Here is a 220,655-nt window from a genome sequence, read left to right on the forward strand (position 1 = left end):
TATTGGGGGATCTGCTCCTGTAGATACCCAATCACCTTCATCCCCTACTAATCTAGCAACGGCTAATGTTGCACAAACCACTTTGATATTAACATGGAATGCCGCTACAGATAATGTTGGTGTTACGGGTTATGAAGTGTTTAGAAATAATCAAAGTCAAGGTACAGTATCCACTACTTCTTTCAATGATTCTGGATTAACGGCAGGAACTACATATACTTACTTTGTAAGAGCATTGGATGCGGCTGGTAATTCTACAAATAGTAGTGCTATAAATGTCACTACAGATAGTGATACTACAAATCCAGATCCTACATTACCTACCGGTTATTGTAATGCTGGTAACCAAGGAGGGAATAATATTGCCGAAGTTATTTTTGGTGATATTAATAATACCAGTGGTAATAGTGCTTATTCTGATTTTACATCGCAGAGCACCAATGTTACCAAAGGACAAACACTTTCTTTAACCGTAAATCCTAATCCAGCATTAAGTAATTGGAGCTCTAATGTAGTTGGAGCATGGATTGACTGGAACAGAGACGGTGATTTTGAAGATGCAGGAGAAGAAGTGTTGATGAAGTCTCCAGGTTCGGGAGGAGAAACTGCTAACGTTACTGTACCAAATGATGCTCAAAGTGGGGCAACAAAGTTAAGAGTACGTTATAAATGGTTTAGTAACCCTGATCCTTGTGGCACCTCATCTAATAATGGTAATGAAGTAGAAGATTATACAGTTGTTATAGGAGGTTCGACTCCTGTAGATACTCAGGCACCTACATCTCCTACTAATGTAGTGGCATCTAATGTTGCACAAACCACTTTGATATTAACATGGAATGCCGCTACAGATAATGTTGGTGTTACGGGTTATGAAGTGTTTAGAAATAATCAAAGTCAAGGTACAGTATCCACTACTTCTTTCAATGATTCTGGATTAACGGCAGGAACTACATATACTTACTTTGTAAGAGCATTGGATGCAGCAAGTAATTTTGCAAATAGTGGCTCTATAAATGTTACTACACAGCAAACTACTCCTACTGTGAATGGAGGTACTGTAGTGACAAACGATAATCAGATACAAGTTACTACGATAACCGGTGATGGTATTGCAGATGTTATTAGTTTTACCAATGCAAATTCTTCAGGAACAAATTATTCGTACTTAATTACTGATGCTAATGATAATGTATTAGTAGTTGAAACAGCTTCGCATGACTTCGAAGGAGCTACTGTAGGTATCTGTAAAGTATATGGTATTGCTTATGAAGGGACTTTAAATGCAGTTGGTAAAGCAATCACAGATAGTAGTTTGGCTTCAGGTAATTTTGATGTATCTAGCAATTCGATTACCGTAGATAGAATATCTCCAACAAATCCAAGTCCTACGTATTGTAGTGCTACTGGTAATGCAGGTCCAGAAGGAATAACCAATGTTACGTTTGCAGGAATTAATAATTCATCTGTTAGAAATGCAAGTGGATATGATGACTTTACTTCTATATCAGGAAATGTAAACGCAGGAAGCAGTTATAACCTAAGAGTAGATATCGCAGGGTATAATGGTGGAGCAGATGATGAAATCTATGCGTTCTTCGATTGGAATAGCGATGGAGACTTTGCAGATGCAGATGAGAGTCTTGAGCTAACCAAAACAGGTAATCTTGTAGGAGAAATTTCAGTTACTATACCACAAACGGCAGTAGCAGGAGATATTAGAATGCGATTGTTAGTGTCATACTATCCGTTGGAAAAGAATCCATGTGATACCGGTACTAATGATGTTCGCTATGGAGAGTATGAGGATTATACTCTTAATATTACGGCAGCTAAGTCATTATCGCTAAGAACGTCTTTCTTTAAAATAGTTAATATTCCAGTTAAAAGCGGGGATGATTTAAGAGTGAAATTTGATAGTACAGTAAGTGGATCTGCTAAATTAGAATTGTATAGTAGTAATGGTACAAAAGTATTGGATCGTGCAATTCAAAATATAGGAGAAAATACTATTTCTATAGATGTAAGTGCTTTGTCTAATGGATTGTATTTCGCTAAAATTCAAAATCAAAATCAACAAGAAACGAAAAGAGTTATGATCGGAAGGTAGTTAAATAGTTTATAGTAATTAAACACGATACTTATCGGTATAGTAAAAATCGGGGACTTTTTTGTCCCCGATTTGTTTTTGTAAGGGTTTTTTTAGAGTGTATATAGTTTAAGATTGAATCCATAAAATGTCGTTTTTTGACGTTGATTGATATTGTTGTAAGATAAGATGTTTAGTGTGATGAAATGTATTGGCATAGTCGTTTTCTTAGATTTTAAGGAGGTGTAATGGATTTTTCGTACTCAAATGTGAAAATATTGACGTGTGCCCGATGTTCTTTGTGTTTTGTCTGTTTTGTATTAATGTTTTTCCGTAAATAAGTAGTGCTGTCGGTATCTAAAAAACCTACATAAAAATAAGAATTTACTTACGATTGGTTTCTTTAGTATTATGTTCGGGTAATTTAATGCTATCTGTAAAATATAGGTAATTGTAAATTTGCCCTTTATTTAACACAAACTTTACGTTTTTATGAAAATTTACTACAACTTATTACTAATTATGTTGCTGTTTTCTATGGCATCAATCACCGCACAGGAACAATCATGTCCTTTTGATCAAAGGATGAGTAAATATCTGGAAAACCATCCAGAAGAGGTTATACGTCAACAGGCTTTTGAGAAAAAAATTAGAGAAGAAATAGCATTAAGAGGAAGAACCTTTAGTAGAAATGCTAAAGCCGGTCCATATATCATTCCGGTAGTGTTCCATATTTATGATGCAAATTATTCTGACAACCCAAGAACAGGTGAATCAAGAACTATTACCGATGAAAGAGTGAAACAATCGTTAGCTAATATTAATGCCGATTTTAAGGGGTTTAATGATGCAGTAGATAACTCTTTTAGTACCATAGAAGGGGGAATGAATATTGAATTTAGGTTGGCTCAGATTGATCCAAATGGTAATACTACAACAGGAATCATTTATCACGAAAGAAAAGAAGGGTTTGGTCTTCAAACTAATGATGAAGAAATAGCAAAATATGCATGGGATAACTATAAGTATTTTAATGTGCATATTCAGGAAGTGGTTAATTCTGGTAGTGATACTGACTCTGGTATTGCTTGGTTCCCTCTTAAAAGTATGTCTGATGCAGGTACGGCAAGGGTAGTATATAATGGTAAGTATTTGATTTATGAACCACCAGCATCATCTTTAACACATGAATTTGGACACTTCCTTAACCTACATCATACCTTTAACGCTGGTTGTGTATCTGGAGATGATAAAGGTGATGGGGTAGCTGATACACCTCCTTGTACATCAGGGCAAGCCACAGGAGCTGGAAATACATGTAATACGGGAGTAACCAATTGTTTTGGTCAATTGATCAATTATCAGAACCATATGGATTATAACCCTTGTGAGTCTATGTTTACCAAAGGACAGGTAGCAAGAATGGAAGCTAGTTTACAACATGAAGCACGTATTACTTTATGGCAAGATAGTAACCTTATAGCTACCGGGACACAACAAGCAGACTTGGGCCCAAGGGTAATATTTACTTTCCAAAGAAGTGATGATACCGCAGTGGATCAGGCCTTGGCTTTTATAGAAGGTTTTGACAATAATAACGGAAGCATCCTTAATAAGAAAAGATTAAAAGCAGTTAGCGGAGCTAAATTTGCTGTAACAGGGCAGATGCAAGAGGGAGTTCACTTTACTGCAACAGGAGTACCTAGCGGTTTGACTCCTAGAATTACAGTAGAAGATAATGAAAATGCATATATCACTTTTACTGGTAATGCAACCAATCATAGTGAGGCAGATTCTAAAGAGATTAGTATTACATTATTAAATCCTGCAATTGTAGGAGGTGTTGGTTCATTATTCTCTCAAACCGGAAAATATAACGTTAACTTTATTGATCCTTATACACCTTACTATGAAATGTATTCTCCTGCCATTACAGCAGGACGTTCGACACATGATTATGTAAGTGCGATTGGTTCAGAGTTTAATTCTTTGGTTATTGGAGGACAGTTTAGAACAAGAGTACGTAACTATAATGGTAATACCATTGGATTGGATAATAATTCAATGGACTTTGAATTATTATGTAATCCAGGTACAATTAATGTAAAAAGCTTAACAGAAGGTACAGTAATTAGTGCTACCACTTCTGGAGAATGGATAGGTAAGCAAGTAGCACATTTGTCACCACCAGTAGTAACAGGACCTAATTATACTGCATGGAATGGCCGAACTGGGTATGCAGCAATTAGAATACCTACAATTACAGGAGGTCATGTATATGGTTGGTTACGAATAAGAGTATCTTCTAATGGAGAATATGCAGAACTAACCACTTTTGGTTTAAATCCAGATCCAGGAAAATCGATACAAGCAAAAGTAGCAGTACCAAACTTAGTGTACTCTAGTGATCGTTTCCTTGAATCAGAAAAGAATGATGGTACCATTGGTAACGAAATTACTGTTGATGTAAAAGATGCTAATTTATCAGTATCTGGTAATTTGGTTGTTGGTACTCACTATACGGTAACCAATGTGCCAGATGGATTAAATTTTAAAGCTACCGTGACCAATTCTAGACAAATCAAGTTGTCTATGACGGGTATAGCAAAAAATAGCAATTGGGCACAATTTCCAAATGGCTATGTAAAGAATATTAGAGTAAAATTTAAGGATGAAATTTTCGCCAATGGTGCGGGATCTCAGGTAGAGTTCAAAGAATTTCCTTTAAATGTAGAATATATAGGAGGTGCTTTTTCTCAAGAAGTAAGCCCTGTTAATAGATATAATACAGGTTCAACTCCGACCAATGGAGGTTGGGTAGTAGTAATGCCAGCTAGTTATAGTTTATCTAATATAAACCAGGGATATATGTTCCAGGATTATAATGCAGAGATCAATGATTTTCCTGGAGATAAATTAATCTCTTTTGGTAGAGATGTTGTCGCCAATGCTAATTATGAAGTGACACCATTGAGTGCAGGAACAGTAATTGGACCTAATAGCACATGGCAATCGGCAAGAGAGTTTAATGAAGAAAGAGGGCAACATATGATTCATTCTAAAACATTTACAACCTGGAGTGGAAGAACTGCATATGTTGGAATAAGAATGCAACGATCAGGTAAAATGCATTATGGATGGTTTAGGCTTAGAGTGGGTACCGGAGGAAGAACCTGTGAGATTTTAGAATATGGTATTCAAGGTATTCCTAACGCTAGTATAAAAGCCGGATCTATAGACTCTGACGATGTACAAACCTATTGTACTGCCAAAGGAACTCATGGTACCGAAGGTATTACTAAAGTAGAGTTTGCTGGAATCGATAACTCATCTTCTAGAGATGAGACTGGATATACAGATTATACAGGGCATACAGCTTTTGTAGCTCAAGGAAAAAGTTACCCGTTAAAGGTCAATGTAGTTGGATGGAATGGTGGTTCTGCTGCCAAAATTCATGCATGGTTCGATTGGAATAACGACTATGATTTTTCAGATCAGAATGAGGCAGTAGTAGTAACTAAAACTTCTAATGGAGTAGGTGAAATAACTGTGAATGTTCCATCGAATGCCAAATTAGGAGTAACCAGAATGCGATTAAGAGTAGATGATAATAACAGTAACTTACCTTGTGGAACTGCTAATACACGAGGAGAAGTAGAAGATTATCAAGTGAAAATAGGAATCTCTAATGCCTCTTGTAATGACGGAGAGCAAAATGGAGATGAAACCGATATAGATTGTGGAGGAACATCTTGTGAAATATGCCCAACTTGTGACGATGGAATTAAAAACGGAAATGAAGATAAAATAGACTGTGGTGGGGCATGTGCACCTTGCCAGGTATTTACCGAAATTTGCGCTGCTCAAACAGATGATACCAACAATACATTAAATATTACGAATGTAAGTTTCGGAAGTATAAATAATACATCTACAACTCACAATCCATATAATGACTTTACAGCACAAAGTACCAACTTGCAAAAAGGACAATCTACGACATTAACGATAACACTTAATGCACAATGGGATCCTAATCATGTAATGGCTTGGATAGACTGGTATAACGATAAAGACTTTTTAAATCCAGAAGATGTGATACTAAAAAAATCCGGTGCAGTAGCATATACGGCAACGGTAACACCTCCAGCTGATGCAGTGGTGAATACAAACCTAAGACTACGTGTTCGTTCAGGTTATACTTTTGCTCCAGACCCTTGTGGTACTAATAACGGGATTGGTGAAGTAGAGGATTATACCGTAACTGTTGGTGGAACTGCTCCTGTGGATACACAAGCACCAAGCGCACCAACCAATTTAGTAGCTTCTAATGTAGCTCAAACGACCTTAAGTTTAAGTTGGACAGCTTCAACAGACAATGTAGGAGTTACAGGATATGATGTGTATATAGGATCTACACGATTAACCACAGTTACTGGTACAACTTATAATGCAACGGGTTTGACAGCAGGTACAGCGTACAGTTTCTCTGTAAAGGCTACAGATGCGGTAGGTAATGAATCAACTAATACTTCCTTAGATGTAACAACTGCTAACGCATCAGATACAGAAGTACCAAGTGCACCAAGTAATTTGGAAGCTACTAATATAGCCGAAACAACACTAAGTTTAAATTGGTTGGTATCTATAGATAATATTGGTGTTGTAGGATATGATGTATATCAAGGAACTACCCGATTAACGACTGTAACAGGTACTTCTTATAATGTAACAGGTTTAACAGCCGGTACTGCATATACTTTCTCTGTAAAAGCTAAGGACGCTGCAGGTAATGAGTCAGCATCTAGTAATACTGTAAATGTAACTACTGCAGGTGGTATAACACCTATCTATTGTGATATGAAAGGTAATAACAATGCAGATGATTATATTACAAATGTCAACTTTGCAGGGATCAATAACACTACAACTAAAGCGACAGATGGATATCAGGATAATACCTCAGGTACTACAGCTAGTGTTTCAAGAGGAGCTTCTCATAACTTAAAAGTTACGTTTACCGGATGGCAGGGAGGAGCCAATAATGAAGTTTATGCTTGGATTGACTGGAATATCGATGGAGACTTTACCGATGCAGGTGAGAAGTTTGAGATAACTACAAAAACTACCGATGCGATTCGTGAATTATCGATTGCAGTACCAAGTACAGCAACAGAAGGAACGACCAGAATGCGTATTGTATTAGGTTATAATGCTGCCGACGGTAATAGTCCATGTGTTAATATAGCCTATGGAGAAGTAGAAGATTACAATATCGTCGTGGGTGATGGAGATATTTCTGATACACAGGCGCCAAGTGCACCTACTAGTTTGACTGCATCTAGTGTAACACAAACGACTTTACATTTGAGGTGGATAGCATCTACTGATAATATTGGTGTTGTAGGATACGACATATATCAAGGAGCAACCAGATTAGCTACTGTAACGGGTACAACCTATGATGTATCTGGACTAACAGCTAGTACAGCGTATGCTTTCTCGGTAAAAGCCAAGGATGCAGCAGGAAATGAATCAACTTTTAGTAATACAGTAAATGTAACAACACAGCAAGCTTCTGATACACAAGCACCAAGTGCACCAACTAATTTAACAGCATCAAGTGTAGAGCCAACTACCTTAATCCTTAATTGGAACGCATCTACAGATAATGTAGGAGTAACAGGATATGATGTATACCAAGGAACGACTCATTTAACTACGGTTACTGGTACTTCTTATAATGTAACGGGATTAACGGCGAATACGACATATGCCTTTTCTGTAATAGCTAAAGATGCCTTAGGAAATGAGTCAGTGTCCAGTAACACAGTAAATGTAACAACAACTAGTACTACAATACCTGCACCTACATATTGTTCTGCAGATGGTAATGCTGGACCAGAAGGAATAACTAATGTTACTTTTGCAGGGATTAATAATTCTTCTGTTAGAAATGCCAGTGGGTATGATGACTTTACATCGATATCTGCTACAGTAAATGCAGGAACTAGTCATAATCTTAGAGTTGATATCATTGGTTATCAAGGAGGAGCAAGCGATGAGGTTTATGCTTTCTTCGATTGGAATAGAGATGGAGACTTTGCAGATGCAGATGAGAGTCTTGAACTTGCCAAAACAAGTAATTTGGTAGGAGAGGTTTCTGTTACGGTACCACAAAATGCGACGGCAGGGGACATTAGAATGCGACTGTTAGTTTCATATTATCCTCTGGAAAAGAACCCATGTGATACAGGTACTAATGATGTGCGTTATGGAGAGTATGAAGATTATACTATTAATATAACAGCTGCAAAGTCATTGTCTGTAGAAACATCTTTCTTTACAATTGTTAGAAACCCAGTTGTTAATGATGTGATTGTGAAATGGAGCAGCGAGGTGAGTGGATCTGCAATAGTACAGCTATATAACAGTAGCGGTACAAGAGTATTAGATCGTACAATACAGAATATAGGAGAAGGAACTACCACTAATCTAGATGTAAGTTCTTTAGCTAATGGATTGTATTTGCTTAATATTAATAATAATGGCAGAACTGGTATAGCAAGAGTTATAGTAAGAAGGTAATATAATTACACTCCATATAGGAGATATCATCAAATTGTTTAGTAAAATCGGGAGCTATAATAGCTCCCGATTTGTTTATAGAAGTGTTCTGATAGCATCTCGCATCCTTTTAGATATATAAAGGGCCCTGAAAAAGTTTTTCAAGGCTCTTTATTATTATCTGAAAAAAGTTTAATTCTTTATGAATATCAGTAATTACTACTCATTATATAAAAAGCTTTATTTTATCTAAAAACGACGCTATGAATATTTTCATTTTTACCGCTCATTTTGATAGAGAAGAAGCTTGTCGTTTTCATTTTAAAGAAGAAAGAGATAAGATTGGAGTGAAATGTCAACGCTGTGGTCATAATGAGCATTATTGGATAAAAGCTGTTTGGAGTTATGAATGTAAATCTTGCCGAGGTCGTACTTCTTTACGAAGGGGTACTAGTATGCAAAATTCTAATCTGTCTTTTATGATATGGTATAAGACGATGTTTTTGATGACTACTACTAAAAAAGGATTTTCTTCAAAAGAAATCCAGAAGCAGCTTGGTCTAAAAAGATATGAGCCAGTTTGGGCTATGGTTCACAAACTCCGTAAAGCGATGAGCAACAGGGATGCTCGCTATACATTAGGAGTTATGATAGAAATGGATGAAGGTTATTTTACGGTTGAATCTTCTGAAATAGAGCAACAAAAAGGTAGAAGAGTTCGTGGTGCATTAAGAAAACAAAATGTAATGATTATGGCAGAATCAATTCCTTTGGAAGATCCCAAAACTGGTAAAAAAGATCGCCAATATCTTTGTTTTAAAGCTAAAGTACTTACAGATCATAAGGCTGAAGGTGTAAATGATACTCTCAAAGAATCCTTATAATGAACAAAGTATTGTTTTTACTGATAAAAGCACCTCATATGTTGATATTGCAGATTTGGTAGAGCTCCATATTAGTGAAAAATCAGATAACGATACTACTAAAGAGACTTTGAAATGGGTACATATAACTATAAGTAATGCCAAACGAAATTTATTAGGAAACTATCACAAAATAAAAGGGGAATACCTACAGCTTTACCTAAACGAATTTGTTTATAAACTTAATAGAAAGATATTTTGAAGAAAAACTATTCGATAAGCTGGTAATATCAGGAATTACTGGATTATGAGCGAAAACGGATATTCACTAATCAATAAAACAAAATTTACAGATCAAAACTTTTCTTGGCACATCAAAAAATGCCATGAAGTCTCAAATCTATGTAGCCCTGATAAATTACTTGTTGCTACAACTCATTGTGCGGATTATAGCTAAGAAAAAACATGCTTTTTCTAATTTCGTGGAAAAAATAAGGAATTGCTTATGTTTTTATCTCGGCCTAGACTATGTGTGCAATCAAATCGATACAAAGGTTAAAAAAGCAAAGCCTCCAAATCAACAAAAAATGAAGTTCAAAGATGACTTATTTTCATCACAAATATAGAATAACAACATATGTAAAAGGGGAAATAAAGGTTTATTCACTATTTTAAAAAACTTTCGGATGCTTGTGAAGAAATATGTAAAAAAACACTAGCAACAGTGAGAATATTTATGCGACTTTGTGCTTTTAAAAGAAAAGTAATTTTTACTACTGTTAAAATATTCTGATAAGGAACGTTTTTTTAACATAATCACTTTCTATGAGGCTACTTTTTTTAAATAACCCCTGAACTTATCAACCGAAAACGTTGTAGTTTTTGATAGAATTAGGTTATTACTCTCAATAACGATAGATTTGGCTTCGATGACAAAAAACATTAAAAATATTGCTGTATTAACTTCGGGAGGAGATGCTCCTGGTATGAATGCTGCTATACGTGCTGTAGTAAGAGCGTGTAGCTATTATGAGGTACAATGTTATGGCGTTTTTAAAGGGTATGATGGTCTTATCAATAATGATATTGAAGAATTAAATGCACGTTCTGTGCGAAATATTATTAATAAAGGAGGGACCTTTCTTAAATCTGCCCGTTCGCAAGAATTTAGAACTGTTGAAGGAAGAGAGAAGGCTCATAAAAATCTGGTGGATAATGCTATTGATGCCCTTATTGTAATAGGAGGAGATGGAAGCTTTACGGGTGCATTAAAGTTGTCTGAAGAATTTCAATTTCCGGTAGTAGGTATTCCTGCTACTATAGATAATGATATTAATGGTACTGATTATACAATAGGTTATGATACTGCTTTAAATACTGTAGTAGAGGCTATTGATAAAATAAGAGATACTGCAAGTTCTCATAATCGATTGTTCTTAATAGAAGTTATGGGGCGTGATGCGGGGGATATTGCACTTAATGCAGGGATAGGAGCAGGAGCAGAAGAAATTCTTATTCCTGAAGAGAATATGGGTGTAGAACGGCTTTTAGAATCTCTTAAAAAGAGTAAAAAAACAGGAAAGACTTCAAGTATTATTGTAGTTGCCGAAGGAGATAAATCGGGTAAAAATATATTCGAATTGGGTGAATATGTTGAAGAAAACTTGGATGATTACGAAGTAAGAGTTTCTGTGTTAGGGCATATACAACGAGGTGGCCCACCTAGCTGTTCAGACCGAGTATTAGCGAGTAAACTGGGAGTAGGAGCAGTAGAAGTATTGCTAGATGGAAAACAAGGAGTTATGGTAGGTATTGCACATAAAGAAGTAACCATAGTCCCTCTTATTGATGCATTAGAAAAGAGAGTGCAAAAACATGATAATTTAATAAAAGTAGCCGATATCACATCGGTATAGCTTTCACAATATAACCACATCAGAATTATTATTAACACAACTAAAAATTTAAATAATGGGTACGTTGAAAATTGGAATTAACGGTTTTGGAAGAATAGGTAGAATAGCCTTTAGGGTTGCCGCAAAACAAGATAATTTAGAAATTGTTGCAATCAATGATCTGTTGCCGGTAGAACATTTGGCATATTTGTTAGAGTATGACTCTGTACACGGCAGATATGATGGAACCGTTGAGGTAAAGAATGGAAGCCTTGTGGTAGATGGAAAAGAAATTCGAGTAACCGCCGAACGAAATCCTGAAAACCTTAAATGGGATGCTGCACAAGTAGCTATTGTTCTAGAATGTACAGGAATTTTTACAACGCTTGAAACTGCTAATGCACACCTAAAAGCAGGAGCAAAGAAGGTTGTTATCTCGGCTCCTTCTAAAGATGCACCAATGTTTGTAATGGGAGTAAATCATCAAGAGGTGAAAGCTTCTGATACCATTGTCTCTAATGCTTCTTGTACAACAAATTGTTTGGCACCATTGGCCAAGGTTATTAATGACAATTTTGGTATCGAAGAAGGCTTGATGACAACTGTACACTCATCTACTGCTACGCAATCAACAGTAGATGCTCCTTCAAAGAAAAATTATAGATTAGGTAGAAGTGCTATTAACAATATTATTCCTTCTACAACCGGTGCTGCGGTTGCGGTTACCAAGGTAATACCTGCATTAAAAGGAAAGTTAACCGGTATGGCATTTAGAGTTCCTACTGTAGATGTTTCTGTGGTAGATTTGACGGTTAGAACAAAAAAATCTGTATCATATGAGGAGCTTAAAGCCGTTATGAAAAAAGCTTCAGAAACCGAATTAGAAGGAATTCTTGGATATACAGAAGAGCCTGTAGTTTCGCAAGACTTTGTAGGAGAGTCAAAAACTTCTGTATTTGATGCTTCTGCAGGGATAGCTCTTAATGATAATTTCTTTAAACTTGTAGCATGGTATGATAACGAATATGGGTATTCTACAAAACTAATAGAACTATCAGCATACGTTGGAAATTTATAGGCACGAACTTAAAATTCTAAGAAAGAGTACCTAAGAATTATAAAAACTTGCTTTTACGAATATCAAATTAACATTAAATGATTTTACTAGCAGACGGTGGTTCAACCAAATGTGATTGGATTCTTCTTGATGATATGGGAGAGATTGTTTTTAAAACCCGAACAAAAGGTTTAAACCCTGCGGTTTTTGAAAAGACTCTATTAGAGAAGAGGCTGAGAGAAAATGAAGAACTCTTTTTACATAAAGATCAGATAGAAACCATTCATTTTTATGGAGCAGGGTGTGGTACTCAAAAACCCACTGCGATGCTAAAAAAGGTTTTTGAAGATTTTTTTGGAAATGCTTCTGTGGTTGAAGTCAAAGAAGACATTATTGCAGCGGTTTATGCAGCTACCACAGAACCAGGCGTGGTTTGTATTTTGGGAACTGGATCTAACAGCTGCTATTATGATGGTAAAGAAATACATATGTCTGTTGATTCTTTAGGATATGTTTTGATGGATGAAGCAAGTGGAAATTACTTTGGTAAGAAGTTAATTTGTGACTATTATTATAAAAGAATGCCGCAAGAGATAGCAACAGAATTTGAACAAGATTTTGACCTGTCTTCTGACGCAATTAAAGAAAATCTTTATAAAAAAGATAATCCAAATACGTATTTGGCATCATTTGCTGAATTTATTTTTACACGTGAGCGAAATACGTATTTTGATAAAATACTTTCGCAGGGTATTCAAGAGTTTGTAGAAACAAGAGTATTGTGCTTCCCAGAATCTCAAGGGGTACCTATTCACTTTATTGGCTCTATTGCTCATTTTAGTGAAGATATTATAAAAGGAGTGTTACTACCCAATAACCTTACTTTGGGTAATATTGTAAGAAGACCTATAGATGGTATTATAGAATACTATCGTGACCGATTGGTAAAAAAAAAGTAGTGATATAATATCTGTTTAAGATATTGCTTGTTTAACCAAATCCAATGCTTTATCAGAATAAGAAAGTTGCAACGCAGCCTGATGACCCTTTTCAGACATTTTGCGCCATGTTTTTTGTAGAATATCAATTACTTTTTTATCGGTATGTTTTGCCAAGAAACTTTCGTAATAATACTTAAGAAAGACCAGGCAAATAACATCTTCTAAAGTTTGTGTTTCTTCGTCTTTCTTTAATTTTTTCTTTTGAATCAAAAAACGTACCCGCATAATGGTTTCTTCAGAATACCCAACAGTTTTAAGAATTTCTGATACTTTATCTGCATGAAAAGTCTTCAGTTCTTCACGCCATTTTAAATACCCAACACGATCCATTGGGTAGCTATCACGAGGTATTTGCCATCTACATATATGTTGCGCTCTTGCTGCAATTTTTAAAGCTTCAGAAGCATCAGGCTCAAAAAGGTCAAGGGTTTCGGTCATTCGCTGCCCATAGAGAAATTCTTTTGGAACAAGAACCTTATTAATTTCTTCTTTATTAGGGTCTTCAGAATTGGCTTGATCAATACGAATATAAGAATCTATGAGTTTATCTGGCATAAATGATGATTTTGATAAAAATACAAAGTTACTATTAATTGTTAATACTTCTGTGAAAAAGTATTTGGAAGGGCGTACTATTTACATACTCCTAAGTCTTATTTTTATCACATATTTCGAACTTGATTTGAATCCTTTTGAGTTCGTGAGAAATTAACTTTCTATGACAGAATATGTACTTTTAACTGATGATCAAAGTTATTTTGTAGAATACCTTATTGGCGAGTTGGTATTGTCAAATAGTATTAGTGAAGCGATGAAGTTTAATGACGAGGAAATAGCACTAAGGTTTAAGCAAATGTTGCATAATTCTTGTAAGTTGATCACCAGTGTTAATACGTATATTGGTTAGATGAAAAGTACATACTACCTATCCTTTAATAAGCCTGAAAATATAATCTAATTCTGGGTCTGTACCGTTAATTAAATCTTCTGTAGTAAGCAATATATGTTTGTCTGGTGGCACTCCACTTCCTTTTGCAATAGTAGTATCTTTAATATAATGGTTGATTTTTTCTAGATACATTATTAAACCAATTTTCGTATTTGGAAGCTCGTAGTATACAGGAAACTCTCCTGTAGAGAAATAATAACCCCCTCCAGTTTCTTCTCCAACTAATGTGGCGGTGGTATCATTTTTTACATTGAGAGCAAAAGTAGATGCTGCAGAAAAAGTAGTACCACTTATTAATACATAGATGTTTCCTTTAAATCTATGTTTATCAGGAACCATAATTGTTTCCATATCATCAAAAGTAATTTTCCAACCATCATAAATAGGGTGGTAGTTAAATTTATCTTTTAAAAATTGTTTTTCATTATAAAAAGTTCTTACGAGATGTTTTTTTTCAGGAATATTAATGGTGGCTACATATTCACTTATTCTTTGCTTAAAAATATTAGTAGCAATAAAAGAATACAACTGAATAGCATTGGCCCTAAAACCATTGTTGTTACGTCTAATATCAATGACTAAGTGTCGTACCTTTTTTTTCTTAATTTCTTTAAAAATTCTGGTTAGATTTGATTTAAAGACTCGGGTATCACCATTGAATGAATTTACTACTAAAACAGCAGTATTTAGTTCTTTTTTATAATAAACAAACGGGCTGTTACCAGAAATAAAAGAACTATAATAACTAAAGCCATTTTGTTGATCATGAAAATTAGCGAAATAAGAATTTCGATTTGTATTTCTTCTAGTTGCTTTTACAAAAGATTCTGCGGGAATTACCTTTGTAGTGTCTATTCCATCAGGCGTTGTATATTGAATTATAAATTTTTTATGGATTCCAAATTCATAAGCAAAGTAGAGCCCAAATTTTAGTTCAATTTCTCTATACTTTCGAGAGGTGTTATTTCCATAAGTTGAAACATATTTTTTTAACTTTTCTAAGACGGTAGAAATTTTTCTGTCATTTATTAAGTTAATCCTGGAACCGATGGGGATATCAAAATCATCTGTATCAGTATATAATTGGCGATTAATTATTTTTGTAATTAACGGGAAATAATATTGATCGGTCCCTATCGTATTAGGAAAGAGAACCTGAAGATTTCCGTCTTTGATCTTACTTGATATAGTAAGTATTTTTTTATATAAATCTATGTCAGAACTTGCGAATGCTAAAGACTCTTTTGTGCTTTCAAACATATAATCCAAAGAATCCTGATCGATGTAATCATGCAATGCAGGGTGACCTTTTTTTAGAATTTTTTCAAAAACATTAAAATCTTCTCTTAGTGAGATAGAGTCAATAAGTTTTTGCGCAAAAAGTACTTCTGTAATGATACAAAAAATTATAACAAGACATATTCTATTCATTTATGATACCAAAAGTGTTGTATTGTATAATAGACTCCTTTTGATGGATGCTATTACAATTGTTTTTATTTCCCCGCGTAAAAGTAATAAAATTGAATTGCAATTGATAAATGTGTACATGGTAATACCTATTTATTAGATACATCTTTGTTTTACATGATAATTAGTTTATTTTTTGTAGTTGTTTTTGAATTTTTTTAATTGCAGATTCAATAGGTTTTTCGGGTTCGATTACATTGTATTCTCCCCAAAATATAGGATCAGAAAACCCTGCAGCTGCATCGCTAATCACAATAGATGATTTTAATCTATCTCTTAGCTTTAGTGTTTCATTATTAATATTCTTTTTCCAGTTGGTAATCGCCATTTCGGCATTTAATTTATAGGTAGAATTAAATAGTTTTCTCTTCCATTTTATTTTTACATTAAGATCAATTCTTCCATAGCTATAATACCATTTTCCTCCTTTTTGCTTATAGTCAATGTTATATGAAGCTAGCGTAAGATGTACCTTGGCACCCAGCGGTTTTTTTCTTACCAGCATTCTACTTACTTCATCTTTATCTTCAACATTTAGACTATATTTGGCCTTGGTCATGGCTAATGTTTCTGCATCTATATAGAGTTTACCAAAATATAATGGTTCTTTAATGGTTGGTCGTTGCTTAAAATTAACAACATAAATACGCCTATCATTTATTTGAGTGGATTTATCATAACTAAACTCATATACTTCTGTCATATTATTGGTAAAAAGAATTTCTGGATTCTTCATTACATCAAGATACAATGTGCTGGTAGGGCCTCCCTGTAATTTTAAAGTTACCGTGTCTAGTTTTTTATAATTAGCGCTTTTACGAGCTTTAAATAGTTTAATGAGATCAGTTTTAGGAGATCCATATGGATTTTTATAGAGATCTACTACTGCTTCAGAAAGAGAGACGTATGCTCTTCGTCTTTTGATAGTTTCTCTATAAAAAGCAGTCATTATAGTATTGTGATCAAGATAATTACTACCTTTTCTCTTTAAAACCTCACGTATAAGAGTTTCTGGGTCTGCAAGGCTTATTTTAATTTCAGAAAGCTCCACAATAGATGGAGTGAGCTTTATTTGAATAGTTTTTCCATTAAATTCTGTTAATGGTATTATCCTATCCTGGTATCCTAAATATGAAACTAAAATACTAGGATTTTCTAGGGTATTTGATACTTTCAAAAGAAACTCTCCTTCATCATTGGTTACGGTAGAAATATTGGTGCCTATGACAGAAATAGATGCAGAGGTTAGCGTAGACCTGGTTTGACTATCGAGTACATATGCTTTATATTCTGTATAATCATTATTGGTGTCTTGAAAATAGGAATATACTTGCGTGGTTCCTGAAAAATAAATGATCAATAGGCTTAAAAGTAGATAAAACCTATGTGATTTATCTAATAAAATTATATTCTTATTCATAGCTAGGATATTTAGTTGTATTTATCTAATTGCGATACTAACTTGAATCAGCAAGAACATAGACAAATAATTGCTAATGAATTACTTACTATATTTCATCATAGACTTTTATGAGTTTAATTCTTGAAATGATAAATTAACAAAATATACTTGCTCATAAGTTGTAAAAAATATAGTTTATTACAAGTGTAATATAGCTTTTATGATTTAGATAAAAGTATAATACAAGATAAGAAATTTAATAAAAAACCTAATTTATAATACGTTAAAACATGATTTTAGGTTAAAAAATTAATACTCTTGAACACTTTCTTCAAACCATTTTTTTAGTTTAATATTCATAATTTCTGTTGTAAATGGTTTCGTAATGTAATCATCCATTCCTTTGGCAGTATAAAGTTCTGCATCCCCAGGAAGTGCATTAGAGGTAAGTGCTATAATTGGAGGTACTTTTTTATATTTTTGACGAATCAGATTACAGGTCTGTAGCCCATTTAATTCTGGAAGGTTAATATCCATTAAGATTAGATCAAAGGTGTTTTCTTCGAAAATATTTATTGCCTGTAGGCCATCTTTAGCTATTTCTACTGTGCAACCGAGGTATTTAAGAATCTGTTTGGATACAAGTATGCTTATTTCAGAATCTTCTACCAAAAGAACGTTTAGTTTGTACTTTTGTGTTTCAGACAGTTGAAATAACTCTTCTTTTTCTGAAGGAGTATGGGGGCTTTCCTTTGCCATAAAAGTAAACCAGAAATTACTTCCTTTTTCCAACTCGCTTTCGACCCCTATGGTACCCTGCATTAAGCTAACAAGTTTTTTACATATCGTAAGTCCTAAACCACTGCCTTTACTATTAAAAGAAGCAGCGTCATGAAATTGACTGAAGCGAGAGAATAATGTTTCCTGATCTTTTTTGCTGATTCCTATACCGGTGTCTTTGACTTCAATTTTAAGTAGTAAATCTTTTTCAACCTTAGACTGTAAAGAGCAATATACATGAATATCTCCTTCAAAAGAAAACTTTATAGCATTACCAATCAGGTTAGAGATAATTTGAGTTAATCTGTGCTCATCCACCACTATTGTTTCTGGTAATTTTGGATCATAATTATAAACCAAATTCAGGTTTTTTGCTTTGGCAGAAGCAGAAAACAAACTTATATTTTGACGTATTAGATTTTTAATATTACTATGGGTAGGAGATAAGGTAAATTTGCCTGCTTCAATTTTTGAAAGATCTAATATTTGATTTAAAATGTCAAGAAGGTTAAGTGAAGATTGATGAATGGTGTTTACATATTCTTTTTGTAAACTATTTAATTTTGTGTTTTTAGAAAGTAAATCAATCATTCCTATGACTCCTACCATTGGAGTTCTAATTTCATGGCTCATATTCGCCAAAAAATCTTCTTTAAATTTTGACCCTTTTATAATTTCTTTATTTTTTTCCTTTAATTCATCTAGATGCCTACCTGCTAATGATGCAAAAAAACCTAAAAACAAAGGTGCTGTATCAATGATATAGTGGATAGGATATTTTTTTTGAATTGCTATAATAGCTTCCAAAGAAAAATCCATCTCATGTTTCGTAAGATCAATAATTGTTGCCAAAATAGGAAACATAAACCCAAATGCTATTCCATAGATCGTATATGTAAACATCTCAGATTTAAACCATAATATTCTCGCCATAATATAAAATTGGTTTAATTTTTACTTCAATATTGATTGATGTTTTTTATTGTTTAATGGGGGGCTTTGTTTACTAAATTTGTGATTAATGGTAAGTAGTAACTTTACTTTTTTACAAGTATGTTACGTGCTTTTTTAGTGGTAATAAGAGTATAGATTATTAAATATAAGAGTTTTTACTAAAAATTCATATGTTATTTTAATAAAATAAATGGAAAAGATATGTAAACCAATAAAAAAATCCGTGGCTCCAATAACCACGGATTTTAAACCTTACTTTTAATGAATATATATTATTGCTTAAAAATTATCTTGGTAAGTTTATATCCTTCAACTTTGATCATATATGTTTTAGGATCAACATAATCATGAAGATAATCATCAACTTCTCCTTTATCTAATAACCTTCCAGACATATTATATAAGCTATAGGTAAGTCCTCTAGGTACTTCTCTGATATGCTTAAAAACTTTCTGATCTTTAGTTTGCTGACAAGTATCGTCTGCCAAAAATCTATTTATAAACGTAATTCTTCCTTGTTCTTCACCTTCTAAAGTAACTGTTGCACTATCATCAATATCTATGATTCCATTACCTGTTAAGTCTCCTAAGATAATTAAACATGCATTTCTTACTTCTATACGAGCTCCATTTTCAAGGTGTAAGCTCTCAGTTATAAAAATAACACCTTCTTCTGTATTTTCATCTAATCCGTCAACAATGGTGTTTTCTGTTACTGACATTAATTTATAAGAAATGTCAATTTTGGTACTTGCGAATGTAACGCTACTTAAAAGCATTACCGATATGAGTAAAAATGTTTTCATAAAGTCTGGTTTTGAGGTTAAACTTCTGTAAGTAAAAACTTACTTATCTTTGTATTTCATCGTTGTAAAACACGAATTCGACGACAATATACAATATTTTATGCTAAAAACGTAACTTTTTTGTGTTAATCATCGATAAAATACTACTGTTTAACTATATCAATTACGTAAAAGCCCCTAAATACAAGGGGTTTAATGAATAATTTTTTTTTAGTTTTTTTTGGTTTTTTGTAAGCGATTGATTTTTAGTGCTTAAAAAAAGATGAATAATTTAAAGAGAAGTCTTTTTTTTATTCGTTAGTTTTATAGCAAAGTTTAAACTTAAATCAACAGTAATAATGATAAAGCCATTGTTGTTCTTTCAACAATTTAGTATTTGGTTAAAAGTATTTTTAGCAGAGGTATCTAATAATCTTATTGGTCTATTCTTTATTTTGGCTTTGTATGTAACTTTATGGTATTTTCCTCAAACGACCGATTTGTTATTGATCCTTAACCAGGCAGATGCTTTTTTGTTTGTGGTTCCTTTGTATTTCTTTCTTTTTATTCTTTCGGCTTTTTTGATCTGGAATGCTCTAAAGTATTTTTATTATTATAATTATAAAGATATAAAGATATATCGATTTACAATCTAATTGGTTTTATACCTAATCAACATTATTATAAATATCAAGATAGAGATATTTTAAAACAGGAGTTTTTATCTTTCTATATGCATGTTGCAAACAAAGATAGTTCGATTACCAGTCAAAATATTCCTCCGTTATTATTAATCAATACAACACATACGCAAACTGTTGGATATAAAGTTATAAGCCCTGTAACGTATACTCACCTAAGACCTCTTACAGGAATTAACGATTTTATAAATGATTTACAAATTAGTCATCCCGATAAGTCTATAGGGTTATTAACAGCAATGAGAATAAATGCAGCTTTTCCTTTTATAACCCCTGTAGGAGAGGTTAGAAAAGTAACTAAATCTGGTAAGTCATATGCAGATCAATATACAGATGCTGGGTATTATGATAATATAGGAGGAGGAGTTTCTAAGGGTGTCGAAGAAGTTTTTAGAAAAGTACTGTAGGATTCTTTTCCACAGTTATCAACCAAGATAAGTATAAAGTATTTGATTACCTCTAATAGCGAAGAACGTAAAATAAAACATACAGAAACACAATACGAAGTTCCTCTCACTACCTTACAAAATGTGAGATACGGTCATACCAAAGAACGAGTAAGGAAATTAGCAAATAGTTATATCGTTAAACTGAAACCCACAGCCATACCACTTACTATAAAAAAAACAAACTTGGATGAAGAACAGATACTAATGATCAAACCTGTATTACCTTTGGGAAGATACCTTTCTACTGTTGCTATAAAATCTATGGAGGCTAGATTAGATGAGGTAAAACCCGTATTAGATTCTATTTTATATAAATATTGAGACAGTTGTCATTTTTTTTTGTATTTTTGTCAAAAAGTATATGGAAATGAGTGCAGTATCACCGTTAAGTTTTGACAGTTTTGAGAACAAGGGATTATTACGATATCTAAATATCGATATTCCGTTACATAATATGTATGATTTTATCGAATTATCCAGAAATGGAATTGATAAAAAAGCATTATTACATCTTGCCAAGTTTATTAGTTTTGATATTAAAGAACTGGCCGAGATACTTCATATGTCAGAACGCACCATTCAACGTTATGATTTAAATAAAAAATTAAGTACAGAAGCTAGTGCCAGAGTATTGCAATTGGTTAAGCTTTATGCAAAAGGAGAAAATATTTTTGGAGATTTGGATCGATTTAAAAACTGGATGGACCATCCTAATGTTGCTTTAGCAATGAAAAAGCCAAAAGATCTTTTAGATACGACTTTTGGTTTTCAGTTACTTAATGAAGAGTTGGTTCGTATAGAACATGGTATTTTTGTATAATGCTTGTATATAGGATAGCAAAGCAAAAATATAGTAAAGATCTTACAGGGATTGGTGCGAAAACAGTAGGAGGAAGGTGGAACCCTAAGGGGGTTGCTATGTTGTATACCAGTACCACAGCTTCTCTTTCGGCACTCGAAGTATTAGCACATTTACCAGCAGCATACCTGCCAGACGATATGGTAATTGTAACCATATCAATACCCGATGAATTGATTACAACAGTAAATGTAAAAAAACTTCCCGATAACTGGAATGAAATACCAGCGCCTTTAGAAGCACAAAATTTCACAATGGATTGGATTGCCAAAGAAAAATTTTTAGGTCTTAGAATACCTAGTATTATCATACCTTTTGAAGAAAATCTTTTGATCAACCCTAATCACCCAAAATTTAATGAGGTAAAAATTATTAAGATAGCACCTTTTCATTTTGACCCTAGGTTATTAAAATAAACTAATCTCGAATACTGATTTTTAATCCAAAATTTGATTTTTGGATTAAAGTATAGTTGTTTTTTTACTTTAATGTTGATGTTAGGCCTAGGAGAGAGAACTTTGGAAAAGGAGTTAGCACAAATAGAGCATAAATATGAGCTTTGTAGCTCAAAATATCAAAAAAGATACATTCAATAAGAAATATTTATAAATATGGTATTGGTCATTGGTAAAATCTTATTTTTTCGTTAAAAATATACCTGGAAATCCGGTTCACTCTACATTTTATATAAATTACAATACTGATAAGTACACTATTTTATCTTAGAAGTATACGATATCAACTAATAACTAATCTTAATTTTAATAGTAGAATGGATACAAAAATGAAGCTCATATGTTTATCACTATTCATTATAGCCTTTGTAAGTTGTAAAAACGAAACAAAAAAAGAAGCCAGTGAAAACATTGCCAACGTAGAGAAAATTCCGGGAATAGTTCTTGAAAATATGGACACCACTGTTAATCCCAAAGAAGACTTTTATAATTATGTGAATGGTAATTGGATGAAAACTACAGAGATCCCCGAGGATAGAACGCGGTGGGGTGGTTTTGGGGTACTGAGAAAAAAAACAGATGATGATGTACTCAAAATCTTAGAAGAAGCAAAATCTAGTGGTAAATATACTCCAGAAACGGATCAGTTTAAAGCATTGGTTGTTTTCGAATCTATTATGGATACAGTTGCACGTGATAAAGCGGGAATTAACCCTTTAAAACCTGTGTTAGAAAAAATTGAAGGTATAAAGAGTATCAAAGATATTCAATCGGTATTAGCTACAGAAATAGCTGCTTCTTCACCATTTTTTGGATTTACTTCTTTTCCTGATCTTAATAATAGTACTATAAATGCTCCTTATGTAACTACCGGAGGCTTAGGGCTACCAGAAAGAGACTATTATTTGGACCAGGATGAAAAATCGAAAGAAATAAGAGGGCAATATATAGATCATATCGCACGTATGCTTCAGTTTATAGGAGATACAGAAAAAGAAGCTCGCAAAGCAGCAGAAACTATCTTAGCAATAGAAACCAAATTAGCTACTCCCAGACTGGATAAAGTAGAAAGTCGTGATGCTCGTAACTTTAATAATCCAAGAAGTGTGGAACAACTTTCAGAAATGACCTCTTCTGTAGATTGGGAGAAATTAATGAAAGATTTGGGGGTAGAAAAGAGACTAGATACGGTTATGGTTTTACAACCAAAGTATATGAGAGTATTGCAAGATGTTTTAGCAACCACAGATATAGAAGATCTAAAAACGGTAATTAGATGGTCTACATTAAATAATGTTACAGGATCATTATCTACAGAAATAGAGAAAGCAAATTGGGACTTTTATCAAAAAACACTAAACGGAGCTAAAAAACAAAGACCTCTGAAAGAAAGAGCGTTAAGTAGAGTTAATAATTCGATAGGAGAAGCAATTGGACAGTTGTATGTAGATGCAAAATTTCCTCCTGAAGCCAAAGCCAAAGCAGAGAAAATGATTGCAAATGTAATTAAAGCCTATCAAAAAAGAATAGAAACGCTGGATTGGATGAGTGATAGTACAAAAATTAAGGCGATAGAAAAGTTAGATAAATTTACAGTAAAGATAGGATACCCTAATAAGTGGGAAGATTATTCTGATTTAAATATAAAAGAAGGAAATTCTAATTTCGAAAATACAATGGCTGTCTCAGAGTGGTCATTCAAAAAATCAATTGAAGAAATAGGAGCGCCTGTTGATAAAACAGAATGGGGAATGTCTCCCCAAACAGTAAATGCATATTTTAATCCATTATTTAATGAAATTGTATTTCCTGCGGCTATTTTGCAACCTCCATTTTATAACTATACTGCAGATGAAGCTGTTAATTATGGAGGCATTGGAGCTGTTATCGGGCATGAAATATCTCACGCATTTGATGACTCTGGTGCTCGTTTTGATGCAGATGGAAATTTGTCAAATTGGTGGACAGATGAGGATCTAAAAAAGTTTACCGAAAGAGGAAATTCACTTGCAGAGCAGTATAGTGCAATAGAGGTACTGGATAGTATTTTTATTAATGGTAAGTTTACGTTAGGTGAAAACATAGGAGATTTAGGAGGGGTACTAGGAGCTTATGATGGGCTACAAATGCATTTTGCCGAGAATGGAAGGCCAGAGGATATTGATGGATTTACTGCAGAACAACGTTTCTTCATGTCCTGGGCAACAGTATGGAGAACAAAAATTAGAGAAGACGCATTAAGAACCCAAATTAAGACTGACCCTCATTCCCCAGGGACCACACGTGCTATTCAACCATTGTTAAATGTTCAGGCATTTTATGATGCTTTTGATATTAAAGAAGGAGATAGTATGTATCTAGCACCAGAAAAAAGAGTACATATATGGTAATTTGAAAACAAATTGTCGCATTATTAAAAAATCTGCTTAACAAGCAGATTTTTTTTTGACCTTTTTTTTCTGTAGTTTCAGTAGTCTAGGCTTTTTTCTAGATACGATAGGAGTAATAAAGTTTAATTTTGCTGCTTTTATTTTGTAAAGCATTAAAAACACTTTAATGTAGGGTTAGGGAATATTTATCAAAGATAATTTACAAAATAGAAAAAATAATTTGTGGAATTACGGGAGATAAAAATAGCGTTTAAATAATTGAAATTGAGTTATTTCATTCTTTTAATAATGATCTTGGGAAAGATTAAAAGAATGCGATATAATCATGGTTGTGATGATAGTAACTAAATGATTAATGCATTCGTTTTTCTGTTTTTGGTAAGGTGAAATGTCACTCGAAAGAGAAGTGAGCAACCAATATGAAAAAAAAATTAAAAGCTATGGTAACATTTTACTTTGTCGAGACACATATATTAAACTTTTAAATCGGTTAGCTTATGAATAAAATTACTTATAAACTTTTAATATTCTGTTTCTTCTTTGGTTCTTTGTTTAGGGTTTGTGCTCAGACGATATGGGAACAAAAGACAGAGAATTTGTCGTATAAACAGAAAGTAGATACTCAAGAATATTCGATTTTTGATTTGAACAATAAAAATTTTCAGCATTTGTTAAATCAAAGTAGCGGCAGTTTTGATTTTAAATCAAAGAACATCATAATTAATTTTCCTGGTGATAAAGGAAACCTTATTGCTTATAAGGTACATGAAACAGATGTGATGCATCGGGATTTGGCAAAAAAATACCCCAGTATAAAAACTTATGTGGGTAGGAGCATTACTGATCCAAATAAAACAATACAATTTACGTATTGTCCTATAGTAGGATTAAGAGGAAGTATAACAACTGCTGGTAAACAAACGATGCTTATAAAACCGGTAAATAAGAATTCACATCTTTTTTATAGATCGAATAAGCAAAGTAGAAGGTTTGACTTTGATTGTCAAACAACAGATAATCTTACTGCTAAGTTGAGTGATTTACAATCTATAAATAGTAGAAATGCTAATGATGGTAAACTAAGAAGGTACCGTTTAGCACTATCAACAAGTGGTGATTATTCGCAGTACTTTCTGGATGGTACAGAGGTAAACGATTCGCAAAGAAAAACAAAAATAATGGCTGCAGCTGTTGCTACAATTGTAAGAGTTAATGCAATATTTGAAAGAGATTTTGGTGTGACCATGCAAATTATTCCTGAGAATGACTCGTTATTATTTTTAGATCCTTTGTCAGACCCATATAGTACAGGGATAAATTTAAATACTGAGCTTCAAAATACCTTGGATACCAAAAGTTTTGATGAGGGCTGGGGGTATGATGTTGGGCACTTATTTCATGTTGAAGATGCTGTTTATGGAAATGCAGGTTGTATTGCATGTGTTTGTACAGATGGTTCTAAAGGCAAAGGGTATACGGTGCATAGAGCACCTGATTCTGATCATTTTAATTTGATTGTTGCACATGAATTTGGACATCAATTTGGGGGATATCATGTACAGAGTAGTAGTAATTGCCGTAGTGGTTTTAATAGTGAAGTAGAACCCGGAAGTGGGAGTTCTATAATGGGATATGCAGGAATTTGCTCTCCAAACGTACAAAATACTCCCGATGATTATTTTAATTATGTAGATATTAGAGACGTTGCTATTTGGACCATTAATAATAGTGCTTGTGCAGAGGTTATAGATACAGGAAATATAGCTCCTGTGGCCAATGCAGGCCCCGATTTTATAATACCCAGATCGACACCATTTGTACTTCAAGGCGATGCAAATGATATTGATGGAGATACTAGTTTAACGTATTGCTGGGAACAAAATAATCCTGAAAATCCATTTTCTTCAAACTATCCCCAATCAAATTGGACCAATGGACCACTTTTTAGATCTAGATTACCTTCAAGCTCAACCAAAAGGTATATGCCCCAATTGGCAGATGTCTTAGCAGGAGACCTCACTCCAACCTGGGAGGTACTGCCCTCGGTTGCAAGAAATATGAAGTTTGAGTTTACGGTTAGAGATAACGAGCCGGGGGGCGGACAGACAAATACTGATGGTATGTCAGTAACTGTTGATGACACATCAGGGCCTTTTAGAGTTACGTCGCAAAGTATTTCAGAAACAATAGACGTTGGCAAGCAAATAACAGTAGAATGGGATGTGGCAAATACAGATCAAAATCCTATTAATGCTGATAAAGTATCTATTTTATTATCTGTTGATGGTGGATATACATACCCATATACTTTACAGGATAATATTGATAATGATGGAACAGAAACATTTGTCTTGCAAGGAGTAGAAAGTACCGAGCACGCTAGGATTATGGTAAAAGCTGTAAATAATATATTCTTTGCTGTAAATAGTACAAATTTTCAGATACAGGTTTCAGAATTTTCTATTGCACCAGTAACGAGTACAGAATTGCTTTGTTTTAATGAAGAGCTTTCATACGAGTTGACCTATAAAACGTACCTAGATTTTGATCAGGAAGTTACTTTCTCTGTAGAAAACCTTCCTCTGGGATTAGGGATAGATTTTACACCTTCTTCAATCTCAGGTTCTCAATTAGTAGAAACCCCTGTAGGTATAACTCTTTCTGGTGTTCAGAACCTAGATGTAGGAGAATATACCTTTTTCATTATTGGTCGTTCTGTTTCAGGAATAGAAAAAAAGACGCAACTTAAGTTCTACATTTTTGATGATACAATATCCGCGTCCAACTTGGTGTCACCATTTGATGATGAATCAGGAATATTCCTTAATCATATGTTCATCTGGTCAGAAAATGAGAATGCTACTACTTTTGATATTCAAATTGCTACTGATATTAATTTTACTAATATTATAGATTCAAAATCGGTTTTCGAAAATGAGTATATATCAGATGTATTAGAGTATAATACGCAGTATTTTTGGAGGGTTAAAAGTGATAATCCATGTAAAACCACAGATTTTTCTGCAATAAATACTTTTACCACATTATGCCCTAGTCCTGTTGAATTAGAATATACAGAGATTGGTCCATCATATATAGGTTTACAATGGGAAAAAGGAACAGCCTCTCAATGGGAGATAGAATATGGTATTTCTGGATTCTCTATAGGAACGGGAACACTGATAAATGTAAATGAAAATTATCATGATATTAATGGATTAACTTCTTTAGAAAATTATGATTTTTATGTTAGAGCTGTATGTTCAGGAGATAAAAAAAGTGCTTATGTGGGACCATTATCAATTACCACTACAGAAGATTTTTGTACTTCAGGATATTTTTATGATTCAGGAGGACCAGATGGTGATTATGAAATTAACGAAACTTCTACATCTGTGGTAAGTCCCGCAGTTTCTGGAGAAAGAGTTAGAGTAACCTTTGAATCTTTTGATTTAGAGTATGGGTTTGATTACTTAAGAGTATATGATGGACCAGATAATAGTTATCCACGTCTTTTTAATGGTTCTGGGTATACTGGTAACTCATTACCAGGTACTTTTATTTCTTCTCATACTTCTGGGAGTCTTACTTTCGAATTGTTTTCTGATGTGATTATATCTGCCTCTGGATGGAAAGCACAAGTTGTTTGCGAACCACAACCATCATGTTTTTCGGTTTCTGAAAATAATAAAAATGAATATATAAAAAACGGAAGCTTTGAGTGTGGCAGACTGGGAGATTGGATATCTTCTGAAATCAAAGAATCTGATGAGTGTCATAAAGGCTTTACTGTTTTAAACTATTTACAACGGTTATGTGCAAATGTGCCAGATATACTACCAACAAAAGGGGATTTTGCAGCGTATACTAGTTTTTCGGGAAGTCAAAATGAAGAATATGTGTTAGAGCAAACAATTGCATTACCTAAAGAAGAACTATTGATGACCTCTGCCACTATATCTTTTGATTTACTAGTGGAGTATAATTATACTGATGTAAATCTATCTGAGGCTCATACATTTACAACTGGCTTATATACAGAATCTAATGAGCTGATAACAATGGTAGATCAGCAATCGTTTGGAATAGCCCCAAAAGAAGGTGGTATTAACGTTGAAATAACGAGGCAGATTCTGGAAAATTTGAAAGGGTATGAAGGCCAAAATATAATCGTAAGATTTATCGCAAACTTTAAAAGTAATGCCTATACAGTGACCAAAGCATTGGTTGATAATGTTTCACTTATTATAGAAACTACAAGTACACCAGTTGTAGAGGAGCCTGATCAGGAATCAGCAGAAGGAGGAAATGAAGAAAAACCAAGTGATGAAGTGCTGATTGCTCCAAACCCCAGTAAGAATGGTAATTTTGCTTTAAACTATCAAGGAAATAATAAGGTAGAAGAAGTTTTTATTTTTGATTTTTCAGGAAAGTTAATTTATAAAGAAACAATCCATCAATTTGATAAAGAAAAACAAATACGAGCTGCCAATATAGAGGCGGGATCTTATCTGGTAAAAATAGTATTAAACCACAAGGTAGAAGTTAGAACATTGGTGGTCAAATAATTCATATCGTATTGATCATACCAGATTCTATAATGAAAATTATTCGAAGTAAAAGAGAATTAAAACCCTGTTTTGTTTAAAAACAGGGTTTTAATTCTCTTTTACTTCATTCATCAAAAGAAAAGCTTTGTTTACATATTCTTTTTCCAGAAAAAGAGTGAAATAGTTCGAAGTAGAGATTACTTCAAATACAGGAATCCCTTCATAAGCCAATAATTTGAAGATATAAAAATATAGACCCACAGATTTCGAATTATCTTCTGGTAAGGCTATCGAAATAGAAGATAAATTGTCTGTTACAGAAATACAGGTCTCATTTTCAAAATGTTTTTCTACAGTTGTTTTTAATGAAGAGGTTACCAATATATTACTTTCTTGAAAATTACTTGAATAGGTAAAATAGGCTTTTGATTCATTTTTTACGATATCCAAAAGATTACGTTGGCTTGTTAGTATACTATTGGAGTTAAGAAAGGTATATTCTGTTATTCCAGATCTAACCACAATATCTCCCAGACTTCTTAGGTTATCAATATGTTTGATGCGCCTGGGGTGATATCTTCTTAGCGCCATTACAATCGACCCAGGTTTTACGGGTTTTTTCATTGTTTTTTCTACCTTAGGTTGAAGATCAACGGCTAATGAACTAAAATTTATAATGTCGCGAGATAGCGCATCTTCTAGAAATGGTTGATGACGTAGTATATTATGAACACAGTCCGTAATAGTTTTCATTGTTATATATTTAACATTCTGTGCAAATCTATACTTTTTCTTTTAAAATATTTATTATCCGACTAATAATAACTACTTATGCACTGTAAATAGAAACCATAAACATAGAGATTGATGAAAATTTTAAAGTTTGGAGGAACATCGGTAGGATCTGTTAAAAATCTTAATATCATAAAAGATATTTTGATTTCTGATAAAGAGGATAAGATCGTTGTGTGTTCTGCAATGTCTGGGGTAACAAATCAGTTAGTTCAGTTGGTAGATAGTATTAGATTTAATGATTCTGAAGCTATTACCCGAAATTTACATCAATTAGAGAAAAAACATTGTGATGTAATAGACGAATTGATAGAGAGTCAGGATGTTAAAAATAAACTGAAGGATGGAGTTTCTTCGATTATTACAGAAATGTTTGAGGTTTCTAGTCAGCAATACTCAGAGGTGGTTAATGCAAAAATTGTTACGTTTGGAGAAACGTTATTAACGTATATATTCTCTAATTACCTTGCTACTGTAAACGTATCGAATGTGTTATTAGATGCAAAAGAGTTTATGCATGTAGATTCTGTAGAAAATCCTAACATTAATAAAGTAAGTCAGCGACTTAGTAATATAATAAGTGCTGGTCCTCAATCTTCTGTTTATATTACACAAGGATTTGTTTGCAGAGATGAACTAGGTCAGATAAGTACTTTAAAAAGAGGGGGTAGTGATTATACAGCCACAATTATAGGCGCTGCACTAGATGCATCAGAAGTACAAATTTGGACCGATATTGATGGACTACATAATAACGATCCAAGATATGTAGATAACACGCATCCAATTGCACATCTTACCTATAATGAAGCAGCAGAGTTAGCATATTTTGGAGCCAAAATATTACATCCGCAAACAGTATCACCAATTATAGGAAAAGACATTCCGGTATTATTAAAAAATACGTTTGATCCAGAAGCACCAGGAACTGTAATTTCTGATAGGACACATAAAGAAGGTTTAAAAGCAATTTCTGCAAAAGATGGAATTACTGCGATCAAGATAAAGTCTAATCGTATGTTAATGGCACATGGATATTTAAGAAGAATTTTTGAAGTTTTTGATACGTATCAAACCTCGATCGATATGATTACAACATCAGAAATTGCTATTTCATTAACAATTGATGATACCAGTAATCTAGATAAGATCGTTAAAGAGATAGAAACCTATGCAGAAATAACCATAGAAGAAAACCACAGTATTATTTGTATTGTAGGAGAATCTGTGATAAACGACAAGAATTCATATAAACTTTTTGAAATATTAAATCATATACCTGTACGTATGGTTTCTTATGGAGGAAGTAATAATAATATATCTATTTTGGTTGATACCAATGATAAAATAGAAACATTAAAGTTTTTAAACGAAAAACTTTTTCAAAACAAAACAGAAGCTGTAGTATAATTTTTTTGTTATGTAACTTTTTTAAAAGTGAGTAGGGCGTATTTTTCTTCATGCTATGAGGCTTCTACAGTACTATACGCTCTACTTTTTTAGCCACACTCTTAATTTTTTGATTAAGAGTGTGGCTAGTTATAATTTTAATCTAGATAAATAATAGTACCCTACAAATTTTTAGTTTCATTATTTGACACTCGTTTCATGTATGTTTGTTTTTTGCAAATAGATAGACATGTTAATAAAAGTTTTTGGAAGTGCAGTATTTGGGGTAGAAGCCACTACTATTACTGTAGAAGTAAATATTGATAAAGGGATTGGTTATCACTTGGTAGGTTTGCCCGACAGTGCGATAAAAGAAAGTAGTTTTAGAATAGCTGCTGCTTTGCAAAATAATGGATTTACATTACCGGGAAAGAAAATTACCATTAATATGGCTCCTGCCGATTTACGCAAAGAGGGATCTGCATATGATCTCACACTGGCACTAGGTATTTTGGTGGCTAGTGGCCAAATTAAAGCAGAAGATATTGCAGATTATCTTATCATGGGAGAATTATCGCTAGACGGTAGTTTACAACCTATAAAAGGAGCATTACCCATCGCAATTAAAGCCAGAGAAGAAGGGTTTAAAGGTTTTATATTACCTAAGCAAAATGCAAAAGAAGCTGCTATTGTAGATAACCTAGAAGTTTATGGTATTGATAATATCAAAGAAATTATTGACTTTTTCGAAGGAAAGAAAAGTTTAGATCCTACGGTAGTAGATACTCGAGATGAGTTCTTTGCTGCATTAGAAAGTCCAGAATTTGATTTTGCAGATGTAAAAGGGCAGGAAAGTATAAAACGTTGTATGGAGATAGCAGCTGCCGGAGGACACAATATTATATTGGTAGGCCCGCCGGGTAGTGGTAAAACAATGCTAAGTAAAAGATTGCCTAGTATATTACCGCCCATGTCATTACAAGAAGCATTAGAAACTACAAAAATTCATAGTGTGGTGGGACGAATAAAAGAAAATGTAGGATTAATGGCGCAGCGTCCCTTTAGAAGCCCACACCACACTATTTCCAATGTCGCATTAGTAGGTGGAGGAAGTTATCCCCAGCCTGGAGAAATATCACTGTCGCACAATGGTGTATTATTCCTCGATGAATTACCAGAGTTTAAACGAGAAGTGCTAGAAGTGATGCGACAACCACTAGAAGATAGAGAAGTGACCATATCGAGAGCAAAATTTACCGTAACCTATCCTTCTAGTTTTATGTTGGTTGCTAGTATGAACCCAAGCCCAGGAGGGTATTTTAATGATCCCAATGCTCCTGTAACTTCTTCGCCGGCAGAGATGCAACGATATCTTTCAAAAATCTCAGGTCCCTTGTTAGATCGTATAGATATTCATATCGAAGTTACTCCTGTACCTTTTGATAAATTAAGTGAAGAGCGTAGAGGTGAATCTAGCGTAGAAATAAGAAAACGAGTAATAGCAGCAAGAGATATTCAAACAGATAGATATACCGATCTAAAGAGTATTCATTATAATGCACAAATGGGAGTCAAACAAATACGAACATATTGTAAACTTGATAAAGCTTCAAAAGATTTGCTAAAGACAGCAATGGAACAATTAAATCTCTCTGCCAGAGCTTATGATCGTATTTTAAAAGTATCAAGAACAATTGCAGATTTAGAAGGATCAACATCTATAGCAGGAGATCATATTTCAGAAGCAATACAATACCGTAGTTTGGATAGAGAGGGTTGGTTAGGATAATTTTATGGTATAGCTTTTATTACAACAATTTTTTTATACAGAATCTACTTCCTTTTTAATAGATATGTTATTCCATATTGCTATTAACACTTATTCTTATTGGACTTTTAGTTGATTTCTCTATACCTTTAAAATTAACTTTACTAGAATCTTAAAAGGTATATTTTACACTACTTTAAAAACTAGGAAGGTTTTATAGCATATATAAGGCTTAACCATTTTTCCACTGAAAAGACTGCATTATGTTGCTAAAAAAATAGGGTTTTTTTAAAAGAGATTCCATATTTGTAAGACACGGAAACCAACAATGTGATAAATTTAGTCAAAAATGTAAGCATGAAAACGGGTTGGTGATTATAGTAATGATAAGATACAGAGATGAATAACATGAATTGGGTGTAAATATTTAGTTTTAAAAAGCCATTAAATTGAGTGATTTTTCATAGTGATCTCTCGACTACGCTCGAGATGACATAGAGAAAAATTATATCGATCTTTCGATAAACTCAAGATGACTAGGTTTTTGCTTGAAAATTTACATCAAATAGGTTGTCATGGTTTAGTAACCGTATATGGGTTACTACCTTAGTTTCTGAAAAAAATAAGAATGCAGGAATCAACGCAAACATTACAAATTTTATTCAATCACTTAAAAGAAGTGATGAAATGGCGGGATGAAAACCCCGATACCGATTTGAGTGAAGGACCAAGGTATGATCCGGCCATTTTACAAAACACATCAATAGGGAAGTACATTAAAATAAGTAAATCAAATTATAGCCACGAAGAGATATTGGTTCTGTTACTGGCATTAAGCCCCTACTTATATGCGCATCTTATTAGAGAAGTAACCATAGAAAGTGGTAGTGCTACCTTTTATCTGTATGCAGAAATACGACCCGATGGTAAGAATGCAGACCCTACAGGAGAAACGGCACAGTTTTTAATCTTTGGTAACAATGTAGAAAAACGCGTTACCTTTTTTAATCTTTTTGACGATAATCAATTGGTTAAAACAAGTGGGTTGTATTTAGCTGGTGCACCTTCGGGAGAGCCAAAAATGAGAGGGCGATTGCAGATTTATGAAGATGAATTATTTGGGATGTTGTATGGCAAACCTTTTATTCCAAGATTTAGTGAAGAGTTCCCGGCACAGCAAATTTCAACTTCACTGGCATGGGAAGATTTGATCTTACCTCAGGAAACCCTTGATGATATAAAAGGCATACGTATATGGTTAGATCATAAAGATACGTTGCTGAATGATCTGCAGATGAAGCATAAGCTAAAACCGGGATTTAGAACGTTATTCTATGGTCCACCAGGTACAGGAAAAACACTGGCTGCCAGTCTTTTGGGAAATCAAACGAATAGAACTGTTTTCAAGGTAGATTTATCATTGTTGGTTTCTAAATATATCGGAGAAACCGAAAAGCACCTGGCGAACCTGTTTGATAAAGCCGAAAATAAAGATTGGATCTTGTTTTTTGATGAGGCCGATGCCATTTTCGGAAAACGTACCAATGTAAAGGATTCGCATGATAAGTATGCCAATCAGGAAGTATCTTTTTTGTTACAAAAAATAGAATCTTTTCCTGGGATGGTGATCTTGGCATCTAATTATAAAGACAATATCGACGATGCATTTATGCGACGTTTTCAGTCAGTTATCAAATTTGATTTCCCAAAACCTAAAGAACGCTATCAGATGTGGGTAAAAAATCTTCCTGCACAGTTAACGATAAAAGAAGATATCAACCTAAGAGACATTGCAGGAAAATATATCCTAAATGGCTCGAATATTATGAATGTGATCCAGGATGTAAGCTTAAAAGCCCTGGATAACGGTGATAGGATGATCTCGCATCAAATGATGTTAGATAGCATCAAAAAAGAATACCATAAAGAGGACAGAGTTTTTTAAAAATGTGAATTTCATTTTTAGTACACTGTAGATAATAGGAGATGTAAGTAACATATAATAAAGTAGTATGACGGAACAAAAGCCACCCAAAGTAAAAGCTAAAGTGCCCAAACCAGTACCGCGCAAAAAGCCTGCGGTACCACTACAAAAACCACAACCGGTATCGGTAAAAGAGAGTGGTTCCAATGCTCCGGTATCATTAGTGGCACCCGTTTCTGCTACTACAGTGGCTCCTATTGCTAAACAAAGTACCGTAGCCGCCTTAGCAAAAGATCCTTTTGTTCCTGCAAAAGATGTGCTGGATGCACAGTTTCCAACACCTGCAAAAAATCAATTTAACCTGGGCGATTATCCTCAATTTGCTAATGCAGGCGCAGCAAAAGAAGAAATTATAACTACTCCTAAGAGCTCATCAGAAGATCCTAATTTTATAGCTATGGTAGGAGCTGTTAAAGCTACTGCCAAAAGGCAACGTAAGCACGAACCTGCAACAACAGCATCAGTCAATGCGCAGAAAGCTGCTCCTTCACCCTCTAATGAGCGTATGAGTACTGCACAGGCCAATCAGGTGGCGGTGATGGAAGAACAAGAAGCAGGAACTTTTAGTGCGGCAGATTTCAAAAAACAATTACAGAGCCGTATCGATGCGATGACGCTGCCCAAAAACGAAGAAGAGGCAGATAACTTTAAAGAAAATAATAATATAGATGCGGTGCAGTCTGCTGCTATGGGCGATGTAAGCACAGCACAAGACAATGCTTCTGGGGCGATCGCAGGAGCTACCAATGCAGCACCTAACCAGGCCGTCGTACCGGTAAGAACAGTGGCTGCAATGCCTACGCCTATGAACGGTAAAAAACCGGCTACCATACCTACCGCTCAGGCAATGCCCCCCAAACGTTCGACAGTAGCGGTAGAACAGCCGATACAAGAGCAAACAGCTACGTTAGATACCCAGATGGAACAACATGGTATCACCGATGCTACCCTGGCCAATTCTAATGAAGCCACTTTTAAAACAGCTCTGGAAGAGAAAAACGCGGCAAAAACACAAAGTACTGCAGCTACTACACAATTTAGAACTACAGAAACGCAGCAGTTAACCAATGCACAGCAACAAAGCCAGCAACAAGCAAATGCCGCTACTAATGGTATGCATGCCAGCCGAGTGGCTGGGCTGGATAAAGTTAGTGGTAACCAACAACAAACAGCTACCAAAGATACCGCGGCTCGTAAAGCTGTAGCCGATAAAGTACAAAGCCTGTATGAGGGTACAAAGACCAAGGTAACTACTATTTTAGATGCCTTAGACAAATCGGTAGCTGCCAAATTTGTAAGTGGGTCTAAAGCTGCGCAAAAAGCATTCGAAAGCCATATCGAAACAGAAATGGCAACCTATAAGAAAAATCGTTATGGAGATTCCTGGTTTGACCTGCGACAATTACGAAGAGTAAAAGATGCGGTGGTAGGATTACCGGATGAAGTAAACAAATTCTTTGAAAGCGGCCGAAAACTGTATATCTCGACCATGGATGGATACCTTACAGCCATTGCTAATTTGGTAGCCAAAGAATTAAACAAAGCCAAGCAAACCATCAAAGATGGTAAAAAAGAAGTACAGGACTATGTAAGTGGTTTGTCTCCTAATCTGCAAAAGATCGGGCAACAGGCAGCTAGCGATATACAGTCAAAATTCGATAGCCTCGAGCAGGATGTAGATAACAAAAAAGAAATGCTAATCGATACTCTGGCACAACAATATGCCGATAATCTGGCTAGTATCGATACGCAAATAGAAGAATTAAAAGCTGCCAATAGTGGTCTGGTAGGTAAAGCCCTAAGTGCACTGCAGGGAGTATTTGATATCATTATCAAAGTAAAAAATATCCTAACCAATCTATTGGCTAGTGTAGTGGCTGCCGTAGGTGCTATTATCACCGATCCTATAGGGTTCTTAAAGAACCTGATGACTGGGGTAGGCCAGGGAGTGAAAAACTTTGCTACCAATATTGCTACCCATTTACAAAGCGGATTAATAGGATGGTTAACCGGTACTTTGGGGTCTGTGAGTATACAAATCCCAGAAAATGTATTTTCACTTAAAGGTATTTTCTCGTTAACCACACAAATACTTGGTTTTACCTGGGATAATATACGTAGCGTAGGGGCCAAGGTAATTGGTGAGCCCATTGTAAAAGCCCTAGAAACTGGCTTTACCATGGTCAAGATCCTACGAGATGAAGGAATTGCCGGGCTGTGGGAACATCTTAAAGAACAATTCCAGGATCTAAAAGAAACGGTGATTGGTGCCATCAAAGAAATGATCATGAGCCAGGTGGTACAGGCGGGGATCAAATGGATCTTAGGGTTGTTATCACCAGTTGGGGCTTTTGTAAAAGCAGTGATGGCTATAGTAGATGTGGTAAAATTCTTTATAGAACGCGCCTCACAGATTGCAGAATTGGTGATTGCCTTTACAGAATCGATTGCTGCTATTGCCGCAGGTAAAGTAGGAGCCGTGGCCAAGAGTATAGAAAATGCATTGGGCAAAGCAGTACCGGTAGTGATTGGTTTATTGGCCTCTGTACTGGGGATTGGTGGGCTGGCCAACAAAGTATTGGGACTGGTACGTAAAGTACGAAAACGTGTACAAAAAGCATTAACCAAACTATGGCTCAAAATCAAAAAGGCCGGTAAAAAGATATGGCGTAAACTTGGATTTGGGAAGAAGAAAAAGAAGGAGAAGAAAGATGAAGATCTTACTAGAGGAGATACAGAAGTAGGTGAAGTTGTAAAATTTAAAGAAGGAGGAGAAAATCATCGCCTTTGGTTTGATACCTCAGGTAAAGGAGTAAAACTAATGGTGGCTTCTGTACAAATGCCAGTGAAAGAAAAATTAGCAAATTGGGAGTCGCGCCTTGGTGATCTGGATGATGAGAATAAAACAAAAGCAACAGGTTTAATTGCTAAGGTAAGAAGCGAAGAGCAACAATTAGATCAGGAGGGAGAAACTGTAGAGACGCTATTTAAGAAAGCGCAAAAAACAAATGCAAAAAATGATGATACAGCTGCAGAGAAAAAGGATGAAGCTTTAGAGAAACGACAAGAGGCACTCGCTAAAGATTTGGTAGCTCTGTTTAGTATTTTTGGTGATGAGACAGAAGATGTAGCAGGTTGGTTATTAACAGCAGGGCATGTAAAAGAGTATAAAAAACCTAGCTTAGGAATTACAGAAAAACGAGTAGGAAAACAGATTAAGGGGTACAAAGCAGCATCTACCTCTGAGCAGGGAATTATTGTAGGACAATCAGAAAATAAGTTTATTAAACAACGTAATGAAAAGAATGATCATGAGATTGTGTTTAATAAATTAATAGCGATATCTGATGTGCAACAACGAAGAAAAAGAATTGGAAGTATTACTCCTCATAGTAGTTTTTATCCTATCCTTTTAGAAGAAAAGTTGTTACCAAATAACGGAGGAAAACAGATAAAGTATAAATATAATGATGAAGTAGGAAATCAGGTTTTTACAGTTGATATTAATCCAGCTGGATATCCTGTCAAAATTGTTGGAGATAAATTAACATTACATGATTTAGGAAGAGGTGTTACCCAAGATAGTGAGGGTAAATTGATAAATGCAGGAATGGATTCTGCACACCTTATTGCAAATATGTTTGGTGGATCTGGATATATAAAGGCTCAGAATATAGTTGCTACAAGTGCAGTGTATAATCAAATCGTAATGCGTAATGAAGAAGATAAGATATATAAGTACATCGATTCTTTTGTAGGTGTTGATCATTTTACCTTAGAGGTTCATTTGGAATTTGCAGAGGATAGTACTAAGTTTGAGATAGCAGAGGTACGTAAAGCATTAGCCAAGCATGTAAAAGACCCGTTAGATGAACGTCACTTAATGTCTGACGCAGAATTAACCGCACAGATTAAAGAAAGGTTAGAGCAAACAAATCAGGAAAGAGTTAGAAAAGTTTTGTATTTAGTAAAATTGAATGATTCTAATGGTAAACGATTGGATAAAAATACTTTTGGAATAAAAGAGTCAGATTTGTTATTTGGAACTGAATAAAAAAAGAAAATGGATAAAATAAAAGAATTTATTAAAGATTATATCAATATAGAAAATACTGGTTTGATAGCTAAATGGGATGTAACTAAGACTGATGAAGAAGTTGATGTTTTAGCTAATAAGCTTTCTGTTTTTTTGCATTCATATTTATCGGAAACTACCATTGCGAGAACGGGTTTGGAGTTTGATTTAGATGATGAAGAGGATGTAGAGTTTACAAAAATTAAAATGAGCAAGTTTGTTCCCAGAACTTTATTTCAAATCAAGCATTATAAGAATTTTGAATTGGGATATAATTTATCACAGGTAGTAACAGGAAAAGACTTATATGCTTGTTATGTGAGTTATCCGTCAGAGGGAGGTCGAGACCTTTATTTTTCAAGTATATTTTATGTAAGTGATACGGAGGAAGGAAGGAAAATTATATATGAAAAAAGTTTTGATTCAAAAAAAGGAGAATGGTATCATCCACATGAAGGAGAAGGATTGCAGGTATTGGATTCGGGAGATTTAATTGCGGTAGAAAAATATCATGCACCAGAAGAAGAAACCAGTCTTGCAGATTATAATAAAGAATAAAGCATTTCTATATTTTTAAAGAAAGCGAAGGAATAATCATTGTTTTATGATTGTTACTATAATTCTTAATGGCTGTCATTTTTAATAGTGTTGGTAAAGGATAGTGGTGATTTAAGTGCTGATGTATTTCCCAGAAATAAAATAAAAATTGAATAATAAAAACATAACAACATGCCAGTACAAACCATAGAAGAGTTAAAAGAAAAATGGGTAAATGGGTATAAACCAGACCAAAGTGATTTTGCAGATTTATTCGATACCATCGGCAATGGTAGCGGTAGCGGTGCAGAAGCCTTGTTACTAGGACAAAAAAAAGAAACCTTAAGTACTATAATAGACCTTAGCCAAATTAAATTTGATGGGACAGAAAATAACCATTTAGAGCTTATCCCTGCAAAAGCCAATCAGGTTATTTTGATACATGCCTATTATGTAGCATATGATATTACTAAGGCAGCAGCGATAGAAGGATTTGCACAAATGACTTTTGAACACGAGGGAGGTAGTGTAAGCCCTCTTGCCACAATTCCTGTAATACAAAAAGGTAAAAGCCTCTTGTTTTCTTCATCACAGAGTGTACAAAGTAATCTTTTTACGAACCTACAAGATACTCCAATAGGTAAAGCTTTTATCCTAAAAGGCTTCGATGGTTTTAAAATTAGTGGCATGGCAGGAAAACTGTTGATAAAAGCAGATTATACCTATATAGACTTTCCGTATGCAGCGACACCTTTGACAAGTAAACAACAACGATAATGTGTACAGTAATTATTATTACTATTTGTATTTATAGTTATATGTTATCGACACCTTCTTGAATTATATTTAAATTTTGTTTCAATAGTTTTTTTCGGCCTATCGAAAGTTTATCGTAAAATTTGAAGTGAAAATCCCGTAGAATTTCAGACTGTTTGAGCGAAGCGAGTTTCTGAAATTCAGGGATTGAACAAAAAATTTAGATAAAGTTTCGTAAGCCTAGACTTTTTTGTTTCTTTTTTTGGCGATGAAAAAAAGAAAGGGAGTAAATTATATCTTAAGTTTACTGGCCTCTGTATTGGGGATTGGTGGGCTGGCCAACAAAGTATTGGGGCTGGTGCGTAAAGTACGAAAACGCGTGCAAAAAGCACTGACCAAATTATGGCTCAAAATCAAAAAGGCCGGTAAAAAGATATGGCGTAAACTTGGATTTGGGAAGAAGAAGGAGAAAGAAGGTTCTGCAACAAAAACAAAAGAGGAAGAAGTAATTGATATTGACGAAAAAACACCATTTGTTGTGGCTAATGAAGATCATGACTTATGGATAGATGATGACAATTTAGATAACCCAATTTTGATGATGGCTAGTACTCCTGAACCTATGGAGAAGAAACTAAAAACATGGGAAAATGATGTGAAAGATAAAAGCAAAGGAGCTAAGCGTACGGTTGGAGCAGCTATTAAAAGAATAAGAGCAAATGACAAAAGAATTGATAAACAAGTAAAACGATTAGATAAAGCAAAGAAAAAGAGTCCAATCAAAACAAAAATTACAGATCTTAAAAATGATGTTATAAAAGATGTTAATAAGATTTTAAGTGTATTAGATAAAAAGGGAATGGGAGTTGTTCCCGTTGTTGGAGTATATCCTCAAAAACCTGAAATAAAAGCATATAATAAAAAAATGAATGAAGAATTTGGAATGGAAAGTGCTTTTGCAGAATCACACCATGTTCCAGAAAATGCGTTGATGGAAAATATTAAGGGTTTTTATAATCAGATATCAAACACGTTGGGTACAAATTCTAGTTTTTCAGATTTAAAAGAGGAAGTTGATACGAGGCATAATATGATTGTAGATACATATAAAAGTGGTAATAATTTACCTGCTATTGTACTAAATGTTTTAACACATAGATTAGCAAAAAGTGCTGTGCATAGTAGTGTAAACGGAGCCGCTGTTGTTTCACAATTAAAGAGTGATCTTGAAAAAGAAGATAATCAACCAGATGAATCAAATCCACAAATAGTACTACGAACAAAAAGTGGTACTCTTATTGCAAAAGCGCAAACCAAGCATTGGCAAAACTTTATACAAGAGTTTTATAAGTTAGAAAAACTTAAAGAAAAACAAAACGGCGAAGCAACTGGAGTGTATTCAGATTATATTCAATCAAAAAAAGAAGAAGATAGTTTTATTATCAACATTACAGCGGATACCGATAGTGCAAATGCTGAAATTGCAGCAGAAACGAAGAAAGAAATAGAAGATAAAATGAAGGAATTTGAGGACCGCGGAAGAGAAGCTAATGTAGATAAAGTTGAGTTTGTGTCAAATACTAAAAAACGTATCGAAAATACTACAGAAAATGCTTTTGAAAGTTCGTTAAATGCTAATTTGGCATCTGTAACGGTAGCATTAAGTGATAGTAAATTAGATGGAGATTCTGCAGAGCATTCCGGTATTTTGACAAAAATGAAAAAAGAATCTAAAAAGTTATGGAGTAAAAATGCTAAAAGAATTGTTGGAAAGTTTTAGAACGTGTTTTTGATATTGTAAAAAAAATTAATGATGAATTATTTAGAGAAAATAGATCAATTACTTGCATTTACAAAAGATAGAAAATATCGAGCAGATTTTTTTGACTCTAATGTTACCCAAGAACAAGTAGAGCAATTCTATAAAATGGGTTATTGGGATCATATTTTGTTGGGGTATAACAAAAATTTAGGAGTATTCATTGCTATCCGTATTGTAGCTCATTTACCTTCAGATTCTTGGCCAATTGTTTATATAGAAAGGCGTATTAATTCTGTATTAATGTGTTCAAGTTTAGGAGCATTGCCTATGCTTAAAATAATCAAATTAGTTGGGTCAAGAGAATTATTTGAATCATTTCATAAAGAAGTTAAAGAGATAAAAGAAATTATTAAACCAGTATATGATGCATTAAATATTTCAGAATCTTATACTAGTTATATTGATTATTTAGGAAATATCGATAATACTCCTAAAGAACGAAAAGAATATGATTTACTAGATGAAAAGAAAAAAGCTGTAGAAAAAGAATACATTCGATTGTATAAAAAGTTTGATCATTCTGAAGCATTTGATTTGTTTATAGATTTGGTTGATAAAATGCGCAGTGATGAACATTTTGTTCCAGAGATTCCAACTAGGGATTATGGAACCTGGACTACCCGTATTTATAAAATGATAGGCATGAGAGCTTATTTTGATAGTTCTGTGACAGATATAAAAAATAGGACATTGTGTTTGTGGAGGTCCTTTATAGAGCCACATGCTTATGATCCTCAAACGCCTATTCCAGGTTATTATCCAGAGAACAGTACAGATACTCATAATTTTTATAATAGTATTCTAGATGAAATAAATTATCATAAAGAAGAATTTGCTGATGAAATAAAAAAACATCCTTTATTTGCTGTGGCGTTAGGGATGAAAGATGGTAGTGTTAATGCAGGTATGGGATTCGCAAATGCAGCTGCTGTTATAGATGAGCAGTATGATGACCCAGTTTTAGTATGGAAAACTTTGATTAATACATCGTATTATACTTCGTCTGTAGAACAGCATGTTTTAGTAGCAAACCAAGCAAAAGCATTATGCGAACGTAATGGTTGGCAAGATACCACAAAAGCGGTGGAAAGAAATATTAAAATTTACGAAGATATGAAGTAAGATAATATTAAACTTTTTAATAAAAAGCCCTAATAGTTTATTATAAATAATAAAAACATAACAACATGCCAGTACAAACCATAGAAGAACTAAAAGAAAAATGGGTAAATGGGTATAAACCCGATCAAAGTGATTTTGCAGATTTATTCGATACCATCGGCAATGGTAGCCGTGGCGGTGCAGAAGCCTTGTTATTAGGACAAAAAAAAGAAACCTTAAGTACCACTATAGACCTTAGTCAAATTAAATTTGATGGGGTAGAGAATAACCATTTGGTTCTTATCCCTGCAAAAGCGAATCAGGTTATTTTGATACATGCCTATTATGTAGCATATGATATTACTAAGGCAGCAGCGATAGAAGGATTTGCACAAATGACTTTTGAGCACGAGGGAGGTAGTGTAAGCCCTCTTGCCACAATTCCTGTAATACAAAAAGGTAAAAGCCTCTTGTTTTCTTCATCACAGAGTGTACAAAGTAATCTTTTTACGAATCTGCAAGATACTCCAATTGGTAAAGCTTTTATCTTAAAAGGTTTCGATGGTTTTAAAATTAGTGGTATGGCAGGAAAGCTTTTGATAAAAGCAGATTATACCTATATGGACTTTCCGTATGTAGCGACACCTTTGACAAGTAAAGCGCAGCAGCGATAGCTTGTAAGATAGATATTGTTGCGTGTAATTAATGCAGAAATATTGCACTGAACTTATTGAAGTAATGTCTAAGTAGATCCTTGATTGCAACAATTTTTATAGACTTTCTTTTTAAACCGCTCCCCTTGCAGGGGGAGCTGTCCGAAGGACTGAGGAGGTGTTTTGTTTTTGTAGATTCAAAAGTAAATTGACTTTAAACCCAATGCACATAGATAAACCCTTTTTTCCAGGGTAAGCGCACCATGCTAATTCCCCAGGATATTTTGTTGAGTAGGATATCTTGTGTTTTTCGTTCTACGGTAAGAATCGCATCATTTTTCCGAAACTCCAGTTTCCCCGGGCGTTGTAAAAATTCATTTTGTAACAACCCAAAAGAAGATTTGTGCATGTCTTTCCAATTCTGTCGGGTGGCATCTAATACCTTTTCGGTATGTTCTTTATGTAAGTCGGTAAGGATAATATGTCGGTCGATACTTTGCTGAAACGGGATGTTACATAAAAACTTTTCAAACAATAAATCACTCTCTGCTTGTTGAGTTTTTCCTGTTGCTAGATAATGTAGTATATGAGCCGCTAATTCGGGCTGGCTAATGTTTTTATCCTGATCTAATACATCACAATGTTTAAATAAATGAGGTAAAAAAGGATGAGCCAGAATAAGTCCTGCATTGGCGACATGTATTCCTTTTTCCAAAAGTTTTGCGTCGTCTTTTGTGGTTGATTGATCCACATCGTTAGTTATGGAGAAAATGTCCTTTTTTTCATTTCCATTACCATCAAGTTTATTTTTTACTGTGGAAAGGTTCTTTTTATCCTCTGTAAGCTCTTTTGAGACTGTAGTTTCTGGTATGTTTATAGCTGTTGTTTCTTGTGTTTTGGTCACCTCACCAGCTAATTTTTCTAATACTATTTTTAGGGTAGTATTATCTATGGGAAATGAAATATCATTGTTTTTGTAGTGTTTGATAATTTCTTTTTGAATCGATATTTCAGAAATTTCCTTTTGTATGGCAATTGTTTTTAATAACTCTAGCCATAATCGTTTTTGTATGGTAGTAGGTAAGGGGGCTATGCTCTCAAATGTTTCTTTTAAAGTGGTGATACTATTCTCTAATTGGGGAACATAAAGCGTTACAATTTTTTTAAGAGCAGAAACAGATAATTGATGAATTAACCGTTTCTGCACTTGGGTTTGGGGCAAAATGCGTAAAAGACGTGATTTAAAATAAGGTTGTTCTATGAGTGGTATGAGTTGTGAATCCTCTAATAAAGAGGTGATCGAGGTTTCTACAAACCACCAAGGTGCCATACCGTGTTCTATAAAATATAACAAGGTTTCTAATTGATGTTTTTCTTTGTCCAAGAACTTGGGGGAGTTTTTTTTCTCTGTAGTATTCCTCGTTGCAGTTAGTGACTTTTCTATTTGTTTTTGTACTTCTTCAACCAGCTGTTGTTTTAACGTTAAGTTTAGTTCTGGCTTTTGAGTGGTAATGTCTAATTCTAATTGATCAATTTGTATTGCAAACTCGGGTAATTGTTGCTCTAGTTGTTCAAAATAGCGTTCTATTTCAGGAAAAACTTCCAAATTTAGAAAACTACTAATATCGTCTTTTAAAGCAAATGCTTTTTCTTTACTATGGGTATTAACCTCTAGATAAACTTTATGAATGATATGTTTTTGAGAATCCTTCACCTAGTATGAATAATTAAAACTCATTTCCCCAAAAACTGGCTGGGCAAATACTTCCTTTAGATTTTTGTTTAGCGCTTAACCGGCATCCGCAACCTCTTACAAACCCCTCTTTTGCAGTATCCGATACCTCTAGCGTAGTACTATTGATCCATTTTCTTGGATTGCATGTATTTCCTTTTTTCAAAGCGCAAGAGTGGCATATTTTTTCACGAAGCGCAAAAATCGCCATCTCATTTTTGGTGGCCAATCCGGCAACAGTACGCAACTCATTAATGTGTCCGCCAAGAATTGCACTTCGGTTATCATATATGTCTTTTAAACCCATGTTGATCGCATAATTACGAATTAAGTCATACAAAATAGGAGGGATTATGTGAAAAAATAAATATCCGCATTACTAATTTCTGTCTTTGCAGTAAAATGTTAAGAAATACATTAAGCGTTTCTAAACAAAACCATATTGGATTTTTAGAATAGATCAAAAAACACATCAGAAGGTTATATGTGTAAAGGTTTGATTTATAGTAAATGACAATCTATAAAGATAATCATCCTTTTTGTAGATAAGGTGAAATGAAAGTTAAAAAAATAATAAAAAAGAAGGGGATTTAGAGCCTTCAGTTTTTTTGAATTAGGAAGTAAATAAATATAGCTTTCTTGAGGGAATTTGTATCCTTTTGAAAATAAGGGGCTAAGGGTTTTTGAAACAACAATCTACTGCAAAGACAGAAATACAAGGCTCAAAAAATTGATTTTGATAGGCTATCTCAATTAGATTTGTTAGGAGCAGGATATACTTAACTGTATGATTATTTAGAAATCAGAAAATATATACTATAGATTTTATGATATACGATGTATTAAACATACTTAAAAAAGAGGCTTCCGATTATTTGGATAGTATAGAGAGTGAAGGCGAAGTGGTGCTGGATAATGTTGCCAAAGCAGATGATCCTGGCGCTGGTTTATCAGATAAAGTTGTTTTAACCTTATTAAGCATGGAAGAAGAAGCAACTTTAAAAAATAAACCTAATCATAAGGTCGTGAATGGTACAACCATTCATAAAAGTGCACCTGCCTATGTAAACCTTTATGTCATGTTTGCTGCTAATAGAAATAATTATGATAAATCACTTCAGGATATTTCATCTATAGTAGAGTTTTTTCAGGACAAAACTTTTTTTACACAATCCAATACCCCAAACCACGGTACAGAGCTTATAGAATTTAAGTTTATGATCGATTTAAGCAGCCTTCGTTTTGAACAGCTTAGTTATGTGTGGGGTGTTTTGGGAGGTAAGGTAATGCCTTCTGCCTTTTATAAAGTGAGTGTTATAAAAGTAGAAAGAGAAAAAGTTAAACAGAAAGGTCCAGCAATTACAACTATAGAAGAAACTTTAAATCATATCAAATCATGAGTTTTTCGATCATATATAAACCACTGTTTGAGCTTCATATTTTTCATAACTACTTTTTAGGTTTAGGAGAAGAAGAGTATGACCATACACAAAAACCAGATGTATTTGATACGTATAACGCACAAGACTTTGTAGTCATTGTACCCAAAGCACAGACACAAAAGATACTAAGAAATCATAAGATTTCTATAAAACCTACATCTACTGGATTGATGGGGTTTATATCGGTAGATGAAAACGCAGAACCTGTTATTAATAGTGAAGGGTTAAATTTAGAATTCCTGATATACATTAAGGATTCGTTGTTTGAAAAATATACAAAGCTTAATACAAACAATACACAGATTTTTTACTTTAAGTCAGATAAAAATGCGGGTAAATATAGGTTGGACAAGCTTAATGCAAAAAATGCATCACCCATTAATGATTTTTCGGTGCCTTATGATAGTGATGAAAATTCTGAATATCAACAACTTTTAAAAGATATAGCGATAAAAGATAGAATGTCTCTTTTTGGTATTGTTTCCTTGGATATTGAGGACCTTTTAAGTGGTCAAAAGGTTCCGAATGCAACTAAGGAATTCAAGATTGTTTTTAAAAGTAAAAAAGCATTTTGGGTGTATTTGGATGAAGAGGATCAGGAAGTGTATCGTACATCAGAGAAACTCCCTCTAATTAAAAAAGGCACAATCGAAGTAATAGATGATGATTCTGTGATTTACAGAATGGCGACTCCCAGAGATATGGATTTAGCTGGTGAAGCCAGAATATATGTTTAATTATTGATAAAATTAAAAAAAATGTCAACACAATTGAAAACACCGGGGGTTTATATAGAAGAAGTCTCCAAGTTACCTCCTTCGGTAGCGCAAGTAGAAACAGCTATTCCGGCATTTATTGGATATACTGCAAAAGCCACCAGAAAAAAGGAGAATGATCTAAATCTTACTCCTACACGTGTCACATCACTATTAGAGTATGAGCAGTTTTTTGGAGGCGCAAATGCGTTACAATTGGTGTTACAAGAAGATATAACCAATGGATCGATTGTACAACAACCCACCGAGAAGTTTTTGATGTATTATGCATTGCAAATGTATTTTGCCAATGGAGGAGGGCCATGTTATATTGTATCGGTAAATACATTTATCGATGAAAATGATGATGTTAATACAGTGATTGATAATGAGTTGATAGGTGGCTTGAATACATTAGAACGTGAAGATGAGCCTACGCTATTAGTATTTCCAGATGCCATTTCTATTAGTGAAGAAGTAAAATTCTATGAAGTGTATAAACAAGCATTGTTACAGGCAAATACCCTGAAGGATCGTTTTGTTATTATGGATACCTATACAGGAGATCCATCTACCATTGCAAAATTTAGAGCAGGAGTTGCAGGAGATAGGTATGGAGCTGCGTATTATCCACATCTTAATACTGTTTTAAGCTATAATTATGGAGAAGATGTAATGATTAAACATATAGGTACATTAGGACATGATTTTTCTGATGAGATAGATGAGTTAACTGAATTGTCAAAGGAAGATAACGACATTTCTAATGCCACTGATGCGCAAGGAAAAGAAGCAGATGTTCAGGCTATTATAGACTCTATTAATGCCACATTAAATCTGGATACCCCAGTCCCCAGTGATTTGGATGTAAGCAGCGCTTCTCAATTTAAGAAGTCTATTAAGGATTTTTTAAAAGCACTAGGGGCACAAAAAGAAGCGGTTGGAGCATATTATGGAATCACTTTTGGGGTACTAAAATTAAATCATCCAACGGCCTATGCCTCTATCCAAAGACAAATACAAGCTATGTCTGTGGTGTTACCACCATCAGCTGCTATTGCAGGGGTATATGCCAGAATAGATAGTACTCGTGGGGTATGGAAAGCTCCTGCCAATACAGGACTATCGTATGTATCTTCTTTAACAGAAAAAGTAACCCATAACGATCAGCATGATCTTAATGTAGATACCAAAGCGGGTAAATCAATCAATGTTATACGCAATTTTACGGGTAAAGGGATACTTGTATGGGGAGCCAGAACATTAGATGGTAATAGTAATGAATGGCGCTATGTTTCTGTAAGACGATTTTTTAACATGGTAGAGGAATCTGTGAAGAAAGCCGTAGATCAGTTTGTTTTTGAAGCAAATGATGCTAAAACCTGGATAAAGGTAAAAACCATGATCGAAAATTTCTTAAACCAACAATGGCGAGCCGGTGCATTGGCAGGAGCAACACCAAAAGAAGCCTATTACGTAAGTGTTGGGTTAAACGAAACCATGTCTGCACAAGATATTTTAGAAGGGAGAATGAATGTAGAAATAGGAATGGCGGCAGTACGCCCGGCAGAGTTTATTATACTACAATTCTCGCATAAATTACAAGAATCATAAACAATTAAATTATGAACGAATACCCGTTAACAAAGTTTTACTTCCAGGTGGATTGGGGAGGTACTCAGATAGGATTTCATGAAGTATCTGGTTTAGATATCGAAGTAGAAACCATAGAATATAGACAAGGATCCAGCCCAGAGTTTAGTAAGATAAAGATGCCTGGTATGAAGAAGTATAGCAATATCACTTTGAAACGAGGATCTTTTAAAGGCGATAATGAATATTTTGAATGGTTACAAACCATACAACTTAATACAGTAGAGAGAAGAACAATTACCATTTCGCTATTGGATGAAGAAGGACAACCTACTATTGTTTGGAAAGTAAACAACGCTTTTCCTATCAAAGTAATGTCCACCGACCTAAAAGCAGAAGGAAATGAGGTCGCTATAGAATCTATAGAAATAGCGCACGAAGGCTTGACTATAGAGAATAATTAAAATATCGAATACAAATAAATTTTAAACTTATGAATTATAAAACACCTGGTGCTTATATAGAGGAAATTTCAAAGTTTCCTCCTTCTGTAGCGCAAGTAGAAACAGCTATTCCTGCTTTCATAGGATATACAGCAATAGCTACCGAAACAGAACCTGTTAGAATCACTTCTTTGTTAGAGTATGAAACCATTTTTGGAGGAGCAAATCCAGAAACGGGTATTTCTGCAACCATTACCGAAGGAAAAGTAGAGATTACACATACCAGTGTAAGTCCTAATATTATGTATTATACCTTACAGATGTATTTTGCAAATGGAGGAGGACCTTGCTATATAGTTTCTGCAGGAGATTATTCTAATACTCCAAGCGATGGTGATTTAACAACAGCAATGGCAAAATTGGAGAAAGAAGATGAACCTACCTTATTGGTGATTCCGGAAGCATCGGGGTTAGCAGCTGATAAAGCTTATCTTAAAGTATATTCTGATGCATTAACTCAAGCAGAAAGATTACAAGATCGTTTTGTAATTATCGATACCAGTAGTGCTTCAGATTTAAGAGATAATCTTCCATTGTCTTCTAACCTAAAATATGGAGCAGCTTATTATCCTAACTTAAATACGGTGTTGAGTTATGCCTATGATGAAACTACCATCGATGTAGTAATTGATAGCGATCCAGCTGTAAAACTAGATACATTAAAAACTACCAACTCTACAGATTACAATGCTGTAAAAGCTGAAATTTCTTCAATACCAGTAGTATTACCTCCATCAGGTGCCATTGCAGGAGTGTATGCAAAAGTAGACAGCACTAGTGGTGTATGGAAAGCTCCGGCAAACTTAGGGTTAAGTTATGTAATTGGTCCAACGGTAAAGATCACCAAAGTAGAACAAGATGGATTAAATGTAGATGAAGATGCAGGAAAGTCTATCAATGCAATTAGAAGTTTTACAGGTAAAGGAACCTTAGTTTGGGGAGCAAGAACACTTGATGGTAACAGTAATGAGTGGCGATATGTACCTGTAAGACGATTCTTTAATATGGTAGAAGAATCTGTGAAAAAAGCGTCAGAACGATTTGTGTTCGAATCGAATGATGCCAATACATGGATTCGCGTACGAGCTATGATCGAAAACTTCTTAAATCAGCAATGGAAAGCAGGTGCCTTGGCAGGTGCTAAAGCAGAAGATGCTTACTATGTTCGTGTGGGGTTAAACGAAACTATGACCGCAGTAGATGTACTAAATGGTAGAATGATCGTAGAAATCGGTATGGCGGCAGTGAGACCTGCAGAATTTATTGTATTGCGATTTTCTCACAAATTACAAGAATCATAAACGTTAAAAAAACAAAATTATGCAAGAATATCCATTATCTAAATTTTATTTCCAGGTAGATTGGGGTGGAACTCAAATAGGTTTTCACGAAGTAAGTGGTCTCGATGTAGAAGTAGAAGTTATAGAGCACCGTATAAGTAACAGTCCAGAGTTTAGTAAAATCAAAATGCCTGGGATGAAGAAATTTAGCAATATCACGCTAAAAAGAGGATCCTTTAAAGGTGATAACGAATACTTTCAATGGTTACAAACCATCCAGCTTAATAACGTAGAGCGCAGAACGATTACCATTTCATTATTGGATGAAGAAGGAAACCCGGCAATTACCTGGAAAGTGAATAAAGCATTTCCTATGAAGCTACAATCTACAGATCTAAAAGCAGAAGGAAATGAGGTGGCTATAGAATCATTAGAAATAGCTCACGAAGGACTAATCATAGAAAACAGTTAATACATGGCTATTATATATCCTCCTACCAGTTTCTCCTTTATTGTTAATGGTGTTTCTACGCTAGAGGGGATAGACTCCCAGTTTCAATCCGTGTCGGGACTCTCGACCGAGATTGAAACTGAAGAGTATGCCGAAGGTGGAGAAAACAGGTTTAAACATCAGCTACCAACCAGAGCAAAGTACCCCAACCTAATATTAAAACGAGGAATGATACAAAGCTCAGGATTGATATCATGGTGTAGAGAAGCCATGGAGAATTTTAATTTCGAAACGAGGGATTTGATCATCACTCTTAACGGGGGTGTAGGGTCTAGTGCTCCATTCATGGTGTGGAATGTAGTAGGTGCTTACCCGGTAAAATGGGAAATATCAGAGTTTCATGCAGAAGAAAACAAACTGGCTATAGAAACGGTAGAGTTAAAATACCAGTATTTTACGATACCAACAATACCAAAGATATAGGTATAGCGATAAATTATAAAAGCTTATCTCGATACCATAACAAAATAGAAAAATATGCCCATAGAAATAAAAGAGCTACATATTAAAATCAATGTAGATGAAAAGGAATCTACTACTAATCAAGACGCTTCATTAGATAAAAAGCAAGCCAATACATTAGTAAGAAATCAGGTAGAACAAATTATGCATATAGAATCTCGTAAAAAAGAAAGATAATGGGTTTATTTAAGAATTTGGGTAAGGTAGAAAAAATGAAAATTATTCCTTACGAAGATGAAACTTTTGACGAAGGAAAAAAAGTGTCTGACCCAAAGGAGTTTTCGGTTTTAGCCAATCCAGAAAAGTATAGTGTAAAGTATTCTGTAGAACATAATACCGATCAGGCAGAGGGTGAAAGTCATGGTAACCCTAGGTACAGAGTGTCTAGATCACCCGATTTGAAACTAGATTTTATTTTTGATGGTACAGGTATTTTAGAAGGCCATGACAAAGGGTTAAAAATAGTGGATACCATAACGAAGAAATCTACCTCAAATACAAGTGTAGTTGATCAAATAGAACATTTTAAACATGTAATTTTTAATTATGAAGGTGATATACATAAACCTTATCATTTAAAAATTTTATGGGGTTCCTTAATTTTTCAAGGTGTATTGTCTGAGATGACCATCGATTTTAACCTTTTTAAACCTAGCGGAGAACCATTGAGAGCTATTGCTAAAGCAACGTTTAAAGGTGCCATCGATGATAACCTTAAAAAAGGGTTAACTAAAATAAGTTCTCCTGATCTTACACATGTTAGAATTGTTAAAGATGGTGATACATTGCCACTAATGGCAGAGCGTATTTATGGAGATCCAAAGTATTATTTGGAGGTAGCGAAAGCCAATAATCTGATCAATTTTAGGAGACTAAAACCAGGGCAAAAATTAATTTTTCCACCCATAGAAAAAGTATCCTAAGTATGAATAATAGTGGACAAATACAAACGGGTAGAGGAACAGGATTAGTAACGTTTAAAGTTATCATTGATGGATCAGAATTACCAGGTAAGTATGGTGTTAAAAATATCGTAGTCGAAAAAGAAATTAATCGAATTCCTTATGCACAAATCATTCTTGTAGACGGTGATGTAGCTAAACAAGATTTTGAACTCAGTAATGAAGATTTACTAATTCCTGGGAAACAAATTGAAGTTACTTCTGGGTATTATTCTGATGAAGAAACCATTTTTAAAGGAGTTATTATCAAGCATAGTATTAAAATACGTAATAATCGATCTTATCTTACTGTAGAATGTAGAGATGAGGTTGTAAAAATGTCTTTAGGACGAAAAAGCGCATTTTTTTATGAAAGTAGCGATAGTGATGTGATCGATACTTTATTATCGAATAATGGTTTTTCGGGTACAGTAGAAACTACCAATACAGTACATAAAGAATTAGTACAATACAGAGCTTCTGATTGGGATTTTATGCTAACAAGAGCACAGGCAAATGGCAAGTTGTGTTTTGTAGACGATGGAGAGATCAAAATAGAGAAACCCGATGTAAGCAGTGCAGCCGTAGAAACGATAACTTTTGGATCTTCTATTCATGAATTTGATGGAGAGATAGATGCAAGAGATCAGTTTTCTACAATTATTTCTTCATCATGGAATCCGACAGATCAGGAATTAATCGAAGCAGAAGCACAAGACCCCGGAGTTTCTCTTAATGGAGATTTATCTTCTAACGACTTATCAGAGGTTTTTAATATCGAAAACTTGGAGCAAAAGCATGGAGGAAACTTGACTCAGGATGAGTTACAGGATTGGAGCGATGCCAAAGCTTTGTACCAACAGTTAGCCAAGACCAGAGGACGTGTAAAATTTCAAGGAATTGCTGGGGTAAAACCTGGTACATGCCTTACGTTAGAAGGTGTAGGTAATCGATTTAATGGTAAGGTTTATGTGAGCGGTGTTCGTCATGAGTTAGCCGATGGAAATTGGCTAGTAGACGCACAATTTGGATTGTCGCCAAAATGGTTCTCAGAGACCTATGATGTAAACGAAATGCCAGGTTCAGGAATTATACCGGCAATTAATGGATTGCATATAGGAATAGTAACACAGTTAGAATCTGATCCAGATGGTGAAGATCGAATTCTGGTACAAATTCCTATTGTAAATAATGAGGAAGAGGGGATTTGGGCACGCGTAGCAACATTAGATGCAGGAGAAAATAGAGGTTCTTTTTTTAGACCAGAAATTGAAGATGAAGTTATTATAGGGTTTATTAATGATGATCCTAATGATGCCGTAGTTTTAGGAATGTTGCACAGTAGTGCAAAACCAGCTCCTATTACCGCAGCAGATGATAATCACGAAAAAGGATTTGTGACACGCAGTGAGATGAAAATGTTGTTTAACGATGATAAAATCTCATATGTTTTGGAAACACCTGCAGGAAAAAAGGTAACGCTAGATGAAGATGCCGGAATTCTACAATTAGAAGATGAGCATTCGAACATAATGACATTCAATGACTCAGGAATTACCATAGAAAGTGCGGGAGACATCACGATCAAAGCATCAGGTGATTTAAATATGGAAGGAACCAATGTAAATATCAAGGCCAATGCACAATTAAAAGCAGAAGGTGGTTCGGGATCAGAAGTCTCTTCGGGTGCAATTACGGTGATAAAAGGATCACAGGTACAAATAAATTAAAACCATACGAAATGAAACCGGCAGCAAGAATAACAGATATGCATACCTGTCCAATGGTAACAGGAACTGTTCCTCATGTAGGAGGGCCAATACTTCCAGCAGGAGAACCTACCGTTTTAATAGGAGGGTTACCGGCAGCAAGAATGGGAGATATGGCCGTTTGTACGGGACCACCAGATACCATAGTCGGTGGTTCAGGAACCGTATTGATAGGAGGTAAACCAGCGGCAAGAATGGGAGATAGTACAGTGCATGGAGGAATGATCACCGCAGGAGAACCTACTGTTTTGATAGGTGGGTAGAAAACCAAAAGAAATTGGTTAAAAAGTAAGATTAAGTATAGACGTACCATCTGATTTTTTGAAAGATGTCGTCGATTAACTAATAAAAAATTAACGTGTGAAAATAGATAAGGACTTTTTGGGTAGAGGATGGAGTTTCCCTCCCGAGTTTAATATAGCGCAAAAAGAAGTGGTAATGACCACGGGTAATGATGACATCAAAAATAGTCTAATCATTCTACTATCTACAAGACTGCGTGAACGGGTAATGATCCCTAAATATGGATGTAATCTAGAAGAATTACTTTTTAAACCTTTGGATTTGACTTTAGAAACAGAGATTAAAGATATCATCACCAAAGCGATCTTATATCACGAACCAAGGATCGATATTTTAGAAATAAATCTGGATAACACAGATGAATTAGAAGGAGAGGTTTTGATTCAAATCGACTATCAAATAAGGAATACCAATACAAGAAGTAACCTTGTTTACCCTTTTTACAAGGGAGAAGCAACAGAAATCTAAAAAAATATGACAAAGCATACAGATACGTTTTTACACTTTAGAGAAGGAAAAACACAGTCGCAGCGTTTTTTAGAAGAGTTGAATCCTGAAAATTTACAACTCAATGATCTCGATGTTGCAGATTGGCTACTTTTTGCGTTTAATTTTGCTCAACACCTTAACTATTTTGATAAAGAAAACCCAGAAATAGTAACCGCCAACTGGCAGGATTTTTTTGATCATTTTGGTATAAAAGAAACGATCAAACAGGAGCGATTAGATTTAGTAAAAGGCGATGTAATAGAAATTCCGAGAAGAGAAGAAATTACATATAAAAAGATACATAAAAATATACATGCTAAATTAGCCCAATTCGAAAAAGAAGGAACGTTAACGCCTCATTTGGTACTGTTTATTTCCTTTCTAAAAATTCTAGAGTATTCTAAAGGGCGCTTCAATAACTTAACCAAAAGACATCTTGATTTTTATTACAAAGATATTTTACAAATTGAGAAAAAAGAAGCGGTGGCTGATCGAGCCTATGTAATTTTCGAATTAGCAAAAAAAGCAGTTGAAGAAAAAATTCCTGAAGGAACTTTATTAGATGCAAAAAAAGATGCTAATGGTAAAAAGCGGGTATATAAAGTAACAGAAGATATTATTGCCAATCAGGCCCAGGTGATGGCAATTAAAAGTTTTCTTAAAGACGATGATGCGGAAGAATTAAAAATAGCACCTGTTGTCAATTCATTAGATGGAGTAGGCGAAGAGTTAAATGAAAATACCCAATATTGGTGGCCATTTGGATATAACTCTCAAGAAAGTAATTTACCAAATAGTCCTTATAAAGAACTACCAGATGCAGTGCTAGGATTTGCAGTTGCTTCTCCATTGTTAAACTTACAACAAGGTACTCGAACTGTTACTGTAATTATAAAATATAAAAGTAGGAATTCGAATCAGAAAATTATAGAGAGTTTTTCTGCAAATGAAATAAAACAAAATATAGAGGTAGTATGTAGCGGAGAAAAGGAGTGGTTGCAGGATGTTAATAGTATACAATCCGTTAAGAACGAAAAAAATGGATTAACATTTACATTGGTTTTTCCCGCCGATTTTTCTGCAATAATGCCATATACTGATAAACTTTCAGGAGGGTTTACTACAAAAGATCCGATGTTACGATTTTTGATTAAAGGAGATCGTAATTATGAACTATATGAAAAGTTAGCAGAAAAAGAAATAGAGAGTGTTGGTATTAACGTAAGTGTAACAGGACTTACCGATTTGATGTTAGAAAATGATAATGGAACCATCAATGCTAAAAAACCATTTTATCCATTTACCGCACAACCTATTGTAGGATCAAATTTCATTATTAAAAGTGAAGAAGTATTTACCAAAAACTGGGATACTATAAATGTTAAAATAAAATGGAAAAATACACCAGAAGTTTCTTTTAATAAACATTATGATGCCTATATCGCTAAAACGTTAGAAGCTATTCCCAGAGCATATTATAACGGCACTGGAGGCAAACGTAATTCTGTGGTTACTGGGGATAATTATTTTACGTCAAAAGTGTTTTTAAGAGATCGGGAAGTATGGAATTTAAAAAATAACAAAGTAAGACTTTTTACCAGGCAAAATGATAATACTTATGAGACATCATTTTCTGTTACAGGAAATTATAATGTAGGTAGTGCCGATGCCATTCGATTATCATTAAATCAATCGTTTTTACAAGAAATTTATCCAATACTTTATACACTTACAATTACAGGAAGTAATACAAACCCGCCAATACCTACTCAAGCTTATGTGCCATTAATAGAAACTATAGAAATAGGGTATACAGCATCCGAAGTAAGAAATAATACTACACAAAACGAACGTTTAAGTTTGTTTTTAGAAGATGCTTTTGGGTTTTATGAAGAGAAAAATAAACTATCAAGTATAGTTCCTGTTCACAACAATTCAGGAGAACTGTATATTGGTATTAATGCACTACCAGGACAGCAGGTTTCATTGCTGGTTCAAAATGTAGAAGGAAGCGAAAATCCTGAGAGAGCAACGTTTACAGAAACTGACGGTGTACAATGGCATATATTGTCTGGTAACCGCTGGAAAGATTTATCTGATGATATCATCACCAATGAAACAGAAAACTTTTTGCAATCAGGAATCATTCGATTTGGAATTCCCAGAAATATAGATACTAATAATACAAGACTAACAGAGGGATTGGTATGGTTAAAAGCATCCATGAATAAAGCGTATGATGCAGTATGTAAAACAAAAGGCATCTATACACAAGCGGTAGTTGCTCATTTTGAAAATCAGGAAAATGAATTATCACATTTAGAAGATGGCTTACCTGCAAATACTATAGAGAAACTACAAACACGAATACCCAAAGTAAAGAAGGTACAGCAACCCTATAATACTATTAATGGTATTTCTGAAGAATCAGACTTAGAATATTACAGGCGTATTAGCGAGCGATTACGACATAAAAATAGAGCCATTACACAATGGGACTATGAGCAGTTAATTCTACAAAACTTTCCAGAGATTTTTAAAGTAAAATGTTTAAACCATACCTCAGAAACCTCTTTTATGGCCCCTGGTTACGTAACAGTAATTGTTGTACCAGGAACCAATAATAAAAACATCTTTGATATTTATCAACCTCGTGTAAGTCAAAATACTCTAAGAAAAGTATCCAGCTTTATAAATGACTTAAACACAATGCAGGTAGAAGCAATAGTGATGAGTCCAGAGTATCAGGAAATTGAAGTAGATATTTCTGTTAAGTTTTATAAAGAATTTGATGACCATTTTTATAGCAAACAACTGGATGAAGATATTAAAAGGTTTATCTCTCCATGGGCTTTTAAATCGTCAGAAGAAATAAGTTTTGATGTAGCGATGAATCGATATCAGATGATTAATTATTTAGAACAATTAGAATATGTGGATTATATAGAAAGTTTAAAAATTTTCAAAATAGTTTATAAGGATATCCCGGAAACTTCTATAGTTGAAAAGAATAAGGAAAGGAATGAGCAGAAACAAGCACTTATCCAGGCAGATCCAAAATCAATTTTGGTTTCAGCAAAAAAACATCAAATATTCATAGCAACAAAAGTATGTCCTGATATAAACTCAGGAAAAATAAATACAGGAATAAGCAAAATAGATGTAAATGGCAGATAATAAACATATTAGTATTCCTAAAAAAGTAGAGACGAAAGACGATTTGGATTTTGATTTTCTAAGACGTGAGGGTGTAAAACATATAGAACAATTAGGAAGCAAACTTTGGACCGATTATAATTCTCATGACCCAGGTATTACAACACTAGAAGTGCTGAGCTACGCTATTACAGATTTGGGCATGAGAATGAATTTGGATATGCAGGATATTTTGACATCAGAGGATAAAAAAACTGCACATGAGCAATTCATAAAAGCTATAAATATATTGCCTTCTGCTCCTTTAACACATTTGGATTATAGAAAACTATTTATTGATATAGGAGAGAGCATCAATCTTAATAGACCGATAAAAAATTGTTGGCTGGTTCCTTATACAGAAATAATTTATACCGATTGTCGTACAGGAGATCTTGCTTTTGACAGAATAAAATTGGGCGCTAAAACATCTAGTTTTAATGTAAAAGGTTTATATAAATTATTGGTAGATACCGATGAAAAATTAGATACATGCGATCTAGCCAATATCCAATCAGAAATATTAAGGCGTTATCATGACAATAGAAATCTATGTGAAGATCTTGTTACGATAGAAGAGGTTGGTAATCAAGACGTAGCAGTTTGTGCACGTATAGAAGTAGAACGTAATGTAGATGAAGAATATATACACGCTCAAGTATTGCATACAATTGAACAATATTTTGCTCCAGAAGTTCACTTTTATTCATTAGAACAATTATTGGATAAGGGATACACCACAGATCAAATTTTTGAAGGCCCCTTATTAGATTGTGGTTTTATTGATACAGAAGAGCTTAGAAATAGCCAACTTAAAACAGAAATACGTTTATCTGATATCGTTCGTGAAATTATGCAAATTGATGGGGTAAAGCAGATTAAAGAAATTTCTATGAATAGATGTGGTGACACATCTTCTGAAGCAGACCCATGGGTATTATGTTTAGATCCAGGAAAAAAACCAGTTTTGTGTGATTCACATGCTTTTAGCTATAGTAAAGGTACATTGCCACTTAATATTAACCAAACTAAGGTAGAAAAATATCTTCAGGAAATAAAAGAAGAAGAGGCATTAGAAAGAGAGAATATAAAATCAAATATGGAGCTAACGTTTCCAGAAGGTAGTTATTATCAAATTGATAAATATGAAACTATTCTTAATGAGTTTCCTGATACTTATGGAGTAGGTAGCTTTGGTATTGTTTCAAAAGCAACTCCAGAAAGAGAAGCCTTGGCAAAACAATTGAAAAGTTATCTGCTGTTTTTTGATAAAATCCTAGCCAGTTATTTTAAACATTTAGGAAAAGTTAAGGAAGTACTAAGCGTAAACGGTAGCTTACAACAAACCTATTTTACGCAAGCTTTAAAAGATGTTAGTGGGTTAAATGAATTGCTAGGTGGAAAGTATATAAATAATGATGATGTGTTATCAAAATTGTTATTTGAAGATATTGATAATAACATTCAGAGAAGAAATCAGGTTTTGGACCACCTTATTGGTCGGTTTGCAGAACGATTCGGCGAGTATACGTTTATCATGAAAGAACTATATGGCAACTCTGTAGATGAGATCGTATTGCGAAGCAAAGAATCCTTCTTGAAAGATTATACAGAGATCAGTAGATCCAGAGGATTAGGATATACGTATTGGGAAACTCCTAAAGAACGGCTTTGGGATACCGATAATGTTTCTGGTGTACAAAAGAGAATTGCTCGACTATTGGGGATTAAGGATTATACAAGAAGAAATATATCTAATTCTCCTGTAAAAATTAATGTAATCGATAATAATGATGATGAGAGATATACATGGAAAATTATAGATGATAACGGTAGAGAATGGTTGTATTCAAATATCGAATATCAAATAGAATTTGTGGCATTTACAACTATGCAAACAGCAGTTTTTAATACGATACAAATTGATTCAGAAGATGTAGAAAATATTTTTGAAAAGCCAATTTCAGATGGGCAATTTATGGGCAATATTAGACTGTCTAAAGTTAGTGCAGAAGAATATAATTTTATAATTGTAAATAACCTTGATGATCAAAAAGAGATTGCTTTCAATAAACCTGCTTTTAAAACCCAGGAAGCCTTAAAGAATGCCATATTAGAATTGCTATATTATCTAAAGCATGATTTTACTGAAGAAGGAATTTTCTTGGTAGAGAATTTATTATTGAAGCCTACTGTCAAAATTCAAAACAAATCATTGGGTATAGGATGTATGCAAATAGGTAATACATTTTTGGTAGCCGATAATGATATTCAAACTAGTGAATTAGATTCGAATACATTTATTACCGGTTGCGAAGATGGTTGTGATGAAGATGCTTACGATCCATATTCATATAGAGTGAGTATTGTTTTACCAGGATATAGTTATCGTTTTTCTGATCCGGATTTTAGGAAATATGCGGAAGAAGTGATTCGACAGGAATTACCAGCCCACGTATTAGCTAAAATCTGCTGGGTAGGAGATAGAGGAAGTGATACTGCAACCGCAAAGAGCAATCTCGAAAATTTTGAAGAGAGGTATAAAGCATTTCTCGAATATAAATCTACGGGAACTTCTAAAGACCCCAATTTAGATGATATTAAGGAATTAATCACAAGCATGGACCAATTGTATAATATTTATCCACCAGGTAGACTATTGGATTGTAGTCAAGAGGATAGTGACGATTTAGATGGTAAAATAATCTTAGGGCAGTCGAATATTTAAAAAAATCAATATGAACAACAAATTAGCAACGATAACAACACAATATAGAAAGTTTAACGATAACCAAGCGTTAACAGCCGATCAGTTGAACGAATTTATTGATTTTTTTGAAGATCAAGATCGTTTGTCAAGAACCAGACTAAGTGGAGTAGGATTGGCTTGTGGGTTCAAAACAACTGTTAGAAGAGAAGGAGGTGAACAAGGAAAAAATCAAACAGGGATTGTAACTATAACACAAGGGGTAGGAGTTACTACAGATGGAGATATTTTGACTTTACGTGATAGAACCATTGGAAAAAGTAATGAATTAGGAGAGCAAGAAGTAAATATACACATATCTGATAAGGAGTATACACACTATCGCATTTATACAGATCAACAACAATACCCTCATTTCGATCCAAATATACTTTTATGGGAAATTCGCAATGTTAACGAGATAAATGAAGAAGAAAAAGGTGATTTTAAAGAGATTAAAGCAGCAAGCTTAAGGGATAAAATCGCATTATTGTATCTAGAGGATTATGAAAATGAAGAAAAACCATGTGTAGGCATAGATTGTGATAATCAAGGAGAAGAACAGGTAGCAAACCTTAGAGTATTACTTACTGATGTAAGAGGAGCGGGTTATATCGCAGAAGTGGCGGGAGATAGTATTTATAATGCTCAGGAAAGCTATGAAGCGTTGTATGTTCGATTACCAGAGATAGAAGTTGCCAGAGTAATTCTGTCTCCAGAGATAGATAATCCAGAAGAACTTAAAACAAAATTTGAGCAAGCTATAGCAATTACAGATTTAAATGGATTAATTACAGGAATAAGAGATATTATTTCAGTTTTTGGGTTGTCATCTAATTTAAGTACTATATTTCCAAGTAGACTAAATACGCTTGTTCGAGGCTCTCTACCTCTTAACGATTTTCAATATAGGTATGATTTACTAAAGGATTTGGTAAATACCTATAATGAAGTAAAAAGTTTAGTTCTACATCTCAAATTTCAATGCAATCCAAGCATACAATCTTTTGCCAAGCATATCATGTTAGGTCCTGTAGAAGATCCATTGCGTATAGAGGATGACGTTATTTATAGGCATGATTTTTATAAGTCACCAATTTTAGCCGATGGAGGAGAGAACTATAAGAAGTTGCTCTTTCTTATGGAGAGATTTGAAGAAAAGGTGAATTTTAGTTTCACAAAAGGGCTTAGTAGACAAATAAAAGTGACACCTTCTCAAAATAGTGTATTGTTGGGTAATAGAGCAATTCCGTTTTATTATGACGTACATCGTAATTTTGCAAAAAAATGGAATTTTGAAAAGACAAGTACGGGTAAAGAGTTATATAACTTAAGCCATGACAAAACGTATTTATCAAGTGATGTGTTTGTCCAGAAGCCATTACATTTTTGTTTAGAAAATTTTGATTTCTTTAGAATTGAAGGACATCTGGGACAAGATTATGAGTTGGTATATCAAGAAATAGACCGTATTAAAACCCAATATGGACTTCCGTTTAGAGTGGTTGCCATTGGTTTAAATGAAGAAAGTAGAGACGGTACCCCATCCGTGGCACTACCCGTAAGCGAATTAAGAAATCGACTGGCGATTATTTCTAAAGAGTTAGCTAGTGATAGTCGAAGTGATGTAGAAGCAGCATTTACCAATATTTCTATTCTAGATAAACAATTACAATTGCTAACTTTAAAAGAAGAGGTAAGAAGAGGACAACCAGGAATAGGACAACCAGGAATAGGACAACCAGGAATAGGACAACCAGGAATAGGACAACCAGGAATAGGACAACCAGGGCAGCCGGAACAACCCGTGAGAGGTATACCAGTCCGTGAAGAAGATGTACAAGCAATTCCGGTTCCCGTAAGAGAAGGTACAGAAGGAGCACCTGTACCTATATCTGTAGTAGGAGTAGAAGGCAATCAGGTACCAATTACTAGAGTACCTGCGCCTATACAAGAAGAGGAAGAAGAAATCGAAACAGAATTGCTTAGCAAGTTTATGGAACGACACGCTGGTCTGGAGCATAAGGCGGGTGTTGAGCCGGGAGGAACATTTGTATTAGTCTATTATGTGTCTACAAGAGGTACATCTTTGGTCGTAGCAGATTTTACATTACCATATATATGTTGTACCAAAAAAGATCCTGTATTATTGAGTATACCGGCGGATAAAATTTGTGCATACGAAGAGCCAATTCCGTTAGCAATTATTCCACTAGATGGAGAAATTAAGGCCTATGTAGGTACAGTAGCATTGAATGCAATTATTAAGAACGGGGACCAAAATTTATTCGACCCAGGTCGTGTACCTGCTACATATTATGGACAACCAATAACCTTCAAAATAAACGAAGAAAGTGTTGAGTCAGAAATTATGGTATACCCTGCTCCAAATGTAACGGTTGAAGCAGGAGAAATAATTTATGATGATAATAATAACAATGCTACAGTTACTTTTAATGTATCATCGACAACAAATCCATCGTTAAGTAATTTATCTTTTGAATGGGATTTTAGAGACGGAAACCAAAGTACAGCGTCTCCTGTTAATGGAATTGTTCAACATACTTATGCACTTATTCCGGGAGAAGAAGGTACTTTTAAACCAGAAGTTAGAATTACGAACACTAGGGCAGGAGAAAATAGCTGTATGACGGTTATTGATTTAGAAGTTTCTTTGAAATTGGTCATTAATAAAGATACTAAAATTAGAATTTATTTCGATAACTCTGGCTCTATGCTAGATACCATTCAACCGTTAATAATAATGAGAGATAATTTATTAAAGGATAAATTATTACCATTATATGGAGGAGATTTAGCACTTTATAACGAGAATGTAGAGGTTATCATTGTGGGAAGTGATACAAGAGGAGGTGTGCAACCAGCTAATACAACTTATACTGAAAGAACATTTGCAATGTTAAACCTATTAGAACAAACACCTCCAGAAGGAAATGTAATAGCCTTAGTGTTTCAGGATGAAGCAAATTCTGGAATTGATCCTACAAAGGGGTATCATACAGGCAATTCTATTACACCTAGAAGAATTCAATTTGAAGATGATATTACTAATTTTAGGAGAAGGTTAGTAGATGAAGATTATTTTGGAACCTCAAATCCTAATTATTATAGAGGTGTTGTTTTTCAAGTTAATGGTACAAATATGCAATCAGGTGAAGCTAAGATGTTCCAAGATTTAGTGAAAGCAGTAGAATCAGGAAATCATTCTAGTTATCCTTCAGGTTATAATTTAAAAGATAGAAGAGAAATTAGTTTTGTCTATGGTATTGAAGATGGAGAGACAGCAGAGTATTACCTTGGGAAAATAGTAGAGGCATTAATTGATCTGGGATATGATCAATTGAGATAATGTAGGGTAAGTAGAATATAAAACGGCTGTCATTACATTGGACAGCCGTGTCAAGTATCTGATAGATAAAAAACACAGGACAATGAGTACGGAATTAGAAAAAATCACCACCCAATATAGAAAATTTGAACAAGGACAGTATGTAGAACATACACAGTTTAATGAATTTCTGGATTCTTTCGAAGATCAGGATAGGTTATCCAGAGTGTTATTAAGCGGAGTAGGAGTTACCTGTGGTTTAGAACCTACAGTGATAAGAAATAGACGAACAAACCAGGCAATTGCTGTTGAATTATCTCAAGGTTCGGGAGTTACTACCGACGGGGATTTATTGACTTTAATAAAACCGCAAAAAGACCAAAAGATAATAGAAGTAATTAAGGAAACTTACCAATATTATCAAGATTATGACAATCATAAGGTTCGCTATGCTCCATTTCATAAAGATGATGGATCGCAAATAGAATTGACAGAATTATTAACGACTCCATCAAAAACAAAAATAGCCAAAAATGGAGCTATAGTAGATGAATCAAGTATAATAGAAAATAAGTATCTGATCTTATATTTAGAAAGTTATGAAAAAGATGCACGCCCTTGTAAAGGTGTAGATTGTGATAATCACGGAATCGAAAAAGTAACTAATCTTCGGGTGTTAGTGACCAACCAAGATGGGATTGATCATATTGTAGCTTCTGATACTATTTATTTAGAAAAAGACCCACGTCATTTATATGCTAGGCTCACAGAAATAGCTTTAAAAAGACCTGTAATAAGTAAGTATACCGATAATATTGGAATCATTCGAAAATTGTATTTGGCAATTTTTAGAGATCAGAGTATTCAACAACAAATCACAAACAATTTTAAACACATTACTGATTTTTTTAAAAAAGAAAATGCATTAGATGATACTTCAATATTAAACGTAACAGAAGCTTTTTTAAAAGCTAGTGAACCTTACGGATTTCAATATTGCTACACTTTTATCAAGGATCTTATCGATACTTATAATGAGATAAAAGCACTGATTCCTAAACTAACCACAGTTTGTTTCCCCAACTTTAATGCTTTCCCAAAACATATAATGCTGGGTAATCTGGATCAAGATAACAAACTGAATTATAGACATAGTTTTTACCACTCTCCTATAGAAGATGAACAGCATATTCTAGATCAAATAGAATTATTGATCAATAGGTTTAATGACCAAATACGCCGTTTTTCTAATTTTGACTCAGAAGAAGTAATTATTAAAATTACACCTTCGGATATAAGAACTAGATTAAGTGATAAGGCAATTCCATTTTATTATAAAGCAAATAGAGAATTACGATCTTATTGGGATTTTGATAAAACTAAAAATAGAATACCACAAAATAATCTGAGTTACTTTGAGAATTCGGGTTTAGTTACTGTTGGAAATCATGTTCAAAAACCATTAACCTATAATCAAGATCATACTTCGTTTTATCGTATAGAAGGACATCAGGGAAAATCATATACCGAAGCGTTGCAAGTAATTAATGATTTGAAATTTGATAATCAACTAGCTTTTGATGTGATGGTCGTTTCTTTGGCAGAACTCGATAAAAATGAAGATCAGTCAAAAGCATACTATCAGGATTACATAGAAAGACACTCTGGATTAGAGCATAAATCAGGAGTTTATGTCGGCGGGACATTTATCATGATCTATGAATCTGAGCAAAATCCTATGGTAATGGCAGATTTCACATTACCTTATTTATGCTGTAATAAGAGAATTGATATAGGCTTAGTATTACCAGTAACAGAAATATGCCAAGATGGAGAACCTTTCGAAATGACTATAGAACCGTTTAACGGAAAGGTAAAAGCGTTCGTGGGTGAGGTAGAAATTAATGCTATAGAATTAAGAGGGAATCAAAGTTATTTTAATCCATCTCTTGTACCTGATATTTATCTAGATGATATAATCACTTTTACTGTAAATGAAGAAGCTGTAGAAAATGAAATTATAGTTCGAAGTTTACCAGAAACAAATATTACAACTACGATTACGTATCCCGATGAAGTTGGTACAACAGTGACCGTAACCTATCATGGGCTAGACACTGCAAACGAATATGAGTTTGATTTTTATGGAAACGGAAAATGGGAGAAGATTATTCCAGATCGAAATGGTAATTATACCAAACGATATCTGTTTAAATTAGGTAGCGAACGGCAAATTAATGCTAAAGCATTAGTTATAAACAAGGAAACCGGTTGTAGCGCATATCAAACCATACCGATAAGTTTGTTGCCAGATATAGAAATTATTTCTGTCACCTATACCAACGGTGATTGTTGTAACGGTTTAGAGATTTCTAGCGTAAATTATGGAGAAAGACCAGAATGTTGTATCCCAAGAGATAGCCAAGGGCAGACATGTTCAATTCCATTTACCATAGTTGCAAATGAGCGATATACGCAAGCCAGAGGACGATATAAATTGAGTACATCTTCCACTTGGAAAGAGTTTACCATTGATGTAAATAATATGAGAACACCAGAGGTTGCTATTGCGGGAGTATATGATCTACAGGTTAGGATTATGGATATATATAACGAGTGGACCGATTGGTATTCATTCCCTCGTTTTACGATTGATGAATGTCCTAATGAAGCTCCGGTTGCAAGAATTTCTAGAGTTCATTGGTCTGGGGGCTCAGATTCGGGTTCGATACCTCCAGAAGGAAGTATTGATGTTCTTGTAGAAGCAAGCAATTCGATAGATACCGATGGTACAATTACCGCATATCAATGGGAAACACGTTTCGGAAATGAATCATGGCAATCTCATAGTAATACTAGAGAAATACTTAGAGTTACTTTAAGAAGAATCGGGACACATTACTTTAGAGTACGTGTTCAAGATAATGATGGGGCATGGAGTGCATGGACAGCAGCAGCTCAGTTTGTACTAAGTTTGTCAAACCAAGCACCAACAGCAAGAATAAGTTTTAAACCGCCAGAAAGAACATCTGCTATAATCACCCCTGAAGGAGGACAGTTTATAGGAGCTACCGCAGAAGGGTCAACCGATCCAGATGGTACTATTGCGTTATATCAGTGGGAAACTTGCTATGAAGAAGAAGTTTGGAAACCTTATAGTGAAACGACCAAAGATATTTCTGTTCGTGTGACAAGGGCTGGTCGACATTATTTAAGGGTTCGTGTTCAGGATAATACTGGGGTATGGAGTGCTTGGACCGAAGGGATCCAATTTGATATGATAGCGGCCTTTAGTATTAGTCCAAATCGAATAGAATTTAGCGATATTGATAGGACGCCTAGAGAAGTAACTATAAACTCAAGCGTTCCATGGCAAATAGCTCAATTTGATAGTAGTTTTTTAACAATTAATCCATTAAGAGGAACAGGTACTGCAAAAATTAATATTTCTATTATTAAAAATATAGGAGAAGATAGAAATGGAGGAATTAATGTTATTAACGACAATCAAGAATCGATAACAATTAGATGGTTTCAATATGGACCTGATATTGGTATTGGAACTGGAGGTGGCGGCTGCTTTGATCTGGAGTCTAATATCTTAATGGCAAGTGGTAGATCCAAAAAACTTAGAAATATTTTGGTAGGTGATGAGTTAACCGTTTATAGTTTTAATCCGCAATTACCTTTAGGAAATAAGGAGCTTATGCTTTTGGATGATTTGATGGAAAATGCTGTAAAAGGAACAAGTAAAGTAGTCGATTTTGCAACGAAAACAGTAGATGAATATCGTGAGATCACATTGGTAAATGGAGAGGTGTTAACCATTACACCAAGTCATCCTGTTTTAGCTAGTAGAAATAGAGAAGAAGTAGCATGGCTGTTACCAGATGACTTGAGGGCAGGAGCTTTTTTAATAGATAAAAATGGAAGATTGGTAGAAATTGAATCCAAAAGAACTATAAAAGAATCCTTAGAAGTTGGGTTACTTCAATTAGAGTCAGGAGATAATTATTTTGTACAAGGTTGTATGGTGCATAACCCAACAATTATTAGAGCAGTCGCCAGAGCAGGAGAGAGAGGAGCAATTGGGATTGACAGTAGAGATGACGTTGTGAAATGATTGCTCTAAAGGCATTGAAAGAAGTTCCTTTAGTCGTTTTCATTATTCCTGCAATGAACTAATTGGAATATCAAAACACCATTAATAATTCCAACACTTGTTTGTAAGTAAACTTTATAGGTATAGTGTTTAGGTTGATTAAAAGATTGTAAAGCTATGGCAGACATATCGGTAGTAAAAAAAATTAATATAGATGAAAATGACTATCCTTTATCTTTTTTAGGAAAAATTAAGGATAGGATATATTTTACAAGAAACCTTAAAGTAAACGAACCAGTAATTATTATAACAGATATTGATTTAAATGTTATTTCTGTTTTTAAATATACATATGTAAGAGATAGTACTACAACAATTACCCTTACAAATATAATAGATACAGATGAGAACGAATTTCTTGTAAAGGGAGTTTCTTATTCTGGTCCTGATCAAAGAGAAAAACATACACTTCTTTTTAAAATAAATGATCAAGAAAATATTTTATGGAGTAAGACTTATAAAAATCAAACAACAGGTTCTGGTTATACATGCTTAAAGAAAACAGGAAGAGGTAACTATGTATTTCAAGAACAAGAATTGGTCGTTGTAGTTGATGAGAACGGAAATACTCTAAAAAGTAGGACCATGTCATTTTCAGGGAGGCTATCGGTACATAATGACCTTATTGTAGTTGTAGCTCCACTAAATCGTGCTACATCAAACAATGGAATATTATCAATAGCAATATTAGATGAACATTTAGAATCTATAGAAAGATATGATTATTTAAGTGATACAGCATTACCTTTAAATGAAATAAGACCCATTTCTATTGATACAGCTCAAAGAAATGACAAATTAATTGTGCTTTTGAAGTATAAGTTATCCCTAATTACTTTTCACTATTTTTTGTTGGAATTTCCTGTTAACTCTTCACAACCAATACGATTATCTGTTAAAAAATTTGAAAGCATTAATGGTTTTTATGAGTTAAACGCTGATCATGTTGATGATGGAATTTATTGGAATACAAGAGTTCAGCAAGAAAACCTTAATATCCATAAATTTGATAGTAGTTTTAACCACCTATGGGGTAAAAGCTCACAAAATGTAAAAGCTCATATCGGGGCACTAAGAAATAATTCTATTATAGAAGATAACGGTAATACGTTTTTTATGGCGGATATTACTTCAGACACAGGAGTAACAAAAAATGCAATTGTAAAAACAAAGCAAATATTTCAAAGTGAATGTATCTCTACAGAAAATAAGAACAGTTTAGTATCGGTCGATGTTGTTTTAAATCGACAAGTATCTTTAACCAACTTCTTCTTAGAGTCTGTTATAATACCTGATGTAGATGTTATGCTTCAAAGTAGTATTAGTAATTTTAAAAATGTACAGATATGTCCTGTATCAAATTTTGATAGTACTAAAAGTATTATTTCTGCAAATCCAAAAAATGTAATAGCAAACGGAACTTCAAAATCAATAGTTACCGTTCAATTAAAAGATGACCAAGGAATAAATTTATCGACGGGAGGAGAGAGAGTTATAATTTTAACATCGATAGGTGCTATTACTAGTACTGTAGATAATAATGATGGAACCTATACAGCAGAGCTAACATCCAACAGAGCAGGTTCTGCAAAACTTACCTTTACGGTAAATGGGGCTACTAATCCTCAATTTACAATGGTTAGTTTTTATAATGCTCTAGGTTGTAGTGTAGATTTTACCATTCAGGTTAACCAAGCTGTCATAGCAGCAGAAGGAAGATATAAACCGCAAAGAGATTCATCTGTTTCTTGGGTGGTTTTTGACATCAATGATATAGCTGCTGCTAGCACTCCGGTATTAAATGCGCCGGGATATTATAATTTAGAAGTAAGAGTACAAGGAGCAAACCAGACATGGACAGAGTGGTTCGTTTGTGATCCGTTTGTTATTGGTTGTGATAACAAAATAAACCCCGGAATTGATTTAGAAATAGGTGTAGGAGGTTGTTTTACTGAGATAGCTAGATGGCAAACGGTTTATATAGTTCCCCTGCAGAGTAATACTTTTCAAATAGATAATGGGCAGATCTTTTATAGTGACAATAATTTGACTATTCTCTATAATGGAGGAGATCGAGATTTTCGCCTTAGAGAAGGTAATAGAATCTCTCCATATAGTTTTAAAATAAATACAAAAGGAGTTGTATATGATAAACAGTTTTGCGCTACTTAAAACTGGGAAAGTAACTTTAATCAAATGTGTTCTTTGTAAAAAGAACAATAATGTAAAAATATGATATGGCAGAAACAGATTACTTTATATCAACATGGCAAACCACTACTGCTAACGAGTCTATTACGATACCTACAGGGTCGAGTGACTATAATTTTAATATTGATTGGGGAGACGGTTTCAATGAGACAATAAGTAATTTTTTTGTAAGACATATCTATGTTAATCCTGGTATCTATACCATAAAAATAAGTGGAACTTTCCCTAGAATATATTTTAACCGAAGAGGAGATAAGGATAAAATACTAAGCGTCGAACAATGGGGAAGTATAAAGTGGGAATCAATGGAATCTGCTTTTCATGGTTGTACAAAGTTAAAATTGAATGCGTTAGATTCCCCAGATCTTTCATTGGTAAGAAGTATGAAAAGAATGTTTGCAGAGACTAGGTTTAGTGCCGATATCAATAACTGGGATGTAGTAAATGTTACAGATATGTCAAATATGTTCGAGTCTTCTTTATTTCATGGAGATATTAATGGATGGAATGTTAGTAATGTTACCGATATGTCCTATATGTTTCAATATGCTTCCTCATTTAATAGAGATTTAAATAGTTGGAATGTTAGTAATGTTACTGATATGTCTTATATGTTTAGTAATGCTACATTGTTCAATGGAAATATTAGAGATTGGATTCCGCTTAAGGTTACGAATATGCAGGCAATGTTTAGGAATACAGGATCATTTAATGTAGATATAGGCAATTGGAAAGTAGATAACGCAATTAATATGTCTGAAATGTTTAGAAATGCTTCAGAATTTAATGTTAATCTTAATAATTGGGTAGTTACTGCAGTTGTCGATATGTCTAGAATGTTTAGAGACGCTAAAAAATTTAATGGAGATGTTAGTAACTGGGATGTAAGCGGAGTGGAAAAAATGCATGGAATGTTTGAAAATACAAATGTGTTTAATTCAGATATTAGTGGCTGGGATGTAAAGAATGTTACCAATATGAATGGTATGTTTTCTCGAGCAATAGCATTTAATAGAAATTTAAATGGATGGAATGTTGCTAAAGTTACGGGTATGTACCAATTGTTTAGTAATACCATTGCATTTAATGGTGAAATTGATCGTTGGAACGTAAGTAATGTGACTAACATGGGGAGAATATTTGCAGGAACAAAGCTGTCTCAGGAAAATTATGATAAACTATTGACAAGTTGGAGTAAATTAACATTAAAAGAAAATGTACCATTCGATGCTGGTGATAGTACTTTTTGTAAAGCAGCAGAAGGTAGAACTAAACTAATTAATCAGTTTAATTGGAAAATTAGCGATAAGGGGCAATCTTGTACAGGTTTGATCGATATACATCACTCGATTATCACAGTGATTCCAAAAAATGTAAATATAAATAAAGGGAATTCAACCAGAATTGTAGTTCAGGCAATCGGTAAAGATGGAGAAAAGTTGACGTTTGGCGGAGAATCTGTTAGAATAGGTGCTTCATTAGGATCGGTACGAGAAACTATAGATCATAAAAACGGGACATATACTACGATTTTGACATCTCAGCAATTAGGAATATCTACTGTTTCATTGTATCAAGGAGAAATAGAAAGCCAACAAAAAGCATTGGTTAGTTTTTACGAGCAATTAAGTTGTAAAGTAAATTTTAAAATAGAGGCAAACCAAACCATTACTGAAGCAAAAGGTAGATATAGAAAAAAGAATATTCGAATAGGACCAGCACCATTTCGTCCAGTAGGGGTCATATCTGAAGAAAGTGCTTCTAGACAAGCGCTTATTTCAGGGGAAGTGTCAGGTGAAATACCAATACGGATAGAAGAGTCAGCAGAACAGTGGAATGAATTTATAATAGATATAATCAATCCATCTACCCCAGTCATTAAGGAAAAAGGCTTCTATGATTTAGAAATAATGGTAAAAGGTGCTAACGGTAAATGGACAGATTGGTATTCTATTATTCCATTTAGGATTAAACTATGTGATGAACTAAGTAGTATTCCAATACAGATTATTAATGGTGGCTGTTTTTCCTCTCCTGGTTTTAATGATTTAGTTTATATAAGTATTACTAACTATAATGGTCAAATAGAGAACGGTTTAATCTTGTATAATGACGTTGATCTAACTTCTCCATATAATGGTAATGATGCTGTATTTACTTTAGGAGGCTTTTCTGGAGGAGAAGGAGAAGGAAGCTTTAGGAATTTTGTAAATTATGAATTTAAAGTAAGTACCGAAGGAGTTGTATATGATAAACAATTTTGCGCGTCATAAATTTCGAATAAAGTAAATTTTAATTTGTAAATTATTGATTTATAGGTATGTTTTGAAATATTATTTCAAAACATACTAATTACATGCTTTTTTTCAAATCTTCTGAATATATTTGTGAGGTAATCAAATATAAGGAGCTACTTTAGTAGTTATTTATTTTTAATACGCTTTGTTATATGTCTTTTAGGCTTTTGATAGTGCAAAAGTCGATTATTTCATATTTCTGCATAGAAACTACATGGGATTGTAGTAGGCGGAGCCATGTCAAAAAATAATTAATCAATATTTTTTCTTTTTACCAGAATTATCCATTAGCATTTTGCGTCCAGTTACAAAAAGTTATAAGACAATGCTTTGTGTGTTTTTGATAAATACACATTTGTTACTACCATATCAGTTTTTGAATATTTCTAGACCCTAATGATTTTTTATAGTAGGGTATTAATGTATAGCTAATTCTTCAATGTGCTATATGCTCTGTGCAGTATGCTCTGTGCAGTATGTAAAAGACATATTTCATTTATAATTATTCACATCAATCAAAATTATAATATGAATACATCTCTTAAAACCGGGTGGTACGTTTTATACGTAAGGTCCCATCATGAAAAAAAAGTAGAAACATTATTAAGCGAAAACGGACTAGAATCTTTTGTCCCTTTGGTAAAAACAATACGAGAATGGAGTGATCGAAAAAAAGTAATCATGAAACCACTCTTTCCTTCTTATGTTTTTGCTAAAATTCAATCAAGATCAGATTTTCATAAAGCAATGGATATAAATGGATCATGTTCCTATATTCGTTTCGGAAAAGAATATGCTATTGTTTCTGATGAGGAAATCAAAAGAATTAAATTCCTAGTAAACACAGAGGATGTATCTGATATAGAAAGCAATTCAGAAATTGTAAAAGAGGGAGAGGTTAAAACAATTCGAAAAGGAGTTCTGGCTGGCTTAGAATGTGAGATCGTTAAGGTTAATAATAAAGATAAAATATTGGTGCGTATTAATTCGATACGACAGAACATTCTGGCTACGCTTCCAGAGTACTATTTTTCAGAATTTCCACTGGCGATATAATTATACAGTGATGAACTTATCAATACAGAACTAGTTTAAACTTTTTTGATTCATGCGAAAAATGATGATTTTTTGGTCAATTGAAATATTTTTCACACTTCATAACAGCGCTACGAAGTAAGAAAAAGATGAAAGTTAAGTGAAAAAGAGCATTTTTATAGCGAATTGAAAAAAGTTTAAACCAGTTCACAATCTAAAAACACATTTATCAATGAAAACTACATATAAACCACAGCTTTTTCTGCTACATTTTGCAGGGGGTAACCGGTATTCTTTTGACTTTCTTAAAAGTTATATAGGTAGTGAATACGAATTTCATCCTATAGAGCTTCCCGGAAGAGGAAAAAGGTTTGGAGAAGAATTACTGAAAACCAAAGATTTGGTAATACAGGACTATGTAAACCAGATAAAAAATAAAAGAAACCGACAACCCTATGTTGTTTATGGGCATAGCATGGGGGCTACACTAGGACTTAGTGTTGTAAAACACTTAGAGGATGTTTCTGATGCTCCGTTACAATTAATCGTATCAGGTAATCCAGGGCCTGGTGCAGATGGACTATCAGGAGAAAACGGAAAAAAGCAGCGACATCTTATGAATGATGAAGAGTTAAAAGAAGAGCTAAGAATGTTAGGAGGGGTTCCCGAAGAAGTGTTGCAAAATAAGGATTTATATGAGTTTTTTAGCCCTATAATGCGTGCAGATTTCGAAGTTTTGGAGAAAGATCATTTTTCTGAAGAAGGTATGGTCATAAATACATCAATTCACGCTATAATGGGAACCAAAGAAGAAAGGAATTCTAAAATAGAGAATTGGAAAAATTTTACTTCTTCTGACTTTTCTTATAAATTAATAGAAGGAGGACATTTTTTTATTCAGGATCATCCCAAAGAAATGGCAACTACAATAAAAAATTTCTATAAAAAAGAAATTATATTATAAAAGATAGATACCAATTCAATCTTTCCACACCCTCAAAAAATGTTTTTTGAGGTTTTTTTTTGTGTGTAAATCAAACTATCTTACCTTATTATCTTAGAGTTTTTAGAACATCCATCCTTTTTCTTTGCATCATTTCGCTTGTCGCTTTTGCACAATTGTCTTCAAATGAAGGGGAACAAGTTTCCTTTTGAATACATCACAACGTTAGTTGTAGGTGAGATTAAGCGACGACTAGAGGGATGTAAATTGTATTTCTTTTAAAATGTATGGAATTAAATTCTATGGATTAAAGATGATAAAGTAGGATTAATGCTAAGTTAAATATAGCTAAATCAGTATATAATGTCATGCCAAATCTAGTTTGGGATCTCATCGCTCTAGGCTGTACGGCTGTTAACTGGGATGCTTAATCAAGTTCAGATGACAAATAATATAGATTTAACTATAATAACGCGAATTCGGATAACTACTAAATGATAAAAAGCCGTCGAATTGAGACAGCCGATAAAAATTTTATCCAGTGTTTATACTGACGTTCCAAAGCAGGGCTTTGAAAATCTTTTTTCACCAGTATAAGATTTGTTTTGCGTTAAAAAATCTTGAAGCCTTGGAAAGATTTTAGTAAAACAAATCTGGTTTTCTGTGAAACAGAAAAATACCTTGAAAAAAGTGCCTTTTCTTTTGGTTCGTTTTCTTTGGGCGAGCAAAGAAAATGAACAGAAGGTTAAATCAAAGAAAGTTAGTCGAAACTTACAAACACATAAAACTATGAAAAACAAAACATTATAAAATACGTCAATGGTAGTGATTTTTCAAAGTAAAATGAAGAAAAATTGTATCGAGAATAGCTTTTTTAGTGTCGGAATACTAGTTAGCCTGAATTTATCGAAGGGTCAACACAAAACTTTTAAGTTAATAGCAGAAAAAAGAGTGACAATTTGGGTTGGTAGTGACAATTTATAAACTATTTTTCCTTCTTATTAACAATCAGTTAGATATCCTTCAATAAAACAATATTTTAGAGAAACATTTTTTGTCTATTGCTTGTGTTACCATCTTTCTTAAGTAACCAGGTGTTAGAAAAACTCTAAATAGAATTTTATGCATCGAACCGTATTTTTATTGATAAGTATATGCTTTTGTAATTGTAATAATCATACTCCAAATAATCCAAAAGCGACAGAATCAACTTCTTCAATAGCAAAACCTAAGGAAACGATTCAAGAACCACTATATCTTACAGAAGAGAGTGCAAACAAGTTGTTAGAATTACCATTAGCATGTTTGCAAACAGAGTATCCAAACAAATTAGGACAAACCTTAGGAGAAAAAGAAGATATAGGAGAACCAAGTGTATTACACCCGACATTTTATGGTTGTTTTGATTGGCATTCATCGGTACATGGTCATTGGTCTGCAGTAAAGCTTTTAAAAATGTTTCCTAACCTGAAGGAAAAGGAAAAAACAAGAAGTATACTCTCGCAAAATATTACAAAAGAAAAGATAGCCATAGAAGTACAATACTTTAAAGGAAAACATAATAAGTCTTATGAAAGGACCTATGGTTGGGCGTGGTTGTTAAAACTTGCCGAAGAGTTACATACTTGGGATGATCCAATGGCAAAAGAACTAGAAAGTAACCTACAGCCTCTTACGGATTTGATTGTTCAAAAATACATCGATTTTTTACCAAAACTTAAATACCCCATTAGAGTCGGAGAGCATACAAATACTGCTTTTGGGCTTTCTTTTGCCTGGGATTATGCAAAAACGATGAATCATCAGGAATTAAGAGAAATGATAGAAACGCGAGCTGTGGCATTTTATAATAAAGATCGTGGTTGCCCTATCGATTGGGAACCCAGTGGTTATGACTTTTTATCTCCTTGTTTCGAAGAAATTGATATTATGAGAAGAGTTTTAAATAAAACTCAATTTACACAATGGGTTTCTGAGTTTATGCCATCTCTTACCGCTTCTGATTTTGCAATAGAAGTAGGAGAAGTATCTGATAGGAAAGATGGTAAGTTAGTGCATTTAGATGGACTTAATTTTAGCCGTGGATGGGTGTTGTATGGTCTGGCCAATCAATATGAAGAATACCAACACTTATTTTTTGTAGCCAATAAGCATGTGACATACTCTTTACCAAATTTGGTAGGGGATAGCTATGAAGGAGGACATTGGCTAGGATCCTTTGCAATTTATGCACTTACTACAAATACAAAATAAATGAAAAAGCTTTTTTCAATAGGGCCTGGTACCTGGGTTACAGCAGCTTTTATAGGCCCTGGTACAGTAACAGTATGTACATTAGCAGGAGTAAAATTTGGTTATACCTTATTATGGGCTCTGATAATATCTGTTGTTGCTTGTGTGATACTTCAGGAAATGGCAGCCAGATTAGGAGTAGTTACCCAAAAAGGATTGAGTGAAGTATTAACTTCTCAATTCGAAAATAAGGCAATAAAAAATGTACTTATTGTACTGATTTTATCGGCTATTGCTATAGGAAATGCGGCTTATGAAGCGGGAAATATTAGTGGCGGAGTGCTTGGAGTAAATACGTTGTTAGAAGCTGTTACAGAGAATAAGCATATTTCCAAAAGCTATATTAGTATATTAATAGGAGGGATTGCTTTTATAATGCTTTATAGTGGCAACTATAAGCTTATAGAACGCAGTTTAATAGGATTAGTGTTACTAATGAGTTTAGCGTTTATTACAACGGCTATAGTTACAAAACCTAATATATGGGAGTTAGGTAAAGGGGTTGTTCCGGACTTTTCTACAAACAAACTACTTACCATTGTTGGCTTAATAGGCACTACCGTAGTTCCTTACAACCTGTTTCTTCATGCATCTATAGTAAGAGAAAAATGGAAATCAACAACAGATTTACCAACCGCAAGAAAAGATACAGTAGTAGCAATAGTGCTGGGAGGGATAGTGTCTATTGCAATTATGATAGCAGGAGCAGCTATGCAACAAACAGAGGTACATAGTGCAGCAGATTTAGCAAAAGGTTTAGAACCTGTTTTTGGTTCGATTGCAAAATATGTATTGTCAATAGGGTTGTTTGCCGCAGGAATTACCTCTGCAATTACTGCGCCCTTGGCAGCTGCGTATGTTGTAAAAGGATGTCTGGGATGGAAAGGAAATCTAAAAAGTAAAAAGTTTAAAGCGGTATGGATGATCATCCTTTTACTAGGAGTTGTGTTCTCTTCTTTAGGGATAAAATCAATAGAAATTATACGATTTGCACAGATAGCCAATGGACTTCTTTTACCTGTGGTTGCCACCTTTCTTTTATGGGTGATGAATCAATCAAAAATACTAGGTCAATATACCAATTCAAGACAGCAAAACTTGTTAGGTATTCTTGTGTTATTGGTAGTTTGTTTTTTAGGACTTAGAAGTGTTTGGAATGTAATCATAAATTTGTAAGTAATATTTGTAAATATTGTAAGAATTGGAAAAAATAATACTAAACTCAGATGTTGGAGAAGGAGCAGGTTTTGATGCAGAGATTATGCCGCATATTGCTTGGGCAAATATTGCTTGTGGTGGTCATACGGGTAGTCGTCAAACTGTTCAGAAAACAATACGATTGGCTATGAAGTATGGGGTAAAGATAGGTGCACATCCATCGTATCCCGATCCAGAAAATTTTGGAAGAGTTAGTATGAAGTTGTCGACTCAGGATTTGATATCATCTCTTACAGAACAGATAGGATTGGTAAAGATATGTGCAGAAAAAGAAGGAGGAAGTTTGCATCATATCAAACCACATGGAGCACTTTATAACGATGCTATACAAAATGAAGAAATTGCATGGGTTATTTTAGAGTCAATAAATAATGTCGATAAAAGTTTAAAAATAATAACACTTAATAATTCAAAAATAGCGTATCTTTCTGGCGAAGATTTTGAGGTGAAATCAGAAGCTTTTGCAGATCGTAATTATAATGATGATGGGACGCTGGTGTCTCGAAAAAAAGACAATGCAATTCTAATGGATCCAGAAAAAGTTTTTGAGCATGTTTTTAAAATGATTTCTGAAAAAAAAATATGGTCTGTAAATAGAGTAGAAGTCCCTGTTTTTTTTGATACGATTTGTGTACATGGCGATCATCCAAATTGCGTTCGAATTTTAAGATATCTGAAAGAGAAATTTTTGGAGTTGAGTGGGGGAACAAAATAAGAATATGAAGATCGAATTACAGTATAAAAGATATTCAGAAAAGTCAATTTTGATAGAATGGCCTCCGAAAATTGATGAAAATTCGCTTCGAAAGATACTTCTTGTTAAAAAATCAGTAGAAAAGTTTTATGGTAAATTAATTGTTGAAGTAGTGTTTACATATAACTCGTTATTAATTTATTATGCATCAACTATAGAGGATTTCTATAGTGAGGTTTTGAGCTTAAAATCACTTTGTAACGCGAAGTTTGGTGGTGTGCTGGTCAAAAATAAGTTGTGGAAAATCCCGGTTTGTTATGCTTCTTCTCTTGCGATGGATTTAGATGTTTTTACGAAGGATAAAAACTTGTCTATTGACGAGGTAATTGCATTGCATACTTCTTCTGTTTATACGGTCTATTTTATGGGGTTTTTACCTGGTTTTTTGTATTTGGGTGGTTTGCATAAAAAATTGTTTTGTGATCGAAAAATTACACCATCTCCAAAAATTGAAAAAGGAGCCGTAGCAATTGGTGGAAATCAAACAGGGATTTATCCTGTAGAAAGTCCCGGTGGATGGCATGTGATTGGTAGATGTCCAGTGGATTTTTTTGACCCAAATAAGGAGGATTGTTGTTTTGTTAGTCCTGGTGATAGAATTCAATTTGTGTCGATATCAGAAAAAAAATATAACGATATAAGTTCATTGTTTTTTCATGGTTTGTATACACCAGAATTTGTTTTTGAATGATGGGAAAGATGAAATTAGTAGAGACCGGTTTTTTAACTTCTGTTCAGGATAAAGGACGTTATGGGTATGCAAAATATGGGGTGCCTAAAAGTGGAGCTATGGATCAAAGGTCATTTCAATTAGCAAACTTACTGTTAGGTAATGATGAAAATGATGCATGTTTAGAGTGGACTTTTAGAGGGCCGACTTTACAGTTTGATACGGAAACAGTGGTAGTGTTAACAGGTGCCGAAGTAGATGCTTTTTTAAATGGTGTTGTTGTAAAAATGTTTACTCCTTTATTGCTTACTAAAGATGATGTTTTGGAAATAAAATCATGTAAGAAAAATGTATATGGATATGTAGGAATTAAAAGCGGATTTTTGACAAAAGTAATCATGAATAGTAGATCTTTTTTTAAACCAATAACGGGTAGTAGTTCGTTGCAGGTTGGAGATGAAATTGAATATAAAAAAGGTGTTAATTTCAAGTCGAAATATGCTTCCATTTCGATGGCTTTAGATAAGAAAAGTATAGTTGAGTTGGATGTGTACAAAGGAGTAGAATTTGACCAATTATCAAAAGAAAATCAATTAAATATTTTTAGCTCAAGTTTTACGATTTCTAATAGAATGAACAGGATGGCAATTCAGTTAGAGGAGAAAGTTTTTAATGATGCTTCTTCGATATTAAGTGCTCCGGTTTTACCAGGAACGGTCCAGTTAACACCGGCAGGTGATTTGATTGTGTTAATGAGAGATTGTCAAACGACAGGAGGGTATCCTAGGGTTTTGCAATTAGCAGAATCTGCTATCAATAAAATTGCTCAAATTAGAAGAGGGGGTAAATGTGGGTTTAGATTGATTGAATGGTAGTGTTTTGATTAATGTATACTGGGTGTAGCTTTATATGATTGCAAAAGCCTTCAAATTGAGGTGTTTTTTAATAGGTTTTGTCTAGTGTTTCAACTGATATTTGTTTTATTTATGACCTCTACTTCCTCCTTTGAAGGAGGATCGAGGAGGATGTTTTTAAAGAAACACCCATCCCTTTTCCAGCGCACCATCTCACCTGTCGCTTTCGCGCCATTGTCCTCAAGGGAAGGGGTTATAGGGCTTAAAACACGACTATTTACAAAACACGCCGATTCGAGACATCCGATAAAATTTTATCCAGTGGTTGTATTGACGTTCCAAAGCTGGGCTTTGAAATCTTTTTTCACCAGTATAAGATTTATTTTGCGTTAAAAAATCTTGAAACCTTGGAAAGATTTTAGCAAAAGAAATCTGGTTTTCAGTGTAACTGAAAAATACCTTACGACATAGCGATAGCTGTGGGCGAGGTGATGCAGAGGAGCGCCTTTTCTTTTGGTTTCCAACGCGCCAGCTGGCGCACTCTTTACAGAGCAGCCTTTGGGTGGGCAAAGAAAACGAACAGAAAGCTAAATCAAAGGAAGTTAGATGAAATTTAATTACATGTAAGTTTTTGGAAAACAAAATGTTGTAAAATACATTAATGGTAGTGATTTTTCGTAGTAAAACGTAGAAAAATTGCATTTCGATAAACTCAGCAGAGCTATCGAGAATAGCTTTTTAGTACCGAAATGCTAATACCTGTCAAATAGAGATATTCAATAAATTTTCTAGCTCCCTTCCTTTGAAGACGCCATAGTACACTATGGGGGAGCCGATGCGTGTATGGATGGATGTTTTGTGTATGTGGTTCTGGTATAGTATCGCTAAAAACCCACTCTTCTTGTGTGAGAGGGTTGGGTGAGGGTTTTATGGGATAAATAGTTGTTTTAGTATAGGGGGGATTTTATTAAATGATTATCCGTTTTGTGTAATAATGTTATTTTCAATGTCATTCCGAATTTATTTCGGAATCTTATTACATTCATAAGTACTAACTTATAATAAGAACCTGAAACAAGGTTGACAATAATGAGTTTATTATTAATTCCGGACATTCATTTTTATTATTAAAAGTACATTAGAATGTGACTTTTTACGATCTTTATCGAGAACTGTATTTCACAATCAAAATGATTTGTATAAAACCCCACTACAACATTCAATCTATTTTTCTATTCGTTATTTTTTTATGGTTTAGTCTTACAGGACTGGCATCTACACAGGATACCGTTGTAGCATCTCAGAATTTTAAAAAAAGAGAATTACTGCTTAAAAGGTATAAGCCTGATAGTGCTGTGGTGTATTTTAAAAAATCACTTGTGGGTTTTGAAGCAATCGATCATCAAAAACGTATGGCTGATTGTTATGATAAGTTGGCAAAGGCGTATAAAGATGATTTTGATCAGGCGCTGATGTATGCACAAAAAGGGTTAGAGGTTCGGTTATGTGTATTTGGGGATCATACAGCACCTGTAGCAACCTCGTATATGAGCATAGGAGGTGTACTTAAACAAAATGATCAATTTAAAAAAGCAATGGAAAATTACCAAAAGGCATTAACTATTCGAAAAGCTATTTTTGGTAAAAATGATCATAGGACAGCTGATTCGTATCATGAAATTGGGGTTTTGCATCATGTATTGGCACAATATGAGGAGGCTTTGTTTTTCATAAAAAAAGGCTTATCGGTTCGAAAGGCTGTATTTGGAGGGAAGCATGAAAAAGTGGCAGATAGTTACTATGCGTTAGGAAAGTATTTTTATGATTTAAGTGATGATGAAAATGCGTTGTTGTTTTTTAAAAAATCATTAGAAATAAGAACTCTTGTCTTTGGGGGTAGAAGTTCTAAAGCTGCTTTTTGCTATCGTTATTTAGGAATGATATCTAATCGCTCTGATAAACATGAAGAGGCTTTAAGTTTTGTTGAAAAGGCTATGTTAATTTTTAAATCACTGTTTGGGGAAGATCATCCAAATGTAGCTTGGTGTTATAGCAGTTTGATGTATGTGTATCGTTATTATGGTAATGGTAAATTAGCATTAGAGAATTCTTTTAAGGCTCAGGAAATCTTGAATAAGAAATTTGATAAAAAACATTCTAAAATTGCTTTCTTGTATTTTGATTTTTCTAAATCCTATTTTAAGCTTGGAAAGTATGATTTGTCACTAAAATATAAAAAAAAATGTATAAAATTATTTAAAGATATATTTCCGAGAGGTCATAAAATATTGGGGTATAGTTATAATGATATGGGGGCTATTTATTATTATGATGGTGAATACGATTTATCATTGCAATATTTTAAAAAAGCAGTTGATATATATTTATTGTTTTTTGAAGAAGGGCATAATGAAGTAAGTCGCACCTATAATAACATAGCAAATGTGTATAGGGTGAAAAAAGAATATGATGTAGCATTGATGTATTATCAAAAAGCATTAGCGTTAAGGATAAAGAATTTGGGAGAGGGACATTCTGATACTTCCTTTTCGTATTATGATATTGGGGAGTATTATATGGCTTTACTAGAATATAATATAGCTTTGGTGTATTATCAAAAAGCGTTGCAAATACAAGAGCGATTGTATGGGGAAACGAGTTATTATATTTGTGACACCTATAATGCGATCGCTAAAGTGTTTGTAGAGCAAAAACAATATCATAAAGCACTAAAAAGCTTACAGAGAAGTTTAAGGGTTCGGTTAAAAACAAATGGGGCGCATCATCCCAGAACAGTAAAATCATATAATCAGTTGGCAGATGTGTGTTTGCAAATGCGACACTATGATAGGGCGGTAGAGTATTATGAAAAAGCCATTGTAGCTAATAATGGTTTAGATAAAAAAGGAGATTTTGATTTTAACCAATTTTTAGATAAGCATGTGTTATTGGCTACGTTGTATGGAAAGGCTAAGGTGTTGCAAGAACGATATACAGAAAAAGAAAATGTTTTAGTAGATAATCTGGTCGAGAGGGAAAAAATATATCAAACAGCAGATGATTTGATTGGTTTTGTTCGAGAAAAACGTCATGCTTACAAAGATAAACTGGCTTTTGCAGAGCAGGTTAAGAAGATATATACAGGAGCAATAGAGGTGCAAATGCAATTGTATACGATAAGTGAAAATCAACAATATTTGGAAAAAGCATTTTATTACAGTGAAAAAAGTAGGGCAAGTACTTTAAAAGAGCTGATAACAGAGTCAAATGCGAAAGAGTTTGTAGGATTGCCATCTCGTATAGTAGCTATAGAACAGGATTTAAAATCCAAACATGCAGAATATATTTCCAGAATTATGGCAGAAAGTGCCGAGAAAAATTCAGATAGTATTAAAATTGCTGGCTATGAAAGTGAGTTGTTTGAAATTAACAGAAGGGAAGATTCGTTGGTGCAAGTTATAGAAAAAGAATATCCTAAATATCACCAACTAAAATATCAAAATAACATTGTTTCTGTGCAAGAGATTCAAAATAGGTTGGATGAAAACACAACGATACTAGAATTTTTTGTAGCAGATACTTCTGCTGTTTTTGTGTTTATGATTTCTAAGGATCAGTTAAAAATCGAGAAAATAAATACAAAGGGACTTACCGTTCAGTTAGAAAAATTTAAAAAAGCAATTGTAGATAAAAATACTTCCTTGTTTAAAGAGTTGTCGCATAGTTTATATCAAACGTTGCTAAAACCTGTAGAAAATAATATAGCAGGAGATAGGTTGATTATGGTTCCCGACGATATGCTCTGGGGGCTTAATTTTGAGTTGTTGTGTGTTCAGAAAGATGTTTCTAATAATCCTATGGATTTTTCGTATTTGCTTAAAGAATATGAAATTTCATATGCCAACTCTATAAATGTGTTGTACGCTGTTTCTCAAAACAAACACTTAGCAGATAAACAAGAAGAGTGTTTGGCTTTTTCTTTTTCTGATGATGAAAAGTTGTTCGATACCAAAGCAATATCGTTGGCAACGCTTAGAGCGGCAAAAGAAGATTTACCAGGAACGCGCAAAGAAATTAGAGAGATATCAAATATCATAGACGGGCAATATTATTTTGGAGCACAAGCTATAGAGGCTAATTTCAAGAAAAATGCAGAGCAATATAATATTCTTCATCTTGCTTTGCATGGAGAAATAGATAACGAACGCCCCGAAAACTCAAAGCTGTTGTTTACAAAAACCAAGGATACCGTAGAAGATAACTATTTATATAGTCATGAGTTGTTTGCTATGAATATCCCTGCTGAACTTACTGTATTAAGTGCTTGTAATACGGGTGCTGGTAAGATAGCAAAAGGCGAGGGGGTGATGAGTCTGGGTAATGCGTTTCAGTATGCAGGAACCAAGAGTTTATTGTTAAGTCGTTGGGAAATTTCAGACCGCACAACACCTGTGCTCATGAAATATTTTTATACCAATCTAAAAACGGGCATGAATAAGTCTCGAGCATTGCAACAAGCAAAGCTACAATATCTTAACACTGCAGATATCAACCGATTGGATCCTTTTTATTGGGGAGGGTTTTATCTGATTAGGGATGTGGCACCAATTCCGTTCCAAAGCAATACATTATGGTATTGGGTGTTGATATTTGGCTTGATAGTGCTACTTGGGGTTTTCTTGTATTACCGGACTAAAAGAAAGAAGGGTGTTTCTCCCCTGTAAAAAAAGGGGAAAAACACCCTTGTTAAATTTTTGATAATCAGTGAGTTTTTCTTTACATGCTTGTGTTGGTAAGGGGTGTCTTTATTTTCTTCTTTTTGTAAAATAAGTATAAAGGGTGTGTGTATTTGTGTAAAAGCCTGTATTTTCAATATATTAGCGGTGCTAACGTATAAAAACCGAAAATCATGGGAAAAGATTTACAAAAAAAGAAAGATAAAAAGAAGGATAAAAAAATAAAAAAGAAAAGAAAACCAGAAAAGTGTATTAGTATAGAAGAAGCCAGGGAATTACATGATAATTGGTGTGAACATAGAGGAAAACATTTAAAAGCGTGTTTGGGGCATGACGATGCCAAAGATTTTTGGTGGAGTGTAGAGGAGTTGCAAGAATATTTAAAATATGTAAAAAGAGAATCCAAAAAACAAGGAATTCTAAACCCTGGGATACGGGTGTATTTAGGAGCATATCCAAAGAGTAAATGCAATGATGATAGAGGATATTCTACGATCTTCTTTAAGCCTACTGGGGCTCCTGTAGGAAGTCTAGGAAAAGGAGGGGGTGCACCCGGCCAACCAGATAATGATGGGATATCTGCTTATAATAGAGGTTCGAGTGGTGCGGGTAGTGGTAGTGGTAGTGGAGGAGAAGGTGCACCTGGTCATTCTTGATAAATGGAAGAAGTATCTTTAGCTAGTTTTCTTCCCTTAGAAATTTGCGCTGCAATTCTTGGAGCAGTTTATTTTTATAAAAATAAACTGCAAGATGTTTCTGTGAAATATCTTGTTGTTTTATTATGGTTAACGGTGTTTTTTGAGATTTTGGCTTTGTATCCTTTTTTTATAAATACTTTTGAGCAGTTGTGTTTTTTGGAAGGAACAATATTTGGATATAATACTTGGGTTTTTAATATTTTAATTATTATAAGTTATAGTTTGTATATTACATATTTTAGATTTAATTTAAGTAATCAGTTTTTGAAAAAAATCTTGATGATTTTGGTTGTTTTCTTTATGATTTCTACAATTTTAAATCTCATAGTTTCTGGTGTTTTTTTTAATGAACTGTCTACATTGACTGATGTATTAGGGTCGTTAATATTATTATTGAGTGTGTTGTTTTATTTTTTTGAAGTGTTGCAAAGTGATAAGGTGTTGATTTTTTACAAATTACTCCCGTTTTATGTGTCTATTGGTGCTTTGGTTTTTCATTTAGTAATAACACCTATTGATATTTATTTTGAATATACTAAGCACCCAAATAGTAATTTCTTTAAAATTAGAGAGTATGTGTTAAGTTCTGCCAATATTTTTATGTATACTTGCTATTCGATTGGTTTTATAGTATGCTTGCGAAAGAACAAATCTTATTAATTATTTATTTTATCGTTATTATTCTCTTTTTTATAATATTCGGTATAGTATTTTTTGTGGCGTTTCAGCGTAGAAAAAACAAACTCTTGCTGGATAAACTTAAAGCAGAGCAGCGTTATGAAGATGAGATTTTTAAATCCAAAATAGAGATACAGGAGCAAACTCTTAAAAATGTAAGTTGGGAGTTGCATGATAATATTGGGCAATTACTATCTACCGCAGTCATGCAAATCAATATTATGGGGACGTCGTTAGGGGATAAAGCATCAGATTCATTACAGGATGTACGAGGACTGGTGGGTGATAGTCTACAAGAAATCAGAAATCTTTCTAAAACCTTAAATCATGAGGTGATCCAGAATATCGGTCTGCAAGAATCGATTAAAGTAGAGCTAAAACGTTTCGAAAAACTTAATTTTTTAACTCCTTCACTTACTGTACAAGGAGATGAAGTGTTTATTGATCCCAAAGACGAGATTATCCTATATCGTATCATTCAGGAGTTTTTCTCAAATACCATCAAACATGCAGAAGCGTCTAAGCTAGATGTAATGCTAAACTATAGCTCTAATACACTAGATATTGTTTTAGAAGATGATGGAGTAGGGTATGATATGAAATCGGTACAGGCAAATTCTGGTCTTATCAATATGCAAAGCAGGGCCTCGTTGGTCAATGCAACCTTAGATTGTGTGTCTTCACTTGGTAAAGGGGTAAAACTTACCTTGTCATATCCTTTGTAGGGATAACTTAATATGAGTTCATGATTTGATTTCATACATTTGTGAAATTAAATAAAAGCGCAGAAAGCATAGGTGTGATATTATATAAGTCCAAGTTTGATAAATATTAAGTATGTTTTAAAAAGCGTCGGTTCGAGACGGCCAATAAAAATTTTATCAAGTGAATAAACTGACGTTGCAAAGCAGAGCTTTGAGCATCTTTTTTCACCAGTATAAGATTTGTTTTGCGTTAAAAAATCTTGAAGCCTTGGAAAGATTTTAGCAAAATGAATCTGGTTTTCAATAAAATTGAAAAATACCTTGAAAAAAGCGCCTTTTCTTTTGGTTCGTTTTCTTTGGGCGAGCAAAGAAAATGAACAGAAAGCTAAATCAAAGGAAGTTAGTTGAAATTTAGTAATATATAAACCTTTGAAAAACAAAGTATTATAAATACACATCAATAGTAGTGATTTTTCGTAATAAAATGAAGAAAAATTGTATCGAGAATAGCTTTTTGGTGTCTAAATTGTAATCACCTTGAGCTTGTCAAAGTTTATGCTGAGCTTGTCGAAGTATGTTATTGTAAAAACAAAACTGTTGATTTCTGTAAATGTGCTGGTAAGGCACATTAATAAAATAGTATTAAATAAAAGAACCCCATGAAAAAAAAGACCATAGTGATTGTAGATGATCACTTGTTGTTTGGTCAATCGTTAGAAGTGTTGATCTCAAAATTTGAAGGATATGAGGTATTGGCAATCTTAAATAACGGCAAAGAACTCACACAATATTATCTGCACAAAAGAAAAATACCAGATTTGGTATTGTTAGACGTTAAAATGCCTGTGATGGATGGAGTACAAACCATGCAATGGCTTAAAGAAAACAAACCCAATCAAAAAGTATTGGCATTAACGATGGAGGATGATGAAAATACCATCATAAAAATGTTGAGAGGAGGAGCAAAAGGATACTTGCTCAAAGATGTAAACCCAGAGAGTTTTGAGTTTGCAATGAAAATGGTAATCGAGCAAGGGTATTATTGGAATGGGAAAATGGAAAGCGCCATGCGAAATTCTGATGAGTTTGACGCCGCAAAAAGTAAAGAAAAGGGGCTTACAGAAAAAGAACGGATTTTTATGAAACACGCCTGTTCAGAGCTTACTTATAAGGATATTGCTGGTCAGATGAATTTGAGTCCTAAGACAATAGAGAATTATCGCGAGTCGGTGTTTAGGAAATTTGAAGTAAAAACACGGGTGGGGCTGGTGATTTATTGTATAAAAAATAGTTTATTCGAAATTTAATGTTTGTAATAGAATATTTTTTTTATATTTGATCCCGTAAAATGAATAATAGAAACATACATACAGGAGTAGTCATTATCGAAGTCGTTATTTCGTCTTGATAAGGGGCTATATGTATATCATAATATTTAATAATCCCTTTACTATGTAGAGGGATTATTTTTTAGGTAAAAATGAAGCTATAATTAAGAAAAATAATAAAATTTAATACATAGTTATTGTAAATATTTGACGTGTAAGTTGTTGTTTTTCAGTGTTTAATAGTGTTGTTGAGGGTATTGGATGTTGTAAGGGTATTAAATAATGTTTATAGGTTTAGTTGCAACGAAATAATTTTATGTTGTGGTTTGTTTAATCTAATGCATATATCACAAAAAAATAGTTAAAATTTTAGATAATCCGTAATACTGGTATTCAAAAAATGAGCATCAATAAATATAGTAAACAAGTTACACAAGACGATACGCAACCAGCAGCGCAAGCGATGCTACATGCGATTGGTTTAACAGATGAAGACTTTAATAAACCATTAGTCGGGATCGCTAGTACAGGTTATGAAGGAAACCCATGTAATATGCACCTTAATGACTTGGCGAAATTGGTTAAAAAAGGAACCTTAGAAGAAGATGTCGTGGGACTTATTTTTAATACAATAGGTGTTAGTGATGGTATTTCTATGGGTACACCCGGAATGCGTTTTTCATTACCTTCTAGAGATGTAATAGCAGATTCTATGGAAACTGTAGTGCAGGCGATGTCTTATGACGGGATGGTGACTGTAGTGGGATGTGATAAAAATATGCCTGGAGCCCTAATGGCAATGCTTAGACTTAATCGTCCGGCTGTATTGGTTTATGGCGGTACGATTGCTTCTGGACATCATGCAGGAAAAAAGTTGGATGTAGTGTCTGCTTTCGAAGCATGGGGAGAAAAAGTAGCAGGTACCATTACCGAGAAAGAATATAAGAGTGTTATCGAGAAAGCATGCCCGGGAGCAGGAGCATGTGGAGGGATGTATACAGCAAATACAATGGCATCAGCAATCGAGGCCTTAGGAATGTCATTACCATATAACTCTTCGAATCCGGCAAAAAGTAAAGATAAAGAAGAAGAAAGTATCGCCGCAGGTCGTGCTATGCGAGTACTTTTAGAAAAAGATATTAAGCCTAAAGATATTGTTACCAAAAAATCATTAGAAAATGCAATTCGTTTGGTAACTATTTTAGGAGGGTCTACCAATGCGGTGCTACATTTCTTAGCTATTGCAAGGGCTGCAGATGTAGAGTTTACATTGGCAGATTTTCAAAGAATAAGTGATGAAACTCCGTTCCTAGCAGATTTAAAACCAAGTGGAAAGTATTTAATGGAAGATGTGCACGATGTAGGAGGGATACCGGCAGTGCTAAAATATCTTTTAAAGAAAGGTTTATTACATGGTGATTGTTTAACCGTTACCGGAAAAACATTAGCAGAGAATCTATTAGAAGTACCAGATCTTAAAGAAGGTCAGGATGTAATTAAGCCATTAGAGAGTCCTATTAAACAAACCGGTCACCTAAGAATTATGTTTGGTAATTTGGCAGAAGATGGTTGTGTTGCAAAAATAACCGGAAAAGAAGGGTTGCGTTTTCAAGGAAAAGCAAAAGTCTTTGAAGGGGAGTATGATGCTAATGACGGTATAAGAGATGGTAAAGTAGAAAAAGGTGATGTGGTAGTGATTCGTTACGAAGGACCTAAAGGAGGACCTGGTATGCCAGAAATGCTAAAACCAACTGCAGCTATTATGGGGGCAGGGTTAGGAAAAGATGTAGCATTAATCACAGATGGACGATTCTCTGGAGGAACACACGGTTTTGTAGTTGGACATATTACTCCAGAAGCACAAGAAGGAGGAGTAATAGCATTGGTAAAAGATGGTGATCAGATAACCATCGATGCTGAAACCAATTCTATACTTGTAGATATAGATAGTGAAGAAATAGAAAGAAGAAGAAGTGAATGGAAAGCTCCTGCATTAAAATTTGACAAAGGAGTATTGTATAAGTATGCAAATACGGTATCATCTGCATCTCAAGGATGCGTTACCGATGAGTTCTAAACTTCCAATTTGTATACGAAAAAGCTGTTTTATAAAAATCTAAAAATAGAGTTACCAAAATAATATCCATATCAAATAGTTGATTTGATCTTGATATAAATATGTCCAGATTAGGCAGAAACCAAATCTGGACACACAAAGAAAATGTGTATGGAAACACAAGTGCAAACCAAAAAAAAAGAAACTAAAATGTCAACACAACGTATGACAGGTGCAGAGGCAGTAATTAGAAGTCTATTAGCAGAAGGAGTAGATTTGATTTATGGATACCCAGGAGGAGCCATAATGCCGGTCTATGATGAGTTATATAAATTTCAGGATCAATTACATCATGTATTAACCAGACATGAACAAGGTGCAACGCATGCAGCACAAGGGTATGCAAGAACAAGTGGTAAGGTGGGGGTCGCTATTGCGACTTCGGGGCCTGGAGCCACAAACTTTGTGACGGGAATTGCTGATGCACAAATTGATTCGACACCTATGGTCTGTATTACAGGACAGGTAGGTTCACACTTGTTAGGATCTGATGCTTTTCAGGAAACCGATATTATTGGGATTTCTACTCCGATTACCAAATGGAATCACCAGGTAACCAAAGCAGAAGATATACCGGCGGTATTGGCCAAAGCATTTTATATTGCTCGTTCTGGTAGACCAGGTCCTGTTTTGATCGATATTACCAAAGACGCTCAGTTTGGAGAACTAGATTTTAACTATAAAAAGTGTAATGGGGTACGAAGCTATAAAGCAGTGCCCGAAACAGACCCAGAAAGCCTTAAAGAAGCTGCAAAGTTGATTAATGAAGCTAAAAAACCGATGATCGTTTTTGGTCAGGGAATTATTTTAGGAAAGGCAGAAGAAGAGTTAAAAAACCTAATAGAAAAATCAGGAATCCCTACAACATGGACAATTCTTGGTCTTTCTGCATTACCAACGTCTCACCCACTTAATATGGGAATGGTTGGAATGCATGGTAATTATGGACCAAATGTTTTAACCAACGAATGTGATCTTTTGATTGCAATAGGAATGCGTTTTGATGATCGGGTAACGGGTAATTTAGAAACTTATGCAAAACAAGCAAAAGTGATTCATTTTGAAATTGACCCGGCAGAAGTAGATAAAAATGTAAAGGCAGATGTTGCTGTTATGGGAGATGTAAAGCAAACATTGGCACAAATACTTCCTTTGGTAGAAACTGCTACTTATGATTCATGGATTCAGCAATTTAAAGATTGTGATGCGATAGAATATGAAAAGGTTATAAAAGATGAATTGTATCCCTCTAAAGAAGGTCTTTCTATGGGAGAGGTCATGAGAGGAATAAATGAAGAAACTAATGGTGATGCGGTAATTGTATCAGATGTAGGGCAACACCAAATGATGGCTTGTCGATATGCAGAGTTTACAACCACAAAAAGTAATATTACCTCGGGAGGATTAGGAACGATGGGGTTTGCATTACCAGCTGCTATAGGAGCAAAAATGGGAGCTCCAGATAGAGAAGTAGTAGCTATTATTGGTGATGGAGGATACCAAATGACTATTCAGGAATTAGGGACCATTTTTCAGACTAAAGCAGCCGTAAAAATAGTGGTTTTAAACAATGAGTTTTTAGGAATGGTAAGACAATGGCAGCAATTATTCTTTGATAAAAGATATGCGTCTACAGAAATGACCAATCCTGATTTTATAACTATTGCCAAAGGATATCATATTCCGGCAAATAGAGTTACAAAAAGAGAAGAGTTAGAGGGAGCAATAAAAGAAATGATAACTTGTGACGGCCCTTATTTCTTAGAAGTATGTGTTGAAAAAGAAAATAATGTTTTCCCGATGATCCCTACAGGAGCATCAGTTTCAGATATAAGATTAAGTTAATTATGGAAAAAGAAAATTATACGATATCGGTATACACCGAAAATAATATAGGATTGCTAAATAGAATTTCGGCAATATTTCTAAGACGTCATATTAATCTGGATAGTTTTACTGCATCAGTTTCTGAAATTAAAGACGTGTACCGTTTTACTATTGTGGTAAATATTACAGAAGTACAGGTAAAAAAGATAATAGGCCAAATAGAAAAACAGATAGAAGTTATCAGAGCTTTTTATCATAAAGATGATGAAACAATATATCAGGAAACAGCATTGTTTAAGGTAGCATCCAACCTGTTATTTGAAAACAGACAAATTCAGAATGTAATTAAAGAAAGCAATGCAAATATTGTTACAGTTACACCAGAGTTTTTTGTTTTAGAAAAAACTGGTAGACGTAATGAAGTAGAAGCTTTGTATGATAGCTTAGAACCTTATGGTTTGATGCAGTTTGTACGCTCTGGAAGAATTGCTGTTACCAAAGAAAAAATGAATATTTCAAAAGTATTAGAGAATTTCTCTGAAGAAGCTGTTGGATAACAATATTAAACCTCTTTTTATATGAACTGGTTTAAACTTTTTTGATTCATGCGAAAAATGATGGTTTTTTGGTCAATTAAAATATTTTTTGCGCTTCATAGTAGAGCTACGAAGTAAGAAAAAGATGAAAATTGGGCGAAAAAGGGCATTTTTATAGCGAATTGAAAAAAGTTTAAATTAGTTCTGTACCTATAATCAAGAGTTTAATTACCTTTGTAGCCTTTTAGGACACAACTAGAAATAAATTAAAAATAAACTAAACCTGATTTCCGAAAAAACGGAAAAATAACAAATTTAAGAAGGAAATGGCAAATTATTTTAATACGCTATCATTAAGAGATCAATTAACACAATTAGGAAAGTGTAGATTCATGGAAGCATCTGAATTTTCGGATGGAGTAGATGCGTTAAAAGGAAAAAAAATAACCATTGTAGGATGTGGAGCCCAAGGTCTTAACCAAGGGTTAAACATGAGAGATTCTGGTTTAGACATCTCTTACGCCTTGAGAGAAGCAGCGGTAAAAGAAAAAAGACAATCGTTTGTGAATGCAAGCGAAAATGGTTTTACTGTAGGGACATACGACGAGTTAATTCCTAATGCAGACTTGGTAATTAACCTTACACCAGATAAGCAACATACACAAGTTGTTAAAACGGTAATGCCATTGATGAAAGAAGGCGCGACTTTATCGTATTCTCATGGTTTCAATATTGTTGAAGAAGGAATGGAGATTCGTAAAGACCTTACGGTAATTATGGTGGCTCCAAAATGTCCAGGATCAGAAGTACGTGAAGAGTATAAAAGAGGTTTTGGTGTACCCACACTAATAGCTGTGCACCCAGAGAACGATCCAAAAGGACATGGCTTGTCACAAGCAAAAGCTTATGCAGCTGGTACAGGAGGTCATAGAGCGGGAGTTTTAGAATCTTCTTTTGTTGCAGAAGTAAAGTCAGATCTTATGGGAGAACAAACGATTCTTTGTGGTCTGTTACAAACAGGATCGATCCTTTGTTTTGATAAAATGATCGAAAAAGGAATTGATGCTGGATATGCTTCAAAACTGATTCAGTATGGTTGGGAAACTATTACAGAAGGAATGAAGTATGGTGGAATAACTAATATGATGGATAGACTTTCGAATGTATCTAAAGTTAAAGCTTTTGAATTATCAGAAGAATTAAAAGATATTATGCGTCCATTGTTCCAAAAGCATATGGATGATATTATGACAGGTCATTTTTCTAAAACGATGATGGAAGACTGGGCTAATGATGATAAAAACTTGCTTTCTTGGAGAGCAGCTACCGGTGAAACGGCATTCGAAAAAACACCAGCTGGTGATGTTGAGATCTCTGAGCAAGAGTTTTACGATAATGGAGTATTAATGGTAGCAATGGTTAGAGCAGGTGTAGAATTGGCATTCGAAGCAATGACAGAATCTGGTATTATTGCAGAATCTGCATACTACGAGTCTTTACACGAGACACCACTTATTGCAAATACAATCGCACGTAAAAAATTATTCGAAATGAACAGAGTAATTTCTGATACTGCAGAATATGGTTGTTATTTATTTGACCATGCATGTAAACCATTATTAACTGACTTCATGAAAAACATAGATACCGATGTAATTGGTAAAGCTTATGATCAGATTGCAGCTAATAATCGTGTTGATAATGCTAAGTTAATTGAGGTTAACGCAGCACTTAGAAATCATCCTATAGAAGCTGTAGGTGCTAGATTAAGAGCGTCTATGACAGCTATGAAACCTATAGTATAACTAATAAAGTTTAATTACCCGGATATGTTAAATTAGTATCCGGGTAATTAAATAATACCCACCTACCAAAAATACATCCCATATTTTAATAATAGAATCCTGTTATTCTGGTTTTATAAGCACAATTGTAACTATAGTTACTTATAGATAAAACCAAGAATGTAATCTTCTAGTGCACATAATCTGGATTCACAATAAAAGGCATACAATATATGAGTGCTGCAACCAACAAATATTTTCCTGAGTTAGAAGATATTCAAAAAGCAGTTTCCACGATCAAGGATGTGGCAATGGTTACACCCTTAACAAACAGTATTCGGTATTCTCAAAGATATACAGCAAATGTTTTGCTTAAGCGAGAAGACTTACAACGAGTGCGTTCGTATAAAATCAGGGGAGCTTTTAATAAAATTAGTTCATTATCTCCAGAACAATTAAAAAATGGAGTGGTATGTGCAAGTGCAGGTAATCATGCACAGGGGGTCGCGTTTTCATGCAACCATTTGGGTATAGAAGGAACTATATTTATGCCTTCTGTAACACCAAAGCAGAAAATTGCCCAGACTCAAATGTTTGGTGGTAAGTATGTAAATATTATTCTTGAGGGTGATACTTTTGATGATGCCTCTAGAGCAGCAATGCAGGTATGTAAAGAAGAAAAAAAGACATTTGTACATCCATTTGATGATCCTAAGATTATTGAGGGGCAAGGAACAATCGGACTTGAGATATTTAAACAGGTAGATGTGCCGATTGATTATATTTTTGTTCCAGTAGGAGGAGGAGGACTCGCTTCGGGGGTGTGTGCTGCTATAAAAGCATTATCTCCTAAGACAAAGATCATTGGGGTGGAGCCCGAAGGAGCTCCAACGATGTATACTTCTATAAAGAATAATAAAAACACAGAGATTTTAGACATCGATAAGTTTATTGATGGTGCAGCAGTACAAAAAGTGGGAACGCTTAATTTTGATATTTGTAATACATATTTGGATGATATGATTACTGTACCAGAAGGATTGGTTTGTCAAACCATTTTAGAATTGTATAATAGAGATGCAATCGTAGTAGAACCTGCTGGAGCGCTTACTTTAGCCGCGTTAGAATATTATAAAGATGAAATAAAAGATAAAAATGTAGTATGCCTTATAAGTGGAAGTAATAATGATATCACTAGAACAGCCGAGATAAAGGAAAGGGCATTGTTATATGCAGGATTAAAACATTATTTTATCATTCGTTTTCCGCAAAGAGCGGGAGCATTAAAACAGTTTGTGGGTGAAGTTTTGGGTCCTAACGATGATATTACACACTTCGAATATTCTAAAAAATCTAGTCGAGAAAATGCACCTGCTGTAGTAGGGATTGAATTGAAAGATAAGGGCGATCTTACTCCCTTAATAGAACGGATGAAACAACTTAATTTTTTTGGTGATTATCTAAATGATAAACCAGATCTTTTTCAGTTTTTAGTTTAAAATAAACAGAAAATTAACAAGTTATGAACATAATATCGGCAAAAACAGTCTTTTTGTCGATATTTTTTGTTTACAATATTTGTTTTTATTGATTTGATTTACAGTGGTTTATATATTTTTTTATGATTTTATAAACAAAATATTTGTTAATTGTTGTTTTTTATCGATATATTCGCTCCGTTAAACGATAAAACTGAATTAATTATGAAAAAACTATTATTATTTGCAGCGGTCGCTTTATTAGGAATAACTGCTACAAACGCGCAAGTTAAACTTGGTGTAGGTTTTGGTTATGCTTTACCTTCTGGAGATATAGCAGATTTTACAGACGGAGGGCTTGCCGCACACTTAGAATTAGGTTACGGTGTTACCGAAGATATTGATGTTTCCATAATGTATCAGGGAGAATTTTTAGCAGGAGGAGATGTAGACGTGAATGGAACAACAGCATCAGTAGGGGCAGTAGCTATAGGAAGTTACATGTTAAATGGTCGTTACTACTTTACAAAAGAAGGTTTTAGACCTTATGGTAGTTTAGGATTAGGTCTAGCTAGTATTGGATCTATAGAATTTGAGAATGTTAGTTCTAATGTTGATACAAGTACCTCTAACTTTGCATTTCGTCCTGCTTTAGGTTTTAAATATGGTGTTCTTAATATGAATGTAGCCTATTTAAGTGCTGGTAAAGTTGGTGAAGGTGAAGGAGAAACTTCTGTAAGTGATATTACGATTAACCTAGGTCTTTTATTTACCTTTGGGGGTAACTAAACGCATCTTAAAATTAGATAATATAATAAAAAGACGACCTTTTGGTCGTCTTTTTTGTTTTGATATAAATAACCCATCAGAAATTATCTTACGAAAGAATTATTTCTAAACTATAATTATTAACCGACCCTAGGGGCGTTATATTGGTTACAAAGTTTACTTTTTAGTGTTAGATATGGATGATAGAAAAAAAATACTTAATATTGTACTTTATAGATAACAAAAGGGGCAATCAGCCGACGATTTAGAGTTATTATCATGAATACCAAGGATACCATTTTTAGAAAAGCTCACATACAACCTCTGATTGTACGTAAGAATATTATTTTCTATGTACCCGGTTTCTTCTTTCCCTCTGGGGTCTAGTCTTCCTTTGAAATGGGTGCGCCCCGTTTCTTTTCCATTTTATTAAAACCAAGTTATTACAAATAAAATTGTAGTGTAAAACTAGAAGTTGTTTATCTGTATGTACAACTCTTTGTTTTATCTAATACCTTATAAAAAATAGTGTTGTCTACAACGCTAACAAAACATATACTATAAAACACATAAAGATGAATAAAATAATAATAATAGGTGGGGGTAACCTCGGCAAATCAATAATATCTGGATTAGCAAATAGTGATTTGTTTATGGCTAAGTCTATTACAGTAGTTGATAAATCGGTTACAAATCTAAAAGAAGTCGAAGAACAATATGGTGTATCAACATTTCAGGATATTGACAGTGCGATAAAAGAAGATGTGCAATGGATAATTCTTTGTGTTCAACCAAGACAATTGGATAATGTTTTAAAAGAAATTAAACCGTTAATTCATAAAGATCAAATCTTAATATCTACAGTTACTGGTGTGTCAATTTCAGAAATAAATGAGATTGTTCCTGATAATAAAGTAGTTAGAGTAATGCCAAATACAGGAGCATCTAAAAAGTTATCGATGACTTGTATTACGGCTAACAAAGAAGTAAATAAAGAAGCTCTTGTGGTACAAAAAATGTTTAATACCATTGGAGAAACATTGGTTATAGAAGAACGTCTAATGCAAGCAGCAACGGTGTTAGGAGCAAGTGGAATTGCATTTTTCTTAAGATTTTTAAGAGCAATGATACAAGGAGGAATTCAAATGGGATTTCATCCACATGAAGCACAAATCATTGCAGTTCAAACAGCAATAGGTGCCGCTACATTAGTATCAGAAAATGGTACACATCCAGAAAAAGAGATCGATAAAGTAACCACTCCGCAAGGATGTACTATAGAAGGATTAAATGAGATGGAGCATCAGGGGCTAAGTTCTTCTGTAATTAAAGGGGTAATGGCTTCTTATGAAAAAATTAATACTATAAAGTAAGGATTAAAATTTTAAAAAGGAAATTAAGTTCTCTACTTTATCATATTGTTTTTAAACTGTGAATAAGTATTTTTTAATCTAAAAATTATAACCTGAACAAAATAGGTAATAGATAATATTTATAGATGTATAACATATTTTATAGTATAGATAGCCTTGTTATCCCAAAAGAATTGAATATATTAGCAGTACACGTAAGAAAGGGAATCTTTGTGTTAATAACTGTAATTTTAAGCTAATACATTTCAATAGATAATAGGAAATAATTTAGAACAGATTCTTAAGTAAGAAATACTAGTAATAGTATTACATTATATTTATAGCGATATAGTTAACTCATAGAAACCAATTTAGATAAGTGTAAATAACTATGGTATCTCAGTATGCTTATGGTTTGTAGTTAGTATGACACCAAGTTATTATAATTTTCTAAAACGATATATAAAAGAAGCCTTAGCATGTTAAATTGAGTGTAAGTTGAGTTAGTTTAATTTTTTTATTGCTTCGGCCTAGACCCCCAGAGGAGTAGTTAACCACTGGGGGTTGTTTTTTTTATACTATTGATAATAGATTACTTTCCTTGCAAAAGATATAGATCTTAAAAAATAATTGTTATATTCGCTACCGCTTCAAAGCGAATCCTACCCTACAACAACAATCAAGTTGTAATACATATTTTTAGAAAATTATAACTTATATAAAGTATTCATGTATTGTTTGATGATTTCTAATCATGAACAAAAACATTGCATACGTCTTACTGTACTTTGTTGTTTAATTATAATCCCATAGCTCATATTATAGATTTCAAAGATGATAGCTTAAATCTTTGGTAATCTGTGTGTTGGTGTAGTATTTATACCAAATATGAATTTTTGAATAGAGAATGAAAATAGGTGTTGTAATAAAGAATTGCAATACCAATTATCACGGCTAAATAAAAAAATGGAAAAAGGAAAAAGAATTGCATTGGGAGAAAAGAAAAATACAATTGAGATTTGGGATAACTCAAAAAGAGTTAAAATACTGTTTTCTGTGTTTTGGGTATTAATCGTATGTACAATTATTGGTATTGTTTCTGGTTATTTAGAGTTACAATTACTTAAAAGAGCACAATTAGAATTTTTTATAGATGAAGGCGAAGCGCATTCGAATGATTTGAGACAAAAAATAATTGGGTTGTTGCAAACGGTAATTTTTATAGTATCTGTCATCGTGTTTCTTAATTGGTTTAGAAGGGCATATGGTAACTTACATAGATTAGGGATAAGTTATTTAGAATATAAAGAATCAATGGCTTTATGGGCTTGGTTTATCCCAATTATTGTACTATTTCGACCTGTTAAAATTATGAATGAAATTTGGAAGGAGACACAATGGTATATAAAAAAAACAGACAACACTTATAAAATAGAAAAGAGTAGTGTTGTTATTGGAATATGGTGGGGGTTTTTTATTGTTTCAAATTTTGTGGGGCGATATGTATTAAAAAACGCTTTTAAACAAGATACATTAGAGCAATTAATAGAGGGGTCTCAGGCATTTTTGATTGCCGACATCATACAGATTCCAGAAGCTTTATTAGTGATATTAATTGTGCATAGATCATCAAAAATAGAATCCAAATTGGCACACGAAATAAAAAAAAACAGGAGGTATAGTTGTTTATAAGTAATGGTTTATATATAGACTTGAATTATAAACTTAAGATGAGTTAATCTAAAGAATTCCTCGAGATTCTGCTTCGAGGTTTTTCAGAAAGTTTGAAAACCTTGGGTTTTCATTACGCTTTGAAAAATCGTATTTTGGGATTACGAATGAGTATATTTTAAAAAGATATAATAAAACTTTGTTGTAATATCATTTGGTTTTTCCTTTGAAACATGGAAAATCAGTTCTTACAAAAGATATTGGAGAGGGTTTAAAACAGATTTGTTTGGAGATTTCAGAGCGTTATGAGGTTCATTATATAGAGATTGGTTATGAGTCAAATCATGTTCATTTTTTGCTGTAAAGTGTTTCGAGTTATTCTGTTAAGAAAATGATTAGGATGTTAAAAAGTATTACAGCTAAACAGCTATTTCAAAGGTATCCAGAGATTAAGGCTAAACTTTGGGGTGGGAAGTTTTGGACTAGTGTATTTTATGCGAATACAGCTGGTCAATATTCGAACAAGGAAGTAATTAAGGAATATGTAAAAAAATCAAGGAATGGAGAAGGAATATAAAAAATACATTCAGATCAACTAACCTTATTTTGATACCTCAATGGCTCTGCCTCGAGGTAGTTCATTTAGCTTAATACTTTTAAACTTAAAAAAACTAAAAAAGAAACGTATGGTATAAGATAGTATATTTGTTATGCTTTGTAATAGTAAATAATTTGCACCTATTATGGAGAGCAAAATGTTTGATGTATGGGGATTAGTATAACTTTAATTATATTATTTACCTTTATATAAGGTATAACATGTTTTACAGTTATACGAATTACTGACTTTAGTAGAAAATTAGAAGCTTGATATTTGAAAATACTACATTACATATTCTTTTTTTTTGTTTTGTATAGTACTGGCCAAGAAAATATTTTTGATAATTTTAGCGAAAAAAATGGGTTGATTAGTAATGATACCTATAAAATTATTCAGGATAAAAAAGGCTATTTGTGGTTTGCAACCTCTTCGGGAGTAAGTAAATATGATGGAATAACTTTTAAAGACTATTCTACAAAACATGGCTTAACTGATTATGATATTCTATCTCTTTATGAAGATAAAAAAGGTAGGATTTGGTTTTATACTTTCAATGGGAAACCATGCTTTTATTATAATGATAAAATATATAATGCAGAAAATCATTCACTTCTTAAACAAATACATTTTACAAAACTTATATCTAATGTTTTTGAAGACTACAGAGGTTATGTATGGATTTGTACTTCTAAAGAATCATATGCTATAGATTTTGAAAATAAAAAAGTATATCATCACCCTGGTATAGCAGGAGTAATGTCAATACAAAAAAGCAACGATACGCACATACTTAATGGTGTGGATGAGTATTATAGTGTTGCTCAAAATAATACTTATAAGACTATTAATTATGTTAAAGATACTACTTTTAGTAGGATTGGAAATGGAACTGTTTTAAACAATTGCTCTATTATATATTTTACAAGAAATAATGCTAATAACTACTTTTATTATAGTAAAGCAAGCAAATATAAATTTGTAAAATATAGTATTGGCGAGACCATTTTGTCAATAAGCACGCATAAGGAATATGTCTTTTATTGTACTAGAAATGGAGTCTATCAATATCATCAAGATGATTTTGATAGACCAATTAGACACATGTTACCAGGTAAAACAGTCACTAGTTTTTTAGTAGATCATCAGGGAAATTATTGGTTTTCTACAAAAAACGGAATTTACATGACCAATAATAACTTTTATTATGTTGATAAGTCATTAAATTACCTCACAAACTTTGCTGTTTCAGAAAATTATATTTTATCGGGTAATGTAGACGGTTTTTTATGTTTGTTTGATAAAAATACACATAAAAAAATAAAAAAATATAAGATTTCTAAAAGCCCGAAAAACATTATTGCATATAAAGATGCTTTTTATGTCTCTTCAAATAATAAAAGTTATGTTGTTGATTATTTAGGTGTTACTGAAGTCTTTAAAAACTTTACTTCGAAAGCTTTTGTGATTAAAAATGATTCAATATTTATGGCATTATCCAAAGGATTGTTTTCTGTTCAAATAGATAAAAATAATATAGGTGATGATACTACATTTAAAAAACTTTGTGAAAAACCATCTTTTTTGTTCTTAAATAAAGAGCGATCATATACTTTAAACCTTATTAAGGATACACTGTTTGGAAGCTCAAAGAGTTACTTAACACGGTATTATCATAAAGAAATAGACACGCTTAAATTTGCTAACGAAGCAACTAAAAATAGAGTTTCTGCAATCGAGTATCATAATAATTTCTTATACCTTGTTACAAATTCAAAAGGTCTTTACATATATAAAAACAATCTGTTGAAATACCACTATGACGAGAATAAAGGATTACTCTCTAATCAGATTAATAATATTTTTTTTCATAGTGGTAATTGTTATATAGTAACAAAGAAAGGAATACAGTATATAACCGATAGAGGTTTGGTTAATTTGGATGCAACCATTTCTAACAATTTTGTGATTAATAAGGCAGCTATTGTTAATAAAACATTATTGATGACTACTTCTAACGGATTTATTAAGTCTGATTTAGATAATTTTCAGATTAAAAATAAAACTGTTAGATCCGAAATAATTGCCAAATCAAAAAATGAGATTATATCCCCTAGCAGTATTTTATCATACAAAAACAATGAAGTTGTTTTTGACTTTAAAATCTTTAATTATACATCTAAACAACTGAATTACTCTTTTTTATTAAAAGGTGTTGATGACCATTGGAATAAAATAAAAGGTAATTCTGTTCAGTATAAAAATATTCCTCCTGGAAACTATACTTTTCAATTAAAAAATAATGAGAATATAATAAATGAGTTTTCTTTACAAATAGAAAAACCATTTTGGAAAAAATGGTGGTTTTATATCGTTTCTATTCTCTTATTAGTCATGTTTATTGTTTTGTTGTATAAAGTGTTGTTAGATAGAAGATTAAAAAAGGCTTCAAAGAACTATGAGATAAATTTAATGATTGCTAAAGCAGAACAAGATGCATTAAAAGCACAAATGAATCCTCATTTTATTTTTAACGCTCTAAATGCTATTCAGAATCTAATACTTCAAAATAGCTCTCGAAATGCATATCAATACCTTGGTGACTTTAGTAAATTAGTAAGAAATATACTTAATAATTCTAGAAATCTTACGGTTACAATAGCTAGCGAAATTCGGTTTCTAAATTTATATCTTAAGTTAGAAGAACTTCGTTTTAAAAATAAATTTGATTATCAAATTAAGATCGATGCAACTATGAATCAAGAATTGCATATACCATCTATGGTCATTCAGCCTTTTGTAGAAAATGCAATTTTACATGGATTGTTACCTCTTGAGAATAAAAATAATGCTTTATTACTTATTAATTTTACAGAGGATGATTTGTTTATATATTGCACCATTGATGATAATGGAATAGGGAGAGAACGAAGTAGATTACTTAGAAGATACGATAAAGAATCTTTAGGTATGCAGATAACTTTAGATCGAATTAGTTTTTATGACCAAGAAGGTTTGTCACATTTTAAGGTAATGGATAAAGAAGAAGGAACACAAGTACTTTTAAAAATAAAAAAGCATGTTAAGCGCAATTATAGTTGATGATGAGCAAAACGGAAGAGAAATTCTGGAAACTTTGCTTACACAAAATTGTCCAAATATTAATGTTGTTGCTATTGCGGCTACTATAGAAGAGGCAGTCAATGTAATTGTTGATCATAATCCGGAAATAGTTTTTTTAGACATAGAACTTGAAAAAGGTACCGGGTTTGATATTTTATCAAATCCAAAAGTTCAAAAAAAACAGTTTAACATTATTTTCACAACTGCTTATGAGCAATATGCTATCAAAGCTATAAAGAATAATGCACTGGATTATTTACTAAAACCAATTGATACTCAAGAATTAATTATGGCAGTTAATAAAGTATCCGCTAGAACAACAAATTCTATCAAGAGTATTGTAAATGACTTGAAAGTTTCCTTAAATACTTCTTCGAAACTAAAATTGGTCAATAGAGAAGGGTTTGAACTTGTTGATGTGCATACCATTTTATATTGTAAAAGTGAAGCTAATTATACTCGTTTTTATTTTGAAAATGGAAAAACAACAATTACTAGTAAAACATTAAAAGTATATCAATTATATCTCGAACAACATGGTTTTATGCGTATACATAAATCACATATAATTAACCTTAATATGGTTAAAAAGTATGTGCAAGGCAAAGGAGGACAAGTAACTTTGTCTAATGAGGTAACTTTGGATATAAGTAAAGATTTAAAAACTACCCTTCTAAGAAAATTAGAGCATCTGTAAGTCAAAATAATTAAAAATTAGAGGTATTAATTAGCCTGTTCCATTTCTTCTTTTTTATTTCAATAACTCATATAGAGTTTTTAATAATTCAATCGTTACTTTCAAAAATTACCCGTTTCTATTAACATTTCTTTAGCATAGTTTTGATCTATAACCTAATAAACGTTTAGGCAATGAACAAAATTTTACCTTGTTATAGAAGTACCTTTTTTAAAACTAATTTAGAAGTTTCTTTCTTACTAAATGATCTAATTATTTAATTATATAAATTTTTCAAAGATAGATACTGTTGTGTTAGTATTAACTATGTCAGTCATTTGCACTTGAGATGGTTAAATGTAGTGTCTCCAAAAATAATCTTAACCTAATAAACAAAACTTATGAAAATTACTAGAAGATTATATCTATGCTTATTAGTAGCCCTAACAATGAATTCATGTTCTAAAGATGATGAACAAGTTCTTGTAGAAGAAGAACCAGTTGTGATGATACCAGATGAAGAGCCAGGCAATGAGAACCCTTCTATGGTAACGATTACATCAGAAGTGATCAAAAATGAAGTGGTTATCGAATGGACAACAGCTACAGATCCAGAAAATAGTGAACTTACTTATACAATAAGTTTGGATGGAGTTACGATTTCAGAAAACCAATCCGATAGAACCTATACATTGTCAGATCTAGAATTTAATCAAGTTTATACAGGTACTATTGTGGTAAAAGACACATCTGATGGAATCTCGACTACAAATTTTACTTTTGAAACAGATATTTTAAATACAGCAATTGGTAGTGAATTGGATGAAAATTCTAAAGGGGCTATTCAGACAGCTGATGATGGAGTATTGATTTTTGGTGATATACCAAACAATAACTTTTTTGGAAACTTTTTGGGAGGTGATAACGATGCTACTGTAATAAAACTAGATAAGTTTGGAAATGTAGAATGGAAAAAAAATTACGGAGGGTCTGACACCGATTATTTTAATGGTGGTTTTAAGACGCAGGATAATTATTATGTATTAGTAGGCTTCACTAATTCTTCTGATAATGATTTATCCACAAATAATGGTGATGATGCATGGGCAATAAAAATAGATGGCAATGGCAACGTTATTTGGTCTAAGAATTATGGAGGAACAGGGTACGATGTCTTTCAAAGAGGGGTAGAAGCTGCAGATTCTAATTATGTATTTGGAGGTTCTTCAAGTTCTTCTGACGGAGATACGGAAGGTAATATAGGACTTACAGATGTATTTGTAGTAAAAGTAAATCCTAACACGGGAGCACTTATTTGGAAGAAAACTATAGGAGGAACATTACAAGAGCAAGTAGGAGGAATAGTAGCAAATGAGGATGGCTCTTTGGTATTCGCGCTGTATTCAAAATCCGGTAATTTTGATTTTGGATTAGGTAATTATGGAGATTATGATAGTTGGGTCATCAAATTAGATGCTACAGGAGATACTATACTGTGGAAAAAACGCTATGGAGGATCAGGTTCCGATATATCTAACGGAATTGTAAAGTCATCTTCTAACGGATATTTGATAAGCGGAATTACTAATTCTACAGATGTCGATATAGATACGAATAAAGGATCTCAAGATGGTTGGGTTTATAAAATTGATTTGGAGGGTGATTTAATCTGGTCAAAAACGTATGGTACTTCGGGATCGGATGGTCTTAATACGATTGTTACTACCAATGACGGGGATTATTATTTAGGAGGGTATCATGATAATAATGTCGATGGAGATGTAACCGAAGTATTTGGTATTAGGGATGCCTGGTTGGTAAAAATCGATGATAATGGTGCTGTAAAAGATCAAAAAACCTTTGGTGGTTCAAAATCAGATGATTTTACTGGATTAGCCATAACAAGTACCAATAAAGTATATGCAATTGGAAATTTACGTTCATCTGAAATTGAAAATTACAATGGAGCTGTTGATATTTATGTAGTTAAATATTGAAATTAAAATAAACAATTAAAAAGATGATACGTAAAGACGTATCATCTTTTTAATTCTAATGAGTAGAACATTTTTACCAGGTAAACCTACTTATATATAGATCCTAATACCTGTTAGTAGTAATTATATCAGGAGTTTACACGCGATATATTTAAAAAATGAAATATCAAACAATAACCTATTAATCTAATCAATATAACCTATGAAAATTACTAAAGAACTATACCTATATTTATTATTGATCTTACTCATGAATTCATGTTCTAAAGATGATGAACAAGCTATTATAGAAGAAGGACCAGTTGTAGTTGTGCCAGGTAATGAGAACCCATCTATGGTAGCGGGGATAACAACAGTAGTGACCAAAAACGAAGTAGTTATCGAATGGCAAGCAGCTACAGATCCAGAAAATAATGACCTTACTTATACTATAATTCTAAATGAAGATGTAGTTTCAGAAAACCAATCTGATACAGCTTATACTGCTTCAAGTCTAGAGTTTAATCAAGTTTATACTGGCACTATTGTAGTAAAAGATACTTCAGATGGGACTTCGACAACCAATTTTACTTTTGAAACTGATATTTTAAATACCGCACTTGGTAGTGAATTAGGAGAATATCCAAATGGCGCTATCCCCACTGCTGATGATGGAGTGTTAATTTTTGGCGAAACTCAGAGCAATAATTTTTATGGAAACTATTTAGGAGGCTCTTTAGATGCAACGGTAACAAAATTAGATAAGTTCGGAAATTTAGAATGGGTAAAAAATTATGGAGGAGCGGGTACAGATTCTTTCCATGGAGGCTTTAAAACCCAAGATAATTATTATGTATTAGTTGGGAATACCAAATCCTCTGACAACGATTTATCTGCTAATAAAGGAGGAAGTGATGCATGGGCAATAAAAATAGATGATATGGGAAATGTGATTTGGTCCAAGAATTATGGAGGAACTGGGTCAGATTTTTTTGAAAGAGGAGTAGAGACCGAGGACTCTAATTATGTAGTAGCTGGTAATTCATATTCTTCTGATGGGGATACCGAAGGTAATATTGGACTTTCGGATGTATTTATTCTAAAAGTAAATTCAAATACAGGAGCACTCATTTGGAATAAAACTATTGGAGGAACAGGACAAGAAGAAGTAGGCGGAATTGTAGCAAACGAGGATGGCTCTTTGATATTAGCTTTGAATTCAGAATCTAGTAATTTTGATTTTGGATTAGGTAATCATGGAGATTATGATAGTTGGGTCATCAAATTAGATGCTACAGGAGATGATATACTATGGAGAAAATTTTATGGAGGGTCTGGTTATGATAAAGTTACAGGAATTGTAAAATCATCTTCTAATGGGTACCTAGTAAGTGGAATTACTAATTCGGACGATGTTGATATAGATAATAAAATAGGAGCTTTTGATGGCTGGGTATATAAAATTAACTTAGATGGTAACTTAATTTGGTCAAAAACGTACGGTACTTCTAGTACCGATAATATTGATGCTATTGCTACTACTAATGAAGGTGATTATTATTTGGCATGTTTTCATAATAATTTTGCTGACGGAGATGTAACCGAAATATTAGGAAATAGAGATGCGTGGTTGATAAAAATTGATGATAGTGGTGCTATAATAGATCAAAAAACCTTTGGAGGGACAAAACGAGATGCATTTAACGGACTTGCGCTAACAACTACTAATAAAGTGTTTGTAATTGGACATACAGAGTCACCCGAAATTGAAAATTACAATGGTGATGTTGATTTATATGTAGTTAAGTATTAAGGTAAAATTAAAATAAATAAACGATGAATAAGCTGATATGCCTTTTAGTATATCAGCTGATTTATTTTACTAGATGACTGTTTTTTTAGTAATTATACGATACACTCTTTTTTTAGAGTGTATTGTTGTTTGTTATAATAAGAAGTTGACTACACAATTGATACTTTAAATTTACTAGAGTAAAATGTTCTTTGTTTACCTTAGTTTTGAAATGTAATCGTTTCATTTATAATGTCTTGAATTTTTTAAATAATTTTAATAATAGTAAAATTAAGGGATCAATTGCTTCAAATCGTTAATTACATTTATATTATGTCGCAGATAAGCAAAAAGAATAAATAGAATAATGATAGCTACAGTAAAACCAAGTAATGTTCCATTTTTATTAGTAGAAACTTTTTTCGATGTTTTTATATATGCTTTAGAGAGTTTTTTTGTGTATTCTGATACTATTGCAAAAGTAGGGGCAAAAATTAGAACAACGATGGCCATATCTATAAGCACCAAAAGATACCCTTCTTGATTGATACGTTTTTTTACATAATTGATTATAAATTCGTTGATCAGTGCAGCACATAACACCGCAACTGCATAGATAGCATATTTCGTGGTCTTTCGATTACTCATAATGGGGTAACAATTTACTTTGAAAGATAAATTTTATGACCAATTTAAAATCTAAAATTTGATATTCAAAATAAAATAAAAGAAGCATTCCTTTATTGTAATAACAAAAATGTTTTAATATAAAGAAAATCATGCTTCTAGTGGCCTGAAAAATGTACTTATACAAAACATAAACTATATTCATGTACAAGAATTAAGCATAAAAATACTACCGTAGTAAGTTATAAAACGGAAAAACCAAACTCCAGAAGTACCCCATACCTCTGGAAGAATGGCTTATATAGATATAGGCTATGTATTTATCTATTTTTAAAGTAAAATTTCTAAGTAATTATATTTTCATATGGTATCAATTATTTTTTATCTATGAATTGCGTGGCTTGATGCTCCCGGAAGTGTTGCTAAAAACTTCAATATTCCTTCGAATCTTTTTTTGAATTGTTTCATAATTTTTAATTTTTGATTAATTGTTGTTAGATAAAAATCTTGTTTTTTGATGATTCAAAAGTATTAATAAAGCGTGGTGTAACATATTTCACCATATTTCAGCTAGTATGAAATATTGATATTTCACTAAGTTTATAGTAGTCTTACCTAGTACTACTAAAACACAATTTTTACAAATACCACCCTTTTTGGGTGGGAAGGTTGTTTTTTTCATTCTATACATTTGAAACCAACAAATGAATATAAGAATGCATAAGATAGTCCATAAATATCTGAAACATCAAGGCATAAATATTGCTAGTAGGTATCTAGAAGATTTGATAGTTTCGAATGCTAATTTTCCTTCGATTTTATGCATTGCAGACGTGTTAGAGCGACTTTCCATATCCTGTAGTATAGGAAAGATAAATAAAACAGACTTAATCGGCTTAGAGTTCCCCTATATTTTACATCTCGAGAGCGAAGAAGGAGATTTAGTTTTTGTAAAAAATAAAAAAAGCTTACATAAACAAAAAGAAAAATTAAAAGGTTGGAATGGTACGGTTATAAAAATATTCCCCGAGCGGGGGGTAAGAACACAAAAAAATGAAGATGTTCTAAGAAAAGAAAATTTAACCAAAAGAATGATATCATTTTTATTGATTTCGGTTTTTGGTTTGCTACTTATATCTAAAACGACGTATCATTTAGAATGGGATGAGGCTTTATTACTTTTAAGTGCTATTGTTGGTAGTATTACAGGTTATTTATTGCTTACAAAAGATTTGGGTATTGAAAACATTGTAGTAGAAAAGTTTTGTCAAACAGTAAAAGGTAAAAAATCTGGATGCGATCAGGTGCTAAACTCAAAAACCGCCCAGATTTTCGGAAAAGTAAAACTTTCGGACCTTGTATTTACTTATTTTAGTTTTCAGATCATATTAATTGGTTCTTCTAACTATTTTGATGTTTCATATTATATTCTACCAATAGTTGGTTTCATAACAGGCCCTATTATTTTATTCTCTTTATATTATCAATATTTCACGGCCAAAACATGGTGTCAATTATGCCTTGTTATTAATGCCATTTTGATTCTCCAATTGGTGATGTATAGTTTTAACACTTCTGTAAGCTTTGAAAATACAAGTATACAACCACTGGCATTGGTTGCATCATTATTAATCTTTATTAGCTTGTTATCTTCTACCGTATTGATTAAAAACGGCCATAAAGAATTAAGAGATAGTAGGTTGAGTTTGTATGATTATAAGCGTATTTTCGAATCGGTAACCGTTTTTAAGTTTTTACTTCAGAAACAAAGAAAAATAAAAACAAATCCCATTCTTAAGGAGATAGTTTTGGGTAATGCTACAGCACCAATTAAAGTTCTAATGGTGAGCAATTTGTATTGTGAACCATGTAAAATACAACATAAGATACTTGAAGAATTATTACTAACATATCCAGAAAAACTGCAGGTGTCATTTCGATTTGTATTGAATAATAAAGAAGGTTATCATGATATTACTGCAACCGATTATATAATAAGTTATTGGTTAAAAAATATTGAAGGAAAAGTTAATGCGGTCGATATTACTTTAGAAATGTTGTCTGATTGGTATGATTTAATGAACTTAAAAAAATTTATGTTTCTATACCCTTTAAAAAAGAATGATGTTATTGAAAAGGACAAAGCAACAGAAGAAGCATTTTTTAATTGGTTACATGAATCTAGAATAGAAAAAACTCCTACAATTTTTGTAAATGGGTACCTGTTACCAGATCAGTATACTCTGGAAAACCTAGCAGCCATAATCCCAGAATTATCAGAAAGCATATATAATAACCAACTCCCTAAAGAAAAAATCATTTTTGAAGAAATATAAGATTTTGTTTGGCCAAGCAAAAGGGTGTGAGATCTTACCCTACCATTGTGTAAAAAAGGTTATTTAATTAATCACAAATAAATGAAAATGGAAAATAACAATTTTGACTCATCATTTCAATCATTAAATCGAACACAAATGCGCACTCTAAAAGGTGGGGGTGTACCTTCTCCAGAAGGATTTTGCTGCGGAACTCCGGCTCAGCGTGCAGATTGGTTAGAAGATTATCCTTTTCTTAGGTTTAAATATGACTGTACTGATTGTACTTGTGATGGTTACAATCACTAAAAGTTTTATGTACATCAAACGATTTGATTCAGTGTAATTTTAATCCACATTGTGGAGTTTAATTCTCCGAGGCTTGCCTCGAAAAATAAAAACTGTTTTTCCACTGGATGCCTCATGAGCTTGCTCCGAGGTAGTTGACTATATAAGTTTTTACAAAGATATCCCGTATGAAAGTTATTCATATCATTTACGAAGCGCATTTTTAGCAAAGAGATTTGATAGTTCAGAAACTTGAAAAATAGTTACAGATATCTATATAGTTTATCACTTTATTAAGTAAAAACTATGTATTCATATTATTTCGAAAGTCGATGTGATTTGCAAACCTCTATGGTGTTTTATAGACCATAGAGGTTTTATTTATATTATAAAGGAATGTTACCGTGTTTTCTTTTGGGGTGATTTACTTTTTTGTTTTCTAACATACTAAACCCTTTAATTAATTTACGTCGAGTGTTTTTTGGTAAGATAACTTCATCTATAAAACCTCGTTGTGCTGCGCGATAAGGGTTAGCAAATTTTTCGGCATATTCGGCTTCTTTTTCAGAAAGCTTTACTTCTGGATCCTTTGCTGCCTGAATTTCACGTTTAAAAATAATTTCACTAGCACCTTTGGCGCCCATTACGGCAATTTCTGCAGAGGGCCATGCAAAATTTAGATCGGCTCCTATGTGTTTAGAATTCATTACATCATAGGCTCCGCCATATGCTTTTCTGGTAATCACGGTAATTCTGGGCACTGTGGCTTCGCTTAGCGCATATAATAATTTAGCACCGTGTACTATAATCCCATTCCACTCCTGATCTGTACCAGGTAAGAACCCTGGGACGTCTACCAAAACTAATAACGGAATATTAAAGCAATCGCAAAAACGTGTAAATCGAGCCGCCTTTTTAGAACTATTTACATCGAGGACTCCGGCCAAAAACATAGGTTGATTGGCAATAATTCCGACACTTTTTCCTCCTAAACGCGCAAAACCAACGATGATATTTTCTGCATGATCTTGATGGATTTCATAAAAACTATCATGATCAATAATACCAGTAATAACGGCATGCATATCATATGGTTTATTGGCACTATCAGGAATAATATCAGATAATTGATCTCTTATTTCATCATTTAGAGAATAAGGAGTTGCAGATGGCTTTTGAGTATTGTTTTGAGGTAGGTAACTTAACAACTTCTTTACATCTTCAAGACATTCTATGTCATTGGCAGAGGTTATGTGAGCAACGCCAGATTTGGTTGCATGTGTACTTGCACCTCCTAATTCTTCAGAAGTTACTTCTTCATTGGTAACTGTTTTTACTACATTAGGGCCAGTAACAAACATATAACTTGTATCTTCAACCATTAAGGTAAAATCGGTCATGGCAGGAGAGTAAACTGCTCCTCCAGCGCATGGCCCCATAATTGCCGAAATTTGAGGAATTACCCCTGATGCTTGCACATTTCTGTAAAAAATATCGGCATATCCACCTAAAGAACGTACACCTTCTTGAATTCTAGCTCCGCCAGAATCATTTAGACCTATAATAGGGGCTCCTACCTTCATAGCATGATCCATAATTTTACAAATTTTCTCGGCATGGGTTTCTGATAAAGCACCACCAAAAACTGTAAAATCCTGCGCATATATATATATCAATCGACCTGCAATAGTACCATATCCTGTTACAACACCATCTCCATAATACAATTCTTTATCCATTCCAAAATCGGTGGAACGATGAGTAACTAATATTCCTATTTCTTCAAAAGAACCTTCGTCTAGTATATAATCGATACGCTCTCTTGCTGTAAGTTTTTTCTTTTGGTGCTGTCGTTCTATTCTTTTTTTGCCGCCTCCTAATTTTGCTTGATTAATTTTATCTTGTAACGTCTTTATTTTAGAATCCATAGTTTAGTGTATTGGTAAACGAAGCTTTTCCTGGTCATTAAAATATTGCTTTAATGCTATAATAGCAGCAATTTCTGCTTCTTTATGGGATATTTCTTGTATCACTTCGGGGGTGAAATATTTTTTTACAAAATGGGTGTCAAAATCTCCAGAATAGAAGGCTTCGTGTTTGCATACAAATTTTCCGAAATCAAGTGTCGTTTCTACGCCCTCTATTTTATAATTATCGATAGCCGTTATCATAAGTTCTATAGCTTCTTCACGAGTTTTACCATAGGTAATAAGTTTTGCCAACATGGGATCATAGTAGATAGGAATATGCATTCCTTCTTCAAAACCATTATCTACTCGAATACCTTCGCCAGAGGGGATCTGATATTTGTTAAGCTGCCCAACACTAGGCAAGAAATCATTTAAGGGATCTTCTGCATATATGCGTAACTCTAATGCGTGTCCTTTGATTTGCAGATCTTTTTGCTGTATTGGCAAATGTTCACCTTTGGCAATTTTTATTTGTAGCTCGACAAGATCAATACCCGTGATTAGTTCTGTAACAGGATGTTCTACCTGTAATCGAGTATTCATTTCTAAAAAATAAAAATTGTGATTTTCATCTAAAAGAAACTCCACGGTTCCAGCTCCTAGATAATCACAGGCTTTTGCCACTTTGATAGCAGCTTGCCCCATTTTGGTACGTAATTCTGATGTTAACACTATAGAAGGAGCCTCTTCTACCACTTTTTGATGTCGTCTTTGTATACTACATTCTCGCTCAAAAAGATGTATAATATTGCCATGACTGTCTGCCATTATTTGAATTTCTATATGACGCGGAGAAGCAATATATTTTTCGATAAATACAGATCCATCACCAAATGCCGAAGTTGCTTCACTAATTGCTCGTTGCATTTGTGATTCGAAATCAACTTCCTTTTCTACGATACGCATGCCCTTACCACCACCGCCGGCAGATGCTTTGATTAATATAGGGTACCCAATTTTTTCTGCAATATTTTTAGCTTTGGATATATCTGTAATCGCTTCATCTACTCCAGGTACCATAGGAATATCATAGGTTTTTACAGCTTCTTTGGCTGCTAATTTGCTACCCATGATTTGTATAGCTTTTGGTTTTGGCCCTATAAAAATAAGGTTGTTTGCTACGACATTTTTTGCAAAATCAGCATTTTCACTTAAAAAACCGTACCCTGGGTGTATTGCATCGACATTTAATTGTTTGGCTACCTCAATGATTTTAGAACCTAATAAATAGGACTGATTAGAAGGAGCTTCTCCTATATAAACTGCTTCATGAGCAAGTTTTACATGTGGTGCATCCCGATCAGCAGCAGAGTAGATGGCTACTGTTTTAATGCCCATCTGGTGAGCTGTTTTAAGAATTCTAACTGCTATCTCACCTCTGTTAGCTATCAATATTTTTTTCATACAGTTGGCTATAAATGTTTTGATGGTATTGTGTGTATATTGTTAAGGTTCTTATTTTTCGAACTCAATTAGCAACTCGCCTTTATCCACCGTAGTACCTTTAACCGCAGAAATGGATTTAATGACTCCATCTCTAGGGGATAAAATACTATTCTCCATTTTCATGGCTTCAAGGATGAATAGTGGGTCGTCTTCTTTAATTTGTTGTCCTATTTTAACATGAACATCTAGTAATAACCCTGGCATAGGTGCTTTGATTTGATGTATTTGTTTTGATGAACCTAATGAAAATCCCATTTCTTTGATTTGCATGTCCAAAATATCATGTATAGCAACCTGATAGGAATTACCATTAACGCTGATGGTATATTTCTTCGAAGCAAAATCACGCTTTACTATTTTCGTCTGATAGGATTGATGGTTATGAATCAAATGGTAACTTGAATTTGAGTCCTTGATAATATCCATCTCGGATATATCTTGTTCTGTAAATTCAAATTCAGAAAGGGAATTGACCTTGACATTATACGTACTACTCATAGGTATGAATATTTAATCTATACGATAAATATAAATATTAAAATGACCAGATAATAATTGGGAGTTTAATTATTGTATTTTTTTAATGAAATACTGTTTTGAAAATTTGCGTAGCAATGCATTCAAAATAGATCGTTAAACTTATCTCACTTTTTAGCGGAATCTGAGGTTTACTTCGAAATGTAAAAACTGTTTTTCCGCTGGATACCTCGAGTTTGCTCTGAGGTAGTTGACTTCCTCTGGGCTTGTCTTAGGGATATTTACTTTAAGAATAGTATAACGGTAGCTTTGATCTATCATTAGCAAATTTGTTTTGGATAAAAATTTTTGCAAGTGATGTAAAGCTAATTGTTGGTGTGAGGATTGTTCCGCAAGTAATGTAAAGCCAATTGTTGGTGTGAGGATTGTTCCGCAAGTAATGTAAAGCCAATTGTTGGTGTGAGGATTGTTCCGCAAGTAATGTAAAGTCAATTGTTGGTGTGAGGATTGTTCCGCAAGTGATGTAAAGCCAATTGTTGGTGTGAGGATTGTTCTGCAAGTGATGTAAAGCCAATTGTTGGTGTGAGGATTGTTACGCAAGTGATGTAAAGCCAATTATTGGTGTGAGGATTGTTACGCAAGTGATGTAAAGCTAATTGTTGGTGTGAGGATTGATCCTAAAGGGTAGTGTTCAATAAAGTGTGTCACTTCTTTTTTTATAATGTCACAAAGTTATATAGTTGAATCTTTATGATGCACTTTAATGAACAGTCTCTATGTTTATTTCGAAAGGGAGGCTTTCTTACTCCCTTCTTTTGGAAGACGACACAGCGCTAGTTGTGAGCGAGAAGCTGTGTTGGTAAAGGGATGGATGTTTTTTAATACCTATTGATTTGAACGTGAAATTTTCAATAAGGGAAATTTGTTGTACACCCGTTTACTTACTGTATTTTTTTATGTGTTTATAAATAGTTATCTTCTACTAATTTATAAAAAAATAGAGTTCATTAAACCTTTTGTGAATGATGGAGTCTAACTAAACATGTAATAACCAAATCAATATTATTTTATGAAAAAGTCCCCAAAATTTTCTACACAAATAACTACTTTGCTAATTTTAATCTGTGTGTTCATAGCGTGTTCTGGCGATGATGATTCGTCTGCAACTAATGAAACAAATCCAGATACAGAAGCTTCAGATTATGATATAACTCCGATTTTGACAAAGTTTAGCGCAGCTGGTTTGTCATATGAAATTAGCGGAGGTAATGTAATTTTTACGACCAACGATTTACCAGATCATAAATCACCTTATTATTTGGATACAGAGTGGGAGAGTAGTTTGTATGAAGCTTATAATGGTAGTAATACAAGTTTTAATTTAAACCCTAATAGAATTGCAGCCCAGAATATTACTATAACCATTCCCTTACATCCTGCAGAAGCATCAAATAAGGAAGCAACGGCACTAGGAACTATGGGACTTGCAGTAAATGGAGTTGTTTTTTACAATCAATATGCAGGGCCTAATAATCAGCCGTTAACTTCTGAGATTAATTCTTTTGATCAGTATTTAGGACATCCTCAGCAACAAGGCGGGTATCATTATCATCAAGAACCTGTGTATCTGACCAATAAATTTGGAAATGATACTTTTCTGGGTTTGTTGGCCGATGGTTTTCCTGTGTATGGTCCTATAGAGAATGGTGATGAAATCACCAATGCAGATCTTGATGATTATCATGGTCATGTAGGTGTAACTGCAGATTTTCCTAATGGTATTTATCATTACCATATTACTTCTGAAGATCCTTACATTAACGGTAATGGATTTTTTGGAACTCCTGGAAATATAACAAACTAAAAATGTTTAAGTTTTATAGACTATTTGCCATAATTCTTTTTTTGTTAAGCTGTAGAACAGATGTACCTAATCAAACGGTGATAGTAGGAGATGCAAGCTTATCTCTTTCTAATGGGAAACTACTTTACAATGAAAAACCGCTTACCGGTAGCCTAAAGGGGTATTATCAAAACGGAGAATTAAAATCTGAGGTAAAGTATCTTAATGGTAAAAAAGAAGGAGTCGAAGAGGTGTACTATAATAATGGAGTTTTACAAACGCATAGAACATATTCAAAAGGAGTTAAAATAGATGTTCATAGGGGATGGTGGCCAGATGGCAGTTCTAAATTTGAATATCATTTTGATAAAGAAGGCAGGTATGATGGTACTGTAAAAGAATGGTATACTAATGGACAGTTACTAAGAGATTTTAATTATACTTCTGGAAAAGAAGCGGGGCGACAACAAATGTTTCGCTCTAATGGCGCAATTCGTGCAAATTACGAAGTAATTAATGGTGAGCGTTTTGGTTTGATTGGACTAAAAAAATGTTATACCATAAAGAAAGATTCTATAAAGATATATTAATTGTATCATGAAATATTTGTTATTTATAATAGCTATACTGTGTTTTATTTTTTCTTGTAAAAAGCAAAAAGAAATGAAGGAAGAAGCAGTTGTGCAAAAGTTACCTTATTTTGTATCTTCAAGTTTTACACCACATTGGTTTTCAACATCAGACTTGATGAATAAACATAAAATACCAGCATTTTCATTTATAAATCAAGTAGGTGATACAGTTACTAATGAGACCTATAAAGATAAAATATATGTGGCAGATTTTTTCTTTACAATTTGCCCTGGAATATGTCCACAACTTACCAAAAACATGCTTTATTTGCAGAAAACGTATAAAACTGATAATGATATTAAGTTATTATCACATACGGTAATGCCCTGGCATGATTCGGTACCTGTATTACAGGATTATGCAATAAGGAATGAGGTTGATCTCGAAAAATGGAATTTGGTTACTGGCGATAAAAATGAAATTTATGAAATAGCAAGAAAAGGGTACTTTGCAGATGAAGATTTTGTTAAAACTCAGGACGAAAACAATTTTATTCATACCGAAAATTTTATTCTTATAGATAAAAAAGGATACATTAGAGGAGTGTATAATGGTACCATTGCTCTGGATGTAAAACGGTTAATTCGCCATATAGAAATTCTTAAAAAAGAATATCAAAAATTATAGATTACCTATATTTACCAGGATTTAATTTTTGAGTGTTTTTTAATGTCTTTTATAGAAGGTTTTATAATAGGGTTGAGTATGATCATTTTTATAGGACCCGTCTTCTTTTTACTGCTTAATAGTACGCTTCAATATGGAGTAAAAATAGGAATATCAGTAGCCTTAGGGATAATTATTAGTGATGTCGTTTGTGTTTTATTATGCTACTATGGCTTTTCTTCTTTTTTAACCATATCGCAAAACCAAGTGTGGTTAGCTGCTATTGGAAGTATCATTCTTTTTGGATTAGGAGTTCATTATTTGTTTAAAAAAGCTACCGTTACACATACTATTTCAATTTCATCTAAAGATATCCTCTCCTTTTTTATGAGAGGGTTTAGTGTTAATTTTTTTAATCCTTTTGTGTTTTTGGTGTGGATTGGAGTGTTTAAGTATGGTCAGCATAAATATGTGGCAAATCATTCATTTGTGACATATATAATAGCGGTATTAGTGGCAATATTTATAACAGATATGACAAAAGTTTTTCTATCTAAAAAGTTGCAAAGGTTTATTTCTGTCAAAAGACTAGCCGTATTTTTTAAGATAACCGGTGTGGTATTGATTCTTTTTTCTATTCGATTGTTGGTTTTTGTTTGGTAAATCTAAAAACAGAATTAACTATATTTGAGAAACAACAATAAAATTTAACAAATATGGAATTCAATTTTTTGATTACTGCTTTAGCAGCACTAGTCCCTATGATACTTGGATTTATCTGGTATAATCCAAAAGTTTTTGGCACTGCCTGGATGAATGCTTGTGGGTTTACAGAAGAAGATTTAAAAGGAGGAAATATGGCAATAACTTTTATTTTGGCATATGTGTTTAGCTTTTTTCTTGCTTTTATGTTAAATACTATAGTAATTCATCAATTTGGTTTTTTCTCTAGTATTATGAGCGAACCAGGATGGAACGAACCTGGTTCTGAAGCCTATAAGTTTTCACAAGATTATATGGCAAAATATGGCAATAACTTTAGGGACTTTGGGCATGGAGCCTTGCACGGGGCTATGGTTGGATTGTTAATTGCTTTGCCTGTTCTGGCAACCAATAGTTTGTTTGAAAGAAAAGGATTTAAATATATTGCAGTTAATGCAGGATATTGGGTCGTATGCATTGCGCTTATGGGTGGTGTGCTATGTCAATTTGCATAAATTTTGACCCTTAGAACAGAAATATATATAAGAAGAAAGATGGTTTAAACAAACCATCTTTTTTTATAAACTCGAAGGTTGTTCTTTGTTTCCTAATACACGCGCAAATAATTTTTTGAGTAGAGGAGAAGCTTCATTCATCTTACGTTCGCTCTCAACTGCTGTAAGTACGCCATTTTTATTATAAAATAACTCATAACTAAAAACAAACCTATTGTTTTTTTCATCGATACCTAATTGGCCAAACCGTAAATCGTTAAATAAAAGTTTGTCATTAGATAATTTTTCAATAGTATACCATCCTTCAGAAAGCTTGATCAATCTAGGGATAAGTGGGTCATTTTTCATTTCCCCTAATAAATGATGATTTTTGGGAAACTCTTTAAAACTAATTTTATCGTTTTTATCCAATAAAGAATAATAGCCTATCAAAAAAGAATTTTGGGTTTCGATATTAGCTGACCATAGAATACTATTTAAGGGAGTAGGTTTTGTTTGAATCTCTTTATAACCAATACGTTGTTTTTCTAGATTAGATCGAAATACGGTATAAGTATACCATTTTATTCCTAATGTAATGACCATATATGCACTACTTATGAATAGCCCTAGTTTGTTAAATTTTTCTCTCCTAGGGTCAGTGCGTTTATAAAACATTGCCAAAATGAGAAAAATCAAAAATGGTAGTGTATAAAGAGGGTCAACTACAAAAATATTTTTGAATGATACCTTATATCTAAATGGCCAAAATAACTGGGTTCCCCAGGTAGTAAAGGCATCAAGTATTGGATGGGTAAATAATCCTAAAAACATAAGTTTGGTCCAATCTTTCCAGTTGGCCTCTTTATGTTTGTATATTTTGGCGATCAACCAGCCAAATATAGGAGCTGCTATGATGCTAAAAAGGATTGAGTGAGAAAAACCTCGATGTACTTCATTGGCAGTAACATTATCAACGAATAACTTCGTTAATACATCCAAATCAGGAATGGTTCCTGCAATTGCACCCCATAATATTGCTTTGTTACCCACCTTTTTGCCAAGAACAGCTTCACCCACCGCGGCACCTAATACAATTTGAGTTAATGAATCCATTATTGTATCAGGAGTTTAAAAGGGTTTCTAATTTCGTATTCACTTGGTGAAATTAGTTCTATTAATGGCTTTAATAGTGTATTAGAAATAGAATTACCATGGCGTACATATAATTTCATCTCTACCGGTTTAGCTCCTACACAACTTTTTATAATTTCTGCGGTTCTACCTAGTCTAAGTTCATCTGCATTTTTTGTAATCGCAAGATCTACATAATCATATAACATTTTTTGATAAATAGCATGACTTTTATTGTAATCATAATCAATCCCAATATGATTTGCGTCAATAAGATTATCTGTAAAAAAAGCAGTCATGAACCCAACCAGTTTTTGCTCTATAAAATATCCTTTAAAAATAAATGTCTCTTGTAAGGTATTTTTTAGACTTTTGAATGTAGAAGCGTTGAGTTTACCAATCTTAAAATCAGCTTTATCAATTACAGAAAGGTATAATCTGTCTATTTGATCGGTATAAGTTGCAATGTCTTCTACAGTGAAGTTTTTAACAACAACATCTTTAGATTTTTTTAAAACCTTTTTTGTTCGCGTCCTAAATTTTGTTCGCATACTGTTAATATAGTCTTCAAAAGTAGTCCATTTTGGATCTAACTGAAGTACCATATTTACATCAATTTTAAATTCTCTAAAATCAAATTCTTTGATATAATCACTATGATCGTATGAATCTGGCCAAAACTCTTTTAGCAATATAAAAGATGGTTTTGTAGAGTTTTCAGATTTTCTAATTTCACGCAAAGCATCAGATAAACTTTTGAATGCCAATTTGGATGATACATAACTGGTATTGTATACAAAACCATGCTCACCACAAGAGAACATATTACCGCAAACGAGTACTTTAACATCTATATTATTAATAAGTTTTTTTTTAATAGTATCACTTATTTTACAAGGAAATTCTTGAAAGTTTAGTAAAGAAGGATTAAACTTAATAAGTTGAGCAGTGGCAAAGCCTACAGGAGTTTTATCCTGATAAAATAAAATATACCTAAATTGAATTGTTTCAGACAACGTATCCTCAAGAGCCTTTAGATAAGGTAAGGATAGAAAAATATTATTTTTAAGGTTTATAAAACTCCAATCAATAGCTGGGATATCTTTGGTATTTGTATAAAAAGTATATTTTAAAGGAGCGATATTGTTGTTGTTTGTTCTGTCTGACATAGATAATAGTGACCTAATTTCTTATCGATTATAATTTTAGGCTACTCAAAATTACGCTTATTTTTTGTAGTGATTAGTAAAAGAATGTCAAAAATCATTGTTTTATCGGATTGTTTTATGGTTTTAACATTTTAAAAAGATGGTAATAAAGTACATTTGACCGTAGAATAAATGTTTTTGAACGAAAACCTATTCATAAAGTTTTATTTTGTAATGATAATTTCAAATAAGTTTATTTTCTTTGACCGTAATTGGGAAGTAAATGAATACATTGGTGCATTGTGTCTTGTTGATTGATGATGACAAGGCTACAAATTTTTATAACGAAAGAGTAGTTTCTAAACACGAAAGTTTCTACAAGGTAAATAAAGTGCAAAGTGGTTTAGCAGCTTTAGAATATCTTACTGCTGTAGAAAATAATTTAGAAACCAAACCAGACCTTATTTTTTTGGATATTAATATGCCTGCAATGAATGGGTGGGAATTCTTACTAGAGTTTTCTAAATTGAATCCAAAAGTTACCGATGGTATAAAAATTATATTATTGTCTACATCATCCAACCCCGATGATGTAAAAGCTTTTGCAAAAAATCATTCTGTAGATGATTTTATCAACAAACCTTTATCAATTGATTTATTAAATGATGTGTTAAAAAATCATTTTAGAAGCGAGGTTCATTAGAATATTTATAAATTTTCTTGTTATTTTTTATCAAAATATAATACTATCTTACGATTATGTAAGAATAAAAAGTGTTTTACCGTTGAATTATGTTTTTTGTCGTAATTTCGCGGTTTGGTTTTTCATTTTCTAGTTTGATTTAATATTGTTTTATTTCATTTGTTAGTATGTAATAATGATAAAATTATTCATATTTATTTGTAACCAACGATAATATTTGTAGACAAATTTTGTCGATCAAAAAACAATCAAATGAAATTATCAATACTTCAAGTATTATTAATAGATGATGATAAACCTACCAATTTCTTTAATAAAATGATTATAGAGAAATATGGTGACCTTGGCAATGTCTCTACAGTTACTAGTGGATTGGAAGCACTAGAATATTTTAAAGAAGTCAACGAAGGGAAGCAAAATAAACCAAGTCTGGTCTTTTTGGATATTAATATGCCAGGAATGAACGGATGGGAGTTTTTAAAAGAGTTTGTAAAGTTTGGTAATAAAATAACAGATGGAGTTGGCATTTTTATGTTAACAACCTCTGATGATGAAAAAGAAATAGAGAAAGCAGAAAAGCATAGTTTGGTACTAGATTTTTTGAATAAACCTTTATCTCTTAAATTACTAGACAATGCATTAGAAAAGTATTTTTGTACAATAGCTAAACATGGGAAAAACAAAACAATTTCTATTAGTAGATGATAGTGAGGCAACTAATTTTTTTAACAAGATGATGATCCAGAAAACGGGATATGCAGATGAAATCTTGATAGCAAAAAATGGAGAAGAAGCATTAGACTATATCAAGTCAGGAATATTTCCTTCGGTTATTTTTTTAGATATAAATATGCCGGTTATGAATGGCTGGGAGTTTTTAACTGCTTATCAAAAACTAAGTAGTGAATTTAAAAAATCTAAAATAGTTTTGATGATTGGAGCAGAATTGATAAATGGTGATAAAAAAATGGCAGAAGAAATGCCAGATATAATTACACATAGTCCTAAGCATTTAACAAAAGAATTGATTACAAAGGTAGTCGAGGAGTATTTATATGAAGAATATGATTTTTCTTAACGAAGTTAGAGCACTTTAATAGGGATTAGAAATATATAGTACTATTTTTGCAAACATCTAGGAGTATGCATTTATGAAAAACGTTCTATATGCTTAAGACACAGTGTCAAATATGTTTAGTACTTGTTTTGTTTTACTGTAATTGTCAGGTAAGTTGGTCACAATCCAAAGCTATTATAAGTGGTAATGTAACAGATCAATTTGGCAATTTACCGGGTGCAAAGGTATTTATTAAGGGTACAAATAAGAGTACAACAACAGATGTTAATGGTTATTATCAATTTAGTGTAGATAAAGGAGATTATATAATTACCTCTGATTTTGTAATGTATACACCCCTTTCCAAAGCTGTTTCTGTAAAAAAAGGGGATACTTTAAAAGTAAATTTCTTATTAGAAACAGGGTTTTCTATAGATCAACCCGTTTCTTTAGGATCAAGAGCCCAACCAAAGTCATCATTAAAAAATACTGCTGCGGTAGATATTATTTCGCCACAACAACTTACCAGTTCGCCCCAGGTAGAATTAAGTCATATATTACATTATTTAATCCCTTCCTTTCATTCGACTACGCAAACTATAGCAGATGGAACTGATCATATAGATCCTGCTACGCTAAGAGGATTAGGCCCGGATCAGGTATTGGTGCTGGTTAACGGAAAACGAAGACATAGTAGTTCTTTATTAAATGTAAATGGTACTGTAGGAAGAGGGTCTGTAGGGACCGATTTTAATGCTATTCCTGTGGCATCAATTGAAAGAATAGAAGTGCTTAGGGATGGAGCAACACCACAATATGGGTCTGATGCTATTGCAGGGGTTATAAACATTATCTTAAAAAAACAAACAGAAATTATCCAATTGGATAGTAGAATAGGAACGAATACAGAAGGAGACGGGACCAATATCTATGCTGCGGCAAATTTTGGCTTAAAAGTTGGGAAAGAAGGGTATATGAATGTAACAGCAGAATATAGAGATAGAAGATCTATAAATAGAGCAGGGGACTATACTGGTAATGTCTATTCTAATGATAATGCGATTGATCAAGTGCAAATTGTAGAGAATAATTTTTTTCAAAGAACTGGATATACAGGAAAGCAAGTCATGCAGATAGGAAGCTCCGAAACTCAGAATATTGCACTCTCACTTAATGGCGGTATTCCTTTGTCTGGTAATGCCTCATTGTACCTGCAAGCTAGTAGAAATTATAGAGAAGGTACGTCAAAAGGCTTTTATCGTTTTCCTAAAGATCAGGACAAAGTGGTTTTAGAACTTTTTCCACATGGATTTTCTCCAGAAATACTTACTGATATACAGGATGATGTGATTACAGGAGGAATTAAAGGAGTAAAAAATAACTGGAATGTAGATTTTAGCCATTCTATTGCCGTGAATAGATTAGATTATACAGTTAACAATTCGAATAATGCGTCATTAGGAATCACATCTCCCAAAACTTTTTATACAGGAGGTTTTTTATATCAACAAAATGCGACAAACCTTGATCTTTCAAGAACATTTGATTGGCTTAGTGGTGTAAATATTGCTTTTGGGGCAGAACTTAGAATAGAGAATTATGAGATTATTGCAGGAGAAGAAGCTTCATATACTAATGGGGGTAGTACTTATGTAACACCTCAGGGGACTGAACTACCTCGAGTTGTGGGATCACAGGTGTTTCCTGGTTTTAGACCAGAAAATGAGTTAAGTCGTTTTAGAACAAATAGTTCTGGGTATATAGATATCGAAGCTAATTTAACTAATAAATTATTGCTTCGAGGAGCTGCTAGATATGAATTGTATAATGATTTTGGAGGGCAAGCTATCTGGAAACTATCAGGTAGGTATAGAATAAAAGATGGAATTACGATTAGAACAGGATTTTCTACAGGATTTAGAGCACCGTCTCTACATCAGGTGTATTTTCAAAATATAAGTACACAGTTTATTAATGGAGAAAGTGTGCAGGTAGGAACTTTTAATAATGAAAGTGCTGTAACTTCGGGAGCTTTTAAAATTGGAAATTTAAAACCAGAGTTATCAAATCATTTAAGTGCTGGTATTAGCAGTAGGTTTGGAGATAACATCACGTTTAGTTTTGATTACTATTTAATTTCTATAGAAGATCGAATAGTACTTTCTGGTCAATTTGCAGAAGGGTATGAAGATATATTAGAGCCATTTAATGTTGGAGCTGCGCAATTCTTTACTAATGCAATAGATTCAGAAACCTCTGGGGTAGATATGACACTTTTCTTTAAAAAAACATTAGGTAAAGGAGAGTTCAATGCTTCTATTGGTGCTAATATAACGAGAACAAAAGTAAAAGGACCTATTAAAGTTTCTGAAGCCTTAAGAGGACAAGAAAATGTTTTGTTTAATAGAGAAGAAATAGCAAGAGTAGAGTCTGCCCAACCAAATTATAAGATGAATGCATTAATGTCGTATGATTTTGAGAAGCTTAAGTTTCAGGTTATCAACACCTTGTTTGGAGATGTGAAATTTATACATCCAGATGACGGTAACACTACAAATTGGGTACTTAATGATTTTACAGGAAATATAGAAACCCGTGATCAAACATTTACTCCAAAAATAGTAACAGATGTTGCCGTTTCGTATCAAGTTAATGATTATGTGAAATGTACATTGGGGGGTAATAATATTTTCAATATATACCCCGATAAACACAAGCACAGTGCTAATACAGAAGATGGTAATTTCATCTACAGTAGAAGGGTACAACAATTTGGTGTAAATGGAGCAAATTATTATGTAAGATTATTACTAAGATTATGATAAAGTATATTCATATATCCGCCATACAAAAACACTTTATAGCATTAGTGTTATGTTGCATAACCATGGTTTTTTCTTTTGCTCAACAAACATCAAAAACAGCAGATAAAGAAGGAGTAAAAAGGTTACAGAGGGCTATATTTATTTTCAATTTTGCGCAGCAAGTTGGTTGGGAAAATCTTAAATCTAAAAAAGATTTTAAAATAGGTGTTTTAGGCCCCGATAAAACCATACTAGACCTTAGGACTATAGCGCAGAGGAGAAAAATTCATGGTAAACCTGTAAAGGTTATTCGTCTACAACATGTAAATGATGTAGAAAATGTACAACTATTATATGTAAATAATAAGTATAGTTATAGTATAGAATATCTTCTGGATAAAATACTAGGTAAAAATATTTTGTTAATTAGTGAAGATTATAATTTTAATACTTCAATGATTAATATGGTAAATGTTGGAGATTCTTTTGAATATGAAATTAATATCGAAAGAATAGAACAAGAGAGGTTTACTGTGGTTCCTTCCTTAAAAAAATATGCCATTACATCTGCAGAAAAATGGAAACGACTCTACCAATTTACAGAAAAGACGCTAAGTAAAATTCAAGAAGATAAGACTAAGCAAGAAGCCAAATTAAAAGATAAAGAACGACAAATACAATATCAGAAGGATACTATAACAGGGCAGTTAGAAAAAATTTATTCTAAGGAGGGAGAAATTAATGAACGTAATAAAAGAATAAAGAAGCTTTACACTCAAAACGAATTTCAGAAAAAGAAATACGAAGAAAGACTTGCGCTGGAGAGAGAGTTAGAAAATAATATAAAGGAGCAAATAACATATATTGAAAAACAGCAAGAACAAATTCAGGAAAGCAATAGAGAAATAAAAGAACAACAAGAATTTCTTGAAAAACAAAAGGATAAAATCAAACAACAAGAGAAAGTTTTAAATGAACAGGATGTAAAAATTAAAAGTCAGGAAAAAATAAGTTTGTTGTTAATCGCTTTGGCCACACTTGCATTTGGATTTAGTTTTTTTATTTATAGAGGGTATCAAAATAAGAAGAAGTATAATAAAGAATTAGCAATTAAAAATCAGGCTTTTTATAAGCAATCTGTGGTATTAGAAGCTAAAAATAGAGAATTAGAACAATTTGCTTATATCGCAAGTCATGATCTTCAGGAACCACTTAATACCATTTCCAGTTTTATAGATTTACTTACTCAAGATTATAACGAAAAGTTTGATGAAATAGGAAAAACCAGCTTAACTTTTATAAAAGACGCGAGTGTACGAATGAAAAAATTGATAGATGCTTTACTAGAATATTCAAGATTGGGTAGAAGTAAAGACTATGTAGCGGTCGATTGTAATGTGATTATAGAGGATTTAAAAAGTGATTTAAAAAATAGAATAGAAAAAACAGGAGCAAGCATTAATTTTAAAGACTTACCTGTTGTGACTGGTGCAGAGATAGAATTGCGTTTACTTTTTCAAAACTTGATTAGCAATGGTATTAAGTTTCGCCATCAAGATACTGTTCCAAATATAGATATCTTATGCAAGAAGAAACAAGATCAAGAAAATGATTCAAAAGGTTTCTGGGAGTTCTCTGTACAAGACAATGGAATAGGAATACCCCAAAATCATCAAGAACGAATATTTGCCATTTTTCAAAGGTTACATTCTCGAGATAAATATGAAGGTACTGGAATTGGGTTGGCTCATTGTAAAAAAATTGTAGAATCCCATGGTGGTAAGATATGGTTATCTTCTATAGAAGGTAAAGGGAGTATTTTTTATTTTACAATTCCATTTAACAGAACAGAAAACACAATTACCTAAAAGTATAAATAAGATAAGGAGATATTTTTTTATATCTCCTTTCCTTATTTTAAATACCCGGGGTAAATTCAAAATTTTTGGCTAATCTAATTTTGGATTATAACATTTCCCGTATATATAAATAAAGCACTATTAATTTCTTAACGAATGTTTTATTAAACTATTTGATAGGTTAATACTGTAGTCGTACAAATCATTTGATACTTACATGCAATTATCAATTAAAGTATTAAATGTTTTAAGAAGTATAATGATATTGTGAAAACAGATGTTTTTTATGAATATTGAGAGGCTTCTTTTGTGTTAATATTGTATATGTAAATTGGACAAAGAAACTTTTTGGAAGCTATTTCTACAGTTTACCAAATGCTCATGACATAACTTTTTTCAATTAAAAAATAGTGGCATGTACAGTTTTTAAAGCATTTTTATCCTAAGTATGATTGTATTTTAACATTTTTTGTCCGTTTAGACATGAGTTGTAGTTAATTTTGCTCAAATTATGTTAAAACATAGGCTATATGGTATCTTTCAAAGATAATCCATTACTAGTAAGGCAAGTAGATAGAGCTCGAAATTCTGGAATATCGATATAAATGTTAAATAAAATGTAAAGAAATGTTGCATAAAAATCAATTGAGTAGTTACTTTGAAGTAGAAAAAGTAACGAAATTGTTTAAATGTATGGTTTTGATACCCCAAACTAAAAAGATCAATATAGTATCAGTTTAAATGAACCTATGGATATTAAATGAAGGATTTTTACTAGAATGTATACTAAAGGTTGCAAGAAATTGCCAAGTTTTTTAGAATAGTTAATTCATAGTATCCTCTTAATTAGTTGAACGTGTTATTACCCCAAAATAGTGCATGCGTTTTTTAAAATTAGTATGTTTCTGTATAAAGCTTAAACAATAGACTTACTTGATAAAAAAGTAAGAAGTTTAATTTAAAATAGTTTTAGATATTTTCTTTTAAAAAAGAAGTTTTCCTAAGCTTTAATCAGAAAAATATAGCTCTTTGATTCTAAAAATATTCTATTACATTTTTATTTTTTGCTTCTCAACCATAGCATTTTGTCAGGATCTTGGTCAGATCGGAAAAGCAAAGCTATTTAAACTAACAGGAGGAGTGGCAGCAAATACGGTTTTTTATGAAGGAGATGCGAATAGGGAACCTTTTACCTATTTTTTGTCAGGTAATGTTAACCTGAACATCAGTGGTGTCTACAATATTCCTTTTTCATTTTCGTATTCTAATCAGGAATTTCAAAACTCTAATCCTTTTAAATTTAATAGACTAAGCATTCACCCTTCTTATAAATGGGTTACTACGCATATTGGAGACGTAAATATGACTTTTTCTCCTTATACATTAAGTGGTCATCAGTTTACTGGGCTTGGAGTAGATCTTACTCCAAATGAAGATTTAAAAATTAGTGCCATGTATGGTCGATTGCTTAAAGCATCAGAATATGTAGAAAGTGACCCTTCTTCTAACCCCGGATATAAAAGGTCGGGATATGGTTTAAAAACTAGTTACAGTTTTGAAAAATTTTCGGTTGGCGCGATATTTTTCAAAGCCTCTGATGATAAAAACTCTATAGAAAACCCTGTTCCAGTAGAAAAAGAACTGTATCCAAAAGATAATTTGGTTGTTAGTTTAGAAGGAAACGTAAAACTTTTTGATAAAGGCGAACTAAGGGCAGAATATGCATCGTCTGCAATTACAGAAAATACAGAAGCTACAGAAGAAGAATATACATCGTCTGTATTGTCTTCATTTATAGATAACAATATTACTACCCAACACTATAAAGCGTATAATGTAGGTTTTACTTATCCTATAGCAAAAGGAACCGTTGGAGTGGGATATGAGTATATAGATCCTGATTATAGAACACTGGGTGCCTATTTCTTTAATAATGATTTAGAAAATATTACACTTAATGCAACACAAAACTTGTTTCAGGATAAAGTAAACGTATCTTTTAACGCAGGTTTGCAAAGAGACGATCTGGAGAATAACAAAAGCACACAATTACAACGAGTAGTTAGTGCTGTGACTATTGGTTATAATGCTTCAGAGAAGTTAAGTATAACAGGAGGGTATTCTAATTTTCAGTCGTATACCAATATCAAAAACCAATTTGATTACATCAATGAGGTATCGCAGACAGACAATCTGGACACTTTAGATTTTCAGCAAATATCTCAAAATGCCAACCTTAATGCCAATTATATTCTTAGAGATACCGAGACTAGAAAAGATAATTTCAATATAGCGTTATCTTATCAGAATTCATTAAACAAGCAAGGGGGACAAACAACAGAAGGCGGAAACTCTAATTTCTATAACGGAAGTACATCGTATACTTTGGGATATCCAACATTAAACCTTAGCATTGCTGCGGCACTTAACGTAAATTATAATACCATAGGTACAAATAATAGTACCACTTTTGGGCCATCGGTTTCTGTAAGAAAGCAGTTTTTTGATAAAAAGTTAAAAACAAATAGCTCTATAAGTTATAACCAAAGCAATAATAACGGAGAAAAACAAGGAGATGTTACCAATGTAAGATTAGGAGGAGCTTATACGTATAAAAAGAAGCATAATTTTAGGCTCAATTTTCTTACTCAATTTAGAAACGCTACTACATCATCCTCAGAGAATTTTACAGCAACATTTGGGTATAACTATACTTTTGATAGCTTTAACCCCAAGCTTAAGTTTACTAAAAAACCAAGAAAACCAAAAGTCAAGAAACCGAAAAAGAGAAAGTCTAAAGGAATAGAAATTCTACAATTTAGATACAAAGACTCTTTGTATAAGGGAACTATGGATGAGATAGATGTTAAATTGGCAAATATTCAAAAACATACACATTTTGATCACATTCCAGAATATAAAAAAGAAGAACTTACCATACTTCGATTAGAAGTCGTAGACGAGAAAAAATCGAGTGAATACAAGGAGAAAGCGCTTACTTTCTTAAAAGAATTGTATAGTTATGAAGACTTTCTGGCAGGGTACCATCAGTTAGTATTTGATATGTTACAGGAGCTTCGCAAAGATATGTTACGTTTGGATTATGCCTTCGAAAAAGCCTTTGTAAAAGCAAAAATAGCGGTAGATAACCATAGTCTGCACAATAAAACAGAAGAGCAACGCGAGACTGTTTCAGAAGCACTTCAAACACGTTATGTTGAGTTACAAAAAAATTCTGAAGTAGCATTGGCACGTTTGATAGGGCATCGTTGGACATTACCCATTATCCAGAGTTACAATACCATAGAAAAGATAGAAAACCCTGATCAATTTTTAAAAGAAGTGATGGAGCTCGAAAAGGATAACATTTTTAAGATGGTAGATCAGGATAAAAGCGAGCAAGAGGTGCAATTGTACATGATTACACAGATTATTGATTTTTACCTTAAAAAGTCATTGAATTATACAGATCCCGATAAATTTAATTTAAAATATATAGAAAAGAACTAAGCTATGAGAAGACTTATTCTTACCATATTAACTATTATATACTTTGCAGGTCAGGGAATTGCTCAAAAATACCCTGTTGCGGTAACTCCGCAAGTGAATGCACCGGCTCCGGTTAATTTTTATAATTATGCCGATGCGACCGCTGTAAATAGTCCTTTAAGAGTTCAGTTACTGTTAAATGATATTACCATTAGCAATGAACAGATTCGATTAAAGGTATATTTTGAAGGTAACGGAATTGCATTTCAGAGTAATGATGTGGTTATTGGGGCAGATCCGTTATTTATTGATGGCGGGGTTACGCTAACACTTACCAATACAGAGTTAGCCCCGTATTTCGAGTTTCAAAATATACAGGGGATTACTCCTAATGTATACGGGCAGTTTATCCCAGAAGGAAGTTATCAGTTCTGTTTCGAGGTATTTGATTTTACTACGGGTAATCGATTGTCTTCAAAAAGTTGTGCAACTACGTATATCTACAAAAATGAACCTCCGATACTTAATCTGCCTTTTAACAAAAGCAATATAGAAGCAAAAGAAGTAGAGAATATTGTTTTTCAGTGGACTCCAAGACATATTAATGTAAGTAATGTAGAATACGAATTAAGCATTGTAGAAATTTGGGATGATCATGTAGACCCCCAAGCTGCATTTTTGTCTTCACAACCCGTGTTCGAAACTATTACTCGTAATACATCTTTTGTCTATGGGCCCACACAACCCTTATTACTGCCCAATAAACGGTATGCATGGCGAGTAAAGGCCAAAGCACTGCAAGGAGCAGAAGAAATAGGGCTTTTTAGAAATGAAGGATATAGTGAGGTGTTTTGGTTTTCGAGAACCTCGCCCTGTAGTGAACTTCAGTTTGTAAGTGCAGAACCCAAAGGAATTTCAAAAATTAATGTGCATTGGGACGAAGACCCTAATGAATATAGCGAGTATACCATCGCTTATCGAGAAGCAGGAAAACCTAATGCGTATTGGTTTACAAAACGTACTAATAGTGGTTGGCTTACTATATGGAATTTGAAACCAGGAACTACTTATGAGTACAAAGTAAAAGCCAAATGTAAGTATCAGTATGGGGAATATTCTGATATTCAGGATGTAACTACGGATACTGTAGAAGATGAAACCGCTGATTATAATTGCGGAATTGGTGCAATAGGAGATGCAATTGATAATCAAAAACCACACCCTGGGTTACAAATAGGAGAACGTATAAAAGCGGGGGATTTTATTGTTACAATTGTAGAAATAGATAGTCAATCTGATGGTAGAATTACAGGTAGAGGGTATGTGGGGATCCCATATTTAAAATTTACTCGTTTTGGGGTAAAGTTTAACAATGTTTTGATCAATACAGATAGCCAATTGGCAGATGGAGAAATAGTCACGCTGTATGATCATGAATATGGAGAAGACGAAACCATGACTGTAGATCTTGATATCGATGTGGTAGAAACCATTACAGGAGATCAAGGGGAGACTGATAGTGTTGAAATAGGATTTGTTATCGAGAATGTAACCATTAATGAATATGGTGCTATAGTGATAACAGGAACGGGAGGAGAAGAAGCAACAGTGCCGGGAGGTAGAGATATAGAAATTAAAGATGCCAATGGTAAAGTATGGAGTGTAGGAGAAGATAATGTCGTAAAAGTAAGTGAATATGTGGGAGAAGTGACCGATGCTACTACAGAAGGTGTAGATGAGGATGGAGAGATTCTGCAAATATCAGATGATAGAGTATTAGTAACTTTTATTAAATCGGGATACTACTATTTTGATGAATTACCAGAAGAGGCAAAAGGTCAATTAGGGAAAAACAGTATCTATGCAACCATTCCGATAAAAGGAGGAGGGGCCTATCAAACTGCATTCAAAGGGATATCTGATACGAATGGAGATGATATTATTATTGCCGAAGCGACCATTAAAGACGAATCGATTGCTACAGAGGATATCATCTTTAAAACCAAAAGCGGAACCGCAGTTTCTGCTACCTGGAATGGGAATAAAGCAACACTTACGCTTACCAAAAGATTTGATTATGCCCACGAAGAAATATTAGCTACTGTAAAAAGTGAAGAAGAGGATAAATATAGCATTGTAGGTGTCCTTAATCTGGTACACCTAGGAAGCAATCAGTTTTCTGATATCAATGTAAAGCTAATACCTATTAACAAAGCCATTATAAGCAGAGAAGCGCAAGACGGAATTAAAGAGATCTATAAAAAAGCCGGAGTAAACCTAAATATAGAAGTAGGCAATCGTTTGCAAATACCACAAGAGATATGGGATAAAGAAGAACCCTATGATATATTGAATGCTGGCGATAGTAGGATCTTTAACGATTATAGTGAGGAAGAAAAAGACATCATTAGTTATTACAAAAGCAATACTAGTGATTATAATGAAGAAACCTATTATGTCTTTATCACAGATATCAAAGCTGTTAATTCGGATACACAAAAGTCATTGGGTGGATTTATGCCGATCAAAAACCAGTTTGGGTTTTTGTTTGATGGTGCTGGGAACGACGCCAAAATCGTAGCACACGAATTAGGGCACGGTATTTTTGGATTAAAACATCCATTTAGTGAGCATGGCACTACAGCAGGCGCAACCAATTTTATGATGGACTATGGTACACAAGAGGTTTTTAACCATATGGATTGGAAAGAAATCTTTGCCCCAGGGTTAAAATTGTATGACTTTAGCGGTGATGAGGATGGGGAGATAAGGTTGTTTGATGATACCGAGTTTGTAAATAATGCATTTCAAATAATACGATATGCATATATGAAATCCAAAGGAAGTAGTTTAAACTTTGACACATCTGTATTTGGGAAAATGGGTACGTTTTATGGTAAGTGGAAAGGTGATAAAATATGGATTAAAATTAACAAGGGTAGCTTTAAGGGGGTGTCTGTCGATAAACCTGTAGAATTAGGGAAAAATGCTAGTAAAGATAAAAAAGAAAAATGGCGTTATGCATTATTGTATAAGAATGTAGAAATATATACCCCAAGATGGAGTTCGGGAGCAGATCCAAACGAACTACTTAGGTTAAAAGAATACTTGTTTCCAGCAGATAAATCGATAATCAAGAATGATTTAAATGTAAGTCTTGAAATAAAAGAACATTCAACTTTATTGGTTAAAACAGGAGGAGTATATTATGAATTAAACTTTAAAACGAAAGATGGTGATCATATTTTTGAGTTTGACCATCATGATGAGGTAGAGAAATTTTGTAACTCGTTAAAAATAGAAAGGGATAAAGAGTATACGAATCCTTATGAATCAGAATATTCAAAGAAGATTATAGATTATTTAAATAAAAACTTTGCTTCAAAAGCAAAAGATTGTGATCTGATAGATACCTATTATGCAGAAATCCCATCAAGCTACATATTGCAAGTACAAGATAATAGGACAGAATTTGATTATGAGGGATTATGGCAGACTTTAAAGGTTTTGCTAAGCTGTTCGACCGATGATAAAGGAGTTTCTGAAGAAGATGCGGTATTAACGATTTTAAAGGCTTTGTCAAAAGGATCAAAAAAATACCCAAACATTAACCTTCTTCAGGATTTAAAAGATAGAAAAATTAACGGTGAAAATGCATTTAGATTAATTTATGACAAAGTCGATGATTGGGGAGGTACTGATAATTTTACCAAGCTTATAAATCTTCTTTATGAGCAATGGAAAATATCAGAAGATGCAAAACAAACCGTATATCTTGTGCCTTACACTAGTTCAAAAATAGGAGTTTTTTATACAAGTGATTATGTTGTTAATTTTAAGGAGGACCCTCCTACTTCAATTAGTTTGGGCAAAAAAGAATTATTACCATATAATGTCAAATTAGATAAATACCCAACACAAATTGTAAATATAGGAACATATGATATTTATGATCCTATACGCTTGGTGAAATATAATGAAATAGCTAAACCAGGTTTTAATGTTAAGCAGGTAAATGTACCTATGTTTATTCTCAAGGCTATTGATGAAAAATATAATACAAACAATACCGAACAAAGTATAAATTTGGCTTTTGAGGTAGCGTTAACATTCTCTGGGATTGGAAATATTACTAGACTAAGGCATCTTAAGCAGCTTAATAAGCTGGACAAATTATTTGATGGATTACAAGGGGTAGATACAGCATTGGGGGCATTGAATTTAATTCTTAAATATTCTGATGCATGTGGCAAAGATCCTAACGAGATTAAGCCACCTACGAACAAAGAAGAAATGACGTATTGCCAAATGCTAAGTGTTTTTGGTGATATATTAGGATTATCAAATGGAGCTATAGAACTGGGAAAAAGAAGCGCAGAAATTACCGATCTGGCTAGAAAAATGCATAAAAAAATAGATGAAGATCCTAATTTTATAGATGGAATTACTAACTCTGATAGACAGAAGCTATTAAGATATTTAAAAAAAATTGCTGATGATATAGGTGAAAATGTTAAGTTGAAAGTTCTTGTAGATTTGTATAATGAGGGTACTCTTAAAACCATCTTATATAATTTTGAAAATGTAAAACTAGGGATTTCTACTGTTGAAACATTATTAAAATATTCTGAAGATTGTAAAACTAGTGACACCTGTAAAGAGGTATTAAAATATTTGGGCTTTGTACAAACTGCTATAAAAGCAGGAGGATTAACAGGTAAAGTAATATCAGGCTTAAAAAAAGGAACGTCTGATAAAATAAAAAATGACCAAGATATATATAAAGAGGCTCCAGAAAAGAGAAAGAGATTAATCGAATCTGTTGAAATTTTAGAGGGGATAAGAGTTCCTGCATTAAAAAGGGTATTGTCTGATTTTCCTGATGGTAAGGGTTCTAAAATCAAACAACTCTATGACAATGCTTCTACTGATAAAAAAACTGAATTAGAAAAAGCATGGAAGATATTAGAACCTTATCCAAAAATTAGATTTGCTAGGGATGGTAAAAATTTAGAAACCTTGGCAAAGACGTATAGTAGATTTACGTATGATGGTGAAGATGGATTTAATGGGTTTCATAAATTAATCAATGAAGGAGTATCTACAAGTAAACAAAAACTAATTCAGAGTCTTGAGAAAGCAAATGATCTTTTTGATATTAATTGGGAGTTGCCAATTGTATTTTCTGGTATTAAAAGTGGTAAGGTAAAGGTAATTACAATTATCGATGGGAAAAATGTAGAATTAGCTAGTGTTGATTATAATGGAATTGTAGTTAAGAAAAAATTTCTTACCGAAGAAGATGGAGCACAAATTGTAGGAGAAGTACAGGGTAAAAAAATCTATAAAAGAGGGAATGAAATAGGGTTTAAGAGAACTGATGGAGGAATAAAGACTGATTTAAAATTTGGTAAAAACACTATTAGTGCTCTGAAAAATGGATTCCCTGATGAAATTGCATCAATTGTTGCAAAACATGGGATAGATGAAGAATATTTTCAAAAAATATTCCAAAAAATGAAATATCATTTATTAAGTCCCGAAGATCAAGCCATAATTAAGGAAATTAGAAATGCAACACCTATGCCCAATGAAAATACAATTCTACAAAAAGTAGCTCCTTTATCCAATCTCAAAAATTACTTGGGAGAAGAAGGGTATACCTTATATAATACGATAGGAGGATTCATAACAAGAGCAAAAGATGCCAAACATCTAAATTCTTATAAAGATATTTTTCATGGAATGAGACTAGATTATAAGGGGACTAAGTTTAAGCTTTCAGATGGTTATTGTATAGTAATAAAATATAGAGCTAAAAATCCAACTTTAAAAATACCTTTTGGGGAGGGACAACCATATCCATATACAGGAAATGGACATACATCTGGAAATCAAGGTAGATTAGGAGTTCCAGAATTAGAATCTTCGTATGTAACCCCGAAAGATGGAGCTGAACTTTTTCTTAGAGATTCAGAAGGAGAGGAAATATTAGTAGCCGTATTTAGTGAAAGTGAAAATAGATTTATTAAAGTGAACAATGATTATTAGAAAAGGAAATTATACAAATTACAAAGGTTTTGAGGTGAAAATTAATAAAGTAAGACCTGAAACTTCAAATCCTTTTACTCACTTTATTTTGACCTATGAAGGAAAAAAATGTTCGATCGAAGAATTTAGAAAAGATACTTTTGGAAGTTATGTTAAAATGCTGAATAAAGAAAAACTTCAAAATGCTTTTAGAGTTGTAACTAAAGTACAATATAAACAAGACGTTTTTGAAGTGTATAATTATTTTGAAAAAGATAAAAGCCTTGGTTTGAATACCTATGATGAAGAGCTAAAAAGCAAATTAGAGTTTGTAGAGTTAAGGGATTCGAAAGGGGGGAAGTATTTTTCTGGTACGATTAAACTTTATAGCATAGAAAAAATATGGGAAGAAATAGGTCGATCCGATTTTGACTTACCGATGCCACAGAATATTGTGAATACAACGAGAATATTGAATGTTTGAAGAAAAGAAACCAAAAATATATAGAGGTTCAAAAGGATGAAAATTCAAATTACAAGATTAAACAACCAAGCTAATAAACTATGAACAAAATACTTAAATTTTTAATAGTTATAAGTCTTTGCTTATTTGCAACGAGTCTGTTTGCTAATGAAGTAGGAGATGCTACCCATAAGAATGTAGAAAATGTAAAGGAAGACACGGTAGAACCTGCAAAAGATAGTTTGTCGGTAGCTACTTCTATGGTCGAGGTTACTACTGCCAAAGCAGTAAAACCTGCTAGAGTATTTAGAAAATTTAAATCGTTAGAGCAGTTTGATACACCGGTTGTAGCAAAACCAACCAATCGTTTTATAGATAAGCAAGGGTTTAGTTTTAATGGTCCCAATGCCGATAATAATAAAGAGAAGCTAGAAGAGGCTAAGAAGATTTTCGAAGAAATAAAAAGATCAGAACGCTATATAGATGAGCTCAAAAGTGATAAATTAAACGAACTTCCCGTTGCGATTCGCCCAAGTACGTTTAATAATGTTACCTATACGGTAGGGATCGCCAAAGCAGTTTTTCAACCTACGTATACAGATCTTACCGTATTTTTGAAGATAGAAACCCCAAGAACTACTTCTACGACTACTACAATTCTTGATGAAAATGGTAACCCTGTTACCACTACTTCTGATCCAAAAGAAGAGAATAACGTATTGATTTTAGGGGCTTCTAATATCAAACTATCTCATGACGGTGGAATTTTTGGAGAGGCAAGGCTTAATCTTATTTCACAGTTCACTACTAATATCAATAATGGAACTATACTGCTGACCCTAAAAGGAAGTTTTGAAAACAAAAACAAAGGCACTTATGCCGTTATTGGCTGTAAAGGTTTTGAAAAATTGTCTATAGATGCTAACATAAAGTTTTCAAACGGATTATTATATCCTGTAGACAAGGATGGCAAAGAAAAAAAAGGCTATGTAGAAAGTGATTTTAAGATCACAGCTACAGACTGGAACGATATGGTGGTGAATATTTCATTACCTGAATTCGGAGTTAAGGGTACAGCAAAAGGAACAACTTTTAGATTGCAAGAGGCCGTTTTAGATTTTAGTGACCTTAGTAATGATGAATCGATGCCATTAGAGTATTTATCTAAATACTATGGGGATAATCAAAATCTATGGAGAGGAGTTTATATTAAAGATTTAGAGGTTGTTTTACCCAAAGCATTCGAAAAACAAAAAAGTAACGAAAGAGTTGCCTTTGGTGCTTCAGATCTGATTATTGATGGGCAAGGAGTCACCGGTAAATTTACAGGAGATAATATTATAGATCTAGACGAAGGGTCAGCATCAGGCTGGGCATTCTCTCTCGATCATTTTATGCTAGATATAGAGGTCAATAAACTAAAAGCAGGAAGATTTGATGGTAGAATGATCCTACCTGTATCAGAGTTAGATTCATTGCGATATTCGGCATTGATACGTAATGATGAGTATCTACTTAATGTATCTACAGAAAAGGATATCAAGTTTGATGTATGGAATGCCAACGTTTCCATTGCCAAAGATTCGTATGTAGAGCTTAAGGTCAAAGATGATAAGTTTAGACCCAAAGCAAGCTTGAATGGGTCTATGGGAATTGCTTCTGGGCTTAAAAAAGAAGAGAATAAACCAGATAATAAAGACAAAACGGTAAACTTTCAGGGTATAGTCTTTGAAAACATGGTGCTCCAAACCGAATCCCCCAAGTTTTCTGTAGATTATTTTGGGTATAGAGGAAAAATGGAATTGGCAAATTTCCCGGTTTCCTTAAACGAAATAGGGTTAAGAACACCTTCAGATACCACTGCAGAGCTGGTGATTGATTTTAATATCAATCTGACTTCAGAAAGTGATGGAGGTAATGGAGGAGGAGCCAAGCTTGCTATCAAAGCCAAATTAGATGAGAGAGAAGGACGTGATCGTTGGAAATATGATGGGATAGATCTCGAAAGAGTCTTTATAAAAATGGAAGTCGCGGGAATGCAACTTGAAGGAGCCATATTTATTTTCGATGATGATCCTACTTATGGTACAGGGTTTGCTGGTGCTGTTGGCGCTAAATTTACTACCGGAATGAAATTAGAGGTAGAGGCCAAAGCTTTGTTTGGTCGAACTCCAGAGTTTAGGTATTGGTATGCAGATGCAAGTGTAACCTTACCACAAGGAATCCCCATTTTTCCTGGATTTGAGATTAATGCCTTTGGAGGAGGAATGTTTAATCGTATGAAAATGGCTGGAAAAACAGACCAAAAGGATGCGCAATATACACAAATAGGAGCATCAAGTTCTGGGGTCATCTATGAGCCATTTAATGAAAATGGTTTTGGGATGAAAGCATCGGTAGGAATCATTACTGCTGGATCACCAGACCTGTTTAACGCAACGGTAGAGTTCGGAATGTCGTTTTTACGATCAGGCGGACTACAAGAAATATATCTTAAAGGACATGGTAAGCTTATTACGCCTTTACCAGGAGATTTTTATGAACAAATAAATGATAAGTTAAGTGAGATATCAGGAGACATGGATGTAAAAAACCCATTTACTCCAGAAGGTTCAATTTCTGCCGATGTATTTATAAAATTCGATTTTGTAAATGATGTATTTCATGCTACTTCAGAAGTATATATTAACCTATTTGGTATTTTAGAAGGTGTTGGCCCTAATGGAAGAGCGGGGTGGTTAGATTTTTATGTAAGCTCAGACAAGTGGCATATTTTAATGGGTACCCCCAATGATCCTATAGGAGTAAAGCTCAATCTTTTGATTCTAAAACTTAAAACCGAGAGTTATTTTATGACCGGAGATGATATCCCGGGTAGCCCACCACCACCAGATATTGTTGCAGATATATTAGGAGTAGATGCCTCTAAGTTGGATTATACAAGTGATCTTAGGCAACTTGGTGATGCTAAAGGAATGGCGTTTGGTTCTAATTGGAGTATGACTACAGGTGATTTAAAGTTCTTGATTTTTTATGCACGTTTTGATGCGGGAGTAGGGTTTGATGTGATGCTAAAAGATTACGGAGAAGCACATTGTAAAGGCTCATCAGAGTCTATAGGAATCAATGGTTGGTATGCCAACGGTCAGGCCTATGCTTATTTAAGCGGTTATGTAGGATTAAAGTTTAAGATATTCGGAAAACGTAAGAAAGTAAATATTTTTTCAGGAACAGGAGCTGTTTTAATGCAAGCTCGATTACCAAACCCAGTCTGGATGAGAGGATATCTGGGAGGAGAATATAGAGTACTTGGCGGATTGATTAAAGGACGTTTCCGATTTAAAATAGAATTAGGAGAGAAATGTGAAGTGGTTGGAGGAAGTGTTCTTGATGGTATTGTGGTAATAGGGGATATGACCCCAAAAGAAAATGCTGCAGAAGTAGATGTATTTGCTGCGCCAGAGGTAGCTTTCAATTTACAGATTAATAAAATATTCGAATTACCAGATGACACAGGCGATCGTAAGTATAAAATATTGTTAGATAAATTTGAAGTTACCAAAAATGGACAGCCGATTGTAGGAAAGATAGAATGGAACAATAATAACGATTTGGCTACCTTTTATTCTCATGAAATCTTGCCCTCTAATACAAAGTTAAAAGCGTACGTACAATTACATTTTGAAGAATATAAAAATGGAAATTGGGAAGTCATGGTAAGTGACGGAAAAACATATCTTGAAACCAAAGAGGTGAACTTTACTACAGGAGAAGCTCCAAGAACAATTCCTTTAAGCAATATTGAACATATGTATCCGGTACACCAACAAAAGTATTTCTTTATTGATGAATACAACACAGGTTACATACAATTAAAGCGTGGTCAATCGTATTTATTCGATGAATTACCGGGATGGAAAAAGAACTTAGTAATGACCAATACAGCAACTAATAGTGGACTTGTAGAAGACTATCAATACAGTGCTGCTAAAAAACAAGTAACTTTTTCTTTGCCAGATATAAGTACGCAAACCCCTTATACAGTAAAGGTCAAATTAACTCCCCCAAGTAAAGAAGACAGTAATTTGACAGAATCTTATACCACCAAGAGTTTAGGAAATGATAAAGATACTGAAGGAAATGAGATTCAGGTAAAAACTAAAAAATTAGAAGGTATTAAAGTAGTGGGAGACGAACGGGAACTTATCGTATATGATTTTACTACAAGCGAATACACCACTTTCGAGAAAAAAATGAATGCTATAAGTAAGAGCGAGGATCTTTTTGATCATGAACCCTATCCATATGGTGTGATTTTATCTACCCGAATTAAACCTGTTGAACCCTTTGATAAAGTAGAATTAACAGGAACCAAATATTCGGGCAATAAACCATTAATTGTGGCAAGAGCAATTTTAGATGATAATTTCTATAAAAAGCAGGTGTACCCATTACTGTACCAAGAATACCCTCTGGCCGGAAAATTTTCGGTTACAAGAGATATTACGAAAGTAAGTGTTCCACCAGAAGAGGCAGTGCAACCTATGTCTTGGTATCTAACATACTTAGAAAATGAAAAACCCGTATATGATTATAATAGTTATATGCCATATCGCTACAATCAGACGTTGTACTATTATAAGGATTATGTCGATTTACGCTATCAACTGGTTAACTCTGATCTATCTAATGAGCTAATTTATAAATATAAAAATTTGGTAACCAATACTTTTCCATTAATGAGGAAAGGAAATTACAAAACAAAATTACAATATGTGTTGCCCGGAAGCATAAAAAATGGAGGTAGTAAAATTAGAAAATATTATAACCCGCTTTATGAGTAAAAAAGTAATAATAAAAATATGTTGGTTGTTAATAATCTTTCCTCTAACCCTATGGTCGCAAGAACCAATAGGAGGTAAAGATGCAGAGGTAAAGGTGTTAGGGTTTGTTACTAAGGATGCTATAAAATTGCGATGGGGAGTAACCACACCAACCGCCTGGAAACATAGTAATACCTACGGATATACTATTCAAAGAAAAACCATAGCTATTGGGGATAGTATTTTAAAAGAACCTATCATAAAAAATATTACTCAAGTTCCTATAAAACCTAAACCCATGGAAGAATGGGAACAGTTTGCACTTAGTAATGATCATGCTGCAATCGCCGCTCAGGCTATTTATGGAGAAGGGTTTGAAGTAGAGATGGAAGATGGCGGGAATGCTTTAATAACAATTTTAAATCAGGCCAAAGTATTAGAGCAACGTTTTTCGTTTGCCTTGTTTGCTGCCGATCAGAATTTTGAAGTGGCAAAATTTTCGGGATTAGCGTATGTAGATACCGATATCAAACAAAATGAACGGTATTTATATAGGGTATATACTGCAATACCACCAGAAAAAATGGATGTAAAATTTGGCGGGGTGTATTTGGGCCTGGATGATTACTATCCTTTACCAGCACCCATAGATTTTACAGGGATTTATAAGGATCATGCCGTAACGTTAAGTTGGAACTACGAATTACTAAAAGAACATTATAATAGCTATATTCTTGAACGATCAGATGACGAAGGAACTACGTTTAATCAAATGACAGATGTACCTATGGTAAACATGAATGACAATAAAAATGACAAGTCAGATCGCATGTTTTTTATAGATAGCCTCCCACAAAACAATAAGGTATATCAATATCGAATCAAAGGAATTTCTCCTTTTGGAGAAATAGGACCCGAATCCAAAATTGTATCGGGGTCTGGTAAAAAACCATTGGTCCATAATCCAGCTATTTTAGAAGCAAAATTAGCATCCAATAATACCAGTGCTAGGATTACTTGGGAGTTTCCCGATGAAGCTTTGGAAACTTTGAGTCATTTCGAATTAAATCATTCTAATCAGGTAAAAGAAGGATATAAAGTGGTAATGCCTAATATTTCTAAAAATACCAGAAGCATTACCTATACAAATCTAGACGTAATTAATTATTTTACCATTACCGCAGTAGGTAATAATGGTGGTAAAAGAACCTCATTTCCTCAGATGGTACAACCTGTAGATGATACCCCTCCTGCAACACCAGTACAATTAACTGGGACAATTGACTCATTAGGTGTAGTACAATTACAATGGCAACAAAATACAGAAGTAGATTTCTTAGGGTATCGTGTATTTCGTGCTAATCTCGAAAATGAAGAATTTACGCAGATTACTTTTAAAACGATACCCAAAAGTACCATTACCGATACCATCAATCTAAAAACCCTGAATACTAAAATCCATTATAAAGTACAGGCATTTGATAAACGGTATAACCCTTCTGGATTTTCTGAAGTAGTAGCACTCAAAAAACCAGATATTATACCACCGACTCCCCCTGTATTCGAATCATTTAACGCAGATCATGGAGTTGTGAAATTAGAATGGATTACTAGTAGTAGTATGGATGCAGTAAAAACATCGGTATATAGAAAAGAAAAAGGAACAGATACCTCGTGGCAACTTATAACAGATGTGGACCTGCCAGAAGGAGGATTTGTTGATGAATCGGCAATACCTGGGGTGGTATACCTATATACGTTGGTTACTGTAGATGAGTCTGACCTCGAATCAGAGCCTATAGCACCTTTGACTATAAGTTTACCGGATAACCAACCTAAGCCTGCTTTAGATAAGTTTAATGCTTTGGTGAATCGGGAAGCAGAACAGATTGTAATTACCTGGAAATACAATCAACCTAAGGTATTAGAATACATATTGTATAAGGGAGAAGAGGAAACAAAACCAACTATGTATAAGGTGTTTGATGCATCAACTACAAAGTTTATAGATCAAAAATTAACAATAAATACAGCCTATACCTATTTACTACAGGCAGTGTTTACATCGGGAGCAAAGTCTCCTATCAAAAAAATTGGAGTAGAATATTAAAGCAATATTATGAAAAAGATTATACTAATTTTAGTACTGTTTATGTCTTTACAATCGGTCAATTCTCAAACTTTTGTGATAGATATAGAAGGTTATATTAGTAAATCAGGTAGCGAATGTGGCTCTGCAGGATTAACAAATATAACATATGTATATGAGGATGGAGATAGAGTAACTGCTGTTTTAGATCAAGGCCCATATAATGATATTTTTGGTAAAGATTATTCTGCTAAAGGTAAAGAATTTGCGTCGTCAAATAAAATTGTAGAAGTAGTTTTTACAACCAAAAAAAATGAAAAACCCTTAGGAAGTGGTTGTAAACAAAATGGAGATCTGGTAACAAGAAGAGCTAGAATTTTCTCTTACTGCGGTGAGAGAACACATACATATCGCTCAATTTATATGAGTGGATTTACCGGTTATGCTACCATAAAAATAACCCCAAAACTAACTTTGTCTTATAGTTCTGGTACACCAATAGATCAGCCTCATGTTGCATGCGATGATGTAGCAATAGGCATAGAAGCAACTTCTGGTTTCACCCCAGAAAATCAGGTATACAAATGGGAATTTTGGAATGAATATAACTTAGAAGAAGTACCTACTGCTGAGTATCAGGTAGTTTTAGATAAATTAGACATAGCAAGTGAGATATATCAAAGTTGTGTAAAAAATAATAGTGGACCTGGTGGTGGGCCTGGCGGTGGCGGACCTGATGATCCTGATTGGCCGTGTGCAGATGTGTATAATGAGCAACAACAAGCTTTTATGGAGATGATAGAATATGTTCAGCAAAATGAAGGGAATCTGTATGATTACCTACGTGCCGATCCGGGCTGGAATGTAATAACCAGTAAAACAGGACAATCCAAAATTGATCTGTTATTAGAAGATATGTATCCCGTTTCCACGGTAAGAGATGACATATACAATACTAATGTAAGAGATAACATATATAATAAGAATATAAGGGTTCGATATAACTCAGAATGTTCTAACTCGGGAGAATTAACCTTGATTTACCTAAGAAAACCACCTGTTGCTTATGAAAACCCACAAGTTGTACAGCCTCAATGTGCTGGAGGCACCGGGCAGTTTGTTTTTAATTTTGATAGGGGTTTAGAAGATGGTGAACATTTTTATATTAACCTGATAAATGTAGCTACCGGTGTTTCTGCGGGAAATGTTACTTATGATCCTGGTGATGGTGATCCCAGTCCGATAATAGAATCAAATGGCAAATGGACCTTTACTTTCGAGAATGTTAGTGCAGGAACCTATAGGCTTCATGTTGCAGGATATATTAGCAATAATAACCCTACCTGCGAAACTATTTATCCTAGAGGTGGGTCATTTTTTACCATTACACAACCCCAGCCTGTCGAGTTTACAGCAGAAATAAATAATCATCAACAATGTCACGAAAGAAATGATGGGGAAATAGAAATTAATGTGACTTCTGGAAGTTTTGGAACCAATCAATATTCATTAGATGAAGGTGTTAATTGGACTTCTTTTACAGGATCCAGAGTAGTGATAGGACAATTAGCCCCTACAACATATAGCATTTTGGTTAGAAATGGTAAGGGTTGTTTTGCAAAAAATGCCGATAATAGTAATAAAATAATACGTCGTACTATTGATGGAGTAGATAAGATTTCACATGATGTAGGTACGGTTACCCATCCTAGCTCGGCTAGTGTGCCGCCAAATATTATAGCTGATGCAAGCATTAGAATCAATGAAATATCCGGAGGTAAACCTAAATCAGATGCTAATGGGGATTATTATGATGTCGTTGTTAAAATAAATGGCTCGAATACCAATATAAGAACGTATAGAGGTGATTTTAATGGTTTTGAAATATTGGGACTTCCTGCAGGAACACATATAGTCGAATATAAAGATGCGAATGATTGTTCTTTTACCGATGTTTTACCAACGATTATAGATCCAGATCCTATAGATTTTGATATTGAAGTAACTCGTGATTGTACCAATGATCGCAATGGTAATATTACTATAAATAATATAATAGGAGGGTATCCAAAGCCGAATGGAACTTATAATATTACCTGGTATAAAGATGAAACTCCAGATGTTTTAAATAGTAATAGAACATCTATTACTCCAAGTTTAGGAGCATCGTATCGGGTCGTAGTCACTGATACTAGAAATGGTGAAGCTGTACGTGATAATTTATCAATACCCAATAATATTGCTGTAAATGATAGTGCTATACTCATTACTCATAATACAATTTTTGGAAGTAGTACAGGAAGTATCGATCTGACTACTGCTATTAGTGGAGGAGTGACTCCTTATGTGATACGTTGGACCCAATCAGGTGATCCGACATATTCTGCATTAGGTAGTCGTATTACTAATCTATTTGCAGGAGAGTATACCGCTACGATCAATGATGCTACTGGTGAGTGCCCTGTCACCAAAATTATTAGGGTATCAGAGCCTGAAGAGTTAAACGTTGTTATCAATGAGACTGTTCCTATGGCTTGTTTTGGCGATAAGGCTACGTTATCAGCCCAGATAGTAGGAGGAGTTCCTGCGTATACCTATGAGTGGTTTAGAAATACTGAAGGCACTGCTTTTAGTACTGCTGCAAGTATTGATCAATTAGATACTGGAACCTATCGTGTAGAAGTTAGAGACATCCATGGTGCTTTTGCTACAGCTACGGTAGTGCTTACCGAGCCAGCTTTGTTAGAGCTGGTTGCTGTTAGTAAAACAGATATTTCCTGTTTTGGAGCCAATGATGGTACCATTGTTTTGAGTCCCCAGGGAGGAACACGCCCGTATTCATTTTCTATTGATAACAAAGTGAGTTACATTTCAGAAAATGACCTGAACAATTTAACGATAGAAGGATTAGGTATAGGAGATTATGAGGTATGGTTACAAGATGCTAATGGCTGTGAAATAGTATCCCCAAAATCTATTACCCTAGATGCTCCTGAAGCAATTATAGTGACCCCAACAATCGTTCATGCCACTACGGTAGGAGGCACCAATGGTAGTATTACCATTGATGTAGCAGGAAATGTAGGTACCACTAGTTTTGCATGGACCAAACAAGGGGATACTTCTTTTAATAGGACTACCAGGGATATTATTAATTTATCTTTTGGGATGTATACGGTTGCAGTTACAGATACCAATGGATGTATGATTCAAGACACCTTCGAAGTTAAAGAACCTTTACCATTAAAAGTGGCCATAGCTATAACGACTCCCATATTATGTCATGCCGATGCATTAGGTGAGCTTACTGCCAATGTTGAAGGTGGATATCCTATAGACTCGACTCCTGCCGATTTCGACTACCAATGGTTTAAGATAGAAAATGGGACAGATATAGCCATCAATACAGATCTTACCCTTACTAGTATAGAGAACATGGAATCAGGAAGTTATAAAGTAGTGGTTAATGACTCACAGGGCGCTACCGCAGAGACCACGATAGTACTATCAGAGCCTGATGATTTGGTGGTTACCTTAACAAGTACACCTATTAATGTATTGTGTTATGGAGAGGCTACAGGAGCTATTGATATTACCGTTACAGGTGGTCCTAAAGATGCGAATACCGGAGAGTACCTTCCTTATACTTTTAACTGGACTAAGGAAGGAGATCCAGTTTTTATCGTTACTACAGAAGACCTGGAGAATATAGAAGCAGGAACCTACCAGGTAGTAGTTATTGATGATAATTTATGTACTACTTCTCTTAGTGAAACTGTGGTTATAGCCCAACCCGATGCAGCTTTAGAGATTTCTAATGTAGTTGTCACTGATCTAACAGGATATCAAACCGGTAATGGTAGTATTACTTTGGATGTATCGGGCGGTACCCCTCCTTATGTATATGAATGGATGGATACACAAGATGCTTCCTTTACGGCTTCTACCAAAGATATTTTTAATCTTCCCCAAGGTAATTATCAATTAACAGTTACCGATGCACATAATTGTTCGACAGGTATTACAGAATTAGTTACAGAGCCCGAAGAGTTGATCGTTAGGATAGAAACGTTAACTGCAGCACAAAGTATCCAATGTCATGGTGAACGAACGGTAATTCCATTAACAACTACCATCAATGGAGGAGTAGGTAATTATACTTATGAGTGGTATGAGCAAGCTGATCCAACTACGATTTTGTTTACTGCTTCGGCTACGTCAACTACAGTACTGACAGGAACTTATATAGTTGTGGTTACCGATGCTAATGGTAATACAGCTAGTGATAGTTATGAGGTTTTAGAGCCAGAAGTGTTAACTACTACCGAAGAAGTTACTCATTTACAATGTGCTGGTGATAGCAATGGAAGTATTGATGTAACTACGGTAGGCGGTGTACCTCCGTATAATTATTTATGGAGTAATGGCGCCACTACCGAGGATTTGACAGGTAGTATTTCTGCAGGAAATTATACGCTAGAAGTAACCGATGCCAATAATTGTGTTTTTAGAAAAACAATCACTATCGATCAACCTCCTGTCTTATTTGTAGCTGGTGGTGATATTATCAGGTTGTACCCTTCTGCCAATGGGTTAAGAGATGGTAGTATTACCATTACTATAGGAGGTGGAGTATTACCTTATAGTTATGAATGGCGAGATTCTAATGGAGTGATCCCAGGAGCTACGACCAATGTATTGAGTGATATCGGAGTAGAGAAATATGCAGTTACCATCACCGATGCCAATGGATGTACTTTGGTTATCGATGATGTTGATATTTTCGAGCCACCAGCATTAGAGGCAAATATACGCCTGATCAATGTAATTTCATGTAATGGAGCTACTACAGGTAGTATAAGTGCAGATGTCATAGGAGGTAGGCCTTTTAATAATGTAAAACAATACAATTACCAATGGTTTAACGCTGATACAGGCTTGCCTGTAGGTAATGATAACTTCTTATTAGAAAATATAGGGTCTGCTAATTATTATGTAGTTGTTTCGGATGCAGTAGGTACTACAGTTACCAGTGCTCCGTACTTTTTAGCCCAACCCAATATATTAGAGTTATCACTAAGTGCCGACTATAACAATTGTGGAGATGCTAACGATTGGACGATTACTCCCGAAATTATAGGGGGAACCCCACCGTATACCTATATGTGGAGTAACGGAGTAACTAGTGCTTTGTTAACCGATGTAGCAGCAGCTACCTATATATTGACTGTTATTGATAGTAGAGGGTGTAGTGTAGATGATCAACTAGAGATCAATGTTCCTGATGAGTTAGTAGCCCCAGAAACCATAACCATCCCCAACTGTTATAATGGATGTGATGGAAATATAGTCTTGGCAACAGCAGGGGGAGCGGCACCATATACCTATGTATGGAGTAATGGTAGTACTCAAAAAGACATCGATAATCTTTGTTCTGGTACCTATACCGTTACCATTACCGATCGTAAAGGGTGTGAGATCGTAAAAGAAATCGTGGTAGATAACCCAGATGAATTGATAGTTGATTTGGGAGAAGACATCACCCTTTGTAAGGACCAGAGTATTTTTATTAATGCTACGATTGTAGATGAGAATGCCACTTATGAATGGACAGCTACGAATGGATTTAGTAGTGATTTACCTGCTATAGAAGTTTCAGAAACCGCTGTTTATACAGTGTTGGTTACCGATTCAAAAGGGTGTGTAGCTACCGATGATATATTTGTAAATGCTACCGACGATGTTATCGATGCCAACTTTATAGCTTCTACCCAGGTATTTGTAGGCGAAGAGTTTGTGGTGGTAGATAATAGTGATCCTATTCCGGATAGGGTGGAGTGGACATTTCCAGAAGAAGCTACGGTTACCTATACCGATACTAATTATGCAGAGGCTTATTTTGATGAACCTGGAGAGTATGAAATTACGATGCAAACCTATAAGGGATTATGTACAGAGATTACCAGTAAAAAAGTAATTGTTATCGAAAAAGAGTTTGATGAAGAAGGAGGAGAGGGTACCACACAAGATATCGAGAGTTTTATAGAATATTTGGTATATCCAAATCCAACAAACAATGGTAGATTTAAAGTAGATATCAACTTGTCAAAATCTAATGCTATTAGTCTTAAGACTTTTAATATGGTAAACAATACTTTGATAGATACTAAGGAAGGAACAGGGAACGATAGTTACTCATTTGATTATGATATGTCTTTATTACCATCGGGAGTGTATTTTGTATTGTTAGAAACTCCTACTGCAAGCCAGGTAAGGAAATTGATTATTGAGTAAAATTTTAATAATGTAAGAGCATATTTAAAATACTTAAAAATTAGATTAACAAATTACTTAAAACCTAAATTCATGAGAAAATTTTTATTGATGGCGATGGTATTCATCACCATAAACACATTAGCACAAGATTATCAGTTAACAGTAAGCGGATATATAGGGTCAGGTCCTTCTGGGTGTGGAGGAAATAATAATGGTCTGAAATGGATAAAAGCAATATTCGATGACGGATCCGAAGATTTTTTATTTAGTCAATCGGGGCAATTTAGAAACAACAACTATACTACTTCTAAGAATTATAATACAGCTAAGCGTTTAGTTGGAGTAAAGTTTAGATCTATTTCTAGAAGAAATGGATCGTTAGGATGTAAAGCACCGAGGATAAGCGATAAAATGGTAAGTGTAAGTTCACCATCGTTTAACAAAAGATTTGAAAAAAATGAAATCTATGAAAGTGCTATTAATGAGGGCTATGCAGTTATTTCTGTTGAACAAACCTACAAGTTAACTGTAAGTGGTTATATTGGTTCTGGCCCATCTTCATGTGGACCAAATAATAATGGTTTGAAATGGATAAAAGCAATATTCGATGATGGGTCAGAAGCTTTCTTATTTAATCAAACAGTCGGACAGTTTAGAAATAGAAGCTATTCTTTTTCTAAGATATATAGCAACAATAAGCGTTTAACTGGAGTAAAGTTTAGATCGGTCTCTAGAAGAAATAGTTGGAGAGGATGTCGTTCCCCAAGAATAAGTGAAAAGGAGGTAAGTGTAAGTTTTTCATCTTTTAACAGAAGGTTTGAAAAAAACGAAATTTATGAAAGTAGTATAAATAGCGGTTATGCAATAATATCTGTGGTTCAAACTTCAACCACTAATACATCAAGTAAACATTTTGAGAGAGAAGATAAACAAGAATTATTAAGTAATTCAATGAAAGAAGAATCAAAATTGTTTGAAATTTCTATGTACCCTAATCCATCTCCAGATGGTAGATTTAAGGTTGCTACTTCTTCTGCTAAATCATTACCAGTAACAGTTGAGATCTTTAATTTGGTAGATAAGAGAAAAGTACTTGAAGATGTAAAAACCGGAAATGAGAATTATTTTTTTGAGTTTAATTCTTCTAACCTGAAACCTGGAATATATATAATTCAGGTTACCTCAGGAGGAAGAAAACAATTAAAAAAACTTATTGTAGAGTAAATAATTAAAAAGAATCTGTTTGTATGAAGTAATATTAATCGGATTGTTGAATTAATATATTATACAAGCGCATAGTTAGGTAACAATGCTAATAATAGAATAATAATTTTTCTAGTTGAGTTAGTGTTAAGTCGAAGTAAGGTTAGTAAACCATATGTACTAACCTTACTTTTATTCTGTTCAAACCTTTTTATCCAATTTTGTAGTAAAAAACATCGGCTTAAGATAGGGAAAATTCCCTGTAATCAGGTGTTTATACGTATGTGAAAAGCCAATGCATATTTGTAAATTTGAGTATGTTTAATTCTTAAAACCAAATAAAAATGGCAATTTTTCAAGTACAAAATCAATGGGGGGGCTCTAGCGCTCCTTGGCATGCTGGAGGAACATGGGTTCTAGGCGGCAGAGACAACCAAAATGTTACTGAAATTTTAATTAACTCTGGAGACGGAGGAAAAACATTTTCGGGTACAATGACCTATGAGGGTGAGGGACCGATTGGATTTAGAGCTACTCAAATAGTAGGAAATAATTATGCTGTAGAAAATCAGTGGGGAGGATCTACTGCACCATGGCATCCAGGCGGAAACTGGATTATTGGTGGACGAGATGGGCAAAATGTAGTACAATTAAAAGTTGAGTCTGTAAATAATGGGGCTGATCTAGAAGGTACTATGACATATGCAGGAGAAGGACCTATTGGGTTTAAAGGAAAAGAAACACCAGGAAGTAGTTACTCCGTAGAAAACCAATGGGGTGGATCAAGTGCTCCATGGCATCAAGGAGGAACATTTGTTTTAGGGGCTAGAGAAAATCAAAACCCAATCGCGTACGATATTCAATCAAAAGACGGCGGAAAGACCTTTTCGGGTACCATGACCTATGCAGGAGAAGGTCCGATAGGATTTAGAGCAGTTCAAACAAGTGGAAACAATTATGCAGCCGAAAACCAATGGGGAGGGTCAACAGCACCTTGGCATCCTGGTGGTAATTTGGTAATTGGAGGTAGAGTAAACCAAAATGCTATTCAATTAAAAATTTCCTCTAAAGATGAGGGTAAGAATTTTACAGGAGAAATGACTTATATTGGAGAAGGTCCAATAGGGGTGAAAGCTACAATATCTGCAAATGTGCTTTCTAAAACTGCTTCTTAAAAAACATAACCCATGTAAGGCAAGAAGATTTATTGCCTAATTGACTTGTATCAAGGAAGAGTGTCTTAAATGTTGAGGCACTCTTTTTTTTACAATGTTCTGGTAATATGATAAAACTGCTTTATACTATGGAAATCTTATAACTACTTTTTAAATAAATTTAAATTTTTAATTTAACCACTAAAACTTCATACCAATTCTAGCATTAAATACCCGTGGTGTCAAATAATTCGGAATAGCATATTGAATACGGGTAGCTGCATCTCTAACAAATGTATTAGTAATAGCATTTTGGTTATTAAAGATATTGTAGATCTCGAATCCCAGATAGAGTTCTCTAAATTTATTTAGAAAATGACCTTCTTTTAATCGTTTATTTTTATCGACAACAACATACGAAATTCCTAAATCTGCTCTCCTATAATCGCGTAACCTTCTTTGAAAATTATAAGGATCCGCATAACTAGGGGAACCACCAGGAACTCCAGTTTGATAAATCATATTAAGGTACATTTTTAAATTAGGTATGGTGGGGACATAATCTTGAAACAACACTCCAATTTTTAATCGTTGGTCTGTTGGCCTTGAAATATAACCTCTATTGTCAATATTCTCTTCTGTTTTTAAATATCCCAAACTTACCCAACTTTCTGTACCTGGAACAAACTCTCCATTAAGTCTAAAATCTATTCCTTGCGCATAAGCTTTGGCATTATTTCTGGCTCGGTACCGAATCCTTACATTTTCTATTGTATAAGGGTTTACATCAGAAAGTTGTTTGAAATATAGTTCTGTTGTAAGTTTAAAAGGGCGATTCCACATAGAAAAACTAAAATCATTCCCCAATACAAAATGTGCAGATTGTTGTGCTTTTACCTCTGGTCTTACTACTCCCAAAGAATCTCTTAATTCTCTATAGAAAGGGGGTTGATGATATAAACCTCCAGATAATCTAAAAATCATTTCAGATTTCCAATTGGGTTTTAATGCAATTTGTGCTCTAGGGCTAAAAACGGTTTGCGAATATGTACGAATATTATCTCCAGATACTCGCCAACTATGATACCTAACACCAGTATTTACCCATAATTCATTTTCTTTGATAGTTGTACGAAGACTGTGCTGCGCATAGCCAGAAATTCGGTCTATAACCGCACTATTAGTGGCTCTAATATTTGTAAAAGGTACAATCGGGCTGGTATTAGGAGTGTAAGGTTGATCGTTTATAAAGTCTGATACTGGTGGTCTAATCGAAAAACCGACAGAATCGATAATTTCATATTCTTGAAGTCTGTCTCTTATATCTTCAGATGTGTATTTTAGTCCCCAATCAAATTGATGATCTGTTTTGGTATATGTTCCTTTGTGTTCGACATTAAAAATTAAAGCGTCCAAATCATTTCTCGCATGTGTTAATTGAGACCCAATCCCTCTACTAAACTCTACTTCACCAACGCCATCACTTCCAATATCAGTATTTACACTCCCTAACGAATACGCAGCAAGAATATCATAATGCTCCTGTTCTTTGGTATGGTATCCAGAAGCAATAAGTTTTAGCGTAAGAAACTCATTAGGGCTATAGGTGCCTTTAAAAGCTCCAAAATAGGTTTCATATCGGTCTTTTTCTTGCCCTTGGTATTGAACCGTTAATGCCTGTACAGTCTGTAGAGTTCCAAAATTTACTTGTTGACTTATAGGTTCATAATCATAAGTGTTAAGGGCTATATTACCCAAAAAACCAAGCTCAAACTTATCGGTAATATTATAGGAAATATAGGTTTGTACATCTGCAAACCTAGGTCTGAAATTTGTTTCTGTATTTTTTGATTCTACCAGTAGACTGTTATCTCTGTAACGAACCCCGATAATGGCGGCTATTTTTTTATTTTTTGAAATTCCTTCTGCAGAGATACTTCCTCCCAAAAGACTTAAATCTGCAGTTGCACCAAGTCGAGTAGGCCTTTTATAGGTAATGTCCAAAACCGAAGAAAGTTTATCACCGTATTTAGCCTGAAATCCACCTGCAGAAAAATCTACACTACGAACCAGATCGGTATTAAGAAAACTTAGCCCTTCTTGTTGTCCTGATCTCACCAAAAAAGGTCGGTAGACCTCTATTTCATTTACATAAACTAGGTTTTCATCATAATTTCCTCCTCTAACAGAGTATTGTGTACTTAATTCATTATTAGAACTTACTCCTGGTAAACTTTTAAGAAGCCCTTCTACACCAGCATTGGCAGATGGTGTAGTTCTGATAGTTTCTGGATCTAAAGTGGTAATACCTTCGACAACCTTTCGCTCTCGTCCAGATATAACAACTTCACTTATTTGTTCAATATCTGGTTTTAATATAGGATTCAATTCGTACTCCTGATTTTCATCAAGTTTGATAGTAAATTGTATGTTTTTAAAACTAATATGAGATACCGTTACAGATACTTCTTTGTTTGCGATAATGCTTATCTCATAAACTCCGTTTTTATTCGATTGTGTTCCTGTTCCATCACAAGAGATATTCGCTCCAGAAACGGGAGTGTTAAATTCATCTAATACGACACCTTTTAATGTAGCAGTTTGAGAGATAGAAGTGATACTGATAAACAGTAGAATTGTCAAGAAGAGTAAGGATTGATTTTTCAAAAAATGAATGTGTTTTAAGGTTTTCTAAAAAATGTGGTTTCAAAAGTTGTTTTATTGCCTACATTATCTAACACCACAAGTTTAAAATTATTTTCTGAATCAGTATTTATTTTGTCGTTAAAATCATAAACTAACATTCCGGTTTTATAATCATATTCCAATAATATGAATTTTCCGTTGATGGTTCCTTTATAATACTTTATACCAGACTCAGCATCGTCGATTTTAATTTTTAGATGTGTTTCTTTCGAAATCCATTTTTTTTCAGGAATATTAATCGGTAAAATAACAGGTTTTTGGTGGTCCGTAAATAACGAATAGGAGGCAAAAACACGCGTTCTTGCAGAAAATCTATTACCTTTTTTATAGGTTTTTAAATAGGATGGGTGTTTACTACCATTTATACGCCCTATATATAATCTTTTCTTATCATCTTCATTATAACGAGATACATCAAAAACCAAAGTCATATTTTTATGTAATGGTGTCCTATTATTATGGATTTTTGCTACTTCACCTTTAACAGAAATGTCCAAATAAGAATTTTCGTATAAACTTCCTTTTGGTATGAACAGATCAAAAATACCTGAGCTATAGGAGTAATTTTCTGAAGCATTTGCAAATTCTGAATATTTAGGAGTTTCTTTTTTTATTATAGAATCTAACGATTGCCCTTTTATAGGTATTTTAATCACAGATGTATTATCATTAAAATCTTTAACCTGTATTTCATAATTATAAGAAAGAGTATCTTTTATAGAGAGAAACCCATTATTTACTTTATTTTTAAAGACTGTTAATGGATTGTTTTTTTCTACAAAAAGTTTGGTGACTTTATTTCTATGTTTTTTATAAGTAGCATAATCGATAAGTCGATTAATATACCTTGTCTCTGCAAAAGAAAACCGATCCATTTTAAACTCAAGGTTTTTTTGCCCATTTATTTCTGTAGTAATTGTATAAACTCCATTATTATTGGCTGCTAAATCCTGTTTATCGATAGTAGAAATTCCAAAACCAATTTTCCCAAGGGCATTTATAGTTTCTGTTTTAAAACTTCCGTCTGGTTGTAAAGCTACCTTTAGTTTTACAGGACCCTGAGCCCCATTTATATGAGCATTTTTATCCATGCTATAGGCCCATAACCCTTTTATAATTGGCTTTTGAGTATCTTTTGCCTCCATTCCAAAAAGCATTGGATTCATTGGTCTTGATCTGGAATCTCTAATTTCGAAGTGCAAATGAGGTCCAGAACTACCTCCTGTATTGCCGCTATAACCTATGATATCTTTCTGTTTAACTTGTAAAGATCCTGATTTGGGAAAAAGCTCAATTTCATACGATTCTTTTGCATATTGACGCTTCTTAACATAGGCTTCTATTTCTGGAGAAAACTTTTGTAAATGAGCATAGACACTTGTATGACCATTGGGATGAGCAATATATATAGCTTTCCCATACCCCCTATGGGAGATTTTGATTCTGGTAACAGTACCAGATGCCACGGCATATACATTAAGCCCTTCTTCACCATTAGTTTTCAAATCTAATCCAGAATGGAAATGATTAGATCTAAGTTCGCCAAAGGTTCCTGATAGTACTGTCGGAATATCCAGAGGGGAGATAAAATCATCTTTAACCGAATCTTTTTGCCCATAGCTTAAAGAAAAAACCAGGAATACAAAAAATGTAAAATTTCGCATAAAGGGATATGAGTTGTTTATAAATAGTTTAACGTAGATAAAACTACTCATTTTTTTTGTTAGATAACCTGAAGAAGTAATTTTTACTTCAAAAATATCTCATTTTCATAAGGATAAAGATAGAAGTAATAGAGAGGAGTTGTTAAGTTATGAAATTACTTAAAAAACTATTGGGTTTTTTCAATTGGTATGTTAACTTTGTGTAACGAAGTATTGTGTAGAATTTATAATGAGTGATTTAATTGAAATTGTTGATTCTCTTGAAAATAGGATAAGTAAACTGCTTCATAAATATGAAATATTGAAGCAACAAAATACAAGTCTTAAGGAGAAAATAGAAGAATTAGAATCTAATTCTGAAATTCAGATGGATCAATTAAGGCAATGGGAAGAAAAATTCAGTGCGCTCAAAAATGCAAATGCAATGCTAGGCAGTGACGAACATAAGAGGGAAACCAAGCTCAAAATAAATGCTTTGATAAGAGAGATTGATATGTGTATATCACAACTTTCTGAATAAGTAAAATGTATGGGAGATAAGCTTAAAATAAAATTATCTATTGCAGACCGTGTATATCCTTTAACAATTAATCCGGATCAGGAAGAGGGATTGCGTAAGGCTGCAAAGAAAATTGAAGCTATGATAAAGCAGTTTGAGCAAAGTTATGCAGTTAGAGATAAGCAAGATGTATTGGCAATGTGTGCTTTACAGTTTGCTTCACAAGTAGAACAAAAGACTATAGATAAAGATGAAGATATGATTACTGTTTCTAATAGGTTAAGTGAATTAAACGACCTGTTACATAATCATTTATCGTGACGTTCTTAAAATAAATAAGGTTACTGCCTGCACTAGTTGTTATTTTGATAAACTCAACAAGAATTAATTAAAAAGGGTGAGTTTAAATTGTAAAAGCGCGCCGCCTTGAGCGGATTCTTGAGCAATTTGTTAGCCCTAAACCTGTTTTTACAGAGTTTATACAGAACCTTTACTAGTGTGGGCTTTTTTTATATATAAATACTCATAAAAATTATGGATGATAATAGTATGTTTTTGATTGTTGCCGGGATAGCGGGGCTAATTATAGGTTTTATAATTGCAAAGGTCCTGGAGCGAAGTAAAGCGTCCGAAATTATTAAAAATGCAAAGAAAACTTCAGATAGTATAGTAAGAGATGCTAAGAGTGAAGGAGAGACAATTAAAAAAGATAAAATCCTTCAGGCTAAAGAAAAATTTATCGAGCTTAAATCAGAACATGAAAAAGTGATCCTGTCACGTGACAAAAAAATTGCAGAGGCAGAAAAAAGGACAAGAGATAAAGAATCACAAGTTTCGAATGAATTGTCAAAAAATAAAAAGCTTAATACAGAGCTTATTGAAAAGTTAAAAGAACAAGACCAACGTAAAGATTATTTAGAGAAAAAACGAAGTGAGCTTAAAAAGTTGCATAAAAGCCAGGTGCAACAACTAGAGGTGATATCTGGATTATCTGCAGAAGAAGCTAAAGAACAATTAGTAGAGTCCCTAAAGGAACAAGCAAAGACAGATTCGATGGGTCTGATACAAGATACGATCGAAGAGGCTAAGCTAACTGCAAGACAAGAGGCTAAAAAGGTAGTGATTAATACGATCCAACGAATAGGTACAGAAGAGGCGATCGAGAATTGTGTTTCTGTGTTTAATATAGAAAGCGATGATGTAAAAGGTAGAATTATTGGTAGAGAAGGAAGGAATATTAGAGCGATTGAAGCTGCAACAGGAGTAGAAATTATTGTAGATGATACGCCAGAAGCAATTATATTATCATGCTTTGATTCTGTGAGACGTGAGGTTGCCAGGCTATCATTGCATAAGTTGGTTACCGATGGAAGGATTCACCCTGCACGAATAGAGGAGATTGTTAAAAAGACTAGAAAACAAATTAATGAAGAAATTATAGAGGTCGGTAAGCGTACCGTTATTGATTTGGGTATTCATGGATTGCATCCAGAATTGATAAAAACTGTGGGAAGGATGAAATACCGATCTTCTTACGGACAAAACCTCTTGCAACACTCTAGAGAGGTAGCAAAGTTGTGTGGAGTAATGGCTGCAGAGTTAGGATTAAGTCCAAAGTTAGCTAAACGAGCGGGATTGCTTCATGATATTGGTAAAGTGCCAGATACAGAAACAGAGGTTCCTCACGCTATTTTAGGGATGCAATGGGCAGAAAAATACGGAGAAAAACCAGAAGTGTGTAATGCTATTGGAGCGCATCACGACGAAGTAGAAATGACTTCATTGATTTCTCCTATTGTACAGGTATGTGATGCGATAAGTGGTGCTAGACCTGGGGCAAGAAGGCAGGTGTTAGATTCATACATACAGCGATTAAAAGATCTTGAAGGAATTGCATTTGGGTTTGAAGGTGTTAAGAAGGCGTATGCGATACAAGCAGGGCGTGAGTTACGAGTTATTGTAGAGAGTGAAAAGGTAAATGATGAAAAAGCAGCAAGCTTATCATTTGAAATTTCGCAAAAAATACAAACAGATATGACGTATCCTGGTCAGGTAAAAATAACGGTTATTAGAGAAACCAGAGCGGTGAATATTGCAAAATAATTATTAGGTAATAAAACCTGACTAATCATAATAAGTAAAAAAGGCTATTGTTTTTAAAACAATAGCCTTTTTTGGGTGTGTTAATGATTTAAATTATTACGACTCAGCCGATTTTTTGGCTTTTTTAATAGTGATTGTTAATTCACTAGAGTCTTTGTCTAGATCCATAAAAATACTGTCACCTTCTTGTAACTGTGCATTTATAATTTCTTCTGCAAGAGCATCTTCAATATATTTTTGAATGGCTCTTTTTAATGGTCTGGCACCATATTGTCTGTCAAAACCTTTCTCTGTGATATAATCTTTTGCTTCGTTGCTAAGTGATAGATTGTATCCCAGATCATTTATTCTGCCGTAAAGCTTATCAAGCTCTATGTCGATAATTTTATGAATATCTTCTCTTTCTAATGCGTTGAATACAATTACATCATCAACTCTATTAAGAAATTCTGGAGCAAACGCCTTTTTTAGAGCGTTTTCTATAATTCCTTTTGCATGATCTTCTGCTTGTGATTTCTTGGCACTAGTACCGAAACCAACTCCTTGTCCGAAATCTTTTAGTTTACGGGCACCAATATTAGAAGTCATAATGATAATAGTATTTCTAAAATCTATTTTACGACCCAAGCTATCGGTTAGGTATCCATCATCTAATACTTGAAGCATCATGTTAAAAACGTCTGGATGTGCTTTTTCAATCTCATCTAATAATACAACTGCATAAGGCTTTCTTCTAACTTTTTCTGTTAATTGTCCACCCTCTTCATATCCTACATATCCTGGAGGAGCTCCTATTAATCTCGAAACAGCAAATTTCTCCATATATTCACTCATATCTATTCTAATAAGAGTGTCTTCGCTATCAAAAAGCTCGGTAGCTAATACTTTTGCTAATTGTGTTTTTCCTACTCCTGTTTGTCCTAAGAAAATAAAAGAACCGATAGGTTTGTTAGGATCTTTAAGTCCCGCTCGATTACGCTGAATTGCTTTTACAACTTTAGAAACCGCATCATCCTGTCCAATTACTTTACCTTTTATTAGGTTTGGTAATTCTGCTAGTTTGTTACTCTCTGTTTGGGCAATACGATTTACAGGGATACCTGTCATCATAGAAACAACATCTGCCACATTCTCTTCATCTACCGTTTCCTTATGAAGTTTGGATTCTTTTTCCCATTGTTCTTGAGCAGTTGCTAGCTCTTTTTCAAGATTTTTTTCATCATCTCTAAGCTTGGCAGCCTCTTCATATTTTTGTTTTTTGACAACACTGTTTTTGAGTTCTCTTACTTCTTCAAGTTTTTTCTCAAGATCAAGAATTTTTTTAGGAACATCAATATTTGTGATATGAACTCTGGATCCAGCTTCGTCCAAAGCATCAATAGCTTTGTCTGGTAAGAATCTATCGGTCATATATCTGTTGGTTAATTTTACACAAGCCTCAATAGCTTCTGGTGTGTAATTAACGTTATGGTGTTCTTCGTATTTTTCTTTAATGTTATTAAGAATCTCTATAGTTTCTTCAATATTGGTTGGCTCAACGATAACTTTCTGAAATCTTCTCTCTAGCGCACCGTCTTTTTCTATGTATTGTCTATATTCATCTAGGGTAGTAGCACCTATACATTGAATTTCACCTCTTGCCAATGCTGGTTTAAACATATTCGAAGCATCTAGGCTTCCTGTAGCGCCTCCAGCACCTACGATGGTATGAATTTCATCTATAAATAAAATGATATCATCATTTTTTTCAAGCTCATTCATAACCGCTTTCATTCTTTCTTCGAATTGACCGCGATATTTTGTACCGGCAACCAAACTGGCCAAATCCAAGGTGACTACTCTCTTGTCAAATAAGATTCTTGAAACTTTTCGTTTTACAATTCGTAAGGCAAGTCCTTCTGCAATTGCAGACTTACCTACACCAGGTTCACCTATTAAAAGAGGGTTGTTCTTTTTTCTTCTACTTAGTATCTGTGATACTCGTTCAATTTCTTTAGATCGGCCTACCACAGGATCAAGTTTTCCTTCTTCTGCCATGACAGTAAGATCTCTTCCAAAATTATCTAAAACTGGTGTTTTAGATTTTTTTCCTGCTTTACTACCAGCTCCAGGTGAATTAAAAGGGTTTTCTTTTGAAGCATCTCCTGACAAATCATCATCGTCTGGAAAAGATTCTGCTTTTGGGTTATCTATATATTCTTCTTCGTTAGCAATCATAAACTTAAATTGGTCTTTAACGTTATCATAATCCACCTTTAAACGATTTAAAAGTTTCGTAGTTGGGTCATTTTCGTTTCTTAAAATGCAAAGCAGAAGATGTGCTGTATTGATAGAAGAACTTTGAAAAAGTTTAGCTTCTAAAAATGTAGTTTTCAGGGCTCGTTCTGCCTGCCTGGTTAAATGTAGGTTTTTTTTCTCGTTCGAAGTCACCATTATATCAGGGTTTGCCGGGCTGAGGATTTCTACTTTTCTTCTTAAAATAGTAAGATCAATATCCAGAGCATCCAGGATATTAATCGCTTTTCCACTTCCATCACGAAGCAGTCCCAACATAAGATGTTCGGTACCAATAAAGTCATGGCCTAACCTAAGCGCTTCTTCTTTACTGTAAGCAATAACATCTTTAACCCTTGGTGAAAAATTATCATCCATAAAATATTCTCTTTCTTTTTCTTTATAACTAAAATAGTAATTTTTAGAGTTACATTTACAAAAAGCCCTCTTTTAATCGATCAATAATGTGTGTTTTTTTTGTAATAAGCTATTTTTCAATACAATTCTACTCTTTTTTTTTGGAGTCATCTAGTGTTTTCAAATATAAATTACGGCACTTTTTTTATTAATTACGGTAAATAGACAAAAAAAGCTTTAATAATCAAAACCATTAGGAGTAGACTTATTAACTATCTAAGTCGTCATTGTTGTTAATAAATTACGTATATTAGGTAATAAATACGTTGTTAAAACTGTCTTAATTTACGTAAATTAGCGCGTTTGAATTAATTAATTTTTGAATTAAATAAAATTTTATGGCTGACGGAGAAAAGCTTATACCTATCAATATAGAAGATGAGATGAAATCAGCATACATTGATTACTCAATGTCTGTTATTGTATCTCGGGCACTACCAGATGTTAGGGATGGTCTTAAACCCGTACATAGACGTGTTTTATATGGTATGTACGAACTAGGTGTTAAAGCAAATAGTGCTCATAAGAAATCTGCAAGAATTGTAGGAGAGGTGCTAGGGAAATATCACCCGCATGGGGATACTTCTGTATATGATACCATGGTTCGAATGGCTCAGGAGTGGAGTTTGAGATATATGTTGGTTGACGGGCAAGGTAACTTTGGTTCTGTAGATGGTGATAGTCCAGCTGCAATGCGTTATACCGAAGCAAGAATGCGTAAGATATCTGAAGATATGCTTGCAGATATCGAAAAGGATACGGTAGATCATACTTTAAATTTTGATGATACACTTAAAGAACCTACTGTTTTACCGACTCGAGTACCTGGATTACTTATAAATGGTGCATCGGGTATTGCTGTTGGTATGGCAACTAATATGCCACCTCATAATCTAAGTGAAGTAGTAGATGGAACTATAGCATATATCGAAAACGATGCGATAGAAATTGATGAATTAATACAACATATCAAAGCTCCTGATTTTCCTACAGGAGGTATCATATATGGATATGATGGTGTTCGAGAAGCTTTTAAAACTGGAAGAGGTAGAATCGTAATGCGTGCCAAAGCTAGTTTTGAAGAAGTGAATGGTAGAGAATGCATCATCGTTACAGAAATCCCATATCAGGTTAATAAGGCTGATATGATTAAAAAAACTGCAGATCTTGTTAATGATAAGAAGATAGATGGGATTTCATCGATAAGAGATGAATCCGATAGAAAAGGTATGCGTATCGTTTATATTTTGAAGCGTGATGCAATACCTAATATAGTTCTTAATCTATTATATAAGTATACAGCTTTACAATCTTCTTTTAGTGTTAATAATATTGCGTTGGTTAATGGTCGACCACAATTATTGAACGTAAAAGAAATGATTCATTATTTTGTAGAGCATAGACATGAGGTTGTTGTTCGTAGAACAAAATATGAACTCAAGAAAGCAGAAGAACGTGCACATATTCTTGAAGGATTAATTATTGCTTCAGACAATATTGATGAAGTTATAGCGTTAATACGTTCTTCGGCGAATGCTGATGAGGCCCGTGAAAAATTAATGGAACGCTTTAAGCTTTCTGAAATTCAGGCAAAAGCAATTGTCGAAATGCGTTTGCGTCAATTAACAGGACTAGAGCAAGACAAGTTACGTGCAGAGTATGATGAGTTGATGAAAACCATAGAAGATCTTAAAGATATCTTAGCTAAGAAAGAGCGTAGAATGGATATTATTAAAGAAGAACTTCAAGAGGTTAAAGATAAATACGGTGATGAACGTCGTTCTCAAATAGAATATGCCGGTGGAGACTTAAGTATCGAAGATATGATTCCGGATGAAAAAGTAGTGATTACAATTTCACATGCTGGGTATATTAAAAGAACTTCTCTTAATGAGTATAAAAAACAAAATAGAGGAGGAGTAGGTCAAAAAGGAAGTACAACACGTAATGAAGATTTTCTAGAACATTTATTTGTTGGAACGAATCATCAATATATGTTGTTCTTTACGCAAAACGGTAAATGTTTTTGGATGAGAGTATATGAAATTCCTGAAGGTAGTAAAACATCTAAAGGAAGAGCAATACAAAATCTAATTAATATTCATAATGATGATAAGGTAAAAGCGTTTATATGTACACAGGATCTTAAAGACGAAGAGTATATAAATTCACATTATGTCATTATGGCTACCAAAAAGGGACAGGTTAAGAAAACCTCATTAGAGCAATATTCTAGACCTAGAACAAATGGTATTAATGCAATTACAATTAAAGAAAATGATGAGCTTCTTGAGGCAAAATTAACCAACGGAAAGAGTCAAGTGATGCTGGCGGTAAAATCAGGAAAAGCAATTCGTTTTGAAGAAGAAAAGACCAGACCTATGGGGCGTGGTGCTTCTGGTGTTAGAGGTATACGATTGGCCGATGAAGAAGATGAAGTAATAGGAATGGTAGCAGTTAATGAAATGGAAAGTAATATCCTTGTAGTCTCTGAAAATGGCTATGGAAAACGTTCTAAATTAGAAGACTATAGAATAACAAACAGAGGTGGTAAAGGAGTAAAAACCATTTCTGTTACAGACAAAACAGGTAAGCTGGTTGCTATTAAAAATGTAACAGATTCTGATGATTTAATGATTATTAATAAGTCTGGAATTGCGATTCGTCTTGCTATAGAAGATTTACGTGTAATGGGAAGAGCAACACAAGGTGTGCGTCTTATAAATTTAAAAGGTAAAGACTCTATTGCTGCTGTTGCCAAAGTCATGCATGATGAGGACAATATCGATGATGAAAACGATGAGGAAATCGGCAATGAAAATGCCGCAGATGGCACGAATATTGATAATTAAAAGAAACAACAATAATTAAATCCCAATATTAAAATTAACAAGTAATGAAAACTAAATTTATCGTAGTATTATTCTTAGCTTTTAGCGCTATCGGATTTTCACAGAAGCAAGCTATAAAAGCGGCAGCTAAAGCTATAAAATCTGGGCAGCTAGATGTAGCTAGCGATGCTTTAAAAGCTGCAGAAGGACAATTAGGAGCAGCAGATGAAAAGATGAAAGCACAATATTATTTCCTTAAAGGAAAAGTATTTTCTGCTTCTGCTGGTGACTCTTTAGAGAAAATGGAAGGGGCTGCTAATGCATACAATAAAGCAATAGAAGTAGAAAAAGCTGCTGGTGGATCAAAATATACAGTAGAAGCAACTAAAAATATTCAAAGTTTGGTTGCTACATTAATAGATAGTGCTATTAAGGATCAAAATGCGAAGAATTATAAAACTGCATCAAAGAAGTTATATCTTAGTTATACCATAGAAAAAGGAGATGGGACTTATTTATATTATGCAGCTGGTAATGCAATTAATGCCCAAGATTATGATACAGCATTAAAGTATTATAATGAATTACAAGATCTAGGATATACAGGAATTAAAAAAGAATTTGTAGCTACAAAAAAGGAAACTGGTGAGATTGAAGTTTTTGGTTCTAAACAACTAAGAGATGTTTCTGTAAAAAGTGGAGAGTATATCAAGCCTGAGGTTAGAACTTCAGAATCTAAAAAAGGAGAAATAGCTAAGAATATTGCCTTAATTTATGTAAGTCAAGGAAAAAATAAAGAAGCTATTACTGCTATAGAAAACGCTTCAAAAGAAAATCCAAATGATGCTACACTTATGCAGGCAGAAGCAGATTTGTATTATAAATTAGGAAATATTGAGAAATATAAAGAGTTGATGGAGAAAATTGTTGCTAACGATCCAGAAAACCCTGATTTGTTATATAACTTAGGAGTAAGCGCTTCTCGTTTAGGTGATAATGATCAAGCATTAGTATACTATAAAAAAGCACTAGAGATTAAGCCAGATTACACTTCTGCTCAAATAAATATAGCTGCTTTGATCTTAGGAAAAGAAAAAAGTGTTGTAGATGAAATGAATGCATTAGGAACTTCTAGTGCTGATAATAAGCGTTACGAAGTACTTAAGAAAGAGAGACAAAATATTTATACAAGTGCAGTTCCTTATTTAGAAGGTGCCTTAAAAAGTAACCCTGATAACATAGATGCGATTCGTACATTAATGAATATCTTTTATCAGTTAGATGACCCTAAAGCAGATATTATGAAAAATAAACTAAAAGCTTTAGAGGGAGGTAACTAAAATATATAGTTATAAATAATATAAAAAGGGGAGTATTAAAAAATACTCTCCTTTTTATATATGTCGTTTTTCTTCTTTTGTAATACTAATTCTATAGTATGTAATTAACTATAATGATTTTTGTTAGAAAGAAGATGTAATGGTGTGTCTGTTATAAAATAATTGAACTAAAAAAAACCACCGTTTTAAACGGTGGTTAATAGTATATATTTTGAGATGATAGCTATTTTATCTTAATTCTGCTCCTAATTTGGTTTCAAAATTATGTTGTAATTTGTTCATTATTTTATCAATCTGTTTATCTGTAAGTGTTTTATTTTCATCCTGAATAATAAAACTTACCGCATAAGACTTTTTGCCGTTAGGAAGATTTTCTCCTTGATATACATCGAATAAGTTCACTTCTTTTAGAAGTTGTTTTTCTGTCTGTTTGGCCAGAGTATGAATATCTTCAAATTTAACTGATTCTTCTAATAAGAGCGCAAAATCTCTTCTTACTTCTGGAAACTTAGGGATTTCTGTATATTTTATCTTGTTGTGTTGGGCAAAATTTAATACAGCATCCCAATTAAAATCGGCAAACCATACTTCTTGAGAAATTGCAAAATGCTTAAGAACAGATTTTTTAACATTTCCAAAATCAACCAATTTGGTCTTGCCTAATGACAATGATAAACCTTCAGTAAAAATATCATTTTTTATCGGAGATGATTTTAGTTTATTTAGCCCCAAGCGCTCCAGAACAGAAATTACAATTCCTTTTAAGTAAAAGAAATCACTTCCCTTAGAGTTAGCAACCCAAGACTCTTTGGATCGATCACCAGAAATAAGAACACTTAAGTGTTTGTTCTCGATTCTTTCATTTTCGTAAAGGTGGTATGTTTTTCCGAATTCGAACAATTTTAGATTTGACCGTTTTCTGTTACTGTTGTATGCAATAGCTTCTAGCCCAGAAAATAACATAGACTGTCGCATAACTGCTAAATCATTACTTAAGGGATTTAGCATTAGTATATTGTTGTCCTCTTTTATTTGTTCGCTTAGACTGGTATATTCTGGCGAAGTCAATGAGTTAGACATCATTTCATGAAACCCTTGACCAACAAACTGATTCGAAATGGTATTTTGTACCGAGTGATCTGCAAATTTGTCGATATTAGAGATAGAAGCATTTAGTTTTTGAGTAAAACCAATATTGTTATATCCATATACTCTAAGCACTTCTTCTATGACATCTGCTTCTCTTTGTACATCATTTCTATAAGCAGGGATTGTGAGTCCTACACCCAGTTCTGTAACACTATTAATTTTTATATCCAAAGAGGTAAGAATACTTTTGATAGTATCAGAAGGAAGTTCTTCTCCGATAAGCTTAGTAGCATTTTCGAACGATAAAAAAACCTGAGTATCTTCAATCTTTTTAGGATATAGATCTGTAATTTCACTAGAAATGATTCCTCCGGCTAATTCTTGTATCAATAAAGCAGCTCTCTTTAAAGCATACTCTGTAATATTAGGATCAATGCCTCTTTCAAACCTAAAGGAAGCATCAGTATTTAAACTATGTCTTTTTGCAGTTTTTCTAACACTAACAGGATTAAAGTAGGCGCTTTCTAAGAATATAGAGGTGGTGCTTTCTGTTACCCCAGAGTTAATACCACCAAAAACACCTGCAATACAAAGCGGTTTTACAGCATCACAAATCATAAGATCCTCTGCATGTAGTTCTCTTTCTACTTCATCGAGAGTTGTGAATTTTGTGCCAGCTTTAACAGTTTTTACTTCAATCTTTTCACCTTCAATATAATGTGCATCAAACGCATGCAAAGGTTGCCCTAGTTCGTGTAATACATAATTAGTTACATCTACAATATTGTTTTTGGGAGTAATTCCTATTGCTTTTAATCGATGTTGTAGCCAACTTGGAGATTCATTAACCTTAACGTTAGAAATTGTTACTCCACAATATCTTGGTGCCAGATCAGTATTCGCTACTTCGATATCAATTTTATGCAATCTGTTTTCAACTCTAAAGTTACTTACCGATGGCGTAATAAGTTCTATATTTATATCCTTTTGCAATAATCCGGCTTTAAGATCACGGGCTGTACCCCAATGACTCATGGCATCGGCACGATTAGGTGTCAATCCAATTTCAAAAATCTGATCATTTTCGATGTCAAAAACGGTAGAAGCTTTGGTACCTACAGGAATATCGGCATCTAATACCATGATTCCATCATGTGCTTTTCCCAATCCTAATTCATCTTCGGCACAAATCATACCGTGGCTTTCTTCACCTCTAATTTTCCCCTTTTTTATTGTCCATTCCTGGCCATTATCATCGTAAAGTTTGGTGCCAATTGTAGCAACAGGAACTTTTTGACCTACCGCAACGTTTGGTGCTCCACAAACAATTTGTACGGGTTCTGGACCTCCTAGGTCTACCTTTGTAACCTTTAATTTGTCGGCATTAGGATGTTTTTCACAGTTTAGTACTTGCCCTACAACAACACCTTCTAAGCCTCCTTTAACACTTTGAAAGCTTTCTATTCCTTCTACTTCGAGTCCTAAGTCAGTAAGAAGTTCGCCCGCCTTTTCTGCATCCCAGTTTAGATTGATAAATTGTTTTAGCCAGTTGTATGAAATCTTCATTTGTAATCTTTCTTAATTCAGTCGGTAAAGATAATATATTGCCTAAAGGTTACAAACAAGAACGATCTTATCTTCATAAAATATGACCTATAAATGTTAAGTACTTTCTATTTCAGTCTAATTATACTGATCAATAGTAAATTAATGAAAAATAACTATTCTAGAAACAGACTATTTTAAATCTTGTTTGTTTGCAAACTCGTTTTTATGTTTTTTAAATAGCGTAGTTAAGATGGTTAGGGGCTCATCAAAAGGAACTGAAGTAGAGATTCCTTGTTTCATAATCCATTCTTCTTCCCAATTTCGCATATTTTGTTTTTTATCAGCACTCTCGTCTTGATGATAATTAACCCATCTTGGAACATAGTAATCTCGAATCAAACCACTCCAAACTCTACCAGAATAATCATTAACAGGGTCGCCACCCCAAGTGGTTAATAACCTTTTTGCATTAGATTCATAGTAGTTTTTATCTTTTTCTGTATCTCCCCAGTTTCTGGCAAAATCTACCCATTCTTGCAGATTTCGATTAGGGTGAGAAGCTAATAGCTTATCCATGATGAGTAGTAATTCCATAACTTCATCTAATTGTTTTGATTTTTCTTCTGTTTCATTATCAAGAAAATCTAGCAATTTTTGATCTGCTACTAACCCAAGATATTGTACTGCTATTTCGATGGCATCTATTTTAAAAAGTTCACTGTTTTTTAGTTGAGGAATACAGTTTAAAAAATATTCGACGGCTTTGCCAAATTCTTCAGATTTGTGAACAGTAGCATGATCTTCGACACCTTCTGGTTTTTTATAAGGTCTAAATTGATATCGGTGCATAGGGTGATCGGTAAAAGATCCGAATGCCGATTTATTGAGCCATTCGAAAGCTGTTTTCATATCTTCGGGAAAAGCTCCATAACGCTGAATACAATATTTTTCTACCCATGGATTTAACTCTATTTTTTCTTTTGTCCAGGCTATATCTGATAATAATTCATATACTATTTCATTATTTTCGATTCCTTCTGGGGCAAAACCAAAACCAACCAGATTCTTTTTGTTTTCATAATTAAGAGCGAGAGAAGGAATAGAGGCATATATATCTAATTTTCCGTTCAGTGGTATTTTACCTCCCATATTGGGTATAAAAGAGTAAATCCATTTCTTACCAAAAAAGCCGTCATACATTTTCCAGGAAGGATCTATTTTCCAGAATACATGATTGTATTCATTAGCCAAATCTAATATTAATAATTTGTCATCTGGTACTTTAGAAACTAGTGCTCCCAATCGTTCTGGTGTCCAGAATAATTTTCTGTTTTCATCTTTGTGATAAGGAAAGGTCCACCCTTGCATTACCCAAGTTGCATCTGGGTTTTCTTTTTTAATAGATTCATATACCGATCCTCCATAGATTGCCAATTCTTCAAGAGCTTTTTGAGGATCTTTAGAAAGTGGAGCATCCATTTCGTTAAAGCTATCTGCTAGATAATATTCGCCTTTGCCAAATTCTTTTTCCCACTCTTTGATGTATAGAGCTCCTATTTTAATAAAAAGATCACTGTCTGGGGATAGGATAAAACCATTATTTTCTTTGGGTAGTCCACCTCCCCATCCTAATTCACGAACTTCGGCTTCTGGGAAAACTCTTTTTATACCTTTAGGGACAAAACCTGCAAAAGCATGAATAATAGGGCTCATATCTAGTTTTTTCATACGATCCAGCATTTGGTGCGTTAGAGCAATTTGTTTTGGAAAATATGAATCGGGTAGAGGACCATCCCAACCGTTTAAATTTCCCATTCTATTCCATGGGAAATGAGCAGGGCCAGAAAAATATTGATCGATTTCTGATTTTGTAAGACCAATATTTTGAAAAACTCTGGATAGAATTGCTTCATGCGCCCCTCCAATAAGAGGCATGTTAATACCATGAATGGCCATCCAGTCTATTTCTTTTTCCCAACGTTTCCAATCCCAATATGCGGTGGTATATCCATGAGTTACTACATTAAAGTAATAGCGAAACTGATAAGGACTTTCTACTTTCTTGTTAACATTAGGTAGCTCTTTGGGGATGTTAATAGTATTACCAGACCAACTATAAATGTTATTACATTCGCTTTTTAGATAATCATATACACCTCTGCAAAGTGCTATTTGAGAGTTACCATTTATAAAAATTTTGGTGCCTTGCTTTTGAATCGAAAACCAATCTGTTTTTAACGTATCTTGCTCGATTTGTAGTACAAAATTTTCAGCGTTTGTTTTACCAATGGTACGCTCTAATACTTCTTGTGCAGCTAGTTTTTCTTCAACTTTTTGTGTAACGGGTTCTGAGCAACTAATAATACTAAAAAAAAGCCCTAGAATTATATAAGAAACATATGTTTTCATTGATATGATGTTTAAATAGGAATTGATGAATGAATTGTGTTTTGTGAATTTAAAAAGATGCTATCATTAATAATGTTGTTTATAGCATCACTGTTAATAAAAGGTGTTTTTTTAGCTTGATCTTGCGCATAAATAGAAATGTTTGCATAAAAAAACATGTAAAAAAAAGTAGTAATTATTTGATTCATTTTAAAACAATTTATGCGATAAAGAAGTGTTTTTTCTAGTTTGAAAGAAAGAGTTAAAATAGAAAAAATAAGAGAATATGCTAGGTTGATACTGTAATTTTAATATTAGAAAAATTAATATTTTTCATAAAAAAACACCTAAAGCATCGATTCGATATTTCTTTAGGTGTTTTCAAACTCAACTTTTTACTTTTCTATATTATTTTATAAATTTTAATCTACTAAATTATTTGTCTGTATTTCTGATAGAGGAATAGGGAAATAAGAGTGTTCGGAAGCATTAAACCCTGTTCTTCCCACTGCTTGCATGGCGGTATCCAGTAATCCCCAACGGCGCAGGTCATTAAAACGAGTTGATTCTAGTGTCAATTCCATAGTTCGCTCATGCATAATTTGTGTTTTTACGTCTGCCTGCGAAGTTGCTGTAATTGGAGGCATTAAACCATGAACGTCTCGTATGTTGTTAATGATTGGAATAGCTTCGTCTGTTTTTCCTGTTTCATTCAGAGCTTCTGCATACATTAAAAGCACATCGGCATAACGCATTAAAACGACATTTACACCAACATATCCATTATCTCTCACAAAGTTAGGTAACCATTTTCTAAAATAGGCACTATTGTCTTTGGCATCCGGAGATTGATAGGTGTCGTTTATAAGAACGTCCCAGGTACTTCCTTGCATTTCGTTGGTAGAACCATCATTATAGAAAGGGTCTTTAAAATATACAGAGCCATATAGCCTGTTATCATAAAGTCCATTGGTTGCAATCATACCTTCTTTTTTCATTTCGTTTACAATAGAAATATTAGCTTCTATACCTCCCCATCCTCCAATGCACCAGTCGCCAACAAAGGCGTGGAGTCTTGTTGCGTTCCATGAGGTGCCATCTCCACTTTTAAACTGTAGTTCAAAAATAGATTCTGAATTATTCTCATTTTCACCATTAAAAAGGCTTAGGAAATCCTGTTCTAAACTATACACGCCACTATCTACTACCTGTTTGAAGGCAGCAGCAGCATTATCAAAATCATTATTTTCTGCAGAGGATGTATCTCCTGCTTTATGCAAATATGCTTTTCCTAAATAAGACAATGCTGCCCCTTTGGTAGCTCTTCCTAAATTTTCTGAGGATTGGGTAGCTGGGAGCATATTTGCAGCACTTTCAAAATCATTGAGAATAGCTTCCCAGGCTTCGGATCTGGTAGATAAAGATTTATCTATGTTTTCTAGGGTTACCATTTCATCCCTTAACACAATTTGTTCAAATAGGGTAAGTAGTTTGAAATGGTAGTAGCCTCTTAAAAAAGTAGCTTCTCCTATGATTTGCTGTTTATCTGAAGAAGAAATTTGCTCTGAGGTCATTTCACCCACTTTGGTAATTACTTGGTTGGCAAAATTAAGTCCTTTGTAATTTGTTTTCCACATCACGTCCAAAAATACATGTCCATTGGTGTATTCGAAGTTAAACATAGACATCCAGTGTCCATAATTTGTGGCATCAGGCCCAGGTAGAGCATAATCAGACCTAAAATATTCTACCACAGGACGTCCTTCTTGCCATCCATCCCAAAAATTACTTCGAGACTCTAATTCTGCATAGGCTGCGGTTAGACCACCTTGTGCATCTTCTAGATTTCTCCAGAAAACTTCGGTAGTTAATTGATCGGGTGGAGACTGATCTATGAATTTATCATCTTCACAGGATACTATGCATAGTATCGCTACTACTATTGAGATTATATGATATTTTTTCATTGCTTTTATTTTTTAATTAAAAACCTAATTGTACTCCAAAAATCACAGATTTGTATTTTGGGAATAAGTTTCTGTCAATTCCTCTTGATAATACTTTTTGTGTAGTATCATTGGAGAAAGAAATACCACCAATTTCGGGGTCTAAACCATTATAATTGGTAATGGTAAATAGATTTTGGCCAGTGATGTATACTCTGATTTTATCAAAATGCACTTTTTCTAAAACATTTTGATGAATAGAATACCCTAACTGAATTGTTTTTACACGTAAATAATCACCATCTTCCAAGAAACGAGTAGAAGCTCGATTATTTCTATTAGGATCACCCAGAACTGCTCTTGGAACACTTGTATTGGTGTTACTGGGGGTCCAAGCGTTTAGAGCTTCTTCTCTGTAATTTCTTCCGGTATCCAAACTCATTAATCTGAAATCATTACCGTTATAGATTTTATTACCTCCAACACCTTGTAAAAATACATTGAGATCAAATCCTTTATATTCTGCATTTAGGTTTAAACTATATTCATAGGTAGGAATGGCAGACCCCATATGAACTTCATCCTCTTCATCAATGACTCCATCGTTGTTTTGATCTATAAATCGTATATCCCCCGGTTGTGCAGTATCTGTCTGTGCCCCGTGAGCATCGATTTCTGCTTGATTTTGAAAGATTCCATCGGCAACAGGTAGGAAATAAGCACCTGGTTCATAACCTACTTTGGTTTGATTTACAAAATGATCAGACCCAAATAATAAGCCAATACCTCTTAGTACCTGATCTTCATTACTTAATTTAGTTACCTCGGTTTTTGTAGTGGTAAAGGTAGCAAAAGCCCCATATTTAAATTCATGATCTCGATTGGTATACCCAACTTCTATTTCAATACCGTTATTAGTAAACTCTCCTATATTTACAATATCACTTTCAACACCTCCAGAAGAAGGGAAGTCTTTAGTAATTAATAAATCATCCGTAGTACTGTTGTAATAATTGATGGCTCCGGTTAATCGATTTTTTATCATTGCAAAATCCAATCCAAAATTTGAAGAAGTAGTTGTTTCCCAGCGTAAATCGTTGTTAGGTAACTTTCTTGCAATACTACCTTGATTAGATGTTTGTGGGTCACCAAAAACATACCCCCCGTTATTCTGATCTTTTCCTTGACTAATTAAAGCGATATAATCAAAATACCCCAAAGCAGCATCGTTACCAGCCTGTCCCCAGCTATATCTTAATTTTAGGAAATCAAAAATGTTTTGATTTTGCATAAATTTTTCATCAGTAATTTTCCATCCCGTTGCAAAAGAGGGGAAAGTTCCATATCGATAATTACTTCCGAATTTAGAAGTTCCATCCCTACGGATACTTGCTTGGAAAAGATATTTATCATCTAAGGCGTAATTGATTCGACCAAATTGTGATACCAAATTATAGGTAGGGTTGGTTCCTTCTGCCGAGTAGGTACCGTCTGCAAAAGCATTTAGGGTATTGAAGCTAGGGTCTAGTATAATTGCAGGAATCCTATCTCCATTCTCATCTAGTTTAAATCCTTCTCCTTGTGCATAAGTCTCTCTAAAAGGTTCGCTAATGCGTTGGTAACCTCCTAATATATCGAATTTATGTTTATTGATTTCGAAATCATATTTTAAGGTATATTGTTGATTGATTCTTCTAAATTTGGAGTTATACTCAGAAATAAAAGCAAACATATCATCATCATCTTCTATTCGAGTAACTCTATAAGGTTCATGAAAATTGTAAGTATAAGTATCTGTAGTAGCTAAAGAGAGGTTGGCCTTAAAATTTAATCCCTTTAGAATTTCATATCCTATATCAATGTTTCCTAAAAAATAATTTAATTTAGTGTATTGTTCAAGAAAATGATCATCACCTACAGGATTTCTATGACCAGGCATACCTTCGTCATTGTACCCAAAACCAGATTCTTTAGTAACATCTCTAACAGGGATTAAAGGAGAAATAAAATACGTCTCCCTAATAGAAAATTTATGGTTTTCTCTTCGGGTTTCACTATAATTTAAATTTGTAGCAATTTTGAATTTTCCTTTAGAGGTTCCCAGGTTAAGAGTTAATCCTTTTTTGGTAAATGAGGAACCAATAAGAATACCTTTTTCGTCTGCAAAATTACCTCCGATACTGTAATTTATATGTTCAGAGCCACCTGTTATTCGGGCATTAAGTAAATTAAGAACTCCATCTTTATGAGTTTTATCAATCCAATCTGTGTTTACATTTGGAGGGTTTTCTACATAAGATGGTAATGGTTCTCCTGCATTTTCGTATATCTGTCGATGAACATTTACATATCCATCTGCATCTAATAACTTCATTTCGTTTCGTAAGGTATTAATACTTACCGATGAGTTGATTTCTACTTTTGTTTTCTGCTTGTTTCCTTGTTTAGTAGATATTATAATTACTCCATTGGCAGCTCTTGTACCGTAAATTGCAGAAGAAGCGGCATCTTTTAAGACCTCTATAGATGCTATATTATTAGGGTCAATAAAATAAGGATCGGCTTGTACCCCATCTACTATATATAAAGGTTGGTTGTTGCCGAAAGTTGCAGTACCTCTTATCATAATATCGGCTATTCCACCCGGACTACCAGAAGAAGAGGTTACATTAATTCCAGAGACCCTTCCTTGTATAGCATCTATAGGATTGGTTACAACAACGTTGTTTAAATCTTCAGTTTTTATAGAGCTAATAGCCCCAGTTACATCACTTCGTTTTTGTGTGCCATAACCAACGATTACAATTTCATCTAATGTTTGTGAATCGACTTCCAAGCTTACATCAATAACTGTTTGGTTACCTACCAGTGCCTCTTTTGTGGTAAATCCTAAGTATTGAAATACTAGAATAGTTTGCGTTCCTTCGACCTCAATAGAGTATTTACCATCAAAGTCTGTTTGCGTTCCGGTTGTGGTATTACCTTTTACTGTAATGTTAACTCCCGGTAGGGGAGAAGATGTGCTATTGTTTTCGGTAACAGTACCCGTGATTACGATATTTTGTGCTTGGGAGACGTGAGTGAATCCTAATAAAGTAAAACCAAGTAGTGTTAATAAAAATGAATAGCATCGGTGTTTCCGTTTTTTTGCTTTCATGAATACTTTGTTTTTAATTGATAAAAATGATTTTCGTAAAGTGTTTACAGTTAAAACATTACGGCTAATGTATTTTTTTATTTTTAAATAACCAACCTGTACCTACCAGTTTGTTAATTAAAAAATAATCTTATATTTGCGATATGAGTATTATATCTATACAATCAAATCTTGGAGTACCGAAATACAAACAAATTATTGCATCGATAGAAAATGCAATTGTAGACGGTCATGTAAAAAGAGGAGATAAATTACCCTCTATAAATAGTATTCGAAATAGATTTTCTCTTTCTAGAGATACGGTGATGTTGGCTTATAATGAGTTAAAAGTAAGAGGTATTGTACAGTCTATTCCGGGAAAAGGATATTATATAAAAAGTGAAGATATTCGAACAAAACAGAAAATATTTTTACTGTTCGATGAATTAAATGCTTTTAAAGAAGATTTGTACAACTCATTTTTAAGCAACTTAGAAGAAAATGTGGTTGTAGATATATTTTTTCATCATTTTAATCATAGCGTATTTAGTAAATTGATCTACGATAATTTAGGAGATTATAATTACTATGTAATTATGCCTGCAAATCTTAAAGATATTGATGGTGTTATAGAAAAACTCCCAAATGATAAAGTATTTATTTTAGATCAATATCATGAGGAGTTGTCCAGGTATCCAACGATTTATCAAAATTTTGAGAAAGATATGTTTAATGGACTCTTAGATGGAGTAGAACTTCTAAAGAAATACAAAAAATTGGTGCTACTTTTTCCTGAAGAAAAACAACCCATAGGGATGTATAATGGTTTTACATCGTTTTGTAAGCAAAATAAATTTGAGTATGAGGTAATAGCTACCCTAAACGAAAGAGAACCAAATAAAGGAGAAGTATATTTAATACCAGATGATAGAAATTTAATATTAATTATAAAGAAGATTAAAGAAAAAAGATTAATTCTGTCTCATGATATAGGTATCATTTCTTATAATGATACGTTGTTGAAAGAAATTGTCGAAGATGGGATTACTACTATTTCTACCGACTTTAATAAAATGGGAGAAAGATTAGCGCAGATGATTAAAAATAAAGAGCGATTAAAAATAGAAAATCCGAATACTTTAATTTTAAGAAACTCATTATAATTAAATAGAAAAGTATGTTTAAGATTGATCATATACAGGATGAAAACTCAAACCTGGATCAAGTTGAATTAAAAAGCACAGATAATAAATCACAAGCAAAAATTGCTATTCGTTTAGGCGGTAGTTTGCAAGAATTGTTACTAGATAACCAAATGATAATTAAAAATCTATCCCCTCTAAGTTATGATGTGTCATACGCATCTGCAATTTTATTCCCTTTTACAAATAGGGTAGAAAATGGAGAGTATACTTTTGGACAAAATCAGTATTCATTAGAGGTAAACTCTAAAGAAGAAAATAATGCGCTGCATGGTTTGGTATATAATAAAACTTTTAGATTGGTCGATGAGGAGACTTGTGATGATTATGCTTCAATCACTTTAAGTTACGATGAGGTCGAAAAAGTAAAAGGTTTTCCGTTCTATTATACCTTGTACTTAACCTATATTTTAAGACAAAGTACACTCGAATTGAAGGTAATTGTAAAGAATAAAGATGAAAAAGCATTCCCTTTTAATATTGGATGGCATCCTTATTTCTGGAGTACAGATTTATACCATAGTTTTTTATCTGTAGACAGTAATAAAAAAATATCTTTTGATGAAAAAATGATTCCTGTTAAGGTAGATGATATAAATCTTAATGGAGAGATACAGGTTAGAGGGAAGAGTTTTGATGATTGTTATGTTCTCAATAATAACGAAGTCGATTTTAGAACACCAGATTATTGCGTTAATATACGTTCTTCTTCTCATGAAAATTATTTACAAATCTATACTCCAGAAGGGATAGATGCTATTGCAATAGAGCCTGTTACAGGACCATCGAATAGCTTTAATAATAAGTTTGGGTTGCAGGTGTTGAATGCAGGAGAAGAATATAATGTGACTTGGATAATTAAAATAAAAGATGATGAATAATAAATTAGGTTATCTGTCAATACTGTTTTTAATCTTTTGTTTGGGGTGTAAACAGGAGGCTACATTAAAAGAATCTCCAGAATCTTCTACTGTAGTAAAGGAAACCCAAGAAGAGTATTTAATCACAAGTATGGATATACTTAATTATGTAGGTACCCCAAAGCATAAGAAGGATAAAGAAATGTTGATGTTCTCTGATCAGGGAGCTTGGTTTGCCTACAGTATACCAGATAGTATTACTGTAGGGCAAGGGTTCTCAGGACCTTTCTTAATGACACAACAAAACGGGGTATGGAGTAGTGCAATGCTTTCTCAACTTTTAATACAAAGTGATAAAAATAAACCTGTTAAATGGAGTGAGCACACAAGTAAAAGCTATGCAAGCCATCTAGAACAGCAGTTTGTGAATAACAATATAGAATTAACACAAGAATTGATTTTTAGTTCTGGACATACCGCAATACAACGATCTACCATACAAAATGTAGGTGCAACCACTCAAAATTTATTGATTAGTTGGAGTAACCAACCCATTTTGGCAGATAGACTTAGTTTGTCTGCAAATAATAATGAGGTAACCATTAGATCATCGAAAACAGATGCAATTGGACATATCTTATTTCCTAGAGAAATAAAAGTTGCAAGTACGGATAGTTCATATGTAACTTCTTCGCAAAGAGTTGTTTTAGAACCTAATCAGTCTAAGGAAATAGTAATTTCTCAAACGTTTATATTTTCGAACTATTCATGGGATAAAGAAAAGCTTGCTATAATCGAATTAGATTGTAATAAAGCTAAAGATGTTAGAAAAAATGAAAAAAATAATCAATTAAAAGCCCTAACAGAAAATATAAATATTAACTTTAAGGACTATAGATATAAAGAGGTCATTGCTAAATCGCATTTGACATTACAAAATAACTGGCGTATTCCTGCCGGTGAGATAAAATATGAAGGGTTGTTTCCTAGTTATCATTATAAGTGGTTTAACGGTTTTTGGTCTTGGGACTCCTGGAAACATGCTGTTGGTTTGGCCTTTTATAATATAGATTTAGCAAAAAAGCAAGTAAAGCTTATGTTCGAGTTTCAGGATGAGGACGGCTTTGTAGCAGATTGTGTGTATAGAGATACTAGTATAGAAAATCACAATTATAGAGATACAAAACCACCATTATCAGCATGGGCAGTTGTCAAAATATTTGAAAAGGATAAGGATATCAATTTTGTGGAAGAATTATACCCCAAATTAAAGAAATACCACTATTGGTGGTATGAAAATCGAGATCATGATCAAGATGGTATATGCGAATATGGATCAACCGATGGTAGTTTGGTTGCTGCCAAATGGGAGAGTGGTATGGATAATGCCATAAGGTTCGATAACTCAAAAATCCTTAAGAATTCTGAAGGAGCGTATTCATTAAATCAAGAAAGTGTTGATTTAAATGCTTACCTATTCGCAGAAAAACATTATTTAATCATACTAGCCAATGCTCTAAACCATAAAGATGATGTAAAACGTTATACACTAGAGGCAAAAAAACTAAAAAGTGCTATTCAGGAACAATTTTATGATACAAAGGATAGATGGTTTTATGACACCAACCTAGAAGGTACTGATTTTGTTAAAGGAGAAGGAAGTGAAGGTTGGACTGCGTTGTGGGCAAATGTAGCTACAAAAGAACAGGCAGAAGCTGTGAAAAATAGAATGATGGACCCTAATAAGTTTTATACCAAAGTACCTTTTCAAACCATGAGTGCAGATCATCCCAAGTTTGATCCGCTTAAGGGATACTGGAGAGGACCGAATTGGTTGGATCAGGCTTATTTTGGGGTACGTGGTCTTCGTAATTATGGTTTTGATGATCTTGCAGATAAGGCAACAAAACAAATTATAGAAGGAGCAGAAGGAATTTTGGGAAAAGGAAAAGCAATAAGAGAAAATTATCACCCAATAACGGGTGAAGGGTTACACGCGCATAACTTTAGTTGGAGTGCAGCACATATATTAATGTTAATAATGAAAGATTAAATGGTAGGATATTCAGCATTACAGGTAACAGCAGACCAAGCAAAAGAAATTGCACAGGAATTGTTTGGTATAGAAGGATGTGTAACGCCGCTTCCGGGTGAAATAGATTTCAATTTTAGGATTAAAGTATCCGATGAAGAAGGATACATCCTAAAAATATCGCGCCCAGATGAGGATGAGAACTATTTAGATTTTCAGCAAGAATTATTGCAATATGTAGAAGAAGGAGAGGTAAATATTATTGCTCCAAAGGTGATAAGAGATGTTCATGGCAGGACAGTTTCAGAAGTTGTAGATACCCATGGTAATAATAGAAAAGTAAGATTATTATCTTGGATTTCTGGTAGAGTATGGAGTAGTGTAAATCCTCAATTAGACGATTTAAGATTTAGTTTGGGTGAGCAATGTGGTCTGTTAACTAAAGCACTGTATGGATTTGATCACATGGAAGCCCATCGCCAGTTTGAATGGGATATTGCCCAGTGTTTATGGACCGAAAAGCATATTCGCTTGTTTTCTCAAAAAGAGAAAAAAATGATATCTCATTTTCAAAGAAGATTTAAGGCAAAATTTGATTCTTATTCAGAATTAAGAAAAGCTGTTGTACACAATGATGCAAATGATAACAATGTTATTGTATCTGATGATTTTTTAAACCCTGTTGTGAAAGCAGCAATAGATTATGGAGATGCTATTCATACCCAGATTATTAATGATGTGGCAATTGCCTGCGCGTATGCTATTATGCATCATTTAGATCCGTTAGAGGCTGCTTTACCAGTGATTAAAGGATACAATGCTACTTTTCCTTTGCTGGAAGAAGAGTTGGATCATTTGTATAATGCAATTGCAATGCGTTTGGTAATATCGGTAACAAAGTCTGCACTTAACAAAATAAAAGAACCGGGCAATGAATATTTATTAATAAGTGAGAGATCTGCTTTAGAAATACTTGAAAAATGGCGTGATATAAACGAAGATTACGCACTTTATAGTTTTAGAGAAGCATGTGGGTTTGTCGCTCATCCCCAAGAGGTAGCGTTTAAAGAATGGGCAAGTCATACTCATTTCAAGTTATCAGAACTTTTTCCAACCGTATATAAAAATGAAGTTCATCCTATAGACTTAAGTATCGCAAGTACCTGGATGGGACATCAGCAAGATGTAAATGATCTAGAGGTATTTCAATTTAAAATTGGGCAGTTACAAAAACAAAATCCAGATAAGATTATAGCAGGAGGATATCTCGAATCTCGAGCACTCTATACAACAGCATCTTATAATAAGGTAGGCAATAATGGTAGAGAAAGTAGAAGTACTCATTTAGGAATAGACTTTTGGTTACCAGTAGGTACTTTTGTGCACTCACTGTTTGATGGTGAAATTGTTATTTCTGTAAAAAAAGAGGGAGACAAAGAGTACGGAGGCTTAATTGTTTTAAAGCATAAAATCTATAACATAGAATTTTATACTTTATATGGGCATCTTACTCTGGATTGCATAGAGAAAAAACAGGTAGGAGGTACCATAAAAAAAGGAGAATGTATTGGTAAATTAGGAGATTACCCAGAAAATGGAAATTGGCCTTCTCACTTACATTTTCAAATTTTACATTCGTTGTTAGATTACAAAGAAGACTTTCCTGGCGTAGCAAGCTTCAATCAAATCGGTGTATGGCAAAGTTTATGTCCTAACCCTAATTTATTATTTAAATTAGATGAGTTAGAAAAGAGAGAAGAGGTGCCTAATGAGGAACTAGTGTCTTTTCGAAAAAAGTACCTCGGAAAAAGTTTAAGCCTTCAATATAAAGAACCTATTAAGATGGTTCGTGGAAGCGGACAGTTTTTAATAGATCAATATGGTCAAAAATATCTTGATACCGTTAATAACGTTGCGCATGTAGGCCATGAACATAGAGGAGTGGTAAGTGCGGGGCAAGAACAAATGGCACTGATTAATACTAATTCTCGTTATTTACATGAAAATATTAATGAGTTAGCCAAAGAGCTTTTAAAAACGTTACCAGCAGAGTTAAGTGTGGTACATTTTGTAAATTCGGGAAGTGAAGCGAATGAGTTGGCGTTAAGAATGGTAAAAGCGTCTACCAAAGAAAAGGATATGATCGTATCAGAGATAGGATATCATGGTAATACCAATGCTTGTGTCGATATCAGTTCTTATAAATTTGATGGTAAAGGAGGAGAAGGAGCTCCAGAACATACGCATGTTTTTCCTCTACCAGATTCATATAGGGGGAAGTATAGAGGAGAAAATACAGGGAAAAAATATGCCAAAGAAGTACAAAAGCAAATAGAAAGGATACATGCCAAAGGAAGAGGTGTTGGTGCTTTGATTGTAGAACCTATCATAAGCTGTGGAGGTCAAATAGAGCTTCCTAATGGATTCTTGGCTCAAGCATATAAATATGTAAGAGAAGCAGGAGGACTTTGTGTTTCTGATGAGGTACAGGTGGGCTGCGGACGAGTGGGAAAAACTTTTTGGGGATTCCAATTACATAATGTAGTGCCCGATATTGTAACCATAGGTAAACCATTAGGAAATGGGCATCCGATTGCAGCAGTGGTTTGTACACAGGATGTGGCAGATAAATTTGCTAATGGGATGGAGTATTTTAATACGTTTGGAGGAAACCCTGTTTCCTGCGCTATAGGCCTAGAAGTTTTAAGAACCATAAAACGCGAAAAATTACAAGAAAATGCATTATTAGTAGGAGAGTTTCTAAAATGGGAATTGAATAAACTTTCCAAACAGTTTCCTATTATAGGAGATGTAAGAGGAGAAGGGTTATTTCTTGGGTTTGAATTGGTCGATGAAGCAATGAATCCATTAGCTGATGAAGCAGATTATCTTGTGAACAGGATGAAAGATCATGGAATTTTGATGAGTACAGATGGTCCGGATCACAATGTTTTAAAAATTAAGCCTCCTATTGTGTTTACAAAAGAAAATGCTGAAGAATTGATTTTTTATCTACAAAAGGTTTTTGGTGAAAATATGATGACAAAACATCTGTTTAAGCTTCCTGATGCAACCAAAAAAATAACTCTTTAAGCAAAGCAATCTCTCACACATAAACATCATGAAAATAAGGTTAACGGCAATACTTGTATTGTTCGCAGTAATTGGTTGTAAAAAAAAGACATTAACACCAGTTGCAGAACAAACGTTTCATTATGATCACCAAAAATTTGAAGATCATAAATTATCTCCCAGAGCTACTTTTTTTGGATTCGAAACTTCTACATTGATCAACAAAGAAGCATCAAGGCGTTTTTTAAGCTTAAATGGTGATTGGAAATTTAATTGGGTAAAGGATCCCAAACAAAGACCAACTACTTTTCATCATGCTGATTTTGATGATTCGCAATGGAATGAAATACCCGTTCCAGCCAATTGGGAAGTCGAAGGGTATGGCCGACCTATTTATTTGGATGAACGATACCCCTTTACCACCACATGGCCAGATGCACCCAAAGATTATAATCCTGTAGGGACGTATAGAAAAGAAATTACCATAACCAAAGAGTTTTTGGTAGAAGATATTATCCTGCATTTTGCAGGCGCAAAATCTGCAATGTATGTATATATTAATGGTCAATATGTTGGGTATTCTCAGGGTAGTAAAACTCCTGCAGAGTTTACTATTACAGAGTTTCTAAAAAAAGGAACCAATCTTATAGCATTACAAATGTTTAGGTGGAGTGATGCCAGCTATCTCGAAAGCCAGGATATGCTTAGAATGAGTGGGATAGAGAGGGAGGTATACCTGTATACACGCCCCAAAGTTCATTTGTCAGATTATTTTGTAGATACCAATCTTGATGATTCGTATACGAATGGAGTTTTTAATGGTGGAGTCTTAGTTACCAATCAGCATAAATCAAAAAAACATAAGAGAAAACTAACTCTCAAGATTCTTGATCAAGATAATACAATGTTCGAAGCAACACAAGATATTCAGGTTGAAGCGAACTCTACAAAGCGATTAGAGTTTAATAAAATAATAGAGACTGTAAAACATTGGTCTGCAGAAACCCCCAATTTATATACTTTAAAAATATCTTTAGAAGACCCTGATAACACTAACAATAATCAATATATCAGCCGACCGATCGGTTTTAAACGTGTAGAAATTAAAAATAGCCAGGTATTGATTAACGGAAAAGCAATTTATATAAAAGGGGTAGATCGTCATGAAACCGATCCTTATACAGGGCATGTCGTATCCAGAGCTTCTATGGAAAAAGATATCAAGTTAATGAAACAACATAATATCAATGCAGTTCGAAGTGCACATTATCCCAATGATCCGTATTGGTTAGACTTATGCGATAAATATGGTCTTTATGTGGTAGATGAAGCAAATATAGAAAGTCATCCTTTGGCCATCGATGAAAAAACGCAGATAGGTAATGAGATGAGCTGGCTTCCTGCGCATATGGCAAGAGTACAAAGAATGTATTATAGAGATAGAAATCACCCTTCTATTTATTCATGGTCTTTGGGTAATGAAGCAGGAGAGGGAGATATTTTTAGAGCTACCTACAAATGGTTAAAAGATCAGGATAGTAATAGGATTGTGCAATACGAACCCGCAGGTAAAGAAGACTATACAGATGTATATTGCCCGATGTATCCCAAGCCAAAATATTTGATTGATCATGGTGAATCAGCATCTGATAAACCATCGATTATGATAGAATATGCACATGCTATGGGTAATTCTATAGGAAACTTACAAGATTATTGGGATATTATAGAAAAATATCCTAATCTGCAAGGAGGTTATATATGGGACTGGGTAGATCAAAGTTTAGAGTATAAAGATGAAAACGGGAAGCCTTATTTGGCATACGGTCATGATTATCACCCGGATTTGCCTACAGACGGTAATTTTCTAAATAACGGAATGGTCGATCCATACAGAAATCCACATCCACACCTGTCAGAGGTTAAAAAAGTGTACGAGCCTGTACAGTTTACTTATTTAGGTAATGGGATGATTAAAATCGAAAATAAGAATTTCTTTACTGATTTTTCGGATAAAACAATGTCATGGAAATTATTAGAAAATGGTAAAGTAGTTAAAACAAAAGAAGATATTCCATTAGGAATACGAGCGCTGCATAAAGTTACATTTCAGCTAGATGAGTTTCCTTTAAGATATAGAGATGATGCAGAGTGTATCTTACAAGTAAGTTTACATCAAAAAAATGATACACCACAGCTTCCAAAAGGTCATGAAATTGCGTGGGATCAGTTTGTTATACAAAAACGAACTACTACAATACCCAAATTAACCTATACCAACGATTTGGAAATAAATAAGAGAGATGAAATAGTAGAGATAAAGAATCGATTAGTTTCTATACAATTAGACAGTAATACAGGAGAAATTTTAAATTGGATTCATGATGAGAATACGGTGACGAATCAACCTATTCGACCCAATTTTTGGAGACCTCCTACAGATAATGATTTAGGAAATGGCATGCCAAAATGGGCAAAAATCTGGCAAAATGCCACATATGGTTATAAAGCCAATCTTTTTAAAGCTCCTCAAAAAGATGCAAAGGGTATTGGGTATCAAGTGGTATATACACTACCAGATAATCAGGCAAAAGTTAACGTTGCTTATCATTTACGACCAGATGGAATTTTAACGGTTGATTATCAATTTATGCCAGCAAAAAGAGAGATGCCGAATATTCCTCGATTAGGAATGTATATGACATTATCAAATGAATTTGAATCGGTAGCTTGGTATGGTAACGGACCGCATGAGAGTTATTGGGATCGAAAAACTGGTGTGAAGACCAGTGAATATGCTGGTAAAGTCTCTGATCAGTTTCACGTGTATTCCAGACCACAGGAAACAGGTAATAAAACCGATGTACGATGGATGAAAGTTTCTTCAGACAAATTATCAATTCATGTACAAGGAGTTTCATCATTTCTTAATACCAGTGTATGGCCATTTGCGATGCAAGAATTAGACTTTAATAATGATAAAGATGGAGCAGCTTCTGCTTCTGGATTGGTGCCTGTAACCAAAAAACATGGAGCAGATATTACCATAGGTGAAACAATACAGTTTAATATAGATTATTTACAAATGGGAGTAGGAGGCGACACCTCATGGGGACGACCAGTTCATGAAGAATATACTATACCATCAAAAAAATATAAGTATTCATTTATCATACAACCAACTAAACAATAATACCATGCAATTTGTAACATTTATAGGGTTTACATTATTAGTAGCAATCATTTCTTATTTCAAAAGCCGAAAAACCAGTGACACCACCTCTGATGGGTATTTTTTAGGAGGTAGAAGTTTGACAGGAGTTGTCATTGCAGGTTCTTTACTGCTAACCAACTTGTCTACAGAACAAATCGTTGGGTTAAACGGAGCTGCTTTTAAAGATGGTATTTTGGTGATGGCATGGGAAACGCTGGCAGCAATAGCTATGGTGATTACAGCAATGTTTTTATTACCAAGATATTTAAAAAGCGGGCTAACTACGGTACCACAATTTTTGGAGAATAGATATGACAAAACAACAAAAACAATAACTTCTGCTATTTTCTTGAGTGGTTATGTTGTTGTATTGTTACCTATTGTTTTGTATTCTGGTGCATTGGCCATCAGTAATATGTTTAATGTTCCAGAATTGCTAGGGGTTTCCAAAACAACGGCTTTGTGGATTACTGTTTGGGCAATCGGTATCACAGGATCTATTTATGCAATTTTTGGAGGTTTAAAAGCTGTTGCGGTGTCAGATACTATCAATGCAGTTGGATTGTTGGTAGGCGGTATGTTAATCCCTGTTTTTGGATTAATGGCAATAGGAGGAGGAAGCGTTTTTGATGGTATTTCGGTTTTAACAGCATCACACCCAGAAAAATTTAAAGCATTAGGAGGGCCAGAATCTTCAATCCCATTTGGCAGTATTTTTACGGGAATGATGCTAGTACAATTGTTCTATTGGGGAACTAATCAAGCTATTATACAACGAGCTTTAGGAGCCAAAGATCTTAAAGAAGGACAAAAAGGACTGCTTCTGGCCTCGTTTATAAAAATATTAGGCCCTCTTATTGTGGTATTACCTGGATTAATTGCTTATCATATGTTCGAAGGTACTCTGGACAATCCAGATGAAGCATATCCAATGTTGGTGTCAAAAGTACTACCCACAGCCTGGGTAGGTTTTTTTGCTGCCGTTTTATTTGGAGCTATTTTAAGCTCATTTAATTCTGCATTAAACAGTTCAGTAACCTTATTCGGTGTGGATATTTATCAATCACATTTTAATCCCTATGCTTCTGAGAAAAAAGTGGTACAGGTTGGTAAAAGATTTGGAATTGTATTGGCGATATTGGCCATGTGTATTGCTCCTTTGATTGCAAATGCATCAGATGGTTTGTTTGGGTATTTACAAAAGGTTAATGGATGTTATAGCATTCCTATCTTGACAATTATAGTTGTAGGGTATTTGACCAAATATGTACCGGCAATTGCGGCCAAAATAGGTATTGTTTCTGGGGTTGTTCTTTATATTGCATATATTTTATTGGATGAATTTGTTTTTGTTGGGCAATTTCCACACTTCTTACATGTAATGGCCATTTTATTTGTATTAAATGTGCTCATCATGTTGCTTATAGGTAAGTTTCGGCCTAGAAAAGAAGCTTTCCAGCTTACATATACAGAAAAAGTAGATATTACCCCATGGCGCTATATAAATAGTGTCGGTATCGGGATTTGTCTCATTGTTTTAAGTATTTACATTTATTACGCATAACCCCAATGACAAATCTAGAGCTTATAACCAGAGTCGAATCTTGTTTTACGAAAAAATTTAATGTAGCTCCTATTGTGGTATTTTCTCCGGGTAGAATAAACCTAATAGGAGAACATACAGACTATAACGAAGGTTTTGTATTTCCCGCGGCAATTGATAAAGGAATTGTGGCTGCGGTTCAGAAAAGTAAAAACAATTTTAGTACGATATATGCTGTCGATATTGAAGAAAAAACAGAATTTTCTTTAGATAACATTGCGCCCATAGAAAATGGAGGATGGAGAAATTATGTAGTAGGAGTGGTTGCAGGAATACAAGAGAAAGGAAAACAGATTACTAACTTTGATTTGGTATTTGGAGGTAGTATACCAGATGGAGCAGGATTATCCTCTTCTGCAGCATTAGAAAACAGTATTGTTTTTGGTTTAAATGAACTTTTCGAATTAGGATTATCCAAAGAAGAAATGATTTTTATTTCTCAGCAAGCCGAACACAATTTTGTGGGAGTGAAATGTGGTATTATGGACCAATATGCTAGTATGTATGGGCAAGAAAATAAAGCATTACAATTAGATTGCAGGGATCTTAGTGCGATACCCGTAACTATTGATTTTAAGGAGTATGGAATATTGTTAATTAATACCAATGTTAAGCATAGTTTAGCCAATAGTGCCTATAATGATCGTAGATCAGTTTGCGAAAGAGTAGCGGGGTTACTTAAAATTAGTGCTTTACGAGATGCAACAGAAACAGATTTAGCATCAATAAAAAATAAAGTTTCAGAAGAAGCCTATCAACAGGCTTTGTATGTCGTCCAGGAGAATACTCGCGTAAAAGATGCCTTACAAGCAATTAGAAATGAAGATATTCATACCTTAGGGAAACTATTGTATGCTTCTCATAAAGGATTATCAGAACAATACAAAGTAAGTTGTGATGAACTTGATTATTTGGTAGCTGAAGCAAAAAATAATGCACATACTATAGGAGCCAGAATGATGGGAGGAGGGTTTGGTGGTTGTATTATACAGCTAATCAAAAAAAATAAAATGGACGCCTATAGTCAAAAGATACAGAAATCCTATCAAGAAACATTTAATAGGATATGTAGTGTTTATACCGTAAAACTATCAAAAGGAACTTATAGAATACGTTAAAAATGAAATTAAGTAGTTATATAATAGGTTTATTTTTGATTTTGGTAGCCTGTAAGGCCGAAAATCAAGAAACAGACATAAATGATAAGAACGAAATAATTGCGGTCTTAAAAGCAGAAGAGAAAGCCTGGTCTGCTCATAATATAGAAGAATACATGAAGGGATATTGGCAATCTGATTCCTTAAAATTTTATGGTAGTAGTGGATTAACTTTTGGTTGGGATAAAACATTGGCTAATTATAAAAAAAGATATCCTACCCAAGCACATACAGGTGTACTAAAGTTTACTATCGAAAACATCTCCAAAATTAGTTATGAATCCTATTATGTAATGGGTTCCTATCATCTTACTCGTACATTAGGTAATGCCCAGGGAGTTTTTATGATTATTTTTAAAAAGATAGATGGTACTTGGAAAATAATTGCAGATACTTCATGTTAAAAACAGAATTACAACAATACTCGCACAGAAGATACAATATACTTACGGGAGAATGGGTGTTAGTATCACCACATAGAGCAAAAAGACCATGGCAGGGACAAGAAGAAAACATAGAACATATAAAAAGACCTGCTTATGACAAAAACTGCTACCTATGTGCAGGTAACACTAGAGCCAACGGTGCAATAAATCCAAAGTATATTGATACTTTTTCTTTTACCAATGATTTTGCAGCACTTCAAAAAGAAAGTCCTGATTTTATAGTTGAAGACGGGCTCCTGAGAGCAGCGAGCGAAACAGGAATTTGTAAAGTAATTTGTTTTAGTCAGGATCACTCTAAGAGTTTGGCAGAAATGTCTGTGAGTAACATAGAAAAAGTAGTACATCTATGGCAACAAGAGTATGTGGATTTAGGAAACCTTGATGGGATTAACTATGTGCAAATATTTGAAAATAAAGGTGCTGTAATGGGATGTAGCAATCCACATCCCCATGGGCAAATCTGGTCACAGTCTACATTACCCAATGAGGTTGTAAAAAAAGATCATCAACAGCATATCTATTTTGAGAAAAATAAAAGAACACTTTTAAGTGATTATTTACAGCAAGAATTAAAACATAAGGAGCGTATCATCTATCAAAATGATGATTTTGTGACTCTTGTTCCGTTTTGGGCAGTTTGGCCATTCGAAGTAATGATACTTCCAAAAAGATCACAAGCATCGATAGCAGCATTATCAAAAGAAGAAAGAATAAATTTTGCAGAAAGTATTTCTGTGATCACAAAAGGGTATGATCGATTGTTTAATTGCTCGTTTCCATACTCTAGCGGGATTCATCAAGCACCTACCAACGGTAAGGATAATGAACATTGGCATTGGCATATGACTTTTTACCCTCCTTTATTAAGAAGTGCTACTGTTAAAAAATTTATGGTAGGTTATGAAATGTTTGGGATGCCGCAACGTGATATTACTGCAGAAACAGCCACAGAGAGAATAAGAAATTGTATTGAATAAAGGCAATCACATCCACACACTTCAAATAAAAATGGTATATTTATTGAAAAGAAGAGATTAAAAATTGTAAGGTTAAGTCTATTTCTTAACTAAAAATATGATTGGATGAAATTTATTAGATTAATATTGATAGCTGTTTTATTAGTTACATTTGGCAACTATACATTAGTAGCTCAAGAAAAACCTTCGGCAGCAAAAGAGAAGAAAGTGTCTACTACAAATGTAACTAAAACAAAGGTTGGTAAAGCAACAAAAAGAAAGCGTTCTGCAAAGAATATAGAAAGAAGAAAAAATAGTAAATCCAAAGTAGAAGAAGCAAGAAAACGTTTGGCCATGGCCAAAAAGAATAATGGAGATCAATCCATGAGTGCAGGAGAAAAGTCGAAAAGGAAAGCCAAAATAGCGAAAGCCGAAGAACGATTAAATGCAATAGAGAAGTCTATTGATAAAGAACAACAAAAATCTAATAATAAGTAAGGTTCTTAGCTATTTTTATATTTTTGCCATCGATTTTATTTAAACTCATTTTATGAATTACCTCAAAATAAAAAAGGTTGGTAGTATACTTCTTATCTGTATAGGGGCAGTATTATTAATTAGTCAAATAGCTACTTCTGTCAAAAATTATTATATCCAAAGCATCGGTATTGTTCTTTTAATGTTGGGAATATTTTTGGTGAATACCTCTATAAAATCTAAAACAAAAGTAGATACAGATTAATACCTAGAAGAAGAATGAGTGTGATTAATGTTGGTGATACGGTTTCAGTTTTGGACGAACCTATAACAGGTAAAGTAGTAACAAAAAGGAATGAAGAAGTAACCATAGAAACTGAAGATGGGTTTGATCTTACTTTTTTTATACATGAAGTTGTAAAGATAGAGTCCGAAAATTTAATAGTTCCATCTTATGAAGATGTGCATAAAAATCTGCAGGAGAAAGAAAATTTTAAAAAGAGACCCAAACGCCCTATATCCAGACCAAAAGTAAAAGAAGCTCCTCCTATGGAGGTTGACCTTCATATTGATAAACTTGTAAAATCTACCAAAGGAATGGCTAATCATGACATGGTAACTTTACAGTTGGATACGGCAAAAAGACAATTAGATTTTGCGATTCGAAAACGTATTCCTAAAGTAGTATTTATCCATGGTGTTGGGCAAGGAGTTTTAAAAGAAGAGTTGAAATACCTTTTTGGGCGTTATGATAATGTAAGAATTTCTGACGGAGATTATAAAAAGTATGGTTTGGGTGCTATGGAAATCTACATTGTTCAAAACCCAAGGTAACTTCTAAATTATTGGGTGATATGGAATGGTAAAATAGAATATCGACCCTTTACCTTTTACACTTTCTAACCAAATTCTACCGTTTAGCATTTCTACATATGCTTTGGCAATAGAAAGCCCGATACCGGCACCTTCTATAGCATGTCTGTTTTCGAGATCGGCTTGAACAAATCTATCAAAAATGGCTTCTTGTCTGTCTTTTTCAATACCGATACCCGTATCTTTTACATAAAATTCGAGTGTTTGAAGTACTTTTTTATAACCAAATTCTATTTTGCCCTGGTCGGTATATTTAATTGCATTTTTAACAAGATTGGCCAGAATTGCATTAAACTTAGACTTGTCTGTAGTAATAATAGCTTCTTTTTCGGTTAGTCCATTAGAGATCGATATGTCAATATTTTTGTTTTCTGCTTGTGGTTTAAACAATGTAAATAGTTGTTCTATTTGTTCGTTGATAGCTACTTTTTGAGTAGATACTTTCACTTGATCTGTAGCAATTCTTGATATATCAATGATATCATTAATAATATCTAACATACGGGATCCACTTTCTTTTATAAGTTCCAGATATAACTGTTGTTCATTTCCTGTAAGTTTTGGTTCATTTAAGAGTTCTGCTAATCCAAGGATACCATTCATCGGTGTTCTGATTTCGTGACTCATGTTTGTTAAAAAAGCAGATTTAAGCCGATCACTTTCTTCTGCTTTATCTTTAAGACGATTTAATTCAAGCTCATAGAGCTTAATAGTAGTAATATCTGTTATAGTTCCAACATAACCTATAACTTGATTTTTTTCATTGTATTCTGGAATTGCTTGCCCCAATACCCAGGTAACAGAACCATCGGGTTTTAGAAATCGATATTCTGTATTTGAGATTTTCTTTTTACCAGAGGCAATATACCATTCTTCCTGTAATTTTTGTCTATCCAGAGGGTGTACCGCATTTAACCATCCTTCATTAATAACATTTTCTTGAGGAACTCCTGTAATAGAAGACCATCTAGGATTTACAAAAGTAGTTTTACCTTGCGCATCGGTCATAAAAATTCCTACCGGCACCAAATTTGTTAACACATGATACCTGTTTTTTGACAGTTTCATAGCCTTATCGGCTACCTCGAATTTTTGTTTATATGTAAGTGAATGAAAGACATCTTTAAAGTTTGCATAACTGGTATGAACACCTTTTTTTTCAAAGTTTTTTAAGTAAAAGGAAAATAACATACTGAAAAAAACTGACATAAAAATTTTAGAGAATAGCCCCGATATTAAAAAAGCCTGAAGATCTTCAAAATACCAAAAAGAGCCTAATGAAAAAAAGATAGCATCAAAACTAAGAACCAAAGACATCGTTATTAATATTCTAAGAAAGAGATTCGAAATATACTTTGAAGTGTATTCGAATAAAAAAATAATCAATAACGAATCTAAAAATAGAATAAATGTACCTATTAGTAAAACCAGTATATTGGTATGAAAAAACTCTGTAGAAATACTAAAAGGGTTGTATATATTCGTTCCATCTACATTCAACCTGAACGCAAATAATAGAAAACACAAAACAATATTGGTAATTACTAATGCGTGAATTAGTTTTCTTGTAGTAATGGCATCCTCTTTAATATAGATTAATAATATGACAAAAAGCGATGCCGAAAACAAAATAGAAGAACCAGGAGAAAAGACAATGGTATCTGTTATTTTGAAATAAAGGGTACTTGCCAAAAACACTTGCAAGAACTGAAACAAACCTAATGTTGTAAATAATAAACCTAATCCTATCTTTGTTCGTAAACGAAATAATAAAAGAATAAGAAAGGCAACAATAAATCCTTGTAATAGAAAAATGAGTAGTTGGTTAATGTAAATTGTATCCATACAGCCCAAGGTTAAAATGGAATTGTTTTAAGAGGTTTTTGTGTAAATTAATATTATTAGTAAATGTGTGTTAATTATCTATTAGGGGTTTTTAAAACAGTACGTAGGGGTAAGTAAATGAAAATAAGAACTGGCCTTTTATGAAGATATTTTCATCATAGAACGTACCACCATTTTATAATGAGGTAATTTTTATAGAAATACGAATTTGGTAAAGAAAAGCGATATATTTACTTTAGAAAATACGTAGAACTATTCAGAGCACATTTAACGTTGTGTTTAAGAACAATTTATTTTGCTACTGTTTCTTACAAGTTACATACAAAATACATATTTTTTTTACGTAAAACCGTAAAAAAAATATAATTTTTATTTGTATCATTTTCAATGGTCAAAATTAACAAATACATAATATAATGTTAATTTTAAGTATGTTATTTCTAATCTAAAAAAAATATGAAATGATTGGTTCGTATCCTTTTTGAGAAAGATTTGCAATAGGATTATAACCAAGTAGTGTAGGAAAGCATACGAATATTTTTTTAACAAAAAACGCCTGTCATTACAACAAGCGTTATTCTAGGAATTAAAAGTTTATATTACATAACTTTCACATTTACAGCGTTTAATCCTTTTTTACCTTCTTTTAAATCAAATTCTACTGCATCGCCTTCTCGAATTTCATCGATCAATCCAGAAATGTGTACAAAATGCTCTTTTTTAGAATCTTCTTCTGTGATGAAACCAAACCCTTTGTCATCGTTGAAAAATTTTACTGTTCCTTTGTTCATTGTAATAATTTAAATTAGTTAATAAGCCTTAAAGATAATACCAAATGTGTATAAGATCATCATAGAGTAATTTACCTTATACACAAATCTACGTGTTTATTATTAAAAAAAGTAGCTATAAAGTATTAATAAGTTACTAAGATTTTGGATTCATCTTTAAAGGGGATTTAGAAATAAATTTTAATACTAAACGTATCACAACGATAGTTTCTTTAGTGCTACGGTGTAATCATATTGTAAATCTTCATGCACTTGTTTTATTTTTTTAACAATCGTGCTTATTTCCCGATGATACATGTTGTGAAGTACTTTATTGTTTTTGATAGGAGGATCAAAGAGAGATAGTTTTTTACAGAAATACAACAATAATTCTATTTCAGACTCTATGTTACCCGAATATTTGATATGTTTTTTGATAATACGAAGGATTTTTCGAATACTTTTTTTGATAAAATGATAGGATGAAATATTGATCATTTCAAATTGTAAATCCATTTCTTTTTTTATCTCTTCTATATATTCCTCTTCGTTATTAGATAAAAACAGTAGATAGGTGAGTAGTTCTTTATTTTCTTTTTTAAATCGGGCCAATCGAAGGCATACAGAGACAAGATCTTGATGAGGAAGTTCGTGTAATTCGGTTTTTAATTCTTTTATACTTGCAATTTTCAATAAATGAGACTTTAAAATAAAACGATTGATTTTCTATAGTGGCCACAAGTTAGCTATAATTTAAACTAGTCAGCGTTTATTTTCCAATCGATGATATTATAAATGATTCTAGCAGCAAGTCTTGCGGTACGTTGATCAATGTCATATTTAGGGTTAAGTTCTACGACATCAACACTTATTAACTTATTTGATTGGCAAATAAGACGTATTATTTCTAATGCGATATCAATAGAAAATCCAAAGGGAGAAGGAGCACTTACCCCAGGAGCATAATGAGATGCAAATCCATCTAAATCAATTGTTAGATAAATACAATCTATATCTGCTATGAAATTTTCTACTAATGAAACAACTTCTTCTTTATTATTAATATTGAAATTTGTGTTTTCTAGATAGGTAACACCTAATTGATGTGCTGTTTGATATAATTCTTGATTGTTAGATTCCTTCTGAATGCCCAAACAGAGGTATTGTAAATTATCAGTTTCTTTTGCAATTTGATAGAAGGGAGTCCCAGAGTTTGCAGTATCGGTAACTTTTCTTAGATCAAAATGCGCATCAAAATTGATAATTCCTATTTTCTTTTCTCCAATTTTGTTTTGTATTCCTTTAAAGTGTGCATATGCAAGATCATGTCCTCCACCAATTACGACAGGAAAACAGTGGTTTTCTAATAAAAATGCAATACAATGGGTAGTGTCTTTTTGAGTTTCTTCAAGGTTTCCAGATGGGCATAATATATTGCCAACATCAAAAAACACTTCTTCATTTGTAAAATGATTCGATAGTGGTGCCATCATTTTTCGAACGATATTGGGGGCTTCTGCAGCCCCAACTCTTCCAAAATTTCTTTTAACACCTTCATCGCAAGCATACCCCAACAAAGCAACTCTTTTTTTTGATGACTTTGGAAACGAATCATTTTCTAAGTCCAGGCATTGTATTTTTTCATGTAAGTACAATTGGTTGTTAGAGACACGGCCTGTCCAATGGTTTTTAGAAGGTTTTTGATAATTATTCATTGTAGTTGTCTCTAATTTATAGGATCCATAACTTCATTTAGTAAATAATCTTCTACAAGATTTGGTAAAGTAACCTTTAACTCGGGTGTTTTTTTCATTTCTCGTTTAATAGCGAACAGTGCCTCCTCATTTCGAGCCCAACTTCGTCGTGCAATACCATTATTTACATCATAAAATAACATTTTGGTAAGGTTTTTTGAAGCTGTTGAAGAGCCATCAAGCATTAGCCCAAAACCACCATTTATTACTTCACCCCAACCAACACCGCCACCATTATGAATCGATACCCAGGTAGCTCCTCTAAAACTATCTCCGATAACATTATGGATCGCCATATCTGCTGTAAATTTACTTCCGTCATAGATGTTACTGGTTTCTCTATAAGGAGAATCGGTACCACTTACATCATGATGATCTCTACCCAACACTACAGGAGCACTGATAGTACCATTTTTGACAGCATCGTTAAAAGCTTTTGCTATTTTAATTCTTCCTTCTGCATCGGCATATAAAATACGGGCTTGTGAACCAACAACAAGTTTGTTTTGTTTTGCTTCGCGAATCCAGGTGATATTATCCTGCATTTGTTGTTGTATTTCTATTGGAGCGTCTTTCATGATCGATTGCATTATTTCTAATGCAATTTGATCGGTTTTATCTAAATCTTCTGTTTGTCCAGAGGTACAGACCCATCTAAAAGGACCAAAACCATAATCAAAACACATAGGACCAAGTATATCCTGAACATAAGAAGGGTATTTAAAATCAATACCATTGTTTGCTAATATCTTGGCTCCTGCACGAGAAGCTTCCAATAGAAAAGCATTTCCGTAATCAAAGAAGTAGGTTCCTTTGTCGGTATGTTTGTTAATGGCATCGGCATGTCTACGTAACGATTCTTTTACTTTTTCCCTAAACTTATCAGGTTGATCCTTCATCATACTATTGGCTGCTTCATAACTAAGGCCTACGGGGTAATATCCTCCAGACCAGGGGTTGTGTAATGAAGTTTGGTCAGATCCAATATGAATATAGAGACTTTCTTCATAGAAACGCTCCCAAACATCTACAATATTACCTTGATAGGCTATTGAAACAACTCTTCTATTGGTGATAGCAGTTTTGGTTTGGGTAACTAAATCATCTAAGTTATCTAAGATCATATCTACCCATCCCTGATCATATCTTTTTTGAGCTGCTTTTGCATTTACTTCTGCACAAACAGTAATACAACCGGCAATATTACCTGCTTTGGGTTGGGCACCGCTCATTCCTCCTAAACCAGAGGTTAAAAATATTTTGCCAGCGGGATTTTCATTGGTTTTTAACGTTTTTCTGAACGCATTCATAACGGTAATAGTGGTTCCATGTACGATTCCTTGTGGTCCAATATACATATAACTACCAGCGGTCATTTGCCCATATTGGGTTACTCCTAATGCGTTATATTTCTCCCAATCATCCGGTTTTGAGTAATTTGGAATCATCATTCCATTTGTAACAATAACTCTGGGAGCCTTTTTGGAAGAAGGAAATAAACCCATCGGGTGTCCAGAATAAATATGCAAGGTTTGTTTTTTGGTCATGGTAGCCAAATACTGCATAGTTAGTAAATATTGAGCCCAGTTCTGAAAAACTGCACCATTACCTCCATAGGTAATTAACTCATAGGGATGTTGTGCGACACGAGGATCCAGATTGTTTTGAATCATAAGCATAATACCGGCAGCTTGCTTTGCCTTTGCAGGATACTTTTCTATCGATCGGGCAAACATTTCATAATCAGGGATGAATCGGTACATATATATGCGACCATAGGTATTCAATTCTTCTAAAAACTCTACGATAAGTTCTTGATGCCATTCTTTTGGGAAATATCTTAGAGCATTACGAATTGCCAATTTTTTTTCTTCTTCAGAAAGAATTTGTTTTCGTTTTGGAGCACGACTTATTTCTAAATTTAATATTTTTTTTGGGGGTAGTATGTCGGGTATTCCTTGTAGTATTTGCTCTTTAAAGTTCATTGTATTGCTTTTAGACTTCAAAATTTATTTTTTGTACACGATCTCACCATGTTTCCATACCTGAGCGGGTGTTAATTTTCCTTGATGATAGAATATTTCGTTAAGGTTATTGGTCTGAAAGAGATTAAAATCTGCTAATAAGCCGGTAGCTAGTTTTCCTCTATCTGTAAGTCCAAGTGCGGCAGATGCTCTGTATGTAATACCGGCTAAAACCTCTGCGTTACTCAATTTTTCAAAAGTTCCTAAAATGCAGGCTTGTGTTAGTAAATCTCCCATAGGAGCAGACCCTGGATTCCAGTCACTAGCTATTGCCAGTGCACCACCTGCATTCAAAATTTTTCTTGCTGGAGTAAAACTACACCCAAGCCCAATAGAAGCACCTGGAAGTGCTATAGAAATAACACTACTACTAGCTAGGGCTTTTATTTCTTTTTCTGTACTGGCTTCTAAATGATCTGCACTAATGGCATCTATAGCTACCGCCAGTTCACTTCCTCCTGGGTTAAATTGATCAGCATGAATAGTCACGTCAAAGCCCATATCCTTTGCTTTTTTGAGATAGGGATGAGCATCAGAGGGTAAAAACGCTCCTTCTTCTACAAAAATATCAATTCGATCGGCAAGTTTTTCCATTTTTAATGTGGGAAACAGAGTGCTGCTTATGTGATCTAAATAAGAGCTGTGATTTCCATCAAAATCCTTTGGTAATATATGTGCAGCAAGGCAGGTAGCAACTAGATCAGCATCGGTATTTTGGTTAGCAATTTTTATGGCCCGTAACATCTTTAATTCTTCTTCTACAGAAAGTCCATATCCGCTTTTTACTTCGATAGTAGTAATACCGTTTTTTAAAAGTAGATTTGCTCTTTTTACAGTATTACATGTAAGCTCTTGCGAATTTGCTTGTCGTGTTTTTAAAACAGTATCCCAGATTCCACCACCACTTTTTGCAATTTCAAGATATGATTTTCCTGCGTTACGCATGGCATAATCATTAGCTCTTGATCCTGAAAAACAGATATGCGTGTGTGCATCTATAAAACCCGGAGTTCCAACATAATCAGACTGCAATTCGATTACAATGGTATCTAAAGGACTTGTTCTGTTTTTTAGTTCTTTAAAGTTATCAATCTCTTTAATCAGGTCATTTTCTATAAGAATTCCTGCATTTTTATGAATAATCAGATTTTCATCATTAACGCCCCCTTTTAGTTCTAGGTTTTCCATAGTGGCGAGTTGGGTAATTGGGCCAATCAATTTGCGAACTTTCATAGAGATTTTTGTTTACGTATTAATAATTATTCATTTTGCTACTGTCAAATCAATGTTTTTATAATCAATATACCTCAAATGTATCAGAATATGGTGTATTTATGAATTGTTTATTAGAAGTAGATGAAGTACGAATACACGATAAAATAGTTTTTTCTTGAATCATTTTAATTCCTTTTTCGATATCATCTGCAAATACCCGATCTTCTTTGGCAAAAGATATTTGTTCTCGTATTTTTTTATGAATCAAATCCAAAATAACTCCAGACCGTAATGGTTTCCTAAATTCGAAGGCTTGTGCGGCTGTTAAAAGCTCTATCGCTAGTATTTTTTCGACATTGTGAATAACGTTTAATGCTTTTCTACCTGCAATAGACCCCATACTCACATGATCTTCTTGCCCTAATGAAGTTGGTATACTATCTGCACTAGACGGAAAACATAACCCTTTGTTTTCACTTGCTAAGGCGGCTGTGGTATATTGAAGTATCATAAAACCAGAATTGATTCCGGTGTTTTGCATGAGCAATTTTGGGACACCAGGAGCAGTACCTTCTAACGCAAGATAAATTCTTCTATCAGAGATATTACCAATTTCTGAAGCAGCAAGACATGCATAATCAATAGCCATTGCTAATGGCTGTCCATGAAAATTTCCGCCACTGATAGTTAATTCATTATTGATAATTACAGGATTATCGGTTACTGCATTTAATTCTATCTCTACAAGTTCTTTTAAATGTAACCATGCGTTTCTTGATGCCCCATGTACCTGAGGAATACATCTAAGAGAATAGGGGTCCTGAACTCGTTCACAGTTACTATGTTCTTTCATGATTTCAGAATCCTGTAGTAGAGATTTTATTCGGGAGGCTACATGAACATTTCCTTTAAATGGCCTTAATTGATGTAACTCGTCGTAAAAAGGTTTTATAGAACCTTGCAGTCCTTCGATCATCATAGCACCAATAATATCTGCTTGTGATAAACAAGCATGCAATTTTTCGACTATCTGGACTGCATGCGCAGCGATAAATTGCGTACCGTTAATCAGAGCCAATCCTTCTTTTGGACCTAGCTCTATTGGCTCCAAACCGTTTATTTCAAAAAGTTTCTGAGTGGTGATAATTTGATTTTGATACCTGACTTTTCCTAACCCTATTAATGGTAAAAAAAGATGGGATAACGGAGCCAGGTCACCAGATGCGCCTACAGAACCCTGACCTGGTACAACGGGAATTGCATTACTATTAATGTGCCAAAGAATTCTGTCTAATGTATTTTCTGCAATACCAGAATAACCTTTGGATAATGATTGCATTTTTAAAATCAACATAAGTTTTGCTGTCTCAAAATTAATAGGGCTTCCTACACCTACACTATGACTCTGTAGAATGTTTTGCTGCAATATTTTAGTCTCTTCTTTAGAAATTTTTGTGGTGCAAAGAGGACCAAACCCAGTATTTATACCATATACAGGTTTACCTTCATTTACAATATTATCTACTATTTGTTTACTTTTTTTTATCTTTTCACGAGTAGTTTCAGAAATAATACCTGTTATTTCCTCTCGAGCTATTTTAAGTGCTATTCCCGAAGTTAAGTGGTCCTCTCCGAATGAGAAATTGTTAGATTTAGTTGCCATTACTTTATATATGATTTTCTTATCTAGATATCGTATTCTAATAAAATTGACTGGGATAAATTTGTATTACGAAATTAATACTTAATTTTGATAATTATAAATACTTATTTTGTCAATTATTGATAACTATGAAGCATCAATTAGAACTTCGTCATTTGACCTATTTTTTGGCTGTAGCAGAAGAATTACATTTCAGAAAAGCAGCTGATCGGTTATTTATATCACAACCAGGTCTAAGTCGGCAAATCAAACAAATGGAAGAAATTGTTGGAGTTGATCTTTTTATAAGAAGTAAAAGAAAAGTACAATTAACTTCTGCCGGAGCATACCTTAAAAAGGAATTGAATTATATATTTAATCATATTGATTTTACCATTAAGCAAACAAGACTGATTGATCAGGGAAGTGATGGAGAAATACGAATGGGATTTTTAGGATCTGCTATGCAAACCGTAGCACATTCTTTATTGGTTAAGACCAACGAAGTATATCCTAATATTCGGTTTAGTTTAGAAGAAATGTCGAATCATTTACAAGTAAATGCTATCGAAAGCGATCAAATAGATCTAGGTTTTGTACGCTTATCAAGGGTTCCTGGTGGTATTCAGAAGAAAATTGTACATACAGATACTTTTTCTCTTGCACTACCCATAACACATCATTTAAACAAAGAAAATTTTAAAAATATAAAACAAGTAGCTCAAGAAAATTTTATTTTATTCTCTTCAGATTATAGTTCACTATATTATAATAAGATTATGAGTATTTGTGAGAATAATGGTTTTACCCCTAAGGTGACTCATAAATCTGTGCATGCACAAACTATATTCAAATTGGTAGAAAGCGGCTTAGGAGTTGCCATTGTGCCTACTTCATTACAATTTGGTTTTGATTTGGGGGTAAAGTTTCTTCAAATCCCTAAAATATCGCAAAAGGCAGAGCTCTCGGTTATTTGGAAGACGGACAATAGAAATCCTGCATTGTCTAAAATTCTGGAGTTCCTATAAATGTTTTATTTGGTTAGTTAAAAAAGAAACCCTTGTAAATTATTCATTTACAAGGATTCCTATAGGTATTAGAACTATTTAAATAAAATCTTAACTAGATTACTAATCGACAGCTATTAATTTATGTGTTGATATCTTACCATCTGAGGTTATTTTTACCAAATAAGACCCATTAGGAAGTTTACTTGTTCGTAATAATCCGTTGCGAATGCTAGTATTTTTATAAACTCTTCTGCCAGCAATATCATAAATAGATACAGCAACTTGTTTTCCTACTCCAGAAATAGTTAAGGTACTAGTATTGCCATTAACAGGGTTGGGTGATAGTGTTATTTTGGTAGCTTGTGTAGTTTTAAGATCTTCAACAACAATTCCTTTTGCAGCACCTCCTATTGTAAATGTTGTTGATTCAGAATTACCAAAAGAACCCCCAGAAGCTATTGTACTTCCTTCCGAGGTTAGGGAATAAGAACCATTTCCGTATTGACAACAAATCCCATCTCCAAAACCATCATTGATCACAAAAGTATACGTGCCATCTTCTAAGCATGCAGTAGCATTAACTGTAGCACCATTGGGTTGATTGTCATAAGTACCACCCGATGCAACTACCTGATTGTTACTGTCTGTAATTGACCAGCTAGTTTCTTGTGGATAATTATCTAGTGTTATAGCTAGATTTACATCTGTACAAGCAACCGCTGCAGTAGATAAGTTAAGATTATCTATAGCCATATCTCCTGCCCAGGAAGTACCAGTAACCCCATTAAATCGTAACTGAACAGATGATCCTGCATAGGGTGCAAGGTCTATACTTGCAGTTTTCCATGAATTCCCCTGGTCTCCTGTTTCTGTCCAGATCGATGACCAGCTAAGACCGTTATCATCACTGATTTCCAACGTTAAGGTTCCAATGCTACTACCATACATATGATATTGAAAAGAAAAAGTTCCTTGTGTTTCTGTGCCTAGATCAAAGCAAGGACCATTTAAGATGGCTCTTTTTGTAGGATATCCAATACCATTTCTGGAAGCTTCTATATATGCATAGTAAGTACCATCGGCAGCACCGGATGGGCCTGTATTTCTAGAAGGAGTACCATTGCGCTGTAACGTCCAGTCGATATCGTCTGATGCATCTTGTAACCAGTCTCCCAAAACATTTTCAAGACTTTCTGCATATGGAAAAGTAGTTATACCATTGGCACATCCTTCATTTGCCAAGGTGGTAGCTTCTGCAGCATTACTAAAATCAGATTCATTTCCAGCTGCATCTTTGGCTTTGACCCTAAAGGAGTAAGTCGTTTCTACAGTTAATCCCGATGCTTGATGCGTTGTTCCTGCAACCGTTGCGATTATAGTATTACCTTCATATACATCATAAGCAGTTACCCCTAGGTTATCTGTAGCTGCCGTCCAGGATAGATCAACAGTATTTCTTGTTGGATTCGTTGCTGTTAAATTGGTTGGAGCAGAGGGTACTTCTGTATCTACAGGTAAAGTAAACTCATTAATTATATTACTAAAACCTGACATATTATCAGCAGCATCTTTTGCTTTTACTTTGAACGAATAGGCGGTATCTGCCGTTAGTCCGGTAACCTGATACGCGGTACCAGAAACAACAGCTATCATGGTATTACCCTGATATACATCATAACCAACGACTCCGATATTATCGGTAGATGCAGTCCATGATAGATCGATAGTAGTTTGTGTGATATTTGAAGCTGCTAAGTTTGTCGGATCAGAAGGTGCTTCTGTATCTATAATAGCTTCTGTAATGGTAAAATTGGCATTAGAAATGTCATAGAACAGATGTCCCGACCCTCTTACCATAATTCTGTTTTGAGTTCCTTGGTTATTAGGCACTATAATATCGTGAGAACCATCATTTGGTACTCCAGTTGCAATAGTTACCGTATATGTATTTCCTCCATCTGTAGATAACAAAATATCTACATTTGCTGCATTTACACCATTCGCTGTAGTACCAGCTACATCCCAGGTTACAGTTTGAGAAGAATTTGCAGCCCAGCTAACAGCAGTATTTGGTGAGTTAACTACAAATGGACCTGCAGCACCACTAACCGTGATTTGTGTGTCATCTGAAGCGGTATTACCACCACCAGCATGATTATCTCTTACTGTAAGCCTAAAATTCATGGTTCTTGCTACAGATGGAACTACCTCCCAGGTGGATGCTGTATTACCACTTATTACTGTAGCCAATGCTGGCATATATCTATCTGGCGAGGTAGAGGAGGAGATCGATCTAAAAGCAGGCCCTCCTGTCGATGTAGCAGCAGGTGGCATGGTAGCAATCTGTACATCCATCTGTTCCCAGTTATAGGTTAATATATCTACTGCATCTGCATCGGTTCCTGATCCTCTTAATACAAATGGAGTAGATTTTGGAATGGTAAAATTACTACCCGCACTTGCAGTAGGTGTATTATTGCCAGTCACAGTTTCTGTAGCACAAGAAGTGCTAGATACATGTGCCCACATTTCTTGGATGCTGATTGCATGAAAATGATCATCACTTTTGTTTTGTACGTTTGGAGCACAAATACCAGCATATCCCATAATACTAGATGCACTACCTGGTTCTACGGCAGTACTACTATTTCTATTACCCCCACAAGCGTTATTCATAGTGTGGTTGGCACCAAATTGGTGTCCTATTTCATGAGCTACATAATCAATATCAAAAGGGTCAGAAATTGGATTTCCTTGACCGGTAATACCTCTTGCTTTTTGTCCGTTGATACATACAACGCCTAAACTAGCCAAACCACCGCCACCGGTGCTAAATGTATGTCCGATATCATAATTGGCGCTACCAATTTCACTATCGCAAATTGCCTGACTTTCATTAATAAGTGCTCCAGCACTATTATTAGAAAGATTGTCGGTGTTCCCATCTAAAAATATGATTTTATCATTGTCAGGAACAATTTGCATGGTAACCCCCAAATCTTTTTCATAGACACCATTAACGCGTGTCATTGTGGTATTCATGGCAGAAAGTACTGCTGCTTTTTTTACTGCATCTGTTGCTCCAGACGATACTCCTTGATTATTGAGGTGAAATTGTGAATATTCACCTGTACAAGCGATTGCCAGACGGTATGTTCTAAGCTTACCATCATTCGCATTTCTTTGAAAACTGTTAAAATCTGGAATGCTTTTTTGTAAGCCACTTTCGCTAACCAAACATTTAAAATTTCCTTGTGATGTCATATCCCCTTTTGTATATACGACGTAGCGGTTATTGTCGATAGAAATAGGATCTATAAATTTTGATTCTAGGCCAGAAGTTAGAATCATAGCATGAAACCCATCATTTGCAACACTAAAGCGTATAGATTTTGATGGGTTGTTTACATGAGTTCCCAGATAAGATTTTATTGAAGGGAACTTCTTTGATAAATCAGGATGAAGAACAGAGATTTTTGTTACTCTGTATTGTTCCATTTGCCCTGATTCATTAGGAAAAGAGATAATTGTTTTTGATAAGCCTGATGATTTAGATCTAAGTTGTGAATGAGAAAGAGCGTTTTTTAGAGCTTTAAGGTTTAGATGATAGATTGTTTTGTTTTGTGTGTTTATTTTTGAAGAAATACCTGTAAGACGTTGTGGTTTTGGATAACTTGATTTTTTCCAAATGTTGGTTTGGGAAAAGCCAAAATTAAGCATGAGCAAACCTACGAATAACAATAGTTTTGTTTTCATAATTAGTTGAAGTTTTGATTAGTATTAGTAAAAATATAGATATTGTTAATTATCTGTATATTTTTTAAGAATAATTTAATAAATTAATTGTTTTTATGGATTTTGCGTATAAAAAATACGGTTTCATGTGTTTTTTATAATTTTTTTTAAATTAATGAAGAGTAGGAATACAACGATTAGCTTATTATAGTTTAGTGAAGTTGAATATTTGTAAACGAGTATCTTTGCCAGTATAGAGCTTTATAAAATATAGAACATAAAAAGAGGCCGCAATTGCGGCCTCTTTCAAACTATACTTTACTAAAAAATGATTAATGTATTACTTATATATATTTACTCTTTTACAAAAGCTGTTTTATAAGACGCTTTATTTGTTGTAATTATAAAAATATAGGTTCCAGCTTTTAATTGAGAAACATCATATGATGTCGATGTGTAATCTCCTTTAACCACTATTCTACCTAATATATCAGAAATACTATATGTTGTACGCTGGTCAGACAGAGTGTAGGTAGTGTTTATTGTACCCCTACTTGGGTTTGGATAAATAGCAAATCTTTCTTGTGGTGGTGCTATCTTACTAGACTTAGCTCCACAAGATGAAACAAATATCCAACCTCTGTCTGTACGTTGCCATAGGTTACCTCTATAAACTACCTTGTCTCCTGAATTATATGAAGTTCCTGATTTCCAGTCGTCAATACCTTCGCAAGAACTAGCGCCACATTTCGCTATAAACTTCCATCCTCTTACTAATTTTTCAAAAAGATTTCCTCTATATACTACTCTATCTCCTGTTTGGTAAGGTACTCCCCATTGCCATGGTGCTACACCTTCACAAATATTGGTAGTATCTTCATCTTTGGTAGTGGCAGTTGCCACATTACTATACTCAGACATATTTCCTATAGCATCCATCGCTATTACCGTAAATTCATATGTTGTTGATGCAGTTAATCCAGAAACATTAAAAGATGTTTCTTCGGTAGTACCAATCATATCCGTACCTTGGTATACATTATACCCCGTTACACCTACATTGTCTGTAGATGACATCCAAGTAAGCAATAGACTTGTTTGTTCTACATTCGAGGCTACTAATTCCGTTGGAGCCGTAGGAGGTTCTATATCAAAAATATCTTCTGGTAATGTAGATGCAGTAACAGTATTACTAAACTTAGACTTATTACCTGCAGCGTCCAGAGCTAATACAGTAAAAGAGTATTCTAGACCCGCTATTAAGTTAATTACTTGATATTTTGTCTCTTCTACGGTTGCAATCATAACACCATCCTGATATACTTTATACCCTGTTACACCAACATTATCTGTAGACGCCATCCAGTTAAGGTCAATCGTAGTTTGTGTTTCGTTACCGGCCATTAACTCTGTTGGTTCTGTAGGTGCTTCTGTATCGGTATTATCATCTGGTAATGTAGCAGCAGTAGCAGTGTTACTAAACCCTGATTCATTGCCCGCCGCATCTTTTGCTTTTACTCTAAAAGAGTATTCGGTTCCTGGAGTAAGCTCCATTACTTGATATCTTGTTCCTTCAACTGTAGCAATCATCTCATCACCTTTGTATATTTCATATCCAGTTACTTCTACATTGTCTGTAGATGGTTCCCAGGTAAGATCTATAGTAGTTTGTGTCTCATTAGCTGCGACTAATTTTGAAGGCTCTGTAGGTGCTTCGGTATCGGTATTGTCATCTGGTAATGTAGCAGCAGTAGCTGTATTACTAAATTCAGATTCATTACCCGCCGCATCTTTTGCTTTTACTCTAAATGAGTATTCGGTTCCCGGAGTAAGCTCCATTACTTGATATCTTGTTCCTTCAACTGTAGCAATCATCTCATCACCTTTGTATATTTCATATCCAGTTACTCCTACATTGTCTGTAGATGGTTCCCAGGTAAGATCTATAGTAGTTTGTGTCTCGTTAGCTGCGACTAATCTTGAAGGCTCTGTAGGTGCTTCGGTATCGGTATTGTCATCTGGTAAGGTAGCAGCAGTAGCTGTATTACTAAATTCAGATTCATTACCCGCCGCATCTTTTGCTTTTATTCTAAAAGAATATTCGGTACCTGGAGTTAGTCCCATTACTTGGTATCTTGTTCCTGTTATGGTAGTAATCATGGTATCTCCTTGATAGATATCATATCCCGTTACTCCTACATTGTCTGTAGATGCTCCCCAGTTAAGATCGATAGTTGTTTGTGTCTCGTTAGAAGCTGTCAAATCTGTTGGTGTAGTAGGTGCTTCGGTATCGGTATTGTCATCTGGTAAGGTAGAAGCAGTAGCTGTATTACTAAATTCAGATTTGTTTCCTGCAGCATCTATTGCTTTTATTCTAAAAGAATATTCGGTACCTGGAGTTAGTCCCATTACTTGGTATCTTGTTCCTGTTATGGTAGTAATCATGGTATCTCCTTGATAGATATCATATCCCGTTACGCCCACATTATCTGTAGACGCTCCCCAGTTAAGATCTATAGTTGTTTGTGTTTCGTTAGAAGCTGTCAAATCTGTTGGTGTAGTAGGTGCTTCGGTATCGGTATTGTCATCTGGTAAGGTAGCAGCAGTAGCTGTATTACTAAATTCAGATTCATTACCCGCCGCATCTTTTGCTTTTACTCTAAAAGAGTATTCGGTACCTGGAGTTAATCCAGCAGCTTGATATCTTGTTCCTGGAACCGTTGCAATCATAGTTTCTCCTTGGTATACTTCGTATTCTGTTACTCCTACGTTGTCGGTAGATGCTTCCCAAGTAAGGTCAATAGTCGTTTGTGTCTCGTTACTAGCTGCCAATCTTGATGGTACAGTAGGCACTTCAGTGTCTGCTTCTGGTAGTGTAGTAGCTGTAGCCGTATTACTAAACCCAGATTCATTACCCGCCGCATCTTTTGCTTTTACTCTAAAAGAGTATTCGGTACCTGGAGTTAATCCAGCAGCTTGATATCTTGTTCCTGAAACCGTTGCAATCATAGTTTCTCCTTGGTATACTTCGTATCCTGTTACTCCTACGTTGTCGGTAGATGCTTCCCAAGTAAGGTCAATAGTCGTTTGTGTCTCGTTACTAGCTGCCAATCTTGATGGTACAGTAGGCGCTTCAGTGTCTGCTTCTGGTAGTGTAGTAGCTGTAGCCGTATTACTAAATCCAGATATATTACCTGCAGCATCCTTTGCTTTTACTCTAAATGAATATTCCGTACCTGGAGTTAGTCCCATCGCCTGATATCTGGTACCTTCAATAGTAGCAATTCTGGTATTACCACGATATATTTCGTATCCTGTTACGCCTACATTGTCGGTAGAAGCGGTCCATGATAAATCAATCGTTGTTTGAGTTTCGTTAGATGCGGTTACGTTAGAAGGAATAGAAGGAGCTTCATTATCTACTACACCACCAGTAATAGTAAAGTTTGTATTAGAAATATCATAAAAAATATGATTTGTACCTCTTACCATGATTCGATTTTGAGAACCTCTATTGTTTGGTACTGTAATTCTATGTGAGCCATCATTAGGTATTGCAGAGGCGACTGTAACCGGGTATGTTTTTCCTCCATCAGTAGATAATAGAATGTCTACATTTGCAGCATTCACACCATTTCCTGTCGTACCGGCTACATTCCATGTTACTGTTTGACTAGAACCTGCAGCCCAGCTTACCGCTGTATTAGGAGCATTGACCACAAATGGTCCTGCTGCACCACTTACCGTAATTCTTGTATCATCAGATGCGGTATTACCTCCACCTACATGATTATCTCTTACCGTAAGCCTAAAATTCATAGTTCTTGCCACAGAAGGAACTACTTCCCAAGTTGAAGCAGTATTACCAGCTATTACAGTTGCCAAATCTGGCATATATCTATCAGGAGATGTTTTAGACGGTATCGAACGAAAAGCAGGCCCTCCCGTATTGGTAGCTCTTGGCGGCATAGTCGCAACCTGAGTATCCATTTGCTCCCAGTTATAGGTTAATTTATCCTCAGCGTTGCTATCTGTTCCAGATCCTTTTAATACAAAAGGAGTTGATTTTGGAATGGTAAAATCCCTACCTGCGTTTGCAGTAGGAGCGTTATTACCAGTAATAGTTTCTTTTGCACAAGATGTTCGAGAAACATGTGACCACATTTCTTGTATGCTTATCGCATGAAAATGATCATCACTCTTATTTTGAACGTTAGGTGAACAAATACCTGCATAGCCCATAATTGTGGATGCACTACCTGGCTCTATAGCTGTTCGACTATTTCTATTACACGAATTGTTCTGAGTATGATTAGCACCAAACTGGTGGCCAATTTCATGAGCAACATAATCAATATCAAAAGGATCAGAAATAGGTTTGTCCCGACCAGTAATACCACTTCCTTTTCTTCCATTTCTACAAACTACACTTAGTCCTGCCAATCCACCGCCACCGGTACTAAATGTATGCCCAATATCATAATTTGAATTCCCGATTTGACTATCACAAACCGCTTGACTCTCATTAATAAGTGCGCTGGCATTATTATTAGTAAGATTGTCGGTATTGGCATTTAAAAATATAAGTTTATCATTATTAGCTACAATTTGCATTGTAACTCCAAGATCTTTCTCATAGACTCCATTAACACGTGTCATAGTTGTATTCATTGCCGAAAGAACCGCAGATTTTTTTGTAGCCTGTGTAGCACTAGCAGGTATATCTTGATTTCTAAGATGATATTGAGAGTATTCCCCGGTACTTGCTATTGCTAATCGATAGGTTCTTAAAGTACCGTCATTAGGGTTTCTTTGTTGAACATCATTATAATTAGGAGCTATGTTTTTTGGCCCAATGGTTTCCTCAACATGACATTTAAAAGCGCCTCTTGCACTCATATCTGCTTTACCATATACGATATAATTTTTTCTATTTGTGGTATAAGGATCTATATAGTTAGTTTTAGCTCCTGGTTTAAAAAACATAGCATGAAGTCCATCCCTACCTAAGCTTAAATGTACTTGACTTCCGTCACCACTAACACTTCGACCCACATAAGATTTTATAGTAGGGTATTTTTTGGCAAGATCGGGGTGTAAAACAGAAGTTTGTGTCATACGATATTGTTCGAATTGACCTTCTGAATTAGGAAATGAAATGATCACATCAGAATTACCAGATGATCTTGCCCTTTGGGGCGAGGAGGCAAGTGCTTTTCTAATACCATCTTCATCTAATCTGTAAATAGTCTTGTTTGTTGTGTTTACATCTGCGCCTAAAGAAGAAATATTTTTGGCACTAAATTTTTGAATATTTTTTGTCCAATAGCCCTCAGTTTGGGAAAAACCAAAGCATACTACGAACAATCCCAAGAATAAGGATAATCGAGTTTTCATAATAAGTTGAGTTAAGGTTTGCATTTAAATTAGTTACTTCAAAATTAAACATTATGTTGAAAAACCTAATTATTATCAGATAATTAACTGTTTTTTGTGGTTTTACCTTATCCTTACAATGGTTTTGTTAAATATTTGTGAATATTTTACTTCTCTCATTCGAAAGAGAAATAAATAGCGTCTTTGATGGTCCTATTTTATGTAATGGAAAGTGATTAAAAGCAGAAAAGGCCTCATATAGAGACCTTTTCTTTATAGCTTATAATATCGATGATTTATATACTATTGTACTATTTTTTTGAAAAATACTAATTACCGGGCATGGTGTAAAAGAATTGCTCTTCTGTAATCTTACCATCATTTACTTGATATACGCACACTTCTTCAATTTGCATACGTCCTTGCTCTTTAAAAGTACAATCCATTTTCATAGAACAACTAAAATGATCGCTGGCAATAACAGGATCAGAAATTTCACCACCATGAAATTCTTCTACAGAAGCATACCATTCTTCACTTTTTTTAAATACTGCATCTTTACCCGATACTATTTCATTGGGTGATCCAGGCATTTCTTTACTTACAACGTTTTGATCATAAAGCTCTTTGATGGCTTGCATATTTTCTCCATGGCGACAAAGCTCTATTAAACGATTGGCAACTTCTTGTGTGTTCATTTTTAGTGTTATTTTAAGTTATATGTGTGATTGATAAAGATGTTTTTATTCCAATTAATACAAGAATAAAAGACAATGTTAATTTACAAAAAACTTCAATTTTCAGTATTAAAGAAATGTTATAATTCTAGATCACTGTAAAGCGGTTTTAAAAGTTTTTAAGCAACGTTCTCGGGCCAATTTATGTTCGACAATAGGAGAAGGGTACGAGAAATCATTAAGGTCTTTTATCCAGGTATTTATATAAGCATGTTTTGGGTCGAATTTTGTGATTTGTGTTGTGGGGTTAAATATCCTGAAATATGGAGCTGCATCTACACCAGAACCGGCTGCCCATTGCCAGTTTCCTACATTGGCGGCCATGTCATAATCCAAAAGCTTTTCTGCAAAATAAGCTTCTCCCCATCTCCAATCTATTAATAGATGTTTGCATAAAAAACTGGCTACGACCATTCTTACTCTATTATGCATATAGCCTGTTTGGTTTAATTGTCTCATCCCTGCATCTACCAACGGATATCCTGTTTGGCCTAGTGTCCACTTTCTAAATTCATCTTCGTCATTTCTCCATACAATGCGATCGTATTTTGGTCTAAAAGATTGTTCTTTGGTATAAGGGAAATGCCAAAGAATTTGCATAAAGAACTCCCGCCAGATCAATTCTGATAAAAAGGTCTCATTGGTATCGGCAATGGCTTTTTTTATGAGTGTTCGAATACCAATGGTTCCAAACCGAAGATGTGGACTTAGTTTGGAGGTGCCATTTTTATAGGAAGGAATGTTCCTTGTAGCTTCGTAATTATGGATTAGTTCTTGCGAGACATGATAATCTGTAACCTTAATTTGCGATGCTATAAACGCAATTTCTTGCAGTGAGATGTTAGGTAAATTAGTATTCTTAAGGAGATTACCTAGATAGTTTTGAGAGTCATCATTATGTAATTGTAAGGAGTCAAATTTCCTCTTCCATTCCTTTTTATAAGGTGTATATACTACATAAGGTGAACCATCAGATTTTACTACTTCATTTTTTTGAAAAATAACTTGATCTTTATAACTAAAAAAAGGTATTTGTTTCTCTTTTAATAGGTTTTCAATTTTTGTATCCCTTTGTAATGCATAAGGTTCATAATCACCATTTGTGTGTACTTCTGAGATAGGGTATTTAGAAATTAACTGCTTAAAAATTTCTTCTGGAGTACCATAATATATGGATAAAGAGCTATGATGATGATCCTGAAGCGTTTTTCGAATCTTTTGTAAAGTGTTGAAAATAAAAGTTATTCGAGCATCATCTTTAGGGAGTTGTTTGGTGATATTTTTATCAAAAATAAAAATAGGAACGACAGGGTGTTTTCCTTTTAAAGCATTGGTAAGACCAATGTTGTCTGTAAGTCTAAGGTCTCTTCTAAACCAAAATATTGAAACTTTTGTAAGCATATTACAGATTTAAGAAACATTTAATGTAGACATTCCGCCATCAACCCCAATTACTTGCCCCGTGATCCAGTTGCTGTCATCACTAAGTAGAAATTTTGCAATATTGGCAATATCCTCTGCTTGTCCAATGCGTTTCATAGGGTGTCGGTTATCCATCAATTCTTTCTTTTTGTCATTGCTTAATAATCTTTTTGATAAAGAAGTATCTGTTAATGATGGTGCAATTACATTTACTCTAAACTGGGGAGCGTACTCTGCAGCCAGGGCTCTTGCAAATCCTTCTATAGCACCTTTTGCTGCCGCGATACTGGTATGAAAAGGCATTCCTATTTTTACGGCTACGGTGCTAAAGAAGACAAGACTTGCTTGTTCTGACTTTTGTAATCTTGGTAATAGCTTATGAATAATTTTTACCAGAAACATAAAATTGATTTGCATGTCTTCTACAAAAGTTTCTGGAGTAAGCATTTTAAAAGGCTTTAGGTTGATACTCCCCGGACAATATACAAACCCATCAATTCTTTCGGGAAGACTAGAGGTATCAATTTCATCTTTTGCCGCATCATAGGGAATATGAGTAACTTCCAGGTTTCCTAAGTTTTCAGAAGTTCTAGAAGCTATAAAAATAGTATGATCACTATAAAGTTTAAGGGCGATTTCGAAACCTATTCCGTAACTACCGCCAATAAGCAAGATGTTTTTTTTCATTAATTATGTTATTAAATCAGCCTCCGTTTTTAGCGGAGGTTTTTTACTTTAGGTTTAAAAAAAAGTCTCTGCCCAGGATTTCGCGTCTTCTACAGAATCAAAAAAAGTAAACGACTTTCCGTATAAAGGCTGTTCTTTAAGAGCTTTGTTACGCTCCTCACAATTGGTAGAAACAATCGCAATTCCTTTCATATTGGATAGGGCTCCATGCTTATAAATGTCGTAGGATACTGTATGATTAAATTTTCGGTTGCTAATTAATATAAAATGTTTTGATTTGTAGTATTTGCGAAGTTTATCACGTATAACAGTAGCTTTCTCAAGTGTAAAATTAACATTCTCTTGAATGGTAACAACAACATAATGCTCGAATAGTTCTAACTCACAAAATTCATTAGAAAAATGTTTCATTGGGTATGCACTAAATAGGTTTTATTAAATATTAGTTAAAAATATTTAAATTCTCTTACATTTCAACACCCTCCCCAAAAAATATTAAAATTTATGATACGATTTACGGTGAAACCATAAAACATGTTTGTAATTACGAGTTATTGCATGTTTAACAATTGGTGCAACAGTTCTTAGGTTTTACCACTTTACAGGTTAAAACTGCCAATAACGCACCTATAACAGGAGCGACAAAATAGAGCCATTGGTGTTCCCAATGTCCAGATAATAGGGCAGGACCCAATGATCTTGCCGGATTCATAGAAGCATTCGTCATAGGACCCGCGAACATAGCTTCTAATAATACCACACCACCAATTGCAATCCCTGCCATCGTACCTATTTCTTTAGAACCTGTAGATACATTAATAATGACAACCATTAAAAAGTAGGTAAGAAGTAGTTCTAATACAAAGGCTCTAAGCTCGTCTAATTTTGGTATAGTACCTCCTAGATATTCACTTTCTGGAAAAAGAAATAACATAACTGCACTGGCCAGTATCGCTCCTAAACACTGTGCAGCAACGTACTTGGGAACCTCTTTCCATTCAAATTTTTTGGCATAAGCAAAGGCAATGGTTACGGCTGGGTTAAAATGCGCTCCAGAGATCTCTCCGAAGGCATATATCATAGCCATAACGATAAGACCCCACGTAATAGCAATACCAACATGGGTAACGTCACCACTCGTTACTTCGTTAATAGTCATAGCACCGGTACCACAAAAGATTAAGCTAAAGGTTCCTATGATTTCTGATATGTATTTTCTCATGGTTGTTGTTTTGTTGGCTGCAAATATACCACACTTATTTTATGTTTTTGTTAACTCAAAATGTAAGTGTAATCCTTATTTTCGTTACACTAATTCTAAAAAAACTAAAATAAACACCATGAAAAAGATTGTTTTATTTCTTTTTGCTGCTACGTTATCTTTTGGGATAGAAGCACAAGTAAAAACCCCTCAGCCTAGTCCTGCTTCAAAAATAGAGCAAGTTATTGGGCTTACAGATGTTGCTGTAGAGTACTCGAGACCGAGCATGAGAGGAAGAACTATTTATGGAGACCTGGTTCCTTTTGATAAATTATGGAGAACCGGAGCAAATAAAAACACACAAATTACATTTAGTGATGATGTAAAAATAGAAGGTAAAGAGGTTAAAAAAGGATCGTATGCCATTTTTACAAAACCAGGAAAAGAAAATTGGGAAGTTATTTTTTACAGCGATACAGAAAACTGGGGGACACCACGTGAGTGGGATGACGCCAAAGTAGCTGCAAAAGCTACAGTAAAAGCTACTACAATTCCTTTTAAAGTAGAAACATTTACGCTTATGTTTAGTGATTTTACAATGGATTCTGCAAAACTTAACTTGATTTGGGAAAGTACAGAAGCTGCTGTAAAAATAGAGGTGCCTGCCAAGAAAACGGCTTTGGCAAGTATCGAAAAGGTAATGGCTGGACCATCTGCCGGAGACCACTATAGAGCGGCTACTTTTTATAAAGATACCGGTGATTTTGCAAAGGCAAAAGAGCATATCGATAAAGCAATTGCTAGTCGTAAAGAGCCTGCTTTCTGGATGCATAGACAACAATCGTTAATTTATGCAAAGTCTGGAGATAAAGCGGGTGCAATAAAAGCAGCACAAACGTCGTTAGCATTAGCAGAAAAGGCAGGTAATGCCGATTATGTCAAAATGAACAAAGACTCCCTTGCAGAGTGGGGAGCAAAATAACACTCTTTTTCACACACAAATCATAAAAATCGCTCTGGTCACAGAGCGATTTTTTTGTTCTTATTTTGTCTCCTCGAGCGTAATTTTTTTATATATCATTGTTTACTGTTTTTTATGTGAATGCTCTACGAGTTTTGTAACTTCGTAGGACTTTTACCAAGAAATACTTTTCCAGAATGAGGTATCACTATGTACATTGATCATAGGATTGTCTACTAATGTTACCTCTATAAGGCCACTATTATTCACATAGCTTGAAGCACTAGAATAGATATAGTGAGAAGCTTTATTCACAATACCTGATTTTACCGGATTTAAATGAATGTAATCTAGTTTAGACCATAAAAACTTCTGACTATAGATTTCTTCTGGGTGATTTCCGTATTTCCAGAATTGATATTCTTTATTGCGGCTATGTGTGGTGGTAGCCTTTTTAAGTAATGGTAAAATCCATTCTCTTCGACTTTCAGGATTTGATTGGATATGATGTATAATTTCCTTTGCCGTAAACTTTTTAAAATCTCTGATAAGTCCAGATAAATCATTCTCTGTACTTTGAATGATGAGGTGAATATGATTACTCATAATGACATAGCCATATACCACCATTCCTTTATTTTTAATACAATAGTCTAGACTGTTTATAAGTATATCTTTGTAGCTTTTTCTTGTAAAGACATCAATCCAACCCACTACAGTTAAAGTAACAAAATGTGGTTTTGACTGATCTCTAATTTTGTATCCAGTAGTTTCCATACACGGAAAGATAAAAAAATAAGTTGATAGCGTTTAGAATAATGTAACTATAGCTCTACGAAGTTTGCAACTTCGTAGTGTATAAAAAAGCTGTGACACGTTTTATGGCATCACAGTTTTTGTTGTTTTTGTTGTGTGTTAAACGTGCGAGTTATAGACATTCGCACAGCTTGCTGCTTTTTAGGTGAATGCTCTACGAAGTTTGCAACTTCGTAGTGTCTAAAAAAATTGTGACACGTTTTATGTCATCACAGTTTTTATTGTTTTTGTCGTTTATTAAACGTGCGAAGTCATAGACATTCGCACAGCGATCGTTCGCACAGCGTGCTGCTTTTTATGTGAATGCTCTACGAAGTTTGAAACTTCGTAGTGTCTAAAAAAAACTGTGACATGTTTTATGGTATCGCAGCTTTTGTTGTTTTTGTCGTGTGTTAAACGTGCGAAGTCATAGACATTCGCACAGCGTTTTTGTTTTTATTGGTCACAAAACTGGTTTAAAACCCTGCACTTTAGTGCAGTTACTTTAGTACTATAAAAATCTATATTTTAGATTTATGGAATCAAAATATAGAAAAAGCTCACATACAGTTAGT

139 protein-coding genes, 1 other RNA gene and 3 pseudogenes (1 of these 143 only partly in view) are annotated in these 220,655 nt (G+C 33.9%); 107 read left to right on the forward strand and 36 right to left on the reverse strand.

What is annotated here, in order from left to right; all coding sequences use genetic code 11:
* The 7 genes and pseudogenes from ABW636_RS00215 to ABW636_RS00245 all read left to right on the forward strand — a co-directional run.
* On the forward strand, positions 1–2,110 hold the 3' end of the coding sequence (locus ABW636_RS00215) for a GEVED domain-containing protein (protein WP_367587929.1). 3,716 nt of this gene lie to the left of the window's left edge; 2,110 of the gene's 5,826 nt are visible here — the last part of the coding sequence; its start codon lies beyond the left edge, outside the window; it ends in the stop codon at positions 2,108–2,110.
* 471 nt (positions 2,111–2,581) lie between these two features.
* Entirely contained in the window at positions 2,582–8,677 is a 6,096-nt protein-coding gene (locus ABW636_RS00220) for a GEVED domain-containing protein (RefSeq protein WP_367587930.1), read from the forward strand.
* Between the two features lie 242 nt (positions 8,678–8,919).
* Positions 8,920–9,830: pseudogene (locus tag ABW636_RS00225) on the forward strand (IS1595 family transposase).
* Positions 9,831–9,854: 24 nt separating this feature from the next.
* A pseudogene (locus tag ABW636_RS00230) lies at positions 9,855–10,145 on the forward strand (IS4 family transposase); the annotation flags it as partial.
* A gap of 303 nt (positions 10,146–10,448) precedes the next feature.
* Positions 10,449–11,435, forward strand: a complete 987-nt coding sequence (pfkA, locus tag ABW636_RS00235; protein ID WP_367587931.1) for a 6-phosphofructokinase — start codon at positions 10,449–10,451, stop codon at positions 11,433–11,435.
* Between the two features lie 55 nt (positions 11,436–11,490).
* On the forward strand, positions 11,491–12,492 hold the full coding sequence (gap, locus tag ABW636_RS00240; RefSeq protein WP_367587932.1) for a type I glyceraldehyde-3-phosphate dehydrogenase: 1,002 nt from the start codon (positions 11,491–11,493) through the stop codon (positions 12,490–12,492).
* Positions 12,493–12,569: 77 nt separating this feature from the next.
* A complete protein-coding gene (locus tag ABW636_RS00245; RefSeq protein WP_367587933.1) occupies positions 12,570–13,430 on the forward strand; it encodes a BadF/BadG/BcrA/BcrD ATPase family protein in 861 nt (286 codons plus the stop codon).
* 15 nt (positions 13,431–13,445) lie between these two features.
* Here ABW636_RS00245 and ABW636_RS00250 read toward each other — a convergent pair whose 3' ends face one another.
* The gene (locus ABW636_RS00250) at positions 13,446–14,027 is read right to left on the reverse strand and encodes a DUF4202 domain-containing protein (RefSeq protein ID WP_367587934.1); all 582 of its coding nucleotides are present in this window, start codon (positions 14,025–14,027) and stop codon (positions 13,446–13,448) included.
* Positions 14,028–14,190: 163 nt separating this feature from the next.
* Here ABW636_RS00250 and ABW636_RS00255 point away from each other — a divergent pair, with 163 nt between their 5' ends.
* A complete protein-coding gene (locus ABW636_RS00255) occupies positions 14,191–14,379 on the forward strand; it encodes a hypothetical protein (RefSeq protein WP_367587935.1) in 189 nt (62 codons plus the stop codon).
* A gap of 18 nt (positions 14,380–14,397) precedes the next feature.
* Here ABW636_RS00255 and ABW636_RS00260 read toward each other — a convergent pair whose 3' ends face one another.
* From ABW636_RS00260 to ABW636_RS00275, 4 genes are all read right to left on the reverse strand, one after another.
* On the reverse strand, positions 14,398–15,852 hold the full coding sequence (locus tag ABW636_RS00260) for a S41 family peptidase (RefSeq protein ID WP_367587936.1): 1,455 nt from the start codon (positions 15,850–15,852) through the stop codon (positions 14,398–14,400).
* Between the two features lie 163 nt (positions 15,853–16,015).
* Positions 16,016–17,311, reverse strand: a complete 1,296-nt coding sequence (locus ABW636_RS00265; RefSeq protein ID WP_367587937.1) for a carboxypeptidase-like regulatory domain-containing protein — start codon at positions 17,309–17,311, stop codon at positions 16,016–16,018.
* Between the two features lie 291 nt (positions 17,312–17,602).
* On the reverse strand, positions 17,603–19,006 hold the full coding sequence (locus ABW636_RS00270; RefSeq protein ID WP_367587938.1) for an ATP-binding protein: 1,404 nt from the start codon (positions 19,004–19,006) through the stop codon (positions 17,603–17,605).
* A 293-nt stretch (positions 19,007–19,299) separates the two neighbouring features.
* Entirely contained in the window at positions 19,300–19,833 is a 534-nt protein-coding gene (locus ABW636_RS00275) for a hypothetical protein (RefSeq protein WP_367587939.1), read from the reverse strand.
* A gap of 338 nt (positions 19,834–20,171) precedes the next feature.
* On the opposite strand from ABW636_RS00275, the gene ABW636_RS00280 reads away from it, so the two are divergent.
* The 7 genes from ABW636_RS00280 to ABW636_RS00310 all read left to right on the forward strand — a co-directional run bounded on the left by ABW636_RS00280 (position 20,172) and on the right by ABW636_RS00310 (position 29,234).
* Positions 20,172–20,468, forward strand: a complete 297-nt coding sequence (locus tag ABW636_RS00280) for a hypothetical protein (RefSeq protein ID WP_367587940.1) — start codon at positions 20,172–20,174, stop codon at positions 20,466–20,468.
* A 77-nt stretch (positions 20,469–20,545) separates the two neighbouring features.
* Complete coding sequence (locus ABW636_RS00285) at positions 20,546–20,920, forward strand: hypothetical protein (RefSeq protein WP_367587941.1); 375 nt, start codon at positions 20,546–20,548, stop codon at positions 20,918–20,920.
* A 42-nt stretch (positions 20,921–20,962) separates the two neighbouring features.
* Positions 20,963–21,283 (forward strand): hypothetical protein, encoded by a 321-nt coding sequence (locus tag ABW636_RS00290; RefSeq protein ID WP_367587942.1) that lies wholly within the window; start codon positions 20,963–20,965, stop codon positions 21,281–21,283.
* Positions 21,284–21,329: 46 nt separating this feature from the next.
* On the forward strand, positions 21,330–21,782 hold the full coding sequence (locus tag ABW636_RS00295) for an Xre family toxin-antitoxin system antitoxin (RefSeq protein ID WP_367587943.1): 453 nt from the start codon (positions 21,330–21,332) through the stop codon (positions 21,780–21,782).
* Positions 21,782–22,237, forward strand: a complete 456-nt coding sequence (locus ABW636_RS00300; protein WP_367587944.1) for an RES family NAD+ phosphorylase — start codon at positions 21,782–21,784, stop codon at positions 22,235–22,237. The genes ABW636_RS00295 and ABW636_RS00300 overlap by 1 nt, the downstream gene beginning before the upstream one ends.
* Positions 22,238–22,605: 368 nt before the next feature.
* A complete protein-coding gene (locus ABW636_RS00305) occupies positions 22,606–24,666 on the forward strand; it encodes a M13 family metallopeptidase (protein ID WP_367587945.1) in 2,061 nt (686 codons plus the stop codon).
* Between the two features lie 497 nt (positions 24,667–25,163).
* The gene (locus ABW636_RS00310; RefSeq protein WP_367587946.1) at positions 25,164–29,234 is read left to right on the forward strand and encodes a reprolysin-like metallopeptidase; all 4,071 of its coding nucleotides are present in this window, start codon (positions 25,164–25,166) and stop codon (positions 29,232–29,234) included.
* A 90-nt stretch (positions 29,235–29,324) separates the two neighbouring features.
* Here ABW636_RS00310 and ABW636_RS00315 read toward each other — a convergent pair whose 3' ends face one another.
* Positions 29,325–29,969 carry a hypothetical protein gene (locus tag ABW636_RS00315; RefSeq protein ID WP_367587947.1) on the reverse strand — a complete coding sequence of 215 codons (645 nt, stop codon included), beginning with the start codon at positions 29,967–29,969 and terminating at the stop codon, positions 29,325–29,327.
* Positions 29,970–30,083: 114 nt separating this feature from the next.
* Between ABW636_RS00315 and ABW636_RS00320 the strand changes: the two genes are divergently transcribed.
* The 9 genes from ABW636_RS00320 (at position 30,084) to ABW636_RS00360 (ending at position 44,114) form a co-directional block, all read left to right on the forward strand.
* A complete protein-coding gene (locus ABW636_RS00320) occupies positions 30,084–31,418 on the forward strand; it encodes an aspartate kinase (protein ID WP_367587948.1) in 1,335 nt (444 codons plus the stop codon).
* A 229-nt stretch (positions 31,419–31,647) separates the two neighbouring features.
* On the forward strand, positions 31,648–33,186 hold the full coding sequence (locus tag ABW636_RS00325) for a YifB family Mg chelatase-like AAA ATPase (RefSeq protein ID WP_367587949.1): 1,539 nt from the start codon (positions 31,648–31,650) through the stop codon (positions 33,184–33,186).
* Positions 33,187–33,793: 607 nt separating this feature from the next.
* A complete protein-coding gene (locus ABW636_RS00330) occupies positions 33,794–35,110 on the forward strand; it encodes an ATP-binding protein (RefSeq protein ID WP_367587950.1) in 1,317 nt (438 codons plus the stop codon).
* Positions 35,111–35,177: 67 nt separating this feature from the next.
* On the forward strand, positions 35,178–39,203 hold the full coding sequence (locus tag ABW636_RS00335) for a hypothetical protein (RefSeq protein ID WP_367587951.1): 4,026 nt from the start codon (positions 35,178–35,180) through the stop codon (positions 39,201–39,203).
* Positions 39,204–39,212: 9 nt separating this feature from the next.
* Positions 39,213–39,782, forward strand: coding sequence for a hypothetical protein (locus ABW636_RS00340; protein WP_367587952.1), 570 nt, complete (start codon positions 39,213–39,215; stop codon positions 39,780–39,782).
* A 171-nt stretch (positions 39,783–39,953) separates the two neighbouring features.
* Positions 39,954–40,538, forward strand: coding sequence for a hypothetical protein (locus ABW636_RS00345; RefSeq protein ID WP_367587953.1), 585 nt, complete (start codon positions 39,954–39,956; stop codon positions 40,536–40,538).
* Between the two features lie 247 nt (positions 40,539–40,785).
* Positions 40,786–42,297 (forward strand): hypothetical protein, encoded by a 1,512-nt coding sequence (locus ABW636_RS00350; protein ID WP_367587954.1) that lies wholly within the window; start codon positions 40,786–40,788, stop codon positions 42,295–42,297.
* Positions 42,298–42,327: 30 nt separating this feature from the next.
* The gene (locus ABW636_RS00355) at positions 42,328–43,461 is read left to right on the forward strand and encodes a hypothetical protein (protein WP_367587955.1); all 1,134 of its coding nucleotides are present in this window, start codon (positions 42,328–42,330) and stop codon (positions 43,459–43,461) included.
* Between the two features lie 65 nt (positions 43,462–43,526).
* The gene (locus tag ABW636_RS00360) at positions 43,527–44,114 is read left to right on the forward strand and encodes a hypothetical protein (RefSeq protein WP_367587956.1); all 588 of its coding nucleotides are present in this window, start codon (positions 43,527–43,529) and stop codon (positions 44,112–44,114) included.
* A gap of 193 nt (positions 44,115–44,307) precedes the next feature.
* Here ABW636_RS00360 and ABW636_RS00365 read toward each other — a convergent pair whose 3' ends face one another.
* Both ABW636_RS00365 and ABW636_RS00370 read right to left on the reverse strand, forming a co-directional pair.
* Complete coding sequence (locus ABW636_RS00365) at positions 44,308–45,807, reverse strand: contractile injection system tape measure protein (RefSeq protein ID WP_367587957.1); 1,500 nt, start codon at positions 45,805–45,807, stop codon at positions 44,308–44,310.
* A 13-nt stretch (positions 45,808–45,820) separates the two neighbouring features.
* A complete protein-coding gene (locus tag ABW636_RS00370) occupies positions 45,821–46,165 on the reverse strand; it encodes a hypothetical protein (protein ID WP_367587958.1) in 345 nt (114 codons plus the stop codon).
* A 487-nt stretch (positions 46,166–46,652) separates the two neighbouring features.
* On the opposite strand from ABW636_RS00370, the gene ABW636_RS00375 reads away from it, so the two are divergent.
* From ABW636_RS00375 to ABW636_RS00585, 43 genes and pseudogenes are all read left to right on the forward strand, one after another.
* Entirely contained in the window at positions 46,653–47,225 is a 573-nt protein-coding gene (locus ABW636_RS00375) for a Pvc16 family protein (protein WP_367587959.1), read from the forward strand.
* Complete coding sequence (locus tag ABW636_RS00380) at positions 47,222–48,004, forward strand: hypothetical protein (protein WP_367587960.1); 783 nt, start codon at positions 47,222–47,224, stop codon at positions 48,002–48,004. Before ABW636_RS00375 ends, ABW636_RS00380 begins: the two co-directional genes overlap by 4 nt.
* A gap of 21 nt (positions 48,005–48,025) precedes the next feature.
* Positions 48,026–49,636 (forward strand): phage tail sheath family protein, encoded by a 1,611-nt coding sequence (locus tag ABW636_RS00385; protein WP_367587961.1) that lies wholly within the window; start codon positions 48,026–48,028, stop codon positions 49,634–49,636.
* 11 nt (positions 49,637–49,647) lie between these two features.
* A complete protein-coding gene (locus ABW636_RS00390) occupies positions 49,648–50,079 on the forward strand; it encodes a phage tail protein (protein WP_367587962.1) in 432 nt (143 codons plus the stop codon).
* Between the two features lie 29 nt (positions 50,080–50,108).
* Positions 50,109–51,419, forward strand: a complete 1,311-nt coding sequence (locus ABW636_RS00395) for a phage tail sheath family protein (protein ID WP_367587963.1) — start codon at positions 50,109–50,111, stop codon at positions 51,417–51,419.
* A gap of 19 nt (positions 51,420–51,438) precedes the next feature.
* Positions 51,439–51,870: a phage tail protein gene (locus ABW636_RS00400; RefSeq protein ID WP_367587964.1), complete on the forward strand. Its 432-nt coding sequence runs from the start codon at positions 51,439–51,441 to the stop codon at positions 51,868–51,870.
* 3 nt (positions 51,871–51,873) lie between these two features.
* Positions 51,874–52,332: a phage tail protein gene (locus ABW636_RS00405; RefSeq protein ID WP_367587965.1), complete on the forward strand. Its 459-nt coding sequence runs from the start codon at positions 51,874–51,876 to the stop codon at positions 52,330–52,332.
* Between the two features lie 54 nt (positions 52,333–52,386).
* Positions 52,387–52,548: a DUF5908 family protein gene (locus ABW636_RS00410; RefSeq protein WP_367587966.1), complete on the forward strand. Its 162-nt coding sequence runs from the start codon at positions 52,387–52,389 to the stop codon at positions 52,546–52,548.
* Positions 52,548–53,294 (forward strand): CIS tube protein, encoded by a 747-nt coding sequence (locus ABW636_RS00415; RefSeq protein ID WP_367587967.1) that lies wholly within the window; start codon positions 52,548–52,550, stop codon positions 53,292–53,294. The genes ABW636_RS00410 and ABW636_RS00415 overlap by 1 nt, the downstream gene beginning before the upstream one ends.
* 2 nt (positions 53,295–53,296) lie before the next feature.
* On the forward strand, positions 53,297–55,042 hold the full coding sequence (gene vgrG, locus ABW636_RS00420) for a type VI secretion system tip protein VgrG (protein ID WP_367587968.1): 1,746 nt from the start codon (positions 53,297–53,299) through the stop codon (positions 55,040–55,042).
* Positions 55,043–55,053: 11 nt separating this feature from the next.
* Positions 55,054–55,344 (forward strand): PAAR domain-containing protein, encoded by a 291-nt coding sequence (locus tag ABW636_RS00425; RefSeq protein ID WP_367587969.1) that lies wholly within the window; start codon positions 55,054–55,056, stop codon positions 55,342–55,344.
* Between the two features lie 97 nt (positions 55,345–55,441).
* Complete coding sequence (locus ABW636_RS00430) at positions 55,442–55,852, forward strand: GPW/gp25 family protein (protein ID WP_367587970.1); 411 nt, start codon at positions 55,442–55,444, stop codon at positions 55,850–55,852.
* Positions 55,853–55,858: 6 nt separating this feature from the next.
* A complete protein-coding gene (locus ABW636_RS00435; RefSeq protein ID WP_367587971.1) occupies positions 55,859–59,050 on the forward strand; it encodes a baseplate J/gp47 family protein in 3,192 nt (1,063 codons plus the stop codon).
* Complete coding sequence (locus tag ABW636_RS00440; protein ID WP_367587972.1) at positions 59,040–61,796, forward strand: baseplate wedge protein; 2,757 nt, start codon at positions 59,040–59,042, stop codon at positions 61,794–61,796. The genes ABW636_RS00435 and ABW636_RS00440 overlap by 11 nt, the downstream gene beginning before the upstream one ends.
* Positions 61,797–61,806: 10 nt before the next feature.
* Positions 61,807–65,184 carry a PKD domain-containing protein gene (locus ABW636_RS00445; RefSeq protein WP_367587973.1) on the forward strand — a complete coding sequence of 1,126 codons (3,378 nt, stop codon included), beginning with the start codon at positions 61,807–61,809 and terminating at the stop codon, positions 65,182–65,184.
* A gap of 82 nt (positions 65,185–65,266) precedes the next feature.
* A complete protein-coding gene (locus tag ABW636_RS00450; protein ID WP_367587974.1) occupies positions 65,267–69,286 on the forward strand; it encodes a Hint domain-containing protein in 4,020 nt (1,339 codons plus the stop codon).
* 156 nt (positions 69,287–69,442) lie between these two features.
* Positions 69,443–71,497 carry an Ig-like domain-containing protein gene (locus ABW636_RS00455; RefSeq protein ID WP_367587975.1) on the forward strand — a complete coding sequence of 685 codons (2,055 nt, stop codon included), beginning with the start codon at positions 69,443–69,445 and terminating at the stop codon, positions 71,495–71,497.
* A 65-nt stretch (positions 71,498–71,562) separates the two neighbouring features.
* A complete protein-coding gene (locus ABW636_RS00460; RefSeq protein ID WP_367587976.1) occupies positions 71,563–73,809 on the forward strand; it encodes a BspA family leucine-rich repeat surface protein in 2,247 nt (748 codons plus the stop codon).
* A 552-nt stretch (positions 73,810–74,361) separates the two neighbouring features.
* Entirely contained in the window at positions 74,362–74,889 is a 528-nt protein-coding gene (locus tag ABW636_RS00465) for a UpxY family transcription antiterminator (RefSeq protein WP_367587977.1), read from the forward strand.
* 211 nt (positions 74,890–75,100) lie between these two features.
* Positions 75,101–75,832 (forward strand): thioesterase II family protein, encoded by a 732-nt coding sequence (locus ABW636_RS00470; protein WP_367587978.1) that lies wholly within the window; start codon positions 75,101–75,103, stop codon positions 75,830–75,832.
* 1,101 nt (positions 75,833–76,933) lie between these two features.
* Complete coding sequence (locus ABW636_RS00475) at positions 76,934–78,064, forward strand: DUF2891 domain-containing protein (protein WP_367587979.1); 1,131 nt, start codon at positions 76,934–76,936, stop codon at positions 78,062–78,064.
* Positions 78,065–79,279: an Nramp family divalent metal transporter gene (locus ABW636_RS00480; protein ID WP_367587980.1), complete on the forward strand. Its 1,215-nt coding sequence runs from the start codon at positions 78,065–78,067 to the stop codon at positions 79,277–79,279.
* Positions 79,280–79,304: 25 nt separating this feature from the next.
* Positions 79,305–80,036 (forward strand): 5-oxoprolinase subunit PxpA, encoded by a 732-nt coding sequence (gene pxpA / locus ABW636_RS00485; RefSeq protein WP_367587981.1) that lies wholly within the window; start codon positions 79,305–79,307, stop codon positions 80,034–80,036.
* Positions 80,037–80,040: 4 nt separating this feature from the next.
* Positions 80,041–80,766, forward strand: a complete 726-nt coding sequence (gene pxpB, locus ABW636_RS00490; protein WP_367587982.1) for a 5-oxoprolinase subunit PxpB — start codon at positions 80,041–80,043, stop codon at positions 80,764–80,766.
* 8 nt (positions 80,767–80,774) lie between these two features.
* A complete protein-coding gene (locus tag ABW636_RS00495; protein ID WP_367587983.1) occupies positions 80,775–81,620 on the forward strand; it encodes a 5-oxoprolinase subunit C family protein in 846 nt (281 codons plus the stop codon).
* 1,169 nt (positions 81,621–82,789) lie between these two features.
* Positions 82,790–86,323, forward strand: coding sequence for a CHAT domain-containing protein (locus ABW636_RS00500; RefSeq protein WP_367587984.1), 3,534 nt, complete (start codon positions 82,790–82,792; stop codon positions 86,321–86,323).
* A 185-nt stretch (positions 86,324–86,508) separates the two neighbouring features.
* The gene (locus ABW636_RS00505) at positions 86,509–86,991 is read left to right on the forward strand and encodes a hypothetical protein (RefSeq protein WP_367587985.1); all 483 of its coding nucleotides are present in this window, start codon (positions 86,509–86,511) and stop codon (positions 86,989–86,991) included.
* Positions 86,992–86,994: 3 nt separating this feature from the next.
* Positions 86,995–87,693 (forward strand): hypothetical protein, encoded by a 699-nt coding sequence (locus tag ABW636_RS00510; protein WP_367587986.1) that lies wholly within the window; start codon positions 86,995–86,997, stop codon positions 87,691–87,693.
* A gap of 86 nt (positions 87,694–87,779) precedes the next feature.
* Positions 87,780–88,436, forward strand: a complete 657-nt coding sequence (locus ABW636_RS00515; RefSeq protein ID WP_367587987.1) for a sensor histidine kinase — start codon at positions 87,780–87,782, stop codon at positions 88,434–88,436.
* Positions 88,437–89,074: 638 nt separating this feature from the next.
* Positions 89,075–89,722 carry a response regulator gene (locus tag ABW636_RS00520; protein WP_367587988.1) on the forward strand — a complete coding sequence of 216 codons (648 nt, stop codon included), beginning with the start codon at positions 89,075–89,077 and terminating at the stop codon, positions 89,720–89,722.
* Positions 89,723–90,143: 421 nt separating this feature from the next.
* Positions 90,144–91,820 carry a dihydroxy-acid dehydratase gene (gene ilvD / locus ABW636_RS00525; protein ID WP_367587989.1) on the forward strand — a complete coding sequence of 559 codons (1,677 nt, stop codon included), beginning with the start codon at positions 90,144–90,146 and terminating at the stop codon, positions 91,818–91,820.
* Between the two features lie 150 nt (positions 91,821–91,970).
* A complete protein-coding gene (gene ilvB / locus ABW636_RS00530; RefSeq protein ID WP_367587990.1) occupies positions 91,971–93,704 on the forward strand; it encodes a biosynthetic-type acetolactate synthase large subunit in 1,734 nt (577 codons plus the stop codon).
* 2 nt (positions 93,705–93,706) lie between these two features.
* Positions 93,707–94,243: an acetolactate synthase small subunit gene (ilvN, locus tag ABW636_RS00535; protein WP_367587991.1), complete on the forward strand. Its 537-nt coding sequence runs from the start codon at positions 93,707–93,709 to the stop codon at positions 94,241–94,243.
* Between the two features lie 305 nt (positions 94,244–94,548).
* On the forward strand, positions 94,549–96,027 hold the full coding sequence (ilvC, locus tag ABW636_RS00540; protein WP_367587992.1) for a ketol-acid reductoisomerase: 1,479 nt from the start codon (positions 94,549–94,551) through the stop codon (positions 96,025–96,027).
* A 212-nt stretch (positions 96,028–96,239) separates the two neighbouring features.
* Positions 96,240–97,505 (forward strand): threonine ammonia-lyase, encoded by a 1,266-nt coding sequence (gene ilvA, locus ABW636_RS00545; RefSeq protein ID WP_367587993.1) that lies wholly within the window; start codon positions 96,240–96,242, stop codon positions 97,503–97,505.
* A 204-nt stretch (positions 97,506–97,709) separates the two neighbouring features.
* A complete protein-coding gene (locus tag ABW636_RS00550) occupies positions 97,710–98,273 on the forward strand; it encodes an outer membrane beta-barrel protein (RefSeq protein ID WP_367587994.1) in 564 nt (187 codons plus the stop codon).
* Between the two features lie 554 nt (positions 98,274–98,827).
* A complete protein-coding gene (proC, locus tag ABW636_RS00555) occupies positions 98,828–99,625 on the forward strand; it encodes a pyrroline-5-carboxylate reductase (RefSeq protein WP_367587995.1) in 798 nt (265 codons plus the stop codon).
* A 945-nt stretch (positions 99,626–100,570) separates the two neighbouring features.
* A complete protein-coding gene (locus ABW636_RS00560) occupies positions 100,571–101,296 on the forward strand; it encodes a DUF4328 domain-containing protein (RefSeq protein ID WP_367587996.1) in 726 nt (241 codons plus the stop codon).
* Positions 101,297–101,489: 193 nt separating this feature from the next.
* Positions 101,490–101,852 (forward strand): annotated as a pseudogene (gene tnpA / locus ABW636_RS00565) (IS200/IS605 family transposase).
* Between the two features lie 297 nt (positions 101,853–102,149).
* On the forward strand, positions 102,150–104,975 hold the full coding sequence (locus ABW636_RS00570) for a sensor histidine kinase (protein WP_367587997.1): 2,826 nt from the start codon (positions 102,150–102,152) through the stop codon (positions 104,973–104,975).
* Positions 104,953–105,693 carry a LytR/AlgR family response regulator transcription factor gene (locus ABW636_RS00575; protein WP_367587998.1) on the forward strand — a complete coding sequence of 247 codons (741 nt, stop codon included), beginning with the start codon at positions 104,953–104,955 and terminating at the stop codon, positions 105,691–105,693. The genes ABW636_RS00570 and ABW636_RS00575 overlap by 23 nt, the downstream gene beginning before the upstream one ends.
* 380 nt (positions 105,694–106,073) lie before the next feature.
* A complete protein-coding gene (locus ABW636_RS00580; protein WP_367587999.1) occupies positions 106,074–107,669 on the forward strand; it encodes a hypothetical protein in 1,596 nt (531 codons plus the stop codon).
* A gap of 202 nt (positions 107,670–107,871) precedes the next feature.
* Entirely contained in the window at positions 107,872–109,461 is a 1,590-nt protein-coding gene (locus tag ABW636_RS00585) for a hypothetical protein (protein ID WP_367588000.1), read from the forward strand.
* Between the two features lie 270 nt (positions 109,462–109,731).
* Here ABW636_RS00585 and ABW636_RS00590 read toward each other — a convergent pair whose 3' ends face one another.
* A complete protein-coding gene (locus ABW636_RS00590; RefSeq protein WP_367588001.1) occupies positions 109,732–110,088 on the reverse strand; it encodes a hypothetical protein in 357 nt (118 codons plus the stop codon).
* A 695-nt stretch (positions 110,089–110,783) separates the two neighbouring features.
* Between ABW636_RS00590 and ABW636_RS00595 the strand changes: the two genes are divergently transcribed.
* Both ABW636_RS00595 and ABW636_RS00600 read left to right on the forward strand, forming a co-directional pair.
* On the forward strand, positions 110,784–112,403 hold the full coding sequence (locus ABW636_RS00595) for a vitamin K epoxide reductase family protein (RefSeq protein ID WP_367588002.1): 1,620 nt from the start codon (positions 110,784–110,786) through the stop codon (positions 112,401–112,403).
* Between the two features lie 138 nt (positions 112,404–112,541).
* On the forward strand, positions 112,542–112,691 hold the full coding sequence (locus ABW636_RS00600; protein ID WP_367588003.1) for a hypothetical protein: 150 nt from the start codon (positions 112,542–112,544) through the stop codon (positions 112,689–112,691).
* Between the two features lie 365 nt (positions 112,692–113,056).
* Here ABW636_RS00600 and ABW636_RS00605 read toward each other — a convergent pair whose 3' ends face one another.
* Genes ABW636_RS00605 through ABW636_RS00615 form a run of 3 tightly spaced genes read right to left on the reverse strand, consistent with a single transcriptional unit; the run spans position 113,057 to position 116,584 of the window.
* The gene (locus ABW636_RS00605) at positions 113,057–114,598 is read right to left on the reverse strand and encodes an acyl-CoA carboxylase subunit beta (RefSeq protein WP_367588004.1); all 1,542 of its coding nucleotides are present in this window, start codon (positions 114,596–114,598) and stop codon (positions 113,057–113,059) included.
* A 3-nt stretch (positions 114,599–114,601) separates the two neighbouring features.
* A complete protein-coding gene (gene accC, locus ABW636_RS00610; RefSeq protein WP_367588005.1) occupies positions 114,602–116,044 on the reverse strand; it encodes an acetyl-CoA carboxylase biotin carboxylase subunit in 1,443 nt (480 codons plus the stop codon).
* Between the two features lie 51 nt (positions 116,045–116,095).
* Positions 116,096–116,584 carry an acyl-CoA carboxylase biotin carboxyl carrier protein subunit gene (locus ABW636_RS00615; protein ID WP_367588006.1) on the reverse strand — a complete coding sequence of 163 codons (489 nt, stop codon included), beginning with the start codon at positions 116,582–116,584 and terminating at the stop codon, positions 116,096–116,098.
* A gap of 1,048 nt (positions 116,585–117,632) precedes the next feature.
* Here ABW636_RS00615 and ABW636_RS00620 point away from each other — a divergent pair.
* The 5 genes from ABW636_RS00620 to ABW636_RS00640 all read left to right on the forward strand — a co-directional run bounded on the left by ABW636_RS00620 (position 117,633) and on the right by ABW636_RS00640 (position 120,862).
* The gene (locus ABW636_RS00620; protein WP_367588007.1) at positions 117,633–118,427 is read left to right on the forward strand and encodes a YHYH protein; all 795 of its coding nucleotides are present in this window, start codon (positions 117,633–117,635) and stop codon (positions 118,425–118,427) included.
* A gap of 2 nt (positions 118,428–118,429) precedes the next feature.
* A complete protein-coding gene (locus ABW636_RS00625) occupies positions 118,430–118,996 on the forward strand; it encodes a toxin-antitoxin system YwqK family antitoxin (RefSeq protein ID WP_367588008.1) in 567 nt (188 codons plus the stop codon).
* Between the two features lie 73 nt (positions 118,997–119,069).
* On the forward strand, positions 119,070–119,666 hold the full coding sequence (locus tag ABW636_RS00630; protein WP_367588009.1) for an SCO family protein: 597 nt from the start codon (positions 119,070–119,072) through the stop codon (positions 119,664–119,666).
* 78 nt (positions 119,667–119,744) lie between these two features.
* Entirely contained in the window at positions 119,745–120,308 is a 564-nt protein-coding gene (locus tag ABW636_RS00635; RefSeq protein WP_367588010.1) for a LysE family translocator, read from the forward strand.
* A gap of 53 nt (positions 120,309–120,361) precedes the next feature.
* Entirely contained in the window at positions 120,362–120,862 is a 501-nt protein-coding gene (locus ABW636_RS00640) for a DUF1761 domain-containing protein (RefSeq protein ID WP_367588011.1), read from the forward strand.
* Between the two features lie 63 nt (positions 120,863–120,925).
* Here ABW636_RS00640 and ABW636_RS00645 read toward each other — a convergent pair whose 3' ends face one another.
* Positions 120,926–121,957 (reverse strand): metal-dependent hydrolase, encoded by a 1,032-nt coding sequence (locus tag ABW636_RS00645; RefSeq protein ID WP_367588012.1) that lies wholly within the window; start codon positions 121,955–121,957, stop codon positions 120,926–120,928.
* Entirely contained in the window at positions 121,957–123,144 is a 1,188-nt protein-coding gene (locus ABW636_RS00650) for a hypothetical protein (RefSeq protein WP_367588013.1), read from the reverse strand. Before ABW636_RS00650 ends, ABW636_RS00645 begins: the two co-directional genes overlap by 1 nt.
* A 262-nt stretch (positions 123,145–123,406) precedes the next feature.
* On the opposite strand from ABW636_RS00650, the gene ABW636_RS00655 reads away from it, so the two are divergent.
* The 13 genes from ABW636_RS00655 to ABW636_RS00715 all read left to right on the forward strand — a co-directional run bounded on the left by ABW636_RS00655 (position 123,407) and on the right by ABW636_RS00715 (position 155,094).
* Entirely contained in the window at positions 123,407–123,826 is a 420-nt protein-coding gene (locus ABW636_RS00655) for a response regulator (RefSeq protein WP_367588014.1), read from the forward strand.
* 252 nt (positions 123,827–124,078) lie between these two features.
* A complete protein-coding gene (locus ABW636_RS00660) occupies positions 124,079–124,531 on the forward strand; it encodes a response regulator (RefSeq protein ID WP_367588015.1) in 453 nt (150 codons plus the stop codon).
* Complete coding sequence (locus ABW636_RS00665) at positions 124,497–124,904, forward strand: response regulator (protein WP_367588016.1); 408 nt, start codon at positions 124,497–124,499, stop codon at positions 124,902–124,904. Before ABW636_RS00660 ends, ABW636_RS00665 begins: the two co-directional genes overlap by 35 nt.
* An 89-nt stretch (positions 124,905–124,993) precedes the next feature.
* Positions 124,994–127,705, forward strand: coding sequence for a TonB-dependent receptor (locus ABW636_RS00670; RefSeq protein ID WP_367588017.1), 2,712 nt, complete (start codon positions 124,994–124,996; stop codon positions 127,703–127,705).
* The gene (locus tag ABW636_RS00675; protein WP_367588018.1) at positions 127,702–129,555 is read left to right on the forward strand and encodes a YfiR/HmsC family protein; all 1,854 of its coding nucleotides are present in this window, start codon (positions 127,702–127,704) and stop codon (positions 129,553–129,555) included. Before ABW636_RS00670 ends, ABW636_RS00675 begins: the two co-directional genes overlap by 4 nt.
* A 1,020-nt stretch (positions 129,556–130,575) precedes the next feature.
* On the forward strand, positions 130,576–133,056 hold the full coding sequence (locus tag ABW636_RS00680; protein ID WP_367588019.1) for a TonB-dependent receptor: 2,481 nt from the start codon (positions 130,576–130,578) through the stop codon (positions 133,054–133,056).
* A gap of 3 nt (positions 133,057–133,059) precedes the next feature.
* The gene (locus ABW636_RS00685) at positions 133,060–139,086 is read left to right on the forward strand and encodes a fibronectin type III domain-containing protein (RefSeq protein WP_367588020.1); all 6,027 of its coding nucleotides are present in this window, start codon (positions 133,060–133,062) and stop codon (positions 139,084–139,086) included.
* On the forward strand, positions 139,076–139,549 hold the full coding sequence (locus tag ABW636_RS00690; RefSeq protein WP_367588021.1) for a hypothetical protein: 474 nt from the start codon (positions 139,076–139,078) through the stop codon (positions 139,547–139,549). The genes ABW636_RS00685 and ABW636_RS00690 overlap by 11 nt, the downstream gene beginning before the upstream one ends.
* An 80-nt stretch (positions 139,550–139,629) precedes the next feature.
* On the forward strand, positions 139,630–144,372 hold the full coding sequence (locus tag ABW636_RS00695; RefSeq protein ID WP_367588022.1) for a hypothetical protein: 4,743 nt from the start codon (positions 139,630–139,632) through the stop codon (positions 144,370–144,372).
* Positions 144,365–146,461, forward strand: a complete 2,097-nt coding sequence (locus ABW636_RS00700) for a fibronectin type III domain-containing protein (RefSeq protein WP_367588023.1) — start codon at positions 144,365–144,367, stop codon at positions 146,459–146,461. Before ABW636_RS00695 ends, ABW636_RS00700 begins: the two co-directional genes overlap by 8 nt.
* Positions 146,462–146,470: 9 nt before the next feature.
* Positions 146,471–152,734: a T9SS type A sorting domain-containing protein gene (locus ABW636_RS00705; RefSeq protein ID WP_367588024.1), complete on the forward strand. Its 6,264-nt coding sequence runs from the start codon at positions 146,471–146,473 to the stop codon at positions 152,732–152,734.
* 72 nt (positions 152,735–152,806) lie between these two features.
* Positions 152,807–153,940, forward strand: a complete 1,134-nt coding sequence (locus tag ABW636_RS00710) for a T9SS type A sorting domain-containing protein (protein ID WP_367588025.1) — start codon at positions 152,807–152,809, stop codon at positions 153,938–153,940.
* 323 nt (positions 153,941–154,263) lie between these two features.
* Entirely contained in the window at positions 154,264–155,094 is an 831-nt protein-coding gene (locus tag ABW636_RS00715) for a lectin OAA family protein (protein ID WP_367588026.1), read from the forward strand.
* A 180-nt stretch (positions 155,095–155,274) separates the two neighbouring features.
* Here ABW636_RS00715 and ABW636_RS00720 read toward each other — a convergent pair whose 3' ends face one another.
* Positions 155,275–157,740, reverse strand: coding sequence for a TonB-dependent receptor (locus ABW636_RS00720; protein ID WP_367588027.1), 2,466 nt, complete (start codon positions 157,738–157,740; stop codon positions 155,275–155,277).
* 14 nt (positions 157,741–157,754) lie between these two features.
* A complete protein-coding gene (locus ABW636_RS00725; RefSeq protein WP_367588028.1) occupies positions 157,755–159,443 on the reverse strand; it encodes a M23 family metallopeptidase in 1,689 nt (562 codons plus the stop codon).
* Positions 159,444–159,672: 229 nt separating this feature from the next.
* On the opposite strand from ABW636_RS00725, the gene ABW636_RS00730 reads away from it, so the two are divergent.
* The 4 genes from ABW636_RS00730 (at position 159,673) to rny (ending at position 162,045) form a co-directional block, all read left to right on the forward strand.
* Entirely contained in the window at positions 159,673–159,963 is a 291-nt protein-coding gene (locus tag ABW636_RS00730) for a coiled-coil domain-containing protein (protein WP_367588029.1), read from the forward strand.
* A 9-nt stretch (positions 159,964–159,972) separates the two neighbouring features.
* The gene (locus tag ABW636_RS00735) at positions 159,973–160,263 is read left to right on the forward strand and encodes a cell division protein ZapA (protein ID WP_367588030.1); all 291 of its coding nucleotides are present in this window, start codon (positions 159,973–159,975) and stop codon (positions 160,261–160,263) included.
* A gap of 51 nt (positions 160,264–160,314) precedes the next feature.
* A non-coding RNA gene (ssrS, locus tag ABW636_RS00740) (6S RNA) lies at positions 160,315–160,421 on the forward strand.
* A gap of 55 nt (positions 160,422–160,476) precedes the next feature.
* A complete protein-coding gene (gene rny, locus ABW636_RS00745) occupies positions 160,477–162,045 on the forward strand; it encodes a ribonuclease Y (protein ID WP_367588031.1) in 1,569 nt (522 codons plus the stop codon).
* A gap of 96 nt (positions 162,046–162,141) precedes the next feature.
* On the opposite strand, the gene ABW636_RS00750 is transcribed toward rny, so the two are convergent.
* Complete coding sequence (locus ABW636_RS00750; RefSeq protein ID WP_367588032.1) at positions 162,142–164,697, reverse strand: ATP-dependent Clp protease ATP-binding subunit; 2,556 nt, start codon at positions 164,695–164,697, stop codon at positions 162,142–162,144.
* Positions 164,698–165,074: 377 nt separating this feature from the next.
* Between ABW636_RS00750 and gyrA the strand changes: the two genes are divergently transcribed.
* Both gyrA and ABW636_RS00760 read left to right on the forward strand, forming a co-directional pair.
* Entirely contained in the window at positions 165,075–167,588 is a 2,514-nt protein-coding gene (gene gyrA / locus ABW636_RS00755) for a DNA gyrase subunit A (protein WP_367588033.1), read from the forward strand.
* Between the two features lie 44 nt (positions 167,589–167,632).
* The gene (locus ABW636_RS00760) at positions 167,633–168,907 is read left to right on the forward strand and encodes a tetratricopeptide repeat protein (protein ID WP_367588034.1); all 1,275 of its coding nucleotides are present in this window, start codon (positions 167,633–167,635) and stop codon (positions 168,905–168,907) included.
* Positions 168,908–169,135: 228 nt separating this feature from the next.
* On the opposite strand, the gene pheT is transcribed toward ABW636_RS00760, so the two are convergent.
* The 4 genes from pheT to ABW636_RS00780 form a co-directional block, all read right to left on the reverse strand.
* Positions 169,136–171,562, reverse strand: a complete 2,427-nt coding sequence (gene pheT / locus ABW636_RS00765) for a phenylalanine--tRNA ligase subunit beta (protein WP_367588035.1) — start codon at positions 171,560–171,562, stop codon at positions 169,136–169,138.
* Positions 171,563–171,733: 171 nt separating this feature from the next.
* Positions 171,734–173,953: an alpha-N-acetylglucosaminidase gene (locus tag ABW636_RS00770; protein WP_367588036.1), complete on the reverse strand. Its 2,220-nt coding sequence runs from the start codon at positions 173,951–173,953 to the stop codon at positions 171,734–171,736.
* Positions 173,954–174,354: 401 nt separating this feature from the next.
* Entirely contained in the window at positions 174,355–175,899 is a 1,545-nt protein-coding gene (locus ABW636_RS00775) for a RagB/SusD family nutrient uptake outer membrane protein (protein ID WP_367588037.1), read from the reverse strand.
* A gap of 16 nt (positions 175,900–175,915) precedes the next feature.
* Positions 175,916–179,035, reverse strand: coding sequence for a SusC/RagA family TonB-linked outer membrane protein (locus ABW636_RS00780; RefSeq protein ID WP_367588038.1), 3,120 nt, complete (start codon positions 179,033–179,035; stop codon positions 175,916–175,918).
* 143 nt (positions 179,036–179,178) lie between these two features.
* Between ABW636_RS00780 and ABW636_RS00785 the strand changes: the two genes are divergently transcribed.
* From ABW636_RS00785 to ABW636_RS00840, 12 genes are all read left to right on the forward strand, one after another.
* The gene (locus ABW636_RS00785; protein ID WP_367588039.1) at positions 179,179–180,177 is read left to right on the forward strand and encodes a GntR family transcriptional regulator; all 999 of its coding nucleotides are present in this window, start codon (positions 179,179–179,181) and stop codon (positions 180,175–180,177) included.
* A 14-nt stretch (positions 180,178–180,191) separates the two neighbouring features.
* Complete coding sequence (locus ABW636_RS00790; RefSeq protein ID WP_367588040.1) at positions 180,192–181,097, forward strand: aldose 1-epimerase; 906 nt, start codon at positions 180,192–180,194, stop codon at positions 181,095–181,097.
* Complete coding sequence (locus ABW636_RS00795) at positions 181,090–183,129, forward strand: MGH1-like glycoside hydrolase domain-containing protein (protein ID WP_367588041.1); 2,040 nt, start codon at positions 181,090–181,092, stop codon at positions 183,127–183,129. The genes ABW636_RS00790 and ABW636_RS00795 overlap by 8 nt, the downstream gene beginning before the upstream one ends.
* The gene (locus tag ABW636_RS00800) at positions 183,130–186,201 is read left to right on the forward strand and encodes an aminotransferase class III-fold pyridoxal phosphate-dependent enzyme (protein WP_367588042.1); all 3,072 of its coding nucleotides are present in this window, start codon (positions 183,130–183,132) and stop codon (positions 186,199–186,201) included. It begins immediately after the preceding gene.
* A gap of 28 nt (positions 186,202–186,229) precedes the next feature.
* Positions 186,230–189,373 (forward strand): beta-galactosidase, LacZ type, encoded by a 3,144-nt coding sequence (lacZ, locus tag ABW636_RS00805; RefSeq protein ID WP_367588043.1) that lies wholly within the window; start codon positions 186,230–186,232, stop codon positions 189,371–189,373.
* Positions 189,374–189,377: 4 nt separating this feature from the next.
* Positions 189,378–190,958, forward strand: a complete 1,581-nt coding sequence (locus tag ABW636_RS00810; RefSeq protein WP_367588044.1) for a solute:sodium symporter family transporter — start codon at positions 189,378–189,380, stop codon at positions 190,956–190,958.
* A gap of 5 nt (positions 190,959–190,963) precedes the next feature.
* Positions 190,964–192,115 (forward strand): galactokinase, encoded by a 1,152-nt coding sequence (gene galK, locus ABW636_RS00815; RefSeq protein ID WP_367588045.1) that lies wholly within the window; start codon positions 190,964–190,966, stop codon positions 192,113–192,115.
* Positions 192,116–192,117: 2 nt separating this feature from the next.
* A complete protein-coding gene (locus tag ABW636_RS00820; RefSeq protein ID WP_367588046.1) occupies positions 192,118–192,558 on the forward strand; it encodes a YybH family protein in 441 nt (146 codons plus the stop codon).
* A complete protein-coding gene (locus ABW636_RS00825) occupies positions 192,552–193,577 on the forward strand; it encodes a UDP-glucose--hexose-1-phosphate uridylyltransferase (protein ID WP_367588047.1) in 1,026 nt (341 codons plus the stop codon). The genes ABW636_RS00820 and ABW636_RS00825 overlap by 7 nt, the downstream gene beginning before the upstream one ends.
* Before the next feature lie 105 nt (positions 193,578–193,682).
* Positions 193,683–194,054 (forward strand): hypothetical protein, encoded by a 372-nt coding sequence (locus ABW636_RS00830; RefSeq protein ID WP_367588048.1) that lies wholly within the window; start codon positions 193,683–193,685, stop codon positions 194,052–194,054.
* Between the two features lie 52 nt (positions 194,055–194,106).
* Positions 194,107–194,298, forward strand: coding sequence for a hypothetical protein (locus ABW636_RS00835; RefSeq protein ID WP_367588049.1), 192 nt, complete (start codon positions 194,107–194,109; stop codon positions 194,296–194,298).
* A 14-nt stretch (positions 194,299–194,312) separates the two neighbouring features.
* On the forward strand, positions 194,313–194,867 hold the full coding sequence (locus tag ABW636_RS00840) for a DUF8465 domain-containing protein (RefSeq protein ID WP_367588050.1): 555 nt from the start codon (positions 194,313–194,315) through the stop codon (positions 194,865–194,867).
* Positions 194,868–194,870: 3 nt separating this feature from the next.
* On the opposite strand, the gene ABW636_RS00845 is transcribed toward ABW636_RS00840, so the two are convergent.
* From ABW636_RS00845 to hutH, 7 genes are all read right to left on the reverse strand, one after another.
* Complete coding sequence (locus ABW636_RS00845) at positions 194,871–196,751, reverse strand: PAS domain-containing sensor histidine kinase (protein ID WP_367588051.1); 1,881 nt, start codon at positions 196,749–196,751, stop codon at positions 194,871–194,873.
* A gap of 599 nt (positions 196,752–197,350) precedes the next feature.
* Positions 197,351–197,542 (reverse strand): cold-shock protein, encoded by a 192-nt coding sequence (locus ABW636_RS00850; protein WP_367588052.1) that lies wholly within the window; start codon positions 197,540–197,542, stop codon positions 197,351–197,353.
* Between the two features lie 195 nt (positions 197,543–197,737).
* Positions 197,738–198,214, reverse strand: coding sequence for a hypothetical protein (locus tag ABW636_RS00855; RefSeq protein WP_367588053.1), 477 nt, complete (start codon positions 198,212–198,214; stop codon positions 197,738–197,740).
* 65 nt (positions 198,215–198,279) lie between these two features.
* Positions 198,280–199,236, reverse strand: coding sequence for a formimidoylglutamase (hutG, locus tag ABW636_RS00860; protein ID WP_367588054.1), 957 nt, complete (start codon positions 199,234–199,236; stop codon positions 198,280–198,282).
* An 11-nt stretch (positions 199,237–199,247) separates the two neighbouring features.
* On the reverse strand, positions 199,248–201,260 hold the full coding sequence (gene hutU, locus ABW636_RS00865) for a urocanate hydratase (protein ID WP_367588055.1): 2,013 nt from the start codon (positions 201,258–201,260) through the stop codon (positions 199,248–199,250).
* A gap of 24 nt (positions 201,261–201,284) precedes the next feature.
* Positions 201,285–202,532, reverse strand: a complete 1,248-nt coding sequence (gene hutI, locus ABW636_RS00870) for an imidazolonepropionase (RefSeq protein ID WP_367588056.1) — start codon at positions 202,530–202,532, stop codon at positions 201,285–201,287.
* 64 nt (positions 202,533–202,596) lie between these two features.
* Complete coding sequence (gene hutH, locus ABW636_RS00875) at positions 202,597–204,177, reverse strand: histidine ammonia-lyase (protein WP_367588057.1); 1,581 nt, start codon at positions 204,175–204,177, stop codon at positions 202,597–202,599.
* Between the two features lie 128 nt (positions 204,178–204,305).
* Between hutH and ABW636_RS00880 the strand changes: the two genes are divergently transcribed.
* Positions 204,306–205,184 (forward strand): LysR family transcriptional regulator, encoded by an 879-nt coding sequence (locus ABW636_RS00880; protein WP_367588058.1) that lies wholly within the window; start codon positions 204,306–204,308, stop codon positions 205,182–205,184.
* Positions 205,185–205,286: 102 nt separating this feature from the next.
* Here the strand turns inward: ABW636_RS00880 and ABW636_RS00885 are convergent, their stop codons facing one another.
* The 7 genes from ABW636_RS00885 to ABW636_RS00915 form a co-directional block, all read right to left on the reverse strand.
* Complete coding sequence (locus ABW636_RS00885; RefSeq protein ID WP_367588059.1) at positions 205,287–208,922, reverse strand: reprolysin-like metallopeptidase; 3,636 nt, start codon at positions 208,920–208,922, stop codon at positions 205,287–205,289.
* A 333-nt stretch (positions 208,923–209,255) separates the two neighbouring features.
* On the reverse strand, positions 209,256–214,298 hold the full coding sequence (locus tag ABW636_RS00890) for a fibronectin type III domain-containing protein (protein WP_367588060.1): 5,043 nt from the start codon (positions 214,296–214,298) through the stop codon (positions 209,256–209,258).
* A gap of 308 nt (positions 214,299–214,606) precedes the next feature.
* On the reverse strand, positions 214,607–214,975 hold the full coding sequence (locus tag ABW636_RS00895) for a SnoaL-like domain-containing protein (RefSeq protein ID WP_367588061.1): 369 nt from the start codon (positions 214,973–214,975) through the stop codon (positions 214,607–214,609).
* A gap of 132 nt (positions 214,976–215,107) precedes the next feature.
* Positions 215,108–216,415 (reverse strand): cryptochrome/photolyase family protein, encoded by a 1,308-nt coding sequence (locus tag ABW636_RS00900; protein ID WP_367588062.1) that lies wholly within the window; start codon positions 216,413–216,415, stop codon positions 215,108–215,110.
* A gap of 9 nt (positions 216,416–216,424) precedes the next feature.
* Entirely contained in the window at positions 216,425–217,123 is a 699-nt protein-coding gene (locus ABW636_RS00905) for an SDR family NAD(P)-dependent oxidoreductase (RefSeq protein WP_367588063.1), read from the reverse strand.
* Between the two features lie 54 nt (positions 217,124–217,177).
* Positions 217,178–217,534, reverse strand: coding sequence for a hypothetical protein (locus tag ABW636_RS00910; protein ID WP_367588064.1), 357 nt, complete (start codon positions 217,532–217,534; stop codon positions 217,178–217,180).
* Positions 217,535–217,685: 151 nt separating this feature from the next.
* Positions 217,686–218,372 (reverse strand): MIP/aquaporin family protein, encoded by a 687-nt coding sequence (locus ABW636_RS00915; RefSeq protein WP_367588069.1) that lies wholly within the window; start codon positions 218,370–218,372, stop codon positions 217,686–217,688.
* A 91-nt stretch (positions 218,373–218,463) separates the two neighbouring features.
* On the opposite strand from ABW636_RS00915, the gene ABW636_RS00920 reads away from it, so the two are divergent.
* The gene (locus ABW636_RS00920) at positions 218,464–219,306 is read left to right on the forward strand and encodes a DUF2911 domain-containing protein (RefSeq protein ID WP_367588065.1); all 843 of its coding nucleotides are present in this window, start codon (positions 218,464–218,466) and stop codon (positions 219,304–219,306) included.
* Between the two features lie 153 nt (positions 219,307–219,459).
* Here ABW636_RS00920 and ABW636_RS00925 read toward each other — a convergent pair whose 3' ends face one another.
* A complete protein-coding gene (locus tag ABW636_RS00925) occupies positions 219,460–220,062 on the reverse strand; it encodes an REP-associated tyrosine transposase (protein ID WP_367588066.1) in 603 nt (200 codons plus the stop codon).
* Between the last annotated feature and the right edge of the window lie 593 nt (positions 220,063–220,655).

Origin of the sequence: Aquimarina discodermiae, from assembly GCF_040786235.1 — a bacterium.
In the GTDB taxonomy this organism is placed as follows: Bacteria; Bacteroidota; Bacteroidia; order Flavobacteriales; family Flavobacteriaceae; genus Aquimarina.

Coding starts and splice junctions, on each gene's coding strand:
- ABW636_RS00300 (WP_367587944.1), top strand. CDS start 21,782: ATGCTTGTATATAGGATAGCAAAGCAAAAATATAGTAAAGATCTTACA.
- ABW636_RS00425 (WP_367587969.1), top strand. CDS start 55,054: ATGAAACCGGCAGCAAGAATAACAGATATGCATACCTGTCCAATGGTA.
- ABW636_RS00245 (WP_367587933.1), top strand. CDS start 12,570: ATGATTTTACTAGCAGACGGTGGTTCAACCAAATGTGATTGGATTCTT.
- ilvC (WP_367587992.1), top strand. CDS start 94,549: ATGGCAAATTATTTTAATACGCTATCATTAAGAGATCAATTAACACAA.
- ABW636_RS00480 (WP_367587980.1), top strand. CDS start 78,065: ATGAAAAAGCTTTTTTCAATAGGGCCTGGTACCTGGGTTACAGCAGCT.
- ABW636_RS00885 (WP_367588059.1), bottom strand. CDS start 208,922: ATGAAAACAAAACTATTGTTATTCGTAGGTTTGCTCATGCTTAATTTT.
- ABW636_RS00890 (WP_367588060.1), bottom strand. CDS start 214,298: ATGAAAACTCGATTATCCTTATTCTTGGGATTGTTCGTAGTATGCTTT.
- ABW636_RS00350 (WP_367587954.1), top strand. CDS start 40,786: ATGAAAAAAAGAAAGGGAGTAAATTATATCTTAAGTTTACTGGCCTCT.
- ABW636_RS00315 (WP_367587947.1), bottom strand. CDS start 29,969: ATGAAAACTATTACGGACTGTGTTCATAATATACTACGTCATCAACCA.
- ABW636_RS00790 (WP_367588040.1), top strand. CDS start 180,192: ATGTTTAAGATTGATCATATACAGGATGAAAACTCAAACCTGGATCAA.
- ABW636_RS00395 (WP_367587963.1), top strand. CDS start 50,109: ATGAATTATAAAACACCTGGTGCTTATATAGAGGAAATTTCAAAGTTT.
- ABW636_RS00795 (WP_367588041.1), top strand. CDS start 181,090: ATGAATAATAAATTAGGTTATCTGTCAATACTGTTTTTAATCTTTTGT.
- ABW636_RS00505 (WP_367587985.1), top strand. CDS start 86,509: ATGGGAAAAGATTTACAAAAAAAGAAAGATAAAAAGAAGGATAAAAAA.
- ABW636_RS00360 (WP_367587956.1), top strand. CDS start 43,527: ATGCCAGTACAAACCATAGAAGAACTAAAAGAAAAATGGGTAAATGGG.
- ABW636_RS00335 (WP_367587951.1), top strand. CDS start 35,178: ATGACGGAACAAAAGCCACCCAAAGTAAAAGCTAAAGTGCCCAAACCA.
- ABW636_RS00690 (WP_367588021.1), top strand. CDS start 139,076: ATGATTATTAGAAAAGGAAATTATACAAATTACAAAGGTTTTGAGGTG.
- ABW636_RS00685 (WP_367588020.1), top strand. CDS start 133,060: ATGAGAAGACTTATTCTTACCATATTAACTATTATATACTTTGCAGGT.
- ABW636_RS00305 (WP_367587945.1), top strand. CDS start 22,606: ATGAAGCTCATATGTTTATCACTATTCATTATAGCCTTTGTAAGTTGT.
- ABW636_RS00725 (WP_367588028.1), bottom strand. CDS start 159,443: ATGCGAAATTTTACATTTTTTGTATTCCTGGTTTTTTCTTTAAGCTAT.
- ABW636_RS00825 (WP_367588047.1), top strand. CDS start 192,552: ATGTTAAAAACAGAATTACAACAATACTCGCACAGAAGATACAATATA.
- ABW636_RS00835 (WP_367588049.1), top strand. CDS start 194,107: ATGAATTACCTCAAAATAAAAAAGGTTGGTAGTATACTTCTTATCTGT.
- hutH (WP_367588057.1), bottom strand. CDS start 204,177: ATGGCAACTAAATCTAACAATTTCTCATTCGGAGAGGACCACTTAACT.
- ABW636_RS00910 (WP_367588064.1), bottom strand. CDS start 217,534: ATGAAACATTTTTCTAATGAATTTTGTGAGTTAGAACTATTCGAGCAT.
- proC (WP_367587995.1), top strand. CDS start 98,828: ATGAATAAAATAATAATAATAGGTGGGGGTAACCTCGGCAAATCAATA.
- ABW636_RS00500 (WP_367587984.1), top strand. CDS start 82,790: ATGATTTGTATAAAACCCCACTACAACATTCAATCTATTTTTCTATTC.
- hutG (WP_367588054.1), bottom strand. CDS start 199,236: ATGAATAATTATCAAAAACCTTCTAAAAACCATTGGACAGGCCGTGTC.
- gyrA (WP_367588033.1), top strand. CDS start 165,075: ATGGCTGACGGAGAAAAGCTTATACCTATCAATATAGAAGATGAGATG.
- ABW636_RS00605 (WP_367588004.1), bottom strand. CDS start 114,598: ATGGATTCTAAAATAAAGACGTTACAAGATAAAATTAATCAAGCAAAA.
- ABW636_RS00310 (WP_367587946.1), top strand. CDS start 25,164: ATGAATAAAATTACTTATAAACTTTTAATATTCTGTTTCTTCTTTGGT.
- ABW636_RS00355 (WP_367587955.1), top strand. CDS start 42,328: ATGATGAATTATTTAGAGAAAATAGATCAATTACTTGCATTTACAAAA.
- ABW636_RS00760 (WP_367588034.1), top strand. CDS start 167,633: ATGAAAACTAAATTTATCGTAGTATTATTCTTAGCTTTTAGCGCTATC.
- ABW636_RS00615 (WP_367588006.1), bottom strand. CDS start 116,584: ATGAGTAGTACGTATAATGTCAAGGTCAATTCCCTTTCTGAATTTGAA.
- ABW636_RS00800 (WP_367588042.1), top strand. CDS start 183,130: ATGGTAGGATATTCAGCATTACAGGTAACAGCAGACCAAGCAAAAGAA.
- ABW636_RS00560 (WP_367587996.1), top strand. CDS start 100,571: ATGGAAAAAGGAAAAAGAATTGCATTGGGAGAAAAGAAAAATACAATT.
- ABW636_RS00650 (WP_367588013.1), bottom strand. CDS start 123,144: ATGTCAGACAGAACAAACAACAACAATATCGCTCCTTTAAAATATACT.
- pheT (WP_367588035.1), bottom strand. CDS start 171,562: ATGAAGATTTCATACAACTGGCTAAAACAATTTATCAATCTAAACTGG.
- ABW636_RS00340 (WP_367587952.1), top strand. CDS start 39,213: ATGGATAAAATAAAAGAATTTATTAAAGATTATATCAATATAGAAAAT.
- ABW636_RS00595 (WP_367588002.1), top strand. CDS start 110,784: ATGCATAAGATAGTCCATAAATATCTGAAACATCAAGGCATAAATATT.
- ABW636_RS00850 (WP_367588052.1), bottom strand. CDS start 197,542: ATGAACAAAGGAACAGTAAAATTTTTCAACGATGACAAAGGGTTTGGT.
- galK (WP_367588045.1), top strand. CDS start 190,964: ATGACAAATCTAGAGCTTATAACCAGAGTCGAATCTTGTTTTACGAAA.
- ABW636_RS00590 (WP_367588001.1), bottom strand. CDS start 110,088: ATGAGTAATCGAAAGACCACGAAATATGCTATCTATGCAGTTGCGGTG.
- ABW636_RS00640 (WP_367588011.1), top strand. CDS start 120,362: ATGGAATTCAATTTTTTGATTACTGCTTTAGCAGCACTAGTCCCTATG.
- ABW636_RS00925 (WP_367588066.1), bottom strand. CDS start 220,062: ATGGAAACTACTGGATACAAAATTAGAGATCAGTCAAAACCACATTTT.
- ABW636_RS00410 (WP_367587966.1), top strand. CDS start 52,387: ATGCCCATAGAAATAAAAGAGCTACATATTAAAATCAATGTAGATGAA.
- ABW636_RS00705 (WP_367588024.1), top strand. CDS start 146,471: ATGAAAAAGATTATACTAATTTTAGTACTGTTTATGTCTTTACAATCG.
- ABW636_RS00900 (WP_367588062.1), bottom strand. CDS start 216,415: ATGCTTACAAAAGTTTCAATATTTTGGTTTAGAAGAGACCTTAGACTT.
- ABW636_RS00630 (WP_367588009.1), top strand. CDS start 119,070: ATGAAGGAAGAAGCAGTTGTGCAAAAGTTACCTTATTTTGTATCTTCA.
- ABW636_RS00670 (WP_367588017.1), top strand. CDS start 124,994: ATGCTTAAGACACAGTGTCAAATATGTTTAGTACTTGTTTTGTTTTAC.
- ABW636_RS00665 (WP_367588016.1), top strand. CDS start 124,497: ATGGGAAAAACAAAACAATTTCTATTAGTAGATGATAGTGAGGCAACT.
- ABW636_RS00345 (WP_367587953.1), top strand. CDS start 39,954: ATGCCAGTACAAACCATAGAAGAGTTAAAAGAAAAATGGGTAAATGGG.
- ABW636_RS00285 (WP_367587941.1), top strand. CDS start 20,546: ATGCATGTTGCAAACAAAGATAGTTCGATTACCAGTCAAAATATTCCT.
- ABW636_RS00840 (WP_367588050.1), top strand. CDS start 194,313: ATGAGTGTGATTAATGTTGGTGATACGGTTTCAGTTTTGGACGAACCT.
- ABW636_RS00880 (WP_367588058.1), top strand. CDS start 204,306: ATGAAGCATCAATTAGAACTTCGTCATTTGACCTATTTTTTGGCTGTA.
- ABW636_RS00905 (WP_367588063.1), bottom strand. CDS start 217,123: ATGAAAAAAAACATCTTGCTTATTGGCGGTAGTTACGGAATAGGTTTC.
- hutI (WP_367588056.1), bottom strand. CDS start 202,532: ATGAAAGTTCGCAAATTGATTGGCCCAATTACCCAACTCGCCACTATG.
- ABW636_RS00770 (WP_367588036.1), bottom strand. CDS start 173,953: ATGAAAACATATGTTTCTTATATAATTCTAGGGCTTTTTTTTAGTATT.
- ABW636_RS00465 (WP_367587977.1), top strand. CDS start 74,362: ATGAATACATCTCTTAAAACCGGGTGGTACGTTTTATACGTAAGGTCC.
- pfkA (WP_367587931.1), top strand. CDS start 10,449: ATGACAAAAAACATTAAAAATATTGCTGTATTAACTTCGGGAGGAGAT.
- ABW636_RS00620 (WP_367588007.1), top strand. CDS start 117,633: ATGAAAAAGTCCCCAAAATTTTCTACACAAATAACTACTTTGCTAATT.
- ABW636_RS00255 (WP_367587935.1), top strand. CDS start 14,191: ATGACAGAATATGTACTTTTAACTGATGATCAAAGTTATTTTGTAGAA.
- ABW636_RS00320 (WP_367587948.1), top strand. CDS start 30,084: ATGAAAATTTTAAAGTTTGGAGGAACATCGGTAGGATCTGTTAAAAAT.
- ABW636_RS00550 (WP_367587994.1), top strand. CDS start 97,710: ATGAAAAAACTATTATTATTTGCAGCGGTCGCTTTATTAGGAATAACT.
- ABW636_RS00220 (WP_367587930.1), top strand. CDS start 2,582: ATGAAAATTTACTACAACTTATTACTAATTATGTTGCTGTTTTCTATG.
- ABW636_RS00475 (WP_367587979.1), top strand. CDS start 76,934: ATGCATCGAACCGTATTTTTATTGATAAGTATATGCTTTTGTAATTGT.
- ABW636_RS00375 (WP_367587959.1), top strand. CDS start 46,653: ATGATATACGATGTATTAAACATACTTAAAAAAGAGGCTTCCGATTAT.
- ABW636_RS00920 (WP_367588065.1), top strand. CDS start 218,464: ATGAAAAAGATTGTTTTATTTCTTTTTGCTGCTACGTTATCTTTTGGG.
- ABW636_RS00810 (WP_367588044.1), top strand. CDS start 189,378: ATGCAATTTGTAACATTTATAGGGTTTACATTATTAGTAGCAATCATT.
- ABW636_RS00625 (WP_367588008.1), top strand. CDS start 118,430: ATGTTTAAGTTTTATAGACTATTTGCCATAATTCTTTTTTTGTTAAGC.
- ABW636_RS00280 (WP_367587940.1), top strand. CDS start 20,172: ATGATAAAGCCATTGTTGTTCTTTCAACAATTTAGTATTTGGTTAAAA.
- ABW636_RS00435 (WP_367587971.1), top strand. CDS start 55,859: ATGACAAAGCATACAGATACGTTTTTACACTTTAGAGAAGGAAAAACA.
- ABW636_RS00735 (WP_367588030.1), top strand. CDS start 159,973: ATGGGAGATAAGCTTAAAATAAAATTATCTATTGCAGACCGTGTATAT.
- gap (WP_367587932.1), top strand. CDS start 11,491: ATGGGTACGTTGAAAATTGGAATTAACGGTTTTGGAAGAATAGGTAGA.
- ABW636_RS00830 (WP_367588048.1), top strand. CDS start 193,683: ATGAAATTTATTAGATTAATATTGATAGCTGTTTTATTAGTTACATTT.
- ABW636_RS00415 (WP_367587967.1), top strand. CDS start 52,548: ATGGGTTTATTTAAGAATTTGGGTAAGGTAGAAAAAATGAAAATTATT.
- ABW636_RS00780 (WP_367588038.1), bottom strand. CDS start 179,035: ATGAAAGCAAAAAAACGGAAACACCGATGCTATTCATTTTTATTAACA.
- ABW636_RS00655 (WP_367588014.1), top strand. CDS start 123,407: ATGAATACATTGGTGCATTGTGTCTTGTTGATTGATGATGACAAGGCT.
- ABW636_RS00635 (WP_367588010.1), top strand. CDS start 119,745: ATGATCATTTTTATAGGACCCGTCTTCTTTTTACTGCTTAATAGTACG.
- ABW636_RS00295 (WP_367587943.1), top strand. CDS start 21,330: ATGAGTGCAGTATCACCGTTAAGTTTTGACAGTTTTGAGAACAAGGGA.
- ABW636_RS00785 (WP_367588039.1), top strand. CDS start 179,179: ATGAGTATTATATCTATACAATCAAATCTTGGAGTACCGAAATACAAA.
- lacZ (WP_367588043.1), top strand. CDS start 186,230: ATGAAAATAAGGTTAACGGCAATACTTGTATTGTTCGCAGTAATTGGT.
- ABW636_RS00405 (WP_367587965.1), top strand. CDS start 51,874: ATGGCTATTATATATCCTCCTACCAGTTTCTCCTTTATTGTTAATGGT.
- ABW636_RS00325 (WP_367587949.1), top strand. CDS start 31,648: ATGTTAATAAAAGTTTTTGGAAGTGCAGTATTTGGGGTAGAAGCCACT.
- ABW636_RS00250 (WP_367587934.1), bottom strand. CDS start 14,027: ATGCCAGATAAACTCATAGATTCTTATATTCGTATTGATCAAGCCAAT.
- vgrG (WP_367587968.1), top strand. CDS start 53,297: ATGAATAATAGTGGACAAATACAAACGGGTAGAGGAACAGGATTAGTA.
- ABW636_RS00260 (WP_367587936.1), bottom strand. CDS start 15,852: ATGAATAGAATATGTCTTGTTATAATTTTTTGTATCATTACAGAAGTA.
- ABW636_RS00330 (WP_367587950.1), top strand. CDS start 33,794: ATGCAGGAATCAACGCAAACATTACAAATTTTATTCAATCACTTAAAA.
- ABW636_RS00390 (WP_367587962.1), top strand. CDS start 49,648: ATGAACGAATACCCGTTAACAAAGTTTTACTTCCAGGTGGATTGGGGA.
- ABW636_RS00845 (WP_367588051.1), bottom strand. CDS start 196,751: ATGGATACAATTTACATTAACCAACTACTCATTTTTCTATTACAAGGA.
- ABW636_RS00440 (WP_367587972.1), top strand. CDS start 59,040: ATGGCAGATAATAAACATATTAGTATTCCTAAAAAAGTAGAGACGAAA.
- ABW636_RS00660 (WP_367588015.1), top strand. CDS start 124,079: ATGAAATTATCAATACTTCAAGTATTATTAATAGATGATGATAAACCT.
- ABW636_RS00575 (WP_367587998.1), top strand. CDS start 104,953: ATGTTAAGCGCAATTATAGTTGATGATGAGCAAAACGGAAGAGAAATT.
- ABW636_RS00460 (WP_367587976.1), top strand. CDS start 71,563: ATGGCAGAAACAGATTACTTTATATCAACATGGCAAACCACTACTGCT.
- ABW636_RS00715 (WP_367588026.1), top strand. CDS start 154,264: ATGGCAATTTTTCAAGTACAAAATCAATGGGGGGGCTCTAGCGCTCCT.
- ABW636_RS00445 (WP_367587973.1), top strand. CDS start 61,807: ATGAACAACAAATTAGCAACGATAACAACACAATATAGAAAGTTTAAC.
- ABW636_RS00580 (WP_367587999.1), top strand. CDS start 106,074: ATGAAAATTACTAGAAGATTATATCTATGCTTATTAGTAGCCCTAACA.
- ABW636_RS00675 (WP_367588018.1), top strand. CDS start 127,702: ATGATAAAGTATATTCATATATCCGCCATACAAAAACACTTTATAGCA.
- ABW636_RS00750 (WP_367588032.1), bottom strand. CDS start 164,697: ATGGATGATAATTTTTCACCAAGGGTTAAAGATGTTATTGCTTACAGT.
- ilvD (WP_367587989.1), top strand. CDS start 90,144: ATGAGCATCAATAAATATAGTAAACAAGTTACACAAGACGATACGCAA.
- ABW636_RS00600 (WP_367588003.1), top strand. CDS start 112,542: ATGCGCACTCTAAAAGGTGGGGGTGTACCTTCTCCAGAAGGATTTTGC.
- ABW636_RS00495 (WP_367587983.1), top strand. CDS start 80,775: ATGAAATTAGTAGAGACCGGTTTTTTAACTTCTGTTCAGGATAAAGGA.
- ilvA (WP_367587993.1), top strand. CDS start 96,240: ATGAGTGCTGCAACCAACAAATATTTTCCTGAGTTAGAAGATATTCAA.
- ABW636_RS00730 (WP_367588029.1), top strand. CDS start 159,673: ATGAGTGATTTAATTGAAATTGTTGATTCTCTTGAAAATAGGATAAGT.
- ABW636_RS00380 (WP_367587960.1), top strand. CDS start 47,222: ATGAGTTTTTCGATCATATATAAACCACTGTTTGAGCTTCATATTTTT.
- accC (WP_367588005.1), bottom strand. CDS start 116,044: ATGAAAAAAATATTGATAGCTAACAGAGGTGAGATAGCAGTTAGAATT.
- ABW636_RS00700 (WP_367588023.1), top strand. CDS start 144,365: ATGAGTAAAAAAGTAATAATAAAAATATGTTGGTTGTTAATAATCTTT.
- ABW636_RS00585 (WP_367588000.1), top strand. CDS start 107,872: ATGAAAATTACTAAAGAACTATACCTATATTTATTATTGATCTTACTC.
- rny (WP_367588031.1), top strand. CDS start 160,477: ATGGATGATAATAGTATGTTTTTGATTGTTGCCGGGATAGCGGGGCTA.
- ABW636_RS00450 (WP_367587974.1), top strand. CDS start 65,267: ATGAGTACGGAATTAGAAAAAATCACCACCCAATATAGAAAATTTGAA.
- ABW636_RS00695 (WP_367588022.1), top strand. CDS start 139,630: ATGAACAAAATACTTAAATTTTTAATAGTTATAAGTCTTTGCTTATTT.
- ilvB (WP_367587990.1), top strand. CDS start 91,971: ATGGAAACACAAGTGCAAACCAAAAAAAAAGAAACTAAAATGTCAACA.
- ABW636_RS00400 (WP_367587964.1), top strand. CDS start 51,439: ATGCAAGAATATCCATTATCTAAATTTTATTTCCAGGTAGATTGGGGT.
- ABW636_RS00710 (WP_367588025.1), top strand. CDS start 152,807: ATGAGAAAATTTTTATTGATGGCGATGGTATTCATCACCATAAACACA.
- ABW636_RS00265 (WP_367587937.1), bottom strand. CDS start 17,311: ATGAATAAGAATATAATTTTATTAGATAAATCACATAGGTTTTATCTA.
- pxpB (WP_367587982.1), top strand. CDS start 80,041: ATGAAGATCGAATTACAGTATAAAAGATATTCAGAAAAGTCAATTTTG.
- ilvN (WP_367587991.1), top strand. CDS start 93,707: ATGGAAAAAGAAAATTATACGATATCGGTATACACCGAAAATAATATA.
- ABW636_RS00820 (WP_367588046.1), top strand. CDS start 192,118: ATGAAATTAAGTAGTTATATAATAGGTTTATTTTTGATTTTGGTAGCC.
- ABW636_RS00895 (WP_367588061.1), bottom strand. CDS start 214,975: ATGAACACACAAGAAGTTGCCAATCGTTTAATAGAGCTTTGTCGCCAT.
- ABW636_RS00470 (WP_367587978.1), top strand. CDS start 75,101: ATGAAAACTACATATAAACCACAGCTTTTTCTGCTACATTTTGCAGGG.
- hutU (WP_367588055.1), bottom strand. CDS start 201,260: ATGAACTTTAAAGAGCAAATACTACAAGGAATACCCGACATACTACCC.
- ABW636_RS00510 (WP_367587986.1), top strand. CDS start 86,995: ATGGAAGAAGTATCTTTAGCTAGTTTTCTTCCCTTAGAAATTTGCGCT.
- ABW636_RS00275 (WP_367587939.1), bottom strand. CDS start 19,833: ATGAAAACATTTTTACTCATATCGGTAATGCTTTTAAGTAGCGTTACA.
- ABW636_RS00270 (WP_367587938.1), bottom strand. CDS start 19,006: ATGGCGAGAATATTATGGTTTAAATCTGAGATGTTTACATATACGATC.
- ABW636_RS00775 (WP_367588037.1), bottom strand. CDS start 175,899: ATGAAAAAATATCATATAATCTCAATAGTAGTAGCGATACTATGCATA.
- ABW636_RS00645 (WP_367588012.1), bottom strand. CDS start 121,957: ATGGATTCATTAACTCAAATTGTATTAGGTGCCGCGGTGGGTGAAGCT.
- ABW636_RS00455 (WP_367587975.1), top strand. CDS start 69,443: ATGGCAGACATATCGGTAGTAAAAAAAATTAATATAGATGAAAATGAC.
- ABW636_RS00520 (WP_367587988.1), top strand. CDS start 89,075: ATGAAAAAAAAGACCATAGTGATTGTAGATGATCACTTGTTGTTTGGT.
- ABW636_RS00385 (WP_367587961.1), top strand. CDS start 48,026: ATGTCAACACAATTGAAAACACCGGGGGTTTATATAGAAGAAGTCTCC.